Source organism: Vibrio coralliirubri, assembly GCF_024347375.1.
In the GTDB taxonomy this organism is placed as follows: domain Bacteria; phylum Pseudomonadota; class Gammaproteobacteria; order Enterobacterales; family Vibrionaceae; genus Vibrio; species Vibrio coralliirubri.
The window spans coordinates 1,498,815-1,729,500 of sequence record NZ_AP025471.1; the positions used below are offsets into that span (position 1 = coordinate 1,498,815).

Sequence of the window (230,686 nt, forward strand, 5' to 3'; positions counted from 1 at the left end):
TAGATGATGATATCTCTGCAGTGTGTGGTGCATTCGATATTCAAATCGAAGACGGCAAGGTTTCTTACGCTCGTATCGCCTTTGGCGGTATGGCAGCAACGCCTAAGCGAGCGGCGCGTTGTGAAAACACGTTATTAGGCAAACCGTGGACAGACGCTAATATTAAGTTAGCGATGCAGGAACTGTATAACGACTTTGAACCGCTATCTGATTTCCGTGCAAGCCAAGAATACCGTTCATTGTCGGCGGCCAACATGCTGCGTCGTTACTTCATTGAACAACAGAACAAAAACAACCAAATCGAAACAAGGGTAACGTCTTATGTCTAAATCACACGAGCATGCGATGACCCACGAAGAGATGGTTACCATTGCAAAACAAGACCTAAAAACTGGCGTAGGTAAAAGCGTTAAACACGACAGTGCAGCCAAGCAAGTAACGGGCGAAGCGGTGTACATTGATGACCGCCTAGAGTTCCCAAATCAGCTGCACGTATACGCACGCCTGAGCACTCAAGCACACGCCAACATCACCAAAATAGATTTATCACCGTGTTACGAATTTGAAGGCGTGGCAATTGCCATTCAAGCGAAAGACGTACCGGGTGAACTGGATATTGGTGCAATTCTTCCGGGTGACCCACTGCTTGCCGATGGCAAAGTAGAATACTACGGCCAACCCGTGATTGCTGTGGCAGCTAACGATTTAGAAACGGCACGCAAAGCCGCACATGCAGCCATTATTGAATACGAAGAGCTGCCAGCAATTCTTGATGTAAAAGAAGCGCTAGAGAAAGAGCACTTCGTCACAGAGAGCCACACTCAACAACGTGGTGACTCGAAAGCAGCACTAGCAAAAGCAAAACACGTGATCTCTGGTGACCTAGAGATCGGCGGCCAAGAGCACTTCTACCTAGAAACTCAAATCAGTAGCGTGATGCCAACCGAAGACGGCGGCATGATCGTGTACACCTCGACCCAAAACCCGACCGAAGTTCAAAAACTGGTTGCGGAAGTGATTGGCGTACCGATGCACAAAGTCGTGATTGATATGCGTCGTATGGGCGGTGGTTTCGGAGGTAAAGAGACTCAAGCAGCCTCTCCAGCGTGTATGGCTGCGGTTATTGCTCACCTTACAGGCCGACCTACCAAAATGCGTCTGCTGCGCAGTGAAGACATGCAGCAAACCGGTAAACGCCACCCGTTCTACAACCAATACACCGTCGGTTTTGACGACAATGGTGTGATTCAAGGTGCCGACATTACCGTGGCAGGTAACTGTGGCTACTCACCAGACTTATCAAGTTCTATTGTCGACCGCGCAATGTTCCACTCAGACAACGCCTATTATCTAGGTGATGCAACTGTGGTTGGTCATCGATGCAAAACCAATACAGCATCGAACACCGCTTACCGTGGCTTTGGTGGCCCGCAAGGCATGATGACGATTGAACACATCATGGACGAGATTGCGCGTTACCTAAAAAAAGATCCTTTGGAAGTACGTAAGGCGAACTACTACGGCGAAGAAGGCCGTAACGTGACCCATTACTACCAAACCGTTGAAGACAACTTTTTACCTGAGATAACCGAACAGCTTGAACGCAGCAGTGACTATCACGCACGTCGTAAAGACATCGCTGAGTTCAACAAACAGAGCCCTATCTTGAAGAAAGGCCTTGCGATCACACCAGTGAAATTCGGCATCTCGTTTACTGCGACTTTCTTGAACCAAGCAGGTGCGCTCATCCATATCTACACCGATGGCAGTATTCATTTGAATCACGGTGGTACGGAAATGGGGCAAGGCTTGAACATCAAAGTGGCGCAAATCGTTGCACAGGAGTTCCAAGTCGATGTCGAACGTATCCAGATCACCGCTACAAACACAGACAAAGTTCCGAACACATCACCAACCGCAGCCTCATCGGGCGCCGACCTCAACGGTAAGGCCGCGCAAAACGCCGCAATAACCATTAAGCAACGCCTGATCGACTTCGCTTCTTCGCACTTCAAAGTGTGGCCTGAAGAAGTGGTGTTTAAGAATGGCATGGTGCAGATCCGCGATGAGATAATGACCTTCAACTCGTTTGTTGAACTGGCTTGGTTTAACCAAATCTCGCTATCGAGCACTGGTTTCTACCGCACGCCGAAGATCTACTACGATCACGAGAAAGCACGCGGTCGCCCGTTCTACTACTACGCGTATGGTGCCTCTTGTTCAGAAGTTATCATCGATACCCTAACCGGCGAAAACAAGATTCTACGTGTCGATATTTTGCATGACGTGGGGGCTTCACTGAACCCTGCGATTGATATCGGCCAAGTCGAAGGTGGCTTTGTGCAAGGTGTCGGTTGGTTAACAACGGAAGAGTTGGTTTGGAACAAGCAAGGCCGCTTGATGACCAATGGCCCGGCAAGCTACAAGATCCCAGCGATTGCCGATATGCCAATTGATTTCAGAACGCACCTTTTGGAAAACCGCAGCAACCCAGAAGACACAGTATTCAACTCGAAAGCCGTGGGTGAGCCCCCTTTCATGTTGGGTATGTCGGTATGGAGCGCACTGAAAGACGCAATCAGCTATGTCGCCGTTAACGGCGCGATTCCTAAGCTCAACACACCTGCAACGCCAGAACGTATTCTGATGGCGATTCAGGAAGTCACTGAAACGGCTCCGACATCGGTCGATGCTCAATCAGAAACGGCTTAGAGCTTATATCGTTCGTTTAGCTTAGGAAGCATAAAAAGGGATTTAGGAGGACGTATGTTTAAGGATAATTGGATTCACGAACTGGCAAAACTGGAAGAGAACTACGAACCGTGTGTGATGGTGACGGTGCTCGAAGACAGAGGCTCCGTTCCACGCGATGCGGGTACCAAAATGCTTGTCACTCGTGACCGAATCATCGCTACGATTGGTGGTGGTCACCTTGAACATGTGGCCACTAAAATGGCTCGCGAGATGCTGATTGCCAGCGAAAAATCACTCAAAGTAGAACGCTTCAACCTAGGCGCTCGTCTAGGCCAATGTTGTGGCGGAATGGCGACGTTAAGCTTTGAGCCGATTGGCACTCAGCAGAATCACCTTGTGTTGTTTGGCGCAGGACACGTAGCCAAAGCGCTACTGCACATTGTCGCGACTCTGCCCTTCCGTGTGACCTGGATTGATGAACGTGAAGAAGTGTTCCCTGAAACGCTGCCACACGGTGTTAAAAAGCTTGTTTCAGATGATCCGGTTGGCGAAGTGAAACACATGCCACCAAACAGCTACTACCTTGTGATGACCCACAACCACCAGCTCGATTTTGACCTAACCAAAGCCATAATCGACCGTGAAGACAGCCGTTACTTCGGCATGATCGGCTCGCTTACCAAGCGCAAGAAGTTCGACTTCCGCTTAGAGCAACGCGGCTACAGCCAAGAGCAAATTGAAACCATGATTTGTCCGATTGGCATTAGTGCAGTCAATGGCAAACACCCTGCCGAAATTGCGGTATCGGTTGCGGGTGAACTGATCGCACACTATCAAGGCCAAGCCCTTGAACAAAAGCGCCCAACCAAACAATATCGAAATCAGGATTTGACCGATCAACACAGTCAACCAAGCGACGTAGGCGAACCACCATTGGAAGAGAAGATCGCCTAACACAAGTCGCAAAGCTTTAGCGGCCATAACGTCGCTGAAGTCATTAAAAGGAAGTAAACATGACAACGCAACGCAAAGCTTATCGCGCCAGTATTTTACACAGCGTCGCCGACCCAAAAGACGTCGGTATCGATGAGTCTTACGACTATTTTGAAGACGGTGTTTTAGTGGTTGAGAACGGCCATGTCGTCGACTTAGGCCATGCCGATGAGGTATTGGCTCGCCAACCTAAAACACTCGAAGTAAAAGAATACAAAGACAAACTGATCACCTCTGGCTTTATTGATACGCACATCCACTACCCTCAAACAGGGATGATCGCGTCTTACGGTGAGCAACTTCTTGATTGGCTAGAGAACTACACCTTTCCAGAAGAAAAGCGCTTCAAAAACCCAGTCTACGCACACAAAGTGGCGAAGCTATTCCTAGACGAACTGGCAAGCAACGGCACCACTACGGCACTGGTTTTTGGCACGGTACACAAAGAGTCGGTCAACGTATTCTTTGAAGAAGCTGAGAAGCGTAACCTACGCATGATCGCAGGTAAGGTATTGATGGATCGCAACGCGCCTGATTACCTCACCGACACACCAGAATCTGGCTATGCAGACTCCAAGGAACTGATTGAGAAATGGCATAACCGCAGTCGTTTGCTTTACGCGGTGACACCTCGTTTTGCGCCAACCAGTACTCCAGAGCAACTTGCTACTGTCGGTAAACTGCTAGAAGAATATCCAGACGTGTACATGCACACTCACCTTTCTGAAAACGAGAAAGAGATCGAGTGGGTGAAATCGCTGTTCCCAGAGCGCGACAGTTACCTAGATGTCTATGACCATTACGGACTACTTCATAAGCGTTCGGTATTTGCTCATGGTATTCACCTTTCTGATTGTGAGTGTAAGCGCCTAGCGGATACCGAATCTGCCATCGCCTTTTGCCCAACTTCGAACTTGTTCTTAGGCTCGGGTTTGTTCCGATTACCTGAGATGGAAGAACACGGCATTCGTGTCGGCGTCGGTACTGATGTTGGCGCAGGTACCAGCTTCTCGATTCTGCAAACCATGAGTGAAGCGTACAAGATCATGCAGCTACAACATAAGAAGCTGCACCCAGCCAAATCGCTGTTCTTAGCAACACTTGGCGGTGCACGTTCACTGCATCTAGAAGACCAGATTGGTAACTTGGAAGTGGGTAAAGAGGCGGATTTCGTGGTATTAGATCTACACGCAACTCAACTAATGCGGTTTAGAATGGAACAAGCTACCAAGCTCGAAGAGAAGCTGTTTGTACTGATGAGTTTAGGTGACGACAGAACCGTTAGCGAGACTTACATCTATGGTGAAAAGGCCTACGACGTAAACTTCAAAGATTACAAGAAGCTCGTTAGTTAGGCTTAAAACCGAGTAACAATCGCTAGACAGCGACAAGCCGTCGTTAATTAAAAATCCGTCCAGATTTATCTAGCCTTTAAAGACCAGTTGCTGATGCCACTGGTCTTTTTTGTGCTTCATTCAAAGAAATATAAATTAACCGCTCACAGACAACGATCTTCGGTGACGCCAAGTCATTATATTGATAGGTTAATGTTTATACATTTCGACTTCATACTTCACTTTAGCGTCTCTTTAAAACATTCGTTTATCAGCTAAATGGAAGCACAAAATCTAGAAAGGAATTCTATGTTCGAACAGGTCGTCAGCATTCTGTTTCCCGTTTTTGCCTTAGCCAGTGCTGGCTTTGCGGTCGGTCGTTGGCTCAAGCCCGATTTCAAACCGATCAATCGCATCAACATGGATGTGTGTATTCCTGCGCTAGTGTTTGCATCGCTGACCACCATGCCGCTCGACACAGAACAACTGCCACTCATCACCGCCTCTTTGGTCGCGGTGTTGGTGCCCGCTTTATTGATGATACCAATCTGCAAGATCTTTAAACTCAATTTCAAAGCTTGGGCTCCGCCACACATGTTCCGCAACAGTGGCAACCTGGCGATTCCCCTATTCACGTATACCTTTGGTGAGAGCGCATTAGCCCCTGCAGTACTGCTGTTTGTGGTGTCAGCTTGCGTGCACATTAGTGTTGGCTTAGCGCTGTTGAGTGAAGGTAATCCGATCAAACAGATCCTCAAAATGCCGATATTCTTAGCCGCAGCATTAGCGATGACGCTAAACCTATCTGGCATTGCAGTTTGGAATCCAATCTACGAAGCCACATCGCTACTCGGCCAAGCTGCCGTGCCTATCATGCTGTTGTCGCTAGGTTCGCAAATGGTCAACTTGAAGCTGAGTGGGCTCAAAGTTGGCTTGCTGTGTACGGCTCAATCTCTGTTCACAGGGGCCATCGCCTTTGCCATCATCTACTTCTTTATTCCGCTGCCTACGCTGCACTTACAAATGATGGTGCTGTTCACCATGCTGCCACCTGCAGTGATGAACTACCTGTTCGCAGAAAGGTTCAATGTCGAGCCGCCTAAAGTCGCGTCTATGGTGTTATTCGGCAACTTCCTGAGCGTGGTGACTTTGCCGATCTTGTTGTCATTCGCGCTGTCTATGTCGAACTAATTATTTGCGCATTTATCCAGTTTAAGCTCTGCCGTCACTTTAGTAAGGCGCAGAGCTATTGCGAAACAGACTAAGTAAGGACTCACATACCAGAAGAGGCTTTCTAATGGCTGCTTCACCTGCGCTTCTCTGGTTTTTATGTATTGGTTTTTCTGCTTCTCATACTGACTCAACATACCATCCACCCACACGGCATCGCTTTCAACCAGCGACACGCTCGGCGCAGGAACCGTAAAATCCGATGCGTTGGGTAACAAGGTAAAATCGACATCTTTGAACGTGATCGCCGTATTCAAATACCACAAACACGCTTCGTGGTGCTGAGCGTGATTATCTAAAGAAGGCTGACCGGTGCAGGTATCACTTCTTAATTTATCCAAAGAAAACTGCTGAACCGATTCTAAAATCGCCACCGCTCTAGTTTGTTCGGTTTCAACCCAATCACCCGCTACTTTCGCTCGAATCTCAGACACTGCACCCAGCATCCCGATACCCGCCAAGAACGGCCATAGATAATCCATAAGCTTCCATTTGCGTCGGCTCAAGTTGAACCCACACCAAATCGGAAGATGAAAAAGGAGCGTTAGCCCAAGCGATAGCAAAACGAAATTCAAGGAGCTAGAGAGCATGAGTTCGCTATCAAAGAAGTTCTTCATAATGAGAGACTTGCCTGTATAACAAAGAGAAATTTGATACTAAATTCGATATTTGAAAGGAGTGTAAGGGGAAAGTAAAAACAGCACTAAAAGTTAGAGTTTGGATGAATAATATCCAATTGAAACTTGTCGTTATTTCAAAGCCAACACATGCTCGATAAAAACCGACTTCTTTTCACGGTACTCTTCTTGCGACCAACCTTCACAAGCCATTTTGAGGGCATTGTATTGCTGAACTAGTGCCGGATTCGCACGTAGCTTGTCACGAAACCTTAGAAAGCATTCGAACTCAGAACCATTGGCGACCACTTGCAAGGCCACATCATGAGCGGATGTAGATTCCAACATACACAGTTCCGGTGTTCTTAAGGTATCGAGTTTCTCATTGAAGCCGAGTGTTGTGAGTCTCCCTATAACATCCTCAAGTTCGCCAAGTTCCACTCCAACGAAGATATCTAGATCGCCCTTAGACACGGCAAAAGGAATAGAAGATGCGCCTATGTGCTCAACTCTCACATTAGGGACTAGCTTTTTGATGTCACGTTCGTATCGGACAAACAGCTCGTTGCAAGCCACTTGGTATTGTTCCGCGGGGTAAAATTTCATATATCCTTACTCCGAATCACAAGCTATTGAACACACCAATTGCTAACAACAGCAACACGATGCTAATAGCTCCGATATAAGAGATTCTGGTTCGCTCTTTTTCCGTTGGAATCAATGGGGGGAAGCGCCCTAATGTGAATACTTTACAGACTATCCAGCCAGCTCCGTAACCAATGAACTCAATCAAGATCGACTGAAACAGATACCTAAAGAATGAGCTCAACGCCCTAAAATACGCGACTATTAAGTCTTCCATTTTTGTCCTAACTAAAGTCAATTTGGACTAAAAATGCCATGGGTAGAGATTCATATCAAGAACCTTATACAGGACTGCGCACGCAATGAATCAATTTAAACGTAAGTACTTACTATCGACATGCAATGATTCACAGAGTCTTCTTTCTCACCAACTGGCGCAACATAGTGGATTGCAGCTTCGGCATGTGCTTGGCCTGCGAGCTTACAGATAACCCATGCAGCTAAGTATTTGGACGACAAACAGCCACCCGCTGTAGCAATGTTACCTTCCGCATAAAACGGCTGATCCAACACAGTCACGCCGGATTCTATTACCCATGGTTTCGTTGTTAAATCAGTACAGGCTGGAACCTGATTCAGCAATCCCAACACCGACATTAACAAAGTCCCTGAGCATTGACCGCCAATCAATTGTGTTTGTGGGTTAAGGCTTAACCTCGAGAGTAATTTATCATCTTGGGCGATATCGCGGGTCAACATGCCACTTCCAAACAATACCGCATCAGCAGTATTGGCAAACTCCAAAGGTTGCTGAGATTGGATTGTGACTCCATTCATTGAAGTCACTGATTCTGTAGGGCTAGTAATCTGCACATTCCAGTCAAACTCTTTCATTCGATTCAAAATACCCGCTGCGATGAAAGAATCTAGCTCGTTGAATCCATCAAATGTTAGTATGGCAATATCCATATTTACCCTTATCTCTTTGAATAAACGAAATTTCAGTTCAAGTATTATATGTACACTAACCCTGAACTGAACATACTAGCCTAAGAGATTACCATCAGGCAGTCGCTTTCTTACGCCTATTGCGATAACTTTTCAAAGCGCCAGTCAACCAATTCTTCTGATGTAAATTATTCACAAACCATTCAATGAATGCTTCTGAGTATCTATGTCGTCCATCTAACTCATAATGGTAATTTGAACATTTGGCGTTCTGAGTTTTGTTTTTCTTAACAACCGCTTGAAAGGAGTGGCTTGTAATATTTACATACTCTTGTCTTGCGTTGATTTCTTCAATGGCCGTTTTCTGGTGATACGGATGAGTGATATCTGGGCCTTTGGTCTCTCGAATGATGATTGCTTTCTCACCGCCGTCACTCAGGGAGAGCGATAAATCACTTTCTGACGATTTTTTAGTCAATGCCAATTTGTAATCTATAGATATAGAAAATTCATCTGAATCACACTCTTTCGCAATTTCAGTAAATTTCGTCAAAAAACTTTTAACTTGGCAAGCGGTAAGCTCTCCATAAGTTTCTTTAATTACCGCGGTTTCAGGCTCAAATCCATCAACAATAAGACTAAGCAAACCCACACTTTGACCAGCTAGTGGGCTATTACCCATTAGTAATTTATACCGTTTTTGATAGTTAAGAACCGTTGCTTGAAATAAACGCGATAGTTGAGGTTGTAATTCTGGAATTAAAAGATGAATAGCCTGATCACGCAAATCTATTAAGGTTTCCAAATTCTTAAATACATTGTCAGAAGGGTCCATTAGCTTAGACATAGCTTCACGAATGCTAATGCTAAAGTCACCATCTTTAAAAATGCTTGATGCTCCGTCTCTTTTAGCCAATTCCGATTTCAACATAAGCTCCCAAGCGTTCACCATCATAATCGTAAATGCTTCTACACGATTACCGTAGGCCGGTTATAGACCTCCAAAGCTAAAGTAAAAGCATCATGACTTCTTTTAATGAGCTGATTTGAGAACACTTCATCGGGTGACTTTCCTTGAGTATTTTGACTCTGAGACATCAATAAGAAAAACTGGTCATTTGATAGTTGCGTGATACCGCTACATTTCCAAAGTGAGCGACTTACTTTAGTAACATACTTACCTTTTAATTTTTCATTAAAATACTTATTCACCGAGTTAACACTGTAGCCAACAGATTCAGCAACTTCTCTTGCAGTAAATTCGGATCCATTTTCTTCAAGCGTTCGGAGTTCATCCAGTAACTGAAGAAGCATACCTTTTCTAACCATCTCTATTTTCCCTTCGGAAAGCACATGTTCACAATGACTTATGTTTATTTCTAATCACAACATAGCTTTTGATATAGCCAAACTGTTGTTAAAACACTTTAATTCACATATGCATATAGAGTCACCAACTGAATGATAAATCTGCATTTCCTTTGTCCAAAAACAAAAAGCCCCGGTTATAAGAACCGGGGAAACAGGGTGGGATGAGTTTGGCGCGTGCCCGTAAACCAAACTCTCCCCAAGCCTCACCTAAGACTCATGCTCTTAGGTAAAGGATTCACATCATTATTGAAGCGTAGCGCCTTGCTCTACCCAAGTACCGATCAGTGCGCGTTCTTCGTCGGTCATTTGAGTCATGTTGCCGAGCGGCATCACCTTGGTTGTTACGGTTTGAGCAACAATCCTTGGGACGTTGGCTTTAATCTCTTCTGGGGTATCAAACATCACACCACCAGGTGCAGCAGCAAAAGCAGCATGGCTCGGGGTTGATGAGTGACACACAGAACAGCGCTCTTGAATGACTTTGTTGATAGTTTCAAAGCTGACGCCTGCGCTAGCAGTTTGCATTGCGTGGTCTGCTGGTGCGGCCTGAGAACTAGTCGTTGAAGCGGTGTCGTTTGCAGCAAGCTCTTCTGTCGCTGATTCAGTCGCGCTGACTTGCACTTCTTGAACCACTGGTGCTTGCACAACCGGAGTCATCTGTTTTTTCGCATAAGGTGAGGTAACAAACGCAAGCGTGATCATACCCAGTGCTGCTACTGGTATTGTCCATGCAAACTTCTGGCTACCGTGGCGGGTGTTGAAGTAGTGACGTACCAAGATACTGAAGATCGCTAAACCAGCAAGGATCAACCAGTTGTATTCCGAGCCGTAAGTGCTTGGGAAGTGGTTACTGATCATGATGAACAGCACTGGCAGTGTCATGTAGTTGTTGTGACGAGAACGCAGTAGGCCTTTCGCTGGCAGTGCCGGATCTGGTTCGCGCTTCTCTTCAATTGCTTTCACCAAGTTGCGCTGTGCAGGCATGATAACGCGGAATACGTTACCCACCATGATGGTACCAATGATCGCGCCAACGTGGATGTAGGCACCACGACCACTGAACACTTGGGTCAGGCCGTACGTCGCAGCGACGAGCAGCACAAACAACACAACACCAAGCAACACGGGTGTTTTACCTAATGGTGAGTCACACAGTAGGTCGTAGATAAACCAACCGGCAACGAATGAACCAATACCAATCGCGATTGCGGTTGTTGAATCAAGGCCAGAGCCCGGTGCAATCAGGTAAATCTCAGCGTTGAGGTAGTAAACTACACCCAGTAGACACACACCGGTGATCCACGTGAAGTAAGCTTCCCATTTGAACCAGTGCAGGTGCTCTGGCATCTCTGGTGGCGCAAGTTTGTACTTCTCTAGGTGATAAATACCACCGCCGTGAATTGCCCATAGGTCGCCTGAGAGGCCCGTTTTAGGGTTAACTCGGTTAAGGTTGTTCTCTAACCAAACAAAGTAAAATGATGCGCCTATCCACGCAACACCAACAATCATGTGAGCCCAGCGTATTGCTAAGTTCAACCATTCTGTAATATGCGGATCCATAATAAACTCCTGTATCACAACGCTTTAGCTAAGCGTTGCTCTTCCTTATTGTCGTCCGTTGGCAAGTCGTCCAAATGCAATGCCACGCGATCGCTGTCGAAATAAACTTCGTCACAGTTGTGCCCTTCGCCGCCTCTATCGACGATCAAGAACTGGTCTTGATCGGTGAGGGCGAGAACTGGGTGATGCCACACCCCTTTGTGATAGTTCACTCCTTGACGACCGTTGCTCAAGAAAGCTCGGCTATTGGCTAATGTTGGATCGTCGCCTTTTGGCGCAACAACAATTAAATAGGGTTGACCAAGTAATGGAATGAATGCCTGAGAGCCAAGTGGATGACGCTCTAACATTTTGATGGTCAGTGGGTAGCTCAACGGTGTGGCTTGGAAGATGCTGATGATGGCTTCTCCGTCTTGGTCTTGCACATCCGTTGTCGCTAGCTTGTGGTATCGACGTGTTGATCCACTGTTGATCATGAAGAAATCACTATTATCGGACTCGATAACATCGCCAAACTCTGCAAAAGCCTGCTTGGTTAACGGCTCGATGGATAAACGACGTATTCCATTACTCATACTCATTTCCTTACCTATTTCGCTTTCGTACCAAACAGACGCAAACGGCTGATACCACCATCTGGGAATATGTTTGCACGTACGTGAGTAATCGCACCAAGGTCGTTTACCTCAGAAATGAATTCGTGAATCTCGTGCGCTTGCAGCTTTTGTGCTGGCAACAGTTCACGCCAGAATAGGCTTTGTGTTTCTACTTGGTCGTCGGTACCGCCTTTCACGTAAGCCGCTTGAATTGAGCAGCTGTCTGGGTAGTTACCTTTGAAATGGGCTGTATCAACAACGATGCGTTCGATGTTGCCTGGGTGGCCTAGTGCCACGATAACCCAGTCGTTACCCGGTGTACGACGACGTGCTGTTTCCCAGCCATCACCCATGTTTTCACCGCGGCCAGGACCTAAGATGTTGGCTTTGTTGCCGTAGTGCTCGTCGCTACATGCGAGTGCTCGGCCACCGTGTTCAACCGATGCTAGGTCGACTTGTTGCTGAGAATCTATTGCGTCCCAATCCACACTTGGTCGGCCATAAACACGTAGGCGTGCGACACCGCCGTCTGGGTAGATGTTCAAACGTAGGTGCGTAAATACTTGGTCACTTTCGATTGCTTCAAGATGATGATGATCACCTTGTAGTGCCATTGAAGGCAGAATTTCTTGCCACTCTGTTAAGTCAGTTGGCTCACCTTGTGGTGAATAACACGCGTCAATTGATGCCGAAGGTGGGAAGTTACCTGTGAAGAATGAGGTATCAATATCAACGCCAGCAATGGTGCCAGCTAGGCCAAGGCGAACGACACAGTAGTCGTAACCTTCACCACGTTTACGTCTGCTTTCCCAACCGTCCATCCACTTACCGTTGTCGTCGTATAAGTCGTCTTTCCACTCTGGCGCTGCGTGGCTGAGAAGACGGCTTTTATCTGCGAAAAAATCGTCTGTTGCGAAGGTAGCTTCTGCGCCGAGTTTTTCGTCTGCAAGGTTTATGTATTGTTCAAATGTTTGGGTCATGTCCGTGTAATCCTATCCAATTAATCAAGTAATAATAAAATGAGAACTCAGTGGCTTATTCGCTTAAAAGCGTGCTCTTAGCGCACTAAGACTGGGCTGAGATAGCTGTTAACTCCGTTAACTTACATATCCCAGAGACGAAACATCGCGATCTTGTTGATCTCTTGAATCGCCGTAGCAAACTCAGTTTCACTATCATTTCCTAATCGCATCTCGAACGACTCAAGAATTTGGTAACGATTGGCTCCCTTCACCGCCATGATAAAAGGGAAATTGAAGCGACTTTTGTAGCTGTTGTTGTAAGAAGTGAATTTTTCAAATTCTTCGGCGCTGCACTGGTCAATGCCCGCCCCCGCTTGTTCTTTGGTCGACGACTCGGTGAGTTCGCCGTTTACTGCTGCTCGACCGGCTAAATCCGGGTGAGCATTGATCAAAGCCAACTGTTTGCCTTGGTCTGCACTTAACAAGGTTGATGCCATTTTCAGATGAAGATTCTCGATATGATCGTCTTCGGCATTCAAACCTTGGTCATACACCACTTCTGCAACCCATGGGCTGTGCTCGTAAACATCAGCGAAGTGAGCGACAAAGGTATCGCGGTCCATGGTTGTTGGTTGGCATGATCGAAATTCAGTCACGTTAAGCCTCCTTGCTTCACTGCTACTTCTGTTGTTGATGAACGTTGTTCGGTTGATAAGGGTGATGTTGGTGCCAGTGGTTGGCAATATCGATTCGACGACATAGCCACACACTGTCGTGCTCTTTGACGTAATCTAAGAAGCGTCTTAATGCAGCAATACGACCGGGGCGACCAATCAGACGACAATGCAACCCAACCGACATCATTTTCGGTGCGGTTTCGCCTTCCATATAAAGGGTGTCAAACGTGTCTTTCAGATATTGGAAGAATTGCTCACCAGAGTTAAAACCTTGCGCGGTTGAAAAACGCATGTCGTTTACATCGAGTGTGTAAGGGATCACTAGCTGAGGATGACCGGTTTCGGTATGCCAATAAGGCAGGTCATCATCATAGGCATCGGAGTCGTAAAGAAAACCGCCTTCTTCTGCTACCAAGCGACGCGTATTCGGCCCAGTTCGACCCGTATACCAACCTTGGGGGCGTTGACCCGTCACTTGTTGTATGATCTCAATCGCTTTGGTCATGTGGTCGCGCTCTTCTGACTCATCAATGTATTGATAGTCTATCCAGCGATAACCGTGGCTACAGATTTCGTGCCCCGCTTCGACCATGGCTTTGGCAACATCTGGGTGACGCTCAATCGCCATTGCAACCGCAAAGACGGTCAGTGGGATTTCATATTCATCGAACAAGCGAAGAACACGCCATACACCCGCACGGCTGCCATATTCATAAATGGATTCCATGCTCATGTGACGTTCGCCTTTGATCGGCTGTGCTGACGGGATCTCTGAAAGAAAGGCTTCAGACTCGTCGTCTCCATGTAACAAACAACGCTCACCGCCCTCTTCATAGTTCAATACAAAAGAAACCGCGACGCGCGCATTACCTGGCCATTGAGGGTTTGGAGGGTTAGCTCCGTAACCGATCAAATTTCTTGAATAATCCTTATTCATCCAAGTACTCCTAACATAAGTGGTTGGCTTAGCCGCTCTTTCACTGGTTCATCAAAATGAATCAGTGAATGGATTTTCCAAAAACTGAGCAACCTTACCCCTGTACATTTATTGTATACAATTATTTATCTCAATGTAAAGATTTTGTTATTTAAGTTAATTTTTCTTATTTAAACCATTTAAAAACAATACCTTAACAATGCAACCCTCGGCCAAAAACCAATAACTCACATCTTTAAAGTCAGAAAAAACGACTAAATAGTTAACATTTTTCCAACAATTCGCTTTACTAATTGTATACAGTTCGTACATAGTTAGTGATAACAAAGTGACCAGTTGCATTCTTTGCAGGGTCGAATTACACAGATAAACCACGGAACAGAGGAGCGCCAAAAGCGCTATTAAAGGACTATGGGAAGACTAACAACACACGTATTAGACACTACTCACGGCTTACCAGGTGCAGAAATCAAGGTAGAGCTTTATAAGGTCAACGAAGGCTCAACAGAAAAGCTGGCGACGGTACTCACTAACTCCGATGGCCGAACCGATGCGCCGATTCTGGCAGGAAATGATTTCCGACCGGGGAAATACCAATTGGTGTTTTACGTCGCCGATTACTACAGAAGCAAAGGCGTGGAGCTGGATGGCGTGCCCTTCCTAGATGATGTGGTTATTCGCTTTGGTCTAGATGATCCAGACGCGCACTACCACGTTCCTCTTCTCGTCTCGCCTTACAGTTTCTCAACCTATCGGGGCAGTTAGTCCCGTGACCTAGAACTTCGAACTAGGCTCAACCGACAAATATTAAACAGATTGGTGCGTGCATCTAAAATGATGCGCGCTCACTAAACACGCTCATATAAAAATACTAACAACGTTATTAGTTAGAAGTTGATGACTAAACAACAGGTAACTAAAGAAATAACGGCTAGGAAAAAACCTTAAAACTTAATATTGAAATCTCGCTGTATTCAATAAATGGATCACAACATAAAAGGACTTGCTGACATGAGTGAGAGTAAAACAGAAATACTCAACCAAGATGCGAACAACGGAATTTTAGAGAAGTTTTTTAAAATTAAGGCCCACGGAAGTAGCGTAAAAAATGAGTTAGTCGGTGGTGTCACCACCTTCGCAACCATGGCTTACATCATCTTCGTTAACCCACAAATCATGGCCGCTTCAGGCATGGATTCAGGCGCGGTATTCGTCGCGACCTGTATTGGTGCTGCGATCGGTTGTTTGTTAATGGGGCTATTTGCGAACTGGCCTGTTGGACTTGCGCCGGGCATGGGCTTGAACGCCTTCTTCTCGTTCACAGTAGTAAGCGAAATGGGCTACAGCTGGGAAGTCGCGCTAGGTGCGGTGTTTATCTCCGGTATCTTGTTCGTCGGGATGAGCTTCTACAAAGTCCGCCAATGGATAATTGAAAGTATTCCAGTGAGTTTGCGTTACTCCATGACAGCGGGCGTTGGTTTGTTCTTGGGTCTGATTGGCTTGAAAACAGCAGGTATTGTCGTCGAAAACCCTGCGACTTTGGTGTCACTAGGTGACTTTACTAAACCAGAGGCGCTGCTTGCTGCTATCGCATTTCTTATCATTGCGGTACTCAGTGAGCGTAAAGTCTTTGGTGCGGTGTTAATCGGCATTTTGAGTGTAACTCTGGTCGGCATGATGCTTGGCTTAGTGCACTACAACGGCTTCTTTGCGGCTCCACCAAGCTTAGCGCCTACGTTCCTAAAAATGGACATTATGGGCGCACTCGATGTTTCGATGATCAGCGTTATCTTGGCTTTCCTTTTTGTAAACATGTTCGATACCGCAGGTACTTTGATGGGCGTGGCAGAGCGTGCAAACCTAACTAACCCTGAAACGGGCAAAATTGAAGGTCTTAGCAAAGCACTGAAAGCCGACAGTATCTCAAGTGTGGCAGGTGCGTGTGTGGGTTGTCCGCCAGTAACCAGTTACGTAGAAAGTGCAGCGGGCGTTGCAGCAGGCGCACGAACTGGCCTATCGGCAATTGTAGTTGGTGTGTTGTTCTTAGCGGCGATTTTCCTATCTCCACTTGCAGGTATGATCCCAGCTTACGCAACCTCTGGCGCGTTGATTTACGTAGCGTTCGTGATGATGAGCAGCATGCAGCACGTTGATTGGAAAGACTTCACCAACGGTGCACCTGCAGCCATTACCGCGTTAATGATGCCACTGACGTTCTCTATCGCGAATGGTATCGCACTGGGTTTCATTACCTACACAGTACTGAAACTGGCGACAGGTAAAACAAAAGACGTATCAATTTCGATGTACTTCCTAGCGGCTATCTTCATCGCCAAGCTTGTGTTCATCGGCTAATCACCCAACGTAACTATCGCTTGGCCTGTTCGCAGGCCGAGCTATCAAGAAACAGGTTACAACAACATTTTTAAGAAAAAGCTAATTGTGCTAATCAGCGGAACGCACAAGCAATCCGTTCCTTTAGTACACCTTTTTTATGACCCTACGCAGTTTGTAGAAGTCATTATTTGACCGCCAATCGCCTGTAAACGGAAACGCAGGCAGAGGAATATCAAATGAAACTTCTGTACACCCTAAATGAAAGACCGCCTCATGGGCTAACCCTCCTACTCGCACTGCAACACATGCTCGCCTCGATTGGTGGCATTGTGGCTGTTCCCCTTATTGTCGGCGCTTCTATCGGCCTACCTAATACAGAGATTGTCTCGCTGATCAATGCTGCGTTATTGGCGTCTGGTATTGTGACCGTCGCTCAATGTCTTGGTTTTGGTCCTGTTGGTATTCGGCTGCCCGTTGTGATGGGTTCAAGCTTTGCCTTTTTGGGTGTCGCTATCTCGATTGGTAACGAAGGTGGCGTCGCCGCTATTATGGGCTCAGCGCTTATCGGCTCGTTCGTGGTGATTGGTGCCAGCTTCTATATGGATAAGGTTCGGAAGCTATTCCCAACCGTGGTAAGTGGTGTGGTGGTTACCTTAATCGGTTTAACCATTTTACCGGTTGCCATGAATTGGGTCGGAGACTCCCCTGCCAACACGGAACAATTCGCCACACTACCAAAGCTGTTTCTAGCACTGGTCTCTTTGGGCATCGTGGTTGGCGTCTCGGTTTACTGTAAAGGCGCGGTTGCCGCTTCAGCTATCGTGATTGGTTTAGCAGGCGGTTACATTGTGGCGCTATCGCTCGGCATGGTCGACCTTGAGCAAATCAGCTCTGCCGCTTGGGTTGGCGGCCCTGAACCTTTCAAATACGGCTTCACCTTTTCTGCGAGTGCCATCATCAGCATGAGCTTGGTGTACATCGTGGTTATCGCCGAAGCAACGGGTGATTTCATGGCACTCGGTAACAACTGTCAAACCCAAGTATCCGGTAAAGATTTAAAACGAGGCCTTCTAGGCGATGGCCTTGGCAGTACCTTATCTTCAATTTTAACGGCAATGCCACTGGCATCATTCAGTCAAAACGTCGGTATTGTGGGTATCACAGGTGTAGCGAGCCGTTATGTAGTGGCTGCAACCGGTGGTTTGTTGATTTTAGGTGGTTTATTCCCGAAATTAGCCGCAATTGCCGTCACAATACCTAAACCTGTTCTGGGTGGTGTGGGCTTTGTGATGTTCGGTATGATCGCTTACGCGGGTATCCGTATGTTGATCAAAGCCGCAGACACCAAGCGAAACGCCTTGGTAATCTGTGTTGGTTTAGCGTCAGGTTTAGCTGTAACTTTCGAACCAAGATTGCTGCAACACTTGCCACATGATTTGGCGAATTTTCTTCACTCTGGCATCACTACAGGCACTATCATGACGGTACTGCTGAACCTTGTGTTGCCGAAATCTTCACGAGCAGAAGAGCAAGAAGCGCTAGCCGAAAGCCAAGCGCAAGTTGAGCTAGAAATGAAAGAACAAGCTGAAGAAGCACTTCAAGCAGACGAGCAATTGGAGATTCAACAAGCAAGCACAGAAACAGACGTTCAAGCGGCATCAGATAACCCTGAGCCCAAAGCGAACTAACTGGTTCTCGAACTAACTAAGTCTCAGACTAACGTAACACCGATTTCCGTAGGATCAGGGCTGATTAGAGCATTGAACGTTTTAACGCCCCTGATTCGAATTTATCTTTTAACTACAAATACCAAATAAAGACCCTCTTCCCTGAAAAGGCTGAGATGGCTAAGGACTACTATGAATGGAAACCATCTGGATTAAGAATCCTCTCGTAATCTACACTGGCTCACTGGCTGATGCAGAAGGCGGAATTGTCATTAAAGGTAATAAAGTCATTGAATTGGTTGGTAAACACAAAGAACCGACCTTACCCGTTGATTACAGCGTCGACGCCTCTCGTCATGTTGTGACTCCTGGGCTTATCAATGCGCACCACCACTTCTATCAAACCCTAACGCGTGCCTACCCTGGCGCACTCAATAAAGAACTCTTCCATTGGCTACAAAGTCTCTACCCGGTTTGGGCCAACCTCGATTCTGAGATGATGAGCCTAGCTACAGAGCTGGCGCTGGTTGAGTTAATGATGTCGGGCTGTACCACCGCCTCAGATCACCATTACTTACTGCCAAACGGGCTTGAACACGCCATCGATTTACAAGTCGAGGCCGCAGAGAAGCTTGGCGTGAGAGCGATATTTACGCGCGGCTCCATGAGCCTAGGGGAAGATGAAGGTGGGTTACCGCCACGACACACCATTCAAACCGAACAGACCATCATCGACGATAGCCAACGCTTGATTCGTGATTACCACCAGCGTGATGAAGGGGCGATGATTCAAATCGCACTCGCGCCTTGTTCGCCGTTCTCAGTCACAACCGATCTAATGAAAGAGACCGCCAAGATCAGCGAACGTGAAAACGTGATGATGCACACGCACTTATGCGAAACGCTCGATGAAGAAGACTTCTGTATCGAGAAGTTTGGCCTACGCCCTGTCGATTACCTAGAAGATGTGGGTTGGCTCAACGAACGAACTTGGCTTGCTCATGGTATTCACTTCAATCCAGAAGAGATCAAACGTTTGGGTAAAGCAGGCATTGGTATCAGCCACTGCCCAACTTCCAACATGATGTTGGCTTCCGGCATTTGTAAGAACAACGATCTTGAAGCCGCTGGCGTTAAAGTCGGGCTAGGAGTGGATGGTTCAGCCTCGAATGACGGCTCCAACATGATTGCTGAAGTGCGCATGGCGATGTATCTACAACGCCTGCAATATGGTTCTGCCAATGTTTCACACTTTGACGCACTGCGCTGGGCAACGTCTGGCTCTGCAACAGCAATGGGTAGGACGGATATCGGTACACTAGAAGTCGGAAAACAAGCCGACATCGCGATGTTCAAGCTCGATGATATTCGCTTCTCTGGCAGCCACGACCCACTGGCCGCATTGCTACTCTGCGGGGCGCAACAAGCGGATAAAGTGATGGTAGCCGGAAAATGGCGAGTCAACGATGGTGCCGTGATCGGCGTAGACATGGAGCAACTGATGCACCGCCACCACGCCGCGGCGATGAAGCTCGGCAAGCTGGCAATGAATAACTAGAGTTTCGATGTTTTGAAGTCACCAGAAAGCAAAAGGCCGACATGATGTCGGCCTTTCTTGTGTCACTAGAGAAATTGAGTGATAACAACTGGATGCTTTTCGACTAGACAAATTTCGACTTAGTTGTACGCTCGAGCAAGTATTCCCTGTCCCTGATATTCATACATTCCAGCATCGTTACTGATGAACACTGACTCACCTGAACTCAGCATTAACTTATGCTCTTTAGTTGAAACCGTTACCTCACCACCGATACAAAATAAAATCTCTGCGCTCCGTAGATACTGTTGGCTGACCTCTTCGTTCACTGACAAGATGTCGAAGCCGAAATCATCAACAGGTATAGGGAAACTCAACTTGTCTTCTTTCTCGATAGGTTTCAGTTTGATGCCTTCGATATCCGTCGTTTCAAAACACGTATTATCAATCAATTCAGGTACATCGATAAACTTAGGAGTGAGACCTGCACGTAACACATTATCTGAGTTCGCCATAATCTCTAGCCCAGTACCTTCGATATAAGCATGCGGGGTTTCGGCATGCAAAAACATTGCCTCACCCGGTGCAAGCTCGATTGTGTTCAACATGAGTGGCGAAAATAAACCAATATCATCGACATAATGCTGTTCAAAGCCTTTGCTGTACTGTAATGCTTCTCGCCCCATAGCAGTCTTCGGTCTACGTTCATAAGCCGAATACAGCTGCTCTAGCGCTAACTTTTTTCGCTCACCTTCAAGTGTCATCACCGAGGTAAAAAACACTTTCAAGCCTTCGCTGTTGGGACTAATTGCTAGTGCTGAGATCTCAATATCCAGTGCGCTAATTTCTGCTTCTTTAAACAACTCTATAATTTGCGGAATAGGCCTAAAACCATTCATAGCTTTGTAGAAAGTCAGTGCATAAACCAGCTCAGGTTTATGGTTAGGATCTTTGTAGTTTCGATTCGATGCATCCAAACTAATGCCTAGCTTATTCTCTCGTTCAAAACCAAGCTGGGCCTTTTTCTTACTTGGGTGTACTTGTATCGATAGAGGGGTTTCTGCCGCGAGAACTTTAAACAAATAAGGTAGCTCGCCGAACCTTGCTTCCGTGTATTCCCCAAACATTCCCTTACTGTCTTGGCTTAAAACCTCCGATAGCAGCTGGCCTGTATCAGCAACTCTTGAGCAGCCTCTAGGGTGAGCCCCCATCCAAATTTCAGCTTGAGGCTCGGAATTAGGATTTTGAATATCAAACAGCTCAGAAATAGACTGTTTACTTCCCCACGGATAATGCTGAATAACATTATCTAATTTAAATAAAGACATAGATATTTCTTTGTATCACTTGCAAGTAATCAAACTTAGTCAGCTACTTAACATTAATCATTGACGCACCCAACTTGAGGGTAGCAGCGATATTTCGAGATGTTTGAGTCACGTTCATGCTCGCCTCTTGAAGCACTTTTTCAAGGCTCTGTGGTGAGCGAACAGTGGCAAAAGCACTGTCGATTGTGGCGTATAAATCATCGATTTCAGAACCTAAAGAACCTGCAATTCCAATCACTGGAATCGACTTCGCCTTAGCTCGCTTAGCAATGCCAAATGGCGTTTTACCTTGCAGGGTTTGGTTATCCATTTGGCCTTCGCCCGTAATCACCAGATCAGCCTGTTCTAGAACTTTATCAGCGTCTAACGCATCTAAAATCATCTCAATTCCAGGCTTAATTTGAACATCAAATAACAAGGAGACACCCAAAGGGGTGCCACCCGCCGCTCCAAACCCAGCGCTAGAACAACGGTCGACACCAGTTATTGAGAAAGCAACCTTGGCAAAGTTAGATAAACAACGCTCTAATTCAGCAATCAAACTTGGAGACGCTCCTTTTTGAGGACCAAACACCTCACTAGCTCCATTACCCCCAACAAGTGGGTTCGCAACATCGCATGCCACTATGAATTCCACTTGCTTACAACGGGGGTGAACACCAGACAAATCGATGCGGGCAAGATTAGAAAGCGCAGCACCGCCTTTTGGTAATTCGTTTCCTTCTCGATCCAGTAGCTTTCCACCTAAAGCCTGTACGATACCAGCCCCACCATCGTTGGTTGCACTACCACCGAGGCCAAGCATTATTTTGCTCACACCTAGATCTAATGCTTCACATATGAGCTCGCCAGTACCATAGGTAGTGGTCACTGCAGGGTTACGTTGAGGAACATCGAGTAGATCTAAGCCTGATGCCGCCGCCACTTCAATTAAGGCAGTACTGCCGTTATCAAGTAGCGCCCATTGAGCCGTCACACCACAGTCGAGTGAATCTAACTTTAGCGGCCCGGTCACTGGCGAAAGTCTTATCTCGCCCTCTAAACCTTGCATCAATACGTCAACCGTTCCCTCACCACCGTCGGCGAGAGGAAGGTGTACGTATTCAGCTTGTGGAAATACGTGAACAAAACCTTGTTCAATGCATTCACAGACCTGCTTAGCTGTCAGTGACTCTTTAAATGAATCTGGAGCAATCACTATTTTCATCGAAGGTATTCACTCTAGAGCAGTAAGAACAAAAACGCTGAAATGACCAGGCCAACACCTAAAACTACTGGGTAGGCTATTTGACTAATGTCCTTCGCCATTTCCGGCTCTTCTTGCTTCTGAGATTCAGAGTCTGACTTTGCTTCACTGTGAGTATTGTTCGCGCCTTGAGAACAGTCGTCTTCTGAACCGAGCAACTTCATAATCTGTTGAGTCGAATTCGCGGCTAGTAACTCATCACGGAAATCATCGTCTACAAGAGAAGACGTCAATGTCGTCAACACTTCCATGTGCGTAGATCCAGCTTCTGCTGGCGGGATCGCAATCAAGAAGATCATATTGACGGGCTCATCACCATCAATACCTTGCCACATCAATTCATCTTTAACGAAAGCACAGGCAAACACAGGCTCAATAACCGCCGGAGATTTACCGTGAGGGACCGCTAAGTACTCACCCAGAGCTGTTGGCCCCTCTTCTTCACGATGCAATACAGCATCTAAAAACTGCTGTTTATTTGTTAATTTGCCAGCTTGGTCGATCTTGTCAGTCAATGCGTTAATAGCTGCAAATCGGTCATCGAACACCGCATCTAACAGAATTAAGCTTTCGGACGTTAGGTTAGATAATTTCATGCGCTATTCCTTATGACTCTTCAGCCAAACAAATTGAAACGGTTTCAATGTAAAGACATTTGCTAACTGCTCACGACTAATCAAGTCATAACCACCAGCATCAAGGCGAACCTCTTGTGGCACCTCACTTAAGTTCAGAGCAAAGCGAATAGATTCATCTCCTTCGCCGCGCTGCAATGCAAACACCTTTTCACCTAGGTCTAGAACTTTTTGGCTCATAAGTGGAGAAAATGCAGGTTGAGTTTTACGCAGCTTCACCAACTCAACCATCTGGCTATAAACTTGTTGGCGCAATGAGCCAGCTTCGGCTAGCTCCGCCTCTAACTCGTCTAAATCGAACTTCTCACGATTGATTCTGCGGTTAATACCCGATTCAACCATCCCGTTAATATCATTCTCACTGCCCAGTAAACTGTGATAGTAAATCGCAGGCACACCAATAAATGAAAGCAAGATAGATTGAGCCGCCAAGAATTTTCTCGCTTTCTCATCATCACTATCGGAAGCTTCAGTTAATGCACTTAAGTAATTGATATTCAACTCATAAGGAGACTGAGACCCGTCACTGTTGTTTTTATAGTTTACGCGACCACCTTTACGCTCAACCTGTTCACACATTAACAAACGATCTTCATTGGTCAGGATCCCTTCCGTTGGACGAACACCGACACCGTCATGGCTCGCAAGGAAGTTAAAATAAGTTGTCTTATTCCCTTGCTGCAGTGAAGCCATTGCTTCTTCGGTTAGGCCTTTCGCCCATTCGGTCAATACAGAACTGTTTTGACTCATGAATGCATGCAGAGTCAAAGGCGGAAGCGGGAACTGATACACCATGTGTGCTTCATTTCCTTGTCCGAAATACGAAATATTTTCCTTGTGTGGCACATTTGTTTCAGTGATTAGTAACGCGCCAGGAACCGTCTCATCAAAGATGATTCGCCATAGCTGGATAATCTGATGTGCTTCCGGCAAGTGAATACACGTTGTATTTAATACTTTCCAGATAAAACCGATGGCATCTAGGCGTATTGAACGGCCGCCGTTTACTGCATACATCAATAAAATATCGATACTTTCTAGCAACACTTTCGAGCTTCGGAAGTTGATATCAATTTGGTCTTCAGAGAAAGTAGTCCACACATGAGATGTCTCCCCCGAAGCCTTACTAAACGGTGTCAGGAGCGGTAAAGCGCGGGGGCGCGTAACACTCGAGTAGTCTAGGCTTGGGTCAGACTCAACAAAGTAATCTTGGTATTGCGTATCACCTGCTAAATAACCTTGAAACCAATCACTGCTTTTTGAGATGTGATTGATCACACAGTCGTACATCAAATCAAAGTTCTCAGACAAAGCATTGAGGTGTTCCCAGTCACCCAACTTCTCGTCGACCTTTCGGTAATCGACCACACTAAAGCCATCATCAGAGGTATACGGAAACATAGGTAGAATATGGATATTGCTGATTGAGTCTTTTAGGTACTTATCAGCAAAAATTTTCATACTGCTCAATGTTTTTTCGTCGTTACGAGCAAAGCTGTCACCGTAAGTAATCAGGTAAGATGTATTCTCATCAACCCACGGTGTGTATTGTGGAGCACTTGGCTTCCATTTCTCAATTAAGGCTAAGATCTCTTGCGTTACCGAGTGTGCTTCTTCTTCACCATAAATATCGGCGACTTTGTTGAAGAGTATTGTTTCAATCATATCTTTGTCCTTATTGAGCAACGGCAAACGTTACGCGTAAATCGATGCTGTTGTTTGGTTGAACAACAGCTTTAGGAATACTCTCAACGCTTGTTGAGTCTGCGTACGTTTTTGGCTGTTCTCGGTAATCCACCAGCTCAACTTGCTGAAACTGTTCAAACGCATTTAGTTCTAGTTCAACGACTGAAGGCGTAGGGTTAAACAATCGAATGATCACCGCATCTTGCTTATAGAACGAGTGCCCGATACTTGATAGTTCAAGCGGCTGTTTGAGTGAAAGCAGGTTAAATGAAGCTAAACGCTCACGTGAATCAAATCGAACTTGGAAGCGCTCTAATCGATTCTCAAAACTGTTCAACGTTTGCTTTTGATAGCTAAATGGTGCATCAAGGTATTCGCGCTCTAACCGACGAATTGTGTTGTGCTGAGCATCTTTCGTTAACGCCAAAGCAAAACTAAATTGCATGAATTTTTGAAGTTGTGCATCAGGAGTGTGTACTACGGTATTATTGATGCCAGAAGCACGACCTGGTCGCCACGCTAAGTCATCTTTACCAAGCACACCAGTACCCTTGAAGAGGGTGAGAGCGATTTTATCTGAGTGTTGCCCCTTGATGATTTGAAACTCTTTAAGTCCACTGCCATTAATCACAACGGCTTTATTTGGCTCAGCTAACGCCACAGCACCTTCTGTGGTTTCGATATCAATAGGGCACTCTCGGAACTTATCCTTCCAACCTTCAACTGACGGCGCAATTGAACGCTCCATCAATGCAAATGGCTGGGTGCTAATCGAGGTGTTGGATTGAACGTCAGAATTAACTAACACACGCACACGGTGATCTTTCGCCTGGTTGATCGTTGTGATGTTGACTATTAGCTGCTCGCTGCCATGGCTAAGCGTTAAGCTAATTTCAAACGTCGCCTGATGATCGTTCTGATTCGCAGTTCGGGCGCTAAGATCAAATGGAATATCGAGTGTCGCGCGCACCAACATCACTTGCTCAGTTTCACCTACCCGCGTTTCGATAAGCTCAATAGCGTGGTTATATAACGGTATATCTCCTCGCAACGGTGAGAAATCATAGGAGTCGCCATCATCAGCTTGTTCTTCAAATGTAAGAAGTCGAGGAATAACGCGATTAGCCTTTTTATCGACTAACTGAAGTTGGCTTCCCTCACACGTCAGCATCATTACTTCATTTTCAATCGATATTTGCTTACGTACTTCCACTTGACGATTGATCACGTCACATGGCTGTACTTCAAATACTTGGTATCCCATCGCTGGTAAGTCATTAACTGAGATATTCAACTCGAAACGATAGTAAGGAGGAACCGAAACCTCTTTTTCACCGTCTTTGGTAACTTCAATAACCTTGCCACCATCTAACGTCTCGCGCTTAATCACTTCGATAGCACATTGTTCGTTGCCATCTGAGATTGCGATGTTTTCATGCGAACTAAATACCACGGCCTTAACAAACCCTGTGTATGGTTTAATTTGGCCGTTGAACAACATCAACTCATTATCATGGCAGCTACTAGCAATCTCTTTGATAACAAGGTTATACAAACCGTGGCAAATTTCTTGAGCCTGCTTTAAGCGATGCATAATATCGGCATTGGTCGCATCACTATTGCAGCCACCAATACTATCGTGCGCATGACACTCAAGAATCTTCTTCCAAGCGATATCTATCAGCTCTGTATGGACAGTAATACCTTGTGCTTTCGCAATTGCGATGACAACTTCAAGCTTCTTAATCAAGAACTGCTCTATATCGAAATTTAGCTTTTTAATGTCATATCTAACTGAGCCGATCGTCTTATGAATTCGAGCGTAACGCGGGGCTTTAAATTCACCTTTATAAGTCTCAAAGCTATCGCTGTTATCGCGTAAAACATCAACAAATGCTTCCATAGAAGAGATCGCATATACGTCTTGCTCAGGTGAGCGATGCGAGGCAGCTTGTAACGTTTTAGGGAGATCAGGATCAATATTCACCTGATCGCCACCAGATGGAATAAGCACTTCACTCAAGCCAGAAAGAGATTTGATTTTCTCGACCATTGGGAAGATTTTCTTGTCTAGATGATCAGGGGTCGCCACCATGTTTTTAGCTGCGCCATAACCATGGACAAGGTTATAAGCATAAATCACATCCCCGCCCGCAGAACGCCAATTAAAATTAGAACGCTCTACCTGTTGGTCATAATCAATTCCGCGCCAGAAAATAATGTTATCGATTCCCATGCCTTTAAACAAAGTCGGCATTTGTGCGTTGTGGCCAAACGTATCAGGTAGGTAACCCACCTTCATGCTATGCCCTAAACTTTCCGCAATATGCATACCGTATTTAAGATTACGAATGATCGACTCACCCGCCACATTATAGGTATCGGTCTGTGTATACCAAGGTCCTATAAATAGCTTCTTATCAGAAACGAGTTGTGCCAAGCGATCACGCATGTGCGGCAGGACATTAAGATAATCCTCAACGATAGATGATTGACCATCTAAGTGATAACAACTGTACTCAGGCTGAGTTTCCAACGTTTCGATAACTTTAGTGAAGTTATACGTAGCCAAAACGTCACTGTCTTGCTGAGTAAAATACCACTCACGATCCCAGTGCGTATGTGGAATTACATGAATTTTAGCCATTGATTTATCTCGACTTATCTAAATTTTCAATTGAGGGGAAGCGGTCACTTCCCCCATTAAATTTCAAATGATGAGGACGCTTAATTAAGCATTACTCGGCTGAGGTTTGGTGCATAACAGCAATGCGACGGCAATAAACCCTGAACCAACGAACACGGATAAGGTGTAGCTAATTGGGTCTGATGATAGGAACCACCCCCAAACAGCTGGTAGCGGTAAGCTTTGGAAAACATTGAGGACAACCGCAAGTTGAGTACCTATGATTGAGCCAAGGATCATAATTGGGATCATCTTAGGGTTCTTAAGAATGAAGGGGATTGCACCTTCTGAAATACCAATCATGCCAAGCATTAGAGACGTCTTACCGACCGTTTGCTCTTCTGGGGTAAATACACGTTTACGAAATTTACCGTCTAGCATCGCAGCCAAGCCAACGCCAATCGGTGGGATAACAATTCCCAGCTCACGGGCAATTAGGTCGAAGCCTTCGCCCATCCCGTTAAGACCAAGTGCTACTGAACCTGCGGCTTTGTTGATCGGACCGCCTAAATCAAAAGCAGTACCTGCAGCAATTACCATCGAGTAAATACCTCGACCTGCGTCGCCGGCTTCGGTGAACACATTAATCATTGCAAGGTTTAAAGCACCAAAGAACGGATTAATCACGTACTCCATGGTTAACACCATCACCACGCCAGTTACTGCTGGCACTAACAGCATGGTTTTTAGAGTCGTAAGATCCGTTCTTACTCGAATCACATCGTTAAGGTAACGGACCAAATAGCCCACAAGGAAACCAATAGCAATGGCACCGAAGAAGCCTGATGGCGCCCACCCTTCCAGGTCGAAAAATCGTTTGTAAGGCTCATCGGTCATCAAACCGCCAATAAAGGCTGGAATAAGTGCAGGTTTACCCGCAATCGAATAAGCAAGGTATCCGGCAAAGATTGGATACATAAACTTAATTGTCATGAAACCAAGCTTATCGAGCGTTTGAATTGGTGTTCCCGAAATATCAATGAACTCGCCAGTGATTTTCGCCACGGCCATCAATAACCCACCAAGTACAACCACCGGCAACATGTAGCTTATACCTGTCATAATATGACCAATAGCCACCTGGTAAGCGGAACGTTTTTCGTCATGCACTTCGACGTTAGCATCAGACTTTTCTTTACCACGTAGAAAAACTGTCGGCAGTAAATCGTCAACACGTTTAATCAGCTCTTGGGTACGAACTTGTAGCGGGTTCGCGTTATCAAATCGTTCCATGTCCATAATTGGCACATCAACGGCTAATACCACGCCGTCCGCGGTAGCGATATCATGAGCTGTCAGCTTATTTTTAACACCATCACTACCTTGAGTTTCGACTTTAACTTCATAGCCTTGCTTTTCAGCCCAGCTCTGAATTTTTTTAGCTGCCATGAAGGTGTGCGCAATCCCTGTAGGACAAGCGGTCACTGCAACCAGTTTTTTCTTAGCCATGGTTTAATACCTTGTTCTTATCAACTGCGGCCAGTATATGAAGCGTGAATGTGTACCGACACTGTTTCATCGTACAACCGAAGTATCACGATACATCTGTGATTGAAGTCATGGTAATTTGCCTCATTTTCGCGCGTAATATTGATAGTTTCTTAAATAATAGCTGAGAGCAATGAACACATTTCAAGGTATAGAACGTGCGATTTACGAGTATTTGATCGGCCACGCCAGTGAGCTCCATGAGATTTCGGCTAAGACCATTGCAAATAAGGCTTTAACAACAACTACATCGGTAAATCGAGTTTGCAAAAAGATGGGCTACGCGAGTTACACTGAACTCAGGTATAAACTCTCTAATGAGCTCAAGCAAAATGTGACAACACCTTCAAGTCACATGAATCAGCAACAAATTGCGGGGGTTGCCAATACATTGAAGTTATCCCCTGTGGTGTATCTGTATTCACGCGGTGCATCCATCGTTAGCGTAAATTACCTGTCTCGATTTCTATCCTTAGCTAACGTACCTCACTTGGTAATCACAGATATTCACCAGCTCACCCGTGCCGAACTCGGTACTCTGCTATTGATCAGCAAGTCTGGCGAAACCAACTCTGTAATAGAAATGGCGCAAAATGCTAAGCGTAAGGGACTGAAGGTGGTAGGAATAAGCCATCAAGGCTCAACACTCGACCAGGTTTGCCACCAAAACGTAGCACTAGAAGAGCAAGTGGATGGCATCTCTTTGTATGGTAGGGAGTCTCAGATTCATTCACTGCAAATCGTAGACCAAATTGGTAAAGAACTGCTGACCTTTTAGTCTCCCCCTTTTCCAGTTCTGCAAATACAAAAAGAGCAGCGCTTAAGGCTGCTCTTTATTTTCTACGATATTATGGACAAGGAATCCGCAGTATATTCATCAAATTACAAGTTCATGACAAACCCTAAACGTACTGCATAATCGTTTTCTCGGTTGCCGTCAGAGTCCACGTAAGTTTCATCGACAGACACTAGCTCCATGTATGGCGTCCAAGTTTCATTAACCTTATAGTTAACCATAACAGTATGCTCCCAATAATCATCTCGACCAGTGCCTTGGTCAACACCGTCTTGATAACGGTATCTCGGGTTATACATTAGCCCCACATCACCAAAGCTTTTAGATAGCCAGATATCAAACTGATTCGAAGCACCACGTGTTGTGCCACTGCCATCCAAGTAGTCTTTCCCGTTTGCATCGTTGGACCAGTTATAACGATAACGACCAGTTAGAGAGACTCCGTTTTTGAAGCTTGTACCCAACTTCAAGTATGGACGGTATTCAGTCCAATTTGGCGCTGTCACTGTGACAAGACCCGGAGCCCAATACCACTGCTCATTGATTTCGAACTTGTATGTCGCCTCAAATTCTTGCGCAGCAGCTTTTAGACCATTAGTGTCTTCATCATTTGAATCGTTACCAGCAAAGTAACCGTCGTTATGGATCTGGGCGGCCTCCGCACTGAAGTAAAAACCAGTATCGAAGGTGTGCATGAATTTCACTCGGCTGTCGCGAATATCAGACGCAGTGTTATGACCAAAACGTACGTCTAACTTGGTTTCACCAGCAAAAGTGGGCATAGAAGAAAGGGCAATAAGAGTAGAACAAAGTAGAACTTGGCTTTTCATTTTTTACCTTTATAGTTTTATTAGGATACGAGCTTTCGCTTTCGCCGCCACTATAAAACTCAGGAATTAAACAAGTACAAAGTATCGTGATACATTCGCTGTATCACCGTTCGACTTGAATATTGGTCACATTGGAAACATGAGCCAAGTCTACTTTTGGGATATTTGGGGAGAGGCTTTTTTAGAAAAAATAAGGCGTTTTACATTAAGGTGGCTAGCTCCATTTCCTTATAATGTCAGAGCTAACCATCGTGTTAAAAATACCTAGTGTAAGCAGTTTAGAGCTTCATTATTTGATCACTAATCCATCAAGCTCTTAGACTTAATCGCCTTCTTAGAAAGCTCTTTCGCGAACTCAGTGATGTCTGCTTCGAATTCATCGACGCTTTGGCGGATTTCATCCAATTGAACCGTCTGCATTACGCGGTTTTCCATTACGATTTGGCCGTTCACAATCGTCGTATCGATGTTGCTTGGGTTCGCTTGATAAACCAAGGTTGCGTATGGGTCGTAGCTTGGCATCATGTTCGCTGATTGTGTCTCTACAATCACGATATCTGCTTTCTTACCCACTTCAAGAGAACCAATTTGATCTTCCATGTGTAGGGCTTTTGCGCCGCCTAAGGTTGCCATCTCGATCACCTGTTCAGGGATCATGATGGTGCGGTCTGAGTGCTTTAAGCGCTGCATGTTTGCTGCGTAGCTTAATGTGCGCATGATATCGACTTGGTTAGAGCTCATTGGACCGTCGGTTCCTAAGCCAATGCGCATATCAGCACGGTACATATCCCATGCCGGTGCGATTCCCGTCGCGCCTTTAGCGTTCGCCATTGGGTTGTATGAGATACCCGCGTCAGCTTGCTTGAGAAGCTTTTGGTCGTTCTCTGATAGGTGGATACCGTGAGCAATCACTACGCGCTCGTCTAGCACACCAATTTCATCCATGTATTCAACTGGTGATGTCGCTTTGGTTTCGTCTTTGATGCGCTTCTCTTCATTCGGGAATTCAGCAACGTGAATCAGCACCGGCACATCATATTGAGCAGACAGATTGTTGATCTCTTGCAGCTTATCTTTGCTCACGGTGTACACCGCATGTGGTGCATAAGCAGGTGTGATTAGCTCATCGTTTTTATACTGCTCAATAAAACCTTTGGCGTATTCAATGCCGCCGTAAGGTTCTTTGGCATCGACCACAGGGAACTTAATCACGGTTTCGCCGAGCACAGCACGCAAACCGACTTCTTTGGTCGCCTTGGCCATTTCGTCCATGTGGTAGTACATATCGGCGTAAGTGGTCACACCGCTTTGTGCCAATTCGATAGAGCCAAGCTTGGTTGCATTGTAAATCAGTTCACGGCTTAGCTTTTCAGCTTCTAGAGGGAAGAAGTAAGCGAACAAGCGGTTCGAGATGCCCTCTTCTCCTAAGCCACGAAACGCAATCATCGGTAAATGGTTGTGCGCGTTCACCATGCCCGGCATAACGATCCCATCTTGAGCATCAATCACTTTTTCAGCGCGGTATTGAGTGATCAACCCCTCGTTACCGACTGCGATAATCTGGTCGTCTTTCACCACTACGACACCGTCTTCAATCACATCCATTTCTGAATTGATGGTGAGAACCTGTCCGTTGGTGATGATCAGATCGGCGTTGTATGTTTGCGTCGCGACCGTCGAGCCGCAACCTGCCAGTAGAACAGCGCTGATGGTGCATGCCAAGCTTTTAAGCGTCATTACTAAACCTATATGTTGTGCGTGTAATATTGTTAGCAAGTTAGTCTTTTCCTTTAAAAAAAAGAGCACCGCTAAATTTTTGCGACACTATAACCTTACCTTTAAATAAAATGGCATACCTAATCGAGCCAAATTCAAGATAAATGAGTTATTGCATAACAGGTCACAAAATCGCACTTCACGAACCTTTGTGATTAGCCTCTAGATCTGCTTGTGAACAGCTCTTCGCTCGTTCAGCCGAACCTTTAGAAAAGAACAACGCATACATGGCTGGAATCACCAAAAGTACGACTGGCAATGAGAACAGCAGACCATAGCCCAGCGTAAGCGACATTGGCCCCATAAACACGTCCGTTCCACCTAACCCATAGGCCAAAGGAAGCAAGCCAGCAACTGTGGTCACTGATGTCATCACAATCGGGCGAAGGCGACTAACCGCGGCTTGAGTTACTGCGTCTATTGCCTCTAAACCTTCGGTTCTTAGCTCGTTGATTCGGTTAATTAGCACTAATGAATTATTCACCACCACGCCTGTCATGCCGAGAACACCAATCAACCCAAACAGAGACATCGGCTGCATGTGAACCACGAGTGCCATCAATGACGCCATAATCGCAAACGGGATAACCGCCATAATCAGCAGTGGTTGCAACAGTGAATTGAACATCACCGCCAACACGAAATAGATCGCCACCATCGCCGCAGGGAACACCACCATAAAACCACTCATGGTTTCGTTGGTGCTTTCTGCTTCGCCGCCAACGCTGATGGTCACGTTCGATGGGTATTGACCATTGAGCTCTGTGACTAGCTCATCGGATAACGCGACAGGGCTAATGCTCTCGTCAGATAAAGCCGCTGATACCGTCACTTCACGCTCCCCGTTGTAATGCTTAATCAGACGCGGAATTTCTATCTGTTCAACCGTTGCCAATCGACTGAGCGGTACTTGCTGCCCATCTGCGGTGTAGATTTTAGTCGTTTTCAGTTTCTCGATATCGCGGAATTGCTCGTCCAATACCACACGAATATCGACCTCTTGATCGCCAAGCCAAGTGGATGTCACGCTGTTTCCATCAAAGCCAACTCGCAGTGCATTCGATAAGTCACTCACCGTTAAGTTGTATTTCGCCAGCCAGTGATATTGAGGAACAATATTCAACTGAGGATCTTTCAGTGCCTCACTATGATTGACGCTTGTCACTCCTTGGTAATCTTTTAGCCAAGCCATCACCAAATCCACGGTTTGATTGCGTTCGCTCTCGGTTCCGCCAAGAACTCGAACCTCGACAGGCTCACCGGGAGGCGGACCACCAGCATCAATTGAGAACTTAATAAACATACCTTCAGACACCACTTTCAACTCTTCATTAAGTTCCGCAATAATCTGTTCTGCTGAACGGCTGCGCTGATCAAAGTTCGTTAAATTAATGACGCCTTGCGACACCGGTGATGAGTAAACCAATTCATAGCTAACCAGTTCCGTTTCCGGCAGGGATTCGATCGCTTGCTCTATCGACAGATGGGCTTCTCGCACCTTGCTTAGCGGCGTGCCTGCCTTCACTTCGGTGTACACCTCAATGTATTTACCCGCTTCTGTCGGGAAGATATCCACTTTCAACGAAGACACCAAAAAGCCAGAAACGGCGAAGCCAACCAACGCCAATGCAATCACTGACTTCTTGTAGTTCAGGGCGAAATTGAGCAGCGAACGGTAGTGGTTCGCTATCCATTCAAATCGATCCTTTTCTAGAGGTTTTGGGGTGCTCTCTTTTGCAGAAGCCAAGTGTGCAGGCAGCGTGAGCGTACATTCAATGAATGAGAACACGAGCGCTGCAATTACGGTAATCGGAATCACAGCAACCGCCTTGCCCATAGTGCCCGGAATAAACATCATCGGGATAAACACTAAGGCAGTGGTTACTAGGCTCGCCATCAATGGCTTGATCACCTTTAGCGTCCCCGACACCGCAGCATCGACACCTTTCTTGCCCGCTTCTTTTTCTTGAAAAATACTTTCCGCGATGATCACTGAGTCATCAACGATAATGCCGATCACCAACAACAGTGCAGCCAATGTGATGCTGTCTAAATTCAGCCCCATAATAGGCAAAACGATCATCACACCGAGCACACAAAACGGGATAGAAACCGACACCCAAAAGGCGACACGACGTTGCAGAATCATGCTCAAGATTAGCAAAACCAACACCAGACCGATTGCGCCATTGGTGGCTACAATAGCGAACTTCTCGCTCATGTCTTTACCAAGGTCAAGGCTGGTCTGGAAGATGAATTGGTCGCCAATGCGTTCGCTTTCTTTGGTTAACAAAGCCTTGATACTGTCGATGGTAGCAGTCACATCGGCGCTGCCACTGTTTGTGATTGAGAAAATCACCGCCGGTTTCCCGCTCAAAACAGGATCTTCAGTTGCGCGCGCAAAGGTATCAATCACCGTTGCCACATCAGACACACGCACGATCTGACCTGAATCCAACGCTTTGATTACGATGCCCGAAACATCATCGGTCGACGCCACTTTGGTCATGGTGACGATCTTCTGCTCTTGGCTCCACGACTCTACAAAACCATCCGATTGCGATAGGTTGTGTTGTTCTATCGCGGTACTGACATCATTGAAGGCAACTTGGTAACGACGTGCTTTTTCCGGGTCAACCTCAACCCAAAACTCTCGATCGTTAAACCCAGAAAGCTTGATAGCACCAACGCCACCCAGGTTGTTGATTCTCTTTTCTAGCTGATAAGCGTAGTGCTGCAATGAAGCGGGATCGGTGTTGCTGTCTGATAGGCTCACGCCAAAATGGTACACATCCAAAGAAGAGGTTTTCTGCTGAGTCACAACCGGTGGCGCATCTATATCTTTCGGTAGGTTTCCCACTCGATCGACCGCTTGCTGAATATCTCGCAAGATCACCGCTGCGTCTTCACCGGGTAGATATTCGACCTCGATAAAAGAGCGTCCTTCTGATGATTCAGACGAAAAATACGCAATGCCATCCACTGAGCGAAGTTCTTTCTCTATCGGGTTAGTGATATTCAGTTCAATATCTTGAGCCGTTGCACCGGGATAGATGGTTTCGATTTCCGCCGTGTCCATCGCAACATCGGGATACTCTTGTAAATTGAGCTGTATTAACGACATAGCACCCGTCAGCAACACCATTACCGTAATAATTCGAGCTAAAAATTGACGATTCGCGAAGTATGCTAAAAAGTTCATCTCTACTGCCCTTTACCTTGGTTCGAGTCCGATGTTGCTTGAGCCGTTGTGATATTTTTCACTGCAAGATCTGTCGAGGCGTACACCGACATACCCGGCTTAAATTGATGACCTTGGTTGGTGATCTCGACCAAGACTGGGTAGGTCAAATTTTGCATCTCGACACCAATACGCTGCACGTTCGCTTCCATCTTGAGTTCTGGGTTGGTTTCAGACCACACCACCACATCCTGACCGACCGTAAAGTGCTTTAAGTCATACTCACTCGCCATGAATGACAAGGTGACTTTATCGATGTTGACCACTTCATAGAGCAAATCACCTTCACTCACCCAAGCGCCTGATTGCGCAGGTTTGTTAGAGATATAGCCAGAGATAAGAGACTCAATTTGCGTATTTTCGAGATCGACTTGAGATTGTTGATAGTCAATTTGAGCAACAGAAACAGCCGCTTTGGCACTGAGAAACTCGGCACGTGCTGTATCTAACTCTCCTATTGAAAGGCTGTTCTTTTTGATGAGTGCTTGATAGCGGTTATAGGTTGCTTTTCGTAATGCAAGATCCGCTTCTGCAAGCGCAAGATTGGCCTTCGCTTTGTTAACACTAAACTTAAAATCATCGGCTTTAATTTGAGCAAGTAGTTGCTGTTGGTTTACAGCATCTCCCACTTCAAGGTTATTCATCTCAACAACGCCAGGCACCTCAGCCACAATACTGTGTTTGTTCAACCCTTGAACATGGCCGATCAGCTCTGTTGCTTGAGCTGTTGATACTTGAGTTGTAAACACTCCGAGAAGTGCTGCAAGCGCTATGATTTTAGTTTTCATAATTCGACCCTCACCTATTGATGCAATCTATTATTGAACTGGCTTTGTCGAATTAAAGTCAAAGTCGATGCTAGATTTATAAAGAATTTGATGAAATTTCATTTTTTTGATCAACGCTATCCATTAGAGATAAGTTCGACATGATTTTAGGTTGGCTACATTTTGGGTAGGGGCAGGTCTTTGGATCGGATAGAGGCTTGAACGCAGTCGTATTTTGGTTGTTGAAGACAATATCGAACGACAACTCATTATTGTCGATTTCTAAAGGTCACTCTTCCATAAAGCAACGCATACAAAAAAGGACATCGAGTGATGTCCTTTTTTTTATAAAATTGAGTTCGACTAGCTAACTAAGCTTTTCCTTTCACACCACAGCCTTTAATCACTAGCTGCGTGATAAATTCAGCGGCATCGGCATAGTCTTTATCATCGAGCTGTTCTTTCTGCATCACGCTGCAAATCTGCCAGCCAAAATCGGCGTAGGTTTGAGTGGCTGCCCAGATGGTGAACATCAAGTGATGAGCGGGAACATCGTCCATTAAGCCTTGCGCCGACCATGTCGAGAACTTATCAAGAATCATCTGGGATTGCTTATACAGCTCGTCACCAATCTCTTTCGGCAACACTTTCGCACCCGACATCACTTCATTGGCAAATACCTTAGAAGCATGTGGATGGTCGCGAGAAATGATCAGCTTGGTTTGAATATATTGGGATAGGGCCTCAACAGGATCGCTGAGCTCTTCAATCGGACGAGACGCTTCTAGTAAGGGCTGAGTGACGGTTTCAAGCACAGCGTTGTAGAGCTTATCTTTAGAGCTGAAATAATAGAATACGTTGGGCTTGGGAATGTCGGCCGCTTTCGCGATATCGGCCATTTTTGTTGCAGCATAACCATGAGTGGCGAATTGTTCACACGCGACTTCGATGATTAAATCTTGATTCTTTTGTCTGATCCTAGACATATTGCATCCTTTACAGCTCGTTACTGAAATCATAGTAATCAACGTGCTTCATTAGTCCAGAAGATAATTTCAGAACTCAAGGTCACCGCATTGATAACAATAAAATGGCCGCTCTATTTGTTAAGAAGCGACCATTCCATACTGTGTTTTTGAACTGTTCAAATTAAAGAATCAATATCGCGCGGAAGTCATTCACATTGGTCAGCGTTGGCCCCGTGGTAAGAAGCACATCGACTTGTTTGAAGAAATCGTAACTGTTATTCGCATCGAGGTAATCTTGCGCTTTAAGCGACAGGCTCGAACCTTGTTGCCATGTTTGAGGGGTTATCCATGCGCCAGCATTGTCTTCCACGCCATCAATCCCGTCGGTATCAGCAGCTAAAGCGAAGATATTGTCTTGGCCTTTAAGCTCGTTATATAGGCTCAACAAGAACTCACAATTACGCCCACCGCGACCATCGCCTTTAACGGTTACCGTGGTTTCCCCGCCAGAAAGTATCACGCAAGGCGTCTCAAATGGGTGCTTATGATTAGCCACTTGCTTAGCCAGCGCTGCGTGAACTTTCGCGACATCTCGCGCTTCTCCCTCTATACAATCACTCAACACATAAGCCGGAATGCCTAAGCCTTCAGCCTCTGCCGCAGCGGATTCCAATGCCGACATCGGGGTGGCGATAATATGGTGCTCGGCGTTTTTCCAGCACTCATCATCCGGCTTTACCGTTTCTGACTCTGGGTTGTTCAACCATTCGAATGCCGAAGGTGGTGTTTCAATTCGATAGCGTTCCAGTATTGCCATCGCATCAAAACGGGTGGTGGTGTCTGGTACGGTCGGGCCCGATGCAATCACACTGATGTCATCGCCCGGCACATCTGAAATCACCAGTGACACGACTCGTGCTGGATAAGCGGCTTTCGCTAATCGCCCACCTTTAATCGAAGATAAATGCTTACGAACGCAGTTCATCTCATCAATAGCGGCGCCTGATTTAAGCAACGCCTTATTGATTTGTTGTTTCTCTGCCAAGCTGATGTCGCCACCGGGCAAGCTTAGTAATGCAGAGCCACCGCCAGACAGTAGGCAAATCACTGTGTCGTCAGCACTCAGATCGTTTACTAACTCCAGCATACGTTGGCTCACTTCTAAGCCCATCGCATCTGGGACTGGGTGGGCCGCTTCGATCACCTCAATATGTTCGCAAGGGGCGGTGTGCTCATAACGAGTCACCACCAAGCCTTCAAGGTCACGCAGTGCAAGGTCTTGTTGTTTCTTTGCCTGCCAAACCGCTTCAAGCTCTGCTGCCATTGACGCGGCCGCTTTTCCTGCTCCTATCACCACAGTACGCCCAGCTTGGTTAGCAGAGCGATAAAAAATGTCTTGAGGAAGAAAAGGTTCGATGTGATTTTTAGGTAGCGCCTGATTAACAGCACTTGAGAAAAGGGTTTGCAGAAACTGCTTAGCATCAATGTCCATCAGCCACTCCTTAGTTGACGGAGAAAAAAAGAACCCCGATACAAGGCCAAAGGGTGCCTGCTAAGATCAAGTTGGAAAGGAACAACTTCAACCTCTGCCTCGTATCAGGAACGCGTATAAAAGGAGACGAAACTACGCGATTTATAAACAAACTGTTGGGCTACAAATCGATAGCAGCCCTAATTAATTAACGGATAATCGGTAGATTGACTAACCACTAAACGAACAAACCGTTAACTAGATTAACGAATCGAGTGGTCAGAGCGTTTCTCAATCGCTTGGATAAGCGCAGAGTGGTCCCAACCTTCACCGCCCATTTCGGCGCACTCACCAAACAACTCCTGAGCATTCGCTGTATTCGGCAGTGCAACACCTAATTCTTGTGCGCCCGTTAGCGCTAAGTTCAGATCTTTCTGGTGAAGTGAGATTCTAAAGCCAGGATCAAAGGTGCCTTCAACCATGCGCTCGCCGTGCACTTCCAAGATCTTAGAGTTAGCAAAGCCACCCAATAGAGCCTGACGTACGCGTGCTGGATCGGCACCAGCTTTTGAAGCAAAGACTAACGCTTCAGACACGGCTTCGATATTCAACGCCACAATGATCTGGTTAGCCACTTTGCACGTTTGACCTGCACCGTTGTCGCCTACCAGCGTGATGTTCTTACCCATGATTTCAAATAGCGGACGTGCTTTATCAAAGGCGTCTTGCTCACCGCCGACCATGATAGTCAGCGCTGCATTGATAGCGCCTACTTCGCCACCTGATACCGGAGCATCAAGGTATGAAGCACCGCCTTCGTTGATTCGCGCAGCAATGGCTTTGGTTGCGATTGGCGAGATAGAACTCATATCGATAACCAGTTTTCCAGCAGCGCCACCGGCGGTGAGGCCTTGCTCGACGCCGTTGTCACCAAACAGGACATCTTCAACTTGAGGTGTATTTGGCACCATTAGGATAATGACATCCGCCGCCTCTGCCGCTTCCGCAGGTGAATGGCAGACCGTTGCGCCTGCTGCCACAAGATCGGCAGGTGCTGCATTAAAGTGATCCGACAGAATCAAATCGTGACCTGCTTTTTGAAGGTTACTCGCCATAGGTTTCCCCATGATGCCAGTTCCGATAAATGCAATTTTAGACATGTTGTTCTCCTTAACGTTTGAGGGTTACCAGACGCAATTAACGGTACTGGTGTAGCCAACCAAGGCCTTCTGTCGTTGTTGTTTTCGGCTTGTATTCGCAGCCAACCCAGCCTTGATAGCCAAGTTCATCAAGATAATTGAGCACGAATGGGTAATTGATTTCTCCCGTCCCCGGTTCGTGTCGACCTGGATTGTCAGCCAGTTGCACGTGTGCGATTTGGCCAATGTTTTGTTGTATGGTCGGCGTAAGATCGCCTTCCATAATTTGCATGTGATAAATATCGTATTGGATAGAAAGGTTATCGCTCCCTACCTCTTTGATGATCGCTTTGGCTTGCTCAGTCGTGTTTAAGAAGAAGCCCGGAATATCACGGGTATTGATCGCCTCTATCACTAAGCTAATGCCTTCTGCTGCTAGCGCGTTCGCCGCGTAATGCAGGTTAATCACAAACGCCGATTGCGCATCTTGTTGGGTCACACCTTGCGGAACAATCCCGGCCAAGCAATTCACTTGAGTACAACCGAGCGCTTTTGCGTAAGCGATGGCTTGAGGTACACCCGCTTGAAACTCTTCAACTCGTGCTGGGTCGACCGCGATACCACGGTCGCCAGCGTCCCAATCACCCGCAGGCAAGTTAAATAGCACTTGCTCTAGGTTATTAGCATCAAGCTTTGCTTTGATTGCCTGAGCATCAAAGGCGTAAGGGAAAAGATACTCCACACCTTGAAAGCCCGCTTCTGCGGCAGCTTCAAAGCGATCCATAAAATCAACTTCCGTGAATAACATTGACAAGTTTGCTGCAAATTTTGCCATGACTCTGTCCTTATTCTTTATTTGGTGAAACTATGACTGTTGAGTGAAGCCTCGCTCTATTGGAGGCTTTTCCGTAGAGCTAAGCCTCAGCTCTACGGATACACATGACTTAATGATTACTTGTACGCCAGCGCCGTTGGGGCATCGCCGCGGCTTTCGGCAAGCGGTTCAAACTCGTTAATAGCATTGATCTCTACGCCCATCGCAATGTTGGTTACTCGCTCAAGAATCAGTTCAACGACCACTGGCACCTTGTGCTTGTTCATCAGCTCTTTTGCTTGCTCAAACGCAGCGGCAATTTGCTCTGGTTCACGAACTCGAATCGCCTTACAACCTAAACCTTCAACAACCGCAACATGGTCAACGCCGTAGCCTTCAAGCTCTGGTGCATTCTGGTTATCAAACGCCAGTTGTACACAATAATCGATATCAAATTGGCGCTGTGCTTGGCGAATCAAACCTAGGTATGAGTTGTTCACCAACACATGAATGTATGGCAGGTTGAATTGCGCGCCGACCGCCAGTTCTTCGATCATGAATTGGAAATCGTAGTCACCAGAGATAGCAACGATATCGCGATTTCGATCGGCGGCTCGTACGCCTAATGCAGCGGGTGTAGTCCAACCTAGTGGACCTGCTTGGCCACAGTTGATCCAGTTACGAGGCTTATAAACATGCAGGAACTGAGCGGCGGCGATTTGCGACAAACCAATGGTGCTCACATAACAAGTATCACGACCAAATGCCTTATTCATCTCTTCATAAACACGCATCGGTTTCATTGGCGCTTCATCGAAATTGGTTTTACGCAGCATGGTCGACTTGCGTTCCTGACACTCACTTGCCCAAGCATTTCGATTCGGCAGTTTGCCAGCGTCACGCCACTCTTGCGCCACTTCAACCATTAGCTCTAGTGCAGCTTTCGCATCAGAGACAATGCCTAAATCAGGACAGAACACACGGCCGATTTGGGTTGGTTCAATGTCGACGTGTACGAACTTGCGGCCTTCGGTGTAAACATCCACAGAACCGGTATGACGGTTTGCCCAACGGTTACCCACACCAAACACAAAGTCAGAGTTGAGCATGGTTTCGTTACCGTAACGGTGGGACGTTTGTAGCCCCACCATGCCCGCCATTAAGTCATGATCATCCGGGATCGATCCCCAGCCCATTAAGGTTGGAATCACAGGAACACCAGTGATCTCGGCAAACTGCTGCAACAATTCGGACGCGCCAGCATTAATCACGCCACCACCGGATACAATCAGCGGTTTTTCCGATTGAGACATCATGGTTAATGCTTTCTCAACCTGCGCGCGGGTTGCTTGCGGCTTATAAGGTTCTAGCGGTTCATAGGTATCGATATCAAATTCAATCTCAGCCAGCTGAACATCAATCGGTAGATCAATCAGGATTGGACCAGGACGACCCGAACGCATTAAATGAAAGGCTTTTTGAAATGCGCGTGGCACTTGTGCAGGTTCCAGTACCGTGGTTGCCCACTTAGTCACAGGCTTAGCGATAGATTCAATGTCGACCGCTTGGAAATCTTCTTTGTGAAGACGAGCACGTGGCGCTTGGCCTGTGATGCATAGAATTGGGATCGAATCTGCAGACGCCGAATAAAGCCCCGTGATCATGTCCGTTCCCGCAGGACCAGAAGTACCAATACACACACCTATATTGCCTTGATTAGTGCGCGTGTACCCTTCAGCCATATGAGATGCACCCTCTACATGACGAGCTAAGACGTGGTCGATTCCTCCGAGCTTTTTCATAGCCGCATACATAGGGTTAATTGCTGCGCCGGGAACACCAAATGCGATGTCTACACCTTCACGTTTAAGCACCTCTACCGCTGCTTCAATCGCTTTCATAATTGCCATTCGAACCTCCAGTTCAGATTGTATACAATTAAACTAACTTTTGTGTACTATGAACCATCCTCGCTATTTATCAACCCCAAAATGAAACAATTTCGTTACATCACACTGCTATTTTGAGTAAGCACCCACCCTGAAAAGCTTACAATTCATTGCTTTACATAAAATATCTTTACGTAAAAATAAATCACAAAAAGACCAAATGATAAATAAATGTTAAATACCCTTTGCTTGTTTACAATTTATGCAATATAAATATCCTTAAAAAGAGCATTTTGTATACAAAGTGACATCGTATTGTTCAAAGGAGACAACAATGATGAATGACGTAAAAGAGAGAGAAGAAGTACAGTGTATGCAGGTACTCGGGAAGATGGACAACTCCGAGTACAAAGAGATCTTGTCTAAAGATGCATTAAAATTCTTAGAAGCTCTCGTCAATAAGTTTGGAGATCGCCGTCATGCCCTGCTAAGTGACCGCGACGTAAAACAAGCTCAATATGACGAGGGTGAGTTACCCAATTTCAGAAAAGACACCATTTCCATTCGTCAGAATAAAGAGTGGAAAGTGGCAACACCACCACCAGAGCTACTTGATCGCCGCGTAGAGATCACCGGCCCTATCGAAAGAAAGATGGTGATCAACGCGCTAAACTCAGGCGCGAAAGTCTTCATGTGTTGCTTTGAGGATGCGTCTTCCCCGACTTGGGCCAATATGGTCGAAGGGCAAATCAACCTAAGAGATGCCAACCTTGGCACCATTAGTTACTTCGATGAGAAGAAACAGAAGAGTTACCAGTTAAACGACGATCCTGCACTGCTGATTGCCCGCCCACGTGGTATTCATTTACCTGAGCAGTCCATTCAATTCAACAATCAGCCTATCGGCGGTTGCTTGATGGACTTCGCCTTGTACTTTTTCCATAACTATCAATCACGTGCACAACAAGGTTTAGGGGTTTACTACTACATTCCAAAACTTGAAAGCATGGAAGAAGCACAATGGTGGGACGATATTTTCAGCTTCACCGAAAACTATTTCCATGTACCAAAAGGCACCATTCGCGCGACAGTATTGATCGAAACGCTACCAGCCGTGTTCCAGATGGAAGAGATCTTGTATGCAATGCGTGATCACATCGTGGCAATGAACTGCGGTCGTTGGGATTACATTTTCAGCTACATCAAAACGCTGAAGAACCATAAAGACCGCATCCTGCCAGATCGTCACGGCATCGGCATGGACCAAGAATTCCTCAACGCCTATAGCCAACTGTTGGTGCGTACTTGCCACGCTCGTGGCGCACTTGCGATGGGTGGTATGTCAGCCTTTATTCCAGCGAAAGACCCGCAAGAGATGGCGCGAGTGACGGCCAAAGTCATTGAAGACAAACAGAGAGAATCTCAAAACGGGCACGATGGCACTTGGGTCGCGCACCCTGCACTGGTTGATTTAGCGATGTCGATCTTCGATAAGCACCTTGATGGCAAAGTAAACCAAATGGACTTCCAAAGCCCAGACCATGTGATCAATGCAGACTCTCTGCTAAAACCTTGTGAAGGCAGCCGCGACGAAGCGGGTGTGCGTAAGAATATCCGCATCGCGCTGTATTACATCGAAGCTTGGATTCAAGGCTACGGCTGTGTACCTATCTACGGCCTTATGGAAGATGCCGCCACCGCTGAGATCTCGAGAGCCAATATCTGGCAATGGATCCATCACGGGGTAACGCTCGATGATGGCCAAACCTTTACCAAATCACTATTCCACTCTTGGCTTTACCAAGAGCTGGACACCATAAAACATGAAGTCGGAGACTCGCGCTATGCAGCAGGTCGATTTGAAGAGACAGCCGATCTTTTCTATCAACTTTCTACAGCCGACGAGTTCGCTGCCTTCCTAACTTTACCCAGCTATGGGCTATTACAAGAGTCCAGTTAGGACTCTTGTACCGAGCTGAATCAGTCGATGATATTCACAACAAGAGTAATGTTCGGCTGACTTAGTTTGGTACATGGCCCCTTGAAAAACTAGGAGATAACATGGGAAGTTTGACTCTACAACAAGCGTTAACCATCATTGATGGCACCTTAAAAGCAGGAAACAAGATCCACACAGAACCTTTGACGGTCGCCGTCTTAGACAGCGGTGGCAAGCTGATTTCTCTGCAACGTCAAGACGGCTCTAGCATGATGCGACCAGACATCGCGATCGCTAAAGCATGGGGAGCACTCGCACTGGGCTGTTCCTCAAGAAAACTCGCCCAAGATGCTGACAATCGACCAGCATTTATCTCCGCCGTAAACGTACTCGCACACGGAAACATGGTGCCAGTGCCAGGGGGTCTACTGATTCGAGATAAGGACAAAACGGTACTTGGCGCGATTGGTGTCAGCGGTGACATTTCAGACATTGATGAAAGCTGCGCCATTAATGGTATTGGTTGTGCAGAACTGTTCAGTGACGAGATGCTCCAAGCTTAACTCGCCAATTCGCTGTACTTGAAGTTCTTAAACAAGAACAAAAAAACCGAAGCGATTAGGCTTCGGTTTTTTATTGAATCTAAAGGAAGATCAGCAAAACTACTCGTACGCACTCAACCATGTTTTCAGAAGTTGGTTGGTGTTCTTCTTCTGACTCGCAGACAATGATTTAACCAGTTTTTTCTGCATTTCGACATGTTCAGTCATCATTTGGTCAATCAGAATAAGACCATCTTTGGTTAACTGGACACTCACGCTACGTCTGTCTTCTTTGCTGTGTTCACGACTGATCAGCCCTTTGGCTTCTAGCTTATCAAGGCGATTGGTCATCGCGCCTGATGTCAGCATCATCGACCCGATCAGTTCTGACGGAGTCAGTCGGTAAGGCTTTCCAGAACGTCGCAACGTCGCCAGCACATCAAACTCACCCAGCTTCATGTCGTATTTTTTATGAAGCTCGGCAACTTGCGTCTCCATATACTTGGCAATACGCATAATCCGGCCCATCATTGCCATAGGCTCAGTTTCTAGCTCAGGCTTTTCCTTTGCCCATTGCTCTACTACGCGGTCGATAGCATCCATTTGCAATCTCGCTCCGTTATTAGTCTGATTACTTCAAACTAGTTTAACATAAAGATACTTTACAACCACTAGTTCTCAGTATACAGTTCACACAATAGTTATCTTAACGTAAAGATATTTCAGATGAACATATTATTAGCAATGATCCCCGCGTTCTTTTGGGGAACAACCTATGCAGTGACGCAATTTACGCTACAGGAGTGGCCACCATTATTATTGGGTGCTTTGCGTGCGTTACCTGCTGGTTTGTTATTGCTAGCGGTAAAACCAACGCTGCCTAAAAAAGGCGAGTGGCAGATCATTTTCACATTGGGTCTTATCAATATTGCGACCTTCTTTGGCTTGATCTTCGTAATGGCGTTAACGCTGCCTTCGGCCATCTCTGGTGTAGGCATGATCTCCGTGCCTGTGTTCGCGATGATCTTCCACTGGGTAGTGAAAAAGCAACGCCCACATTTGATTCAAGCGCTGTCTGGTATTGGCTTGATCACCTTAGCGTGGGTACTCTTTAACCCAAGCCAAATTGCTCTGAACCCAATAGGTTTAGGTGCAATGTTCGCCGCGATCATGTGTATCGTTATCGGCAGCAGCATTACCAAGTCACTGGGTAACCGCATGCACTGGTGGAAGGTACTCACGTGGCAACTGATTTTGGGTGGTACGATTTTGTCTGTCGCGTCTGGCGTTCATGCATTCATCGACCCGCAGCCTTATGTTAATGCTGTCACTCATTTCGATACTCGCAATGCGATGGGCTTAGTTTGGGTTATTGGTCTAAACACAGCACTGGGTTACGGCATGTACGTATGGTTACTGCAACGTATGTCGGTGGTTGATTTCACCTTCGGTGGCATTGCAAACCCTGTGGCTGGCATCGTGACGGGCATGGTGTTGATGGGTGAATCCTTTACTCCAGTACAATACTCGCTAATGACAGGCATGATCGTGATGTCACTACTACCGCAGCTCATCCTTGCAGTAAGACAAACCAAACAAGTTAAGCCTGTTACGCAATAGACGCTGCCTCTTAAACGTATTGATAAAAAACGCGCCTCATTGTGGGCGCGTTTTTGTTGCTACGCTGAAAGCAATAACCTAACAGCCATACTCGCGAGTTGATTACTTCTTGAACCAAATTAAACCTCACAAAGAACAATGACTTTACTTTAACTATCTAAGGTGGATTTATTTTCTATGAAATAATTATATTATAGATTTAATTTCTAAATAAAACTCAAATTAGAGATAAAAAGACAAAACTTTTCTCCGACTACCTTTCTATACTGTGCCACGTCATTAAGGCGCTACAAGCCTATGATTTAAAATAATTATTAATGAGTAGTCACCATGAATTCGAAGTCGCTAACTATCTTGCTTTTTGTCTCTGTTTGCTTAATTTGGGGAACCACTTGGTTCGCTATGGAAGTAGCATTGCATTCTATCCCACCTATTTTTGCTACTGCGTTGCGCTTTTTACTTGCAGCACCTCTGCTTGCGGTATTGGCGAAAGTCTTCAACCAACCACTGCTGTTCCCTAAAGGTAAGCGCCAATGGCTGCTTATTGTTGCGCTGATGTATTTCGCGATTCCGTTTACGTTGATGATCTATGGCGAGCAATACATCTCTTCAGGTTTAGCGTCGATCATCTTCGCCAACATGCCTGTCGCAGTGATGCTGATGTCTGGCTTATTCTTAGGTCTACGACTGGCGAAGCACCAGATATTCGGTTTGATCGCTGCTGTTGTGAGCCTATGTTTAATCCTTGGTAATGAAATGCAGATGGGTGGCGATGACTACCTAATTGGCACGGTTTGCTTAGGCCTTGCTGTTGCGATTCACGCAGTGATGTATGTGCTGGTTCAAAAGCACTGCAAAGGCATTGAAGTACTGACCTACAACGCCGTACCGAGCCTAATTGCAGCTCTATTCTTATTTGCCGTATCAGCTATGGGCGAAAACGTAAATGTTGAATCTTTCACTTGGGATTCAATCTCAGCTGTGGTTTACCTAGGCTTTGTAGCGAGTGTGGGCGGCATTGTGGCTTACTTTAAATTAGGTCAGGTTTCGACCCCTTTCCAAGCATCTATCTGCTTCCTAATTTTCCCAGTGGTTGCGCTGCTGATCTCTTGCTACATCAATGGTGAGGTTCTATCTGAACAGTCACTTGTAATGATGATTCCTCTACTTTGCGGCATCTTACTGACCAAGGCACCAAAGGGAATCTTCAAGCTACGTTCTTCTTTGAAAACAGTAAGTAGCAACTAAGTTAAGCTAAGCTAATAATCTGTCGATATAACCCTAGAGTTCGCAATGAGCCTCTAGGGTTTTATTTAGTTACGACTCCGACTTGAACTCCCCTCTCACGTCCACCTCATATACTTCAACCAGTTCCAACGCGCCACTGGTTCACTGCTCATATCAAATAGCCAATAACACAGCAATCGAATGACTTAAAAGTCACTATCGACTACATTAGAAACGCTGAGAACAACCAACTCTAGTTTTAACTGCACAGCCTACCTTCAACCAAGGAATGTCATGAGAACTCCCATCAAACACATGCGCCTCATCAAAGGTCAGCCTTGTAGGGTTGAGGAACTGACTAACAGCGACGACGCGTTCTTAGAACCGCACAGACATGAATACTGGGAGTTGGTGTGGTGCGTGGATAGCTTAGGTAGTCAGAGCATTGATTTCGTAGACTATGACAACAAGGTTGGACGTATTTTTACCATTGCTCCGGGCCAGGTTCACCGCTCTGAACTAGTGGGAGAAAGCGCTCGCTTGCTGGTGTTTACCCCAGGCTTTGTCAAAACCAACCATCGAAACACACAGCTGGTCGACACCGTTTTTGCCATGCATCAAAGTCGCCCTCCCTACTTAGATTGCAGTGAAGAAGGCAACCGCTACCTACTGCCTATTTTCACTATGATTAAAGAGGAATGTGCACGAGAAGAGAGCGACTGGGATTTGGTAGAATCCCTCATGAATAGTTTTTTGCGCTACATATTACGCTTCGCAACCCAATCATCATTGAAAGGCGAAGTGCGTGACAGCCGAGTAAACCAAGTGGTCGATTTGATTGAGCAACATTACACCACCCACAAACACTGCGATTTTTATGCGCAAGCGCTGTCGATAACCAACAAGCGTATCAACGAAATCGTCAAATCTGAGAAAGGCAAAACCGTGACTCAGTTAATCCACGATCGAATCATCTTGGAAGCGAATCGAGAATTGATCTTTTCGACCAAGACAATTAAAACCATCGCCTTTGAACTCGGCTTCGAAGACCCAGCTTATTTCAGCCGTTTTTACCGTGGCCAGATGAAAGAGTCACCTGCAGAATTTCGAACTCGATGTGCAGATAGTGCAACATAATAAGCAGATTATCCCTTTTTAGAATCCAGTTAAGTTCGGATAATGCTCCCTCTTTATTTCATCCAATTTGGTTAAATCCAATTTGTTGGGAGCTAACTCCAGTGGCCATCAACCTAAAAACCGATCCAATATCTAAATCCTTTTATCAATACCTTTGGCCAGCGCTAACCGGCATGGTGATCAAGTCTCTTTTCATCATGGGAGATGCATGGTTCGTCGGACGCGGTGTTGGCCCAGATGGGCTTGGTGCTATCGCGCTAACCATTCCTGCTTTCTCTATATTTACCGCTATCGCGATGATGGTGGGTATTGGCGGCGCGGCTCTTATGTCTATTGAAGTCGGCAAAGGAAATTCGGCGTCGGGCCAAACTCTCTTTAGCCAATCGATGCTGAGTACCGCCGTACTTAGCACCATTTCAGTCAGCATCGCTCTGTATTTTCTGGACGACATTATTGCGCTAATGGGCGCTTCTGGATACATGGCTGAACTGACTCACGATTACCTGTCTGTGATGCTGCCATTCTTTGTGTTGTACTCATTAGCTTGGGTCATGTCGTGCTTTGTTCGTAACGATACCAACCCAAAACTGGCGACTTACGCAATGTCGATAGGTGCCGTGGTCAACCTAGTGTTGGACTACTTCTTCGTCTTGAAATGGGGCTGGGGAATGAAAGGGGCAGCCTACGGTACAGCCATTGCACAAGGTGTCATCGCTTGTATTTTATTAAGCCACTTTGTACGTAAACAAGGCACCTTGGAACTGAGCTTAAAAGGGATTGGTTTTAACAAACTGCCAAGCATTCTAAAAATAGGCACGCCAACTTTCTTCATTGAAGTGACCGCAGCGATGACAATTTTATTGTTCAACTACGTGTTGCTGCATCAGTTTGGTGAGAATCACATTATCGCCTATGGCTTAACCGCAAACATCGGGGTATTTGCGTTGTTTGTGATGGTCGGAATCGCTCAAGCCTGCCAGCCAATCATCAGCTTTAATCATGGTGCTAACCAGCCAAACCGCATCGAAGCAATTTTTCGTTTAGGTTTAAAAAGTGCAATAGGTAGTGGCTTGGTGTTTATGATTATTGTGTACCTGTGTGCGCCTCAAATCGCAGCCCTATATTTAGGTGATTCGAGTGATTTGATTGGGCTAGCTGCAACCGCCTTAACGTTCTTTTTCTTTGCTGTACCACTAATGGGAGTCAACTTGGTGATCGCCAACCTGTTTCAAGCAACGGCGAAGCCTAAGCAAGCGACACTAATCTCTCTTGGTCGTGGTTTTGTCTTCGTCGCATTAGGCATCGTCATCTTACCTAAGCTATTCCCAGAACAAGGAATTTGGGCAAGTATTCTGTTCGCCGAGGCCCTAACCGCAATAGTCAGCCTCAGCATGTTACGCAGTTACAGGAAACGCTTTACAGGCTCGTTAGAAAAACAGGTGGCATAGGAAGCAATCCGCATAAAGATATTGCTTCTTGATCATCAAACGCCACATACAAAAAAGCTCCAATAGCGATATTGGAGCTTTTTATTTGTCTCTACCTAGCGTTAACGCCAGCTAAACATTCGCACTTCATTACCTTCTTCAGGTGTCTTAGGAATGTTTAAAGACAACGCCAAAGAAACCGCCGCCATCGCAGCACCGATGTAGAAAACCGTTGCAGGAGACGATAACCAAATCACACCAAACACGACCGGAATAACGACTGCTGCAATATGGTTGATGGTGAAAGAGACACCAGCAGTTGATGCCATGTCTGCCGGGTCTGCGATTTTCTGGAAGTAAGTTTTGATCGCCAGCGCCAATGCAAAGAACAGGTGATCGATCACATAAAGTGCCGCCGCCCATTCCGCGCTTTGCACCAAACCATAACCGACAAATACACCAATCAAGCCAACATACTCGAAGATCAACGCTTTACGCTCACCAACCACACCGATAAATCGACCAATGCGCTTCGCAAACAAGAAGTTAAATAGGTAATTAACCAAGAACAACAACGTGACGTCGGCAGCCGAGTAACCAAACTTCTCTACCATCAAGAAGCCTGCAAACACGGTGAAGATTTGTCTTCTCGCGCCGCTCATAAAGGTTAGCGCGTAGTAGAGCCAGTAACGCTTTCGCAGCACCAACTTCTTATTCTGTGGCGTCTTGGTTTGAAACTCAGGGAAGCCGAAGGTCATCACCAAAACCAAAATAAAACCAATACCGCCAGTAATGCCGTACACCCAAGCAAAATCGAGTTTGAGCTGTTCTAACATCACCCAGATAGATCCGTAAGTGATTAAGGATGCTAGTGCGCCGACTGAGATCATCTTACCTAGCATCTCTGGCGCTTCTTCTTTACTCAGCCATTGCAGTGACAAAGACTGCTTCAGCGTGGCTTTGTTGCGTAATTCAATGGAACTAAATCAAGAACCTACGATCTGATCAGCTACCTCCACTCTATCTCGTAGTCCTATGCCTAAGCCTCGTTATAAAACAACCAACTGGAAGCAATACAACCGATCACTCATTAACCGTGGTTCTCTGACTTTTTGGATTGATGAAGAAGCAATAAGCGGATGGGCGCAAAGCAAACAGAATAAGCGCGGTAGGCCGCGTCGGTTCAGTGATTTAGCTATCACGACAGCACTCATGGTCAAACGAGTTTTTTCTATGCCATTGAGAGCGCTGCAAGGATTTATCGACTCGATATTTAGGTTAGCCCATGTACCGTTAAGTTGTCCGCATTACACCTGCATCAGTCGTAGAGCCAAGCAAGTTGAGGTTTCATTTAAGACTAAAACGAGAGGAGCGATACAGCACCTAGCCATTGATGCTACTGGCCTTAAGGTTTATGGCGAAGGTGAATGGAAAGTCAAAAAACATGGGACGGATGGCAAGCGTAGAGTCTGGCGAAAGCTGCATATTGCAGTCGATACCAACACTCATGAGATCATTGCCGCCGAGCTAAGTTTATCGACGGTTACAGATGGAGAAGTACTCCCGAACTTACTGAAACAAACACGCCGAAGTATCCTTGAGGTGTCTGGTGATGGCGCTTACGACACGAGAGCGTGTCACGCTGCTATTAAGATTAAGGGAGCTATTGCGCTTATTCCCCCAAGAGAAGGGGCTGCCTTCTGGGAGCGTGGTCACCCTCGAAATCTCGCCGTGGGTTGCCAGAAATTATACGACTCAAATAAGTATTGGAAAGAGCGGTATGGATACCACAAACGTTCACTCTCAGAAACAGCGATGTATCGAGTTAAACAGTTGCTAGGAGGGAAACTGAGCTTAAGAAATTACAATGCCCAGGTGGGTGAAACTTACGCGATGATAAAAGCGTTGAACAAGCTTACTGGGTTAGGTATGCCTGAAACTTGTCGTATTGACTAAGAAACAAGCGAAACGGGTTGGCTCTATCTCTAAATTTAATTACGCAACAAAGCCCTTCAGCGTTTCAAAATAGTGGAAACCCGTCGACATCAGAATAGTGGTAAGCAAAAGACCTGTCAGTGAAGGGAATAAACCGGTAATCGCAGTGCCCACGGTCAGCATCGCCAGCGATATCAACATGAAGCGTTGCTCACGAATGAATGCCAACACAAACACCACGGTAAACGCTAAGAAACCCGGGATCTCACGCACACTTTGCAGCAAGCCAATATCCGCACCATCAAAGTTCGCTTTCTCAATCACGAAGTTATTAAGCAAAGCCATCCAGCTCGAAAACGCGATCGGTACAACAATCGAAATCAGTAATAAAAAGTTTTGCGGCGTTTTCCAGCTCGCGGTTCTATCGAACATTGACGGACTCCTGTTCGTCTAATTGAGTGAGCACTCGTAAGGTCAACTGCTCAGTATAAGGATTAATCTTCCAATGCTCTGGGCTCCAGCCTTTTACGAAGCGTTGGAAATCGGCCCATGCCACGCAAAACATTGGTCGCCATGCGGCTTCGACTTCATCAAATGAAAGCTGTGGTTGATAGTGCGCTAATGCTTCTTTCAAGTGCTGGAAGTAAGCATCTAGTACTTCTGATTCAAGCTCTGCGCAATCTTGCGGCCTCACCGCACTGCTCATGAACAAGGCCACGTCTTTCATCGCACAGCCGTGACCCACATATTGGAAATCGACCGCAGCCGCGCGCTCGCTTTCAGAATCAAAACAAAAATTAGCGAGCTTGGCATCGCCATGGACCAAGGTCTGATATGGACATTCTTTTAATAAACGGTCAATGTGCTTGGCTTGGTTCTTCAATGGTAAATCAGCCAAGGCATTGAGCTCATCAGGACGTGTATCTAGATGCCAATAAGTACCGACGTGCCACAATGATGACGACTGTTGTTGATTGATATTGATGTGCTTTGCATGAAAGTTAGCAAGCCATTTAAGGCAAGCATCGCGTTGTTTTTGCTCTTCTCGTGTGTAAATAGGTGCCTGATAGTCAGAAGCAGCAAGCACATCAAACTGAGAGGTTAACGGAAAACCTATATCCGCTAAGTCTTGCATCACAATTAGCCACTCATTCTCTTCTAATTCACATTGCAGCCCAACAGGTACAGGGCAGCGCTCATCCCATTGTTGGGTGAACGACTGATACCAAGCCGTTTCCACTTGGTAAGAGTGTACCTTTCGTTGGTGAGAGAGTTTGGTGTTCCAGCCTCTGGGGTGTTCGGCTTTATCTGGCAACGCGACATGTTTAACAATCACACTCTTTAGTTCAGCACGGCTTGCTTGAGAAAAGACCAAGCGAACTAACTCGCCATATCCACCCCACAGACGTTGAATCACTTGGACATCAAATCCTTGATGACACCCCAACGAGGTCGCAATTTTTTGATAAAGCTCATTTTGATAAAACTCTTGTTGATAAAGCTCTGGCTGATTTTGACTTGAACTCGCTTCAGGTTGAGCTCGATTATTCGACGATATTGATTGAGACATATTACTCGTTGTTATGCTTTATCAGATAGAAGATGTGACCACTGTGGCTGCCTATTCATGTAGTGAACCACATAGCTACAAACCGGCACAATTTTGAAGCCCGCTTGTTCAACTTCAGGCAATACCGACTCCATCATCACCTTACCAAAGCCCTTGCCTTGCAGTTCATCAGGAATGCGCGTCGACGTGATATGTAATACATCTCCGTCCTTTTGATACTTAACGACCGCGAACTGGTTGGGTTCTAACTCTACCGTGATCTGGTTCACTTCTTGATCCCATTTTACTGCCTGCATTCTCAACTCCTGCAAATAATTGATACGACAAACAATAAAAGTTTGAAGTATGAGTTCCTTGTAATAGACTAACGCAAGTGCATATAAATAAAACTAAGTACTTACAAAGACAGCAAATAATTCAGTGCAATCGGCTTAATATAAAATCAGCAATGATAACAGGCACTCTATAAATCTATGTGAGTACGTCCACTAAATCTAGCACGTAATAACCCCTTGTTAGCAAGTTACCAATATAACTAACAGACGCATGTTGGCGCATGGAGAACATATAATGAACGCACCCCTGAAGAAGCCTTTGGAGCATAATCAGGCACTTCAAGACCCTCGTAATCGCACCGTTTCCACCATCAATAGCACTGATGCGCTGGCCATGATTGAACACGGCAGTGAGCTGACATTAAATGTCTCGACTCCCGTTGGCACGAAGTTTCTCGCCACTACTAAGTTTATCGGTACGCACAGTGATAACTGTATTGTGGTTGAGGTTCCCGAGGTATCCAATGAAGATCTGAACTTTTTCTTTCAAGAAGGCTTTTGGATGACCGCTCGTGCGTATTCTCTACGAGGTGAAGGCGCGCTTATCCACTTTAGAAGCCAAATTCATCATAAGATTGGTGAACCCTTCCCTATTCTTGTGCTTTCGACACCAAGCACGATGCAAGTAACTCAGCTGCGTAAAGAAACACGCTATGAAGTGAATCTGGCTTCAAGAATCATCTTCAACGACCAGCGAGCAAACTGTGAGATAAGAGACTTATCGAAAAGTGGTTGTCGTTTCGTGACCTCACCGACCTCTCGTGCGATTCAGATTGCCGATCGAGTGTCTATTGAGATAACCCCTGAGAACTACAACGGACCACTGATTCCGCCATTGCGAGGCATCGTCTGTAATCTACAGAAATCGACGCACTACGCTCGATACGGTGTTGAATTTGATGATATTGGCCGAGCTAACGCCAAACACTTATTGGCCAAATTGAAGTTCGATGGCACCAAGCTCTGCTTGCGAAGCGGGTAACGCCTTCAAGACGCGACTTTCACCGAATACAGCAAGCTGACCAGATACAAATAGCTCACTGGCAAACCAAATCGTAACCAATAAAAAAGCCATCGACTCTATAATCGATGGCTTTTGCGTTTTGGCTGTTTATCTGTTTGTTTAGCTATCTAATTAGCTATCAAACTATGTATCTATATATTCCAGCTATTTGCGCAGTGCGTTCAGTTTAGCTTGGGCGATACCAAAGATAGTATCAATTGGATAGCTACCCTCATCACTTGCTTCACCTGCGGCTTTGCCTGTGAACAGCTCAATCGCTTCTGTTACATGGTCAATCGCCCAGATATTAAACTCACCCTTTTCAACCGCTTTCACAATATCGCTACGCAGCATCAGGTTGTGAACATTTGAACGCGGGATGATCACCCCTTGTTCGTTTGAACGCCCTTTGATTTCACACACATCAAAGAAACCTTCAATTTTCTCGTTCACCCCACCAATTGGCTGAGACTCACCAAACTGATTCATCGAGCCAGTAATCGCGATGTCTTGACGGTTTGGCTGCTTAGAAAACGCTGACACCACCGCACAGAACTCGGCCATACTCGCACTGTCACCATCGACGCCACCATACGATTGCTCGAAGGTGATGTTAGTGGTAAGCGGGACTTTGGCTGTCTTACCAAATACGGAAGAAAGGTAAGCCGACAAGATCATCACCCCTTTCGAGTGAATACTGCCACCTAGGTCTACGTTTCTTTCAATATCAATCACTTCACCATCACCGTAAGCGGTGGTTGCCGTGATTCGGTTCGGCGCACCAAACATATGATCCGTCGTGCTGAGTACAGAAAGTGCATTCACTTGCCCAACCGCCTGACCATCAACATGGATTAGCGTTGTGCCGTTAGTGAAGGTTTCCATCACACTGTCTTGCAGTCGTCCGACACGCATCTGTTGGTTAGATAACGCTTGGTCGACGTGCGTTGCACGAATCAGGTTCGATTTTGAGCCTCTCGCCACGTAGTTTGATTCACGAAGCAGATTCGCAATGTGAGCAGAGTGCAGAGACAATTTACCTTGGTCACCCGCCTGGCGAGAGCTGTGCTCAATAATGCGAGCAATCGCTTTGCGGTCACAATGCAGCATGTTGTTGTCGTGCACGATGCTCGAAATAAAGCGCGCGTAGTGCATTTCAGAATCGGGAGTACGCTTCATCTCATCTTCAAAATCGGCCGTCACACGGAACAGTTCACCAAACTCTGCATCGTAGTGTTGCAGCAGTTGGTAAGTTCGGTAATCGCCGAACAGGATGATCTTAACGTCCAATGGAATCGGTTCTGGGTCAAGCGATACCGCGCCCGTTAAGGTCACCTCTTTTTCTAATGAAGTGAAGCTCAATTGACGTGAACGCAGTGCTCGTTTCAAGCCTTCCCAAACGTACGGCTGCTCAAGTACCTTCACCGCATCCATTAGCAATACACCGCCATTCGCTCTGTGTAAGCTACCTGCGCGAATCAATGAGAAGTCAGTAAATACGGTGCCCTTGAACGTTGCCGTTTCTACATAGCCAAACAGAGAGTGATAATTTGGATTCTCTTCCACCACGATCGGCAGAGTCTCCTCCTTTTGGCTCACAATCACGTTAACCTTGTAGCGACGCGGCATTTTCTTATCCAAAGAGGCCGTTGCAACTTCGGCTTGCTCCGTGCTCTCTTCTAAGAAGATGTCAGCGTTGTCGACAATGTCTTTACGCAGTGCCGTTAGGTACTTTTTGATGTCTGGATATTGGCTGTAATCCTTCTTCAATTGCTTGATGAAGTGAGTGATCACATCTCGCGCCGTATCATCATTAAGCTTTTGAATTTTCTCAGTGTACGTCTCTTCAAGCTCCGTCAACTCACGAGAGATGGTTCGTAGGCCGACTTCCAATCCATCAATGGTTTTATCGAATTGATCTTGCTCTTCCGGCGAAAGCAGATCAAAGCTCTCTTCGGTATGAAGATCATCGCCATTCATGGCCACAAATTGGTAATCACCCTGAGTGGTGATCGTCAGGTTAATGCCCTTGTCTTTCGCTTCTTGGCTAATGCTTTCTAACGCGGCTTGCTGCTTAGCTGCTAATTGGTTTTTAAGCCTGTCAGCACGGCTAAAGTACATCTCATTATCAAACGCTAAAGGCATACCTTTCAGCAGTTTACGCATCAATTTTTCAATATCTTGCTTTAAGCTGCTGCCAACGCCACGCGGCAATTTCAGTACCTTAGGTGTACGAATATCTTCAAAGTTCGCGATATAACACCAATCAAAAAGCTCCTGCACTTCTTGAGGGTGACGGTTAAGATAGCGCAAGATCATGGTGCGTTTACCCAGACCATTTCGCCCTATCGCATAAATGTTGTAACCCTTTTCCTTGATTGACATCGCGAACTCAACGGCTTTTTGTGCCCGTTCCTGCCCGACGATTTCGTCAATTGGAGCCAGTTCTTTGGTCGACTTACATGGTAGCTTGTCTAAATCCGCTACCTGATACAGCTGTTCTGTATTGAGTCTTTGCATCGCCATCGCCGCCTCCTTAGTCCTTCATTACTTGGGTGTAGATAAAATCAGTGTAGATGTAATTTCCTACAAATTTAGTGACTTACGCTACACAGCTGTTCAACTGAACAAATAACACACAATTTAAGCCATTTTTAGGAATAGCTCGTCATTTAATTCACCAACTTAACGTGTGAATGATTTTAATTTGCAATTGATAATAAATATCATTAACATTTTCATATATTATAAATTGAGGATGTGGATATGGAAATTGAACGATGCTGGATGCACTACCTAAAAGCTGAACAGTTAATGGAACAAGGTCACTGGCCTGAAGCACAGCGCCTGTATGGTGATGTTCTAACCTCACTTCCTCATCACATCCAAGATGCAGCATACCAAAGCGATATTAAGCCTTGCCAGTTTGCCTGCCTGCTTGCCGGGTTGAGAGATGCGAGTGTCGCTCAATCAGAGATACTCAACCGTTTAGGTCAGCATCAACAAGCCTTCGATACCTTGAATCAATCTTACGCTCTGATGCAATTTATCTCTCTTGAGAACACTGAGCTGATTCAACGTACCTTTGGGTTATTGGAAAAGCAGAGCGAAGATTTACTCAATCACCTGATCGCTTTTTGCAGCGCTCAGCGTAGTTCGCATTGGATGCTCGAACTAGAACAAATTCAACGTGCTCATCACCATTTTGGGCAACTTAAAACAACGCCAGAAGTTCAATCTTCACCTAATGTCTTAAATTGATAAGGATATATCATGTCGGACCGGGCCATACTTAAAGTCAATAACCTCTCCGTTAGCTTCACAACCAATGATGGAATCATTGATGCGGTCAAAAAGGTTAACTTTACCCTTAACTCAAGCGAAACCTTGGCCATTGTTGGTGAATCAGGTTCAGGTAAATCCGTCTCTTCCAACGCGCTTATGCGTTTGCTTCCGGATAACGCGATTATTGATAAACAATCAGACATCGAGTTTGAGGGACAATCGATTCTTGGAAAAACTGAGCGAGAGATGCAGTCAATTCGTGGCGATAGAATCGGCATGATCTTTCAGGAGCCGATGACCTCTCTCAATCCTTACCTTCGTGTTGGCATTCAAGTGGCGGAAGCCATTATGTGTCATCGCAATGTATCGAAATCAAAAGCAAAACAGCGCGTACTAGAGCTCTTCAATCTGGTTCATTTACCAATGCCAGAACAGGCTTACACCAAGTACCCGCATGAATTTTCGGGTGGTCAGTTACAGCGCATCATGATCGCAATGGCACTGATCAATGAACCGGATATTCTGATTGCCGATGAACCCACCACCGCATTGGATGTGACCGTTCAGGCGGAAGTACTTTCTCTTATCAAAGAGATTCAAGGCAAAATGGGGATGGCGATTTTGTTCATCACCCATGACCTAGGCGTCGTGAAACACTTTGCCGACCGTGTACTCGTCATGTGTAAAGGGGAATTGGTTGAAGAAGGGCAAACACAAGAACTGTTCGATAACCCTAAGCACGATTACACACGGATGCTGATTAACTCTATTCCGAAAGGCGCTAAGGTTCCTGTTGAGGCGACAGCCCCAGAGCTATTGTGTGCTGACAACATCCGAGTTCAGTTCTTGGTGAAATCACACTTCATCAAGAGTAAAAGTCAGTACTTCGAAGCCGTAAAAGGCATTTCGTTGAATCTTAAACAAGGCGAAACCTTGGGTATTGTTGGTGAATCCGGATCAGGTAAATCAACTCTTGGACGTGCATTAATCGGCTTGCTGCCAAGCAGCGGACGCATTGTTTACAAAGGCCAAGACATTAGCTTATTGAACGACAAAGAGCGTCACAAGCTCAAGAAAGATGTGCAGATGGTGTTCCAAGATCCTTATGGTTCTTTATCACCACGTATGACGGTTGGGGAAATCATCACCGAAGGCTTAACTGTGCATCAACCTCATCTATCCAAGAAAGAGAGATTAGAAAGAGCGCGCAAAGCGTTGATTGAGGTTCGTTTAGAGCCAAACTCAATTAACCGCTACCCGCATGAGTTTTCCGGCGGACAAAGACAACGTATCGCGATTGCTCGCGCGTTGATTCTTGAACCCTCCTTCATTTTGCTGGATGAACCAACTTCGGCACTCGATCGCTCAGTACAACTGACCGTGATTGACCTACTCAAAGACATTCAAGCCAAGCACAATATCGGCTTCTTGTTCATCAGTCACGATCTCTCGGTAGTAAAAGCACTGTCGGATCGTGTATTAGTGATGCAGAAGGGCGAAGTGATGGAAGAAGGGTCTGCAGAAGAGATTTTCAATGCGCCGAAAAACGACTACACCAAGAAACTGATCGCAGCGTCATTCGACTTAGAAAATAAATCGAAAAAAAATGCCGCGTAGAGGGAACTAATCAACATTAACAGCGTCTTATAAGTACATTCTGAATAATCTCCTAATGGATTGCACTCTAGAATGGATATAGCAAAACTGGTTTGGCCGCCAAAAGAAAAATGTCGCATGGATGCGTAATGCTTGTAAGTTAAGCATCGTTTAGCGTCTTCTTGGAGGCCTTGTCGCATAGCGACAAGGCCTCTTTTTTACTGCTCTTGGGTAACTTCGTTCTCGCCTCTCAGGTAAAACAAAGCTTTCTGACATATCCAGTATGTAGTTTATTACTTCTGGGATTCGTCCCGGTGCGACCGCTGGTAATAATTGAAGCTGTCCAACAAGGAATAATGAAGCCTGTTTAAAGCCGATTTGATAAGGCATCACTGACTTCTGATGATAGGCCATTTGACACATCATGAACCGCAGTAGATTGTAAGCAACCAGCATTCCCCAAAGCTCTTGATTCACTAACTCTGGCTTTTTGCTTCTTAACGTAAGTTGGTTCTGAAGCATGTATTGCTTCATCTCACGATACCCCAACTCTATTTCCCAACGATGGCTATATAGTTCGGCGATATCAGCACCAGGATATTTCATCGTGTCTATCATTGACGTTAATAGTCGGACTTCTTTTCCTTTAATCGTCTTTGTGATTAAACGAGCTTGGAGAGTTTTGGGGGCATCAACCCACTTCTTTTGAGCTTGAGGTGATAGCTTGAGCTCAACGAGCTCTTGTCCTCGGCCTACCTTCGATAACACAGTGTATTGAGCCCCTTTTCTTAATGGGAGCAGCCAATGTTTTTCATCGCCACTGGTTTGCCATTTATGCAGTAAGCCCAAGGCGTAAAATCCGCGGTCAAAAATAGTTAAGCTGTTTGAGGGAGATTGTTCAATAAGCGGGATCGTAAGGTCGACTTCACTTTTAGATACTGAGTCGAATGAAGCGCTGTTGAGTAAATGACTGGTCAGCTCCATATGGCAGACCATTCTCACTTGAGGGTAGTCAGATATCGTTGTTTTATTGCCTGTTCTACTAAAATGCTCATCATTACTTTTAGTGTCTGGTGTTCTCCACACAACACCATCTACAGCATGAAGTGTTAACCCATGCCAATCGGGATGAGGAGTCTTGCGGTGCCAAAGTCGTTGAGTGTGATTGAACACGGCTTCCATAACGTCGGAACCAAGTCGGTGACGTGCCTGTATGACAGCGCTAGGTGCGACGAATGGCTTCTTACCCGGTAGGAGAATATCAAGTTGCGAGACTACTTTATCCATCGATAAATGACGGTAAAGGGACATCCCTAAAACACTCCAAACCATCATTTCCATTGGTAACCTGCGCTTTCGAATAGTCGCAACCCCAGATTCTTGGAGGCACTGTTCGACGAGTTCCGGGGACAGCAGGTCTGATAACCCTGAGAGCTGTTCTGGAGAGAAGTTATGGACTTGATTAAGGGCTTGTCTAAGAAACATAAAAAATCCGAGTGTTAAAGAAACACTCGGATTTTGACATCCTTGGAGGATCGTTCAACCAGTCTTTTTTACTTAACTGATCGGCATTACGCATGGATGCGACATTTTTCGTTTCTGAAGGGAAATAATTCATCTTGAAATGTCATTCCCTGTCATCAAATCACTTCATTACACACTATCGATACAAAGACTTAGTCGACTCTCTGACGATCAAATCAATCGGTGGCAATCGTGCTTCATGCCGCTCGCCAGATAACAAGTTCAAGATCGACTGAGCACACACTTCGCCAATCTCTTCAATTGGTTGCCTTAATGTTGTTAACGCGGGTGTGAAATACTTCGACGTTGGTAAGTCATCAAACCCAATAACTGACACATCTTCTGGCACTTTATAACCGTGATCGTGTAGCGCCTTAATCGCCCCGTAAGCGGTTTGGTCGTTGGCTGCGAACAAAGCGGAGAAATGAACCTTCGACTCTATTAATTCAACAGTTTTCTCATAACCAGACTCACTGCTGAAATCGCCCTGTTTGACGAGTTTTGGCATCACTTTAATCCCCGCCTCTTGAAGGGCTTTCTTGTAGCCTTCAAAGCGACTCCCCGCATCCGGTTGGCTTGAAAGCCCCTTGATATGAGCGATGTTCACATGTCCCTGTTGCAGCAAGTGCAGAGTCGCCATGTAGCCACCCAGCACATTATCGATATTGATCGAGCGAACGTTATCCTCAACGATGTCGTAACCCACCGCGACAATCGGAATGTCTTGTGCGTACTTGGCGATGTCGTCTTTGGTAATACTGCCCGTCACGATGATCATGCCATCTACGTTACTTTTAGCTAAGTACTCCAGCGCATGTATCTCGAGCTTTTTTTGCCAGTGCCCCGTCGCGATGACCAATGAGTAGCCTTGGGCAATCAGAGTTTTCTCCATGTCGTTGAGGATGCGACTGGTATAAGGGCTGTCAGGGTGTTGCACCAATACACCAATCGTCAATGAACGGCGGTTGTTGTTCTCCTGCATTTGAAAATTGGGCTTGTAGCCAGTGTCTTTGATTGCTTGCTCGATGTTCTGACTTTTATCATCCGACACATAAGTGGTTCGATTAAGAAAACGAGAAACCGTGCTTGGGGAAACACCAGCAAGTCTCGCTACATCGTATACGGTGGTTTTTTTAGTTTTAGTGCGCATCTCGATACCCTAATCCAGTGACATTTGGGGAGCCCGAAAGCTCCCCACCTATTTCAACCTGCATACCACTGCTTTTGTTGAAACTCGTGTCGTTTAGTTAATACATGTAGGCGAAAATCATCCCCGGTCTGAAATAACGACCTGCGGTATATTTCAACCCAGTGCTCAATAGCCATTTGTGAAGAACGATGGCTTGCTCCGCTGAGATTTCGCCTTGCAGCATACTAACAAATTTATCACTGTCTTTAGTCAGGCTAGGACTCACTCGACCGTCAGATAGCACACACTTTTGTAATTTAAGGACAGTAAGCCACTTTTTCGCATCATTTTGTGACAATTTAAAAGATTCTGAAAGATCTTCCTCATCAAATGAGACTGAGCAGTTGAACCCTTCTGGCGCTGCAAATGGAATTTTTGAATAGTCATACAGCGCGGTATACACGGTATCCATCAATATTTCCGCTTGCTGAGATTTACCCGCCAGACTCAACGCTGTCGCGACACTAAATTGCACGCCAATCCACACATCTTGCGCTTGGAACGCTTCATGCGGTGAACCATCAGCCCGCGTCATGTTCGCGACACCAAGCTTAGGACTATTGATCTCAAAGTTGTGCTTATAAACATAATCTAGGGCGCGTTGGATATTCTCTTGTGGGAAAATACCTTCTAGTGCGATTAACTTTAAGTAGCTGTCTGCCAATAAAGCATCGCCAAAGCTGTTGTTTGAATCAGGTACTAAATCTAAGTAGTCTTGTGTAAAGGCTTGTGGCGCGGTCTCGCTCAATAATCGCTTCTTAGAGACTCTTTGAGACACCTTGCTGATGCTGATTGAAGTATCTGTTTCATTGAGATACTCATTGAGAATGTTCTTATCGGCAATCGCATCGCCAGTCAGTGAAAGCCCTAATGCTTCCAAGTCTTTGTAGCCCAGACCTGTTAAATGCTTAGCCTGAACAGGCGTGACGAAGAAGTGGTAGTAACCCTCTTTGTCATCCCACAAGCTTTGCTCAACTGTTGCTAACGCCTTTTTCGAACGCGTTAAGTAACCACTAGCTAGATCACTTTCGCCCATCAATTGTGCAAGCTCACTCGCGGCTTGTAGGCCAGCTACCCACAGGCTCGCACAGTAAATAGAGATGCCGTGAGACGCGAGGTTATCAAAGGTATCGTCTGTGCCTCGGGTGAGCGGTAAATCATCGCCTTCAGCAATCAAGTTCGATAAGAAGTCGATGCTCTCAGTGACAGCCTGCCAGCACTCTTCAACCACAGAGATATCTTGTGTCTTTTGATAGTGGCGGTACACCATAAGAATGTATTTCGGCGCCAAGTCCTTCCACTCTTTCACGTTGTGCCAGCTATACGCATCAGGCTGAATGTCGAACGGGCTGCCCAAGTCGTGGATTACCGCGCCTCGAATGGCACGTACGCCTTGGTACTTGTCATCAATCAACTCTGCATTAGGCGTCGCTTCGTATTCCCAGTATCGGCGCTCGGTAAAGTCTTCCGCCAAAATGGCTTTCGAGAACTCTTTCATCACGCAGCCATCAAGCTCAGGCAGCAAATAAAGCAGAGAGAACGAACCGTAGAAGTACACATCCAGAGAGTTAAAGAATGGGTAGTCGACACACTCTTTCACCAAGAACTTATCTTCTTTATCCCATACCGTTGATTCAGCTAGGAAGGACAATGAATTCATCGCCATCGTCGCATAGCGAAGTGCTGAATCAGGCTGCGAGATCTTGCTTTGAGCTTGATCTAGGAAGGCCGTTTGTTGCTCGACGATCTGTTGCTCAATGGTTTCGAGTTTTGGCAACATGTCTTCTAACATCGGCAGAGCAGGTTGCGGTTGCGGGTAGAATTGCGTGTAGGCCTTGTCTGAATGCCAGCCATTAAGCATGACTTTGCTGTGAGCCATCACCTGAGCAAAACGTAGATCAACAGACTCTCCAGGTTCTAACTCAACCTGAACCACAACCAATGCGCTCAATGCTTCACGCCCTGTGTAAATTCCTGTTTGGAATTCAGCGTTGGTACGGCCTGTTTTCAGTGCGAACTCTGTTTGTTCCGCTGTCTTAGAGGTATAAAGCGTTGGCTTGACAGAAATCGAAACCTTGCCAGATTCTGTAAGTTGATTATCCGCTTGAACACCAAACACCACTTCACCTTCAATATCGCTTTGATAAGGCGATTGGCTGGTCAGCTGAACACCCGTAAAGCTGTGTTTTTCGCCCTTTAAGTTAACCACTTCATGCTGCTGAGCGATAGGATTTTGAGACAAGGTACATGCCGAATCTTGAATACCATCGCGACCTTTTTGATAGGTTGAGCCAATCAAGTTTTGTAGCGGCTGAGCAAGCGTAATCACACGTGTTTGCGATGAATCATTGGTTAATTCAAAGTGATTCCAGTGCATCGGCAAAGAACACAGTCGTTTGTCCTCCTTAACGATCGGAGAGACTACCTTACGCTTTATTTTAATATCATCGAAACTACTGTATTTATATTCAGCCAGTGGATATAAAGCTTGATATTCTATATCTCTACCATTAACACTACCTGTATCATTATTTTCACCCGCAGTAAGTGATAATAATCTCGTTGTATCATCAATTAATAAACCATTAAAGAAGTCCAAGGCGACATATAATTGACAAATAATCGAAGATGAATCTTCTTCAATCAATAATTGAGTCTTATTTGAAAACTCAACGTTCCACTTTATAAAGTTAGATTTATTATCTTGGTAGAAGTGACCATTTTTCAATGCCGCGCGAATGTGGTTAATCGCATTCGACATTTCCGAGCTTTCAATCTTCTTACCATCAAACAAAGCAGGATAGAAGTTTAGGTGAACACTCAGCTCTTGTTCATCACTGACTTGTAGCGTGTCGATGGTTGGCACACCCATCACCGAGGCATAAAAATCATTAAAATTAACCACTTGCTCTGAACAATCAACAAATATACCTGGAATAAAGCTGAAGTTCGGCGTGTTACCATTTGGCGTCAGTGTAAATGTGTTACCAATTCCGCCTACTGCCATGCCAGTGTTTTCTGGCGTAGTGGAAATTGGCGTGTACCAAGGTTGAATAAATTCAACTGCATCACCTTTTTTACAAAGATGTTCTGAATTTCCTGAATAGCTTGTATATGGAATTTTATTATTCATTTTAAAACCGCCATTGAATATTTTTTTCTTCTTGTTAATATCTTTTTAAAATGGAGACATCAACATGTTTAAAATTATAAATGAAAAATTTGGAAATATTGACTCAGTCACATTAATAAACCACCAACATGGTATGGAACTTCAAATACTCAATGGATTTGGCGCTGTTATAAATAAATATATTGTCAACAACAGTCCATTCTCTTTTATTTGTGGTTATCAGAATTATGATGAACTGATCAACCAACATCCGTTCTTTTCCCGCAGTGCTAAATTATTCCCTTTTCCAAACCGTTTAAACTTAGGTCGTTACAGTTTCGATGACCAAAACCATCAACTCCCAGCTAACTTTCCTTGGTCTGATCACGCCGTACATGGCTTGCTCTACAACCAACCGTTTTCAATCACAAACAGCCTAGTCACTGAAGAATCCGCGAGTGTGACGTTGCAGTATCAAACATCGTCTTTGCACCCTGCTTTCCCGTTTGCTTTCAGCCTTGATGTCACCTTCGCGATCGACGTTACGGGCAAGCTTACCTCTTCAACAACCGTCTCTAACCTTGGTGATTCAGCCTTCCCATTCGGTGATGCTTGGCACCCTTACTTTTCACTCGGTACGGAACTGGCACAATGCGAACTCGCTATGTCGCCTTGCTCTGAGGTCATACACGAAAACGACCTACCCAATGGGGAAAAGCGCGCTTTTGACCGTTTATCTTTGAGTGATTCACTCACCATTCAAAGCTTGAATCACTGCTTCGAATTTGATTCCAAGACAGCCAATCAACTTACGTTTACACGCTCAGATTTGTCTGCCGCTATTCACTATCAACAAGATGCGAGCTACCCATTCGTTCAGCTATACACGCCCACGAGTGAGCAAAGTATTGCAATAGAACCAATGACTTGCCCTGCTGATGCATTCAATAACCAGATTGGCTTATTAACGCTTGCCCCGAACCAATCTCAAACCTTTATTTGGCAATGCCAAGCAACCTATCAACCCAAATAACTAAACCAAATCAAGGCAGCCGCTGAATGCGAAATCAGCCCCCAGAGAACGCATTGCTAACGAAACAATTACAACGAAACAATTGCAACGAAAGAACCAAACTAAAGAAGCAATAAAGGGCGCATAACGCGCCCTTCTCTTTGTTAACCTAAAACCACCTCGATGATGTGCTCACCAGAGGTAAATACCGGTGCTTTGTTGCCTGAAATCAGGTCACCATTGACCTTCATCTCAATCACGCCCTTACACACGTTATTCGGGTTAGTGACATGAATATGGTATGTCGCACCACGGAACTGACGACGGACTTTAAATTCAGGCCACTCCGCCGGAATACATGGGTCCACCAGCAAACCATCCACTTCAGGTCTAACACCCAGAATCCATTGCGTACCCGCTACATATGTCCAAGATGAAGTACCAGAAAGCCATGCATTACGACCTAAGCCGAACTGTTTATGTTCGTCACCCAAGATATTTTGTGGGTAGCAGTATGGCTCAGACTCAAAGGTATCGATGTCGTCGTTCTTAGAAGCCGGGTTAATTTGACGGTAGTACTCGTAAGCACGTTCACCGTTGCCCATTTTAGCTTCGGCGATCATCACCCACGGGTTTGAATGCAGGAAGATGCCGCCGTTCTCTTTAGCACCCGGTGGGTATGTTGATACGCCACCTAGCTGTGGATCAAAACCATTGTAGCCCGGTGTTGAAAGCTTAATGCCATTGGTAGTGTTCAGTTTGTTGTAAACCGAGTCTAGCGCCTGAGTAGCACGCTCTTGAGTCGCGAAACCAGAGATCACAGGCCAGCTTTGACCGTTGGTGTAGATCTGACCTTGCTCATTTTTATGAGAACCTATTGGTAAGCCTTGCTCATCAAAATAACGAACAAACCATTCGCCATCCCAACCACACTCATTCACCGTGCTCTGCATCTGTTGGTACTGATCTTTAAACTTAGCCGTCAGTTGCGCTTCGCCACGTAGCTCACACAAGTCCAACATGTCGAGCAATGCTTTGCCATACATGTTCGCCACCATCATCGACTCAGCACCCGTTGGCAGGTTCACAGTGTCATTCCAGTCAGCAAAACCTAGCAGTGGTAGGCCGTGCTCGCCGGTATTGGTGTACGTAAATTCAATCGCGCGACACAGGTGCTCCCAAACCGTTCCCGTTTCGACTGGGTTACCTGCTTTGTCTTTTGGATAGAACGGGATCGCTTTATTCAAGAAGTCTGCATTGCCCGTTTCTTTCACGTATTGAGTGACCGCGTAGATGATCCACAGGTGATCATCACCGTAGTAATCAGGGCGATCTTCTTCTTCACGAGAATCACCGGCGTTCGCTTCCATCGTTGATGGGAAGAACTGGTGCATCGCTGAACCGTTAGTGTTCTGAACTGAAAGCAGACGCTCGATAAATTCGCGCGCTTCCTCAGGCATATGTGTAATAACGCCCAATGTATCTTGCGAAGAGTCACGGAAACCGATACCGCGTGCTCCATAACCAAGCTGATACAGAGACAGGTAACGAGACCAGTTTTTGGTTGTGTGGCATTGACGTGGGTTGTGTACGTTAAGCATTGAGTTCATTGCCGGATCTGGCGTTTCAACCTGAACTGCTTGTAGGTAAGAGTCCCAATGCTCAGCCAGTTCAGCGAAAGCCGAATCGACCACTTGATGGTCACGGTATTTAGCCAATAGAGGCAATGCTACTTCTAGACTCTGTTCTTGTGCGATTTGTACCACTGTACGTTCTGTCTGCTCTGGAGATAACCAACCTAAGCGCAGATTCAGTGCACCAATGTTGTCGCCACGCAAACACTCGGTGTTTCCAAGCTCGTCGTTTTCTAACGCTTGTGGGGCTGCCCATGTGCCGTAACCAAACTGACCAAGGAATGATTGGCGATCACCATCAAAAGACGTCGCAGGGCGATCCGCTGTCATTAGGTTTACCGCGTAGTCACGCTTCATGAAAGCATACTGCTCAAGCACGGTATGACCCGATTCTTGCTGATGCGCTTTAAGTGTCATGGTTTGTGGCACCCAGTCAGCATTCAGTAACTGCTTAAGCGCATCGAAGTGTGTAAATTCGTATACAGGCACCACATCAACGTGCAGCGCTTTGTCTGAAATGTTGGTGACTTTGATGTCTTGTAGCAGTACTTGGTCAGCTTTTGGCACGAAGAAGGTCGCTTCACAACGCACGCCAAATGCTTCTGCAATGATGGTGGTGTAAGACAAACCGGTGTGGTTTTCAAACTTATCCAGCGGCTTCAAGGTTGGTGTGTAAAACGGTGAGAACACTTCTACGTTGCCCGCTTCATCACGTACTTTTAGATAAAGGGTCGAACCTTTAAAGTCTGAGTTTGGCAGTTGTGCAATGTACTTAGTGATACGGTTGAGTGCAGGATCGCCCTTACACAACAGTACGCCACCGTTGCTATCGACAATACCGCCGAAATCTAATGTGCCGACATAATTACACCATTTGATCGGTGTGCACGGTGTGGTTGCTACGTATTCTTTGTTTTTATCGTCAAAATATCCGAATTTCATCATCACTATCCCTAGCCCCTCCTAATTCAGGAGGAGCCAAAACAATTTGTCGTAAGTTGGTTGGTGTCAGCTCAATGACTGATTTAAATTGACTGGCTAGCTCGCTAGCGAGTTCTCACTCAATGCATCGAATAGGTGGAAGGCATCCAAATCCAAGTAAAGTGTCAGCTCTTTCACATCCACTTCAGCGGCTTGGGTTTCAACCATCAGCGGTTGACCACCAATTTCTGTTTTCAGAAGAATGCTCGCGCCAAGTAGTTCCTTGTCTTTGATTTTCACAGGGAATGGCAACACGCGATCATGGTCAACTTGCTCGGCACGTAGGTGGATATCTGTTGGGCGAACACCAAAGTGAAGCGCTAGGTTTTTAGACGCCAAAGACTTAAAGCGATCTGGCAGTGGGATATGAACATCGCCAAGTTCAACGAAGTATTCGCCTTCTTTTTCAATCAGCTTCGCTTCCAACATGTTCATTGATGGGTTACCAATGAATTGCGCGACGAACTTGTTAGCAGGGCGTTGGAACACTTCGGTTGGTGTACCCACTTGAGCCACATAGCCGTCTTTCAAGATCACAATACGATCCGCTAGTGTCATCGCTTCGATTTGATCGTGAGTTACGTAGATCGTGGTGGTTTTAAGCTCGCGGTGTAGGTGTTTGATCTCTTCACGCATCACGCCACGCAGTTTGGCATCGAGGTTAGATAGCGGCTCATCAAACAAGAACACTTTAGGTGTACGAACCATCGCACGGCCCATTGCTACACGCTGACGCTGACCACCAGAAAGCTCTTTCGGCTTACGACTAAGTAGTGGATCAAGCTCTAGCATTTTCGCCGCTTTTAAAACTTCTACATCGATTTCAGCTTTCGGCATGCCTTTCAGTTTCAAGGCAAACGCGATGTTCTCGTAAACGGTCATGTGTGGGTACAGAGCGTAGCTTTGGAATACCATCGCCAAGTCACGGTCTTTCGCATCGACTTTATTCATCAATTTACCGCCAACCACAATGTCGCCAGAGCTGATGCTTTCAAGGCCAGCAAGCATACGTAGCGTAGTCGATTTACCACAGCCAGATGGGCCAAGAAAAACCACGAACTCACCGTCTTCAACCGTAAAATCAAACTCTTTTACAACTTCAACATCACCGAATGATTTTTTGATGTTCTTAAATTCTACTTTAGCCATTATCTGTTCTCCTCAGCGCGCTCTAGAAGCATATTTCTGTACGCAATTGCGCTCTGTTTCAATGTTCTTTCTTGGGTGGTGTAATCAACGTGGACGATGCCAAAACGCTGGCAGTAGCCGAATGCCCACTCAAAGTTATCCATCAGGCTCCAAGCGAAGTAACCATCGACTTTCACGCCCGCTTCAACTGCGTTGTGAACCGCTTCGATGTGGCCTTGGAAGTAGCGAACTCGTTGGTCATCCATCACTTGTCCGTTAACACGCTCGTCGTTACCTGCAGCACCGTTCTCTGTGATGTAGATAGGCGGCATATTTTCGTAGCGAGCATCCAGTCTGACCAATAAATCGGTTAGACCTTGTGGGTTGATTTCCCAGCCAATGTAAGTGTGTTCAGCATCGGTTTGCTTGACTGATTCAATGTCGCCATTCTCGTTAAAGCGAGCAACATTACGTGTGTAGTAGTTGATACCGATGTAATCGACCGGTGCGCTGATAATGTCTAAATCACCTTCAAGGATCATTGGCATGTTCATCGCTTGACGTTCAACCACCGGCTGTGGGTACTCACCTTTTAATACTGGGTCGATGAACCAGTGGTAGTTTTCCGCTTCGCAGTAATCTGCCGCACCTTGATCTTGTGGCGTCAGCGGGTAAGCCGGCGTCGCGTTGAATACCACGCCATGCTTAGCGTGAGGTGCATTCTTGCGAAGGATTGGCATTGCCAAACCGTGAGCCAACATTAGGTGGTGAGATGCTAAGTAGCCCTCTTTCTCACCCTTGATACCCGGCGCATGTTCGCCCCAGCGGTAACCTAGGAACGCACACACAAACGGTTCATTGAGTGTGGTATATACGTCGATGGTATCGCCAAAGTATTTGCTCACCACTTCTGCATATTCTGCGAATTTGTAAGACGTTTCTCGGTTTAACCAGCCGCCCTTGTCTTCAAGGTATTGTGGTAGATCCCAGTGGTACAAAGTCACATACACTTTCATACCACGAGCATGGCACTCATCGATGATCTGACCGTAGAACTCAAGGCCTTGCTGATTCACCACACCGTCTTGCGGCAAGATACGCGGCCATGCAATAGAGAGACGGTAAGCATCCACGCCTAAGCCTTGAATCATCTCGATATCTTGTTTCCATAGGTGGTAGTGATCACACGCCACATCACCATTGTCCCCATTGTCGACCTTGCCCGGCTTCTTACAGAAAGTGTCCCAGATAGACGGTGTGCGACCGCCCTCTTCAACGCCGCCTTCAATTTGGTATGAAGATGTCGCGACACCGAATACAAATTCCTTACTGCGTAACTTTGAATCACTTGGAAGTTGAAATTTATTCATTGTTATAACCCTTAAACCTAACCTTTAACTGCGCCGGACGTTAAACCACTGATCATCTGTTTCGATGCGAACAGGTAAGTAATAACGAGTGGTAAAATTGAAATTGTGGTACCTAGCATTACCGCGCCCCATGGCGTATTCGGAATACCTTGAACGCTTCGTAGTGCCTGCGTAATCACGTAATTATCTGGGTTGTTGAGCACTACAAGAGGCTGCATAAACATGTTCCAGAAGAAGACGAACTGAACAATCGCAAGCGTTGCTAATGCTGGTTTCATCAGTGGCAGTACCACGCTCCAGTACGTTCTGAACTCGCCTGCACCATCTAGCTTCGCCGCTTCTAATAGCTCTTTAGGAATCGATGCAATCACGTGCTGACGCATCAAAAAGATACCAAATGGTGTGGTGGTGAACGGTAGCCATACCGCCATGTGGTTATCCAGCAAGCCTAAGAATTTCACGATCATGAAGTAAGGGATCAAGCTAAGCACAGGCGGAATAGCCATCGAGCCAACCAGCATGCCGAACAACACGTTCTTACCGCGGAACTTAAACACAGCAAATGCGTAACCACCCATGCTACAGAACAGCAGAGAGATGGTGGTGCCTAAGAACGCCACGTAAATCGAGTTAAACATCGCTTTCCAAAACGGCATGATTTCCAGCAGTTTTGCGTAGTTGATTGCCAAGCTATCGCCAATAGCAAAGCTAATGCCCGAACCAAAGATTTCCGAACGGTCACGTGTTGAAAGCAGAGCTGACCACACAAACGGGAACACCGTAATGATTGCAGAAACAACCAGTAATATGCCGAGCATGACCATCAAGATCTTAGTCATGATGTACATGGTGCGTTCGCTTGGCATTAGGCCACTTAGTGGTGAGGTATTTGTCTTAATTGATGTCGACATCTTAATGTTCCCCTAAGCCTTTCTTACCGAAGAATAAAAATTGAACCAAGGTACACGTTGCAATGAGTGCAAACAGAAGCCATGAAATCGCTGATGCTGTGCCCATTTCTAGCCATTCCCAACCCACTTTGTAGAGGTACATAGAGATAGTTAAACCAGATTGACCTGTACCACCGGTGCCACGCGTTAAGACGAACGGTTCTTCAAACATTTGCAGGTTACCGATGATGGTCATGGTGATTGCAAAGAAGATGAATGGACGAATCATTGGTAGTGAGATGTTCCAGAAGCGGCGGAAGGCATTGGCACCATCCATACGAGCAGCTTCTAAAATGTCTTTAGGAATCGTCATTAAACCTGTGGTGTAAAGGACGATGTTAAAACCGGTGTATTTCCAGAAAACCATGATGGCGATAGACGGCTTCACCATAGTTGCGTCATCTAGCCAGCGGATTGGTTGAAAGTCGTTAACCCAAGCAAATGCCCAACCAAACAGCGTGCTATCGGCCAGAGCCATCAGCGTTTGGTTAATAATCCCTGAGTTAGGAGAGTACATGTTGAAGAAAATCAGTGACGCTGCGACCGTTGATGTGATGAACGGTAGAAAGTACGCCGATGTTAGCCAGTGACGCATACGGTCACCCATTGAAACCAACATGTAAGCCACTGGAATAGCAACTAAATGCTGAGCCACACCTGACGTAATTGCTAGCCACAATGTGTTCTTTAATGAGCGCCATAACCATGGGTCAGTTAAAGCAATGTGATAGTTCTCAAAACCCACAAACTCCATCGCATCCATGCCCTTCACAGGGTTCCATTCATGGAACGAAAGATAAACAGAGAACAACAGCGGGAAGATCCCAAATACAGAAAAAATGATCAGAAACGGCAGAAGAAATCCATACGGTGTAAGCGCTTTCAAATTCAGACGAGAAAAAAAGCTTTGCTCCGAAGGTTCTATCGTTGTGCTCGCTGTATGATTCATAGTAACGACCTCTTAAAAAAGGAAGCGCGCTATCCGCGCCTCCTCACTTACTCAAAGTAATAACAAATTAAAGATTACGCGTGCGACGCTTGATTAGACGCTCTGCCTCTTTAAGCGCTGTCTCGATGTCTTTACCTTCATCAAGTACTTCCATCAATGCGTTCTCTAAGATGATAGAACGTGCAACGTGGTCGCCTTGTGCTGGAGACACTGGCTTGATGTTTTGTGCAACTTCAGCAAAAAGAAGACGTGCTTTCTGTCCGCCTAGGAATTCCATCTCTTCTTGGAACAGCTCATCGTCATACGTTGTTGTATTCGCAGGGAAAGCAGCAATCGTTTCGAAGTGCTTAAGCTGTACTTCACGGTCAGTCGTCATGTATTCAATAAGCGCCCAAGCTTCATCTGGGTTATCTGATTGAGTTGGAATTGAAAGGAATGAACCACCCCAGCTACCGTAGATACCATCAGGTAGGTTTTCTACTGCCCATTTGCCTTTAGTTTCAGGTGCAATCCAGTTGTTTAGGTGACCAAGAAGCCAAGCACCAGAAAGTTGAGTTGCAAATGTGCCGTTGCGGAAGCCCTCGTACCATTCGTTAGACCAAGCTAGGATGCGGCCGTCTAAGCCTTTGTCGCGAATCTCTTTTGCTACTTCAAAAGCGTGAACAAAACGCTCTGATGTCACAACAGGGTTACCATCTTTATCAAAGTAAAGGCCTTCACCTTCAGGAACAGTCGTGAAGATGATCGCTTGTGCCACATCGGCTGCTGAAGCAATAAGTTGTACGTTTTGCTCTTTTAGTTTTTCACCAGCAGCAATGTATGAATCCCAATCTTTGATTGCTTCTTCTACATCAATGCCCGCTTTTTCGAATACGTCGGTGCGGTAGTACATAACACCTGGACCTAGGTCGACAGGAATGCCGTACATGTCGCCGTCAGCGCCTTTGCCTTGTGCCCATGCGTAAGGTGCGAATCGTTCTTCGTATTTATCTGCACCGTAGTTTTCAGACAGGTTAACTAGGCCGCCAGAGCCAACGAATGGACCAATTTTCTCAACGTCGACAACAATCACATCACCTGCACCAGAACCCGTAGCTAGGTTAGTCGTTAGTTTCGTGTGGTGGTCACCGTGGTTATTCATAAGGTAATCAACTTTAATCCCTGTCTTCTTCTCGAAATCAGGCAGTAACACCTTCAAGCTGCTATCGAAATCAGGGAAGCCGTCGAAACGAATCTCTTTATCAGCCGCATTCACAGCTGTTGTACCTAATCCTAAAGCAACCGCGCATGAAAGCGCCAAGGTCTTAAATTTCATGTTCTATCCTTAATATTTTTATAGGGTAACTGGTAAATCCGATACCGAGTTTCTAGTGACCAACGTCGGCAGCAATTTAAAGTTCACGTCATGTTTGATTTTTTTTAGCTTCTGTAGAGTGAGCTGTACTGCTTCAACGCTCATCTCTTCAATAGGGAAATTAATGGTGGTCAAACTAGGGGTCAGATAACGCGCGAAGATGGTGTTATCGAAGCCCACCAGTGATACATCTTTCGGAACTGACAGTCCCTCTTGATGCAGCACCTCAAAGGCACCAAATGCCATGTGATCATTCGAAGCAAATACTGCTGTGAAATGACACTTACGATTCATCAACTTCTTCATAGCGCTGATGCCCGTCTCTTCAGTAAAGCCCGCTTCCGAAACTAAGGCTTCATCGTATGGCACACCCGCTTGTTCCAAGGCCTTTCGATACCCCTGCAAACGCCCCCTAGCATCTGCTTTGTCTAAAGGCCCGGTAATACACGCGATATCTGTATGTCCCTTTTGCAAAAGATATTGAGTAGCGAGTAGCCCCCCGACTTCGTTATCAATATCAATGCAACTCATCGCCATTTCTGGGATGAAGCGGTTAATTAAAACCACAGGGGTCCCCTGTTCTTCCAATTCAATTAAATAGTCATCACTGAGCAGTTGAGTGTGAAGAATCAAAGCATCAACACGACGCCCCAACAGAAACTCCACAGACTCTCGCTGCCCTTGTTCGGTGTTCGAACCCGCTGTAACAACAGCGTGGTAACCAAAGCGGCGTAGGTTTTCTTCTATGCAATGCAAGATGCCTGAATAGAAAGAACCGCCCAGTTCTGGAACAACCACACCAACACTTCCGGTACGACTTGAAGCCAAAGCTTGAGCGATAGAGTTTGGGCGATAACCCAATTCTTTGATCGCTTTTTCAACCTTTAACTTCTTGTCATGACTCACTCTGCTAGTGCCATTAATAACCCTAGACACTGTCGCCTGAGACACACCTGCATGTTCTGATACGTGTTTAATTGTCGCCACTCGAACCTCGATACTTCATTAGCTTGTAACCGCTTACAAAACGATTATTAAGAAATTACGTTTTAGTTGAAGTGAGTGTCATCACACTAAAGTTGGAGGTAAAAAGGCCAGTTGTGGAAATCATGAAAGCGCTTACAGATTCACTTCATGTCATGAAACTGTTTCATGGAATCATGAATCCATAGTGAGTCAGATTTGTTAAAAGCCTTAGTTCCGTGAAGGGGTTTCAACACACCTATTGGTGTATCAAATACGATGAATATCGAGTATTCCCCGCTAACTAGGCTATTGATATGCAAGGGCTACGACGCGTAGTTAGCCATTACAATTACTAGGGATAAAGCAGGGTACGCGAGATACATTAAAATAATATGAAACGAGGTATTGAAGATGTCATGGAGAGCAGAGGGAGAGGCAATCCAAAATGATAGAACAGATATTCAAGACGAAAAAAAAGGCACAAAGAATGTGCCCAAGAATGGAGTTAATTGAAACGTGCCCTAATTAATCTGCCTTTAGGGCTAAATGGACAGTCTTTACTACTTTCAAACACAGGCTCTTTGAAAATATGCGAATTCAAAGAGCTGCTGTTGCTAGCTTGTGATTACCACCAAGCTTCAAACATTGCGCCGAACGACAATGTATCAACGTTGGTTGTCTTCACTGTGTTGCCTTTCGTTTCTACATCACCCACAGTTGTGTAGAAGCGAAGCATTGGACGACTCCAAGGTAAGCCACCTAGAGAAACGTTTTGAGACAGCGTTACTTTCCACGCGTTCTCTTCACCGTCGTCATCGTAATCAACCATGCCGTAGCCAGCTTCTAACCATGTAGAGTGAACATCATCCCATTGGTATTGTGGACGAACGATACCCGCGTATTCCGTGTTCTCGCGATCTAAGTCTGAGCCAGAGTTGTCTTTGTACGACACTAGGTAATCGATGATGAAGTTGTCTGTCGCTGCGTAGCTACCTTCCACACTTGCGTACAAAGTTTGGTAGTCACCTTTTAGGTCGAATACTGATGAATCCGCACCGTCACCGTATTTCACTATTAATCGGTTAGAATCGCCTAAGCCTAACGTCGCACCTACCAAGTAAGCCGTTTCGTCACTGACTTTTTCTCCCTGCGTTACCACTGGCTCCATCTTGTCTGTCACTGGGTCGTATACGTATTCAGTTGTCGTCGACGTATCCGCTTCGCTCGATGCAAAACCGTAGTTCGCGTAGAAATCTAGGTTACCAATACCAGCGTCAATGCTGTGTAGTTTCGCGGTCACAGCGTATCGACCGTTGTCATTTACGAGGCCGCCTTTCACTTGGCCAACAAAGCCCATGTCTAGCTTGGCACCACCGAAATCTAGGTTGTTAAAACCAGCACCTTGACCATCGTGAGACATCCAGAAGTAATCGTTCAAACCTTGTTGCGGACGTTGATGGAAGTCGCGACCAGCCCACATGTAAAGCTCAGGTTGGCTTTCAAATACATTGGTTACACCAGCGTACATTTTTTTCATGCTCAAGCCGCCGTCGTCAGCCCAAGCGTCAGCTTCCCAGTGGTCAGCCATGAATACGATGTCCCAAATCGCACCGTTGTCAGCTTGGAAAAGCTTAGCTAACTGAACCTCACCACCATTGGCTTCGTTACCCAAACGACCGACAGAACGACCTGTTGTACCGATGTCTACGTAACGCTCATCACCGCTCTTGTAGTGAGCGCCGTAACGAGCATAACCAGAGAAGACGATGCCTTCCGGCACCTTAGTTTCTGCAGTTAGGACAGCGGGCTGTTGATCGTTAACATAATCAATATCCACAACCTTAGATTCTAACTCTTGAATTCGTTTTTCTAATGCTTCGATATCAGTATCAGCAGCAAAAGAAGAGAGTGAAGCAAGCGAGGCCGCCACTGCGACTGTTATTGGCAAAAGCTTAAATTTTTGCATTGTAATTCCCTATTATTTTTTTGAGTTTTCATCGAACAGGGAAATATTAAGCAATGAAAGCGTTGAAAAGTTGGTCGCTGTTCACACTGATAAATCAGCCTAAATGCCATGAAACTTTTAGAATATCCATGACGAAAACTACTGATTTAAGATCAACAGGTTAGGATTGATGTTGCGTGAGATACCAGCTTGAAATCGCTTTCATTTCATCAGTAATGGTGGCGGCTATCACGGAAAACAGTGTGTGAAAGTGAAGGGAATATGACGCAGTTTTGATAGGTTTTCATATATATGAAAAGCCTCAAAATCTAAGGCAGATTTTGAGGCTTTTTGGTCTGAGTAAAATACCCAGTTATCTAGAATCAAGCATTCGCTAAAGTGAATCTAGAGACGCAATCCCCATATTGAACAGAGTAAATGCGTAGATATCGGCGGTGAGATCGATCGCTTTGCTGAGCGGCATTCCGGCGCCATGGCCCGCATTAACATCAATACGAATCATCACGGGTGCGCCACCTTCATGCTTGTCTTGCAGCTCTGCAATGAACTTATAAGAGTGAGCAGGCACCACGCGGTCATCGTGATCAGCCGTAGTAACAAGAGTCGCCGGATAATCAACGCCACGCACCACATTGTGAACGGGAGAATAGCCAAGCAAGTATTCGAACATCTCTTTGTTTTGTGCTGATGTGCCGTAGTCGTACGCCCAGCCTTCGCCAGACGTGAAGGTGTGGTAACGCAACATGTCCAACACACCAACCGCAGGCAGAGCCACTTGGAACAGCTCAGGCCTTTGTGTCATGCAAGCGCCTACTAGCAAACCACCATTAGACCCACCGCGGATCGCTAACGTATCACTGCTGGTGTAGTTTTCTTCGATTAAGAATTCCGCAGCAGCAATGAAGTCGTCAAATACGTTTTGCTTTTGTTGTTGAGTCCCCGCTTTGTGCCATGCCTTACCGTATTCACCGCCGCCACGCAGGTTTGGCACCGCATATACGCCACCCAGTTCTAGCCAACTGCCGACCGTACCTGAGAAAGAAGGCGTCAGACTGACATTAAAGCCGCCATAGGCGTACAACATGGTTGGGTTACTACCGTCTAGTTTTAATCCCTTTTTGTAAGAGATAAGCATCGGAACCTGAGTTCCATCTTTTGAGGTATAGAAGACCTGTTTAGACTCAAATTTATCCGATTCAAACGGTGACTCAGATCGCTGATAGATTTCTGAACTGCCAGTTTCGACATCGAATGAGAAAATCGTTGGCGGCGTGACATAATTGGTAAAGGTGTAATAAAGCTGGGTTTGCTCTTTTTTACCACCTAAGCCACTGGCCGTTCCCATCCCAGGCATGTGAAGTTCTCGAACTAAGTTACCTTGGTAATCAAGCTGATCGATTTTAGACACCACATCGACCATGTAATGAGCAAACAAGTAACCACCACCAGTGCTGATGTCCAATGGCTGTGGCTTCTCAGGGATGATATCAAGCCACTTCCCAGCACAGGTATCAAAGCTCACGACCTTGCCGTTTGGCGCATCTAAGTTGGTGTATAAGATGAAGACTTGGTCTTGGTTATCGATGAGGTACGTATCGCTATCCACATGATCAATCAGCGTGTTCAACGATTGCGTCGCTGAACCTAAATCGATATAGAACAGTCTGTTACCTGATGTCGACTCTTTCCCAAGAATAATTAAGTAACGATCGTCTTCCGTGGTGTAGCCCGACACATAACGGTGTTGTTCAGCGTTGCTCTCACCAAAGATTACCTTGTCGCTAGCTTGCTCTGTTCCCAACTCATGGAAGTAAAGCTTGTGTTGCTCGGTACGTGCAGAAAGCTGGCTGCCGTCTGGCTTGTCGTAACTAGAGTAATAAAAGCCGCGATTACCTAACCAAGAAATACCGGTAAATTTAGCGTCAGTGATTTCGACTTCAAGCTGCTGCTTAGTCTCGGTATCAATCACGAAGATCTTACGCCAATCGCTACCACCTTCAGAGATGCTGTACGCCACTAAGCTGTAGTCTTTAGAAAACGACACCGAGCCTAGAGATGTGGTGCCGTCTTCCGAGAAGGTATTCGGATCTAGGAAGACTTCAACCTCCTGCCCCTCTTTCTGACGATAGAGAATGCTGTGGTTCTGCAGACCATCGTTCTTATAGAAGTAGGTGTACTCACCTCGAACAAACGGCTGCGAGCTCTTTTTGTAGTCTTGCGCTTTCGCCAGTCTTTCTCGCAGTTCAGCGCGATACGGAATTTGAGCAAGGTAATCAAACGTGACTGCATTCTGGCTCGCTACCCACTCTGCAGTTTGGTCACTTCTATCATCTTCTAACCAGCGATATGGGTCTTCGATTATCTGACCAAAATAGTCATCGTTGACGATCTGTTTGTTGGTGATTGGATATTGATACTCTTTTAAATAGCTCATCGTGATCCTTATTAAAAATAGTGTGAAATCGTCAGATAACGAGTTCTGATGTGTTCAATCAATAACTTAATCTTGTTGGGCGGCTGGCGCGTAAAAGGGTACACCGCATAAATACCGAGCTTCTTACCCACTAAGTCAGGGAAGATATCCACCAGCTGACCGTTACGAATATCGTGATAAACCAGACAACGCGGCACGTACGCAACACCATGCCCACCCAGCGCAGCTTTTCTTAATGCAGTCGCGTTGTCTGTCGAGAAAGAGCCCGAAACACGCACGATATATTTGTCGTTGTCTGTACAACCGTCTTTGCTATGCAGAAACTGCCACTCACTCGCCCCTGTGGTTTGATAGGCGTATTGCAAGCAGTTGTGCTCCACTAAGTCTTTGGGCTGCATCGGCTTACCGTTCTTAGCAATATAAGACGGCGATGCGCACACCACCCATTGAGAATCCAATATATGACGGGCAATGAGGCTTGAATCTTCTAGGTAACCAGTACGAATCACCAAGTCGAGACCATCCTCAACCAAATCGACAAAGCGATTGTTCAGAGACATATCGACCGTTAAACCTGGATGCATATTACAAAACTCAGCCACCGCGTCTGCGAGAATCAAATCTCCGGAGATAGTAGGCACTGACATTTTGATATGACCACTGACATTTTCACCAAAGCCTGAAACTGCATCCATAGCCTCTTGAGCTGCCTGCTTCACATTTTTGGCTCCGTGTAACATTGCCTTGCCCGCCTCAGTCAGGGTCAATTTACGCGTGGTTCGATATAATAATTGCACGCCAATCTCTTCCTCTAAACGCGCAATTCTTTTACTAACTACCGAATTTGTAAGGTTATTTTGCTCTGCCACCTTACTAAAACTGCCCAGTTCTACCACCTGTGAAAACAGGATCAAATCGTCTGCTCGCATCTGATTATGCCAATTTTGGAATTAATTATTTTCATTATTTCCCTATATCAATAAAAAATAAAGGGGTAAATTCACGCCAAATTAACAAAACAATTACAAAAACAGTCATTCCAATTACAAGATTCGCCTAAAGAAGGTTCCCGTTTAGAGGCCAAAGCGATTCAAATAATGACAAACCATAACGTGATCTTTACTTCAAACATGAACGTTTGAAAACAGTACGAGGAAGTACCCATGAGTGAAACTCTACTAGCCCTATTGGCATTTTCACCAATAGTTGTTGCAGCGATTCTGCTGGTTGGCCTTAACTGGCCTGCAAAAAAAGCGATGCCTGTGGCATTTGCCTTAACGGTTGCTATCGCCCTACTTACTTGGGACATGTCAGGCACTCGCGTGCTGGCTTCTGTATTCCAAGGCTTCGGCATTACCGTGTCGGTTCTCTGGATTGTGTTCGGCGCCATCTTCTTATTAAACACTTTGAAACACACCGGAGCCATCACCACTATCCGCAACGGATTCACTGATATATCCGCTGACCGTCGTGTTCAAGCAATCATCATTGCTTGGTGTTTCGGTTCATTCATTGAGGGCGCATCTGGCTTCGGCACACCGGCTGCCATCGCTGCACCACTTCTGGTTGCTATCGGCTTCCCTGCGCTTGCTGCGGTGCTGATGGGCATGATGATCCAATCTACGCCAGTATCATTTGGCGCGGTTGGCACTCCAATTATCGTTGGTGTGAACAAAGGTTTGGATACGCACAACATCGGTGAAAGCCTGATTGCTCATGGCTCAACATGGGATGCTTACCTACAACAAATCACGTCAAGCGTTGCGCTGATTCATGCTTCTGTTGGTGTGATGATGCCTGTATTGATGGCGATGATGCTGACTCGCTTCTTCGGTAAGAACAAAAGCTGGACTGAAGGTCTTGATATCCTGCCGTTCGCACTGTTCGCAGGTGCTGCTTTCACGATTCCTTACGCATTAACGGGCGTTTTCCTAGGCGCAGAATTCCCATCACTGATTGGTGGTCTGGTTGGCCTAGCAATTGTGGTTACTGCAGCAAAACGTGGCTTCCTCGTACCAAAATCAAAATGGGATTTCGAGAGCGAAGACAAGTGGCCAGCAGAATGGCTAGGTTCTCTGAAAATCGATCTTGATGACACTAAGCAAGGTCACAAGAAAATGAGCATGGCAATGGCATGGGCACCTTACGTGCTGCTTGCTGTCACTCTAGTTGCTAGCCGTGTTAGCCCTGAGTTCAAAGGCCTACTTAAGAGCGTGAGCTTATCGTTCAGCAACATCCTGGGCGAGACTGGCGTAAGCACTGCGATTCAACCTCTGTATCTACCTGGCGGTATCTTGGTCTTCGTCGCGCTGGTTGCGGTTCTAATGCAATCTCGCAGCGCAGCACCACTGGCTAAAGCTTTTGGTGAGTCAAGTAAAACACTGATTGGCGCCGGCTTTGTGTTGGTGTTCACCATCCCAATGGTACGTATCTTCATTAACTCTGGCGTGAACGGCGCCGATTTAGCCAGTATGCCAGTGACCACTGCGAACTTTGCAGCTGACCTAGTTGGCGGCGCATTCCCAGCACTGAGTGCAACGGTTGGCGCGTTAGGTGCCTTCATTGCAGGTTCGAACACAGTTTCAAACATGATGTTCAGCCAATTCCAGTTCGAAGTAGCACAAACTCTGACTATCTCTAGTGCGGTGGTTGTCGCTCTGCAAGCGGTTGGTGCAGCAGCAGGTAACATGATTGCGATTCACAACGTAGTAGCGGCATCGGCAACGGTAGGTTTACTAGGACGTGAAGGTGCAACGCTACGTAAAACAATCATCCCAACGTTCTACTACTTGGTGATGACAGGAATCATCGGCCTAGTGGTTATCTACGGTTTCAAAATGACAGACGCACTTATGTAAACCATAAGTCGTTACACAAGCACTTGGCGTTAATACTCAATTCCCCGACTGCAACACCGTCTAATAAGACAGTTGATGAGTTTCGGAATGGATACTGAAACACATCAACACCCTCGGGTATTAACGCCATTTTCCCGTTTTATCGTTTTATCGTTTTATCGTTTTATCGTTTACAGCTTCAAAGCTTAAGCAAGACCGAACACTTACTTTCAAGAATTAAAGCAGCCAAACCAAGCTCTCATAGAAGGGCAACATCCCAAGAATTTAGGACTGAAATTATGATCATATCCGCATCGACTGATTACCGCGCCGCAGCAAAATCGAAATTGCCACCGTTTCTTTTCCACTACATTGATGGCGGTTCTTACGAAGAACATACCCTACGCCGCAACACGGCTGATCTGGCAGAGATCGCGCTCAAGCAACGTGTGCTTAATGACATGTCGGACCTAAATTTGGAAACCGAGTTGTTTGGCGAAAAGCTCGCAATGCCAATCGCACTGGCTCCTGTTGGTTTAACAGGTATGTACGCACGACGTGGTGAAGTACAAGCAGCCAAAGCCGCCGACAACAAAGGCATTCCTTTTACCATGTCGACGGTATCGGTATGCCCGATTGAAGAAGTCGCACCTAAGATTGAACGCCCAATGTGGTTTCAGCTTTACGTATTAAAAGATCGCGGCTTCATGAAGAACGTTCTTGAACGCGCAAAAGCCGCTGGCGTAACAACGCTGGTCTTCACCGTGGATATGCCAGTACCCGGCGCTCGCTACCGTGACATGCACTCAGGAATGAGTGGTCCGAACGCAGCAATGCGTCGTGTATTTCAATCAATGCGTCATCCTAGCTGGGCAGTTAATGTTGGTTTACTCGGCAAGCCTCACGATCTGGGCAATATCTCTACTTACCGCGGCTCTCCAACCAAACTGGAAGACTACATCGGTTGGTTGGGTGACAACTTCGACCCGTCGATTTCATGGAAAGATCTAGAGTGGATCCGTGATTTCTGGGACGGCCCTATGGTCATTAAAGGCATTCTTGATGAACAAGATGCAAAAGACGCCGTGAGATTTGGCGCAGACGGTATCGTAGTTTCAAACCACGGCGGTCGTCAGCTTGATGGTGTTCTATCAAGTGCCAAAGCACTGCCTGCAATTGCAGACGCAGTAAAAGGCGACACTAAGATTCTGGTCGACTCTGGTATTCGTACTGGCTTAGATGTAGTGCGCATGATGGCGATGGGCGCAGATTGCACCTTACTTGGCCGTTCTTTCGTCTATGCGTTAGCGGCACAAGGACAAGCAGGGGTTGAAAACCTACTCGACCTTTACGACAAAGAGATGCGCGTTGCGATGACTCTAACTGGCGCTAAGACAATCAAAGACTTAACTCGTGAATCTTTGGTGGGATTAGATTAAGTCCGTTGATTCACTGTAATGCTTTGGTCTACTTAGACTGAAGTTCAATCGGTGTCACAGCAATTCCACTGCCGTTGTGACACCGTTTAAGCACTGGAAAATAATATAAAAAACGAGGGCGTGTTGATCTTTCGAGCTGATTTTTGCAGCGAGTTGCTGGGTATTTATACAAGGCAGAGGCGTCGATGTGTAGCTAGCCTACATGAGAAGCCGATAACGTAGTAGAAATGGCCAGCAAACGCTGCCCGAAGGGTTCGAGCTGGGCGCCCCCGCAAAAAGCGTTTTACTCTTTGTTGAGGTGGATTTGCTTAGAGTTACTAGGCTACTTCTCCCTCGCCGCGATTAAAACGCTTTTGACTAGGCGTCCCCATGCGAACAAAATTTAACCACGAAAGGTCAACACGCCCTAACCAGTGCCAAATAAGAAGCACAAGGAAGCAAAGATGGAGACAAACACATCCCATGAGCGAGTAATAGGCGCACAAGCTTATCAGCAGCTTGAATCGATACTGGCTCAAAAAATAAAAACAGAACGCATTGTCACGCAAGAGGCAAAGCGCTTGGCTTACGGCACCGATGCGAGTTTCTATCGCTTGGTGCCGAAAATGGTTCTAAGGCTGAAAAACTTAGACGAAGTGATATTCACCATTCAAAGCTGTCGCGAACTGGGTATTCATTTTACCTTTCGCGCTGCTGGCACCAGCCTGTCAGGGCAAGCCGTTTCAGACTCGGTACTCATCACTCTAACCGACGACTGGCGCGGCCATGAAATCGTCGATAACGGCAATCAAATCATCCTGCAACCCGGTGTGATTGGTGCCGATGCTAATAAATATCTTGCCCCTTTCCAACGTAAAATCGGCCCAGATCCAGCTTCAATCAATACTTGTAAAATCGGTGGTATCGCGGCGAATAATGCCAGCGGCATGTGTTGTGGTACTGCGCAAAACTCTTATCGCACCGTCGAGAGCATGAAAATCGTATTGAGTGATGGTTCCCTGCTTGATACCGCAGATAATGCCAGCGTTGAGGCTTTCAAGCAATCGCACAAAGCGCTGTTTGAAGGCATTGTTGATTTACACAGACAAACCAGCTCGAATCAAGAACTGTCAGACAGAATCCGCCACAAGTACCGTCTTAAAAACACCACCGGCTATGCTCTGAATGCATTGGTCGATTACCACGACCCAATTGAGATCATCAAACATCTGATGATTGGTTCAGAAGGCACGCTAGGCTTCATCGCTGAGATTACCTATAACACGGTTATCGAACATCCGAACAAAGCCTCTGCTCTGTTGGTGTTTGCCGACATCGAACAAGCAAGTAAAGCCGTGACTACGCTATCTAAAACGCCGGTTGCAGCCGTGGAATTAATGGACGGCAGAGCGCTACGTTCAGTGGCGGATAAACCGGGTATGCCTGCATTCATGCCGAACTTGGACTTGGAAGCCGCAGCTATTTTGGTTGAATCACACGCCAGCTCCCAGCAGGACTTAGATTTACAATGTAAATCAATTTTAGACGCATTGACTGAATACACGATTGTTGAATCAGTCCCTTTCACGTCCGATCCCAAGACTGTCGCAACCCTATGGGGCATTCGAAAAGGCATGTTCCCAGCAGTTGGCGCAGTGCGTGAAGTCGGCACGACGGTTATCATCGAAGACGTGGCTTTCCCTGTTGAAAACCTCGCTAACGGTATTCGAGAGCTGCAAGAGCTGTTCGACAAATACGACTACAGCGAAGCGATCATTTTCGGCCATGCACTCGAGGGCAACCTTCACTTTGTGTTTACCCAAGGCTTCGATAGCCAAGAAGAGATCGACCGTTACGGCGGTTTCATGGACGACGTTGCCGAGCTAGTCGCGGTGAAATACCAAGGCTCTTTGAAAGCGGAACACGGCACGGGCCGTAACATGGCACCTTATGTGGAATTGGAATGGGGCAAAGACGGCTACGCCTTAATGCAACAGATCAAAGCACTGTTCGATCCAGAAAGACTGCTTAACCCCGGCGTTATCATCAATGACAATCCAAACTCCCACATCACAGACTTAAAGCCGATGCCTGCAGCTGATGACCTTGTCGACCGCTGTATCGAATGTGGCTTCTGTGAGCCTGTTTGTCCTTCTCGCACGCTGACTTTATCACCTCGCCAACGTATTGTTTTATATCGTGAGCTGCAACGCCGCCGTGCGGCAGGCGAAGAGATAGAAGCCAGCGAGCTAGAGAAGACGTTTGAATACCAAGGCATTGATACCTGCGCTGCGACAGGCCTATGTGCGGAGCGTTGCCCAGTGGGCATCAACACTGGCGATTTAGTGAAGAAGCTTCGTATCGCCAAATATGAGAAGTTCACACCAATTGCTAAGTGGACAGCGGAGCACTTCTCGACCACCACCAAGCTGACCAAGACCGGGCTAAAAACCAATCAATTGGCGAGTAAGGTTCTAGGTGCAAATACAGTCGGCAAGCTAACCAATGGCTTGCGCTCAATCACTAAAGGCGCGACACCGGTTTGGATGCCAGAGATGCCGCAATCCAATAGTCACTCGCTAACCTCATCACCAGTGACGGCAGAATCCACAAGCAATCATAAAAAGGTGGTTTACCTCCCTTCCTGTGCCAGTCGAACCATGGGGCAACAAAGCGATGCGGGCGATCAACGTCCTCTAACGGAAGTGACCATGTCTTTGCTTAACAAAGCCGGATTTGAGGTGATTCTGCCGAAGAAGCTAGACGACCAATGTTGTGGCATGCCTTACGACAGCAAAGGGATGACCAATTTAGCCCAATCTAAAGCACAACAACTGGAAGAAGTGTTATGGCAAGCCAGTTGTCAGGGTGAATACCCTGTACTAATGGACACCAGCCCTTGTGCCAAGCGCAGTATTGAGCAGTTCACTAAACCATTAGAAGTGCTAGAACCGACAGGGTTTGTGAACCAATACCTGCTAGAGCACCTGACACTTGAGCCGCTGCAAGAAACCGTAATGCTGCATGTCACCTGTAGCTCTCGTCGAATGGGTTTAGAAGGTGCGATGTTAAACCTTGCTAAAGCCTGCACCGAAGAGGTGATTGTTCCAGAGCATATTCAATGTTGTGGTTGGGCAGGTGATAAAGGCTTCACTACACCAGAGCTGAATGAGGCGGCGGTACACCCACTCAAGGAACAAGTGCCGAGCAACTGCACTCGTGGCTTCAGTAACAGCCGAACTTGTGAGATCGGTTTATCGCACCACAGTGGCATTCCGTATCAATCAATCTTGTACTTGGTGGACGAAGTGGCGCAATAGTCCCATTCATATTGTGAGCGACGTACTCTAGCTTAAAACGAAAAATGGCAGCCCAATCAGGCTGCCATTTGTTTATTCGATTTAAAACGTATTACCGAGCTAGATATTGCTGAGCTAGCGGCTACTGAGCTAAGCGCACCAACTCTTCTGGCGAGTAGTGTTCAGCCTCTGCACCTTTGGCGATTAAGTCGATCACTTGGAACTCGTTCATGTCACCAAACTCTTTGGTTAAGTAATCACGGAACGCTTTCTCGTTCGGCCATTTACCTCGCACGATATAGCCATCTTCTTTATCGAAATCTTCCGTTTCAAAGAAAGAAAAATCGGTCATACCAATATTGTGGCAATACAAAACGAGATACATGTTGAATCCTTAACACTTAACACTTAACACTTAACACTTAACTAGGGTCTGTTTAACTTTTGAGCCGTTCAAAAAGCGTCTCTAAAAGCAGGGCTAAGGTTACATCATAAATACTAAATCGAATACCCAATCGAATCGTCAATTTAGAAACCTCAGCGACCGGCTCTTTTCGTTAGTCATCAAACATCATGTTAATGGCTGCACCCAACAAGATCAGCCCAACAATTGGCCCCATGACTGCTAATGGTGCGCGCTCAATGTAGGGCAGGTTCTCTGCGATCATCAAACCCCATTCAGGTGTCGGTGGCTTAGCCCCTAATCCGATGAAGCTCAGCGAGGTCAGGCTTAGAGTGATGACCGGTAACCTCAACATCGCGTGTCTTAACAACGGTGGCAATACATACGGAAGTAAGTAGAAACGGAAGATTCTAAGCTTACTGGTGCCCCATAGTGGCGCGAGGTGCGTATAAGGTTGCGCCTTGGCTTCTACGATCAAGCTTGAGCAGTGTGCAGCTAGAGGCGCCCACGATACCAATACAATCGCGATTAAGGCGCTGTTCGGATTCATCCCCGTTAAACCTGCAACAAGCAAGCCTGCGATGATGTATGGGGTACCCTTAGTGATCTCGATAAGGCCTTGGCTAAAGCGGGTGTTGAAACCCATGATGATGCCTGTCACCAAACTCAAGAACGTTGCTAAAATACCGGCTTGGAAGGTCGCAACCATACCAGAACCAATTCTCGCCAGTAGGTCTCTGCCAATGCCATCTGCGCCCAAAGGTGCCTGCCAACTCGGCGATGCCAAACGTGCAAACTGGCTAGTGTATGGGTCTCGGAATGCAGCCCATACAACGATAGCAATTAGGAAAGAGAAGATCGCAAAAGCAGTGACACGCTTTGCGCGGTTCTGGGTAAAACGAAACGAAGAGTGACTACTGATGAGCTTGCCGCTTTTCAGGCTGTGGCCAAGAATCAATTGCTGAACAAACAAACTCATGCTGCTCACGGCAATTGAAAATAGCAGCAACACCAATAAGCCGCCTTGCAGCGTTGGTAAGTCTTGCGCCTTGGCTGCACCAAGAATCATGCGCCCGATACCAGGGATCGAGAAGATAAGCTCAACCGCGACTGCGCCACCAGTTAAGCCAATCACGATCATCGCGATTTGTGGGATCAGGCTGCTCAGTGCTCTTTTCAGCGCAAAGCGAATAATTTGATTGGAATGAACGTTGGCACTGAGCCAAGTGATCACCCAAGGTTCATTGAGAACGCGTTGTAAACTGTCTCTGAGTAGACGACTAAACAAGCCACTTGCAGGCAGTGCGAGCGCTAAACTCGGTAGCCAGATATCTTGCCAGCCTTGCCAACCATACGGTGGTAGCCAACCTAACCAGATTGAGAACACCAGTATTAATACCGAGGCCACCACATACTCTGGCAACGATATTAATACGGTGCTTAAACTGCTGTAACTCTGCCCTAGTTTGCCCTTCTTCCAACTGCGTAAGGTAGCAAGTAAGCCTGCACCACACAGTACGAAAGTCATCACAAGTGCACTAGACATCAAGAACAGAGACGTAGATGCTGTTTTTTGAATGCTTAATGCAACCGAGGAACCATCAATCCATGATTCACCTAGATCACCTGAAAAAGCACTTCCTACCCAGTCGAGCAGGCGCTCAATAGCTGAACGGTCAAGCTGAAGATCAGCGCGTACCGCAGCTAAAGCTTCAGGCGTAAGCAGGTGTTGTTGCCCCGCCCTAGCCCGCAGAATAGATTGGCTTGGATCGATGCCTGCAATGTCAGGCATCAAACCAACAAGAATCACCACCACAATCAGTGAAGCGATTCTTGATAGCCAAGGCGTCAAGAAAAATAGAGTTCGACGCAGAGTCTCAGCAGATAACATTTATTTAGTTAGCCTGTGTTGCCGGGTTAACTTGTGTCGCTTTTTTGACCTGTGTAGTTTGGTCAACCAAGCGACGTTCACTTGGGTCACGAACGACATTGCTTACACGCTCACTTTCACCTTGAATCACACGTTCGTGAAGCAGCGGGATAGCCGCGAAATCGTTAAGGATTTTTTGTTCAGCTTCGATGATCGCTTGGTGACGCAGCGCACCTAGCGGTTGTAGGTCAGCGTGATTCAGTGCTTTATCTACCTCTTGAGAACAGAACTGGCCAAGGTTAAATGAACCCTTACAACCAAAGTCGCTCATCATGTAAGCCACTGGGTCACCTGAATCTAGAACCGTTGCACGAGAAAGGATAAACGCGTCGAACTTACCAGATAGCGCATCGTTCTCGATCTGAGCGTATTCACGAATATCCAGCTCAACCTTGAAACCAGCCACTTCAAGTTGTTGCTTCAGTAGCGCTGCCACTTCTGGAAGCTCTGCACGGTCGGTAAAGGTACCGATAACAATGCTTTCACCGTTTGCTTTTAGTGATTTATCGACTACCTGACCTTCAGGTCGAATCGGCTCAGCCCAAGCAAGTGCTGGACCTAATAGACCTTGCGCGATATCCGCGTGGTTTTCATAAACAGTGTTCACGATCTGCTCACGGTCTACTGCAGCTGCCGCAACCTTACGCAAATTGATATCACTGAACACGCCTGACTTGTTGTTCAGGTAAAGCGTATTGGTACGAGGCATTGCCACTTCGTAAAGTAGGTTCGGATCAATGGTCGCGATTTGTGAAACGGGTACCGCTTCAACGACGTCAGCCGTGCCGGTTCTCAGTGCTGCAGCGCGAGCAAAACCATTAGGAACGTATTCTGCGATTACAGATTCTACTTGCGCTTTTTCGCCCCAGTAGCCGTCAAAACGTTTCAGTTTCGCGCTGGTTGTACCGTTGATTTCAGTCAGCTCAAACGGGCCAGTACCTGCACCAATTGGGCTAACACGACCATCTTCTTGGTACGCGCTTGCTGCTAGGATCGCTAATTGAGGGCTTGATAAACGGCTTGGTAGAAGAGGGTCATCAAAGCTGGTTTTGATCTCTATACGGTAGTTGTCCATCGCTTTCACTTCTAGCTCGACGCCATCTAAGATGCGCGGCTTAGGTGCTGCTTCAAGCGCTTTTTGCAGAGAGTTCACTACAGAGTTTGCCGATAAGGTCGAACCATCATGGAATTTAACGCCTTGGCGAATCGTGAACTGCCAAGTCAGAGGATCAAGATGTTTCCAATCCGTTGCCAACATAGGTTGTGCTTCCGAGGTTGGGCTCAGGTTAACCAGAGTTTCTGCTGTGCTCCAACGAGATAACTTAAAAGCGTCATCAGAAAGTGGCGATAAACCCGTTCTTGGCGGTTGCATCATCGCAACTCGAATTTCAGATTTTACTGCGGCATCGCTAGACCCTGATTGAGAGTCAAAACAGCCAGTCAAAGGCAGAGCCAACGCAAGCGCGCAAGCCAGTTTGATTGAATTAAAACGCATAATTATTTTTCTCTGTAGCTGTATTTTTTAATAAATAGGGTTGTGTTTAACAAGTAGATTTCGAAAGAGGCTGAGACTCGATCAGCATCTGAGTCGCAGGATGATCAGGTTTATTCATCACTTGATTGGTCAGTCCGTGCTCAACCATTTCACCATGGTCGAGTACCAGTATTTCTTCACAAAGGGCTTTTGCCGCACCGAGATCATGCGTAACCAAAATAAGGCGCATATCACGCTTCTTTTTCAATGAATTAATCAAGTCCAACAACCTTTGGCGATTCACCGGGTCAAGGCTGGCAGTAGGTTCATCGGCCACCAGCACTGCGGGTCTAACGACAAGAGCCCTAGCAATAGCCACACGTTGAGCTTGACCTGTAGAAAGCTGATTAGGTTTCAGCAAGAGCAAACTGGCAGGCAATCCAACGTCTGACAGCGCTTCTTCAATGATGGCTTCATGATTACCCGAAACATCTAAGTTACTTAACGGTTCGGCTAAGATCTGTCGAACGGTATAGTAAGGGTTGAGGCTAGTGTGGGGCTCTTGTGGCACCAATTGAATCAGCCGACACACCGTTGCTTGCGCTTTGCTATCGCGAATTGGGAGCGAATAACCGAACAAGTTTATTTGACCAACGGTTGGCGCTTTAAGGCCAAATAGCAGTTCAATTAACGTTGATTTCCCCGCACCAGAACGCCCAACAATAGCTAAGCTTTTGTCTTCAACATTAAGGTCTATGTTCTGTAGCGCTTTGAACGCTTTACCACCCAACCAACTTGGTACGGAGTAGTAGTGAACACTCACATTTTCGAACTTAATCTCTGTCGATGTTTGTGTTTCTGAATCAGTCACTGGCATGAATGGCGAGGCTTCTGAGTTTAGTGGTAAGGTCGAGCTCATTCGATTAAGTCTCTCAATGAACAGCAGAAAGCGTGAGAGCTCGATTCAAGTGCATGTTTCGGAGCACCATAAGCCACCACCCCACCATCATCGATGACCAACAACTTGTCACACGCCAACGCGCTATGCAGGTCATGGGTGATGAGTAAACCACCAATTTGACGTTGTTTAACATTGTGTCGAATCAGCTTAAGTATCTCTTGCTCTGTCACCGGATCTAACGCACTGGTTGGTTCATCGGCGATGATAATATCGGAGTTACTCAGCAAGCCAATCGCAATACACACACGTTGGCGTTGCCCACCCGAAATTTGGCTCGGGTACAACGGCAAGATGGTTTCTGGATTAGGAAAACCAAGTTGAATCAGCAACTCGGTAATTTTGATTTTGTCTTTTGATTTAAGCTTGGTGCGAGTTCCCGTCAAGGCAAGGCAGAGTTGGCCTTCTATTGAAACCAGAGGGTTTAACGCTTGAAGCGCATCTTGGAAGATAACTGCGGGGCGCTGTGCTGCAGTTCTTTGCAACATCGGTAAACCACACACCGCTTCACCAGATAGAGAAATATGACCTTCAACTTCAACCGTCTCTGGCAGAAACCCCGCAATAGCGCGAGAAAGCATCGACTTACCAATACCTGAAGGACCCATGATCGCCAACAGCTCACCTCGATAAACATCGAAGTGGATATCTTGGAAAAGGATTCTCGAAGAGGTTTTGATCGTTAGATGGTCAACAGACAAAAGTGGGGCGTTCACGCAGATACTCATATATAGATGTTATAACATAACAACTCTATCATTTAGCCGACATGATGAAAAGAGAACATTGAACTGTATCGCATTTTACTTACAATTTTATTGACCAGTTATAGTGAGTCATTACATACAAAAAAGCGCTCACCAAATTTATCGTATAAAAATAGTAAAGCGCTTGCATAAAGTATTACAGGTGGTGATTAGGTTACTTAGTTAATGGCACCCTGAACGGCATCTTCGACTGGGTAACACTTCTGCTTAACTTGTGCGATGAACGGATACAAGAATGCAATACGTCCAAGATAAAACAAGGTAAACGCCAACCACAGACCATGATTACCCCAAATATCGATGGTAAATGCCTGTACCGCTAAAAATACCAACAAAGTCGCGATGCTTGAGTCTCTAACCGGACGTGTGGTTCCCGTTCCGGTAAAAATGCCATAAACCGTTAAGCCAAAGCCAGCCACTAGCGGGAACACAATTAACCACGGAGCCATCTCTTGGTACAGCGTGACCAGCGCTGGAATATCGGTAAACAAGAAAACAATCATATCTTTAAAAATCAAGGTTAAAAGCGTCAGCGCAGCAATGAAACCGGCCGTCCATTGGAAGTTAAGCCTTAATACTCGATCCAACATTGAAGGATTCTTCTGACCTACCGCCTTACCTGCAAACACACTCGATGCGTTTGCAATACCGTCAAACATATAACTGACTATGAAGGTCACCTGCATCAAGATCGCGTTAGCCGCTAGAACATCGGTACCCAGTTTAGAGCCTGTACGCGCCATCATGTTGAAGAACACCAAGATACAAATGGTGCGAAGCAATAGATCAGTATTCGAAGAGATGATTGTCGATAGGTCTTTCTTGGTCATCTTCGAGCCTTGCAAGAACTCAGAGATCGAAATATTGCTGGTCTTCATCACCAAGGTCACACCAATCGCAAAGGTGGTAACTTGTGCAATCAAACTTGCGTAAGCCACACCTGCGACACCCAGATCGAAATAGAGTACAAACACCGCATCTAAAACAATGTTCAACACGTTACCAAACACTTGTGTATAAAGAACTTCTTTGGCTTTCGCCTGCCCCATTAGCCAACCAATAATGGTGTAGTTGAGCAACACGAAAGGCGCGCCATAAATCAAAATACTGAAGTAGATATGCGCGTGCTCGGCCACATTGGCTTCAGGCTCTATCACCCACATTGCACCTTGCCAGATGAGTGGCTGTATCAAGATAAAGATCAAACCCACCAAACCAGACAGCACGAACGGACGCATCAAACTACCCGCCAAATCAGAGCGATTTCCCTTGCCCAGTGCCATCGCACTTTGCCCCGTGGTACTGACACGGAAAAAGCCAAACAACCAATACATGGTGTTCATAATGATGGTGCCGATCGCCACACCACCAATCAGTTCAGCAATACCAAGTTGGCCAATAACAGCGGTATCCACCGCCCCTAGCAGAGGTTGTGTCACCGTTGAGATGATGAAAGGGAAGGCAATTTTCAGATAATCTTTGTGGGTAATGGTCATATATTCTAGCGAGTGATATTAAGAACTATTTGCAATTAGAGCGGGATGCTATCGTTTAATCCGTACGTTGTCATCATTTACTTAGAGTCGTTTATCAACAAGCTTCTCTCCCATCGCACCATCAACATAAGACGCCTTTCTGTCATTGAGCTAGCAAATTAGCCACAACAAATGAGTAAAATCACGCTCGACAAAACACAACAAAACCAATTACCGGACCAACTCAATGGTTAACCTAGTAAAGGCTCAGTAAAAACTCACGGGAAGGTAGAAATCGAGCTCGAATATTTCATCACTATTAAGAAAGTGATTCTGATGATAATGCACATACGCAGGAGTAGATCGCTGTTTAAAGCCAGACGTGGGTAGCCACTTTTCTAAGACCATGCTTATCTGTGGTAGCAGCTCGCCGTAGCGGCCATTCAGTCGAAACACAGCATGTAAGCCACCTGGAATCACCATCTGGTTCACGACACTGCGATACTTAATCGGCTCATCAATCGCGATACACGCCACATAGCGGCACTGATCCATTTCAACCCAAGCAGGGTTTGAGTGATGCAAACCAAATTGACTCGAAAAATTACGCTGTTCGGAATTCGCCCAAGCTTTCAATATCAACCACGCATTACGAATGGATCGGTTATAGCCCGTATGTCGAACGTAGGCTGCCATGCGCTCAGGCACTTCAACGATCTTGGGTTCGGGCAATACTCGCTGCGCCACATTCAAATAGCCCGCCGCCACTTCGGGATCTTTCAAATAGGGTTTTTCTGCTACTTGTAAATCATGCTTACGCCATTCTCCGGGCGACATATTAAAGGTCGCTTTAAATGCTCGACTAAACGAAGACACAGAACTAAAGCCACATTTATGCGCGATCTCAACCACAGACGAACTGGTATCAAACATCAATTGGTTGGCTGCATACTCCATTCGAGTGCGTCGGATATATTGATGCAACGACTCCCCGACCACGCTTTTAAAGGTGCGATGAAAGTGCTGTTCTGAATAGGCCGCTATCTCAGATAACTCTTTGGCAGACAAAGGCTGACTGATGTCTTGGTGAATATGGAACAAGACATCATTGATTCTCGATATGTGTTGACGTGACATCGTTTAAATAGCATAAATGGACATGTTTAAGAGCATAAACGGACACGCTTATTTTTACAATTGCCGTGTAATATCAAGCGATAGAATAAAAACGATAAACGACGAGACACAACACATGGAAATCGCACAGTCATTACAACAGATTCAATCTTCATACATTCGAGAGATCCTCGCAGCCGCAAGTGATCCAAATGTCATCTCATTGGCCGGTGGTTTACCGGACGAGAAAACATTCCCAATCGATTTAATGAAGCCAACGCTAGAAAACCTAGCGAACATGCCTGAAGTTTTCCAATACGGTTCTACTGCCGGTTACGGCCCGTTGCTTGACCACTTAACACAAAGCTACCAATTGCCAGAGTCACACACGGCAATGATTTGTACTGGCTCTCAGCAAGGTTTGGATTTGATTGCACGTGCGTATGTAGACCCGGGTGATGTGGTTGTGATGGAAGCGCCAAGCTACTTAGGTGCGATGCAGGTGTTTGGCCTAGTTCAAGCAAACATTGCGACCGTGTCTCAAACTGAATTTGGCCCGAACCTAGATGAACTGGAAACATGCTTTGCACAGCAATCACCGAAGATGTTCTATGCCGTGCCTGATTTCCACAACCCAACCGGCGTGTGTTGGGCAACAGAAACTCGTCAAAAAGTGGCTGAGCTGTGTATCAAATACAACGTGGCATTCATTGAAGATGCGCCATACCGTGAGCTACGTTTCACAGGTACAGAACTGCCGTTGGTTTCTTCGTTCTGCCCTGATAACTCTATCGTTCTTCGTTCATTCTCTAAGATTGCATCGCCAGGTCTACGTATTGGCGCGGTAACAGGCAAACGCAGCTACCTTGAGCCACTGATCAAAGTGAAGCAAGGCGCGGATTTACACTCAAGTGTACCAATGCAAGCGCTGCTTGTTGGTCTTCTAAAACATGAAGACTTTGGCGTGCATATGGAAAACATTCGCACCCTGTACAAGTCTCGTTATGAGGTGCTGTTCTCAGAGCTAGAGAAACAACTGCCTGCAGATTGCGTGTTAAAATCCGTAGATGGCGGAATGTTTATTTGGGTTGAGATCCCAGAGTGCGACACCTTCGAACTGGCGAAAACCTTGCTATCGAATGGCGTGGCAGTAGTACCAAGCCCAGTATTCTATCCAAAGGCCGATGAAGCGAAAGCCGCACTGCGCTTAAACTTCACCAACGCCAACCCGGAAGAATTGATGGAAGCGGTAAAACGCTTAGCAGAAGTACTTAACCAAGCGTAATCGCTGACAATACTGACCGCTTTGGTAATTGCCTGATCGGCTTATTACCGAGAAAGCTGTCACCAGTCAGCATTAAAGGCCAATGTCATTCTCAACAAGAGAGTCACATTGGCCTTAATTTTAGGTCTCTATAAAACACAGAAAGGACGTCAGTTTGCCGCATTGTATTATCGAACACTCATCCACTATTGATAGTCAGCAACTCAACCAAAAAGTGTTTCTCGGCGCGATGGAGTCTCAGTTGTTCTCACCAACAGGAGAAGACATCAAAGTACGCAGCCTTGCCTATCAGCATTACCAAACCGGCGAAGTAAAAGAAGACTTCGTGCATGTCTCTGTGCGTATTTTGTCTGGGCGTAACGAAAGCGTTAAAGCGATGCTCTCCAAGTCCATATTGGATCAATTACTTGCTCTCACTCTATCCAATGCTTCGCTGACCGTAGAGATCATCGATATAGAGACAAGCAGCTATTCAAAAGCCTTAGTTTAAAGGCAAATCACAAGCGTACATCCCCTCACAAATAGGGGATTATAAAAACATTCGTTAACAGCATGGAGCAATGAAATGGAATTGGTGATTGGTAACAACCCAGAATTGATAACGAAAGCACAGTCCATTCGTCATCAAGTATTCGTTGTTGAACAAGGTATCCCACAGGTATTAGATCTTGATGGGTTAGACCCAGTATCACATCATGCACTGATCACCGATGAAGATAATTTAGTCGCGACGGCACGCTTGCACATTGATGAATCAGGACACTCAACCATGGCACGTGTTGCGGTTCTGCAGCCTTATCGAGGATCTGGTATCGCGTCTAAAATTGTTAGCGCACTTCTAAATCACGCTTCTGAACATGGTGTCAAAGTCATTGAAATCCACGCCCATCAATACCTAAAGGGTTACTATGAAAAGTTCGGCTTTGAGTTCATTCGTGAAGTGGAAATCGTCGGAGAACATCAACTCATTGAGATGAGATACTACATAAGTGCTTAGCCAAGTATTCAAAAGACAACAAAACACCACTGCTTATTTGAGCTAATATTCCTTATCAAATAACGGCCTTTTCACCACACCTAAAGCCACACCAAAAATGATGTTATATAGCCCTACGTTTGGTTGGTTTTTGTCCCGCACCGCCTTGGTTATACTGCGCCTGATTTTAATAAGCCAACAAGACAGAACTAAGTTGAAATACTCAGTTCTGATCAAAACAGGCAACCGCTCTGGATTTACGTTCCAGCTCGCAGAAAGGAAAAACCATGTCTCAATATGTTGTATGTGCTCTGTATAAATTCGTAGCACTTGATGATTATCAAGAAATTCGCCAGCCACTAACCGACGTGTTAGAAGCCAACCAAATCCGCGGTACTTTGTTACTTGCGAGTGAAGGCATCAACGGTACCGTTGCAGGTAAGCGCGAATCTATCGACGCCCTTCTTCAATGGTTCAAACAAGATTCTCGTTTGGCTGATGTTGTTTACAAAGAGTCGTTCAACGAAGAACAACCATTCAACCGCACCAAGGTTAAGCTTAAGAAAGAGATCGTAACCATGGGTGTTGAGGGCATCGACCCACGCCATGTTGTCGGCACTTACGTGAAACCAAACGAATGGAATGCACTGATTTCTGATCCAGATGTGATTCTGGTTGATACTCGTAACGACTACGAAGTGGACATCGGCACATTCAAAAATGCCGTAAACCCAAACACAGAAACCTTCCGTGAATTCCCTCAGTACGTTGAAGACAACCTTGATCCTAAGAAACACAAGAAAGTCGCGATGTTCTGTACTGGCGGTATTCGTTGTGAAAAATCAACAGCCTACATGAAAGAACAAGGCTTTGATGAGGTTTACCACCTTGAAGGCGGCATTCTTAAGTACTTAGAAGAAGTACCTGAAGAAGAGAGCATGTGGGAAGGCGACTGCTACGTATTTGATGGTCGTGTTGCAGTAAACCACCAGCTAGAAAAGAGCGTTTACGATGTGTGTAACGCATGTCGCCTGCCAATCACAGACGAAGACAAAGCCTCTGAACACTTCGAGAAAGGCGTAAGCTGCCCTAAGTGTATTGATAAGCACAGCGAAGAGCAGAAAGCCCGTTTCCGTGAACGTGAAAAGCAAGTTCAACTGTCGAATGCTCGTGGCGAAACCCACGTAGGCGGCGAAGCTGCTCACCTTATCGAGCAACGCAAAAAAGAGAAGCTTGCACACAAAGAGCAGCAACGCTCTGGCAAGAAAGCAAAGTAAACTTTCTGCTTTAAACTCTTATAGTTCTAAACATATAACTATAAATAGTTAGCTATATACATACAAAAGGGCGCAAGTTCGAGGATAATCCTACGAGTTTGCGCCCTTTTTTGATCGCTTTACGGCTTTGTGTTTTGAACCACATTTCTTTCGAAAAATTACTTCTATACTGTCAGGGCGTGTTGACCTTCCGCGGTTAGATTTTGTTCGAGATAAAAGCGTTTTAATCGCGGCGAGGGAGAAGTAGCCTAGTCATTCTAAGCAAATCTCCCTCAACAAAGAGTAAAACGCTTTTAGCCGAACCCTTCAGGCAGCGTTTGCTGGTTATTTCTACTACGTTATCGGCCTCTCATGTAGGCTAGCTACACATCAAAGCCTCTGCCTTGTAGAAATACCCAGCAATTCGCCGCAAAAACAAGCTCGAAAGATCAACACGCCCTAAAAATTTGACTAGAGAGGAAGTGCCAATGCTCAATGAAAACCATGCCTTTATCTTAGATTTCCCAGATCTTAAATTAGACATTGTTCAGCTCAACCACGACGACGAAAAATTCAAAGCAGATATGCAGAAGTACCACCAACTCGACTACGACATCCGTCAGCTAGAAATCTCTGGCAGCCCTATCGATGACGACAGCATGCACAACCTCAAAGTAGAACGCATGGAGCTAAAAGACTCGCTACACAAACAGCTCACGCGCCATCACGCGCTTAAGATCGTATAACAACTCATTATGCTAGTGTGGCTAACTTAGCCACACTACTCTACTTCTCAAAGAGTTCTTTCTTTGAAATCTAAACTACCTGCTACCCAACTTGATTATTCGCTGAAAAGTCTAAGTAAGTACTAAATTGAAGCCCATCATCTTGAGTTTCAAAACTCCAACCCATTCGCTCACAAATTCGTTGCACAATCACTAGGCCACAACCATAGCCAGCATTGTAAGTCTCATTGCCATCATGACGGTTAGTGATCACTAATTGAGAACCTGTCACCACAATTCCAACATCGCCAACACTGTAGCTAAACGCATTTTTAATTAAGTTATTCAACACAATAGTAATAAAGCTCTCTGGCGCATACACAGTGACAGTCCCTTTTACGTCTAGGTTATAACTCGCATCCTGCTTGGCAAACAAAGGCGCCATTTCAAGCAGCTGATTCTGAACTTCGACTTCCAGGTCATAGTGACCGAAATGGTGCTCATCGATACTCTCTTTACCAAGCAGCAAAAACATTTCAGTCAGCACTCGCATCTGTTCACTCGCTTCTTGCAAGCGGTTAATCGCTTTTAACGCGACAGGAGGTTGATTGGGTACTTTAGTTAGCAGATCAGCCGACCCTTTAATCACCATAATCGGAGTCCGTAGCTCGTGAGATGCAAATCGATTGAACTCCTCTTCCCGCTGAAAAAATCCTGAAATGTGATTCTTTGAATCTAAAAGTGTTTGCTCAATATGTCGCGTTTCAGCGTAAGACGTCTCGACTTCAAAACTTGGCTGCTCAGGGTGCATTTGCCCTATTTTCTTTTCTATCTGATTAAGTGGCCTCGACAGCGAGCGTACAACATAGATCCCATACAAAACCATGAAGATTGAGGTTAAGCCACCGAGTATGAGGGTGTAGTTGTGGAGGCTCCATTCATACTCGTCGAGGTAGTCGTCGGCGTCATCTTGAAACAAGATATACATCAGCCCTTTACCTGACGGGTGTTCGAATACGTAAAAATGTTTATCTTCCGTACCTAACAGATGTTCATAGAAACCGGGCTCTTTGTATCGAGCTAACCAATTGGGCAGTTCTCTTTCACTCCAATAGGTTGAAAACTCATTTTTATTCGGCAACAACGCATCTTCGCCAAGCAACTGATATTCAGACGTATAACGATTAGCTTCAGTGTCTAGCCAGTGGTGCAGGCTGATCACTTCCATCTGGTTTTCAGCGATATAAATAACTGTCCAGAAAAGGCCAAACATGACCAAGGTCATCAAACCAAAGCTGCGACGGATTTTTCGGTAGATGCTCGGGTAATCGCCGTGTCTTGAGGCGTTATGCTTTGAGTCGGTAACCTTGTCCATGAATAGTCTCTAATCGTGAGTGTTCAAACCCTTTATCGAGCGCGTTGCGGAGGCCATAAATATGACTTCGCAGTGCATCACTGCTTGGCGATTCATCACCCCAAACGGAATCAATCACTTCAGTTCTTGAAACAATTGCTGGTGCATGGCGCATAAGGACTTTTAATATCTTAAGCTGAATACGACTCAACTTAATAAGCCTACCTTCTCGGCATACCTCGTCTGTCTGCGAGTTGAGAGTAATATCGGCAAAAACCTGCTTTCCAATACCTTGCCGTGGCCCTCGGCTTGCCAATGCGTTGAGCCTTAAACTGAGCTCTTGCATGGCGAAAGGCTTAACCAAATAATCATCTCCACCCGCTTGAAAGGCAGCGATTTTATCTTCCAACCTATCTTTAGCGGTTAAAAATAGAATTGGCATAGAGCACTGCACCTCTTCTCTTAACTTTCTAACAGCTGAGATGCCGTCTAATTTAGGCATCATGATGTCCATAATAATCACGTCATAATAATTCTCAGACGCTAACTTCAATGCCGCTTCACCATGATAAGCACAATCGATCACCATCCCTTCTAACTCTAGATAATCGGCAATGGTTTCTGCAACATTATGGCTGTCATCAACGATCAAAACTTTCATCGATTTATTTCACCTTTCTTCACGAGTGCTTCACGTTTGAGTTTATAAGATACACCCTCAATAAACTAAATAAAGAGTATATAGATGAAAAAGTTAGCGCTGATTTCAGTTGTCGGTTTAATTCTAACTGGCTGTGGCGGTAGTGACAGCAATAGCAATGGAAGCAACGATAACAACACGCAAGTTCCATCAGCAATTCAAGGTACCATTGACTCTGTTTCTGGCAACACCATCGTTGTGAATGGTTATAGCTATCAAGTAGACAGTGCGAACTATGCAGGCGAAGATGTGGCAATTGCAGACCTAGAAAAGAACATGATGGTTTCTATTTCATCTAATGCTCGTAGCGCTTCAGCTCACACTAGCAGAGCTCAAGTTAGTCTTGAACCAACCATCGTTGGTCTTATTTCAGACGCCAACCATAATAATGGCACATTTAAAGTCAATGGCATCGCATTGACCTTTACAGATCTATCACGTGAAATTGAAAATAGCGATTGGGTTATGGTCTCTTCTTTACCAACAGCGAATGCAGGTTACAAAGTGTTATCTGTAGTTAAATTTGAACCATCAGATGAATACGAAACGGTTGAGGTCGAGGGGTTGATTACTAACCTGAACCTAAACACACTAACATTCAATTTAGGTGGGGCTCTCAATGTCGAGTATACAGTCGATAGTATTGACAATGACTCTAATGAATCAGAGTTAGCTGATGGGCTTTGGGTTGAAGTAACAGGCTCAATGGTAGGCTCTGTATTGAAAGCAGATGAAGTGGAGGTCGAAGATTTTGACGAAATCGATAATGATACAGAAATCGAAGGTACAATTACTTCAGTGGCAAACGATAAATCGTCATTTCAATTAAGCTTCAAAGGTCACTTTCTTGTAGATGAAAATACTCGTTACGAAGATGGCAGCAAGTCAAAATTAACAGTGGATACGGAAGTTGAGGTAACCACGAAAAAAGTCAACGGAAGAAATGTTGCGACTAAAATCGAATTTGAACGCGACGTTGATTTAGAGGGCACAGTGCAAAGCATCTACCTAGAAGGAAGCAGCTTTGAAATGACATCATTGCATGGTAATCAAACTATTCATGTAAATAAAAACACTCAATTTGAAGATGGCCTAACTTTTGAGAACCTTGCTATTGGCGACCTTATTGAGGTTGAAGCCTACAAGGTCAACAGTCAGTACATTGCAATCGAGATCGAAGCAGAAGACAACGACTAACGCATAGAACATTCTTGATATTAAGTATAGAAGCCATGCACTACGCGTGGCTTTTTTGCATCAAAACAACCCACACCTAAAGTGCAGCCTACCTCTTCAATTATGTTACTGTTTGCTTATTCAAAGGCGTTTGATAAGGAAGCGAGTAAAGTGGCAATAACAGAAGAAAATATACAGTTCCAACTTGTTTCAAATTCTGAATTCGATGAACTGTTTGCGTGTGTTAAACAAGGTATATTCATACATGTAGATAGCGTTTTCGGCTGGGATGACGACTTCCAACGCAAACGACTTTTAAACGATTACCATCTCTCTTGGTTTCATTGGATATATCGCGAAGATGAGACAGTAGGACTCGTCTGCTTTAAGCCTTATGACAACGCATACCATATTCATCTGCTGATCATTTTCCCTAAATACCAAGGCCGTTCGCTTGGCAAGCAAGTCATGACTCTCATACATAAGAGAGCCATGGAAGAGCAACGAAGCCAAGTCACTCTATCGAGTTTTAAAAGTAATGCTCGTGCTATTAACTTTTATCAATCACTGGGCTATCACGTTGCTGATGATAGTGATGTTCACTTTACCTCGTTGAAATTAAAAGTTTATAAAATACAGTAAGATATATAACAAAACCAATTGATAATCATGTAAATTACAGACACTAAACATTCACCATAGATATCACTCGCATATATAACTCAGCCAATTAGATATGTCTCTAGAATAAGTTTTCCTGCTATTTCCACTACACGCCGTTTTGATACATTCCTCTCCAATGGTGTTCAATTTATAAATAGTCATATTTATCAATGACATTCTCCCAATTGATTCCAGAGTAGTGAATTTTTATCAATAACTTAATAGGAGAACTAACATGAATGGTCAACGTTCACTGTTAGCAGTGGCAATAGCCCTAGGGATAGCAGGATGTGGTAGCGACAGTTCGGATAGCTCCACAACTGATACTGGCGGTTCAACAGCGACTTCAGCGTCTTTAACAGCAAAGGCCGCTGATGGCTATTTGGTAGGAGCCAATGCGTGTTTGGATCTAAACAGCAATAAAGTTTGTGATAAGGATGAGCCAAGTGCCGTAACGGGTGACGATGGTTCGTTTACGATTGATAATCTAACTCAAGAACAACTTGAACAAGGTACTTTGTTGATCGAAGTGGTTGCCGGACAAACCATCGATACCGATAATCCAGGTGTCGTTCTAAGCAAGAGCTATCGCCTAACTGCCCCACCAAAATCGGCATTTATTAGTCCATTAACGACTCTCATTCAAAATGAAATCGAGAGTGGTTCTTCGTTAGAAGAAGCCAAAACAGCTATTCAAGAAAAGTTGGGAACAACACTCGACTTAACGCAAGATTATATCGAAGCCAAAAACAATAATGACTTAGCCGATTCACAAAAAGCGGCTTTTGAAAGCCTACACCGCGTAGCTCAAGTTACCGCTTCAGTCATGGCAGAGAACACGGATGCGTTATCAGAAACGGCAGCGGGCGCCGGTATTTCTGTAGAAGCACTCACCGCATTGATTAATGAAGAAGTCACTCGAGTCCTCGACGAAGTTGTAAAAAATATTGAAGCCGCTGGAGAAAACTTCAACCCAAGCGACATCGCTAGCAGCATTAATCGCGATCACATCGCCATTGATGACTCTAATCTTGAAGATAAAATTAAAGAAAACGAGGCAAATAAAGGCTCTAAGCAAGCCGACCTTGCGAAACTCATTAAAACGGATGGCATCAATTGGTTTGGCGGTGCGAATGAGACAGGTACAGACTTAGTGGTCGCTTATGGAACATTAAAAGCGGATACAGACAACTCAGTCACCGAAATCAGTTATATTTATGATTACTTTGCTGAGCAATTTATTGAGTTTGAATATACCCCTGACACAAATAGCATGGTGTTGGGTCAAAACGGTTGGGAAGCGAGCGATGATACCTTAACCAGCATTAAGCCGAACAAAGACGGCAGCTTAACTCTAGAATCTAGAAGCCCGATTTTTAATGAAGTTGCTAGCGCTAAGCAATTAGATATCAGTGGGCTCAATGTTCGTTCTATCATGGATCAAACGGATGATGAGAACGTTTGGTCTCACATTATGCCAGTAGGATTAAAATTCCCAGATAACACAACGGCATACAAGTTGTCTGTAGCGGATATCTACGACAATATTTTTACCTTTTACACGGGTGATTGGTGTGCAGAGTACGATCCAGATCGTTACCAAGCGCTCAATAACTCATGTAACGGAATCAGCGCCTTTAAAAATGGCGACGTTACAGATACATGGCTTGCAACTTTAGCATCAACCATTGCTGACGATGAATCAGATCGTCATGAAACAGCGTCTAACAATCATGATGATTTAATCCCAATGGCAGGCCTAGAAAACGCTGAAATATTTGCACAGCTTCTGTCTAATGGTACCGTTGTTTATTATTCAAGAGCGTGGGAAGGAAACACTCAGTTCTCGAGGTTAGCAGATCTTGGTTCATGGAAAGATATATCAGTAAATGGCGAGGTATTACGTCAAGTTACGATTCCTGAATCTATCCACTCGCGAGCTACATGGTCTAACTACCAAAAAGAAGATAATTCCGCTTACTTGTCTGTTTTCGATGGCTTTGTACGTATTACCTACAAGGAAGTTGAAGATGCAGGCAGTGAGGCTTATGTTTTTGATGAAGCGACTAAGCAGTTCATTTTGGATAACGCATTAACACCACAACCTTTACACCCTCTTAGCCTACAGGCTTGTCTTGACTCGCTACCGGATGCTGAGTTCATTGCTAAAGCTAATGACGTCACGGTTTACGATGTGCAACGCACACCTATATGGGATCCTGAGCCAGTATCACAGAACCTAACTTATGAGTTTACCTACCTTGGGAATACTTTCTCTTGGCTGAATGACGTTACGTTAGTCACCGGACTTCCAAGTTGGATTTCTGACCTAGCGGGTAGCCTAGAAAAAACACGTATCGATATCAAAGATTCGGAAGGTGTTTTAATGGGATATGAGTATTCATATAGCTCTGAAGATCACTATCTAGGCCAAGAGGGCTTTAGCTCTGATGACTCATTGGGATGGGGCGCGGCTAAAGTTGTATTGCCTCCTGTAATTGCTGATAACCAAAAAATCATCAATCAAACGGTAGACTTTGGAACGTCAACTAACGCACCACTCGCCTCTCATTTTGATTATTGGTGGGACGAAGACAGCGGTGAAGAGTTCGTAACTGAGTACCCTGGATTAAGAACCGTTTCTGTAGAGACCTCACTAGACGACATTATCGATGCGCAAACTGACTTTCTATCTACCTTCGACTACCAAGAAACCTACCTAGGTAAAGAGGAAATCACTGTACCTGCAGGTACTTTTGCAGCATGTAAAGTAACAAGTGAGACACAGTTCGCAGACTACGGACCTATTGATACTCAAACCACCTGGGTGACCAACCGAGGTTCAGTTAAGTCCACCCGTGAAGAATCTTCTTGGGGCATGTCGATTAATATGGAAGCAGCTAGCTTACCTTCTATTAAATAATTGATAGATGGTATGAACAAGCCAGTATCTTATTGGCTTGTTCTTTTTCTTATTAGATCTTTAAGCCAACCTATTAATTTACCAAACTTGATAGCATTTCCAGCAGACCACGCCCCTAATTAAACGCCCTAGCCACTCGCCCATTACTGCTCAATTCGTAATGACCAATATAGGCAGGGATAAATACCGATTGCCCTTTGGTGAGTGTTAGGTGTTCACCTTTCTGACTCATTAACGTTAAATCATCATCGATTGCCATTAAGATTTCAGCACCACTTGTGATGACTTCTTCTTGCTTTGGGCTATGAAAAATATTGAAATCAAAGTCACTGACCGGGATATCATAGCGATCACATTGACCTAATTTTGAGGGTGCTAATAGTAAGCATTCGAACGGGATTGGCGTAAACTTTGTACACGCGACTAACTCAGGGACATCAATGTGTTTTGGCGTTAAACCAGCGCGCAACACGTTGTCTGAATTCGCCATAATCTCGAGCCCGGTTCCCTTGATGTAAGCATGCGGAGTGTTCGCATTCAAATACATCGCTTCACCTGGCTTTAGTGTGATCAAGTTAAGCAGCAGAACACAAAATAGTCCGATATCGTTCGGGTACTGATGGCTAAGCTCAGTAACCAAAGCAAACTCAGCTTGGTCTTGATGAGATGCTGCGTAAGTCAAAAGTTGCTCTAATGCACGTTGTTTACATTGGTCATTCAACGTTAGCAGATCCCGGAAAAACGCCTCTAAACCTAGAGAATCAAGGTGGTTGCCAAACTTTTCAACCAAACCAGCCAACTCGCTCGAATCCAACTTTCTGAACAAACCTAATATTTCATCGAATTCTCGAAAGCCATTCATTGCTTGATATTCAGTGATCGCGTAAACCAATTCAGGTTTGTGGTTAGAGTCTTTGTAATTACGATGCCCTGCTGTTAGAGGGATTCTTGCTTGCTCTTCTCTTGCAAAGCCAACCTCTGCTTGCTGCTTGTTTGGGTGAACTTGAACAGATAGCGCTTTTTCTGCTGCCAAGATCTTAAACAAGAAAGGTAGCTCACCGAACTCCTGCGCAATATCGCTTGATAGATAAGCGGGTTTATTCTTGTTAATCAGCTCAGATAGAGGCACCAAATGTTGGTCAAGCTTAACCATTGAGCAACCTTTCGGATGCGCTCCCATCCAAACTTCCGCTTGCGGCTCTTGTGACTCATTCTTAAAGCCAAACAGTTCACGTATCGAAGAAATGCTCCCCCATGCATAATTTTGGATGGTGTTTTCCATTGGGAAAAATGAGTGTTCAGAGAAGTGGCTGAGTGACATGGCGTTTTCCGTAGTGAGCCCTTTGAACACAATTCAGAGAGCTGATTCTAATAACGTAAATAATTAGAAAGACTACAGAGAGCAGCTAGAACCCACATGAGATGAGGTCTTAGACGCAATAGGAAAAATTCTTAGAAACAGGTGAGATCGATGAAAAGCGTGAAAAGAGTCACATTTGAATGCTACGTATAAAAAACGCTGAAGATAGGATAGCTGCACAATAACCAGAGGACCATTAGCAGCTATCTTATTGACGAAGAAGCCCCTTAAAAGCCAGAGCGAACCTCTGCACTTTTCTGAGGTGATTGAGCTTGTAGGAAAGGCAGTAACAGCAAGCCAATAACGGCCGCACAAGTCGAGATGGTAATGAAGAACCCACTCCAACCGTAAGTTTCTAGAACGAGCGCTAATGGGTAACCAGAAAGTGCTGCTCCCATATAAGCAAACAAGCCAACAAAACCTGTCGCCGCCCCGGCAGAATCTTTATGTGAACATTCCGCCGCCGCCATGCCAATAAGCATTTGAGGACCAAAAACAAAAAAGCCTACACAAAACAGCCCAGCCGCTTGAAACACAAAGTTGGTTAAAGGCATAAGCCATAAAGCCGATACCGAAAGGAAGATACCAATCGCGAACAGGATATTCATCGGGCCTCGGTTGCCACCAAACAATCTATCCGATCCCCAGCCAGCAACAAGTGAACCAATAAAACCGCCAATCTCAAACAGAGATAAAGCAGCGTTGGCGTTGATCAAACTGTAATCGTGTTCTTCGGTGAGATATAAATTACCCCAGTCGTTAACTGCCGTTCTTACGATGTAAACCAACACATAGCTAAAGGCGAGCAACCAAATGTACTTATTGCTGAACACATAGGTTTTCAGGATCTCTCGATAGCTTAACCCTTGCCCATGGCTCTCTTGCGCTAATTCCAGGTGATCATTACGCCACTTCCCTACCGTCGGAAGTCCCATGGTGGTGGGCTTGTCACGTAAGCGCCAGCAGACAATAAGACCGATAAAAACACCAATCACACCCGGCCAGATAAACCCAGCTCGCCAACTGAACTGCAGCGTTAGATAACCCACAAGAATAGGTATAAGCGCCCCGCCAACGTTGTGTGCTGTATTCCAGATTGCCCAGCGAAAGCCTCTTTCGGAGCGAGAATACCAAGTCGTCAATAACTTGGAACACGATGGCCAGCCCCAACCTTGGAACCATGCATTCAGTACCCATAACGAGATAAAAGCCGCTAACGAACTCGAAAAGCCAAACGCGATATTTATCAGACCAGTCGCGATTAGGCCAAGCCCCATGAAGTAACGAGGGTTCGACCGATCCGATATCGTGCCTGAGATAAATTTTGATAAGCCATAAGAAAGATAAAAGAGCGTGCCAATTAAGCCGATATCACCTTTGTCCAAACCAAGATCGGTGATCATTGCAGGCGCAGCGTAATTAAAGGTTTTACGAGTGAAGTAAAAACCCGCATAGCCGACATACATTCCTATCATGATGTGAAGACGCCAGTAGCGATAACTCTGATTGACCTCATCATCAGTTAGAGCATCACTCTTTGACGTTGTTGAGCGCAGAAATCCAAACATATTCGTTCTCACACTTTAGGTAATGTAACGCTGATATTAGTACCCGAAAATGAGCCATTAGCGTTGATTGTCATCTTGCCGCCGAGCGCCTGAACACGCTCTTGCATACCACGAACACCCATTCCCTTGAGAAGATCTTGCGCTGTAAAACCAACGCCATTATCTGTGATCCGAAGATAAGCCTGAGCATCTAGAATCAGTTCAATTCTGATTTCGCTCGCGTTGGCGTATTTAGAGGCGTTGTTTAGAGATTCTTGGCACAGCCTGAAGATTGTGACCTTGAGCGTGTCACTCAAACACGAGTAATCACCTTGCCAATTTAACTGGATATCAACGCCGTGATCCGAAAACTCCATCTCTCGAATAAGCTGTTCCACGGAATCTTTTAGGTCAAGATCGTCCAACATCTTAGGTCTTAGTTTTGTAAGTAGACGTTTGGTGGTGTCATAAACATTCAAAGACAATGACTCAATCGTCCCCGCACAGCGAACGCTCATCTCAGCGGCATCAACGCGTTTAATAATGCTTGCCTGTGTACGAATTGCCGTGATGTTTTGGCCGATTTCATCATGCAGTTCACGAGCAATGTCACGACGAACCGATTCTTCAGCGGTAACTAACTGACGTGAAAGATTTTGATTTCTGGAAAGCTCGCTTCGCAATTTGGAGTTGAGATCTTTCTGCTTTTGAACTGCAAGGCCAAGCAGTATACCTGTGATGGTTTGAGCAGATAGAGACAAGAGCAAGTCGGTAATTTCGAGTTTGGATGTGCCGCTGTGAGCAGCAATCAACGCGACACTATTTAGCATTGTTGCAAGCAGAGCGCCTTGCCATCCGTAACGAACGGCGAGCAAGATAATAGGGATCGCCATACAGAATGGGGCGAAACGCCTTAGTTCATCAGGCAAACTGGTTTGTATCAAAATACTGGCCACCAGCAACACACTGTATAAAGCGATGTGACGAATTTTGAACTCTACAACATTATGGATTAAGTAAGAGCTCAGTGGCGCCCACTTATTTTGGAATAGATAGTTCCAGACCAGATAACACATCGGCACCAGCATCAATCCGCCAGTGATACTCACCAACCACACCATGTAAACAGCCGGAACATGAGAACCCACCACGGCAACGTTAATGAATGCTGTGACCATGATTAAGCTCGCCATCACTAACAAGTGACGATTTTGGTCACCAGAATAATAACGCTTGGCAATTAGCGTGGCAGGAATACTCAATCCACTGGCGATGAGTATCGTCAGCCATTGAGGTTCATCAAGCAGCAGAGCTAAAGCGATCGCAAGCCCCCACTCTGCAATATAGATAGCAGGCCAATAGTGAATGCGAGTGTGCAACGTCATTCCCAGTCGAAGTGAAAACGGGAAAAGCAGAATGGCTAACTCAGGGTCATTAATGAAATAGAAGGCAATAACCCATAAACAGAACCATGCACAGCCAGCCATAAAAACCCCACACAGGGAGGTGGCTAGGTAAGAACGCATTAGAACTGGTCTTGTGTAAACAGTTTCGCTAACTCGACGTTGTTCTTAACATTGAGTTTGTCCATCGCATTGGCACGGTGTACATGCACCGTTTTATGGCTAACCCCTAGCTCAACAGCGATAGATTTTACATCGAGCCCTGTTGCCAATAACTGACACACTTCGCTTTCTCTGCGGGTGAGCTGATTTAAAGAGGCTTTATTCTTCATGGGTGTCGCAAGCTTTATGGCGATATCAGGCGTGAGATAACAGCCACCATTTGCGCTCGTGTGTACGGCTTGGATTAACTCATCAGGGCTACAGCGCTTGCTGAGATAACCTTTGGCTCCTAACTCTAATGACTTCTCAACCATCGCCGGAGAGTCATGAACGCTCAACATGATGCTGGCAATTCCAGATGGAATCTCTTCCAATAAGCTCAGGCCACTTTCGTCCTGCATTGAGATATCCAAGATCACGACATCAGGGTGACAGCTTGGCAGTCCTAGGCGCGCTTCTGCCGCAGAGTTGAATTCACCCACGACCGTAATATCAGCTTCAAGACTGAGTAATTGAGCAAAGCCAGATCGAACAATGACGTGGTCATCAACAAGCGCAACATTAATCATGATATTAACCAAAATTAAGAGTAAGAAAGAAAAATAGCCCCAACAGGAGCTATCTAAAATTAAGTTTATTGATAGAGATGATACTGAATCGAACTAACGATTGGTATGATCTCACGTGCTTTAATCAGATAAAGCACGTGAGACTCGCTACGCGTTTTGAGACGCTAAGTGCATTTTCTTAGCGTGGCGAATCTTCTTCTCTTCCGCAACCGCAACGAAGAGCAGTAACACGATACAAATGGCAGCTGACGTATCAAGCGCTGCGAACGTGCCTTTCCAACCCGTTAAGCCAAAAATAGGTGTGCCGTCTGCAATCATACCTAGGCCAAGTTTGGCAAAGCTGTCACCAATTAAGTAAGCAAATGTGCCTTTCACACCATCTGCAACACTGATTGCTTTCTTAGGCACGAAACCTACTGCAGCAACACCAATCAGCAACTGAGGACCAAACACTAGGAAGCCAAGTACGAACAGTGATGCTAAGTACATGAACTCACTAGTTGCATGTTGATAGAACTCTAGAGAAACGATGATAAGGCCAAGCGACACACAAGCAACCAAAGCACGGCGTCCGTTCGCAAGGTCTGACAGATAACCCCACATTAACGTACCGACCAGTGCACCAACCTCAAACAGCGTGAAGCCTGAAATCGCCGTTTCTTTTGATAGACCTAGCTCTTGATACGCATAAACGGTAGACCATTGATCGATACCGATACGAACAATGTATAAGAAGATATTCGCGAAGCAGAGCAACCAGATCACTTTGTTTTTAAGAATGTACTCAACAAAGATCTCTTTTTTGGTCATTTGATTCTCTTCAGCAGCCGTATCTTCTTCGCTGACTTCTTCATCAAACAACTCTTCAACCGTACCTAGACCGTAGGCTTCTGGAGAGTCATTACCAAAGCGCATACCAATAAAGCCCACGACAATCGCGATGATTGATGGGAACACGAACATACCGATCACGTTGCCATCAAATAGATAGTTAGCGCCGAACAGAGCAACACCAGCCGCACCTGCGCCACCCACGTTGTGCGACATATTCCAAAGGCCTAAATAAGAACCACGCTTGTTACGAGGCGTCCATTTAGTGATGGTCGAGTAGCTTGAAGGACCGCCGGTACTTTGGAAGAAACCACTCAACGCATAGAAGGCAACCATCAAGAATAAGCTAGCGCTGCCGCCGCCCATACTGAAGCTAAAGCCCAACATGGCAATACCAGAAAGGACAAGCATGAATGGTAGGAACTGCTTAGTGTTTTTACCATCGGCATAATAGGAAACAACAGTTTTACCGATACCGTAAGTGATAGAGAAACCCAGACCGATAAGACCTAGATCCGTCATCGATAACCCATAAGTAGAAATCATGTCGTTTTGTGCGACATTGAAGTTCTTACGGACCAAATACATGGTTAGATAACCAATGAACACGACGAGGTAAGATTGTAGGAATGGCTTAAACCACATTTTTCTTCTAGTTTCGACCGGAAGATCCAGCGTCGGTTTTCGAACCTGATCTAGGAACTTTAACATTGTGAACTCTCTTATTATTTATGAGGTCTGCACGGCATAATTGCGACCATGCATTGTTTGTTATTTGACAGGGAAATAATAAGGAGTCTAAAAATCGACCGCATGAGAGAGGGTCTTAGAATAACTAGGAAAAATTCTTAGTTCAGAATCGGGAGTCAAGAAAGCGTGAACAGCATCACTTTGTTTACGGTCTGTTATGGATTGATATTACGATAACAAAAGTCACTCATTTCAAGGCTGACGAACCTTGTAAATAAACAGAAACAAGTGAAACACTTCGCAACAAACAAAGCATTATTCATAATGGTTGCCTGACATTGCATTGATAAAGTTTGGATCCTTTTATAAACACATTTTTAGGTTCCAACTATGAATTCAATGGTCAAATCATCACTTGCGATTGCTATTAGCCTTCCACTACTTGCTGGATGTGTGACACCTGGTGAAGATGATCCCAATGCGATCACCAAGCAGGGCGCAGTCGGTGGCGCACTGTTAGGGCTCACGATAGGTGCATTAACTGGTGATGCTGAGCTAGCAATGAAAAGTGCCGTTGTCGGCGGAGTAGCCGGCGGGGTCGCAGGTGCAGGTAACGACATTAGAAGTAATCGAGACAACATCCGTCACGATAGCCGTAACGAAGCCATTGCGCATACCAACGTGAACGCCGCAGCAGCAACAGCAGCACCCACAGAGACGAAGCAACAAAATTGGGAAGAGCTCAATAATTTCATTGGCGAATGGGATGTCACTATCCACAATCACGTTAACACTCTGGATACTATCTCGGACTTAGAGTCGACAGGAAAACTGAACAGCATTAGTCAAGCAGAGGTGAGCGTAGCTAATTCACAAGGAGTCAACCTAACGGCTCAGTTCTCTTACGATGAAGCTCAAGGCTACCAAATGGATGTCACTAACCAAGCTACCCAGGTGAATGTCAACTTTGCTGGCGAGCCTCAATCTCAAAATAATCGTTACAATTTTTATCCAACTAACATCCAAGATGTCATCTATGAGGGTGTAAATAGTGCTGATGTTCGCATTGAATTGGGAATGCTCAATAGCCAGCTTTGGATCTTAGAAAGCTACGCTTACCTAGATGGTAGTGAAAAGAAAATACAATCGATTCGATTTAACAAAGCCAGCTAGCTTTTCGTTATGAGCGGTTCGTTATTAATTATTAGTTATTAACTTCTAAATCGCAGATCAAATAAAACACCAGTATCGGTTCATCACCATCAAACTCCATGGTGTGTCCGATACTGGTTCACATTCATTCTTATTAAAATAGATTCAATAGGCTTGTTACGTTTCGCGTGCATTGTACTACAGTCGTTTACCGCTACCGTCTTCCCACATCACTTCGCACTCATCCTTGATGGCGGCCTTTAATAATTCAACCAGTGGGAACGCTCGGCTACCAATATTAACAGGTGCTTCAACCACCTCTTCTTCATTGTCGTCATCAGTATTTTCTTGCTCTACGGGCTTGCTCTGCTCTGCTGCAATCGCAGCACGTAGATTATCCAGAGCTTGAGGAACCTCTGAAGCATCCATAGCACCTGGGATGGAGCCGCTATGCCCAAGCATCTTGATGAACTGAAGGCCAACTTCACCAAACATCGTGACGCTAGCATGAGCTTTACAACTAAAGGTAATTAACATAATGAGCCTTTCTTAATTTTGGTCGTTTACAAACTATGTGGAGTAACTCACTGGAAAGCAAGTAGATAATATTCAAATCGCTCCAAGTACCTCGCTCGTCATCAGAAAACTCTGCACCTTCAGTGACACACATCAACAATTATTATGAGTCACATCGATTTAATATGAAACCTTGATAGTAGTCACACTAAAAAGACGACTAACACTCCGCAATGACTATTATTTAATCTACTATTAACACCATTATCAAAAACTTTGGCACAAATCACATGAAAAGGCTCGTCGGCAGACACCTAGAAGAAATGGCGGACATACGATCCACCCGCAAGCAAAAAATTGTCCATTCCTTTTCACTGACTGCCGCTGCGTTATTCATTTTCTATACTTGGGCTTACTTCCAAGGCGAGCATTACACGTTGTCAATGTTCGAATTGTGCTTCGCCATCATTGCCATCTCTAACGCTTTATATGTAAGAAAAGTCATCAATCCTGAGTATTCCGAATTGATTCTGAGTGGTGTTCTTCTAGTTCAGGGCGTCATCCTATTCTTGTACAGTCACGCCATCCCCGATCGCATACTTTGGCTCTACCCAATTCTGGCCGCGGTCATTTTCATTAATGATTTCCGAATTGGCATTATCTTCAGCACCTCGTTTTGCCTGTTCATCAGCACCTTGATCACAGCAATGCCTAGCAACTTTTCTTTACCATTTAACAGCACACACAGATTTGTCCTTAGCTTATTTACCATGAGTTTGGTGTGCCACACATCCGCCTATTACTACACAAAAGCCGTCAGTTATATTCAACGCCTGTATAAAGAAGGCATTGAAGATCTCGCCTACAGAGATCAGCTAACCGGCTTGGCAAACCGTTGGAGCTTTGAACGCTGGGCGACAGAAAAACTAGCCACAGTCGATAGTGAGCGGTCACTTACGGCATTGGTCTTTTTAGATATTGATGACTTTAAAGGCATTAACGACAGCTACGGGCACGATGTGGGAGACAGTGTCTTACAGCATTTTGCCAATCGCTTGAGCAACAACATTCGAACCAGAGACAGAAAAAGCCATGAATACGATTATTCCATCGCGCGCTTTGCTGGAGACGAGTTTGTTCTGATGCTCTACGATGTACCAACTCGTAAAGATCTAGACGGCATTCTAGATAGGATCTGCGGACTGTTCGAAAGCGGCTGCCAAACAAACGAGAGAATCAAGGAATTGACGTTAAGTGTTGGGGTTGCTTTGTATCCGCAAGATGCCCAAGAATTACATGAGCTGACGAGATGTGCTGATAAAGCGATGTATGTTGCCAAGCATTCAGGAAAAAACCGTTACGCTTATTATCACGACAACCCAGTATCGACTTTGATAGAAGAACTACCAACGAGTCTTGTTAGCTCAGCACCGGATTCATCTGAGCTTGAAGATTGCTTTGAAGCGAAGATCGAAGGGAGCAATGTGACGCTATTAAAAACGCGCCAACGCTAGCCATGCCTATAACTGAGCGGCGCTGCTAACCTGCAAAGTACATAAGCCAAAGGCTCACTAACCCGATCATAATAATCCATATGACTTGACGTGTTCGGTTTGGGTTACTCCCTTTAGGTCGCCTCACCACGGTTTTAAAAGCGGCTTGCTTAGCTGACTGAATAAACGGCGCTTCTATCTCACGTTTTTTCACGCGGCGTTTAACGGCACTGTTTGCAACCTCTGTAAAACGCTGACTTTGCTCCGTTGTAAAGTCGTTATCAAAACCCATCCGACCATGCCTTTCGCCATGTTTTTGCTGAACTGCCATAGCGGCCTCCTTGGCGGTCTACTCTCTATTCAAGTATAGACATATTTTCATATTGTGACCTGTTCAAGATTTTCGAATAAGTCACTCAACGTTGTGCCATCTTCTTTTTAAATCAAATTACATAAACTACAGCTATTCAAGTTTACGAGGGTTTCAAAATGACGAATGTAAGAGCAGTAGATCATGTGATTGCAGCACATGCCACCTCAGATGGTGATGGCGTCAAAATCCAACGACTCGCAGGTTTTAATAACGCACGTTTCTCTCCATTCTTAATGATTGATGAACTTAAATCGGATGAAAGCAAAGACTATGTTGGCGGCTTTCCTCCACATCCTCACCGTGGGATAGAAACGCTCACTTACATGCTCCAAGGTCACTTCCAACACAAAGACCATATGGGGAATGTTGGAGAGCTACGCAGCGGTGGCGCTCAATGGATGGCCGCAGGCCGTGGTGTCATTCACAGCGAAATGCCAATGATGGAAGAAGGTGCGCTGCATGGTTTTCAGATTTGGATAAACCAACCTGCGACACACAAAATGCAACCGGCGCAGTATCACGATTATCAAAGTGAAAGCATCGCGGAACATCAAAATGAACAAAGTGGTTTGTTAAGAGTGATTGCTGGAGAGTTTGAATTGCACAACCAAACTGACGATGATTCAGAGGCTTTACGAGCGCAGGGTCCATTACAGAAAACAGGTGTGCCATTAAGCGTTGCGGATTGGCGCTCTCATTCTGGGCAAAAAGTCACGTTAGGGACTAATGTTAATCACAATGCCATGACTTACGTGTACAAGGGTAGTATTAAAATCGGCGACAAAGTGCTCAACCAAGGTCAACTTGCCCTGCTCACCAAAGCTGACTTGCTGTCTTTGAGTAGCTTGGAAGATTCAGGGGTACTGATTTTTTCTGGTGAACCGATTAATGAACCTGTTGTGCACTATGGTCCGTTTGTCATGAACTCGATGGAAGAGATTGAACAGACAATTCAAGACTATAACAACGGTGTGTTTGAGACTTACTGATGTCTTGGCTTTGAGCTTTGAGCTTTGAAGATTGAAGAGATTTTGCAACGAACAACGATTTGGTCATCCATTTGATGACTACAAAAACAAGTGACACTATCCACTGCCGGTTACTATCACTTATTTAACCACGCTCCTAGAGCGTGGTTTTTTTCTATTCAATCAGAGACAAACGATGCCCTGATTGAACAAATTTAGATCTGATTACAAGTACTCACATAGGTAAGCCGTCGCTTCTCTTACCTGTAGGTCGAATGAAGAGTCACCCGCAACGTCAAAAGACTCACCAGATTGGTATGTCGTCCAGTCATCATCGCCAACACGCTTTACAATCAAAGCACCTTTAACAACGGTCATCTTTTCTGGAGCCGCAGTACCAAACGTGTACTCACCAGCTGCCATTACACCAACACTCACATCAGCACCAGACTGGTTAAACGCTAACGACTTAACGCCACCTTCAAAGTATGTGTTTTCTTTAATCATTGTACTTCCTTGTTATCTTCAAATTGCAATTATTGAGCTCACCGAGTAAGCCTATGCGTAAATTTAGGTGATAATTGTTTTAACCAATTCGAGACTTTCCTACAAGAAATAAATACGCATAGCTTAAGCATTTCTGGAATTCGCTTTCATTGATAACGTAAATACTGGGGAGCAAGGCTAAAAACCACTAACGCAACCACATTTATTAGAACATTCGATCCTGCTTCTAACTCTTAGAACAATTTTTGCAAACTAAGGTTTTAGTTAATAGAATCTAAAACAATATCAGTCGAAAAATGAAGAGATAATGGCAAAAAAGCCGACTAAAAGCAGAGATCTATTTGCCAACTCGTTACTCTACGGCTTCCTATTAGCTGGCTTTATGGTTGCCCTCACCGCCGGCTATTTTGCTTACCAAGCCCACCAGCAATCTGTCAGCCCAAGCAACGTCTATGGCACATGGATAGAGATTGCGGCGCCACCTTACAACACCGATATCCTGACACTTTCAGAAAACGGTGTGATGATGAATCATCGTCTTATCACTACCTCATTCGATTTTGACGGTAAGATCGTCACGATCAACACTGGCTCTGGAACCACCGTTTACACCATCAGTGGTACTTACGATTCGCCTCGCTTGAAGCGATTAGAGCCAAGCGTGCCATCTCAGCAATTTATTAAAGAAGGCTACGAAGATACTGCGACTGGTGATACCCATAGTGTCATGCAACAACGACGTGCTTCCCTAGCAGAGCAATTCAAAAGATAAACCTCGCTTCTCCCTACTCCAAACTGCATTCGCCTTCAAGTTTACTCGTCGATCGAACACGCTAGCTCAACATACTTCACTTTGTGATTCTGCTTCAATCCACAGTATTTTCTTATAGTTTGTCGCACCTTTTCATAACTTCATGTCGTGAATTTTCACTTGTGAGATTTTCCTACTGAAGGATGTTTTATTTTATAAAACATGGACTCAGCCTCTCATTCATTAAGCAACAGAATTGTAACAAGATACAATTTTTTAGTTGTCCATCGAAAACGGATTTATTTTCAGTTATGAAATTAAAACTCTCTCGAATACTGACTGGGAAGCTCCTTCAAAACTGATTGGAGCCGTTTATGGGGCCAATTGGTTCTCGTAATCTTCAAGGAATGAGAGAAATAGTATGATTCGTATAAATACCTGTGCTGCAAGCATTGCTCTAGCGCTATCTGGTACAGCATTAGCTGCTCCAACAGCACCTAGCATCGACATGTACGGTTCCAACAACCTGCAATTTTCTAAAATTGAACTCGCGATGGAAACCACATCTGGCTATAACCAGATGGTGAAATATCACGACCAAGCGAAGGTCGACGTTAAGTTCAACCAATGGAGCGGAACGTCAGGAAACACGTACAACATCTACTTTGATGGCGTTAAAGTGGCCACCGGCCCAATCACTGGCAGCCAAACTACAGCTTCTTTCGAATACGGCCAAGGCGGCTTATTTGAGATGGAAATCGAAGCGTGTGACGAAACAGGTTGTAGCAAGAGCGCACCGGCTCAAATCACCATCGCTGATACCGATGGCTCACACTTAGCGCCACTTGCGATGAATGTGGATCCGAACAACAAGTCATACAACACAGATCCAAACACGGTAGTCGGTACTTACTTTGTTGAGTGGGGTATTTACGGTCGTGATTACACCGTTGATAACCTACCCGCTGACAACTTGACCCATATCCTTTATGGCTTCATCCCAATTTGTGGTCCGAACGAATCAGTTAAATCAGTAGGCGGTAACAGCTACAACGCACTCATGACAGCTTGTCAGGGTGTTAACGATTACGAAGTGGTAATTCATGATCCTTGGGCAGCTTTCCAGAAAAGCTTCCCTCAAGCAGGACACGAATACAGCTCACCGATCAAGGGTAACTACGCAATGATGATGGCGCTAAAACAGCGTAATCCTGATTTGAAGATCATCCCATCGATTGGCGGCTGGACGCTGTCTGACCCGTTCTTTGATTTCACAACCAAAGCCAACCGTGACACCTTTGTAGCGTCTGTTAAGAAATTCCTTAACACATGGAAATTCTACGACGGTGTGGATATCGATTGGGAATTCCCTGGTGGAGGCGGTGCTGCGCCAGACCTTGGTGATCCTGTAAATGACGGCCCAGCTTACATTGCATTAATGGCAGAACTTCGCGTGATGCTGGATGAGCTAGAAGCGGAAAACGGTCGTACTTACGAGCTCACTTCTGCGATCGGTGTTGGTCACGATAAGATTGAAGACGTGAACTACGGCGATGCTATCCAATACATGGATTACATCTTCGCAATGACTTACGACTTCTACGGCGGTTGGAACAACGTGTTAGGTCACCAAACAGCACTCAACTGCGGTAACTTCATGCGTCCTGGTCAATGTGATGGCACAGGCCTTGATGAAAATGGCGAACAATACACAGGCCCAGCTTACACCACAGACAACGGCATCCAATTGCTGCTTGAACAAGGTGTTCCAGCTAACAAGCTTGTGGTTGGTACAGCAATGTACGGTCGTGGTTGGGAAGGCGTATTGCCATCATCACTCACCGATCCTAGCGACCCAATGACAGGCGTGGGTAACGGCAAGCTGAAAGGTAGCTCTGCGCAAGGCGTATGGGAAGATGGCGTTATTGATTACAAAGGCATTAAAGCAAACATGCTTGGCGCGAATAGCCAAGGCATCAACGGCTTCGAATATGGCTACGACGAAATGGCAGAAGCGCCTTACGTTTGGAACCGCACTTCAGGCCAGCTAATCACATTTGATGATGACCGCTCAGTTAAAGCAAAAGGCGCGTACGTTCGTAGCCTTGGTCTTGCGGGTCTATTCTCTTGGGAAATTGATGCAGACAACGGCGACATTCTGAATGCGATGCATGAAGGCCTTGCTGGCGGTACGACAGATCCTGTAAACCGCAAACCGACGGCAGCTGCTGGCGCAGACCAATCGGTTGAAGGCCCAGCTTCTGTTTCTCTAGATGGCAGCGCTTCAAAAGACAACGACGGTACGATTGCGAGCTATGCTTGGTTACAAGTAAGTGGTTCGGCAGTAACGCTGGCGAATGCTAATGCCGCTGTTGCAAGCTTCGATGTGGTTGAAGTCGCTCAACAAGAAGTACTCACGTTCAGCCTGACGGTAACTGATAACGAAGGCGCTACTTCTACTGACACCGTTGTTGTAACCGTAACCCCTAAGAACACAGGCCCAGTCAATACAGCACCAGTTGCTGTGGTTACGGCTCCGGCTGAAGTTAATGCGGGTGATGTAGTCGTGGTTGATGCTTCGGCTTCAAGCGATGCAGACCAAGACACATTGACCTTCACATGGGATGTACCTGCTGGTATTGATGCAACGGTTCAAGGTTCTTCAGTGAGCTTTGTCGCGGCGGAATACACGCAAGATACAACGCTGAACTTCTCTGTAACGGTCAGCGATGGCACAGAGACATCAGTAGCGGCTACTTCAGTGACAGTTCTTAAGAAAACCACAGGCGGCGGTACGTGTACTAACGCTTGGGATTCAGGCGCGGTTTACACGGGTGGCGACCAAGTAACTCAAGGCGGTAAAGTTTGGGAAGCGAAATGGTGGACAACCGGTGAAGATCCAACAACAACAGGCCAATGGGGCGTGTGGAAAGAGATCGGTTCTGCAAGCTGCTAACTAAAAATAGGGTTTAGCTAAACGCGAACTAAGCATCAACTAAATCCCTAAAACAAAGGCCAACCAGATAATATCTGGTTGGCCTTTTTATTATTTGTTTTCTTAGCTGGCGTTCTACTGACTCGCGCTCGTTGTGCTTAGCCAATTAAGTTATCAAAGCTCTCGAATACTTGTGGGCACTTCATTACTCGACCGTGGCCCTGCCCTTGAGTCGCAATTAAAGTAACGCGACACATTTCATTAGCCGCACGCTGAGACACATCAAACTTAGTAAACTTGTCTTGCTCATCATGAACGATGATCGTCTGAGACTCACGAAGCGCTAGCTTTCCATAGGGATCAACAGACTGAATTGGGTAGTTAAACTGCTCTTCGACTTCTCCGACTACCGCTTCAAACAGTTTCATTGAGTAACCTGAACGCGCGACGCTGCCAAATAGGTTTTCTAGATAATCCAGTACAGGTGCAATCAGCAATAATGGCTTGTTTTCCAATTTAACGTGCTTGCATTCCAACGCAGAAGCGGTACCCATGCTGTGACCGACCAAACCCGCTACCTCACCCACCGAATCGAGAATGGCTTCAAGACCGTTCACAAACGCAGGAATATGACCATGTACACCATCGCTGCCACCATGAGCAGGATGATCGTAAGCCAGAGCCGTAAAACCTTTGGCGGCGATGTGTTCCATCAGAGGGAAGAACTGACTCGCGGTGCCAGACCAACCATGAGTCAGCACCCAAACAGGCCCCGTACCTAAAGAATAGGTTTTTAAAACGCCATCACGACCTTCAATTTCACTCTTGATAAGCCCTTGGGGATCAGCATTTTTTTGCTCGGTACGCATTGGAGTGAGCAGCTGCTTACGTGCCGTTTTCTTCGCATGGCTCGGCGCTAAGATGTAATGCAGATTGGTTGTAGCGCCAATTAAGCTGCGCTTGAAGCTGAATTTGTTCGATGTATTAAAGTAGATTTTGTCACTCATGACCGTTCCTTGTATCGCCATCATCATTGGCGGATCGAGCTCGGCCCTAAAAAATCGAACGACCGTGCTATTTGTTGGTATAAAAAATGGCGATAGCGCTTTTTATGACTGCTTGCCGCCACTTCTCTTAAAATCTTTTGCAAACCGTAGTTACGCAAAGTCACATGCTTTACGAGTTCAATAGTTTGCGGGCTAAGAAGCTTGCAAACTAACTGGTTTGCGAACTCTATGGTTTCCCGAACCAAGTGGCTTGGCGAGTTAAACCACTTTCCAGCTAGCGATTAAGCGCTCTACACCACTCCAAAAATGGGTATGGCTCGCTTGTTGGCCTCGTAACGAGTAGAACAAGTTCGCACTCAAATAGAGACCGTATAACTCAAAGGTTGCCTGTTTAGGATCTAAATCGGCTCTGAACTGTTTGCTCTCCACCGCTTTTGCTACCTGAATCGTCAAGTAATCAATCCACACTGAAATCGTTTTCTGCAGTGCTTTTTGAATCACAGACGTTTCACTGCCCGCATCTTTCCATGCATCAATAAACATGCAACTGCCTTGGAATGAATGGTTCCAGCCCAGCCAATTGTCGAGCAGCTGTTTCAATTTCGCTTCAATATCACCATCTCCCAGCTCTCTTGCGGGAATGATGACTCTTTCGGTGAATATGGCGTTGGAATACTCGAGTACAGAGAGTTGCAGGTTTTCTTTAGAGTTGAAGTGTGCAAACAAGCCACTCTTAGACATGCCACATTGCTTGGCTAACTCGCCAATCGTCAAACTCTCAAGCCCATTCTCACTTGCAAGCGCGAATGCATGGCTCAAAATATACTCTTTGGTTATCTTTCCCTTACTCATTATTCACCAATAATAAATCTGATACATTATTTTTAGCACGTTCGTTCTTTTTTTCAAGATTTTTTACTTAACCCTAGGTATTCATTTTGTCTTATCAAAGAATTGTGGAAAAATGCGACAGTATTCAAAGGAAATTGAAATCGACTAACAAAGGAAAAACAATGAACACACTTTGGGAACAGTTTGCGTTTTCGGCGTCGGTAACAGGCCCTATCTGTTTAATGCTGTTTCTTGGTGTGATGCTCAAGCGAATCGGCTTAATCAATGACAATTTCATTGATGTCGCATCTAAGGTCGTCTTTCAAGTCACCCTGCCCGCAATGCTATTTCTGAGTATTGTTCAATCGAATCACAACTTTTCAGCCAGTAGCGCGTTAGTTGCCTTTGGCGTCATCGCTAACTTTATCTTTTTCTTGTTCACGATTTTCTCGACCAAGTTAGTATTTAAAGGTTCGAAAGATCAAGGTGTGATTGTCCAAGGTGGATTTCGCGCCAATACCGCGATCATCGGCCTCGCCTATGTGGCTAATATCTATGGCAACCAAGGCGTGGCATTGGCGGCTATCTATGTCGCATCCCTAACCGTGCTGTATAACATTCAAGCCGTAATTGCACTGACACCCAAAGGCGAAGACACTGGCGCGAAAGCGATTAAAGTAATCGCCAAGTCGATTACCAAAAACCCATTGATCATCGCTATTTTCTTAGCGGTCGTCTTCTATGCGCTTTCTATTCCTATCCCCAAAATGGTCACTGACGCTGGTCAATACTTTGCCAACATGACGTTGCCTTTAGCACTGCTTTGTACCGGTGGGTCGCTAGACATCAGCTCACTCAAACAAGAAAAATTGTCGACGTGGTTCGCCTCTAGCTACAAGTTAATTGCCTCACCGTTACTGATTACACTGGCGGCTGGGTACTTAGGATTTGAAGGGCTCGATCTCGGGCTTATCTTCTTGATGAGCGCGGCACCAACGGCAGCGGCAAGCTACGTTATGGCTCGTGCGATGGGAGGAAACTCAACACTGGCGGCTAACATCATCGCGCTTACTACTGTTGTTTCTCTTATCACTTGTACTCTCGGTATTTTTGTACTTACTGCAATGGATTTAATATAGCTGCGACAGGCTTCAAAAAACCGACACAAGCCTTGAAACAAAGGTCATAAGCCTTGATTTAGGACTAACTGGTTGGGCATAAAGACTGCTAGATTTCGTAAAAAATTTTACTAAGAGATCTGATATGTCTTCCGTTCAACATACGCCTTCACAACACATCGCCAGTATCGAGTTAGGCCGAGTGATTGCTATCTTGGCGATCATTGGTTTACACGGTCAAATGGCACTCACTTATTGGCAAATAGATGAAGTGCCTTGGATCGGTTATATACTCAACCAAACCGCTCGTTTTGCGGTACCTCTGTTTTTCCTAATTTCCGGTTATCTTATTCAGCCCAAGTTGACTGCAGCCCCCTGGCAGACCGTCATTAACTACTCTAAACCACTGCTTAAGGTTTGGTTGGCATGGAGTATCATTTGCTTAGTGATGCCATTCAACCTCGCGAAGGTAGAAGAGTTTGGTTACCTAGGTGAGCGCCAAGGCTATTGGGGTTTCTTAATGAACACTCCGCTTAACTCTTTCTTAGAGGGTGGATTGGTTCATTTATGGTTTATTCCCGCTCTCGTATGTGCAGTTTTGATCATTGCTTTGATAGTCGAAATGAAACTCGACAAACTGCTATTACCAGTGGCTATTGTACTTTACGTTTATGGTGTTTTAGCGGGCAGCTACGCAACGCTAACCGGGTTAGAAGCACCCTTCTTCACGCGTAATGGCCCGTTCTTTAGCACGTTAATGGTGACCTTAGGTTTCCTTATTCGTCAGAATCAATGGAAGGTGTCATCAACTAAAGCGTTGGGGCTATTAGCATTAGGCATGTTGATTCACTTTGCTGAGGCGGCATGGCTCACCACGTTCGACGTCGGATTCAACATGAATGATTTCTTGTTTGGCACAGCGCTATGGGGGATGGGCGTGTTCATGTGGCTTTTGGCTAATCCAAATATGGGTAACTACGCTTGGGTTCGTGCCATTTCAAATCGCATGCTGGGTATCTACGTCAGCCATCTGTTGATCATTATCGTGTTGTTCAATGTCTGTGGAGTTTTAGGCATTACGGAATTGGCAAAAGACGTTACGGTATTTTTTGGCACCGTATTGTTGAGCTTCGGGTTGGTTGTTGGAATCGAGAAAACACCACTGCGACGCGTGCTACTTCGCTAAATCAGGTTTAAAGAGCCACAAAAAATAAAGGCAAGATAACGAGTTATCTTGCCTTTATTTCATCATGTCAGTAACGAGAGTCTGTCACTCGTTGAAGTGTTATCGGAACGCCATTGCACCCTTGCCAACACCTTCATAAGCGACGATTTGTAGTGATTGGTTCTCTGCTAGGCTCGGTTCAACTTGATCCGCAATATAACCCGCAAGTAATTCCACCGTGGTATCGGTCGGTAAAATTTCCGTCTCACTCTTAGCAATCGCCAGCTCAAATTCGCCTTGTGGCGCTGTGTAGCGGAAGCCATAGTGACTTTCATCATTAACACTGTTCGCGTGTTCACTCAGGTTAAGTGATGAAACAGAAACTTGGTCTTCTTTAGAACCTAAGTAAATGTCTTCCCAACGCTGAGCAAATGCTTGTTCGCGTTGCTCGTCACGCTGACCATCAACCACAATTTCTACTGGAGAACGGTGACCATGGGCGATGCGTTGGCAGTTGCCATCATGCTTTTTCAAGCCATGGGTGTAGTGGTAGAACGCGCCATTAATGTTCTCATGACGAAGGGTGATCTCTAACCCTGTGACGTTACTTGGTAGGTTATCGCGAAGAATATTGTAAACGTGTGCGGTCACACTCTCGATGGTGATCGCTTCTGCATCAATGAGGCAATATGCTTCATCTGGGCAATGTAGGTGAAGGCTCTTGTCACCACGCAACACATCAACCTTAGAGTAGCCCGCTTTGCTCGCTTGAAGAACAATTGCAGCATTTTGCATCGGCAACAGTAAGCGGTGATCAACGTGCTCATCGACGAGCTGTTTGATCTGTTTTTTGACCTTGCTAAAATCCAGCACCATGCTCATTTCATTAAGTTCACCAGACATGGTGACATCTAAAATCCAACTATCTCCTACGACCCCTCTGTGTTCACAGATGTATGAAGAATCGATAACGGTAAGGTCTCTTACAAATAGGTTCAAGTTGAACTCCTTAATACTTTAATGAGATACGGGAGGCTGAATAATGTTCAGCAGGCACTTCGTCTCATTGGTGTCTAGATAAAATAGGACGGGCAGGATGTTACAACGCGCTTATAAAGTCCACCTTTTTACACCCTCTTCCGATAAAAGAACAAACTACATACAATTTCCGCTAAAACATAGACCAGCCTGATGCGAATAGCCATAAACCGAGTGGGGATTGCCCGGCGTCTCACGACACATTTTGCTTTAGCCAACGGCGCGGCGACACTCCGGCAACATGTTGAAAAGCACGTGAGAATCCTGAATAGCTATTGTAACCCACTTCATCAGCGACCCAATTGATCGGCTTATTTTGCAATAACAGAGATTGAGCCACAGAGACTCGCCACTTTTGCACATAATCTCCCGGCGTTTCACCCACTTCTCGTTTGAACGCTTCAATAAACTGAGTGCGAGACATCGCGGCCAGTAACGCCATTTCGGCAATCGAATAATGACGAGCAGGTAATCGATGAATAGCCGTGACCACAGAAGCCAATCGAGGGTGAGCAAGCGCCGAGAAAACGCCGCTATCAATTTTCTGTTGTTCGATGAGATGGCGGAAAATCAAAGCCATCAAGGCATCGCTCAATTTGTCCATTAAGTACTGCTGCCCCGACGATTCCTGGCTCGACTCATTAGATAACACCTCGATCACTGGCATTAAGTTAGGTGCCTCCTCAAGGGGAATCACTATCACGTCAGGCAGAGCCGACAACAAAGGATTCATCTGCCCAGAACGATACTCCACGTTCGCGCACACCACTTCCGCACCGTCTCCCACGCCTTCAATCGCATGTGGCGTGCTATTCGGCAAATAAACAATGCAAGGCTGCGACAAATGCCTGTGTTCCGTATGAGCGCTAGACAAGCTCAACTTCCCCGCGCTCAATACATGAAGGTGCCCCTCTTTACCTTGTTGCGCGTTAAATGACGATACTCCACACAGGTTTCCAGAATAGAAAACGCCGGTGCGTATCGAGAAGTGTTCCATGAGTTGTGAAAGCAGATCCATTCATCCTCCGAACGATTCGCTTAGTTTTTAGTTCTTTTGTCCCTCTATAGACCGGACGAGTGGGCTAAATTATTTCAAACAAGATAACCAACACTGACAAGGAACTTGATATGTCACACATGAAATCGACTAGTCAAAAAATCACTCTATTGGCCGCGTTACTAGGCACCAGCTTTTCGTTAATGGCAGCAGACCTTGATATGAGTGTCGACAGCAATGATCTCGCGATCAAAGGCTATGATCCTGTCGCTTACTTTGCCAATGAAGGCCCAGTAAAAGGCACATCGGAGTTCACAGCAACCTATAAGAATGCGATCTATAACTTTGCGAGCAGTGAAAACAGAGATAAATTTCGAGCCAATCCAGAAGCCTATGCCCCTCAGTATGGCGGTTACTGCGCGTTTGGAGTAGCCATGGGCAAGAAGTTTGAAACCGACCCTCTCGCTTGGAAAGTGGAAGATGGGAAGTTGTATCTGAACTTAGACAAATCGGTTCAAAAACGCTGGCTGGAGAATACACAAGAGTTCATCCAAGACGCCAACAGCAACTGGACAACCATCAAAACCGTAGAAGCCTATAAGCTCTAGGTTTTAGCTTAGCCTTCAACGTTTGTCCATTGCCCACGAATAAAACGGAAGCGACCGAACGCTTCCGTTTTCATTGGGATCTCCCCAAGGAGGTCAACCCAAAGCGATTAGCAACACCTACAAAGTCCATTTCTATTCTATACTCCTAGCAGATAAGCTTTTCTTTTTATGGAAGAATAATGACATTACCTAGGATTTTGGTACTCGGCCTCTGCGCCCTATCGACACTGACTTATGCCAACCCATGGCAGTTCGTCAAAAGTGAAGATGGCATCATGATTGACAAAAGGCCACACAGCGAAGGCTTGGTCGAGATACGAGCGCAAATGCAAACGCCCACCACTTATTCCGGTTTTTTACTATTGCTGGAAGACAGCGAGAACGTGCCAAACTGGATAGATAATGTGTCGCAAAGTCGTGTGTTGATGCAGATATCTGAGGCGGAAAACATCGTCTATACCCAATTCAAAGCACCGTGGCCTGCCAGAGATCGAGACATGGTGACCTACTCAAAATACAGCATCGAGGATGGGCAGTTTGTTTTGTCGATAAAGGATGCGTCGAACTATTTGGCGAAAGAGTCGGGGTATATTCGAATTTACGATGTGGACGCACTTTGGACACTGCAACCGCTGACTAATGGCAATACCTACATCACCTACACCGCGTATGCGAACGCAGGTGGCATCCTACCGAATTGGTTGATGAACAAGTTATCGATAGGCAGTGCACTGAGCACGTTTAAGGGACTAAAAGAACAGTTACCAAAGTACCAAGGCCACCAGCATCCTAACCTGCCAAGTGAGTCTCGCTAACGATACAAGTCGATAAGTACATGGAGGAATTAAGGTTAAAGATTAAGGTCTTCTAGCGAGGTCGCGAGCTAAGATAAGCGCCAAGCCAAATACTTGAAGAAACAGGGCGATGTTCTTATAGAAAGCCATTTTCTCATCAAGCCTTTGGATTAACTCAACCAAAGTCAGGTTATCCAAATAGTAGTCATCGATTCGAGTTCGTTGCGCTTCTTGTGCGCTATTTATCAGCATCATCAGTTTCGGTAAGTGAGCCAAAGAGATACTTGGCACTTCGCTACTCACCCAACGCCTAAGTTGCCCACGCAGTGCTTCATCGAGAACTGTGGTTGGCTGCACCGTTTCTGGTTTATCAAGGTGAATCAAAATCGCTTCACGCTTGCGCTCTAGGGTTTCAATCGTATTCCAAGCAAGCTGTATTGAGTACACATTGCCGTATTTTCGATCGTTGTATTCCGCTTTCTCAGCTTCAATTTTATCGAGCACCAAGCTCGACATGACAATCGCCATGATGTTGAGTATCAAGCCTGCAAGGACAATCGCCCAAGCAGGAGGAAGACGCAACGCCATAATGCTCCCTAGAACATTTTATCAAAAGGTAGGTAAGCTAAGTTTAGGACAATCAAAGAGATCATGCAGATAAGCGTTAACACCATCCCCACTTTTCGACCTTTGAAGTTCTTCGCTAAAATCCCTTTCGCATGAATCACTCGCCCTACAATAAACGTCACACCAATGACATGAATCAGCCACACACCGGCACCATTCATCTCTAACAATCCCATCAAAATCACGGTGATTGGGATGTAATCCATCGCGTTACTTTGTGCCGAACGTGCTATCTGTAACGACTCAACACCGCCATCAGCATGAGCAACAAGATTGATTCGCCTTTGCTTGATCACCTCTATTGCTAACCAAATCATTACGACCGTCAGCAAGGCTGCGTAGAGTGCTGTAACCATCATATTTCCCTATTATTTTGTGTTTACTCAGTGTTCTTTCTTATCTGTTCGACAACACCCGTCGAGATAAAATGAAAATCGCGCCCGAGCACTTGTAAGAGATCTCTCACACCGAACGTAAGAGATCACAATCAAGCTTCGCAGAAAATTCCTAAAATACAAACCCAAGCCCTTGTTTTGTATGAATCCACGCATATTTCTTTCGAACAGTGGGTACATTTATTTCTTGAGGTGGATTGTGAGTAAAGCCTCTGCAGTGTTTAATACACATGTCGACAGGGAGTTGGCAGGAACAGGAAAAAGCCTAACGGATGAGGTATCTTCAGGATGAAGATTTGATGGCTTAGGATGAGTTATCAGCAAGGAAGTTATGCTCTAGGATAGGGTCGCTTATCAGGATGATGAGTTTGCAAGGACACCGCTAGGACGGCGATGAATTGGATAGGTTAAAGGATTTAGCCACGTCAAGGAACGATGCAGGGAGCACCAGTTGCCTATTGAAAGATAAGTAACGCGCAGTAGCAGGATGGCTACGAAAAGAATAGACCCCGTTTGGTGAAAGCCAAACGGGGTTTCCTTTTTGTAACGTCTGAAAGCTGTTCGCAGCTAACCGTTAAAGGTCACGTTACAAAATAATGTTCATCAAGAACATTGCACCAAAGGCATTCAATACCGATATCGCAATCATCACCGGGATGTAGCGACCTTCAGTACCGATTGGTCCCATAATACGGCCCATGTACTGCACTTGAGAGCCCATCAAGTAGATAGCAGGCGCCAAGATAGCGATATGGTTGCCGTTCAGAATGCCTTGGTCAAACAGCGTGATAACCACGCCCACAGCGCCACCCATCGACATCCACGCACCAATCAATACTGCTGCCGCTTCGCCAGGTAAACCAAATACCGCCATAATTGGAGCAAATACACTGCCCATCAAATCCAGCGCACCCGTTATCTGCAATGCCTTGATGATCACAAACGCCATCAGAACATTCGGTACCGTAGAGGTAGTCGCAATAACCCAGCCTTTCTTAGCACCTTCAACGAAAATATCAGTAACCATTGGTTTCTTTACTTTAACTTCGCTCATTATGCTACTTCCTCTTCCAGTTTTTGTTCTTTGTCTGATTTTGGTTTGTCTTCTTTGCCTTCAGTAATGTTGAGGTAAATACGGAACAGATTCGCGCCAACAAACTTAAAGATAAACATCACAGCGACAGCCAAACCAATTGACGATGTCACCGCTAAAGAGCCATCCATTGCGGTTAGAGTGAACAGCACCGCACCTGAAGAGAAAAAGTTAACGATCGCCGCACCCGCCGTAAACTGGAACATGGTGAACACATCGGTTTCACGCTTAGTGAGATGCCCTTCATCTTTCAGCTGACGTGTCATCGCTGCGCCAGCATCGGTACTTTGCAAAGAAGCGATCAGTGCCAAGCCTGAGTTACCCGGAATCCCCATCAGAGGGCGAAGCAGAGGTGTCAGCAGTTTACGAGCCGCATCCAGAGCACCGTAGTGCTCAAGTACGTTGATCATACCCAGTGCAAACATCACGGTCGGAATAAGTGTCAAAGCAAAAATGAAACCGTCGCGAGCACCACTACCGCCTTTACCACGCAGTGACGTCGTTGCCGCTTGAATACCATCGGCCGTTTCACTCACATCGTAAGCGACCTTACCGAATGAACCGTTGAGCGTTGTAAAATCGAACACCCCATACCATTCATTGGACTGCATTAAACCTGAAAAGAACACAATCGCGAACGCGAGTGCGATATAGCTGCCAATCGTGACTTTACGATCGGTTTTGGTTGGATTAGTCATAAGGACCTCTATACATCTCGTTTATGTGGAACAGAACACGTATAGATAGTGCAAACTAATGAGCGAAAGGTTAATGACCAAAATCAAATAGCGTATCGGTTTAAATAAAAGAAGCACAGCAACATATAAAACTGTGATTTGGATTTAAAAGCAGGACCATACGCTAAATAAATTAGAATATTTCACATACAAAACTAAACAAATGTTGCTTCAACAGCGCAACCAAAAACGCACACAATCGCCACACAAGTCTGGTTTCTAGTGAGAGATTTTTACCTAGTCCGATCTCTGATAATGTTGTAAGAGATCTCTTACATTGTTTTTCTGGTCAATTTTAATTCGATTATAATACAGATACTTAAAGAGTGATTTCGCTTCCAGAACGCAACCGTTTTCCCTTAGTTGATTGAGTTTTGAGCCAAGCTCAAACAGTGAGCCATTTTATAAAGAATTTGAGCTTAATTCGAAATTTCAGCCCTCAGAGGTGCTATAGACTTCGCGCAGCCAATATAGAAGGAGAACGGTGATGACTATGGAAATGAGAACGCTTAAATATCAAGTAATGGGCAAAGGCATGTGGATCACTGCAACAGTATCTCGCGTAGTAGCGGACAAACTTGCGCTTGAATACCAATCCTATGGCTGGCCTGTTGAAGTATGTGCAGCAGAACAAACACTGACGTTTGATCTCAATGCTGCATAATGTTGGCAATTTCGAATAAGCTCTATCGGCACTGAGTCCGGTAGGGCTTTTTCTTTAGTCTTTAAGTGTGCAAGACTGTAATTTTGAGTATACAAGACCGTATTTCGTTCGTATCACAGTCTATTGCTTTCACTATAATCTATTGAATTATTAAGATATCTATCACACTGCACATGGTTATTTAGGTCTACGCTTTTACCCGTGTTAATAACTTATTAACTTCGGAGCGTAATCCATGTTAGGTATCCAGCTTTCTGCTGTTCTCTCTTTGTTACTCTTTTCTTCGGTAGCAGGTGCTGCCACTTCTCAGTTGGGAGAACCACTCAAGCTCACCAACTCATTCGCTGGCTACCTATCCCTGACCATTTTCGTTATCGCCTACATCGTGGTGATGATGGAAGAGTACCTAAAGCTCCGAAAATCTAAGCCTGTGTTACTTGCGGCAGGCTTGATCTGGATAATCATTGGTTTTATCTACCAAGAACACAACCTTGTTGAAGTCGCTAAGCAAGCACTCGAACACAACTTACTGGAATACGCTGAGCTGTTACTTTTCCTACTCGTCGCCATGACCTACATCAGCGCCATGGAAGAGAGAAGACTATTTGATGCGCTGCAAGCGTGGATGGTGGGCAAAGGCTTTAATTTCCGCTCTCTGTTCTGGCTAACCGGTATTCTGGCCTTCTTTATCTCACCTATCGCCGACAACCTCACCACAGCTCTATTGATGTGCGCCGTGGTTCTGAAAGTCGCAGGATCTAACCCTAAATTCGTTAACCTAGCCTGTGTGAACATCGTGATAGCCGCTAACGCTGGCGGCGCATTCAGCCCATTCGGTGACATCACAACGTTGATGGTGTGGCAGGCTGGCTATGTAAGCTTCAGTGAGTTCATTCCCTTGTTTATTCCTTCAGTGATGAATTACCTCGTCCCTGCAATGATCATGTCTTACTTTGTTCCCACAACCCAACCCGACACGGTGCATCAGCACGTTGAATTAAAACGCGGTGCAAGACGCATCGTGTTGTTGTTCATCATGACCATCGGCACTGCGGTTGCTTTCCATGCCGTACTCCACTTCCCTCCAGTAATGGGCATGATGATGGGGCTGGCGTATCTACAGTTCTTTGGCTATTTCTTGCGTAAGACCTTGCCAAATTCTCTGGCGAAGAAAAAAGCGGTCGCGATTGCCAACAATGATGAGGGGGCATTGAAAAGGCTCGGTTCAGTCGTGCCCTTTGATGTATTTCGAAGAGTGTCGCATGCCGAATGGGACACGCTGTTGTTCTTCTACGGCGTGGTGATGTGTGTCGGTGGCTTGAGTCTACTGGGATACTTGGAGCTTGCCTCTGGCGTGATGTACAGCCAGTGGGATCCAATTTGGGCCAACATCATGGTGGGGATCTTATCTGCGATTGTCGATAACATCCCGGTGATGTTTGCCGTGTTATCGATGGAGCCTCAAATGTCGATGGGTAACTGGCTACTGATCACCTTAACCGCAGGCGTTGGCGGCAGCTTGTTATCTATTGGTAGTGCGGCAGGTGTGGCGTTAATGGGCGCGGCGCATGGCAAATACACCTTCTTTGGCCACTTGAAATGGATGCCAGTGATCATGATTGGCTATGCCGTCAGTATCGCGGCTCACCTATGGCTTAATGGTGGGCTTTTCTAATTCGGAGATCTTTTCTAATTCGAACTGTTTTTCAAAGGCTTCTCAACAAGTGTCCAGACGTTACTCAATTGTATCGCTGGGCATTGGTTGCAAGTTAACATCTCGCCCTGATGTTGAATGCGCATAACCAGTCTAGAGTCAGTTCGGCTGCTTCCAGAATTGAACTCAATGGTGATCAAGTCATCATCGACACGATAGGTTCGAGTCACGGAATTGTCCGTTGTTTGATAAGTCACTTGCCCAGATTCAAAAAGTAGATAACTGTCATTATCTGCGTTCTCATACATACCTTTGAACAGAGCAAGCTGTGGAACCTCGAAAGGTCGGCTGGTATCAGTTAAACAACCTGTCAGCAATAATGCAGAGCTGCAGCCAAATATTAGTGAGGGTAATCTATTCATTTGGGCATCCTTGCCTAGAGAACATAGTCAAAGAATATGCAACCAAATCGATATTTTCCAGAAAGCGTTGATTTTAATGCAAAGTCACATTTTAAGAACCACTCGTCTTCACCATGAGTATTACGTTATCCTCGGTCAACATCTCGACAGGCTCATTGCCAAATCGCTTGCTAGTCTTGCTCTCTTCCCTCTATCACCAATAAGCGCTGTTTGCGTTCTACGCCACCTGCATAACCCGTCAGCTTGCCATTTTTACCAATCACACGGTGACACGGCACAATCACTGAAACCGGATTTTTGCCATTCGCCAAACCCACAGCACGAACGGCTTTCGGGTTGCCTATCGCATCAGCCAGTTGTGCATAACTCCAAGTCTCTCCATAAGGAATGGTCGTCAGCGCCTGCCAAACCGACTGCTGAAATGGCGTGCCCTTGGCTGCGATCGGCACAGAAAACTGAATAGCTTCGCCTGAGAAATAGCGATTAAGCTGCTCGATAGCCAATGCAAAGATCGGAAAGCTATCATCTTGAACACCCAACTGTTCCGGCTTGGTGGTATGTGTCTCGAACCAAAGGCCGAGCAAGCCTTCATCGTTCGCCTGTAACGTCACGGTTCCCAATGGGCTCTCATAGTAAGTAAAACGGTTGTCCATGATATCTCCTAGCTTAGTATTCCGATTAAGACTGATTCCAACAGTGAAACGTGGCGTAACTCCCCCAAGGCGAAACACTCTCTGTATTGATGGCGGGGCGATGCTCAATGAACTTCTTCACCACCAAGTCACCAACCAACAGATGATTAGGTTCGCTTAACCCACGAAGCAGTGCATATTGAATCGTCCAAGGTCCAATGCCTTTTAGCTCAATCCATTTAGAAGGATGCTGAGCTTCATTGTCGACCATGTATTCGGAAAAACGCTTTAGGGTCTCTTTGCGGCTTCCCGGCATTCTCAAGAAGCTAACATCAGCCTCCGCTATCTGTTTAGGCGTTGGAAAGCAGACCTTCTCATGTTCATCAGAAAGCTCTTTCACCAATAAGTTAAGTTGGCCAATCGCCGCCGTTACCGAGACTTGCTGCCCTAGAATCGCTCTCACGCCTGCCTCCCAAGCACTCCACACGCCAGGAATACGGATACCACTCTTAGCCACCAAATTAGGATCGATAGTCGTAAAGAACGTCTCGACCTTGGCAATATCGACATCAAGATCAAACATGCGGCGTATATTCGCAATCAAGCTTCTTAATTGGCTTATATCATCCAACTCAAATTCAATATCCAAGCGGTTTTCTTTGGCTAAAGTCGCCTTAAACCAACCCTTTGATCCGTTCACATTTACCGTGCGCTGATAATAATCTTCGCCAACGTCTTCTAAGCCCTCAATCATTCTTCGTCGATAGAAACCCAGCAAGTGGTTCCAATCTAAGGGTCCATGAAAACCAAGCTGAATATGATTACTCAGAGTGTCACTTGGCTTCGCTCGCCTAATTTGGGTTGGCGAAAGCTGCAGTTCTTTTTGAAAGGCATCATTAAAACGGCGCGTGCTATTGAAGCCACTAGCAAAGCCGACATCCGTAATACTCATGCTACTGGTGTGCAACAACTGCTTGGCAAACATCAATTGACTGTACAGGCTATATTGCTTGGGTGACACGCCGATGTAATTGTCGAATAAGGTTCGTAAATAACGATCTGAAATACCTAACCGCGTTGCAAGGTCTACGATAGATCCTGAATTCAGAGCGCCATTATCAATCAACTGCATCGCACGTAAGAAAGTGGTTTCGACGCCCTTCCAAGCCGGCGAAAAAGGTGCGCTGTCTGGTCGACAACGCAAACAAGGACGATATCCCGCTTTCAATGCTTGAGCTTGATGGGAAAAATATTCGACGTTTTCTTCTTTGGGTGGTGTGGCTGGGCAAATCGGGCGACAAAAAATCCCTGTCGTTTTCACCGCTGTAAAAAACATCCCATCAAAGCGAGCATCTCGTGCATATCGAGCCAAATGGCACTGCTCACTGGTTAAGCTGCTGTTGTGATTGATCTTTTTCGACATGCCGTACTCTTCCCACTTACCATAGCGTTTGATCCGATACCTAAAAGTTTACCGTGAACCACTATTGTCGCTAGCCACTTTCGGAAGCGAAGGTCAGATAAATCACAAAAAAGGGTTTTAATTTTATTCAATTCGACTAAATTTAACCTAGAGAAGGCATTCTTCTCACAACGTCAACGATCGGTACTTAGCACGCCAAGATGCAGAGACCTATCGAATATAAAAAGGAAAAGGCTATGGTTCTACACACATGTCGTATTGTTTTATCAAATCAACAGGTTCTCACCAGTCAATCAGTCGAGCAGTCTCTAAGCTTTCTTGAAGACAAAGCGGACAACGGGATTTCTATGATCGAGATTGACGCAACGGATGGCAATCAAATCCATTCGTACATGTCACACTCTCTTGAAGAGTCTATTGAGAATCTAATGAACCTATAGGGCTTTTAAAAAAGGCTACACATACCAGGCTTAAACGATATTTATGGAATTAGAAACAATCTCTAGTTCCGAAAAGAAATACATTTCTGGTTTAAAAACAAAAATGGCTCCCAACTATACAGCTAGTTAGGAGCCATTTTTTATTGAATCTAATCAACAAAGCCATTGCTTACCGCGAATGCCGTTACTCAGGCGCTTGTTCAGCGGCTTGCTGTAATGTGTAAGCAGTCGATGGGTCAATCTCGTTAACCAACTTCTCAACCTGCATAATCGCATCAACTGAGGTACTGCTTTTACGGTAGCTCAGATAAATTGGGCGATACCAGTCTTCAACCCCTTTCACCTTGTGCAGCTGACCCGAATCGATAAAAGGTTCGACTAGAGACACCGGAAGATACGCACTGCCGCCTTTCTCTAAAATGAAATCGAGGGCGATACGGGCTGTAGAGGTACGTAGGTACGGTGCTGGCACTTTAGGGTGACGTTCTGCGTGTTCAGAACCAAAGCGCGTTCCCCAATCCACATACACATACTTATGTTGAAATACAGATTCCAGATCATCTTGCTGCGTTGATACCAACACCAAAACCAAGTCAGCGACTTTTTTACAGTTCAGCTCTTCTGCTTTGATCTGATCGAACGCGAAAGCCATATCTAAGGTTCGTTCTAACAAATTACGGTTCAGTTGCTCGCGCCCCATCACCTCTGCCATAAAGCCGTAACCACCAAAAGAGTCGGTTACCACACTTAAACAGTTCTGCAGATACGCATCCCAAATATTCGGCGTGCCGCCCAGCGTTAACTGCAAGGCTTTACCACTCTCTAACGACAGCTCAAATTTGGCTTGTTGTAGGGTGGACACCATCACTTCGGCATAACCAATCAAACGTTCACCGGAAGATGTGAGTTTGATGTTATTGCGGTCACGAATGAAGAGCTGAGTATCAAAATAGCCTTCAAGCTGTTTGATCCGCGCACTCACCGCCGCTTGTGTTAAATACAAGTTTTCAGCTGCACGCCCAAAATGGCGCACCCTTGCAACCTCAAGAAAGGTTCTAAATACTTTCACATCCATCAAATACATCTCTGTAATAAATCTGCTAACTAGCCGATCTAGGATTGTTTATCGTAAAGGCAAAAACGTTTTGTTTCCTATTTTAGCCTTTTAACAATATTTTCGCGTGAGCAATAAACACTAATTTCTATCTAACCACATTACTGAGGCTGATATGTCTGAGACCGAATTCCGACACGGAAAAAAACGTTTTTATGACACCATTAAATTCCCGAGAGGGTTCGCTAAGTCGGGTGATTTTACTCTTTCAGAAGAGGAAATCCTAACCTTGTTTGGTGACACTATGCTTGCACTTGAAACTGGTGAACTAGCACCAATCAATGCAGAAGAAAAACACTTCATTAAAGTGTTGTCTCACCCTCATAAGGCAAAGTCCAAGTTAGAGCGTGTTTGGTTGAAGTACATTCAACTGGCTCGTGGACGCCGTCGCTTTCACACCCTAAACGGCTGCAAACGCGGCGAAGTGCCTAGGGAAGAATACGAAAGTGAGTTAGTGTTAGAAGATTAGTAAAATCGCTCAAAGTGATACCTCATCACTTTGGGCTTTTTTTTGCCTTCAAACACACATCTTCTTTGTAATTGGTAAGTTTAGCCAACCTGTCCATTTTTACCAATATTTATATACAATTCATAGCGATAGCGTGACTAAAACACAGCTCTCGTTCAATCTTATGGGTATTCATCCCACTGAGATTCATCGTTCTTCATCCTGCCCCTGTCTTTTATCATGATAGCGCTCCATTGCCATCATTATTTTTCTAGCTTCAACTTTACATCCAACGCTTGTCTATACGCCGCAACACGTTAATACACCAAAGTTCGTCAATGGCTCGAGCGGCGCCATTAAGGAAAAAGCGTATCAAAACATAGAAACACACCAACCCTTTCAGGTGCTGAATTAGATCGATATTGCTGTATATGACAAACGTATTAATCTTGTTTAACGCCACCAAATATCCATACAATAATTGTGCAATTTTGAGAGTTCCAGTCACAGATACGGCGAAAAAAGCAAAAACTTGACCTAAAACAATAGCGGAACCGGATAACTTATTTTATAATGCGAATTAATGTTTCAGAACACTATAAAATTTTATTTCTAGGGGCAAAATCAATGAGACTTATTCCATTAAGCAACAAAGCAAAAGTAGGTAAATGGGCTGCTCGTCATATCGCAGATTCGATCAACAAATTCGCTCCAACTGCTGAGCGTCCATTTGTACTAGGTCTTCCTACTGGTAGCACACCTCTAACTACTTACGCTGAGCTAATTGAACTTTACAAAGCTGGCGAAGTAAGCTTCAAGCACGTTGTAACATTCAACATGGATGAGTACGTTGGTATCGAACCAAACCACCCAGAATCTTACCGTACATTCATGCACGAGAACTTCTTCAACCACGTTGATATCCAAGCAGAAAACATCAACCTGCTAGACGGCAAAGCTGAAGACATCGATGCTCACTGTGCAGCATACGAAGAGAAAATCCGTTCATACGGCAAAATCAACCTGTTCATGGGCGGCGTAGGCATCGACGGTCACATCGCATTCAACGAACCAGGTTCTTCTCTATCTTCACGCACTCGTATCAAAACGTTGACTGAAGACACTCGTATCGCGAACTCTCGTTTCTTCGATGGCGACATCAACCAAGTTCCTAAATACGCACTAACTATCGGTGTTGCTACTCTTCTAGATGCTGAAGAAGTGATGATCCTTTCTCTAGGCCACAACAAAGCTCAAGCGCTTCAAATGGCTATCGAAGGTTCTGTAAACCACATGTGGACTGTTACCGCTCTACAGATGCACCGTAAAGCTATCATCGTTGCTGATGAACCAGCTCAACAAGAGCTAAAAGTTAAGACTCTACGCTACTTCCAAGAGCTAGAAGCTGAGAACATCCAAGACCTATAATCGATTGTCTTGAATAAAAAGGCTCTCTAAATAAACAGAGCGTCTTGAATAGAAAAAGCCACTGAATGTGGCTTTTTTTGTGCCTGTTGATTTTGTATTTAATGGGGAGAGGTATCGGATATGTTTAGAGGAACAAAAACAACAAAGCGATTCCTCCAACGAGAGAAACCGCCATCATTTTAATCTTTGTATTGAAACGAACGAACAGCTACAAGTTATGTAGGATGTGAAACAAGATAAGCAGAGCTACAAACTAGAGCTAAGAGCTCAGCGCGTTATCTCGGCATAAGGTAGTGATAATGTCAGTGATAGCCAATACGATCGTCGACTTCACCTTTTGATTATGTCGCCCCAAGAACATTTCAAGCATTGGGCCAGACATGGTTTCCACCATCTCCGCGTCATATTCGATAGGCATAATACGCTGAATCGCGTGCACCTTGTTGAGCTCAAATATCACATCAACTTCTGTGAAGCTGGTGTCTTCACCCTGTATTTTCGCCCACTCTTTCAAGGTAACGAAAACCTCGAGATCGTCGTAGAGTTCTTTACTGATCACGCCAAGCCCGAGTAGCAACTTAGCACGAATCATGATCTCGCCTAACGGCCCGCCACTGTTGAGAAGTGGTTCTACAACGAACTTAATTGCAGTGTCGTCTTTCTTAAAGATGTTTTTTAATACGGCATCTACCGTGTCGTCCAATGCATCGTAAGCAGCCATTAGGCAGGCGCCAGCACTCTCAGCTTCCGAAAGGGCTTCGAGTAATTCAGTTTCATGGCTTGTTTGTATTGGCATAACGGCTCGACAATAAGAAAGTGCCACTGGTGTGGCACTTTGATGGTTTATCATTTCAATGCTAGATAAGCTTCTTCCGCTAGTTTAACAACTTCTGAGTCACTATTCAGCTCAGAATAATGCGCTAATGTCTCAGCAAAGCCTTTTTCTGCGAACATTGCTTGAAGTTCAACCGCTTGTGGGTCGTCTTCGTTCTTGTAATGGAACGCAGCAGCGATTGCTTTTACTAGGTGAGCATTCGGTAGGCCGTACTCTAATGTACCGTTTAGAGGCTTAACTAGGCGGTCTTGCGGGCTCAGTTTGCGAATTGGCTGACGACCAACGCGGTCTACTTCATCACGTAGGAACGGGTTAGCAAAACGACCTAGAATCTTTTGGATGTAGGCAGCGTGCGCTTCTGGATCAAAGCCGTAACGCTTAATCAGAACCGCACCACTCTCTTCCATCGTCGCTGTTACTTCAGCGCGGATTACGTCATCTTCGATAGAGTCTTTAATAGTCTCATGACCTGCAAGCACACCAAGGTATGCCGTTACCAAGTGACCCGTGTTTAGCGTGAACAGTTTACGCTCAACGAAAGCCATTAGGTTGTCAGTGCATTCCATACCTGGGATGTTTGGAATCTCACCTTTGAATTGTGTTTGGTCTACGATCCACTCGCTGAACGTTTCAACTGTTACCGCTAGTGGGTCTGTTTCGCCCGCTTCTGCCGGTGGAACAATACGGTCAACCGCAGAATCAACAAAGCCAATGTGCTCTTCAGTGAACGCTTTCATTTCATCAGAAAGGTGCTCTAACACGGCTGCTTTTAATTGGCTAGTACCGCGAACCATGTTCTCTGCCGCGATGATGTTCATTGGTGCAGTGTTGTTTGCTGCTGCACGCTTTTCAATGCCTTGAGCGATAGACTTAGAGATGATTTTAAGAACCGTAGGGCCCACTGCAGTCGTCACAAGATCAGACTCAGCAATGCAATCTACTACTGCGCTTGTCGCTGAGTTTACTGCTGTCACGTTCTTAACAACTTCGACAACACACTCTTCGCCAACAATCTTAACTGGGTATTCTTGGCGTTCAATTAACGCATTTACAACCGTTTCATTTACGTCAGCAAACGTAACCTTCATACCAGCATCAGAAAGAAGCTTACCAATGAAACCACGACCGATATTACCTGCACCAAAATGTAACGCTTTCATAATTTTGACCTTATAAATATTTGAATCTAGATAGCTAACTGCTCAACAACATGCCTTGACGATGTGCCCTAGGCATTAAGCAGTAAGCTATTCAGACTGAATCTTGTTAGAAAGATTAAGACCGAAAATGAGGCCAGTAGGGGGATACCGGCCTCCTTCACTCAGGAGCTTGACTAGAGCTTTTTAGTTTCCGTTGAGAATACGTAGAACATCAGCAGGGTTTGTTGTGTTCTGTAGGCATTCCACAGCTTCTTCATCATCGAGTGAATTGGTAATAGCCATCAGCACCATGTTGTGCTCATCGCCTTGTGCGGCAATACCGATAACCATCTTCGCGATATCATCTTCATCTTCGCCCCATTGAATACCTTCAGGGTACTGACAGAAAACGATGCCGGTTTTTTGTACGTACTGTTTCGCTTCGATTGTGCCGTGTGGTACTGCGATAGACTCACCTAGGTAAGTAGACACAAGCTCTTCACGAGCAAACATGCCATCTACATATTCTGGTGATACGTTTCCAAGTTTTACTAATTGTTCGCCAGCAAACTTGATTGCGTCTTCTTTTTGAGTCGCTTTAAGGCCAAGGAAGATGCTGTCGTCAGTGAGTGCAAGCTTGTTGCCTTCTTGTGTTGGAGCTGCTGCAGGCGCCGGAGCTTCTACTTTCGCTTCACCACTTTGAGCATCGACAAGTTCTGCAACTAGTTGGTCGTATACGCCGCCGTCTAGGAAGTTGCTTAGAGACATATGCATCGCACCTGGCACAGTGCTACGAGCACGGTCTGTTAGGTCTTTATGCGTAATAACGATTTGCGAATCAGCCGGTAGGTTGTTGATTGCGTAGTTGGTTACTTCAATGTCTAGGCCAGCTGTTGCTACTTTCTTACGTAGTAGACCTGCACCCATTGCACTTGAACCCATACCCGCATCACACGCTACATAAACTGCTTTTACATCCGCTAGGTTTACGTTTGCTTCTGATGCTGCACCTTTAGAAGACGCTTTCATGTCTTTCATTTGTGCAGAAGCTTTTTCTAGTGAATCTTCCTCATCATCTTGCGCTGATGTTTTAAGAAGGATTGACGCTACAACAAACGATACTGCTGTTGCTGCGATAACCGATAGAATCACGCCGATGTAAGAGCCTTTTGGCGTCATCAGTAAGACTGCGAAGATAGAACCTGGAGATGCTGGAGAGATAAGGCCAGAATCGAACATTACGTTAGTAAATACACCCGCCATGCCACCTGCGATTACCGCAAGAATTAGACGTGGGTTCATTAGAACGTAAGGGAAGTAAATTTCGTGGATACCACCTAGGAAGTGGATGATAGATGCACCAGCAGCAGATTGCTTCGCGCTACCTTTACCAAACACCATGTAAGCAAGTAGAAGACCAAAACCAGGACCTGGGTTTGCTTCGATTAGGAAGAAGATAGAGCGACCCATCTCTTCAGATTGCTGAATACCTAGTGGAGAGAAGATACCGTGGTTGATTGCGTTATTTAGGAATAGGATTTTCGCAGGTTCAACAAAGATAGATGCTAGAGGTAGTGCACCCGCTTCTACCATTGCGTTTACACCAGCCGCAAGTCCGCCAGACAGAATCTTAACCGCAGGACCAATCACGATGAACGCGATGATCGCACAGATCATGCCGATGATACCCGCAGAGAAGTTGTTCACTAGCATTTCGAAACCACTCTTCACTTTACCGTGAACAGCTTCATCGAATTTCTTAATTGCGATACCACCTAGTGGACCTACAATCATTGCACCCATGAACATTGGGATATCAGTACCAACGATAACACCCATTGTTGTGATAGCGCCCACTACCGCACCGCGGTCACCACCAACCATTTTACCACCGGTGTAACCAATCAATAGTGGCAGTAGGTATGTAATCATAGGACCAACCATTGATGCTAACGTTTCGTTAGGCCACCAACCCGTTGGGATGAATAGTGCAGTAATGAAACCCCACGCAATAAATGCGCCGATGTTTGGCATTACCATATTGGATAAGAAACGACCAAAGTTTTGAACCTTAATCTTTGCTTCTGGTGATAACATAGGTAGAACCCCGTAATGTATTGGTTGGTCAAATGACCGAAAGTGTGTACTCAAAAGTCGATTAAAATGTATCACAACATTTCCAAAATGCACCTTAGCCCAACTTTCGTGATAGCCATCACACACGAAAAACACTTTCGGGTTAACAAGCACACCTTAGATCACAAAAACACCATGAATTTAAATTACAAAGCCAAATTAATGAGAATAGATATCATTAACACGCGATCAAGATCACATTTTATTTTGTAATACTTAAAAATAAATAGTGACCAAAATCACACTTAATAAAATATAGCATCTAAGATCTATATAAACCGTATAAAAGAACATCGTGTCACGTATATAAAATATGCACCTAGATGAGCAAAATCGCTATAGCTGTAATTTAATTACAGATTGAGCTACATTTTGCTAAACATACAAAACGAGACCTAACGCTCTACTAAAAACATAGACCACTGAACTGCAGTTAGCATTGATAGATGTGATATGGTATTTACCAACGCTATCGCATCATATATATCTCCAACACCCATCAGCTGATCACTCCGCTATTTGAGAAAAGACTATGTCAGACAAAATTTCCACATCCGCACTCGCTAAACAAAAAGGCATAGAAGCTAAAGCTTTATTTAGCGATCTAAAAACAGCCGGCTATATAGTGCGTTCACAAGAGCGTTGGATTCTCACAGAACGGGGAGAAAGCTTTGGTGGGGAATATGTCGAACACAAGAAGTTTGGTGTCTTTATTGTCTGGCCAGAGAAACTGCTTATCGATTTGGACTCATTCTCAGGAAAAACACTTACCGCCACCCAGCTTGGTAGTGCCTTTCAACTCAGCGCAAAGAAAATCAACTTACTGCTTAACGAGCTTGGTTGGATAACAAAAGAAGAAGACGGTTGGCATGTCACCTCTACAGGCTTAAAAGCCGGAGGTGAACAGAGAGAAGACAAAGCGACTCAAAACTTATTCGTGGTATGGCACGACTCACTGGTTCGCAATAAACGTTTGAAGCAGTCTGTTATTGAATTCCTAGGGCATGATGCTGAAAGCCACTCGACCGATGTGTCATTCTCCAGTTTTCGTCAGAAATTTGAGGCGAAGCACCGAAGCTTAGATGGGCATTATGTTCGATCAAAGGGAGAGCTGATCATTGATAACTGGCTTTATATGGCAGGAGTGGTTCATGCGTACGAGCGTCCGCTGCCAATATCAAAAGAAGTGATCAGCGATTTTTATCTACCAAGTGGCAAAGTGTACATCCAGTTCTGGGGAACCGATTCTGCGCCAATCGCCGAAGATAAACGTGAAACGACGAGAAAAATCTATGAAGAGCATGGTTTCGGTTTAATCGAAATCACGCCAGAAGATATCCCCAACCTAGACAGCGTACTTCCGCCATTATTGCGCCAATATGGTATCAAGGCGTACTAAGCTATTGAATCTAGAGATTCCACTTCCATTAAGATCACATTTATCGAATCATTATGGACATTATTAACCATAGTGATTTGATATGTTCGCTATTTTTCCCGAGTCATTCTTCTATTATCTTACACCCATCGACTTGAGCTACCGCAGATACTCGATTTATTGGGGCATGTTCGATAACTATTTAGACATTCAATCTATTGAGATTCGTTTAAATTGGTTATCCGTTTATTGTTGACGTGACTGAACATAAAACCCTACAACATTTATTATTGATAGATATTAGGATTCAACATGACTCATCCAATCATTACTGATCTAAACACTCGTTACACAGCTAAAAAATACGATGCAGAAAAACGCATCTCTGCGGAAGACATGGAAGTAATCAAAGAAGCACTTCGCTTGTCAGCTTCTTCTATCAACTCTCAGCCTTGGAAATTCATCATCATTGAGAGCGACGCAGCAAAACAACGCTTCCACAATACTTTCGAAAACATGTTCCAGTTTAACCAACCACATGCGAAAGAAGCATCACACACGATCCTGTTTGCTCACGATCCTAAATACACCAAAGAGAAATTCGCGAAGCGTGCTGATACAGAAGTAAGCTCTGGTCACCTACCAGCTGAAATGTACGAGCAGTTCTTAGGTGCTTACGCATTCGCAGAAATGAACACAGACGAAACAGGTTTCAACGGTAACTGGACTAAGTCTCAAGTTTACATCGCACTAGGTAACACGCTGCACACACTCGCTCGTCTAGGTATCGCTTCAACGCCTATGGAAGGTGTAGACGCAGCTATGATCAGCGAAGAGTTTGCTGACGAACTAGAAGGTCACATTGTTGATGTAGCACTGGCTATCGGCTACCACAAAGACGGCGAAGACTACAACTACGGCAAACCAAAAGCGCGCCTAGCTCTTGATGAAGTCGTTACTACGCTATAACAGACACTGATCTGTAATAGCTGACACAAACAAATCGCACTGCTTTATTTGGCCAGACGCTCGTCTGGCCTTTTTTGTATCTGTTATTTATCCAAGCCACTACCCAACACAAAGTCATTAAGACACATTAAATTCAATATGATTACAAAAACAAATAAGTCATAAAGACACAAAGAAGAGTTCAAAAAGCAAACAAACACAACTAAAACAATAACTTAAAAACATGGCACGACTAGTGCAATGAGAGCCTTAGATATTTAAATAAGGTATTATCATTATGACTATTCACGTTAAATCAAATGTTCATTGGGTCGGCGTCCACGATTGGGAAACCGAGCACTTCCACGGTAAGGAATACCACATGAACAAAGGTACCAGCTATAACTCGTACCTGATCCGTGAAGAGAAGACAGTGCTTGTCGATACTGTCGATCATCGCTTTACTGAACAATTCCTTGCAAACCTAGAGATGGAAATCGATATCAACGAGATCGACTACATCATTTGTCAGCATGCAGAAGAAGATCACTCAGGCGCCCTCTCTGCACTACTGGCTAAAATTCCAAACACACCCGTCTACTGTACTGAAGCTGGAGTGACCTCCATTGTTGGCCATCACCACCAACCAGACTGGAATTTCAGAACCGTCAAAACTGGCGATACGCTCGATGTGGGTAACGGCAAGCAACTTATCTTCGTTGAGATGAAAATGCTGCACTGGCCAGACTCAATGGCGACTTACTTAACCGGTGATGAAGTCCTGTTTAGTAACGACGCTTTCGGCCAACACTACTGCGACGAAAACCTATTCAATGACCAGCTAGACCAAGTTGAACTGCATGAACAGTGTCTGCGTTACTTCTCGAACATCCTGACACCGTTTGCGCCGCTGGTTAAAGCAAAGATTGAAGAAGTACTGAGCTTAGGCGTGCCGATCGATGTCATTGCTACTTCTCACGGCTGTATTTGGCGTGACAATGCGACTCAAATCGTTGAGCAATATTACGAGTGGTCGAAAGCCTACAAAGAAGATCGTATCACGATTGTCTACGACACCATGTCCAACAACACTCGCATGATGGCTGACGCGATCGCTAAGGGTATCCGTAAAGGCAGCCCAGAAACGGCAATCAAGGTCTTTAATATTTCTAAGCACGACAAGAATGACATCCTTGCCAATGTCTTCCGCTCAAAGGGTGTGCTTGTTGGGTCATCGACCATGAACAACGTGATGATGCCGCAAATCGCCGCGCTACTTGAAGAAATACACGGCCTGCGATTTGCAGAAAAAAGAGCCGCTGCATTTGGATCTTCAGGTTGGACTGGCGGCGCAGTAAAACGCATCGATGCTCGCTTACGTGAAGCCAACTTCGAGGTTAGCGCACCTCAGCACATCCACTGGAAACCAGATACAGACGCACTTCGTCAATGTATTGATTACGGCATGACACTGGCCGAGGTTTGGCGCACTGATGCGAACGAGGTTAGTGAGCCTAAACAAGTTGAGCGCAACGTTCAACGTATTGAATCAGCACCGACAAGCACCCCAACAGAGCAAAAAGACACGGCAGAACAGAAGCCAGAAGAAGCGCAAGATAAGCCTGTACATAGCGCAGACTGCACTTGCTGGCGCTGCACGGTGTGTGAATGGGTGTATGACCCACAACTGGGTGAACCCTACCAAGGCGTTGAACCGGGAACACCTTGGGCACAAGTGCCAGATGATTTCCTTTGCCCTGAATGCCATTTAGGTAAAGAAGTGTTTGTGGAGAAGTAACATGTCGAACATTGTGATTGTGGGCGGTGGTTTCGCTGCCCTACAAACCATAAAGATGGTACGTAAAATTGACCAAGATGTCGCGATTACCATGATCACGGCAGATGCAGGGGTTGAGTACAGTAAACCGAATCTTTCACACGCATTCAGCCAGGCTCAAACACCACAGTCGTTAGCCGTTAATAACGCTCAGCAATTGGCTGAGCAGTACAACGTGGTCATCAAAACCAAGGCTTTAGTCAGTGAAATCGATACCAAGCAGCAGTGTGTTCATGTTGACGGGCAAATCATCCACTATTCGAAGTTGGTATTAGCGACGGGCGCAACGCCCTTCATACCACCAGCGGAAGGGTTAAAACGCAGCGCGACCATTACGCTAAATAGCTTGGAAGAGTTCGAGAAACACAAGGCTCAGGTTGATAACGCACAACGCATCACTGTGATTGGTGGAGGCTTGATTGGGGTCGAGCTTGCATTCGACCTTCAAACTGCGGGCAAAGATGTCACGATTATCGAACCCGCAAGTTATCTATTGAACAGCCTTGTGCCGCCTTTCGTTTCACTTGAGTTGGAAAGGGAGCTGGCAAAAGCAGGGGTTACCGTCAAAACCGACTCTGCGATTTGTCGAGCGACTTACCTCCACGATGGAGTCAGGCTACAAACTACCGCCTCTCGATTAATACGAGCAGATATCGTGATTGCCGCAGCAGGATTAAGGCCAAATACGGCTTTAGCCACGCAAGCGGGAATAGAGGTCAACAGAGGCATTGTGGTCGATGACACCCTGAAAACCAGTGCCAACAATGTGTATGCGATTGGTGATTGCGCTGAAATTGAAGGTCGTGTGATGGCTTATCTGCAGCCAGCAATCTTGTCGGCAAACGTGTTGGCGAAGCAGCTGACTATGGATACACGAGAGGTCAAAGTGGGTGAAGCAAAGCTCAGCTTGCCTCATATGATCACCAAGGTGAAAACACCGAGTTACCCGATTCAGCTGGCAGGGCGCGATATTCACACAGCTCAGAGCTGGGAAACTCGATTCGATCCTAAAGGCATTGTCACCAAAGGCTTCAATGAAGATAACCAGTTGGTTGGATTCATTGTCACAGGAGAGCACATCAAGGCTGCATTTCCTTTACTAAAGGAGTTGCAAATCAGTTCACCATCATAAGTACAGAGGTGTAAAAGCAGTCGACTCATTACATAGTTCGGCTGTATTCAACACAAAAATGCACATCAAATTAGGGAAAATTTGATGCTTATACTAGAGCAACTCGAGTATAAGCAAGCAATAAAAAAGCCAGTCAACGGACTGGCTTTCTTGTATTCATCTTAGTGCGATAAGCTCATTGCGTTTAAGCAAAGGCGAACATTAACCGATAAACGAGATGTAACCTTGAAGGATAATCAGGTTAACGATATCGATAAAGAAGGCACCAACAATTGGCACAACCATGAAGGCTTGTGGCGATGGACCGTATCGATTCACCAAAGAACCCATGTTCATTACCGCTGTTGGTGTTGCACCTAGGCCGAAACCACAGTGACCACCTGCCATAACCGCTGCGTCGTAATTAGAACCCATTACTTTGAACGTCACAAAGTAAGAGAAGATACCTAACACCACCGCCTGAACCGCAAGGATAGCCAAGAACGGAATCGCAAGGTCAAAGATGTTCCAAAGCTTAAGGCTCATTAGCGCCATTGCTAGGAACAGTGACAATGACACCGTACCAAGAATATCGACCGTTTCGCTGTCAGTCTTATGCAGCTTAGTGACTTCAAACACGTTAGTGATGAACACACCAATAAACAACGCGTAAACGAAGTCAGGAATCATCAACCAAGAAATTTCAAAAGTCGCCACCCACTGCTCTAGGTACTTCGCACCCGTGATACAGATAAGAAGGATGAACAACACTTCAATCACCTTCTTCGCCGTCACTTTGTCTTCTTCATACTCGTTGTAAGTAACAAGTTCAGGGAAGCGTTCGTGCGTTTGCGTGCCAGTACCGTACTCAGATTCAAGCTGGTTTTTGTCAATCAACTTTTGCGCCACTGGGCTACCGATAATACCACCGATGATCAAACCAAAGGTCGCTGAAGCCATTGCGATTTCTAGCGTATTTGCAATACCAAACGTGTCTGCAAAGGTTTGAGACCAAGCCGCGCCTGTACCGTGACCACCCGAAAGCGTGATAGAGCCAGCAATCAAACCCATCAAGGGTTCAAGGCCTAGTGCCGTTGCTAAGGTTACGCCTACACCGTTTTGGATAATGATGTAAACCGACGCTACCCCTAAGAATAGGAATACCTTGGCACCACCTTTTATCAGCTGCGTGTAGTTCGCCGCAAGGCCAACCGTTGCAAAGAACATCAACATAAACGTGTTCTGCAGGGGCAAAGAAAACTCAAGATCAAGGCCGTTAAAGTGCAGGGCTGTAATAGCAAAAGCGACAATCAAGCCGCCGACAATGGGCTCTGGAATGTTGTACTTTTTGAGAATCGGAAGCTTTGCATTGACGAAATGACCTAGAAACAAAACACTAATCGCGATTAGGAAGGATTCTAATGGTCCAATTGAAATTAATTGATTCATATAACCTCTATTTTTTTACGTTCTCATCTTCCCTAATGAGTCTAGTTTTATCTGTAATTATTTGTGCTGCTCTACCTATATTTATACAAACTGGAGAGAAAGTGTGGATTCGAAAAGCGAACACATTACTGCGATCGCTTAGTGCCATGTTAGTAGCACGTTAACTTTTATAGGAGATAAAAGGATTTGTGACAACAATCACCTCCTAAAAGTTGAAAACGGCGTGAGTATCTATGCCGCTGACTCTGCTTTCTTAATACCTAAAAAAGCAAAAAGGAGCTATTTCTAGCTCCTCTTTCATCACCATCGCTGGTAATTAGAATTTTTTCGGTGCGTAACCAGTCATAACCTCAATGCGAAGTTCTTTACCGATCTTCGTCATTGGGTGAACAATTACGAGTCCTTTAACAGACTTTTTAAGTTTACCCATATCCGCTTGCTCAGCCTTAGTGATTTCACGGCTAAATGGCATATCAACCAGAGACTTACGCTCTTGGTTCACATCGTAGCTTTCTTTGTGTTTAAGCTGGGCAATTTTCTTAGTTAGCTTCTTAATCTCTTCCTCGAACTGACGAACAACAGGACGATCATTACGAGTTTTAGCAGCATCTAACTTGTGGCGACACTTGTCTAGACGGTTGTTAATTTGTTGAAGTTCGTTTTTAACACTCATAATAATTTCCTAAGATTAAACAAGCCAATTCGGATTGGGGCGCGGAGTATAGCACAAGGGTTCTGTTGAACCGAAATTTATCTGTTAATTACCAACAGAAACGAATCACATCGACACCGCTCATTCAGCTTGCCTATTCTTTGCGGCGAAACTCTAAGCGGATTATTCCTTGATAGGATAGCGTCTACTTCAAAAATTGCAGTTCTCGATGCATCAAAATTCCGTCTAAACTTATACTCTAACGCAATAACTAAATCAGAGTACACAGCTTGGAGTTGTTACCCCAACAACGACTCTGATTTGCAACGTAATCACAAGGATAGCCGATGACATTATTGAAACGAACATTGACCTGCAGCCTAGTCCTGAGTGCAATGTTTGCCACAACTTATGCATCTAGTGAACAAACAACCCGAAGTAACCTGCTCGTTGAGTACTCTTCACCTCAAAATGCCGAAGAAGAGCAGCTCAAACGCGAGATTCAAAGCAGTGGCGTTAATGACACTGTGGCTGACCTATCAAACCAACTGTTCATGTTTGAGAAGCCATTAACCATTCAATATGGCGGGGAAGAAGGACCGCTCTACGATCCGCAAACCCATCAAGTGCTGATCCCTTATAGCTTTTACGCTGAGTCACTCAATTACTTTGAGAAGAACCAATACGAAAAAGAGTATGGAAAATCTGCGCAAACTGGCGCTATTGATACCTTGCTGCACACCCTACTACACGAAACTGGGCATGCGTATATCGAAGATCAGAACATTGCCATATTGGGTAAAGAAGAAGATGCAGTTGATAACCTAGCAACCGTGCTACTGCTTAACTACGTAGAGCATGGGGCCGACGCCGCTATCAGCGCTGCAGACATGTTCGCTTTCGAGTCAGAAGACCGCCCAGAGTATTACGACCTAGGGGAATACATCGACGAGCACAGTTTCGACCTGCAGCGTTACTTCTCCACGTTATGCTTAGTGTATGGCAGCGATCCTGATGCCTATAAGAACTTGCTCGATGAAGTGGAAAACGACTATTTGAAAGACAGAAAAGAGTTCTGCGTTGAGCACTTTGACGTGATCAATGAAAATTGGCATCAGTATTTAAAAGAGAGTGATGATACTTAGATGCTGAAAGGTTAGTGTCGAGAACGAGACAAAACGGCTTTGGCATCAAATTCCAAAGCCGTAAGTCGATAAGTGTGCTTACGTGTTAAGAGTTAAGAGCTTAAACCCTAGACCTTCACTTTATACTTCAGATCTTGAGCTTCATCGCCGGTCATGCCTCGAAATCCCCAGCAGTGCGATGGCTGTTCCTTAATGGTGATTTCAATATCAATAGGAGAGATAGCTAACTGCTTTTCTATTTCAGAAAATATCTTCTTAATTAAGCGCTTTTTGGTGTTTACCGCTCGACCTTCCATCATATTTATCTCAATGACGGTATAGGCTTCTGTTCTTCCTTCCGGGTAAAAGAAGTCATCTCGTTCCAATGGCACAAACCGATGTGCTCGCTTGTCATCGGGTAAACCCATTTCACTGTTCAAGCACTGCTGCAACACATTGGAGAGCTGCAACTTAATTGGATTTAAGCACTCTTTGATACCATAAATAACAATCATGACCATTCCTTTGATGCGATGTTAGGTATAGAAGAACGTCAGATAGAAGCATCGTCTGGCAACTACCCATTCGCTTACTATTTGTTCATATATTACCTAATGACGCGTATGAGAAAAGGTAAAAACAATGAATTTATGAACAGGTGCAACAAAATACCTATCCCTTTGCAAACATAAGCCGAAGCGAATTGATCGAACACCACCCTCCCCGCGTATATCTTCTCAAATCACATCTGAACTAAGGAGTACTATGTGCCGAATTCACCTAGGAAGACCACGCGGACAGACGCCGAACCAGAAACACCCGTAGAGTCTTCTCTAGAGCTCGCAGTGTTTCCTCTCCCCATCTTCCTTCTACCAGGAGGCAGACAAAGACTGCGCATTTTTGAGCCAAAGTATCTCGCGATGGTCGCTCACGCAGCGCAGGGCGGTGGTTTCATTATTGCCACTCAAGACAACTCTAACGCTGATCATCTCAGTTCTTGGGGAACAAAGGTGACCATCGTCGACTTCAATATGTCGGATGACCAAATCTTAGAGATTGATGTCGAAGGCGAAAAGCTGGTGCAATTGCATGGGTCGTTTCGAGACGATGATGACCTGATTAAAAGTAAGTTCAGCTCGTTGCCACACTGGCCAGCCCATGAATATAAAGTGCCTAACGTGTTTACCGCTTTTTTGGTTCAGTTGTTTCGCGACCACGATTCGATAAGAACACTCTATCCCACTCCAGATTTCGAGAGCCCACAATGGATCTGTGCACGATTGCTCGAAATGATGCCTATCCCATTGGAAAAGAAAACAGAATTTACTGAGCCTGCTAGTTTTCCTTCTCTAGTTCCTTTTTTGAATCAAATCATTACGGGGCAATAAGCATTTTTCTTCACTATAATTTTGTATAGTGGAAATTAATCTAATTAAAGTGATCCCGACTTTCTCCTTTCACGTAGTGCCTATCAAATTCGCATGATGGTTAGTTACTATGCAAGTGGAAAGCAGAAGTTCAGGGAACGGCAAGGAGCATGTCATTATTCCCGATAACAAAGTACCTACAGACAACAAAGTACCGACAGAGCTCTCGAGCTGGTTGGTGTTGGTTGGTACAGACCGAGACAAGCAGGCATTCACCTGTTTGTTTAAGTTCTTCGCTCCTAAGATTAAGCGTTTTGGCATTAGTAAGTTAGGCGGCGAAGCTGCTGCCAACGAGCTAGTTCAAGACACGATGACTAATGTTTGGAAGAAAGCACATCTCTACAATGTAGATAAAGGCGCTGCGACCACTTGGGTCTACACGGTAATGCGTAATGCAGCGTTCGACATTTTGCGTAAAGTGAAAGCGAAAGCCGAACAAACGATAGCCGACGATATCTGGCCGATAGATGCGATGGTAGCCGAATCTCAAAATGAAGAATTGCCATTCGGTGATCATTTGATGAGCCGACACGTAATGACTCAGATAGAGAAGTTGCCTCTTGCTCAGAAAACCATCGTCAAAGGCGTCTATTTTCAAGAGCTCTCTCAAGAGCAACTCGCTCAGCAACTTGGCGTCCCACTTGGAACGGTGAAATCACGTCTGAGACTCGCTTTAGCCAAATTAAAAGTTCACATGGGGGAACAAGACCATGATTAAACATCACCCAAACGCGGCAATCTTGAAAGACTTCGTCGATGGCACGTTGGCTGATTCAGTTTCTTTGATTGTTTCTAGCCATGTAGAACTGTGTAAACACTGCCAACAACAAGTTAAGCAGCTTACCGCTGAAGCGGCGAATAGTGCATTTGACGCAGAGCCAGTATTCTCAAATGAAGATCTAGACAGCTTCTTAATGGACGACATGGACTTTGATTTTGATGCGATAGAGCAAATCACAGCCGATGCTTCACAGTCAGTTGAAGTGACTCCAGAGGTTCAGAAAATAACCGTCGCCGACACAACATTCACAATTCCTCGCGCCCTCAACTCAGTCGCGAGAAAGGACTGGATGAACCTAGGCAAAATTTCACGAGCAAGACTCGATTTTGCTGACGAAGCACACCACACCAGCTTGTTGCACATCGACAAAGATGGACAAGTGCCTTGCCACACCCACAAAGGCTTCGAGATCACGCTTCTTCTAGAAGGCAGTTTCGAAGACGAAATGGGCGTCTACAACAAAGGTGACTTCATCTGGTTGGATGGCAATCACACTCATCAACCTGCAACAAAAGAAGGTTGTGTCTGTTTAACCGTTTCAAGTGATGCCTTGTACTTCACCAAAGGCGTGAGTCAACTGTTCAACCCACTAGGTAAATACATTTATTAGATTGAAGTATTTACTGGGCTCGTCACAAGACTCGCACAGTTGGCTAGGTAGAAAAGTAAAAACCGAACTAAAGCAATGTGGAATAAGCAACAAACCACATAATATAAGAATAACGATGAGCAATGATCGTAAGGAATTGACCAATGGATAAAAAAATAAAAATAGGCATCAGTGCATGTGTCGCCGGTCATAAAGTTCGGTTCGATACAGGACACAAACGTTCTCGCTTCTGCACAGACGATCTTGCAGATTATGTAGAGTTAGAACCAGTTTGTCCTGAAATGGGCGTCGGTCTTCCAACTCCTCGTCCAACCATTCGTCAAACAAGAATGTTAGATGACATCATTCACGTTTCTCGCCCAGATGGTTCAGGTGATGTGACCAACGAACTGATCGAGTTCGGTCAAAACTACTCAAAGAACAACCAACACATTGCTGGCTTTATTGTGTGTCAAAAAAGTCCAACCTGCGGCATGGAACGCGTGAAAGTGTACCACCACCATGGTCGAGGCTCTGAATCGACTGGCGTAGGCATGTTCACGCAACAAATTATGGACGGCAACCCGTTACTTCCCGTTGAAGAAAACGGCCGCCTTAACGACCCCATTTTGCGTGAAAACTTCATGACTCGAGTGTTCACTTACCAAAAATGGCTCGATCTTGTGGATGAAGGTGTGACTAAACACAAGCTTATCCAGTTCCACAGCGCCCACAAGTACTTAGTCATGTGTCACCACGTTGAGGGATACAAAAGTTTAGGCAAACTGTTAGCGGGTAATGAGTTAGACATCGACGAATTGGCAGCTCAATACATCGAAGGTTTGATGAAGGCGTTATCGCATCATGCTAATCGAGGCAGTCACGCCAATACGCTGCATCACTTGCAGGGTTACTTTAAAAAACAACTGAGTAGCGCTCACAAACAAGAACTCACCAACCAGATAGATTCTTTCAGAGAGGGCGTGATTCCACTGTTAGTGCCGCTGACACTGATCAATCACTACCTAATGGAATACCCAAACGAGTACTTGGAATCACAGGTTTACCTAAACCCTCACCCACAAGAACTTAAGCTGAGATACGGATATTGAGCGACATTTTATGGATACGACGAGACCTGAGGGTTCACGATAACCCAGCGCTCGTCGCAGCAATTGAAAACGGCGTATCTATCGCCGTTTTTATTTCAACCCCACAGCAATGGCAGCAACACCACCTTGCACCAATCAAAGCTGATTTCATCTATCGTCATCTAAAACAACTCAAATCCCAGCTCGCTGAATTCGGGATGACTTTGCTTCACCTGAAAGCGACCGACTTTGACGACCAATCCAAACAGCTCATCGACTTATGCCAGCAGCTTGATGCCAAGTGCGTCTACGCAAACTCTGAGCCTGAGGTCGATGAACAGGCTCGCGATAAAAAGCTAATTTCAAGCGGCTTAAACCTCAAGATGAGCGATTGTGACGTTATGTTGCCACTCGGTAGCGTTCTCAACAAACAAGGCGAGATGTTCAAAGTCTTTACGCCCTTTAAGAACGCTTGGCTAAAAGAAGTTCAGGTGAAAGGCATCATCTGCAGTCCAGCTCCTGTCGAGTCAGCTGAACGTTCACAAACACAGCTTCCTGACAACTTACAAGCCTTAACCCTCTCCGCTAACTATGATTTCGACTTTCCTCGTGTGGATTCGAGTCGCTGGCCATTAAGCCAAGATGTATTGGGCAATGTGATCCCCAATTTCTTAGGCAATAAAGTCAACGACTACGCACGTCTGAGAGACATTCCCTCAGTTAAAGGGACATCGGGGCTATCACCTTATCTAGCGATTGGCGCCGTGAGCCCACGTTGGTTAGCGATTCAATTGATTCAGCAGAAACCCGATCTGTTATTTGATACGCAATTACCGGCCTTTTGTTGGCTCAATGAATTGATTTGGCGAGATTTTTATAAGCATTTGATGTTCCACCATCCTAAACTGGTTAAAGGTGCTAACTTTCAGCAAAAATACAATGGTTTAGATTGGTATCACGATCATCCTAGCTTCAAAGCTTGGTGCGAAGGAAAAACAGGATATCCATTGGTTGATGCAGCAATGCGTCAACTGGTTGAAACGGGCTGGATGCACAACAGGCTAAGAATGGTGGTGGCAAGCTTCCTAACCAAGCACCTGCTTATTGACTGGCGTTGGGGCGAACGTTTCTTTATGTCACACCTTATCGATGGTGACTTTAGTGCCAACAATGGTGGCTGGCAGTGGGCTTCAAGTACTGGCTGTGATGCTCAACCTTACTTCCGAATTTTCAATCCAATCACCCAGAGTGAAAAGTTTGATCCAAAAGGAATTTTTATTCGTAAGTACATACCAGAGCTGCAAAATATCCCAGATAAGTATGTGCATTTCCCACATGAATTTATCGCTAAAAACGGAATAGACAGCGAATACTGGCAACCCATCGTTGAGCATAAAGAAGCACGATTGAGAGCCTTAGCCTTCTTCAAATAATTAGAGTGAATATTATGGATAACTCTCTATGGCTTGATAACTTTCTCAACATGTATCGAGAACTCGGAACCGACAATTTCGACGTGCTTAAGACGGTTTATCACCCTGATATTGAATTCCAAGATCCGCTGCATCATGTCAGCGGTATTTCGGCGCTTACGCACTACTTCGAGAACCTCTACACACAGGTAACGAGCTGTTACTTTCATATCGAACACACTTTCGAAGCGAACGACGAGGCTTCGGTTTACTGGACGATGCAGTTTGCTCACAAGCAATTAAATGGGCAAAAGCCAATCGAAGTACAAGGACACAGCCACCTCAAGATGCTCGACGGTCAAGTGGTCTACCACAGAGACTATCTCGACGTCGGCTCTATGTTGTACGAACACATTCCAGTACTGGGCTGCGCGATCAAATCCATCAAAAAGAGGGCGAGCCGATAATGCGTATTATGATTACAGGCGCGACCTCAGGTATAGGCCAATCCCTAACTAAAGATTACGCTCAGCAAGGGCATCAGGTGATTGCTTGTGGCCGCAACCCAGACAAGCTGCAAGCCTTAGTTGACTCTCACGATACAGACGTCGCGCATTCATCCATTACGCCGCTCTGTTTCGACCTGACTGATTACCACAACTTCCCAGAACTCGACCAAGACAAGTCGCTCGATCTGCTGATTTTAAATGCTGGTGATTGTGAGTACATCGACGACCCAGTGAATTTTGATGCCGAGCTTTTCGAGCGCGTCATCAACATAAACCTAATTTCAATTGGCTACGCCCTTAAAGCCTGGTTAAAAAACATCAAGCCCGGCGGCCGTTTGGTTTTAGTCAGCTCCAGCGCTAGCTTTTTACCTTTGCCAAGAGCCGAGGCTTATGGCGCTTCAAAGGCCGCCCTCACCTACTTAGGCAGAACACTTTCGGTTGATCTGGCAACGCACAACATTCATGTCTCAATTGTGCACCCAGGCTTTGTTGAAACGCCATTAACCGAGCGAAATACGTTCTCTATGCCTATGATTATTAGTAGTGAGGCCGCAACTCAGCGAATCGTTAATGGTATCGCTCAAGGAAAGAGTGAAATCGATTTCCCAAGACGATTCATCATGTTGATGAAGCTACTAAGAATGCTTCCAACTCCAGTTTGGCAAAAACTCGCTTCAAGGATGGTATAACAATGAAGAAAATCGCCATTATTGGTTCAGGTATATCTGGACTCACTTGCGCGCATATATTAGATAAGCACCACGACGTAACGGTATTCGAAAAAAATGATTACGTTGGGGGGCACACCGCAACCGTTGATATTGAACATCAAGGCTCGGCGTTTTCGATAGATACAGGTTTCATCGTATTCAACGATCGAACCTACCCAAATTTCAATCAGCTTCTAGAACAACTCGGTGTCGAAAGACAACCTACCGAGATGAGCTTCAGCGTCCACAACACCACCACTAAGTTTGAGTACAACGGCCACAGCATTAATTCGTTATTCGCTCAGAGGAGTAACATCTTCAAACCTCAGTTCTGGTCTTTAGTGTCTGACATTCTCAAGTTCAACAAACTGTGTAAGGCTCAGTTTGAAAGCAATAAATTCACACCAGACGTTACCCTTGGCAGCTTCCTACGAGATAATCAATTTTCCGATTTTTTCAGCCAGCACTATATCCTACCGATGGGCGCGGCGATTTGGTCGACAAGCTTGGAAGAGATGGAAGAGTTTGAGCTGAAGTTCTTCATCCAGTTTTTCTACAACCATGGATTGCTCGATATCGCGAACCGTCCTCAGTGGTATGTGATTCCAAAAGGATCGCGTTCTTATGTTGAAATCATCCTTTCACGCCTAAGTAAGCCTGTTGCACTCAATACATCGATTAAACAAGTGACTCGCCAAGAAACGGGCATCACGATTGAATTTGAAGATGGCAGCACACAAGACTTCGACGAAGTAATCTTTGCTTGCCACTCAGACCAAGCCTTACGTCTGCTTGGCGATGCGACAGAACAAGAGCAACAGGTACTGGGCGAGATCCCATACAGCCGTAATGAAGTCGTTCTGCACACCGATACTCGCTTGTTACCAGACAGAAAGCTGGCTTGGGCAAGCTGGAACTATATGTTGGATGGCGACAGTAAACGACCTGCCTGTGTCACTTACAACATGAACATTCTGCAAGGCATCGAAAGCCAAGACACCTTCTGTGTCACCTTGAATCAAAGCGAAGCCATCGACCCAGAAAAAATCATTCGCAGCTTTGTTTATCATCACCCGGTACTTAATTCGAACACGGTCGAAGCTCAGCACAAGCGTGAGCAAATCTGTGGCAAAAACCAGACGCACTTTGCTGGTGCTTATTGGTACAACGGCTTCCACGAAGACGGTGTCCACAGTGCACTCGATGTGACCAAACGCTTCGGTTTAGATTTGAGCACGAGTTCAGCACTATGAACAGTCAAACCCTGACACCCGAGATGGGGATCGCATCCGAAAAGAGTGAAGAGCTCAGCGGTATCTATTGGGGTAACGTCAGACATCGCCGCTTTGGCGACATCACCCATGAGTTTAGCTATCAGCTGTATATGATGGGGTTAGATCTTGATGAGCTGCCCCAAACCACAGCGCGCAGTGCGCTGTTCGGAACTCGATGGTACAACCCAATTCGCTTTGTCGAATCGGATTATCTCGCTGAAAAAAAAGAAAATGTCACCACGGATGAACCAAAATCACTTAAGCAACGTATAGCTTCCAAAGTGCAACAACTTGGTGGGTTTTGGTCTGATTCAAACCGTGTGACGATGCTGGCTCAGTGCCGCTGTTTAGGCATCTATTTCAGCCCAATCAACTGTTTCTTCTGTTACGACGAAACTGGGGATTGCAAGTACATGTTGGCTGAGGTGAGCAACACGCCTTGGCGAGAAAGACACTACTATCTCATCGACATGCACCAAGAATTGAAGGTAAAAAAAGAGTTTCACGTTTCACCGTTCATGGATTTGAACATGACTTATTTTTGGAAAATTAAGCCACCAGCGAAACGCACGTTAGTTCACATCGAAAGCCGCCGAGACGATAAGCTTTTCGATGCGACACTGGCTCTGACGAAACAGTCAGTAACCAAGACAAACATTAGACGAACGGTATTCAAGATTCCGGCGATGACGATAAAAGTCGTGATGGGAATTTATTATCAGGCTCTCAAATTATTCCTGAAAAAAGTACCGTTTGTGGCGCATCCAGACTCAACATCTTAAGCGCTTAAAACAGAAATCGATTCTAGCTTGGGTTCGCTCCAACCAAGGAGCAGAACTCAACTTAGTTGGCACAAAATATTAGAATGAGTTATCAGCGAGGTTTACATGGAACAGCTTGCCAAACAAAACAACAATATTGAACAACAAGCTAAAGCCGTTGCTGTTTCAAGCAACTGTAAATATCGAGCTTTAATCTTCAAGGTTTTAGAAAGCCTACAATTCGCGACGCTTGAGATCATTGAGCGCGACCAGCATTCGGTGTTCGGTGATCGAGAAGCAGACTTGAAAGGTCGAATCGTGATTCATGATGCGACCTTTTTTAGAGATGTCGTCATCAACGGTAGTATTGGCGCATCTGAAGCGTACATCGATGGTAAATGGACCAGTCCAAATCTCACGCGTGTGATTCAAATCATGGCTCGCAACCAAGCCCAATTGGATGAGCTTGATGACAAGACACAGTGGATTTCTCGCATCAAAAACCTATTGCTGCGTCGTAAAAATGCCAACACGGAGCAAGGCTCTAAACGAAATATTCTCGCGCACTACGATATTGGCAACGAGCTGTATGAGCGCTTCTTAGATAGCTCGATGCAGTACTCTTCCGCTATCTACAGCGAAGACGCAGAAACCTTGTCGAAGGCTCAACAAAACAAAATGAAAACCATCTGTGAGCGATTAGAACTGTCGGAGAAAGATAGCGTGGTCGAGATAGGCACAGGTTGGGGCGGCTTAGCCATCTTCATGGCACAACACTACGGTTGCCATGTCACTACTACCACGATTTCAGATGCCCAACATGCGCTTGCTGAACAGAGAGTCAAAGCGCTTGGTTTAACCGATAAAATCACCCTGCTTAAAGAGGATTATCGCAATCTCACTGGTGAGTACGACAAGTTGGTTTCGATCGAGATGATAGAAGCGGTCGGCCATGAATATCTACAAACTTTCTTTGAGAAGTGCTCTTCGTTACTTAAGCCCTCAGGCAAGATGCTGATTCAAGCGATTACTATCGCTGACAGCCGTTACGACAAATACCGCAAAGGTGTCGACTTTATTCAGAAGTACATCTTCCCCGGCGGTTGTTTACCTTCAGTTTCAGTAATGACCCAACACCTTGCGACCAGCACCGACCTTGTGGTTCAAGAAATTGATGACATTGGCCTACACTACGCTCGAACACTGAATGATTGGAACATCGCCTTTGAAAATAGTTGGGAAGAGTTAGAGTCCCTCGGCTATTCAGAAGAGTTTAAGCGCTTGTGGATCTTCTACTTCTGCTACTGTGAAGGCGCATTCAAAGAGCGCGTGATCAGCACTCATCATGTAGTCGCAAGAAAACCTCGTTACTTTGGAGCAAAAGATGAAGCGGTTTTGGATTATTAATCTCGTACTGTTTCAAGCGACCTGGGTTTGCAGTGCCTTTTTTACCGCGCAAGCCCCGTTCGTCACACCACTGATTGTAGTGGTTCACTTCCTTCTATCACCGACTCGCAGTAGCGATCTGAAGATACTCATTTTATTACCATTGGGGCTATTGCTTGATAGCCTCTTACTTCACTTCGGCGTGTTTTCCGTCGACTCTGAAATTGCTAATCAATCTTGGTTCCCAGTGTGGCTTGTCTGCCTGTGGATCATGTTCTTAATCAGTTTTAACCACAGCCTAAATTGGCTATTAAAATGCTCGAAAGTGATCTTGTTTGTCATAGGGTTCGTAGCAGGTACTAGTAGTTATTGGGGAGGCATCAAAGCTGGTGCTCTTCTTACTACTTGGCCAGATGCATCGGTAGTTGCTGCCCTTGCAATAAGTTGGGGGATTTTGTTGCCCTTACTGGTGGCCGCCTACTCCAACTTAATACAACCTAAAATGGCAATAACGAGGTGACTTATGGCTTATTCACGCAACCCGACACAAACGTTCAAACCTGAGCGAGGTATTGTTCGCCCTCATCAGCAAGCAAAAAACACACTTCTAAGCTTTATTACTCTCTCGTTAATCTTTGCTTCGCTGTTATTTGCTGGAAGCGTTAAAGCCTCTGCTGTCGACGATCTAAACAAACGTGGTCAGGGTGAAATGAGCTACCTATTTTGGACTCTCTACTCGGCAGAATTCTACGCGACTCCAACCAACTCTGAACGAGCCTTAAAGCTTGAGTATTACCGCTCAATCGACAGCAAAGACCTCGTAGACGCGACCGAAGATCAGTGGAACAAGCTTGGCTACTCTAACAGCAACATTCAACGTTGGTTGAAACCCTTGTACGCGATGTGGCCGAACGTGGAAGAAGGAAGCACACTCACGATTCGTGTCGCTGAAGATAACGTAAGTCGTTTTTATTTCGATGAACAACCGATCGGCACTATCCAAGACAAGCAATTTGGTGAAGCGTTTCTAGCGATTTGGTTATCTGAAAACACCTCTGAACCCGGTCTTCGTAAACAACTTTTAGGTTTGAACAAATGAATCCAAAAACAACAATAATAAAATTCGCTCTGGTATTTTTTTCACTCACTTGGCTAGTGGGCTGTGGCTCTGCAAGTTTAGAAGACCATGTCGACACTACGCCAGAGCTCAAGCTTGAAACCTTTTTTAATGGCGAGCTAATGGCCTACGGCATGGTGCTCGACCGCTCTGGCAACCTACTGCGCCGCTTTGATGCCAAGCTTATCGCAAATTGGGACGGTGACAATGGAGAAATAAAAGAGTGGTTCTCTTTTGCTGATGGCGAGCGCTCAACTCGCGTTTGGAATCTGATCAAAACGGGCGAAAACACCTATTCTGGGACCGCCAACGATGTCGTTGGAACCGCTTATGGTGAGACCCAAGGTTCTGCGCTGTATTGGAAATATGATCTAGAAATTGAAGTAGACGGCAGCACCTATGAAGTCGTGCTCGACGATTGGATGTTCTTGATGGACGACAAGCGATTGTTCAACAAGACTGAGATGTCCAAGTTTGGCTTTAAAGTCGGAGAAGTCATCTTATACATCGAGAAGATTTGATTTAGCTGCGGTTTCTGATTCTTAGTTTTAAATCGATGACTACATCTACAGTACGTAGCGAAACAGCCCACAACGAAAATTGTGGGTTGTTTTGTTTGATCCCTCGAATAGCATACCTGCATGCTCAAGCCACTGTGCTAAGATGCGCCACCAGCATACAAATGGACTAAACTGACACTAAGCAGTCCCCATTTGTTTCGCTAAGCGTAGATTCCCTACCATGAATAATTGAAAAGGCTTTAAAGCATGAGCAAGTTGACCTCAGCGGAGCGTAAAGCTCGCGACAATGAACGTTTCTCACAACGCGTAAACGACCGCAGAGAAAAAGGTGAAGACGTAGTTGCTTACGCACTGACCAACAAAAAAGCTGTAAAATTCCTGACTAAGTCAGAGAAAAAACGTTTCAACGAAACGAGAGCCACTCTGCAAGAAGAGAAGCGAGTGAAAGAACAAGAAGAGCTTAACCGAATCGAAGACGCGTTCACGATCAAACAGTTCGACGACGAAAAATAATCACTTATGATTACTCAAAAGCGCTGGCTCTTATGCCGGCGCTTTTACTTGTTAGTTCTATTGCTTTTTAGCGGTGTTACTTCTGACCAACCCCGTCGATTCTTAACGACTTTCCACACACTCTTATTCCCCCCACAGCTCAACCTATCAACCAGGCTATCGATCAACTTTAGCCATAGATCTCAGAAAATCTTAGCCCAGCCCCTTACTATCTCGAATCAACTCTACAAATTTAAGACAGTATGATTTTAATTACCGGATCAAGCAGCGGTTTAGGCGCAGCTCTCGCGAAACAATATGCTAACGCCGCAACAGACGCCCAGCGCGTAGCCATCACAGGTCGCAATGCACAACGTTTAGCAGAAGTGGCGCAAGGCCTACCTGCGAATACCATTAGCCAAGCGTGTGATCTCTGTGACCCGCACTCAGTGAGCGAGTTATTGGATGCGTTACCTGAAATGCCGAAGCTGGTGATCCACAGTGCTGGCAGTGGCTACTTCGGTAAGATAGAACAGCAAGATCCAACCATCATCAGCGACATGCTGAAGAACAATATCGAGTCTTCGATCTTTTTGATTCGCGAGCTTGTGCAGCGCTACAAAGATCAATCAGTCACCATTGCTGTGGTGATGTCGACGGCGGCACAAGGTGCTAAAGCGGAAGAGTCCACCTACTGCGCGGCAAAATGGGCCGTGAAAGGCTTTATCGAATCGGTAAGGTTGGAGCTAAAAGGTCACCCGATGAAAATCGTCGCGGTTTATCCTGGAGGAATGGCGACCGAGTTTTGGAATACAAGCGGTAAAGACATGGATACCTCAAGCTTTATGACCGCACAAGAAGCCTCTCAGATGCTGCAACAGGCATTGACCAGCACAGAGCATGGATTCGTATCAGATATTACGATAAACCGCGGCTAGCAGGTAAACAGCTCGCTTAATCGGTAAATAGAGCGACGCGTTACCAAAGAAATGATTAGAGTAATTATTTGTGAGGGTGAGCATGAAAGTGTGCGACAATGCTCGGCGTAAATTCATATTCAAGGTTTATTATGAAACTTCTAGTTCGTAACCTATCGCGCTCTACATCTGAGCAAGACATCCGTGTGCTATTTTCTGAGTTTGGCTCAGTAAAAGAGTGCAGCCTAGTTTTAGACCAAGAAACTGGCGACTCAAAAGGCTTTGCTTTTGTTGAAATGCCAGAGCAAGAAGAAGCTAAAGCAGCACTAAACAAGCTGAACTTGTCAAAGCTTGGCAAAAACACGATTCGTGTAAAAGTAGCGAACTCTTAATCGAGTCAATGCTTCATAAGCCGCATGGCTTAGCTTAACAGCAGCACAGATGATAAAGCCCGTAACGATATGACGTTTTCCAGCGCAATATCGTTACGGGCTTTTTGCTGCTCGCAATTCTCTTTTCACACGATTTGAATACGCCTACAGACCTTCATGTTCATCAATAGCACGTCTTGCTTCGGCCATTGAACATCCAGATTCCATCACCAGCTGAGCCACAGTCATTGAAGGTGTAGCGGCCAACAGAGATGCCAAACACACTACTGGTTTAGGCAGCACTTTGTCGATTGCAATTGCTATCCAACCGTCTTTTTCATGGGTTAGCATCGTTTTAAATTCAGTGAGTTGACGCTCTTGAGCGACCAAAAGCCAATTACGTGAACGACGAACTCGTTTCAACTGACATCCACATTCCGCAGCATTCGCCATCACTTGGCTTTTATCACTCACACGATGTACAAAACTATTCAATGGGACGCTAAACATAACTCTCTGCTAATCAATCTATTCCTACCATTCAAAAGCTCTCTACCTATCTCTCAGAACTTTCTAACTGTCACTCAATTAAAACCGTACGTAGGATTACACAGACACAAAAAAACCGCCAGTGATGCACTTAGCAGCCTCGCGGTTTTCATTCTTTAGAGCCTAACGCTCGATATCAGCAGCAGCTTTTTGAAGCGCCGCCATCGCAACAAGTTGAAGAAATCAGACTTCCTCGCTCAAAGCCATCAATCGCGTCTGCTAAAGCCCTAAATGATTGCTCGATATTGTCACGTGACGTTGCGATGTTCATTCGCATAAAGTTAGGACTTTCAGCACCAAACCAACCACCTGGGGTCAAGCCCATTTTAGCTTGTTCAAACACCACATTTTTTAGCTCTTCTTCCGAAAAATCCAAGCCTGAGAAATCAAACCACACTTGGTAAGTGCCCTGTGGCTGGAAGACTTTTAACTGAGGAATACGTTGCTCCGCAAACTCAGTGATCCATTTCACCGTGCCTTGCAGATACACCAACATGCCATCTAGCCACTCTCCACCTTTCTCAAAGGCCGCCACGGTTGCAAATGTGCTGAACGCATTACCATGATCAAGATACATCGCCACCACATTGGTTTTGAACGCTTCAAATAACTCATTGCTGTTGATGTACACATAGCCGTTTGAGATGCTATGCATGCCGAAAGTTTTCGCCGGAGAACCGATCAAGGCAATAACCTTGTGGTAATCAAAGCTGGTTAAGCTCGTAAAAGCGTGACCTTCAAAAATAATGTCGGAATGAACTTCGTCGCTGATGATCAGCACATCGTGACGTTTAGCGATCTCGATGACTTGTTCAATCTCTTGAGGTGTCCACACTCGCCCAGTCGGGTTATGCGGATTACAGAAAATCATCGTCTTCACTTGTTGTTCGATGATCTGTTGCTCCATACCATCGAAATCAATCTGATAACGCTGTCCGTCATTAATCAACGGGCTATTCACGACCTGACGGCCTGCCTTATTCACCAAATTAGCAAACTGATGGTAAGCCGGCGTATGAATAAGTACACCATCACCCTCATTGGTAAACTGACGCAGTAACAACGCTATGCCTGGTAAGACTCCCGGAACCTGAACGAACTTGTCAGAAGATAAGTTCAACCCATGACGCTTTGAATACCATTGTGATAGCGCCTCAAACACTGCCTGTTCATTGAACTCATACGAGTATACTCCACGCTTAACCAAGCGGTTAAGCTCTTGAGTGATCGGTTCCGCCACCTTAAAGTCCATGTCGGCAACCCAGTAAGGAAATACATCGGTGGTGTTGTAAATGCTCTCAAGCATCTCTGATTTGCTTTTGATAAACGCATTTTCACCGTAATTCGATGCACTGTTAAACGCTGTCATGGAGGATTCCTCAAATAGTGTGTTCGGTCTTTTTGCAATCAACGAAATTGCATCAATACCCTTAAGACGATGGCGAGAGAAAAAGGACGAAGCTTTTAAAGAAATCTTGTGATTGTTTTAAATTAATCTCTCATCTCGACCACAATCTCTGTTTTTACCGAGTTCGCAATAAAGCAGTTTTTGTGCGCCAAATGATGCAGTTTGTCGAGTTGTTTGGCGGTGGGCTTTTTGGTACCTAGAAACACAATCTTAGGGCGCAGAGTCACCTTAGTGACAGACGAACGGCCTGATTCGTCTTCTAGCACACCGACGGCATCATCAACATAAGAGTCGATCACGTACTTCTGCTTTGCAGCTATGCCCAAAAACGTCAGCATATGGCAGCTAGAAAGTGCCGCGATAAACGCTTCTTCTGGGTCGACATTCGCTTCCACCGAAAACGGCAGTGGAACAACGTGTGGAGAGGACGAAGCAGGCACAGTGACACCACCATCGAACTCCCACGTATGGCCGCGACTGTATTGATTGTCGCTAAAGGCTTCATCTTGCGCTTTTTGCCAGCGAATGACCGCTCCATATTCAGACATAATTCCTTCCCTTTTTAATGCTCAATAAATTAACGATCAGCTGGATGGTTAACACCATCGTTGGTCACCACATCACCAATATCAAAAGGGTTTACCCCTTCCAAACAGCCGATGTTAAAACCATATTCGTTTGGGCTAGAACGGCGTTGATGATGGGTATAGATGCCGCAGTTTGAGCAGAAGTAATGCTTTGCGGTGTTGGTATTGAATTGATAAAGCTTGAGATGCTCTGCACCTTTGAGGATCTTGATGCCATCCAGCGCAACAGAGCCCACAATCGCTCCCCTGCGACGACAGATAGAGCAATCACAGCGGCGTGGTTTTTCTATCCCGTTAGGTAAGCTGAGCTCTAGTTCAACCGCACCGCAATGGCAGGTTGCCTTGTGAAAAGGTTGGATGACCGTATCTCCGACGACTTTCATTTTTCTCTCCAATCACGTCCTTATGTTGCTCATATCATAACCAGTTCAATGTTCTCTGTCCGTAGCCGGATGTTGAGTTCGAGAGTTCTGTCATACGCGGCCAATTAGCCAATCTAACTAGACTTTTCAACCAAATCGCCAAAGCGTTCAAACAGAAAATCAAGAAACAACCGGATACGCTTAGGCTGATACTTCTTGCTGATGTACACCACATTCAAATCGGCACTCGACACTGACATCGCGGTATTAAAGTTCTTCATGTAGCCATTAAGCAGCGTCACAAGGCGCTGGTTATTGATGTCGTCTTGCACATCCAGCACCGATTTAAGGGCAATGCCCTCGCCTTTTAATGCCCAGTAGCGAATCACTTCGCCATCGTCTGAAAATCGCTTTGGAACAACGGTAATCGACTTCTTCATATCATGATCTTGGAAGTGCCATGTCTTGAGCTCTTCATTGCTGCGTAGCATGGCTAAACAATCGTGCTCAACCAAATCTTGTGGTGTTAACGGTGTTCCATGCTTGGCAAGATATTCAGGCGAGGCACACAACACACGTCGGCTTGGTGACAAGCGTCTGGATATCAAACTGCTGTCGACCAACTCACCATAACGGACCACGATATCCATGCCAGATTCAGCAATGTTCGAGAGGTTATCGTTCAAGTAGAGGTAAGGGATCACGTCGGGATATTGCTGACAGAACTCAGAGAGAATAGGAAGAATGTACTGCTTTCCGATGTCTTTCGGTGCGGCGATTTTGAGTGGACCTTTGACCTCTTTGACGCCATTTTGGATCAAGTTTTCGGCCTCACTGACATTATCTAATATCTCCAAACACGCCTTGTGATACAGCTCTCCAGAGTCGGTCAAAGACACATGGCGCGTACTTCGATTCAACAACTTCACACCATAGCGCTCTTCAAGTGCCTGAAGCCTTGCTGTCATGGTCGCAGGCGATAAACCCAGTTCACGCCCCGCCGCCGCTAACCCGTGATGCTTAACAATACTGACGAACATCGCCATATCTGAAAACTTATCCATACGATTCTCGCTTCCACCTCTTCGTCTTACTTCTCGATCTTAATGCTCGACCTGAATACTCAGCGACACTATTCAGATTAACCGAATAATGAATTTATATTTTAACCAATTATCAAATTTAATCGAATAAATATAATGGCAAACATCAACAGAACAACGCAGGAATTCAGAGCATGACTAACGAATCGACTAAACAAGAGCAACGCACTTTCGTCATCATTGGTGGCACATCAGGTATCGGTAAAGCTCTCGCGATGAAATTGAGAAATGAAAACAACACAGTGCACATCGCTAGCCGACATACAGGCCTTGATATCAGCAATGAAAAATCAATTTGTGAATACTTTGAATCGATTGGCGTGTTTGACCACTTAATCGTAACGGCTGGCTCATCCGCTCCCGCAGGAAAAGTAACAGACGTCGCAACCGCAGACGCTAAGACAGCTTTTGACACTAAGTTTTGGGGCAGCTTAAACGTAGCCAAACATGCAGCGCGCTACATGACGCCAAACGGCTCTATCACGCTCACGACGGGTATGTTGTCTCGCAAAGTAGTGGCTGGCACTTACGTAAAAACCGCCATTAACGCCGCGCTAGAAAGCGTAACCAAAATACTGGCGAAAGAGCTATCACCGATTCGCGTCAATGCCGTCAGCCCGGGCTTAACCATGACCGAAGCCTACAAAAACATGGACGATTCCGCTCGTGCAAGCATGTACGACAACGCCAAAAACAACCTACCCGCAGGTAAGGTTGGCGAGCCTTCAGAGGTGGCTATGGGTTACCTATTCGCGATTAACAACCCATACGTAACAGGGTCAATCATCGACATCGATGGCGGCGCTCTACTCGGCTAAACCCCCGCAAAGACACAAAGAACATCGTTAGGGCGTTTATCTCAACGTCCTAACAAACAAGAATTTAAATAGGTAACTCATCATGAAATCAAAAGCCATGACACAAGAAGCTATCCATAAAGAAAAGATTCCATTCCAAGTTTGGATACTGACACTCGCAGCATTTGCAATCGGCACGGCTGAGTTTGTTATCGCAGGTATTCTTCCACAGATCGCCACATCACTTTCAATCACAGAAGGCCAAGCTGGCTACCTTATCAGTGCTTACGCGTTGGCTATCGTTATCGGCGGCCCGATCTTAACCATCTACCTGGCGCGCTTTAATAAGAAGATGGTGCTGATTGGCTTAATGGCATTGTTCATCATCGGCAACATTTTATCCGCCTTAGCGCCAAGCTATCCATTACTGCTGGCGAGTCGTGTTATCGCAGGCTTAGTGCAAGGCCCTTTCTATGGCATCGGTGCGGTTGTAGCGACCAACTTAGTGTCTGAAAAAATGGCAGGCCGTGCGGTTGGTCAGATGTTCGCAGGCTTAACGCTCGCTAACGTTCTTGGGGTTCCGGCTGGTACTTGGGTTAGCTTGCAATTCGGCTGGCACACCACCTTCTTCACTGTTGCTGCACTTGGCACGATTGCGATGATTTCTATTCTAACGTCAATCAAATCGACTGGTCACAGTGAAGCAAAAGACATCAAAACTCAGCTGTTAGCGTTCAAAAACCCAATGCTGCTGATCAGCTTGGCAATCACCGCTTTTGCTTGGTCTGGCTTCATGACGCTTTATGGATACCTTGCGCCAATCGCTATGCACATCACCGGTTACGGTCAAGAGTCTGTCACTTGGATCTTAGTGATTGTGGGTGTCGGCTTAATCATAGGTAACACCTTGGGCGGACGTTCTTCAGATAAAAACCTAGGCAAAGCTTCAATGTTTTGGGCAGTCGCAATGATCGTTTCATTGGTTGTGGTTGGCCTCGTGGTAGACAACAAAATCCTATTCGTTGCAGCGGCATTTGTCTTTGGTATTGCATCATTTGCCAACGTTCCAGCCATGCAACTTCGAGTGATGAACAACGGTGGCGAAGGCCAAGAACTAGCAGCAACCGCGAATATCTCAGCGTTTAATTTGGCCAATGCCTTTGGTGGATTTCTTGGCGGCATGGTTCTCGACAGCCAACTAGGCGCAGGCATGATTCCATTCGCGGCCGTTGTTGTCCCAGTGATTGGTTTGCTGCTAATAGCCAAAGCCAACCGAGCTGAAAAGCCACAGAGCAACTCTATTTTCATCCCAGCAGAAAGCAAATAACACGACTTATCGCCCCAATACAAAAAGAAAGATCACAGCATTAAAACAAGGTAGAAACCATGAACAAACTATTCGAAACATCAGAACTGAAAGGCCTAGAACTGCAAAACCGCGTGGTTATGGCACCCATGACACGCGCTCGTACTAGCCAACCTGGAAACGTGCCAAACGACATGATGGCGACTTATTACCAACAACGCGCAAGTGCTGGGCTTATCATCACTGAAGCGACACAAATTTCAGATGACTCTCAAGGTTACTCATTCACACCCGGCGTCTACACCGATGCACAAATCGAAGGTTGGAAGTCAGTAACAACCGCAGCTAAAGCACAAGGTGCCGCGATATTCTGCCAACTATGGCACGTAGGCCGAGTATCACACCCTACCTTTCAAAAAGGCGAGTTACCGATAGCACCTTCAGCACTAGCACCAATCGAAACTCAGGTTTGGATCTCTGATGAAAATGGTAACGGCAACATGGTCGATTGCACCCAACCAAGAGAGATGACCCAAACAGACATCAACCGTGTTGTTCAAGATTTTGCTAACTCAGCGAAAAAAGCGGTCGAAGCAGGGTTTAACGGCGTCGAGATCCACGGCGGCAATGGTTATCTGATTGACCAGTTCCTAAGAACCAACTCAAACAAGCGCACCGACAACTACGGCGGTAGTCGTGAGAATAGACTTCGCTTTCTAATTGAAGTCGTGGATGCGGTAATTGAAGCGATTGGTGCTGACAAAGTGGGCGTACGTTTGGCCCCATTCATCACCTTCAAAGACATGAACTGCCCAGACATCGTGCCAACGATTTTAGAAGCGTCAAAGGAACTGCAAGCTCGTAATATCGCTTATCTGCACTTATCAGAAGCCGATTGGGATGATGCTCCAGTTATCCCTGAAAGCTTCCGTATAGAACTAAGAGCCTTGTTCTCTAACACCATCATCGTTGCTGGCAGTTACACACCACAACGCGCTGAGGAAGTACTAAGCAAAGGCTACGCCGACCTCGTCGCATTTGGTCGCCCATTCGTAGCAAACCCGGATCTCGTTTCACGCCTACAAAACGGCAGCGAACTATCACAACTCGACGGCACGACTCTATTTGGCGGCAACGAAAAAGGCTACATCGATTATCCAGCGTTGTAGTGGATCTTGAAGTGATAGTGATGCCTTGAGTTTTACGACAGGCAAAAGAAAGGCTCGCATGACTAGTGCGAGCCTAATGCAGTTTAGGGGGTAAACCACAATCTAGTTTAATTATTTAACTTATGAGCCATTATGCACTTGTGCGCATTGATATTCTATTTTTAAATGATTCACTGCAATTAATCAATCGATAAAAGTTAGCGTTTGGTCAATTTAAACCACATAGATAACAGTGATTTAGTGATTGATGTCTAGAAAACCATCATAAAACCCATAAAAATCAGATCTATAAGCTTCTCATTTGCCAGTAACCTTCACCATTAGTCGCGAGTTGGCTGTGTAAATAATCGAGCGTCTCTGCGACCATTCCCGCAGTGCCTTGTGGCGGATTGAACAGCAACAAACCACTGCCGATCAGGCGATCATCACCCTTGGGATCTCGAAGACGAAGCTCCGACTTAATCGGACTTGGTAGCAAGCCATCTTTCACCGCTGTCACGCAGTGGTTCAGAATCAGTGAGCTCTTGTCATCCGTGTAAAGCGGGTACCAAATGAGGGCTGATACCTTCTCAGACTGTTGATACGCCTTAACCAAGGCATCGATCACCGCGAGATATTCAGAATCGGTTTCATAGGGTGGATCTATAACAATCAGGTGATGGTTGTCGTGTTTTGCTATGTCGTCAGGCAGTGCTTTCAAGCCATCGCCCGCGGTAATGGTGAGCTTACTTGAGACGTCAAGATCGCGTTGCAGCTTCTCAATGTTGGTTTGTAATAGGTCGGCTTCATCTTGCTGAATGTCTGAAAAATAGAAGCTATCTTGGCTGCGGCCTTGTTGGTAGGTGATGGCTGCAGAACCCGGATAAAGAGAGATAAGTTGGTTCGGATTGTAGTATTCCAGCACCGACATAAAAGAGCTGAATGCCGGAGGAAGATAAGCCTTGTTTCGCCACAAGTACCCGACCCCTTCAGCAAACTCACCCGCGTGATTGCTTGGAGCGGTGGTCAGGTCATAACAGCCTGTACCAGAGTGGGTGTCGATAACATTGAGACGTGAATGTTGCTGCATTAATGACTGAACAAGTGCACTCAATACTGGATGCTTTAGCGCATCACCATGGTCGCCTACATGACATTGATGTCGATATTCCATTCCCTTGCCTCATTTCTACGAACGTCATCTAAACATACTTCATATCATGAGGGCTTGCCTGCTCAATCCATCGTTTTTTGAAATAGGCTCTCTTTTCTGTAACTGTCTGACTCTTATAAAAAATAAAGCCCCTCGTTTTGTTATAAACGAAGGGCTTGTTGACGTTACTGACTAAGTCGTACAGTTAACCAATAGAGAGCTTAAGGGTACTCGCCCTCAACTTCTACCGGCGCTTTCACTTGGTAGTGACAAGGCTGTAGGCCAAGTAACTTAGGCAGTGTGATACCGACAGACACTGAAGACCACGTACCGCTGACAATACCTACAACCAGTGCAATCGCGAATCCTTGTAGTGCAGCACCGCCAAGTAGCCAAAGTGCTGATACGGTGATTAGCGTTGTGCCTGAAGTCACCATGGTGCGTGAGAAGGTCGCTTTAACCGATTCGTTAAGCAGGTTATCCGTATCGCCGTTTGGATTACCACGCAGCATTTCACGCACACGGTCGGCAATGATGATCGAGTCATTCAACGAGTAACCCAAAATCGCCAACACAGCCGCTAACACAGTCAAGTTGAACTCGAATTGAGTAAAAGCGAACAGACCTAAGATAAGCGTCACGTCATAGATGATCGCGGCAAGGGCGCCGAGTGCTAAACGCCATTCAAAACGAACACTCAGGTACAGCATGATCATTAAGAAACACACCAATACCGCCAAGCCACCTTGGTCAACCATGTCTTGACCGACTTGAGGGCCAACCACGCTGCTGTTAAGCACTTTTACTTGGTCACTTACAGAAGACAAAGCATCCACTAAGTTTGGCTGTGGCGCGTCTGTCATTTGGCTGTAACGGATTGTCCAGCGATCCTGTTCTGCCATACCAACCACTTGCACGTCTTGTTGGAAAGCCGTATCAAGTTTTGTTTTTAACGCATCTTTGGTGACTTGTTCAGAGAGTTGAACCTCGGCAACCACACCGCCTGTGAAGTCCAAGCCCCAGTTAAAACCTTTCACCGCCACCAGCATCACAGAGCTCATGAACAGCACAATAGATATCGCAGACATCACCTTACGAAGGCGAGTCATATTCTTATCCGAAATATAACCATTTGAAAAATAGCGGTCTGAAATAGTCATTTTTGAAGTACTCATGCTTAAATCCTTACATCGTGGCGTTGGTCACGCCCCCAAACCAAATTGATAATCGCTCGTGAAGCAAAAATGCCCGTGAACATACTGGTTAGAAGACCTAAGCCCAGTGTCAGAGCGAAGCCCTGAATCGGTCCATTACCGATTGTGTATAGAGCCACAGCAACGATCATGGTGGTGACGTTAGCATCGAAAATTGACGAGAATGCGCTATCGAAACCACGATCGATAGAGCTAGCAAAGCTACGCCCTTCTTTCATCTTGTCTCGAATACGCTCGAAGATAAGCACGTTAGTGTCTACCGCCATACCGACGGTCAGTACCAAGCCCGCAATACCTGGCAGAGTTAACACCGCACCCGGTAGCAAGGCAATCAAACCAAACAACGTGGTCATGTTAACCACCAATGCACAGTTCGCGACCCAACCAAGACGGCGGTACCATAGCGCCATAAACGTGAGAGTCAGACCAAGGCCAAGAGCCAAAGCAGCAAAGCCATTCGTTACGTTTTCAGCACCCAGAGATGGGCCAATGGTACGCTCTTCAATGATGGTAACAGGCGCTGTTAATGAACCTGCACGTAGCAGTAGAGCAAGCTCTTGTGCTTCTGCCATGCTGCCTGCACCTGTGATTCTGAAACGGCTACCCAGTTGAGATTGGATGTTCGCAACACTGATCACTTCACTGGTTTTTTCGCTGTTACCGGCTCTGTCACGGCTGTATTCGCTGTAAACGGTCGCCATTGGCTTACCGATGTTATGGCGAGAAAACTCAGACATTTTCTTACCACCAGAAGAATCCAACGTGATGTTGACTTCTGCACTGCCCATTTCACCAATGCCACTGCGTGCATCGATAATGTGTTCACCGCTCAGCACTGCTTTGCGAGCAACCACGATACGATTGCCATCTGAATCTTTCAGAGTTTGAGTATTGCGCGTTGCGTTGTCGTACACAGAGTAGAACGCTAATGAAGCCGTAGCACCAATCACGTCTTTCGCAGCTGCAGGGTCTTGTACACCCGGTAATTCGATACGGATACGGCTTTCACCTTGGCGTTGAATCGATGCCTCAGTAATGCCTAGCTCTTCAATACGGCTGCGCATGATTTGCAGGTTTTGTTGAACCGTTAGGTTACGTAGCGTTCTTTGTTCTTCTTCAGACTGAGTTAACGTTAGCGATTTATCTGAACGGTCACGTTGCCATTGTGGGAACTCTTCACGAATCAGCTTTTGTGCTTTCTCGAAATCGGCATCAGTACGGAAGTTAAATTCAACTTGGTTATTCACCACTTTACCGCGTGCATAACGCACTTGGCTGGTGATCTCGTCGACCACAGATTGCGCTTGTGCGTGGTAAACCGGTTCCATGTCTACTTCTAGTAGGAACTGAACACCACCACGTAAATCAAGGCCTAACTGAATCGGTGCGAAGCCCATGTCAGTCAACCATTTCGGAGCTGCTGGCTCCATCGCTAGTGCAACCGTCGCGTTGTCCAATAGGCGCTCATTCAGCACCTCTTTTGCCTTCGCTTGTTGTTCTGCGTCTTCCAAGATCACGACTAAACGTTGGTCTTTTTGAAATGCCGATTTAGCTTGGATGCCTTCGCTCGCAAGATATTGGGTAATTTGACTCGCATCGATGGTCTGTTCAGAACGATTGTTAATTTGAACCGATGCATTCTCGCCATACCAAGAAGGTAAAGCACTCAGAACCATGATGATGATAGTGGCGATAAGCACCACGTATTTCCACTTTGAGTAGTGGTTTATTTGTTTTCTTTGAATGCGTTTTTTCACAGTCAAGATCTCTTCTTTGAACTAATATTTTGCGAACACGAGCAATGGCTAATCACAACCAGAACAAGCTGATTGAAAGATAGTGATGCTAAAGCTGATGTCGCTATGTTTGTTTTGATTAACTGGCGAGTTCAACGGGCACAAGTGACCATCGATACGACCAATTTAGGGTCAAACGATTAGCTAAGAAGTTCTCGGAAATGCGAGTATTGGATGTTGCCCTCTTTCCACCCAGCAAGCCGGGAGGACGGAGAACTCACAATGCTGGTCCAGTGCTGCTTGGAATCCAACAGCGGTGTGTTGAAAAGCAAAGAAGCCAGTAATGAAGGGGGAGAGAAGTCGATCAGTAGATGATAAGCAGGCTCAAGATCGGCCACGCTTTCTTGCTCGTTACTGAGCATACGTCTGAAGTTTGCTGCTTGAAGGCTTGATTCGGTGTCGTGATAGTTGGAACTGTCACCAGAAGGCACGGTGCCAAACTGAGCCTTGTCGCACTCTAAGTAGCTCGACGGATTATCCGTATCAGCTTGTTTACAAAGATCATTCTGTGAAGATTGCTCTTGAGCCGAGTATATTTGAAATGGCTTAGAAGGAAACGAATAGCCGTTAGAATTCACTAAGCCAAAGCTCAGTAAAAACAACATTAAGACTAATCGGGTACCCAGTTTAAGCAATCTAATATCCAAACAACATTCTCGTAGATCGTCAATCTACAATACAAATGAAACGCTGTCTTGATTTAAAACATTTTTTTAGAAAATGATACGATGCAACCGATTAAGCGTTCTCGAAATTTAGATTTACATAGATCTAAAATGGCTTAACAGCAGGTGATGCATAGACGTTATGAATGGTGGAAAAACAAGAAAGCCAAGCGGTGCTCGCTTGGCTTTGAGTTGTCTCTTTCTGTTGGTTTCAAGCTTTAGGCTTTAGGCTTTAAGCTTTAGGACGCATGATGTTCTTAACCTTACGGCTATTTTCACCAAAGATGCGTTGGACAAGTTGATTCATGTCTTCCGCAGTGATCGATCTCGCCACTCGCTCAACTTGAGACAAAGCTTCGATATCATAACCATGAAGTAAATAACGAGACAGGTACCATGCTTGGTCAATAGAGCTCATCTCGAGAGGTGTGAAGTCCGCTTCAAACTGTTTCACGACTGCGTGCATTTCCTTTTCAGAGACGCCTTGTAAAAGGTCTGCAATCACTTTATCGATCGCCACTTCGACTTGGTCAACGTTCTCCGGCGCTACCATCGCCCCGATAACCCACTCACCACTCAGCTCACTATCTGCGGATGCTGAATACGTATATGGCGAGTAATCTAAACTCAACTCTTCACGAATATAAGCATCTAAGCGAGTTGCCAGCAGTCGTTCTAGCAAGTTTTCCGTGAAGATATCTTTTGCCGACACTTTAACTTCAATACTAGGCTCAGAGATAACTCTTAGGATGTACTCTGCACTATTCACATTGTTGATCGCTAAATCAACGCGTGATTCAGATGGCTGCTTGTAAGCCACCTTAAAGTCCGGAACCTCGGCTTTGTCTAATGGAATAGAAGCCAGGTATTGCTCAACCAAAGGCTTTAATTCACTTGGATCGATGTCACCCACGACCACCAATTGGTTATCTCTCATTTGACCAAACAGCTGCTGATGAAGATTAGCGACATCTTCCACAGAAACCGCTTCAACGCGTTCTTTATCTACAAGATAATGACCACTTTCCTGACGATAAATATTATGGTTTACCGCTCGTTCAAACTGACCAACAGGGCTGCTCAAGAAAGATTCTTGACCTTGTACAAACTCCTGTTTCACTGCCTCTAACTGCTCGGGAACAATTTTAGGCGCAGTTATGAAGGTATAAAGCGCAGCAAACGTATCTTTAAGTCCGTCTTTATTGATATTAAATTCAATACCATGACGAGTATTACCAATGAAAGAATCGGCGCGAATATTTTCACGATCAAAGTACGCTAAAAGCTCAGAGCCCGTAAACTCACCGACACCGCTTCGAGCGAAGGTAGGTAACGCAACCTCAACTGCCGGGTACAAGCTCGGATCCAAAGCGGCTTTTCCGCCGAGGCTCATGTACATCACCCCAACATCATCACCAGCCACATAATCACGCAGGTACCACATGTCGATACCATTGCTTAACGTCCATTTTTGGATGTATGGGTCGACAGACATTTGTTCAGCAAGTACAACCTCTCCTTGCGAGCTAGGTACAGCAAAAGCACTGGCTGTTCCAAGCGCAAGCGGCGGAACTCCCGTCTCGCTATACGTGGCTTTTAAATTATCGAGAGAGTTGATGACCGCTGTTCTGTCTTCAGAGTCGTCCATCCCAATAACAATAAAGTAATCATCAGAAAGTAGATTCTTGATGTTGTCGTTAATCACTTCAAGGCTCAAGTTAGCGATGAAAGCTTCCAAGCTGACTTGATAGTCTTTCTGTGATTGGACAATTCGCTCAGTGACTAACGCACTCGCTTTGTAGTTCGCGTGTTCAACGCTGTCCATTTTATCCCAGTCACGCTCGATATTATCCAGCAAGTCTTGGTAGTAATGCTGTTCGCCTACAATGTCCGCTTCCGAAACACCAAAATCACGCAATGACGCCAATGTAGAAAGCAGATCTTGTTGGATAACTTCACGGTCTCCAGCCGGAAACCCAACACTTATTGATGAATAGTGCAGAGCGCCCATCTGATAGCCATCAGACGCTATCCATTGAGTCGGCAGCGCAGCATCATTGAACACCGCTTCTAATCGTTGTCGAATCAATTGTTGAGTGGTTTCATCTAACCAGCGTTGATGCTGCTGAGCATGATTTTCAACTCTATTTAAACCTCGGTTAAACGTCAGAGTGATGCTTGGTGCTTCTCTTCCTGCGTACTCAACATAATCATCTTCATTAAATGACGTCGTTTTCTGTTTCTCTGGTCTCGGCGTATCACCACGCTCCCAGCTAGAAAACTTTTCTTCAATGAGTGGAATCACGGTTTTGATGTCCACATCACCAGAAACGACCAGCTCAACTATTTGAGGTTGATACCAAGTCAGATAAAAGTTGGTGATGCCTTGAGGAGTGGCATTCACAATCGACGATTTCGTCCCTAGTGCATCTTGCGATTCGTACGGGCCGCCTTCAATGAAGTGATCATAATATATATCTCCGAATGACTTATCATCGAGGCGAGCCATACGGAACTCACCAAGAACCACGCCTTTTTCTTTTTCGACTTCTGAACTTGATAGATCCAGGCCATCACCAATGTCACGCATCCACGTCAAAGCAGACTGCAATTGGATGTTATCTGGCAAATCTAACTGGTAGACCGTCTCTTCATAAGAGGTGTAGGCATTAATATCAGCACCAAAGCTAGCGCCTGCGTCTTCGAATAGACGAATCACATCATTTTGAGAGAAATTCTTACTGCCATTGAATGCCATGTGTTCCAAAAAGTGCGCGTAGCCTTCTTGCTGGTCAGTCTCTTGAATCGAACCGGCGTGCACGACTAAACGGACAGATACGGATTCTTCATGATCTGGATAAACATGATAAGTAAGGCCATTTTCGAGTTGGCCTGAAGTCCATGCCGGATCCGGCTGGATTGGCGTTTCGATGGTTTTTGATGTTGAGCTACAGCCAACTAAGGTGAGGCATAGAGCCGTGGCTAAATAATATGTTTTCATAACAACCTCTTAATGTCATTCATCGACAATATACAGATTGAGCTAACGATTATTATTTAATATTGAACCGGATGATTACCTTTGTGATCTGGATCTTTATTTTATAAATCACCAATCGTTATGTAAGATCACCGGTGCTCATTTAAAGCAGGGTTTTGATAAGAGCCTATTACATCGATTTTAGACTTGCTTATCAGCGCAATAAAAAGCCAAATGCTTGAACATTTGGCTTCTAAGTGAATCCACATATAGAGAGTAGAAGCGGCTTTCATGAAAAACCACTTACCTCAATAGACTTACCCTTGTGGTCTTAACAAGTTCTTCAATTGATAGCTGTTATCACCAAAAATTTCTTCAGCGTACTCTGTCATGTCTTTGCTAGAAATTGAGTCAGCCGTTCCCTGTAGGTCGAACAACGCCTCAAAACCATAATCATGAATCAAATAACGAGAAATAAACCAAGCTTGTTGAGTGGGCTTATATTTTAGTGGAGTGAGGTCTGCTACTAGCTGTTTAGCCGCTGTGCGAGTCTCATCTTCAGAGATCCCTTTTGCCGCTTCAGCGATGACCTTATCAATCGCCTGTTCAATTTTATCTGAGTTTTCTGGAGCCGTTAAAGAGCCGATTAGCCAGTCATAACTAGGCTCACTGTCTTGCGCGACCGAGTACACATAAGGCGCATAATCCAAACCTAACTCTTCACGAACATAAGCCGTTAAACGGCTCGACAATACACGCTGAAGCATGTCGTCCATAAACACATCTTTTGCGGTTTTATCCCGAGCTTGCTGGGAAATCACACGCAATAAATACTGACTGCTGTCTTCATTATTGACGGATATATCCATTCGTTCTTTCGAATCAGTACTATATGCCACCTGATAATCCGGAGACACAGCGGCTTCTAATGGCAATGATGCAACATATTGACGCACAAGAGGCTTAATTTCAGCGGGGTTAATATCAGCAACAATAACCAATGTATTGTCTCTTAATTTTTGAAAGAGTTGATGCTGTACATCTAGTATATCTTGCGACGTGACAGCTTTGATATCGTCACTTTCAAGCATCATGTGGCGGCTGCTTGTTTGATAGCTATTGCGATTAACCATCTGAATAAACTGACCAACTGGTGTTTCTAAATATGCTGTACGATCTTGAGCAAATTCAGACTTCACAGCCTCAAGCTGGGCACTGTCTATTTTAGGTTCGGTTACAATGGTGTGGAGCGCAGCTAAACCCTCTGCAAGCGTCTTTTTCTTGGCGCTTATTTCTAAGCCATGATGAGTAAAGTTGATGAAGGGATAGATTTCAATGTCTTCGCGTCTCAAGTGAGCGGTTAACTCCGAACCACTAAATTTACCAACACCACTACGAATCGAAGCTGGCAGGGCAATCTCTACAGCAGGAAACAGCGAAGGATCCAACGCCGCTTTTCCCCCCTCACTTGCATAGTAAACCCCGACACTATTACCTGCCTCAGAGTTACGGAGATACAAAACTTCAATACCGTTGCTTAATGTCCACTGCTTCAAATTAGGATCGTCACTCACCTGAACTTGTTTTACAATTTCGCCTTGAGACGTTGGCACACTAAACGCCGAGCTTGCAGTAACGAGCAATGGCCTGTTGCCTGTTTTTTTATAGGCTTTTCTGACACCTGTTAGCTCGTTATTCATTGCCTGCAAGTCTTCTTTAGACGATAAGCCTAATCCCAAAATATATGGGCTAGAAAGTAAATCATCTAAATTATCATTTACGGCTTCCAGATCCGTGCTCGAAAGAAACTCTTTCAAGCTCGACTTATAATCAAGCTGTGATTGAACCGTTTGGTTAATCACCAGTGCCGTCGACTTGCCGTCAGCATGAGCTACTGCATCCATTCTCTCCCAGTTAGCTTGAATGTCATCAAGGTTCGCTTGGTATTGCTGTATCACACTCGTAAATTCATATTCGCTCACACCATGATCACGCAATGAGGCGAGAGTAGAGATAAACTGCTGCTGGCTTTGCTCTCGACTATCGATAGGAAAGCCAACCGTAGTAATGGAATACCTTTGGTACTCTAAGAAATAGGGAGTCGAAGCAACCCATTGCACTGGCAATGCAGCGTCAACAAAATCTGAATTCAACCTTTGCTGGATGAGTTGTTGAGCAATATCATCTAGCCAAAGCTGATGTTGTTGCTCATGGCTCTTTGTCACTCTTTGCCCACGCTCAATCACTATCCCGATGCTCGGTGGCTCGCTCCCAGCTCCATACGCCACAAAATCTTGAGTATTGTAATCCGCTGACGTGTTCTTCACGGGAACCGGTGTTGTGCCTCTTTGCCAATCAGAGAAAGTATCTTCAATCAAAGGGATCACTTCTGCCAGAGTGATATCACCAGAGACAATCACCTCGGTTAACTGAGGTTGATACCAGGTTTGGTAATAGTTATTTAACTCTTGAACATTCGCATTAGAAACGGATTCTTTATTGCCAATGGGATCGTTGGTTTGGTAATTCGTGCCTTCAACCATATGATCGTAGAATTTAAATGAGAGAGGCTTATCTTCAACTCGTGTGTGTCGAAATTCCCCTAATATCACTCCTTTCTCTTTTTCGATCTCAGCTCCGGACAGCAGTAAACCATCGCCAATATCTCTAAACCATGCCAACGCTTGATCTAGATTCTTGTTGTCGGGTAGATCTAACTTATAGAGGGTTTCTTGATAAGAGGTATAAGCATTTAAGTCAGCGCCAAAGCTAGCACCAGATTGCTCAAATAACTCTACTACATCATTCCCTGAAAAATTTTTGCTGCCATTAAACGCCATGTGCTCAACAAAATGGGCATAACCTTTTTGTTGATCGCTCTCTTGAAAAGAGCCGGCATGCACAAGTAAGCGTACCGATACTGGTTGTTCTCGGTCAGGGTAAACATGGTAGGTTAAACCGTTATCTAATTCACCTGTGACCCAATATGGATCGGATTTCAATAACGTTTGTTGATGAGGAGTAGAACTGCAACCTAGCAATGTGGAGCTCAATACGACGACTAAATAGTATGCTTTCATAACGATCTCTTTGAAGGGCTTTCCTCCAATATATCCGATCGCAAAAGTATAATAATTCGCCATTAAATCAAACGACTAAAATTTTAGAGTCACTCGATATAAGTATGAAAGTGTTTAATTTATAAATTACATAAATGAATTATAAAGCCGATATGTAGCGCCTTTTATTTGTTCGCTACATCCCTTTAAAGAGCACTTGCGAGGCACGGCTGATCGGTAGCTTTTCCCCTGACACATACGCCGACATCTGACCGGAGAGTCCTTTCTTCACCTTATCAATGGCGGAGACTTTCACCACCACTGAGCGGTGGATCTGCCAAAACTCATCCGGGTTAAGCTGCGCAATCAGCTCTTTTAATGATACGCGAAGGATATACTCCTCTAGCGAACCGCCTTGGCCCTTCTTAAATATAGACACGTACTTGTCTTCCGCTTTGAAGTAAGCGACATCATCGACGGCGATAAGGTGGATGTCTTCTCCGACACTGGCTTTGAGCCATGTGAGGTGCTTTTGCTGCGGTTGATAAGGAGGCTGCGTTTGCTGTGACGTCGATTGGGATAGTTGTTGAAGCTGAGCCATTAACGCTGTGATATCGGGCTGTTCCGGAGTACTACCTGTTTGCGTTTGGTTGCTCGACAAACGCGCTTGCACCTTCTGACAAGTAGCAAGTAGACGCTCTTCATTGATTGGCTTCAGCAGGTAATCCATCGCATTATGCTCAAAAGCTTTGACCGCGTATTCGTCATAAGCCGTAATAAACACAATCAATGGCGGCGAATCTAACTTGTTGAGTTGTTTCGCCAGCGAGATACCATCCAGCTCTGGCATACGAATATCTAGAAAAGCCACATCGGGCTTAAGTTGCTGAATACTTTGCATGGCCTCCAAACCGTTTTGTGCCTTGCTGACGATCTCGAGTTCCGGCCAAACCTCAGCAAGACTCTTATCCAAGTGATGTCTTAACAGTGCTTCATCGTCTGCAATAATTGCCGTCACGCTGGGCTTTAGTCTTGAGTTGATCATTATTTTTCCTTTAAATTCACACTGTAAATCGTCTGTTTTGCGTCACTGTTCTGTGTTTTCTGATCTGTAATTCTAGGCAGCTGCGTCAGTCAGCGGTAACAAGATCGTCGAGACTACACCGCCTTTAGCTTGTTCAGTAATCGTTAGGCTCGCCTTATCACCATACAGGGTTTCGATTCTTTGACGAATATTGCTCAACCCAACACCGTGCCCCGTATTCGCAGAAGGCGTTTTCAACCCAGCGCCATTATCAGCCACTTCAATTTTTAGCTGCAGTGCTTGTTGAGTAATACGAATATTCACTTGGCCACCAACGGCTTTGGGCTCGATGCCATGCGTGAGTGCATTCTCGACCAAGGGTTGAATCAAGAACGGTGGAATCACCTGCAAATCACTAATCTCGTGTGTTTCAATCGAAAACGTTAAGCGCTCACCCAAACGTATCTTCTGGATATTAAGATAAGCGTCTAACAAGTCGACCTCTTGTGCGATGGTCGATTGCTCGGTGCGGCTGTTTTTCAAAGTCACACGCAGCAAGTCAGTCAGTTTTTCGAGCATCAACTTGGCTTTCGCGCTGTCACTCTCAATCAATACATTGATGGTCGCAAGCGTGTTGAACAAGAAGTGCGGTTCAATTTGGCTTTGCAGTTGCTTAAGCTGACTCAGCACCACCACCTTTTCTTGGTCGGCCTGACGACGCTTGGCCACTTCCAATTCGTTATCGGCACGTAACTGCTGCTCTCGTGTGTAGAAATAGTAATAGCAAACCGAACAGAAGATCACACCGAGCAAGACTACGGATTTAAGGTCCGAGATATTGGCCCCGAAATATCCGTTCAACCAATAGTGGGCGTTCAAGGTACCAAAAGTCATCGCGAACACCATTGAGATACCCACTTCAAGCGTTCGGGATGTCCTCTTAAACAACTTCACCAAGATGAAAGAAGAACCTACGGCGCTGTAACCAAAGCCAAAACTGATTGCCAGGTTAACCGTTAATCCGCCGCCCCAAATCGTATGGGTTGTAATCGCAATAAGAACACAAAATAGCGTGGTGAACGCGAAACTCTTAATCCATGAAAATCGACTGTTTGAAGAAGTGTCCATTAAAATCGTCCTTTGATATTTAAGAGAATCATATGACTATCGGGTAAGTTGGCGTAAGCAGAATCACTTTTACCGCCTAGAAAGCGTGCAGCAAGTTCCAAATCCAACGATGAATTGCCATTATCTAAAGCCTGATAGTTGAGCCACTGAGTCGCAATAAAACCGCCATCTTGTGGAGATAACATGACATCGAATGTTGGCGTGATATCTTCAAGCCAGCCATGTGTCGAATCCAGAGACCAGTGAAACATGATGTTGTGTTGAACCAAATTAGCGTGCTGATAGCCTTGCGCATAAGAACCGGCCAGTGATGCTGCCGTCGCATTGACCGACAAAGACTCTGCACTTTCTAGCGCGCTTTGCCATTCAGAATTGCTCCAAGCGCGGCTATCAAACCAATATTCCAACACCACATTATGGCCCGTGTCATTGGCCCAGGTGAGTCCTGCTAACGCTTGATAAGCCTCGCCCTGCTCTTCAAGATAAACCGGTTTAAGCATTGAGTCCGGCTGACTGTAGCCAAGGCTTTGTCGTTGATAGACCATCGAGCCATGAAACTCCCACGCGAGATTCAACACCGACACTAAACTCGCCCCAAGTAAACCGTGGCGCACATCGTCGTAATAGGCGACCCATTGATATTCGTGGTCGCCAATCAGATTGTAACGACGTATCCCAAAGCCTTGTTGCTGATTCTGCTTTTCGAATTCATTTACGTCTTGGGAAGTCCATGACGAATCGCTGTAAAGCAGTGTCCACTCGCCCGTCATATCGAACAGTGACGCCGAGGCAACACCTGCGCCCTCTTCTGCGACAATGCCCACTGGATTTTGTCGATAAGGCTTGATGATGTCTAAAGGTCGATAGCCATAGCCTACGCCCCAATCGAGGCGAACCTTGCCGAGAGTGACATCAAGATAGTGATTACCAACGAGTGAATTGGACAGCTCGACACCACCTTGCCAGAACAACTCACGCACAATAAATTCAGATTCAAAGCTCACGTCTTGTTGTTGAGGGTTATTGCTCAGAATATCATTGGCTTTCACCGCAAGCAGACCAAGCCAATTGCCATATCCAACCTCAAGATCCAACAGGCCATTCAAAGACTGACGATGATCAGATGGTAAAAGGCTAAATGGCGACTCTCGCGATTCAACCGACTCAGCGCTCAGTTGCCAATCCCACGCTAAGCTCAGGTCGTCCGCTTGAATCGTGTGACTCACACAAGACAAGGCAAGCAAAGTAGCGATTGAAGACTTGATGTGAAATCGGCGATTGGAAGCTTTCATGACGCTCACCTACAGACCAGACACGCTGTTACGCGATAAGTAAGCAGGGTTGTAGTATTTGTCAGCCAAGGCTTGTTCACTCACCTCGCGGTACTCAATCACAGTTTTCTTGCTTGGTTGAATCTTATCGAGCAAAGTCATCGACACAACGGTTGGTAATCCATCTCTCACGCCTTCGGTAAACCACGCTTGCTTCGCCAGTTTTCCCGAACGCAGATACATATCCGCTTTAACTGGGAATGCTCGGTCAGCCGTTAACCACAGATCTATCGATTGATAGCTGGCACCCTTGGTTTTCGCAGCGAGCTTTAGGTGATGGGTATTTAGTGTCTCGCCAGTCGGCATCTCAACCTGTTGCTCGGCAACCCACTCCCCTTGGTAATCTTCGCTCCAAGTGAGCGTCGAGATGTCCCCTACCGAGGCTTCACCCAATAGCTTTTGCATCGGTGTAATACGAATGGGACGGCGTGATTTCGGCATCAATAACCAATAGTTATCTTCAATCATCAGCATCTTTTGACCTGCCTCGACGGCTGATTTAAAGACCACTAATGACTCTCGGTTTGGCCTTGTATAGACGTTGTATTCACGGGTTTTGTCGAGTTGCTCGTCTTGATATAGCGCCACCAGAGACACTACCTTAGAGGCTTGTGCACTGTTCAATCGGTAGCTATCCGCCTTGGCGATCATCTCAGTGACTTGTTGTGAATCAACTGCCCAGCTTGGTGTCGATGCTAGAACCAAAACCAATACAGAACCTAAAACAGTGAGTAAACGAGTAAATTTAGACATAAACCAGCGCCTCCGTGATTGGCTTATTCACGCCTTTGCGAGCAGAGAAATAAGCAGCCAGCAAACAGATTGTCAGCACGCCTAAAGTGGCGTAGCCAACTAATTCCAATGAGAAGTAGATGTTGAGTGGGTAACCCTCGGTTCTGCCGGGAGGTGGTGGCATTTGGATATCAACCACTAGCAATAACACCGATACTAAGTCACTCACTAACGCGCCAATCGCGCTGCCAATCAGTGCCAGCAATCCCGCCTCTTTTAAGAATCCTGCCACGATTTCAGACGGGTAACTGCCGAGTGCTGACAAGGTGCCAATTTCACGAGTGCGCTCTGTGACTGACATGGTCATGGTGTTGAACAACGATACGAACACCACCAGTGCCATCACTGCGCCCATGATGCCGAAGATCCGGTCGTAAAGATCTTTAACCTTGGTGTAGAAAAACGCGCGATCTTGCCACGGGGTGATCTCGATCTCTGTGCCTTGATCGCTTTGGCTCGCGCTATTTCGATCTAAAGTCGCTTGAATGCGTTGTTGTACGGTCGAGGTCTTGCTGGTTTCGAAAAGGAATACCGATAACGTGCTGACTTTGTCTGAGGCCAAAAGCTCTTGCGCGGTGGTGATGTGAACATACAGCTGACGCTTATCCAGCTCAGGTACCCCTGTCGAGTAGATGCCCTGCACCTTAAAATCAAAAGCGTTCAAAGCGCCATCACTGGTGGTCGCGAGCAATGTGACCCAATCGCCAACGGCAACTTTGAGGTTACGAGCAAGGTCGGTTCCCAGCATCACTTGTGGCTCTTGGCTGTCGTATCTTGGTGATTTCACATCTGAGAGAGTTTGACCACTGCGCACATCAAGGAATGGTCCTTTCATGTCGAACTCACGTTCATTGACGCCCGTTCCCATAAAGATGGTCGACTTACTGCCGTTAGACACCAAGCCGCTGAAGTAGACTCGTGGTTGAACGCCACGCACATCACTGTCACCAATAATGCTCTTGGTTAGCGCTTGAACATTGTCCAGACCATTGCTCAACGGCATGTCTTCATCTTGTTCAAAATACCCCGGCGTGCTCAAAGTAAGATGACCAGTATCGCGCGCGGTCGATTCACGCAGAGATTCATAAGTGTAAAGCCCATAGCCACCGGCACTGGTGAGTGCAAATACCGCGATGGCGATAATCAAGACCGACAGCAGACTTCGTCGACCATTTCTTAATAGATTAAGCCACGCCAAACGCACCGAGGTAGGAAGCAAAAACGTGCTCATTCTTTGTGTTAACTTGCCCATGAGATCGCCTCCGTAGTTACAGCTTGTGGAGCCAGTTGGCCGTCGATAAGTTCAATCACTCGGTCACAACGCTGCGCCATTCTTGGGTCGTGCGTTGCGACAATAAAAGTTGTGCCCATTTCGTGGCCGAGCTCTTTCATAATGTCGATCACAAGGTTGGCGGTGTGGCTATCTAGGCTGGCAGTCGGCTCATCGGCAATCACTAAGCTTGGATTGTGGATTAGCGCTCTGGCTATCGCGACACGTTGTTGCTGGCCACCTGAAAGATTGTCTGGTCGGTGATGGATGTAATCTCCCAGCCCAACACGCTCTAACATGTCTTGTGCTCTGGTCTGCTGTTCTTGTTTCGAACATTGGTTCAACATCAATGGATAAGCGACGTTTTCAAGTGCCGTCATCACAGGAACCAGATTGAAGCGCTGAAACACAAAACCCAACGATTGACGACGAAAGCGTGCAGCGGCGATTTGCTCTGTCGGATACGGTTGGCCATCAATATTGATCTGTCCTCGATAGCTCATATCCAACAAACCAAGAATATTCAAAAGTGTGCTTTTTCCAGAACCGGACGGGCCACACAACGCTACCATTTCGCCGCGCTGGATATGTCCGTCGACCCCGTTTAAGGCATCAACACGTTGACCGCCCGTGAGATACGCTTTACCGATATTTTTAAATTCAATCATTCCTTTGTCCTCCGCTGACCCATCATTCTTAAGCGTTCGCAGTTATGAATGAGCTTTAGTAAACCGCTATTTAGCATTCTCAGCTGTTATTTGGCTTTCGTTATTAGGGCTTTCGCCGTCATGGTCTCGATGTTGCCAGCATCAGTACTTTCCATTTTTTCAAGCCACACCTGTGCTTGCTCGAAGTCTTCAGCACGAATCGATGCGGTAATGGCGTAACGGTAAATCCACGAGGTCGCAGCGAAATGCTGTTGTTGGAAATCATCTTCCGCGAGTAACGAGAGGAACAAGTCATAACCACGATCGAAATGGTTAAACATGTCTGGCAGAGAGGTGTAAGTAACGGCGGCCATTGCGCGAGTTAGGTAAGAATCAGGCAGCCCTTGAACACGAGGTTGCTCATGAATCGGTTGGTCATCGTCTTTAAGCAGCACCAGTGATTTATCAATGGTTGATAACCCTTTCTCCACATACTTCATCTTGTTCCAAGGCAGGAATGCATCACGTCCCATTAAGGTTTCTGTGCTACCTAGGTAAACCAAAGTCAGTGGTGTTGCGCCGTCTTGTTGCAGCGTGTCATTAAGGCGTTCGTAAGCCACCTCAACCAAGTCTTCATTGCCTTGCGCCGCTTGGTTATAGATATCGAGCACGTCTGAACTCGGGTTCGCTAAAGCTAACGACGGTGCAAACGAAACAAGCGCAATCAGCAATGAACGCTTAAACAGAGAGGTAGTAGAGCCTGAATTAAATGAGTGTGAAGTAGTCATGATTTCTAATCCCTTTCAAATGTTGACGTTGAAAGGTTAACTAGAATTTGTCATGCCGTTTTATCAATGCGACGAATGGTAATTACCAGGAGTGAATGGTTGAGCTGGGGCGTGAGTGGAGTCTCAACCTTATAGGAACTAGACGAACACTATTCGCATAATTAGCCATAGTTACCTCCCCCTCTAACTCCCCCTCAATCTGGGTTCATCAATATCTCTAGATCTGTAGCAGAGGGGGAGAACTTTCTTTAGCACTGAACATACATCGACACTTTTAACGATCGGTGTTCTATTCCTCCCCTTTCCTCGAGCAGCAAGGGATCAAAAATATGAATCAAGGGGAGGCTAGGAGGGGATTTATTTTGGATTAACGCACTCGGCAGAGCTCAAACCAAAAAAAATAGCCGCTAATCAGCGGCTATTTTCAATGTTCAGAACAAAGCTTGATGACTTTTACTTCTTCGTCTCTTCAACCACAGCTTTCATCAATACTGATGTATCCATGCGGCCTTGTCCTTCGGCAGACAGTGCCTTGTAGGCGTTGTTGGTCTTTTCAGTCAGTGGAAGCTGGATGCCTTGGCGCTCAGCTTCATCTAGGCAGAAACCTAAGTCTTTGATCATCCAATCAATTGCGAAGCCAAAATCGAACTTGTCTTGCGCCATTGTGGTCGCGCGGTTTTCCATCTGCCATGAACCTGCTGCGCCGTTTTTAAGGCAATCAACTAGCGTTTGGATATCCAAACCTGATTTTTCAGCAAGTACCAAACCTTCAGAAAGGCCATTCAATACGCCTGCGATGCAGATCTGATTGACCATCTTTGCGCGTTGGCCTTGGCCGACTTTACCCATAAGAACTGACGACTTACCGTAAGCTTCGAACACAGGTTGAAGGTCGTTGAAAAGCGCTTGTTCGCCGCCACACATGATGGTTAGCACGCCGTTTTCTGCGCCCGCTTGACCACCAGATACAGGTGCATCCATAAAGCGAATACCGGCTTGCTTCGCTGCCACTTCAAGCTCTTCAGACAGAACTGCAGACGTTGTAGTGTGATCGACAAGAATCGCGTTTGGCTTCATCGCTGCCAATGCGCCTGTTTCGCTGGTTGTCATGCTGCGTACGTCATCATCGTTACCCACACAAACCAATACCACGTCAGCTTCCGCTACACACTCAGCCACAGATTCTGCCGCTTTACCTTGGTGTTTATCAGCCCAGTCTAGCGCTTTGCTGTGAGTGCGGTTAAATACCGTTACCTCAAAACCGGCTTTGACTAGGTGGCCTGCCATTGGGAAACCCATAACGCCTAGCCCGATAAAACTTACTTTCATTTCTTTCTCCTTTTATTTGACCAAACCATCGCTATGAAAAGATCGAACACTCTCAATCAATGCATCAATAAGCAGGGTCAAAGCCTTTGGCTGATATTTTCTTTCTTTGTACACTAAATACGCTTGGCGATCACCCCGATGATACTCAGGGAGCACTTGAATCAGATTCATCTCTGGGGATACGTGACGAAAAGGCAATGACGCGAGCCCCAAACCTTTTTGCGCTGCGGCCGCCACCGCATGAATATCGTTGACGATGAACTTAGGTTTAATCGTGATCATTTGCTCTAAGCGGTCGGATTTGTAGAGCGGCATATCGAACACATCATCGACGTTAATCCAATCTTGCAGCTCCAGGTCGTCCGGCTTTTCTATTGCTGCACGCGAATCTAAGTATTCTGGGCTCGCATAAAACCCGTGTTTGGCTTTAAACAGCGGTCGAGCAATCATGCCTTCCATGTCCGAGATCTTAAACGTGATCAGTAAGTCACGATCGGTCTGTGGAATAAGCTGTTGTTGGCTCAGGGTAAGGTCGAGCTGAACGTTCGGGTATTGAGTGAGGAATTGCTCTACCGTCGACCGTAGAAAGCCACTGTAGAAGTTATGAGGCACGGCGAGCTTTATCTTGCCTTGGATAGCGTCACGCTCTTCAAGCAAGCTATTAAAGCCGTGATGAATCGACTCCATGCCGCTGCTCAGTGCAGAAAAAGCCGCCTCACCGTCTTTGGTGGCCACCAGCTCACGACCTTTCTTTTCTAAAAGTCGGATATTGAGGCGATCTTCCAATGCGGTTAGCCGACGCGACATAGTCGACACAGGGAGTTGCAGCCGTTTCGAAGCCGATAGCAAAGAGCCCTCTTCAACCACGGCACAGAATAAGAACAGATCATCAATGTTTCCAAATATGGAATTCATACTTCTACATGTGCCTATTTTTCTCATTAATGGATAAATGTAACCTTATCTCATCAACATCAGAAAATCACGGGAGAAACACAGTATGAACAACAAACAATTTTGGGTAACCGCGATTTTATCTTCACTGACCATGGCGACCATCATGTCAGGGTTAATTTCTGGCTACAAAATGGGATTCAGCCCCGAGTGGCCTCCAATCTGGATGCAAAGCTTTTTCATTGCTTGGCCTTGTGCCATCGCACTCAACCTCACTGTGCTTCCTTTGATCAGAAAACTCTCAGCATGGATTTGTCGCCCAAGAACGCTTTGCGAACCTGAGATCACGGAACGATGATCAAGGGCTAGTGTTAAGGAGCTATAGTCTAGGTTCTGCGATAAAAGAGATGCGGTAAAAAGCTATGTTCATGGATAAACGCCTGAATTACAGACATAAAAAAACCGAGCACTAGGCTCGGTTTTTTAATAACTGTTGTTACTGTAAAGATTACAGCTCAGCGTTGTGGTAAACCTGCTGAACGTCATCACAGTCGTCAAGCATGTCTAAGAACTTCTGGAACTTCTCAGAATCTTCTTCAGCTACTGGCGTAGTTGTTTGAGGAACGAAAGTGATTTCCTCAACGTCTAGCGTTAGCTCTGGGAACGCAGTGTTTAGTGCAGTCTTCGTTTTGAAGAACTCAGTCGTTGGAGCGAATACAGTGATAACACCGTCTTCTAGCTCAACGTCAGTCACGTCTACGTCTTCCATCATTAGCGTTTCTAGGATGATCTCGTCGTCTTCGCCTTTGAACTGGAATACAGCTTGGTGAGCGAACATGTGAGAAACAGTACCTTCAACACCGATTTTCGCACCAGTCTTAACGAAACATTGGCGAACGTCTTGGAAAGTACGGTTGCCGTTGTCAGTTAGACAGTCAACGATTACGCTTGTGCCACCAGGGCCAAAACCTTCGTAACGAGCTGGTTGGAAGTCTTCACCGCCGCCGCCGTTCGCTTTATCGATCGCTTTGTCGATAACGTGAGCTGGTACTTGGTCTTTCTTCGCTTTAGCAATCAGGTGCTTAAGAGGTAGGTTCATGTCTGGGTCAGAGCTGCCGTTCTTAGCCAGTACGTAAATCTCTTTACCGTATTTAGAATAAACTTTAATTTTTGCGCCTGCAGTTTTCGCCATTGAGGCCTTGCGCACTTCAAAACTTCTTCCCATCGGGATCTTCTCTCTGATTCAATTAACGGTGCAAATTCTAGCAAATTACTGTGTCATTTCAATTCTACAGCACTGCTGGGCAAGGTTTGTCTGCGTTTATGCGACACCCATTACCCGTTTGTATTTTTCTACAGACTGATCAAACCAAGCCTTTTCTTCTGGGTCACCTAGCTTCATTGCTTCTTCAACAATGGCTTCAGGGCCACATTTCGCTTGCTTCAGTTTCCATACAAGAAACGATGCTTGCTTATCCAGTTCGATTTTATTTTTCTCGCTGGGTGGAAGGAGTGAAAGGTTGATAGACATTATTAGCCTTCGTCTGTAATACACTTGGCCGAGAAATATATCATAGAGCAGCCTCATAAAACCAATACTATGAGTAACAGAAAGGGTTTATGAGACAAGAAACCAAGCAAGTCGCTGATGCAGGTCAAGCTAGTTTGAGAGAAGTTGCACCCCTTGAGGAGAAAGTATCGAGTATTCAACTCACATTATGAGCTGAATAATCAGATAATCGCATCACAGAGATAAGAAGGACAGCTCCTCGAAACCCAAAAGACTACTCACTCACCGCGAACACATCGCAGCGTGAGGCGCAGATGAAGTCATTTTTGTGCAGGCCTTTGATTGAATGGCTCCACCAAGTGACAGTGACTTTGCCCCACTCCAATAAAATCGAAGGATGATGGAACTCTTCTTCTGCCAGTTCTGACACTTTGTTGCTGAATGCCCACGCTAGTTTGTAGTTCTTAAACTTGAACACCTTCTCAAGCTGCGGGATGCCGTCTCTTTTGATGATCTGCCAATCTGACAACTCCAACAGTAAAGATTGTTGCTCATCTTTACTTAAGGCAATCGCGTCGATACTGCAGGCTTCGCATTTTTGTTCATTCAACATGTGTTGGTTCCTTGGGTTCAAAAAGTGGTGGTAGTAACCCCGCATCTATAGCGAGATCAGCTTGCTGTAATAGGTTTTCCTGACTGATTTTGAAGAGCTCAGATAGCTCGTCGATCACGTAATATTTCGGTTGCATGATGTCGATGCGGTAAGGAGTTCTTAACACCGTTTGCAGATCGAACCGTTCACGAACCGCCAAATCACCGCCCAATGCGTACATGGTTTCCGCCGGAGAAGAGAGAATGCCACCGCCATAAATTTTCAGTTGTTGGCCTTCTTTTACTAAACCGAACTCGACCGTAAACCAATACAAACGGGCAAGATAAGCGCGCTGTTTGGATGTGGCGGCTTGGCCTAGTTTTCCATAATGCTCAGTGAAAGCCGCGAAATCGGCATTAGTGAGCATGGCACAGTGACCAAAAATTTCATGAAAGAAATCAGGTTCTTGTAAGTAATCGAACTCGTCTCGCGTTCTCAGAAATGTCGCAACTGGGAATTTCTTATTGGCGAGCAAATCAAAGAATCGGTCGAAATCAATCAATGCAGGCACAGGCTGAACTTGCCAACCTGTTGTTTCCATTAGCACTTTATTTATCTCTGGAAGCTGGGGAACTCTGTCTAATGGCAGATCCAGCAGGGTCAAACCGTGCAAATAAGCATCGCATGCGCGGTCATTAATGACGTCCAGTTGCCTTTTCACTAAGTCGTGCCAAATGGCGTCTTCTTCGAGGCTCCACTCAACCCATCCCTCTTGGCTCACGGGCTTAGAATGATATTGAGTCATTACACACCTCCTTTCGAATGTCTCACTTTAAGCCTATCTCCACTCCTTATATCCGCCAATTTGCACGATTTTTCGAAACGGGCGATCGTGTAACATTTTATTTACACAATTCCGACAGCCCCTTATTTTGCTGATCTTTTGACTTTGTAAAACCTAAATACCAGACTGAAATCGTTAAGTTTTTGTTAAAGGTAAAGGAATGCACGAGAGCAATAAGCCAATTTGGCAACCCAGTGACCAACGTATCGCACACGCCAACGTAACCCGATTTATGGATAACCTCGATCAGCAGGGCGTATTCGAGCGGGAATTGAAAAACTACACGGAGCTTCATCAATGGTCTGTGGAGCAGCCGGAGTCGTTTTGGCATAACGTGTGGCAGTTTTGTGGCATGGTGGGTTCGCAAGACTGTATTAACAGGGTAGAAAGCGAGCACATCAAAACTCAAAGTGAAAGCCGCTGGCAGCAGCCGAAATCGAATCGCGATGCGGTGTGGTTTCCGAATGCTCAAGTTAACTACGCCGAAAACTTGCTGCATTCAGCAAAAGCGTTGCCAAACGAACTTGCGATTTGGTTTGAGAACGAACGTGGCGAACAGCAAAGCTACACATGGCAAACCTTGTGTGAGGAAGTCTCTAGCGTTCAACAATGGCTCGTGGAATGTGGCGTGCAACAAGGCGATGTGGTCGCCGCTTATACTTCTTATCTGCCGCAAACCGTGGTCGCGATGTTGGCAACCACCAGCTTAGGGGCGATTTGGACGTCAACCTCGCCTGATTTTGGCGTCGAGAGTGTAATTGAGCGATTCGGACAGGTGAAACCTAAGGTGCTGTTCACCTGTGATGGCTACACCTTCAATGGCAAGACGTTCGATATGACGGACAAGAACCGTGAAATCATCGAACACTTAAACGAATTAAAACAGGTGTGTCAGATCGGTTATTTGAAACCGAGTAATGACTTAGAGAAGAGCGATTTAGAGAAGAAAAAAGTTGAACATGATGTGTCGATTCTAAGCTGGCACAGCATCATTAATCACTATCAGACAAAACCTCTTCGATTTGTGCGTATCGGCTTCAATGAACCATTATTCGTACTCTACTCTTCCGGCACAACGGGCAAGCCTAAATGCATTGTGCATTCTGTCGGTGGCACCACCATCAACCACCTAAAAGAGCATCAACTTCATTGCGATATTAAACCGAGAGATCGCGTGTTCTACTACACCACTTGTGGTTGGATGATGTGGAACTGGCACGTCTCTGCGCTCGCCAGCGGTGCTTGTTTGGTGATCTTTGATGGCAGCCCGGTTTACCCGCAACCTAACGTTCTATGGGATTTAGCGCAGCGAGCTGACGTATCGACATTTGGCACCTCAGCCAAGTATCTAGAGGCGATTGAGAAAGCCGAACTCTCACCGATCGACAGCCACTCTCTTCCTCAATTAAGAACACTGTGCTCGACCGGTTCTGTGCTCTACCCAGAGCAGTTCGATTACGTTTACAAGCACATAAAGCAAGACCTGCATTTGGCGTCGATTTCTGGCGGCACGGATATTTGTGGCTGCTTTGTTTTGGGCAACCCTATCTCGCCAGTGTATCGCGGTGAGTGCCAACAGGCCGGGCTCGGCGTCGACATCAAGGTGTTCAATTCGTCTGGTCAAAAGGTCGATCACGAACGTGGCGAATTAGTTTGTACAAATTCCCTTCCCAACTTCCCCGCTGGCTTTTGGAATGACACCGGAGAGCGCTATCACAGCACCTATTGGGATAGGTTCGATAATGTGTGGCATCACGGTGATGAAGTCGCGCAGAGCGAACATGGCGGTTACCTGTTCTACGGGCGAGGCGACACCACACTCAACCCTGGAGGAGTAAGAATTGGTACCGCCGAGATCTATCAGCAAGTAAACACCATTGAAGGCATCATCGATTCGATAGCTGTCGGTAAAGACATCGACCGCAATGAGCAGATATGGTTGTTTGTTCAGCTGCAGCAAGGTGTGAGTTTAGATGAAAAGTTACTGACAGCCATCAAAAGCAAACTCAAATCATCCTGCTCGCCAAGGCACGTGCCAAGCCAGATATTTGCGATCAGCGACGTGCCAAAAACACGCTCAGGCAAACTGGTGGAGTTGGCTGTGAAACAGGTGATCAATGGCAAGAGTGTAGAAAACCTTGGGGCTATCGCTAACGCCGAGGTTTTGGAAGAGATAAAGAGTGTTGTTTCGCTTTAGTGTTGAGCCTTAGAAAGTGGCTAACTATCTCCGATTTTCATTTGGCTGTCAGATAGCACCTAGAGTAAAGGCAGCCGATTGAAAACCAAATCTAAACTTCTATTTAAGCTTGTGAATCCTCGCCTCAGTATAGCCCCGTACCTTTTCCAAAGCTCTTAAGCATTGTTGCTTTATCAACAAGCAGAGGCGCTAGCATTGCTGAAGAGACAGCAAGCGCAATGTATTCGTTTACTTTGAATACCTTAGCTGCAGAGAAAGAAACCAGCATAGGTAAGAAGAAGAACACAGCAACAGAGATCGAGCGGAAGAAATAAACTGTGTCTGAGGTTTCAGAGATAACATTGGTTGCAATAAGGCCAGACAACAGGCCCATCAACATACCCGCGCCTGCGATTGCGGGTACAACCGGACCAAAGATGCCTGCGACAATGCGCATCACGCCTTGGAACAGCTTGCCTTTCTCTAGCTCATCAGCCGGAGTCGCGTCAGCTTGTTGAGTGTTTGATAGTGCGTTGAACCACTTTTCTACCTCAACACCGATGATGACTTGAGTTTGGCCTTGTTGAAGTACCACACCTTTCACATCTGCGATCTGCTTGATCGCTTCTTCGTCTACCAGTGACTCGTCAGCTAATTTGAATCTCAGCCTTGTCATACAGTGCGTGATACTCACGATATTGTCTTCACCACCAAGTGCAGTGATTAATAACTGTATATTTTCTTTGAAATTTTTCTTATTCGATGATGACTTCGAGTTGGCTTTGTTGCGTAATTCAATGGAACTAAATCAAGAACCTACGATCTGATCAGCTACCTCCACTCTATCTCGTAGTCCTATGCCTAAGCCTCGTTATAAAACAACCAACTGGAAGCAATACAACCGATCACTCATTAACCGTGGTTCTCTGACTTTTTGGATTGATGAAGAAGCAATAAGCGGATGGGCGCAAAGCAAACAGAATAAGCGCGGTAGGCCGCGTCGGTTCAGTGATTTAGCTATCACGACAGCACTCATGGTCAAACGAGTTTTTTCTATGCCATTGAGAGCGCTGCAAGGATTTATCGACTCGATATTTAGGTTAGCCCATGTACCGTTAAGTTGTCCGCATTACACCTGCATCAGTCGTAGAGCCAAGCAAGTTGAGGTTTCATTTAAGACTAAAACGAGAGGAGCGATACAGCACCTAGCCATTGATGCTACTGGCCTTAAGGTTTATGGCGAAGGTGAATGGAAAGTCAAAAAACATGGGACGGATGGCAAGCGTAGAGTCTGGCGAAAGCTGCATATTGCAGTCGATACCAACACTCATGAGATCATTGCCGCCGAGCTAAGTTTATCGACGGTTACAGATGGAGAAGTACTCCCGAACTTACTGAAACAAACACGCCGAAGTATCCTTGAGGTGTCTGGTGATGGCGCTTACGACACGAGAGCGTGTCACGCTGCTATTAAGATTAAGGGAGCTATTGCGCTTATTCCCCCAAGAGAAGGGGCTGCCTTCTGGGAGCGTGGTCACCCTCGAAATTTCGCCGTGGGTTGCCAGAAATTATACGACTCAAATAAGTATTGGAAAGAGCGGTATGGATACCACAAACGTTCACTCTCAGAAACAGCGATGTATCGAGTTAAACAGTTGCTAGGAGGGAAACTGAGCTTAAGAAATTACAATGCCCAGGTGGGTGAAACTTACGCGATGATAAAAGCGTTGAACAAGCTTACTGGGTTAGGTATGCCTGAAACTTGTCGTATTGACTAAGAAACAAGCGAAACGGGTTGGCTCTATCTCTAAATTTAATTACGCAACAAAGCCGCTGAGAACCAACGTGAAAATATAATCAAATCAGCGGCGAGTATTGCCGCGATCGCTCGCGAGCATGAGATTGTTATCGTTCATGGTAATGGCCCACAAGTAGGTTTGTTGATGGAACAAAACGCAGCTTACAACGAATATTCACCAGAGACGACCCCGTATCCAATGGATGTACTCGGCTCTCAAACCTGTGGCATGGTGGGCTACATGTTACAGCAAGAACTAAGAAACATTGACCCTGAATTAGACGTAGCGACGCTAGTCACGCAAACTGAAGTAGGCTTTGTTGCGTAATTAAATTTAGAGATAGAGCCAACCCGTTTCGCTTGTTTCTTAGTCAATACGACAAGTTTCAGGCATACCTAACCCAGTAAGCTTGTTCAACGCTTTTATCATCGCGTAAGTTTCACCCACCTGGGCATTGTAATTTCTTAAGCTCAGTTTCCCTCCTAGCAACTGTTTAACTCGATACATCGCTGTTTCTGAGAGTGAACGTTTGTGGTATCCATACCGCTCTTTCCAATACTTATTTGAGTCGTATAATTTCTGGCAACCCACGGCGAAATTTCGAGGGTGACCACGCTCCCAGAAGGCAGCCCCTTCTCTTGGGGGAATAAGCGCAATAGCTCCCTTAATCTTAATAGCAGCGTGACACGCTCTCGTGTCGTAAGCGCCATCACCAGACACCTCAAGGATACTTCGGCGTGTTTGTTTCAGTAAGTTCGGGAGTACTTCTCCATCTGTAACCGTCGATAAACTTAGCTCGGCGGCAATGATCTCATGAGTGTTGGTATCGACTGCAATATGCAGCTTTCGCCAGACTCTACGCTTGCCATCCGTCCCATGTTTTTTGACTTTCCATTCACCTTCGCCATAAACCTTAAGGCCAGTAGCATCAATGGCTAGGTGCTGTATCGCTCCTCTCGTTTTAGTCTTAAATGAAACCTCAACTTGCTTGGCTCTACGACTGATGCAGGTGTAATGCGGACAACTTAACGGTACATGGGCTAACCTAAATATCGAGTCGATAAATCCTTGCAGCGCTCTCAATGGCATAGAAAAAACTCGTTTGACCATGAGTGCTGTCGTGATAGCTAAATCACTGAACCGACGCGGCCTACCGCGCTTATTCTGTTTGCTTTGCGCCCATCCGCTTATTGCTTCTTCATCAATCCAAAAAGTCAGAGAACCACGGTTAATGAGTGATCGGTTGTATTGCTTCCAGTTGGTTGTTTTATAACGAGGCTTAGGCATAGGACTACGAGATAGAGTGGAGGTAGCTGATCAGATCGTAGGTTCTTGATTTAGTTCCATTGAATTACGCAACAAAGCCTCAGTAAATCTACATGGACTCATTCGCATCCTCTTGATTCTCTGGCATCGCGTCGATAAAAGCGGGTAACTGATTACACGCTTCGACAATCGAGTTAATCAACGGATAAGGCGACATATCAACGCCAAAGCGCAGCGCGTTATAGACTTGTGGCACCAAGCAGATATCGACAATGCATGGTGAATCGGTGAGGCTATACACCGAATCACCGTGTGTTGGACGATGCTTAGAAAGCTTCTCTTCTAACGCCGAAAAACCTTGGCTCATCCAATAGTGAAGCCAGTCTATTTTAGCCTCTTGCTCACACGACAACTCTCGCTCCAAATACTGCAGCACACGCAGGTTATTGAGAGGGTGAATTTCTATCGCAATATCCTGAGCCATTGCCAACGCTTGATAGCGCAATGGTGTTTGCTCTGGAATCAACAAGGAGTCTGGGCTGCTCTCACATAAATAGCTTTCGTCCAAGTATTGCAAAATAGTCAGCGACTGATTGAGTTGAACGTCACCATCCACCAGCACTGGCACTAATTCACTGGCATTGAGCTCGCGATATTGTGGATCATGCTGCTCGCCGCCATTACGCACCAAATGCACCGATTTAGACTCATAGTCGAGTTGCTTTAGGTTCAATCCAATACGCACTCGATAGGCGGCCGAAGAGCGCCAGTAACCGTAAAGTGTCATGTTCTGATTCATACAATGATCTCGCTCGAGCTGAATCTTTATAATATGGGCTATAACGCTCGATATTGGCTAACTTTTTGGTCAATTGCGCCAAAAATGGAGTCACCCGCCGCATCAAACATCTCAAGCTTGATCGAATCGCCAAACGACATGAATTGAGTCGAAGGTTTGCCATCGCGAATCGTCTCTATCATGCGTACCTCGGCAATGCATGAATAGCCCACGCCGCCCTCTGCAATTGAGGTGCCGTGGTCAGTGCCTTGCTTATTCGATACAGTGCCTGAACCGATAATAGCCCCTGCCGATAGTGGGCGAGTTTTTGCTGCATGGACGACCAACTCTGCAAAGTTGAAGGTCATATCGACGCCCGTATTCGGGCAACCAAAAGGCTGGTCGTTGTAGGTCGATATCAACGGTAAATACACCTTGCTGCCTTTCCATTGCTCACCAAGCTCATCAGGTGTCACAGCGACAGGAGAGAACGCCGAAGAAGGCTTCGACTGGAAGAAACCAAAACCCTTAGCAAGTTCAGCCGGAATCAAGCCACGCAGCGACACATCGTTCACCAACATCAACAAGCGAATCGAATCATGCGCTTGCTTGGCGCTAACACCCATTGGTACGTCACCAGTTACAACCGCAACCTCACCCTCGAAATCGATACCCCATTCGTCGCTGGCAAATTCGATGTTGTCACGAGGGCCGATAAACGCATCTGAACCGCCTTGATACATCAGTGGATCGACCCAGAAGCTTTCTGGCATTTCAGCACCACGCGCTTTACGCACCAGCTCAACGTGGTTTACATATGCGCTGCCATCAGCCCATTGATAAGCGCGTGGCAGAGGCGATTCACAATACTGAGACGCAAACACTTCACTGCCTGTCACATGCCCGTTGTTTAACGAGGTGTATAACTCTTCTAACTGAGAAACAACGCTGTCCCAGTTATCCAAAGCCACCTGCATGGTGGGGGCCAGATGCATCGCGTGAAAGATTTCGGTGGTAGGTACACACTGTTTGAGATCTTTACTCACGACCATCAATAGGCCGTCGCGAGTACCATTTTTCTTGGTTGCTAATTTCATCCTTGTCCCTTATTTCTTATCGTCAGCCATTTCTTTCAAACCAGAGTCTTGCCAACTGTAGACATATTCTTTGTTCTCAACGCTATCGAGTTCGTCAGAGAACTGCAGTGCATGGCGAGTATCAATCATCACCGCCACTTCGTCGGTAAACTTCTTCTTGTGCGCTTGCCCAGCCTTAAAGGCTTTAGGGTGAGGGCCATGTGTGAAGCCAGCCGGGTGGAAAGTCACCATTCCCGCTTCAATATTGTCGCGGCTAAAGAAGTCACCAGCGTGATAGAAAAGCACTTCGTCATAATCATCATTGTTGTGATAGAACGGCACTTTCAATGCGCCTGGATCGCTCTCAATTGGGCGTGGCACAAAGGTACACACCACAAATCCCGCACCAACAAACGTAGTGTGCGCGGACGGTGGCAAATGGTAACGATGTGACATCAGCGGTCTGATATCGCGCCAATTCACTTTCACCACGGCTAAGTCGCCATGCCAGCCAATTGCATCCAATGGATTGAACGGATAGGTGATCACACTGACTTTGTCGTGGCGCTTCACCTGAACCTGAGTTTGATTTTCTGAGTACTGAGCGCGGAATTGGTCATTGATCGAAGGAATTTCAAGAACCGCCGGGTCAAACACCGCGTGATTGCCGACCATGCCTTTCTCTGGCAGTGAGTAAGCCGCGTCTGTATTCTCAATCATCAAGATGAACATCGGCTCACTTGGCTCTAAGCGCCAGTTGGTCGAGCGCGGGATCATCACATAATCCCCTTCACTCACTTCTAAATGGCCATAATCACAATAGAGATCAGCGCTGCCTTGGTGAATGAACAGCAGTTCATCGCCATCGGAGTTACGCACCAAGAAATCCATCATCTCGTCCATGCGCCATACGCGAATTTTGCAGTCCGCATTGTGCAAAAGATGAGGCACCGCCCAAGGGGTTATCTGGCTGGCTTTTTCCACCAGCGTAAAATCAAAAGCGCGAGGACGTAAATCGCCCTCCCACTCCGACCAACCAGTTGGAGCATGTTGGTGATGAAAGTGAGCGGCAGGGCCGAAAAATCCACTTCGACCCGCTTCTCGCTCATAGATGGCCTCTTCGGGGAAATCAGCATGCGCTTGTTTCGAACACACACCCTCCCGATGAGGAAACGAGATCCATTTATGCATCGTCTAATACTCCTCGACGAATCTGGTCCTCTTCAATCGATTCAAATAGCGCTTTGAAGTTACCTTCACCAAAGCCTTCGTTGCCTTTACGCTGAATGATTTCAAAGAACACAGGACCAATTACCGTCTGTGTGAAAATTTGCAGCAAGATGCCGTCTTTGGTCGGCGCGCCATCAATCAGAACGCGTAGGTCGCGCAGCAGATCGGTGTCTTCACCGTGGCCCTTCACACGCTCGTCGACTTTCTCGTAATAGGTATCTGGAGTTGGCATAAAGTCCATGCCGCGATCACGCAGGGTTTTCACCGTTTTGTAGATGTCATCCGTTGCGAGCGCGATGTGTTGTATACCTTCACCGTTGTATTCGCGAATGAACTCTTCGATTTGTGATTTGTCGTCTGAAGACTCATTGATAGGGATGCGGATCTTGCCACATGGTGAGGTCATAGCGCGGCTCACAAGGCCAGTCAGTTTACCTTCAATATCGAAGTAGCGAATCTCGCGGAAGTTACCGATGCGCTCATAAAACCCAGACCACACGTCCATGTTGCCTTGCTTCACGTTGTGCGTGAGATGGTCGATTTCATACAAGCCAACATTAGCTTCGGCCATACGCTGTTCCGCATCGTCATAGAATCGGAAATCGACGTCATAGATGCTCTGCTTGCCATAGCGATCCACAAAATAGAGCAGGCTTTCACCTATGCCGTAAATGGCAGGAATGCTCAGCTCCATCGGCCCTATTTCTGTTTTGTACTCTTCACCACCGCCCTTAAACGCTTGTTCCATTGCAGCGGTTGCTTCGTTGACACGAAAAGCCATGCCGCACACCGATGGCCCATGCACCTTGGCGAACGCTTCCGCTTGGCTGTGTGGTTGTTCATTAACGATAAAGTTGATGTCACCTTGTCGATACAGCCAAGCCTCTTTTGAACGGTGCTTGGCGATCTCAGCAAAACCAAGTGACACAAACAGCGCTTTAAGTTGCTCAATTCCCTTGTGGTCAACGGCCGTGTATTCAACAAACTCGAATCCATCCGTGCCAAGCGGGTTGTATGTATCCACCATGAACTTTCTCCTTGTACCTATTGGTTTTGTATTACGTGTTTTTGTCCTTAATTAAATTTGGCCCACAAGCGGAAAGATTGGAATGGATGGAAGGAAATGGGCAATAACGCTAAAAACCCGTCAAATTGTAAAATATTTGTTACACACAAAACCTCACAACAACAAAGTGAGTGCTATCAAGGGATTGAAAGATGGTGGTTTGATTTACAGCAGAGCAAGAGATGTTATTGAATTGTTACATGCGTAATTTTATCAACTAAGGCGATAAATCGAATATTAGACTGATGATGTAAAAAAGCCGCTGTAGTCAGCGGCTTGATGAGTTCTAAGACGAACATGATTCAGATATGGGTTAAGCGTTAATCCCAGTTGAGAATCGACCAATTCGGTTGATCGGCTAACGCTTTCAAACGCGGGCATGGGTTCACCAGATAGGCAAAGTCAGCGTGTTCACACAAAGGTAAGTCGTTGATTGAATCCGTATAAAAGTGAATGTCTGAGTAGTTAGTTTCTTGATTGTCTAACCACGCTTTTAAACGCGTTACTTTGCCTTCACGGTAGCTTGGTACACCTGAGATTTGAGAAGTAAAACGGCCTTGGTTTTCAATCAAATCAATACCGAGTGCGTTCTCGATACCAATCTTACGACCCACCGCTTCCACTAAGAAAGTCACGCTGGCAGAGATAATCAGCATATCGATATCATCATTCTCAAGCTGCTCAATCAAAGGTTTCGACTGCTTGAACTGTTTAGGCAGAATATGCTGTTCAACACACTCTTCCACCAACGCAGTCACTTGCTCTGTTGGCATATCGGCTAACGGCTGCATGGAAAACGTTAGGTAATCTTCCATGTTCAGTTTGCCTTCCGAATACAGTCCCATTAAGCGTTTATCTTCATCAATAAAGTTGGGCGCAGTGGCAATGCCCTTTTCAACCAAGAACTCATTCCAGAGCATCGCTGCATCGGCATTGATCAGCGTTTCGTCCATATCAAATACATACAAAGGTTTGAACATCTTAGGCTCTCACAGGTTGAATTTCGTTAAGGTTAAACAGGAGTTCAAGTTGGCTGAATGCTATAGCGAATATATGACAATTAGAGCACATTTCTGTGGCAATTATGTTTCGTGAAGATGACAATAAAGTCTACTCCATTTATTCAAAAGTGATAAAGAGGTAGAAAGGAATTCACTTACTGAATACATACAAAAACTCCGACTGATTAGGTCGGAGTTTGGGGTTTAACGATTGGGTTTAATGACGCCTGAGCTAAACAATTTTCTGCTCACTTTCGTCCGTTAGTTTACTCTTATCCGACAAGAAACTGGCTACGATCTCTCTCAGTTTCCCTTGATTAACAGGTTTTGGTAAAAACTCATCCATGCCTACATCGAAGCATAGATGCTTGTCTCGCTGTACAACGTTGGCCGTCAGCGCAACGATTGGAATGTGCTTTGCAGACCCTTCTTCGAGCGCTCGGATCTGCTTGGTCGCTTCAAAGCCATCGAGAACTGGCATCTGACAATCCATAAAGATCATCTCGTATTCGTTAGCCTTGAATTTCTCGACACCAATTTCACCATTGTCGGCAATATCAACCTCAAACCCAAGCTTCTTGAGCATCATCTTGGCAACTTGCTGGTTTACTCGCGAGTCTTCAACGACCAAAACCGTACCACTAAATTCTCCGGCAGCCGCGACAGGTTTTGACTCTGCTTCAATTGGAGCTTGTTTATCGGCTTGTGAGGCGTTTACAGAAACAGTGGGTGCCTCTTTAACAACCGCCGCAGGTTTAGTTAACAACACTGGTTCATTGTCTTTAAACGCAACCTCGCCTCTGTTCGGATAAGTAAAGACTGAAGTATCAGCGGCTCTCGCGAGTACCTCACTGATGGTCCATTTAAGCTGATTATCTTGGTAAGGACGCGCAATGTAGGCAACAAAACCGACTTGTTTAGCACGAGCTTCATCTTGCTTTCTAGGATCAGCAGAGATCATCACTAACTTAGGACACTCGCGACCAAAGCGTTCAACTAAGCTTCTCGCCAGTTGAAAGCCATCAACGGACGGCATCACTTTGTCTATCAGCACGAGATCATAAGGTGATGACTTAGCCACAGACTCTGAAACCAACTCTAACGCTTGGTTTGCCGTTTCACAGCACTCAGACTTAACACCGAAAGATTGAAGCTGTGTAGACGTTATACGCATGTTCAGCTGGCTATCATCCACCAGCAAGACCGAAACCTGATTGAAATCGATATTGCCTTCATCGGCTTCTAAACACGGGTCAAAGTCAGCCGTAAAATAGAAGGTACTGCCCTGACCTTCAACACTGGTGAGTTCAAGCTTGCTGCCCATCAATGTCACGATCTTCTCGCATATTGTTAGACCAAGCCCTGTGCCTCCGTAAATACGCGTGGTACTGCCGTCGGCTTGTTGAAACTTATCGAACACCGATTTCTGTTTGTCTTCTGCAATACCGATACCGCTGTCGACAACCTCGAATTTCACTCTGAGTTTTTGCTCAGGCTCAACCACTTCTTCCAAACGAAGTGAGAGCGTGACGTGGCCGTGCTCGGTAAATTTAATCGCGTTGCCTACTAAGTTATTTAGGACTTGTCTTAGTTGAGTACCGTCGCCAATCACCATGGTTGGGATCTTAGGGTCGATCGCTAATTGGAATCGAAGCCCTTTCTGCTCCGCTTTCACTCGGAAGGTTGATTCAACGTCGGCCGCAATGCCCATCATTTTCATCGGCTCTTGCTGAAGCTCTAGTCGTCCCGCCTCGATCTTCGAGTAATCGAGAATGTCATTGATTAAGTCGAGCAAAGTAAGCGAAGAGGTGTTGAGCATGTTGATGTACTCTTTTTGCTCTTTCGGCATATCCATTTCAGAGAGCAAAGACGACAACCCGATAATCCCATTCATTGGGGTACGGATTTCGTGACTCATATTGGCAAGGAATTCACTTTTATTGCGGTTGGCCACCTCAGCAACGTCTTTGGCTTTTTCTAGCTCTTTGTACTGTTGACGAATACGTTCAATAGACTGGTTATAACTGCTCTCGAGTGTCGAGATCTCATCTTTGTAAGTAGAGTCAGTCGGCGTTAAGAAGCGCGGTTTGTTGTCTTCGACCTGTTGTAGGTTGATCTGAGAAGACATGGTCATCAAACGTTTTACGACAAGGCGATAGACGATGGTTAAACATACCAGAGACAGCAAGAATATTTTGACGGCTTCGAAGGCGAGCAACAGTAGCACTCGTTCTTCAAAGTCATTGAGAATCATACTTAAATCAGATTGCACCGTGAGCGTTGCCAATGGGAAATCTGTACCACCCATTTGGTGCACCATTTCCCAAGACTGAGAATAAGATTGGCCTTCGGTCTTTTGACCTAACTCTAGAATTTTTTCATCGGGACTTTCGATCAGAAGGTAACTCACAGACGGCAAACGAAAGATGCCTTCTGCTTGCACAAACAGTTGAGCACGGTCTTCGACCCACAAGCTGGACGTTAAACCGGAGAGATAACCGGCCTTAACCTGTTCGACCTGAGAGCTGATAAAAGAAACTCGACTTTGGTACTCCACATACAACCCGAGACCTGTCACTATAACTGTGAACAAGGTGCTGATTGCGATGATTACCCCGATCAACTGTCGGGAGAGTCCAATATAGCGTTTTCCTTTTGTCACCATACACAAATTACCATTATTGTTATCCTAGCAAACTACAATTACTCAACTAGTATAATAGTAGTCATTCATCAAATAACTAGGGAAGGTTATGAAAAAACATCTTATCTTTGCATCCATAGTCAGTTTGTTTTCAAGCAGTTATGCTTTTGCAAGCGAACCTCTTCACTACTACATTATTGCGAGCCAAGCGCAACCTTTTCAGATCGAAACTGACGGGTTATCTCACAGAGGAATCGTTTCAGATATTGTGGAAGCCGTGTTTGATGACAGCCAATATGAGATCAACTATCACACCTACCCTTTTAATCGAATGATCGACAAGCTCGATGCGAGAGAGAACCCAAACTGGGTTACCTATGGCAGCCCTAGTTGGGGAAACATCCAATCTGCGAACCTATCTAAAGATCCGATTTACAATGTAAAACACGTGTTACTGAGTAGTGGTAAAAAGCCATTTGAGTTCAACACAATCGATGATCTAGACGGGAAAGCCGTGGTATTGCTGGTGGGATTTGAGTATCCGAACTTGGAACCTTATATCCAACAGGGCAAGCTCAACGAGATTCGAGTAAAAGATTACACTGCTGCGTTTCGTGTCCTGAACCGAGCACCTGGCGATACCGTGTTTGTGGAAATGGAATCACGAATCAAATACAACCTAAACGAGCAAAAACTGAGTATTGATGATTACCAGATGCAAGAGTTTGGTTCTGTAATCAATAACTACCCTATCCATTTGGCGTTTGACCCTGAGATGGATCCTAAGCTGCAAAGCTTCATCAACCAACGGCTAGACACAATGAAAGACGATGGACAGATCGACGACATCGTACAGAGTTACTTGTAGCACCAGCGTTACGTCGAACTTAGCAACGAACAGGTTGGTAACACACTTTAACTATCATTGATGCCTAACTCTCTAAAACATAGAAGGCCGCCCTGCTTAATACTAGATAGCAGGGCGGCCTTTTAAATGCGTCTTAGGGGTAATCATAAGTATGCCCGCTATCTGAATCGACGAATCAGTGCGAAGCAATCAAATGCAGTTGCTGAGTACGAAGCTGGTGACGCACTGCCATCAGAATCTTACCCAAATGGTTCTCGCCGGTTCCATCGCCGCCATCGCCCCAGAAGTGGTCTTTGTGCGAATGTTCTTTGATCACCGAATCTCCGGTGTTGGTAAGAAACAGCGCAAACTGTGGATTCTGTCTGAACTTCTCTGTCACAATAAACTGCATCACTTCAACACGAATGTCATACCAATCGTCACGAACTTGGTCTTCGTAGTCACGACTTAAAGAGAACGCTTCGGCAGGCGTACTGGCTTCCAAAATGGTATTGCGTAGCGCTTCGGACGCAAACTTCATCGCTTGATAATAATGTTCGCTGGTTGCCCAAACTTGATCACCGACCTTGATAGGACAAGCGGCAAAATTTGACAGGTATCCGTTCGGATCTTCGGGTTCGTAAAACAGCACTTCTTTAGCTTGAGCCACAGAATTAGACATAGCCTTCTCCTTACCAACGACATCGCATATTTTTGCTTTAACTTTAAAATTAGTGGCGTTGAATATGACTGTCAAACAACTTAGTTCAAGAGTATGCCATGTGCGTGTTTTTCATCTGAAAAGCGTAATATCAAAAGGGATAGGCTAAACGGAACAGTGAGCTAAAGAATCAAGGGGTCGATTCAATCGAGATAGGAACTATTAAAAAGTACTTATAAATCAAAGGGTGGCGTTGTGCCACCCTTCTAAATGCAATGGGGATTATTAGTGAATAAGACCTAGCTCCCTCGCTTCTTCCAGACTCAAACCGCTTTCTCTAATTTCTCTTAGAGTCTCGATACGACGACGAGCTTCAGCAGACTTCATTTTCTTTTCTGGTTTGAAAGATACTTCTTCTTCAGCATCCCACTTGTTTGCAATATTTGTCATTTCATCATGGTTGATAGAATTAATGGACATGTTTTCCTCCGAAAAGCACCATGTAATGGACAAGTAATCTGTAGCAAATGCTTTTTCTCTTGTTAAGAAATTCTGTACTGAAGTGTGATGATTCCGACGCTTCACAAAGCTAATTAATAAATGCCTCATTTAAACTTTGCCAAAGCCATTTTCTGCATTTACATTTAAAAGATTCCCCATAAGAAATGTGGTTTGATCCAACTCTCATTTTCCCCGCTTTCAATGCTTCTCTTCTGCTGAAAATTCGTGAAATAACCCAAGATAAACTTCGAGGCACTTCATCCTTTTCGTGCTCGTCGCTTCCACTAAATCCAATACATGTTAATGATAATAGTTATCAATATCATAACTGAGTATTTATCATGTCTGTGGGAAATTCAGAGAAACCACTTCTCGAAGTGAAGAATCTATGTGTCGACTACATCACCGATGACGGTGATTTCAATGCAGTCAAATCCGTTAGCTTTAACATAGGCCAAGGCGAGATTTTCGGCTTAGCCGGAGAATCCGGTTGTGGCAAAAGCACCATCGCATTTGCCATTAACCGCCTGCATAAGCCGCCAGCTTTCATCTCAGGAGGCCAGATACTATTTGGTGGGCAAGACCTACTGAGCTTATCGGACAGCCATTTGAATACCTTGCGTTGGAGTGAGATCGCGATGGTGTTCCAAAGCGCCATGAATTCACTCAATCCAGTATTAACCATCGAAGAGCAGTTTGCTGATGTGCTGCGTCACCATAAAGGCATGACCAATGAACAGGCCAAAGATCGCGCCGAGAAACTGCTCGACCTTGTCAATATTCCACGCCATCGCCTAACAGAGTACCCGCATCAGTTCAGTGGCGGTATGCGTCAGCGTTTGGTGATTGCCATTGCTCTCGCCCTTAACCCGAAGCTCATCATCATGGACGAGCCAACCACAGCGCTGGATGTGGTGGTACAGCGCGAAATATTGCAGCAGATACACCAACTCAGAGAGGAGTTTGGTTTCTCGATACTCTTCATCACCCATGACCTCGCACTAATGAGCCAACTGTGTGATCGCATTGCCATCATGCGCCACGGCAAGATAGTTGAGGTCAATAACGCCCATGAGATTCGTAACAACCCACAACACTCCTACACCCAAAAGCTATGGAGTTCTTTCCCTAATATTCATGAACATGCTCACGCGACGGCGTGCTAGGAGAGCTCTATGTCACAACCTATTTTTCAAGTAAAAAACCTCGTTAAAGAATTCACTGTTGGTGGTGGATTTGGCAAAGAAGAGATCTTTAGAGCACTGCATGGCGTGAGTTTTGACTTACATGCAGGTAAAACACTGGCACTGGTTGGCGAATCTGGCTGCGGGAAAAGCACCTGCGCACGATTGATGACCAAGGTTTACCCTGCGACAGAGGGAGAGATACTGTTCAAAGGCAGAGATATCTCTACGCTGAAAAGCCGTAAAGATATCTTGGATTATCGCAGCCGTGTGCAAATGGTGTTTCAAGACCCCTTTGGTTCACTCAATCCCACTCACACCATTGAGCACCATTTAACGCGCCCACTTAAGATCCATAAACAGGTAGCCACTAAACAGGCTCTCACAGAGCGCCTCAAAGAGTTATTAACGCTGGTGGAGTTACCCATCGAAACGCTCGCCAAATACCCGCACGAGCTCAGTGGAGGCCAAAGACAGAGGGTTAACTTAGCCAGAGCACTGGCCGTTGGTGCTGAGGTTATTCTTGCTGATGAACCCACCTCGATGTTGGACGTTTCGATTCGACTTGGCGTGTTGAACTTGATGCAAAAAATGAAGAAAGAATTAGGCATAGGCTTTTTGTACATAACCCACGATCTTGCCACGGCACATTACATCGCAGAAGAGACAGCGGTGATGTACAAAGGGCAGATCGTTGAATGGGGATCAACCCAGTCGATCTTAACCAATCCACAACACCCGTACACTAAGTTGTTGATCTCTGCCGTCCCTGATCCCGATCTGCCATTTGGCGAACTCGTCAAAAATGAGCCAAACTATTCAATAGACGCTGATCGTATTCGAGAGCAGAGCAGTGAAATACAGCATGAAATCAAACAAGTTGCTGATAATCACTTTGTAAAACAGTGGGATAACGTTGCATGAATGAACTAGACACTTGGTTAGAGCGGATCGGAGATTGGTACAAAGACCGAAAGCATGATCAAGTGGACCGGTTAGAACCTTTGATCTTAACGCCTCCAGATGCGCTCTGGGGGCCATTGATCACGGATGAGCAGAGCAAAGGCATCGCATGTTGGTTAGACGGGTGCCTGAGAATCTTTACTTTCTATCGCCACCTCGCGGATTCATCGAATCAGGAGTTGTCTTCGCAAGAGGCCAGCAGCTCAAGCCATCAAGATAAAGCCTACCAATACCTGATGTTTGCCTATAGCAAGCTGCAAGCGGTGTCATGTGACCCAAAATCAGAAGCTGACTTGCAAGAGTGGTGTACACAGCGGCTACAACACTTGTGTGTATTGGCTTTGGAGTTTACGAACCAACAGCAAGAACCACGTTGGAAAGCAGAATCAGAAAAATTGATCGAATCGCATGTGCGTTTTATGGCAACCCATCCCCGAAACGATGATCAAGGCAGCATTCAACGCCATCTCCACTGAACAAGCCCTTCTCGATCAAACATCGAATCAAAATCTCATCAGAGTTAGATCCGTAGAAAGCATGATCGAGCCTTGATCATGCTTCGGCACTTAACTCTGTAAGCTATTGAATTTTAATGATTGACTGAATTTCAGGCAAAAAAAAGCGAGTCCCTTAGGAACTCGCAAAAATCTATTCAGTATGATGTAACAAAATATGAGCCAATCTATTAATCATAAGAAAGGACAAAGGTTGTCTATTCGGGATAAATAATAATCAACTAGATGCGTTACTTTGTCATCACTTTGTCAGCGTTAGGTGCGATTTTAATCAGCACCTAATGTGTTCAAAACTATCCATTCAGCCACGATAAAACAGGCTTATCGCAATAGGATAATGACTAGTGGCCAATCGCCATTTCATCGAGCGCAAGGAACACGTTTTCGTCTAAATGACCTTCATGAACTTGTTTACACACTTTGCGACGCACCGCTAAACCAGAGATCAAACGTTCAATGGACAGATGTCGATTGCTGGTGCTATCTCGGTCGTTGTATAGCTCAATCAAGCGACTCAGTGTTTCGTATGGGATAACGTCCTCCCCTACTCTCAACCAATCAAGCTTCTCAATGAGCTCTGAGCACTCTTCTTTGATTGAGGCATGTGAGTGCCCTGTCATAGCAGATAAAGCCGTTATGCTGCGTTCTAGAGCCTCTGCAGAGGTATATTTAGAGAGAGTAATCATGATCTCATCAGCGTTGATCTCAACAGAGTGTTTACGCAGCTTAACTCGACGTCCCAATTTGCCTCTTGGCGACGGTGCTTTACGCTGAATTGGCTCAAACTCACCGTCGATAATCTCAGACAGCTCTTCCAGCTTCTGCTTAGACACCATCTCGTTACGAAGTGGGTTCGGCAGCGTTGGTGCCATATTACGCTTACCTGCGTTAGTGGTACGCGCTCTTGAGTAACGTAAGACCTCTTCCACATTACATTTGATATCTACCTGATAATCGGTCGTTTTCCCTTTTTCGATCAACGCGGTGATCGTCAAGTGATAACCCCAAAGGTTAACCAGGAAGGTATCTTCTTGCTCCCCGACTTCACCCAGCTTTCTGAGCTCGCGGATCAGATCCATCGAGAAACGACGCCAATCGATGTTACGCGCCAATTTCTGGTTGAGTTCACTGAGCAACATGCTATCTGAATGGCGACGTGCCATGCGGCTTCTAAAGTAAGAATACATTTGGAAGACCAAGGTATGTTGCTTCAGGATTTCTGGCGGAAATAGGAAGAAATAGTCACGTGTCAGCAGCTCTTCGTAGAACGAAGGTTCCCAAACCAAGATGTATAGGTTCGGTTTAATGCGAATTTCGCCGTCAGAGCCCTCTGTAGGCGCTTCTTCCGATGCGGTAATGGTTCTAGCTAAGAATCGAAAACGATCACTCTTAAAGCCTTCTGGCATGTTCTCACTAAGCCAACGGCCTGTAAGTTCGTGCAGTTGGAAATCCGTGAATTCGATACGATCAATACTGTCGCGGATCGAATCACGCGCAGGGCCGCTGTCTTTCTTGCCACGTAAAGACAAAATATCAGTGATGTAGAGTGGTGTTTTGTTCGGCGTGTGTTTCGCGTCTAGATGGTAATCATCTTGGTGATGATCATGATATTGAACGGTGAGCGTGAATAACGCGAATAGCGTCATCAGATCGTCAACGGTCATGATATTTTTAGAAGATCTTGTCTCGATCACAGCCCGAGTGCCAGAGATCGAAACCATGGATTTCTGGTAGCTCTTACGAGTTCTAGGTGGCGCTAACGCTTGATCAATAATCCCCGCCCAATTGGTTGGCGAAACAATGAATTGATCCGCTTCATCTTTCATCGTTGGTGGGGTATTCAACCCATGTTCATTCAGTAAGCGCTTGTTTACTTTGGTTTGAGCTAGGGCTTTAGAGCGCTTTTGCTTTTCATTTTGCTTCACGCTTTCTGTCACTAAGCTGGTGGCACCCAATACCGATATCAATTGGTTTGGGTTCACAAAGCGATGCAACATGGTTTTACCAGCAAGGCCTTCTTCAAAGCGAACGGGGATTTGTTTGAACAATCCGATATTGACTGCTGCTCTCAGCCTTTGCTGTAAAGCCGCGCGAGTGACCTGACCATCGGTTGATTCAATAATCTCAGTGGTGGAAACGTACCCGTCTTTGCTGCTAAACCCACGAAGTGAAATTAGGTTAAGAAGCTCAACTATGCTTTTGGTGACACCTTTGAAGTGTTGATATTGTTCTATCCATTCAACGGCTGTTTCAGATACCTCAAATAAATGACCATCTTTGTGGCTTCGTGCCTTAATTAACAATTTCTCTTCTGGTTTCATTTTTGATCCGTATCACACTAACCGTAATTTCACTATAGTTCCTGAATGATAAAGAAAGAATGATCATAAATAAAGAGAATTTATTGGCTTTTAAATAACTGATCTTTTTGATTAATATGATCTTAAATGATTAAGTGATCTAATGATCTGGACGTAACTTTGCTTTTAAGTGGCTGAATTTAAAGTATTAAAATAAATCGCCTTGGAAAGCATGATCATAAAGCTTCCGAAACTATGATCATTAAACTTAAGAAAGCATGATCACAGAACATCAGAACGATGATCATTAAGTCATTGTAAGCATGATCATTATTGGTTCGAAAGCATGATCATTACACTTATACAGCTTATCCACAGATCGGAATTCAACATCGGTTTCTAAGTCGCTTTTGACTTGTCTATGTGGACACTTGTGGCGGCCAATCTATCGGAACAATGATCAAGAGAGCATACTTTTTTATCGTTCCTACCCTATTGAGTGCAAAATTTAGTCTCTATCCGCTGGAAATGGATTGCTTTGATGTATTTAGCGCTGGTGGGTCTTAACTAGGAAGCATGATCATGAAATTGTCATGTTTATGTATTCTCGGTCTGTGTCGATTGAATTTTCAATCATTGAGCCCTTATAGGCGTTGAATCCCCATTCCAAAAGCATTTGTCCGTAACTTAGCTCATAAATTACATGCTTCCGGAACTATGTTTACTTGATCATTTTTCCGTAAGTTGATCATTTCCAATGTGCGGTTACTCGGATCAATATTGCTCAGTTTACGCCTTGATCATGCTTCATAATTTGGCGTTATTAATTATCTTACACTGGATGTGCTCCATGATCATTCTTCCGGTTAGGCTCCAATCCTCTGTTGTTTTTGACACCCCATCTTCTCTTCTGTTTTGAATCTTTTTGTTCATTGAGCGTTTTTTTATTTTTATTGTATTGAAAATCTATAAATTCGAATGCAAATCACACCAACCGTAATCTACGGTTGTATTTCAATCGTTCCGAAGGTTTTTCTCTGAAATTCCATTTACATTGTAAATAAGTGATGCTGTAACATTTTAAATGTAGGCTGGAAATAACATGGTTATGCATGATAAAAACGGTGATTTTTGTGTTTGTATAAGGCGATGTTTCATCAAATTGTAAAAACGCGGTCTATTTTATGTGATTTTACTCATAAATGTATGTTCATGTTTTTGTTGTGTTTGTTGTTAATCGCTGTACAATTTGTACTTAGTTAATCATTACGGAAACTGGCAATGAAAAGAGAACAAACGATTGATAAGCTCTATCAGCTAGCCGAACAAACTCAACAAGTTCAGGCTGACCGAATTGAGATTATTTTGGAAGAGCGAAGTGATGAACATTTCCCTCCAATGTCTAAAGCTATGATGGAGACCCGTTCTGGTTTAACGCGTCGTAAACTCGATGAAGCGATCACTAAACTTGAAGCTGATGGCCATCAGTTTACAAAGAACAACGCCAATCATTACTCGATTTCATTGACAGAAGCTCACATGTTGATGGACGCGGCAGAAGTGCCGAAGTTCCATGAACGTAAGCAGCACGCTGACAATAAACCATGGATTATCAACGTACAAAACCAGAAGGGTGGTACGGGTAAATCAATGACAGCGGTTCACTTAGCCGCTTGTTTGTCTCTGAATCTAGATAAGCGCTACCGTATCTGTCTGATTGACTTGGATCCACAGGGCTCTTTACGTCTGTTCCTAAATCCACAAATTAGTGGGGCAGAGCACGACAGCATCTATTCTGCTGTCGATATCATGTTGGACAACGTGCCTGAAGGCCAAGAAGTCGATCTAGAGTTTCTTCGTAAGAACGTACTATTGCCAACTCAGTATCCAAACCTGAAGACAATTTCTGCATTCCCAGAAGATGCGATGTTTAACGCTGAAGCGTGGCAAAGCCTTTCACAAGATCAGTCACTTGATATTGTTCGTCTATTAAAAGAGAAGCTTATCGACAAAATCGCCGATGATTTCGATGTGATTATGATTGATACCGGCCCGCACGTTGACCCTCTAGTATGGAATGCAATGTACGCGTCGAACGCACTTCTGATTCCATGTGCAGCTAAGCGTTTGGATTGGGCTTCAACGGTTAACTTCTTCCAGCACTTACCAACGGTTTACGAAATGTTCCCGGATGACTGGAAAGGGCTCGAATTTGTTCGTCTAATGCCAACCATGTTTGAAGACGACAACAAGAAACAAGTGTCAGTTCTGACTGAAATGAACTACCTGTTGAATGACCAAGTAATGATGGCAACCATTCCAAGAAGCCGTGCTTTTGAAACCTGTGCCGACACTTACAGCACGGTTTTCGATCTAACGGTGAGCGACTTTGAGGGCGGTAAGAAAACTCTAGCTGTTGCTCAAGACGCAGTACAAAAAAGTGCTTTAGAATTAGAGCGCGTATTACATAGCAACTGGCCTTCACTTAATCAGGGATAACAACAATGGCAATTAAAACATCTGACTTAAATGCAAAGCTATTTGGTAAAGCAAACAAACGTCGCGTAGCAACACCACAAGAAGCGCAAACAGCGGCAAAAGAACAGGCTCAAGTGATTGAGCTTTCTGTTGCTGGCGAAGATTTGGTTTCATTTGAATTGGTTCGAATTCCTGCAGCTGAAGTGGCAACTCGAACGGTTGTTTTTGAAGATAATGCTCGTGAGCAATCTTTCTTAAACGAGCATGCGCTTTCTGATGTTCTTACAACATTGAAAGAACGTGGTCAGCAATACCCAGCAGTTGGTCGTAAGAACAAAGACGGTAAGATTGAAGTTCTTGATGGTAGCCGTCGTCGTATGTCATGTATTTTGGCTGACAAAGAGTTCCTAATCTATGTTGCTGAAAACATTAACGGCGAACACGCTAAGTTCCTATCAGACGTAGCTAACGCTCATAAACCGCTTTCTCTTTATGAGAAGGGTAAAGAGATGCAAGCGAAGCTTGATAAAGGCGAAGCTGAAGACCAGAAAGCACTGGCGAAAATGTTCCAGTGCAGTGAAGCTTTGGTGAGTGGTGCATTGAAAGCGGCCGCTTTACCACTTGAATTGCTACAAGCTTACCCAAATGTGAGTGACCTTGGTCGTCCAACTATTGTTAAGCTACACAAGCAGTTTGGTGGATTGACGAGTGAACAGCAGCAAACACTGCTGACTAAGTGTGATGCTTCTGAAGGTTTTGTATGGCAGCGTAGTGAAGCTCAAGGCGTAACTCGTCTAACCAAAGACGTGACAGAAACTTTGGAAGGTTGGATTCTTGAATTGGCGCCAGCGCCAGCGAAGAAAGCTTCTCCAAAAGTTGAGCTTATTAAGGGTCGCGCATCATACAGCCGTAAGGGTTCAAACTTGGCGTTGAACCTTAAGAAAGTTGATGATGCAACAATGGAAGAAATCCTCGGCTTCGTTCAATCGAAGCTCGACTAAGTCGACGACTTTTCATTACTCCTCTAAAGCCGCTTTATGAAGTGACCCCGTAAAGTTGGACATTTCTGTTAAGCGGCTTTCAAGGCCTGAGTTCGATATTCTATCGGAGTCAGGCCTTTTAGTTTCACTTTTATACGTTTGGTATTGTAGTACTCGATGTATTCTTTAATCTGCTCTATCAGAGCATCTGCATCTTCAAAGCTTTGGTTGTGATACATCTCGGTTTTGAGTAAAGCAAAAAAGTTTTCAGCAACAGCATTATCCAAGCAGTTACCTTTTCTCGACATGCTTTGCGTTAACCCACTCTCCGCTACCTTTTTCTGATACTGTCGATGGCGATATTGCCAACCTTGATCGCTATGTATAATTGGCTTTGAGTTGGGTTTAAGCGTTGATATAGCTTCCGTCAGCATATCTGTGACAAGCGGCAAGCAGGCATTTTTGGCCACTCTATAAGCAACCACCTCCTGAGTAAACAAGTCGACAACGGGAGATAAGTATACTTTCTGCTCTTTGACTTTGAACTCCGTGACATCAGTTACCCACTTTTCATCGGGTTGAGTCGCACTAAAATCTCTTTCAAGAACGTTGGGAGCAGCTTTTCCTGACTCTCCTCGGTATGAACGATACTTTTTAATCCTGACCGTCGATTTAAGGTTGAGCTGAGCCATAAGCCTTTGAACCGTTTTGTGATTAAGCACGAACCCCTGATTCTTTAGTTCCAAGTGAATACGGCGGTAGCCGTATCGCCCCTTATGTTCATGATAAATTGACTTTATCAACCGCAGCTCACGTTCGTAGCTATTTTGGCGCTTGCTCGTTTGAGCCTGATAATAAAAGACACTTTTTGCCAACTGTAGAGTGTGCAGTAAGTGCTTTAATGGGTACTTGCCTTTAAGAGTTAGAGCTATGACCGCTTTTTCTTTGTTCGACGGTTTTTTTTCTGCTCCAACTCTTCCAACTTTTTTAGAACGGCATTCTCGGTTCGTAAGTAGACCAACTCCTCTTTTAGCTCCTCAAGTGTCATTTCATTATCAGGCTTAGTGGTACGTTGAGGTTGCTGTTTCATTGAGGGTCTTCCTTTCTGGCGCATTTCGAGCCCCTTGATACCGAGCTCATTAAATCGTTTAAGCCAGACAGAGAGTATTCCAGGGGATGAGAGGTTTAATACAGCGCTAGTGTGCGTGAGAGACCATTCATTCGTCCACATTAAATTCAATGCTTTTCGTTTTGTTTGAGCAGTCGCGGCATGATTAGTTGGTAAAAATGAATCAGTACCATGGATGGCAAAGACTTGAGCCCAATACCGTATCTGCCTTGAAGAAATTGAATATTGTTTTGCTAAGTAGAGAGATGACGTGCCATCTAAGTATTGCTTAGCAATGATACATTTTAGCTCTCGGCTATATTTGGACATAAAAAGACCCCCAATAATTGGTGTCCAACTATTGGGGGTCAGTTCATTATGCGGCTTTTTATTTGGCTGTGATAAACTGTGTTTAGATGAATCTGGACGCTAACTATGACAAACCTAACCAACACTTTTCTGCATACACTTTCTAATATTGCTCAACATAACGATCACCGTTACGGCGTGGTCTTTGATGGCGATTTTGATTGGCAAAACTCTGCTGTTTTTACCTTCCTTCAAGACTCACAGATTCCGAGCATCTTCCAGATTGGCGGTACGCCATTTGAAGGCGTGATTCATGCTCCAGTAAAAAAAGGCCAACAACTGCTTGGTCGTGAGTGCCAAGTTCTTGTTTGTGATTTTAGAGAGCAGTTTGATGCGAATGGTTTTAGTGTCGCGCTGGGTTCGTTAGTCGGTGGTGGGCTGTTGTTGGTGTTGCCGCCAAAAGTTGAGGCCTCTGAAGATAGCGAGAGCTTTGGTCAACGTTGGTTAAAACATCATTTCGATAAACTGATTTCTGTTTCACAATACAATGAAGCCGGCGATGTAGTTCAAGCAACTCACGCTCTTCCTCAGATGCAAAGCGCCCAAAACGGATTGGATAAATTTGAACAGCAAAACACGGCTGTTGAATTAGTTAAAAAGGTAGTGTCTGGACATCGTAAACGTCCTTTGATTCTCACTGCGGATAGAGGGCGTGGTAAAAGCTCGACATTGGGTATTGCCGCAGCGCAACTGTTAGTTGAGCGTCACGGGTTTAATATAATTGTTACCGCGCCTTCAGTGAAAGCGGTAGAGCCGGTATTTTCTCATGCTAGCCAAGGGTTAGAATCTTGCGAAGTGGTCAACGCTACTCACATTCGTCATCAAGGTGGCAGTTTAAGATTCGTCGCAGCAGATGAATTACTTAAATCTAAGCCTGATTGCGATCTGTTATTGGTTGATGAAGCAGCTGCAATACCAATTCCGATGCTTAAATCCATGGTCGATATCTATCACCGTATGGTCTTTTCAACCACGGTACACGGTTACGAAGGCAGTGGACGAGGGTTCGGAATTAAGTTTGAATCTTGGCTTTCTGAGCATCGTCCGGGGTGGAAAGGCTTTAAGCTCGAACAACCGATTCGTTGGAACAACAACGATCCGCTAGAAGCTTGGTTGTTTGATTGCTTCCTACTTGGTAATGACGCATCACTCAGTGAATCGGTGGTTGATGAACTCGATGGCTTTTCTGCCGAGGCAATCAGCCAATTAAACTTGGTCGAGTTATCAAAAGCAGAATGCTTGGCTAATCTTGAGCAGCTACAGCAATGTTTTTCTCTTCTTGTGGATGCGCACTATCAGACCTCGCCTAATGACTTAATGCAGTTTCTCAACAATCCAGCAATCCGTTTGTACGCCGCTTGGCAGCAAGATGAATGTTTAGGTTGTATGTTAGTGACGGAAGAGGGTGGTTTGGATAGCGAGTTGATTTCTCAAATTCAACTTGGAAAACGTAGGCCTCAAGGTCACCTTGTTCCTGTATTACTGGCAAACCAACTTGGTTGTACTCCGGCGGCGACCAGTCGGTGCCTTCGAGTGATGCGCATTGCTGTTTCAGCACGTCATCAAGGTTTGGGTATTGGCCGTTGGATGTTGGCTCAGTTATCACAGCAAACCAGCCAAGCTGATTATCTGGCGACAAGCTTTGGCGCGACCAGCGAGTTGATTTCTTTTTGGCGTGGTAGTGAATTCGAAGCTGTGCACATCGGCCACCAGCGAGATCAGGCTAGTGGCTGTCACTCTGTTCTGATGGTTAAGGCGCTTAACTCAAACTCTCAAGGCTGGATTAACCAAGTTCAGAATCACTTCGAGCGTAGCTACTGTTTTCTTGTTTCTGGTTCTTTGGTTTCACTTGAACCCGATATGGTGCGCGCACTGCTGCCAAAGAGTGTCCAAACCGTTAGCGAGTTTGAAACTCAGTTAGTTAGAAATTACGTGAACGGTGGCAACAGTTATGATGCGATCAGCTTCAGCGTACTGAACTTGATTCTACTCAGTAACGATCGAAACATAGGTATTTCTGACTTACTCATCGCAAAGGTTGTTCAGCAGAAAGAGTGGGGGACTTGTGTCGAACAGTTAAATCTTGTTGGTCGTAAACAAGCAGAGATTCAGTTTCGTAAAGATGTCGATGCTCTGTTAGCAAATTTACAGTGTAAATAGGCTAGCCATCATTTAAATAGACTGACCGCAACAAATTAGATTTACAGTGTAAATTAGAATCTTGGATTTACACTGTAAACTGAAGCTCCATATTGAAATCCGATTTTACCCTGATTATCTGTTTCATCACTTCCGTTTCATCTCTCCATGACAGCCTTTAATCTTCTAAAGCTATTCGCCTTTACTATCTTGCACCAATATCGACTCGACATTAAATCACTCGAAATATTCTGAAAAAATTTTCCTATGTATTTGTAAAGGCGAAGCAGATCATAAAATGTGTAAGTCTTATTTATGAGTCATGTTTGCAGAATCGAAAGTAAGTGATGTGACGCTGATTATTCTAATAATGTGATACTCAGCGCAGAATGAATTATATAGACTGAATAACAACTGAGTCATTAGGGATACTCAATTCGAATGTGGGATAACATCGTTACATTGTCGGAAGACAAGCAACAAGTAATGGCATGTCTGCCAACCGGGACTGTGGTTGACGCAAGCTTTGATAACAAGACGCTGCCACCAACCTTGGAAGCTTTGAATGCATCAAACTATTTTCTTTTCGAAGAAGAGGTTTTGCGTTTCGTTACTCTTGCTAAAGAAGGTAAGGGTGAAGCTTATGAAGGAATCTTGATTGCCGAAGTTCGAAATGCCACTGTTGTGGTCGAACTGTCTGATGATGAGATGTTGGCGAGTCTTGTAGTTACTGGTCCATATAATGGACACCCACTGCGTGGCAGCGACATCATCCATTGTTTATCTCAAGCTCAAATAACAAAAGGAATAAATAAGTTAGCGCTCAGAAAAGTACTGATGATGAGTAGCAAACTTAAGCCCGGTGAAAAGTTTACTCAGCCCGTCGCTAAAGGGACACAACCAGTAAAAGGTAAAGACGCAAAGTTTGCCGCTTTGGTTGAAGATATTACTCGCCAAGTCTTGAAGCCTCGCAGCAAAGACGAAGGCAAGATTGATATGCGAGACTTGGGACAAACCATTACCGTTGGTCAAAATGATCACTTAATGAAACGTACCCCCGCTACCAAAGGCATCGCTGGTTTTACTGTCCAAGGCCGAATCATCCCACCTCTTCCTGGACAAGACAGTTTAATCAAGCCTGGAAAGGGCACCTACATCTCCCCTGAAGACCCCAATTTACTACTCGCCTCACACCCTGGATTGCCCATCATTAAAGATCGAACCATCGAAGTGGATGACGCCTTATGTGTCAGCAACGTCGATGTCTCAACTGGGCATGTTAAATTTAAAGGTAATGTTTTTGTCTCTGGCAACATCGAGCCGGGTATGATCGTCAAGGCGACCGGAAGTGTTACGGTGGGTGGCTTTATCGAATCGGCCGAAGTTCAAGCCCAGGGGGATATCAAAGTCGCGAAAGGCATTATCGGCCACACGACCAAAGAGGGTGCACCAAAAAGTTGTAGGGTATTCAGTAAAGGCTCTATCACAGCAAGCTACGCACAGAATGCCGAGCTACAAACGGCCAACGACCTTCGACTTGGTGTGCACAGTATGAGTAACGACATTCGCTGTGGTAACAACCTTATCGTGATGGACAGTTTGAAAAAACACGGCACGCTAAGCGGTGGTGAAGCCAAAGTTGGCGGAAAAGTAGAATGTGTCTTCTTAGGTGTTGAGGGAGATACCGCAACTAAGGTACATGGTTTTGCGCGCTACGATGGTTACCGCCAAAAGATAGCCGAGCTGAAGGAAACTTATAAACACACTCAAGAGCAAACCATGGGTGTGATTCGCCAAGAGTTAGAATTTAAGAAGCGCCCGAAAGCCGAGAGAAGCGAAGAGCAAGCCCTAGAAATTGAGCAGCAACGAGAGAAGAACAACCTCGCAATTGAAAACACAAAGTCGCAGTTAGATACACTCGAAGCGGAGTTTGAAACCAATCTTGCTGAATGTACGGTAGAGGTACACGAAAAAGTGTATACCCGAGTGACGATTCAATTTGGTGATGAGACAGTCACAACCAAGCGAACCCACGGCGGAAGTGTTTTTTCATTCAACCAATACGAGATCCAATGTTCATTCAAGATGGAACAAGAGGATATTGCTTTGTAGGCTTTGTGTTGAACATAAGTGATGTATGGCTGAGGTGACGATACTGACAAATATAAAAAGGGGAGCTGATGCTCCCCTTTTGGTTTCTACTGGTAATGATTTATTTAGGTGGCTTGAGCGCTCTAGCTTACGGCTCTCACTCGACCTTGTTTAAGGTCTGAAAGAACCTGTGCTTTAGGACCGTCGGCAATGATGCAGCCTTTCTCCATTACGATCACTCGATCGACAATGTCCAACATCGACGTTTTGTGGGTGATAAGAATCAATGTCTCGCTTGGCAATAACTGGTTGAGCTGATGTTTGATGTGCATCTCTGAGCGATTATCCATCGCACTAGTCGGCTCATCCATTAACAAGACTGGCGGACGGCCCAGGAAGGCTCTAGCAATAGCAATTGACTGACGTTGACCACCAGACAGCAAAGCACCACCTTCACCCACTTGACGTTCTAAACCTGCAGGATCTTGCTGAGTAAACGCAGTTACGCCTGCACGGTTCGCTGCATCCATCACGTCACGGTCATCCACTAAAGGGCGACCTAAAGTAATGTTGTCTCTTACCGAACCGTAGAACAGGTTACTGTCTTGCGGCACACAGCCTATATTGCGTCGTACGTCGACATGATGCAGTTGCTCCATATCCGTGTCATCAATACGTACATGGCCTTCTGTGGGCTTGTATAGGCCCATAATCAGACGTTCTAGTGTGGTTTTACCTGAACCAATACGACCAATGATCGCCACCTTCTCTCCTGGGCTAATATTGAGGGTTAAGTCTCTGATAGAAGCCACTGGTGAATCAGGGTAGTGGAACGTCACCTTATCTAGCGCGATATGACCCTGAATAATTGGACGGTGGATGTAGCGTTTACCTTCTTCTTGTTCATCCGGCATCGACATCACTTGCTCAATCAGAGTCATTGATGACTTCGCTTGGTTGTAACGAGTTGAAAGCAAAGACAACTGAACTAGCGGGCCAATCGCTCGGCCGCTCAACATAGTCGCGGCAATCAAGCCACCCATCGTAAGTTCACCTTCTGCTATTAGATACACGCCAAAGATGATCATACCAACGTTAGTACTTTGCTGAACAAAGCCGGCGGTGTTTTGGATGCTGTCAGTGATGCGTCGGCTTTTGATATTCCAATTCGCCATGTGAGCAACCGCTTCTTCCCAACGGAATTGGAATTGGCTTTGCGCGCTGAACAGCTTAACCGTCTCTAACCCTGCCAAACTCTCGATTAAGTTCGCGTACTTCTGCGAAGCAAGACGAGAGCCTTCCTCAATGGTACGGCGCAGTGGGCCTTGGATTAGCAATGCATAGACGATCAAAATGACCACGCCAGCAACGGGAACGAATACAAGGTTTCCAGCCATTAGCCAAATGAGCGCTAAGAACATCAGTGCGAACGGTAAGTCGATTAACGAGCCAATGGTTGCAGAGGTAAAGAACTCTCGAATGGATTCGAACTCTTGCAGGTTTTTAGCGAAAGCACCGACAGAAGCTGGCTTCGCTTCCATACGTATCCCCAGTACTTTACTGAACAGCTTGGAGGAAATGAGAATATCGGATTTCTTACCAGCAACATCAATGAAGTAGCTTCTCATCAATTTGAGCAGCAAATCGAATAGGAACACGACAAAGATACCACTCGCTAGCACCCACAAAGTTTCAAAGGCGAGGTTGGGTACTACCTTGTCGTAAACCAAGCGTGTAAACATCGGCGCGGCTATCGCGAAGATGTTGATCAGAATGGAGGCAATCAACACATCTCGGTAGATGTTTTTAGATTCCCAAATGGTGCTCCAAAACCAATGACCTTTGCGTGTTTTTAGAACCTCTGGTGAACGTTCATCATAGCGGAACTGTTTCTTTACCAAGAAGTAGCGGCCGATGAATTGTTCTTTCAGCTCTTCGACAGGAATGATGATTGGCACCATTCCGCTTTCCGCTGTAATGATTTCCGCTTCTTGCTTCTCTAAATCGATACTGTTGAGAACGCACGCCTCACCTTGTTTAAGCAGTAAAACCGCAGGCAGAATCAGGTGAGGGATCTTTTCTAAGTCGGAACGGTTTTCTTTCGCCACCAATCCTGCTCGTTCAGCAGAACGAGGGAATAGGAAAGGGGTTAGCTTTCCATCGGATAGTGGTAGCCCATTGATCAACGCTTCGGGCGAGTTAGCTAACCCGTAATACCGGCTAACGTAGAGCAGTGAGTTCAATAGTGGATCTTGCATGTGATATAACCCTTACAACTATTTATCAACAATGAAGCCTTGGAACACTTCTACGTAGTTATCAGACAGGATATCTAGCTGAGTCTGAGTTTCTATTCGAGACGCGATGGTGGTGACGCCTAGGTTGTGAGCGGTTCTAGAGATCGACGTTAAGGTGAACTTCTGTTTTTCGTCATCAAGGTTATGTGTGAACAGGTAATCTAGCTTCACATAGCTTGGACGGTATTCGTTGATGTAATCCAGTGATTGGAAGTTACGTCCGTAGTTATCGACACCAAACACCGCTTCAGCGTTGCGAATGGTGTTACACAAGAGTGCCGTGTAGTGCGGAACGTTGATGAAGCAATTTTCTGGAATCTCAAAGTGCAACAGGTGCGCGATTGAAGCATTCTGTTCAAGCGTCTTACCGATCCAACGGATGAAGCTTGGTTGAGAAATACTGCTTGGTGAAATATTAATAGCGACAGGGCTGGTTACTTCTTTTGCATTGAGCTTTTCAATCATCTTCTCGATAACGTATTGGTCGAGAATGTGGCTCATTTCAAGCTGTTCTAGCGCGTATAAGTACTGATTGGCACCGTAACGCACACCATCTTTTTCAATCGCAGAGAATACTTCTTGGTGATACGTTTTACCAAAGGCATTGTTTGCAGCCTGCAGACGGAAGGTAATGAGGTCGTTGATGATTGCCTCTTCGACCAACATGCGCCATTGTTGTTTGCCCATCACAGCGCCGTGATCGTCTGCGGTTACGTAGCCGTAAGCAAGCTCTCGATTCGCCTTGGCACTTGAGAGTGCGTTATCCACCAGCGACATGATTTCAGTACTGGTTTTACGCTTGTTGCTGTATGTCACACCAAGAGCAATATGTGGGTTCGCAGTGCCTGTTGGGTCTGAACCTAGGCTCTGGATACAGTTTACGATGCTGCTCGCGACAAGTTTCAGTTCGCTCTCATCAATGTTTGGCATGATGAAACCGAACTCGTCACTAGAAATACGAGCGATGGTGATATCTGGAGATGAGATTGAAGCTTGCAGCTGTTCAGCCAGTTGATGAACCAAGGCATCACCTTCTTGATAGCCCTTTTCATCGTACTCTTCACTAATAAACTCCGCTTTAAGTACCGCTAAACCACCTAAGCTCGACTCTTCTAACCATTGAGTTAACTGAGACATGTAGTAAGCACGGTTACCTAGCTGAGATACAGGGTCAATATACGCTCTTTCACGTAACTTCTGAGCTTCTTTCGCTTGGTTTTTAAATGCCAGTTCAACTTGAGTCGACATGTGGTTGATACCATCGACAACCAAGGTCAGATCTTTTGTCTTTGGACGAGCCAGTGGTTCGCCAAACTGATTCTTGGCGATCTGATCCATCTTCGTAATGATCAACGAC

General features: G+C 45.5%; 197 protein-coding genes and 4 pseudogenes (2 of these 201 only partly in view). 82 read left to right on the forward strand and 119 right to left on the reverse strand.

The window, feature by feature from the left end; translation table 11 throughout:
• The 5 genes from xdhA to OCV20_RS23455 form a co-directional block, all read left to right on the forward strand.
• On the forward strand, positions 1–329 hold the end of the coding sequence (xdhA, locus tag OCV20_RS23435; RefSeq protein WP_229634943.1) for a xanthine dehydrogenase small subunit. 1,060 nt of this gene lie to the left of the window's left edge; 329 of the gene's 1,389 nt are visible here — the last part of the coding sequence; its start codon lies beyond the left edge, outside the window; the stop codon is at positions 327–329.
• Positions 322–2,712 (forward strand): xanthine dehydrogenase molybdopterin binding subunit, encoded by a 2,391-nt coding sequence (gene xdhB, locus OCV20_RS23440; protein WP_086774498.1) that lies wholly within the window; start codon positions 322–324, stop codon positions 2,710–2,712. The genes xdhA and xdhB overlap by 8 nt, the downstream gene beginning before the upstream one ends.
• Before the next feature lie 54 nt (positions 2,713–2,766).
• A complete protein-coding gene (xdhC, locus tag OCV20_RS23445) occupies positions 2,767–3,648 on the forward strand; it encodes a xanthine dehydrogenase accessory protein XdhC (RefSeq protein ID WP_017630713.1) in 882 nt (293 codons plus the stop codon).
• A 59-nt stretch (positions 3,649–3,707) separates the two neighbouring features.
• Positions 3,708–5,042, forward strand: a complete 1,335-nt coding sequence (gene guaD, locus OCV20_RS23450) for a guanine deaminase (protein ID WP_086774499.1) — start codon at positions 3,708–3,710, stop codon at positions 5,040–5,042.
• Between the two features lie 288 nt (positions 5,043–5,330).
• Positions 5,331–6,212 carry an AEC family transporter gene (locus OCV20_RS23455; protein WP_048613709.1) on the forward strand — a complete coding sequence of 294 codons (882 nt, stop codon included), beginning with the start codon at positions 5,331–5,333 and terminating at the stop codon, positions 6,210–6,212.
• Here OCV20_RS23455 and OCV20_RS23460 read toward each other — a convergent pair.
• The 11 genes from OCV20_RS23460 to puuE all read right to left on the reverse strand — a co-directional run bounded on the left by OCV20_RS23460 (position 6,209) and on the right by puuE (position 14,504).
• Positions 6,209–6,733 carry a hypothetical protein gene (locus tag OCV20_RS23460; protein ID WP_048613707.1) on the reverse strand — a complete coding sequence of 175 codons (525 nt, stop codon included), beginning with the start codon at positions 6,731–6,733 and terminating at the stop codon, positions 6,209–6,211. The genes OCV20_RS23455 and OCV20_RS23460 overlap by 4 nt on opposite strands.
• A 267-nt stretch (positions 6,734–7,000) precedes the next feature.
• Positions 7,001–7,474, reverse strand: a complete 474-nt coding sequence (locus OCV20_RS23465; protein ID WP_086774500.1) for a GrpB family protein — start codon at positions 7,472–7,474, stop codon at positions 7,001–7,003.
• A gap of 16 nt (positions 7,475–7,490) precedes the next feature.
• Positions 7,491–7,730: a hypothetical protein gene (locus OCV20_RS23470; protein WP_017086627.1), complete on the reverse strand. Its 240-nt coding sequence runs from the start codon at positions 7,728–7,730 to the stop codon at positions 7,491–7,493.
• Between the two features lie 95 nt (positions 7,731–7,825).
• Positions 7,826–8,422 (reverse strand): DJ-1/PfpI family protein, encoded by a 597-nt coding sequence (locus OCV20_RS23475; RefSeq protein WP_086774501.1) that lies wholly within the window; start codon positions 8,420–8,422, stop codon positions 7,826–7,828.
• Between the two features lie 94 nt (positions 8,423–8,516).
• Positions 8,517–9,332 carry a DUF3644 domain-containing protein gene (locus tag OCV20_RS23480; RefSeq protein WP_238382775.1) on the reverse strand — a complete coding sequence of 272 codons (816 nt, stop codon included), beginning with the start codon at positions 9,330–9,332 and terminating at the stop codon, positions 8,517–8,519.
• A gap of 38 nt (positions 9,333–9,370) precedes the next feature.
• A complete protein-coding gene (locus tag OCV20_RS23485; RefSeq protein WP_238382777.1) occupies positions 9,371–9,730 on the reverse strand; it encodes a hypothetical protein in 360 nt (119 codons plus the stop codon).
• Between the two features lie 285 nt (positions 9,731–10,015).
• A complete protein-coding gene (locus OCV20_RS23490) occupies positions 10,016–11,332 on the reverse strand; it encodes a urate hydroxylase PuuD (RefSeq protein WP_061037654.1) in 1,317 nt (438 codons plus the stop codon).
• 14 nt (positions 11,333–11,346) lie between these two features.
• Positions 11,347–11,907: an ureidoglycolate lyase gene (locus OCV20_RS23495; protein WP_004732859.1), complete on the reverse strand. Its 561-nt coding sequence runs from the start codon at positions 11,905–11,907 to the stop codon at positions 11,347–11,349.
• A gap of 14 nt (positions 11,908–11,921) precedes the next feature.
• Complete coding sequence (gene alc, locus OCV20_RS23500) at positions 11,922–12,908, reverse strand: allantoicase (RefSeq protein WP_086774502.1); 987 nt, start codon at positions 12,906–12,908, stop codon at positions 11,922–11,924.
• Between the two features lie 122 nt (positions 12,909–13,030).
• Positions 13,031–13,546 (reverse strand): 2-oxo-4-hydroxy-4-carboxy-5-ureidoimidazoline decarboxylase, encoded by a 516-nt coding sequence (gene uraD, locus OCV20_RS23505; protein ID WP_048613965.1) that lies wholly within the window; start codon positions 13,544–13,546, stop codon positions 13,031–13,033.
• Positions 13,547–13,568: 22 nt separating this feature from the next.
• Positions 13,569–14,504 (reverse strand): allantoinase PuuE, encoded by a 936-nt coding sequence (gene puuE, locus OCV20_RS23510; protein WP_048611817.1) that lies wholly within the window; start codon positions 14,502–14,504, stop codon positions 13,569–13,571.
• Positions 14,505–14,915: 411 nt separating this feature from the next.
• On the opposite strand from puuE, the gene uraH reads away from it, so the two are divergent.
• The 4 genes from uraH to OCV20_RS23530 all read left to right on the forward strand — a co-directional run bounded on the left by uraH (position 14,916) and on the right by OCV20_RS23530 (position 20,066).
• Positions 14,916–15,269 carry a hydroxyisourate hydrolase gene (gene uraH / locus OCV20_RS23515; protein ID WP_048611819.1) on the forward strand — a complete coding sequence of 118 codons (354 nt, stop codon included), beginning with the start codon at positions 14,916–14,918 and terminating at the stop codon, positions 15,267–15,269.
• Between the two features lie 246 nt (positions 15,270–15,515).
• Positions 15,516–16,859 carry an NCS2 family permease gene (locus OCV20_RS23520; RefSeq protein ID WP_048611821.1) on the forward strand — a complete coding sequence of 448 codons (1,344 nt, stop codon included), beginning with the start codon at positions 15,516–15,518 and terminating at the stop codon, positions 16,857–16,859.
• Positions 16,860–17,077: 218 nt separating this feature from the next.
• Positions 17,078–18,529 (forward strand): nucleobase:cation symporter-2 family protein, encoded by a 1,452-nt coding sequence (locus tag OCV20_RS23525; protein WP_050632524.1) that lies wholly within the window; start codon positions 17,078–17,080, stop codon positions 18,527–18,529.
• A 175-nt stretch (positions 18,530–18,704) separates the two neighbouring features.
• Entirely contained in the window at positions 18,705–20,066 is a 1,362-nt protein-coding gene (locus tag OCV20_RS23530; RefSeq protein WP_086774503.1) for an 8-oxoguanine deaminase, read from the forward strand.
• A gap of 119 nt (positions 20,067–20,185) precedes the next feature.
• Here the strand turns inward: OCV20_RS23530 and manA (OCV20_RS23535) are convergent, their stop codons facing one another.
• From manA (OCV20_RS23535) to OCV20_RS23560, 6 genes are all read right to left on the reverse strand, one after another.
• The gene (gene manA / locus OCV20_RS23535; protein ID WP_061037659.1) at positions 20,186–21,373 is read right to left on the reverse strand and encodes a mannose-6-phosphate isomerase, class I; all 1,188 of its coding nucleotides are present in this window, start codon (positions 21,371–21,373) and stop codon (positions 20,186–20,188) included.
• 43 nt (positions 21,374–21,416) lie between these two features.
• Positions 21,417–22,580 (reverse strand): glycerate kinase, encoded by a 1,164-nt coding sequence (locus tag OCV20_RS23540; protein WP_048611829.1) that lies wholly within the window; start codon positions 22,578–22,580, stop codon positions 21,417–21,419.
• Positions 22,581–22,594: 14 nt separating this feature from the next.
• The gene (locus OCV20_RS23545) at positions 22,595–23,215 is read right to left on the reverse strand and encodes a fructose PTS transporter subunit IIA (RefSeq protein ID WP_048611831.1); all 621 of its coding nucleotides are present in this window, start codon (positions 23,213–23,215) and stop codon (positions 22,595–22,597) included.
• Positions 23,216–23,218: 3 nt separating this feature from the next.
• Entirely contained in the window at positions 23,219–24,919 is a 1,701-nt protein-coding gene (locus OCV20_RS23550; RefSeq protein ID WP_048611833.1) for an alpha-amylase family glycosyl hydrolase, read from the reverse strand.
• 10 nt (positions 24,920–24,929) lie between these two features.
• Complete coding sequence (locus OCV20_RS23555; RefSeq protein WP_086774504.1) at positions 24,930–27,587, reverse strand: glycoside hydrolase family 38 N-terminal domain-containing protein; 2,658 nt, start codon at positions 27,585–27,587, stop codon at positions 24,930–24,932.
• A gap of 84 nt (positions 27,588–27,671) precedes the next feature.
• Positions 27,672–29,075 carry a PTS fructose transporter subunit IIC gene (locus tag OCV20_RS23560; protein ID WP_048611837.1) on the reverse strand — a complete coding sequence of 468 codons (1,404 nt, stop codon included), beginning with the start codon at positions 29,073–29,075 and terminating at the stop codon, positions 27,672–27,674.
• Positions 29,076–29,247: 172 nt separating this feature from the next.
• On the opposite strand from OCV20_RS23560, the gene OCV20_RS23565 reads away from it, so the two are divergent.
• Entirely contained in the window at positions 29,248–29,892 is a 645-nt protein-coding gene (locus tag OCV20_RS23565; RefSeq protein ID WP_048611838.1) for a MurR/RpiR family transcriptional regulator, read from the forward strand.
• Positions 29,893–29,996: 104 nt separating this feature from the next.
• Here OCV20_RS23565 and OCV20_RS23570 read toward each other — a convergent pair whose 3' ends face one another.
• The 9 genes from OCV20_RS23570 to gcl form a co-directional block, all read right to left on the reverse strand.
• Positions 29,997–30,740 carry an oligogalacturonate-specific porin KdgM family protein gene (locus OCV20_RS23570; protein ID WP_050647492.1) on the reverse strand — a complete coding sequence of 248 codons (744 nt, stop codon included), beginning with the start codon at positions 30,738–30,740 and terminating at the stop codon, positions 29,997–29,999.
• Between the two features lie 300 nt (positions 30,741–31,040).
• Positions 31,041–32,477 (reverse strand): amidohydrolase, encoded by a 1,437-nt coding sequence (locus OCV20_RS23575; protein ID WP_086774505.1) that lies wholly within the window; start codon positions 32,475–32,477, stop codon positions 31,041–31,043.
• Positions 32,478–32,655: 178 nt separating this feature from the next.
• Positions 32,656–35,718 (reverse strand): efflux RND transporter permease subunit, encoded by a 3,063-nt coding sequence (locus OCV20_RS23580; RefSeq protein ID WP_086774506.1) that lies wholly within the window; start codon positions 35,716–35,718, stop codon positions 32,656–32,658.
• A gap of 2 nt (positions 35,719–35,720) precedes the next feature.
• On the reverse strand, positions 35,721–36,545 hold the full coding sequence (locus tag OCV20_RS23585; RefSeq protein ID WP_086774507.1) for an efflux RND transporter periplasmic adaptor subunit: 825 nt from the start codon (positions 36,543–36,545) through the stop codon (positions 35,721–35,723).
• 350 nt (positions 36,546–36,895) lie between these two features.
• Positions 36,896–37,510, reverse strand: coding sequence for a TetR/AcrR family transcriptional regulator (locus OCV20_RS23590; RefSeq protein ID WP_048611847.1), 615 nt, complete (start codon positions 37,508–37,510; stop codon positions 36,896–36,898).
• Between the two features lie 163 nt (positions 37,511–37,673).
• Complete coding sequence (locus OCV20_RS23595) at positions 37,674–38,984, reverse strand: glycerate kinase type-2 family protein (RefSeq protein WP_086774508.1); 1,311 nt, start codon at positions 38,982–38,984, stop codon at positions 37,674–37,676.
• A gap of 242 nt (positions 38,985–39,226) precedes the next feature.
• A complete protein-coding gene (locus OCV20_RS23600) occupies positions 39,227–40,123 on the reverse strand; it encodes a 2-hydroxy-3-oxopropionate reductase (protein ID WP_048611851.1) in 897 nt (298 codons plus the stop codon).
• Positions 40,124–40,160: 37 nt separating this feature from the next.
• On the reverse strand, positions 40,161–40,937 hold the full coding sequence (gene hyi / locus OCV20_RS23605) for a hydroxypyruvate isomerase (protein ID WP_086774509.1): 777 nt from the start codon (positions 40,935–40,937) through the stop codon (positions 40,161–40,163).
• A 116-nt stretch (positions 40,938–41,053) separates the two neighbouring features.
• Positions 41,054–42,826 carry a glyoxylate carboligase gene (gene gcl / locus OCV20_RS23610; RefSeq protein ID WP_086774510.1) on the reverse strand — a complete coding sequence of 591 codons (1,773 nt, stop codon included), beginning with the start codon at positions 42,824–42,826 and terminating at the stop codon, positions 41,054–41,056.
• A 313-nt stretch (positions 42,827–43,139) separates the two neighbouring features.
• Here gcl and aceB point away from each other — a divergent pair, with 313 nt between their 5' ends.
• Both aceB and OCV20_RS23620 read left to right on the forward strand, forming a co-directional pair.
• Entirely contained in the window at positions 43,140–44,765 is a 1,626-nt protein-coding gene (gene aceB / locus OCV20_RS23615) for a malate synthase A (protein ID WP_086774511.1), read from the forward strand.
• A gap of 101 nt (positions 44,766–44,866) precedes the next feature.
• Complete coding sequence (locus OCV20_RS23620; protein WP_008220964.1) at positions 44,867–45,307, forward strand: GlcG/HbpS family heme-binding protein; 441 nt, start codon at positions 44,867–44,869, stop codon at positions 45,305–45,307.
• Between the two features lie 99 nt (positions 45,308–45,406).
• Here OCV20_RS23620 and OCV20_RS23625 read toward each other — a convergent pair whose 3' ends face one another.
• Positions 45,407–45,889: a MarR family winged helix-turn-helix transcriptional regulator gene (locus OCV20_RS23625; protein WP_017054932.1), complete on the reverse strand. Its 483-nt coding sequence runs from the start codon at positions 45,887–45,889 to the stop codon at positions 45,407–45,409.
• Between the two features lie 123 nt (positions 45,890–46,012).
• Between OCV20_RS23625 and OCV20_RS23630 the strand changes: the two genes are divergently transcribed.
• The 4 genes from OCV20_RS23630 to OCV20_RS23645 all read left to right on the forward strand — a co-directional run bounded on the left by OCV20_RS23630 (position 46,013) and on the right by OCV20_RS23645 (position 50,718).
• Entirely contained in the window at positions 46,013–46,906 is an 894-nt protein-coding gene (locus OCV20_RS23630) for a DMT family transporter (protein WP_061037668.1), read from the forward strand.
• Between the two features lie 330 nt (positions 46,907–47,236).
• The gene (locus OCV20_RS23635; protein ID WP_050643655.1) at positions 47,237–48,154 is read left to right on the forward strand and encodes a DMT family transporter; all 918 of its coding nucleotides are present in this window, start codon (positions 47,237–47,239) and stop codon (positions 48,152–48,154) included.
• Between the two features lie 273 nt (positions 48,155–48,427).
• A complete protein-coding gene (locus tag OCV20_RS23640) occupies positions 48,428–49,270 on the forward strand; it encodes a helix-turn-helix domain-containing protein (RefSeq protein ID WP_086774512.1) in 843 nt (280 codons plus the stop codon).
• A 101-nt stretch (positions 49,271–49,371) separates the two neighbouring features.
• The gene (locus OCV20_RS23645; protein WP_086774513.1) at positions 49,372–50,718 is read left to right on the forward strand and encodes an MATE family efflux transporter; all 1,347 of its coding nucleotides are present in this window, start codon (positions 49,372–49,374) and stop codon (positions 50,716–50,718) included.
• A gap of 101 nt (positions 50,719–50,819) precedes the next feature.
• On the opposite strand, the pseudogene OCV20_RS23650 reads toward OCV20_RS23645, so the two are convergent.
• A pseudogene (locus OCV20_RS23650) lies at positions 50,820–51,653 on the reverse strand (MFS transporter); the annotation flags it as partial.
• 79 nt (positions 51,654–51,732) lie between these two features.
• Here OCV20_RS23650 and OCV20_RS23655 point away from each other — a divergent pair.
• Positions 51,733–52,653 (forward strand): IS5 family transposase, encoded by a 921-nt coding sequence (locus OCV20_RS23655; protein WP_261881408.1) that lies wholly within the window; start codon positions 51,733–51,735, stop codon positions 52,651–52,653.
• Positions 52,654–52,707: 54 nt separating this feature from the next.
• Here the strand turns inward: OCV20_RS23655 and OCV20_RS23660 are convergent.
• The 3 genes and pseudogenes from OCV20_RS23660 to OCV20_RS23670 all read right to left on the reverse strand — a co-directional run.
• Positions 52,708–53,064, reverse strand: a pseudogene (locus tag OCV20_RS23660) (MFS transporter); the annotation flags it as partial.
• Complete coding sequence (locus tag OCV20_RS23665) at positions 53,054–54,202, reverse strand: phosphotransferase (RefSeq protein WP_086774617.1); 1,149 nt, start codon at positions 54,200–54,202, stop codon at positions 53,054–53,056. The pseudogene OCV20_RS23660 and the gene OCV20_RS23665, both read right to left, overlap by 11 nt.
• Positions 54,203–54,213: 11 nt before the next feature.
• Positions 54,214–54,498, reverse strand: coding sequence for a GNAT family N-acetyltransferase (locus OCV20_RS23670; protein ID WP_086774616.1), 285 nt, complete (start codon positions 54,496–54,498; stop codon positions 54,214–54,216).
• 274 nt (positions 54,499–54,772) lie between these two features.
• On the opposite strand from OCV20_RS23670, the gene OCV20_RS23675 reads away from it, so the two are divergent.
• Positions 54,773–55,519: a flagellar brake protein gene (locus OCV20_RS23675; protein ID WP_052880470.1), complete on the forward strand. Its 747-nt coding sequence runs from the start codon at positions 54,773–54,775 to the stop codon at positions 55,517–55,519.
• A gap of 186 nt (positions 55,520–55,705) precedes the next feature.
• Here OCV20_RS23675 and OCV20_RS23680 read toward each other — a convergent pair whose 3' ends face one another.
• Positions 55,706–58,066 carry a Lon protease family protein gene (locus OCV20_RS23680; protein ID WP_017061577.1) on the reverse strand — a complete coding sequence of 787 codons (2,361 nt, stop codon included), beginning with the start codon at positions 58,064–58,066 and terminating at the stop codon, positions 55,706–55,708.
• 240 nt (positions 58,067–58,306) lie between these two features.
• Here OCV20_RS23680 and OCV20_RS23685 point away from each other — a divergent pair, with 240 nt between their 5' ends.
• Together OCV20_RS23685 and OCV20_RS23690 are read left to right on the forward strand one after the other, a co-directional pair.
• Positions 58,307–58,801, forward strand: coding sequence for a hypothetical protein (locus OCV20_RS23685; protein WP_086774615.1), 495 nt, complete (start codon positions 58,307–58,309; stop codon positions 58,799–58,801).
• A gap of 12 nt (positions 58,802–58,813) precedes the next feature.
• Entirely contained in the window at positions 58,814–60,442 is a 1,629-nt protein-coding gene (locus OCV20_RS23690) for an ABC transporter ATP-binding protein (RefSeq protein ID WP_086774614.1), read from the forward strand.
• 150 nt (positions 60,443–60,592) lie between these two features.
• On the opposite strand, the gene OCV20_RS23695 is transcribed toward OCV20_RS23690, so the two are convergent.
• The 3 genes from OCV20_RS23695 to OCV20_RS23705 all read right to left on the reverse strand — a co-directional run bounded on the left by OCV20_RS23695 (position 60,593) and on the right by OCV20_RS23705 (position 66,267).
• Positions 60,593–61,906, reverse strand: coding sequence for an IS4 family transposase (locus OCV20_RS23695; protein ID WP_086775497.1), 1,314 nt, complete (start codon positions 61,904–61,906; stop codon positions 60,593–60,595).
• Positions 61,907–62,081: 175 nt separating this feature from the next.
• Positions 62,082–63,095, reverse strand: a complete 1,014-nt coding sequence (locus OCV20_RS23700) for a LacI family DNA-binding transcriptional regulator (RefSeq protein WP_086773929.1) — start codon at positions 63,093–63,095, stop codon at positions 62,082–62,084.
• A gap of 97 nt (positions 63,096–63,192) precedes the next feature.
• Positions 63,193–66,267: a GH116 family glycosyl hydrolase gene (locus OCV20_RS23705; protein ID WP_086773930.1), complete on the reverse strand. Its 3,075-nt coding sequence runs from the start codon at positions 66,265–66,267 to the stop codon at positions 63,193–63,195.
• A 64-nt stretch (positions 66,268–66,331) separates the two neighbouring features.
• On the opposite strand from OCV20_RS23705, the gene OCV20_RS23710 reads away from it, so the two are divergent.
• Positions 66,332–67,279, forward strand: coding sequence for an aldose 1-epimerase (locus tag OCV20_RS23710; protein WP_086773931.1), 948 nt, complete (start codon positions 66,332–66,334; stop codon positions 67,277–67,279).
• 143 nt (positions 67,280–67,422) lie between these two features.
• Here OCV20_RS23710 and OCV20_RS23715 read toward each other — a convergent pair whose 3' ends face one another.
• The 10 genes from OCV20_RS23715 to OCV20_RS23760 all read right to left on the reverse strand — a co-directional run bounded on the left by OCV20_RS23715 (position 67,423) and on the right by OCV20_RS23760 (position 81,919).
• Positions 67,423–69,837 (reverse strand): glycoside hydrolase family 94 protein, encoded by a 2,415-nt coding sequence (locus OCV20_RS23715; protein WP_086773932.1) that lies wholly within the window; start codon positions 69,835–69,837, stop codon positions 67,423–67,425.
• A 93-nt stretch (positions 69,838–69,930) separates the two neighbouring features.
• Entirely contained in the window at positions 69,931–71,022 is a 1,092-nt protein-coding gene (locus OCV20_RS23720; RefSeq protein ID WP_048611927.1) for an ABC transporter ATP-binding protein, read from the reverse strand.
• On the reverse strand, positions 71,022–72,371 hold the full coding sequence (locus OCV20_RS23725; protein ID WP_086773933.1) for a GH1 family beta-glucosidase: 1,350 nt from the start codon (positions 72,369–72,371) through the stop codon (positions 71,022–71,024). The genes OCV20_RS23720 and OCV20_RS23725 overlap by 1 nt, the downstream gene beginning before the upstream one ends.
• A 17-nt stretch (positions 72,372–72,388) precedes the next feature.
• Positions 72,389–73,237 (reverse strand): carbohydrate ABC transporter permease, encoded by an 849-nt coding sequence (locus tag OCV20_RS23730; RefSeq protein ID WP_170930191.1) that lies wholly within the window; start codon positions 73,235–73,237, stop codon positions 72,389–72,391.
• 46 nt (positions 73,238–73,283) lie between these two features.
• Positions 73,284–74,270: a carbohydrate ABC transporter permease gene (locus OCV20_RS23735; protein ID WP_048614012.1), complete on the reverse strand. Its 987-nt coding sequence runs from the start codon at positions 74,268–74,270 to the stop codon at positions 73,284–73,286.
• A gap of 67 nt (positions 74,271–74,337) precedes the next feature.
• Positions 74,338–75,585 carry an ABC transporter substrate-binding protein gene (locus tag OCV20_RS23740; RefSeq protein WP_048611935.1) on the reverse strand — a complete coding sequence of 416 codons (1,248 nt, stop codon included), beginning with the start codon at positions 75,583–75,585 and terminating at the stop codon, positions 74,338–74,340.
• Positions 75,586–75,603: 18 nt separating this feature from the next.
• Positions 75,604–76,611: a LacI family DNA-binding transcriptional regulator gene (locus OCV20_RS23745; protein WP_086773934.1), complete on the reverse strand. Its 1,008-nt coding sequence runs from the start codon at positions 76,609–76,611 to the stop codon at positions 75,604–75,606.
• 604 nt (positions 76,612–77,215) lie between these two features.
• Complete coding sequence (locus OCV20_RS23750; RefSeq protein ID WP_086773935.1) at positions 77,216–78,556, reverse strand: carbohydrate porin; 1,341 nt, start codon at positions 78,554–78,556, stop codon at positions 77,216–77,218.
• A 373-nt stretch (positions 78,557–78,929) separates the two neighbouring features.
• Positions 78,930–80,990, reverse strand: a complete 2,061-nt coding sequence (locus OCV20_RS23755; RefSeq protein ID WP_086773936.1) for a prolyl oligopeptidase family serine peptidase — start codon at positions 80,988–80,990, stop codon at positions 78,930–78,932.
• Between the two features lie 11 nt (positions 80,991–81,001).
• The gene (locus OCV20_RS23760; RefSeq protein WP_009846145.1) at positions 81,002–81,919 is read right to left on the reverse strand and encodes a LysR family transcriptional regulator; all 918 of its coding nucleotides are present in this window, start codon (positions 81,917–81,919) and stop codon (positions 81,002–81,004) included.
• Between the two features lie 234 nt (positions 81,920–82,153).
• On the opposite strand from OCV20_RS23760, the gene OCV20_RS23765 reads away from it, so the two are divergent.
• The 3 genes from OCV20_RS23765 (at position 82,154) to OCV20_RS23775 (ending at position 88,565) form a co-directional block, all read left to right on the forward strand.
• Complete coding sequence (locus OCV20_RS23765; RefSeq protein ID WP_086773937.1) at positions 82,154–83,848, forward strand: L-lactate permease; 1,695 nt, start codon at positions 82,154–82,156, stop codon at positions 83,846–83,848.
• 278 nt (positions 83,849–84,126) lie between these two features.
• Positions 84,127–85,266 (forward strand): FMN-dependent L-lactate dehydrogenase LldD, encoded by a 1,140-nt coding sequence (gene lldD, locus OCV20_RS23770; protein ID WP_086773938.1) that lies wholly within the window; start codon positions 84,127–84,129, stop codon positions 85,264–85,266.
• A 443-nt stretch (positions 85,267–85,709) separates the two neighbouring features.
• Entirely contained in the window at positions 85,710–88,565 is a 2,856-nt protein-coding gene (locus OCV20_RS23775) for an FAD-binding and (Fe-S)-binding domain-containing protein (RefSeq protein WP_086773939.1), read from the forward strand.
• Positions 88,566–88,686: 121 nt separating this feature from the next.
• Here the strand turns inward: OCV20_RS23775 and OCV20_RS23780 are convergent, their stop codons facing one another.
• From OCV20_RS23780 to OCV20_RS23810, 7 genes are all read right to left on the reverse strand, one after another.
• Positions 88,687–88,929, reverse strand: a complete 243-nt coding sequence (locus OCV20_RS23780; RefSeq protein WP_017061558.1) for a hypothetical protein — start codon at positions 88,927–88,929, stop codon at positions 88,687–88,689.
• A 172-nt stretch (positions 88,930–89,101) separates the two neighbouring features.
• Positions 89,102–90,838: an ABC transporter permease subunit gene (locus OCV20_RS23785; protein ID WP_086773940.1), complete on the reverse strand. Its 1,737-nt coding sequence runs from the start codon at positions 90,836–90,838 to the stop codon at positions 89,102–89,104.
• A 4-nt stretch (positions 90,839–90,842) separates the two neighbouring features.
• A complete protein-coding gene (locus tag OCV20_RS23790) occupies positions 90,843–92,372 on the reverse strand; it encodes an ABC transporter substrate-binding protein (protein ID WP_086773941.1) in 1,530 nt (509 codons plus the stop codon).
• A gap of 46 nt (positions 92,373–92,418) precedes the next feature.
• A complete protein-coding gene (locus OCV20_RS23795; RefSeq protein ID WP_086773942.1) occupies positions 92,419–93,270 on the reverse strand; it encodes an ABC transporter ATP-binding protein in 852 nt (283 codons plus the stop codon).
• Entirely contained in the window at positions 93,267–94,025 is a 759-nt protein-coding gene (locus OCV20_RS23800; RefSeq protein ID WP_048614027.1) for an ATP-binding cassette domain-containing protein, read from the reverse strand. Before OCV20_RS23800 ends, OCV20_RS23795 begins: the two co-directional genes overlap by 4 nt.
• 209 nt (positions 94,026–94,234) lie before the next feature.
• Positions 94,235–95,572, reverse strand: a complete 1,338-nt coding sequence (locus tag OCV20_RS23805; protein ID WP_086773943.1) for an MATE family efflux transporter — start codon at positions 95,570–95,572, stop codon at positions 94,235–94,237.
• A 246-nt stretch (positions 95,573–95,818) separates the two neighbouring features.
• Positions 95,819–96,688 (reverse strand): AraC family transcriptional regulator, encoded by an 870-nt coding sequence (locus OCV20_RS23810; protein ID WP_048614031.1) that lies wholly within the window; start codon positions 96,686–96,688, stop codon positions 95,819–95,821.
• A gap of 115 nt (positions 96,689–96,803) precedes the next feature.
• Here OCV20_RS23810 and OCV20_RS23815 point away from each other — a divergent pair, with 115 nt between their 5' ends.
• From OCV20_RS23815 to OCV20_RS23835, 5 genes are all read left to right on the forward strand, one after another.
• Entirely contained in the window at positions 96,804–97,952 is a 1,149-nt protein-coding gene (locus tag OCV20_RS23815) for an aminotransferase-like domain-containing protein (protein WP_086773944.1), read from the forward strand.
• Positions 97,953–98,106: 154 nt separating this feature from the next.
• Entirely contained in the window at positions 98,107–98,442 is a 336-nt protein-coding gene (locus OCV20_RS23820; protein WP_086773945.1) for a 5-carboxymethyl-2-hydroxymuconate Delta-isomerase, read from the forward strand.
• 75 nt (positions 98,443–98,517) lie between these two features.
• Positions 98,518–98,949 (forward strand): GNAT family N-acetyltransferase, encoded by a 432-nt coding sequence (locus OCV20_RS23825; protein WP_086773946.1) that lies wholly within the window; start codon positions 98,518–98,520, stop codon positions 98,947–98,949.
• 266 nt (positions 98,950–99,215) lie between these two features.
• Positions 99,216–100,205: an oxygen-dependent tRNA uridine(34) hydroxylase TrhO gene (trhO, locus tag OCV20_RS23830; protein WP_086773947.1), complete on the forward strand. Its 990-nt coding sequence runs from the start codon at positions 99,216–99,218 to the stop codon at positions 100,203–100,205.
• A gap of 467 nt (positions 100,206–100,672) precedes the next feature.
• Positions 100,673–100,930: an HP1242/YdcH family protein gene (locus OCV20_RS23835; RefSeq protein ID WP_009846137.1), complete on the forward strand. Its 258-nt coding sequence runs from the start codon at positions 100,673–100,675 to the stop codon at positions 100,928–100,930.
• Between the two features lie 82 nt (positions 100,931–101,012).
• On the opposite strand, the gene OCV20_RS23840 is transcribed toward OCV20_RS23835, so the two are convergent.
• Both OCV20_RS23840 and OCV20_RS23845 read right to left on the reverse strand, forming a co-directional pair.
• The gene (locus OCV20_RS23840; protein WP_086773948.1) at positions 101,013–102,284 is read right to left on the reverse strand and encodes a sensor histidine kinase; all 1,272 of its coding nucleotides are present in this window, start codon (positions 102,282–102,284) and stop codon (positions 101,013–101,015) included.
• Complete coding sequence (locus OCV20_RS23845; RefSeq protein ID WP_086773949.1) at positions 102,256–102,924, reverse strand: response regulator transcription factor; 669 nt, start codon at positions 102,922–102,924, stop codon at positions 102,256–102,258. The genes OCV20_RS23840 and OCV20_RS23845 overlap by 29 nt, the downstream gene beginning before the upstream one ends.
• 84 nt (positions 102,925–103,008) lie before the next feature.
• Here OCV20_RS23845 and OCV20_RS23850 point away from each other — a divergent pair, with 84 nt between their 5' ends.
• The 3 genes from OCV20_RS23850 (at position 103,009) to OCV20_RS23860 (ending at position 107,725) form a co-directional block, all read left to right on the forward strand.
• On the forward strand, positions 103,009–104,160 hold the full coding sequence (locus OCV20_RS23850) for a DUF5666 domain-containing protein (RefSeq protein ID WP_086773950.1): 1,152 nt from the start codon (positions 103,009–103,011) through the stop codon (positions 104,158–104,160).
• Between the two features lie 102 nt (positions 104,161–104,262).
• A complete protein-coding gene (locus OCV20_RS23855; protein WP_086773951.1) occupies positions 104,263–104,781 on the forward strand; it encodes a GNAT family N-acetyltransferase in 519 nt (172 codons plus the stop codon).
• 256 nt (positions 104,782–105,037) lie between these two features.
• Entirely contained in the window at positions 105,038–107,725 is a 2,688-nt protein-coding gene (locus tag OCV20_RS23860; protein WP_086773952.1) for a hypothetical protein, read from the forward strand.
• Between the two features lie 115 nt (positions 107,726–107,840).
• Here OCV20_RS23860 and manA (OCV20_RS23865) read toward each other — a convergent pair whose 3' ends face one another.
• The 5 genes from manA (OCV20_RS23865) to uhpT form a co-directional block, all read right to left on the reverse strand.
• Entirely contained in the window at positions 107,841–109,046 is a 1,206-nt protein-coding gene (manA, locus tag OCV20_RS23865) for a mannose-6-phosphate isomerase, class I (RefSeq protein WP_086773953.1), read from the reverse strand.
• 266 nt (positions 109,047–109,312) lie between these two features.
• Entirely contained in the window at positions 109,313–110,653 is a 1,341-nt protein-coding gene (gene uhpC / locus OCV20_RS23870; protein WP_086773954.1) for an MFS transporter, read from the reverse strand.
• A gap of 8 nt (positions 110,654–110,661) precedes the next feature.
• The gene (gene uhpB / locus OCV20_RS23875; RefSeq protein WP_238382722.1) at positions 110,662–112,119 is read right to left on the reverse strand and encodes a signal transduction histidine-protein kinase/phosphatase UhpB; all 1,458 of its coding nucleotides are present in this window, start codon (positions 112,117–112,119) and stop codon (positions 110,662–110,664) included.
• Positions 112,120–112,157: 38 nt separating this feature from the next.
• On the reverse strand, positions 112,158–112,766 hold the full coding sequence (gene uhpA / locus OCV20_RS23880; RefSeq protein WP_048609999.1) for a response regulator transcription factor UhpA: 609 nt from the start codon (positions 112,764–112,766) through the stop codon (positions 112,158–112,160).
• A gap of 147 nt (positions 112,767–112,913) precedes the next feature.
• A complete protein-coding gene (uhpT, locus tag OCV20_RS23885) occupies positions 112,914–114,308 on the reverse strand; it encodes a hexose-6-phosphate:phosphate antiporter (RefSeq protein WP_048610001.1) in 1,395 nt (464 codons plus the stop codon).
• A 369-nt stretch (positions 114,309–114,677) separates the two neighbouring features.
• Between uhpT and OCV20_RS23890 the strand changes: the two genes are divergently transcribed.
• Positions 114,678–115,460, forward strand: a complete 783-nt coding sequence (locus tag OCV20_RS23890) for a hypothetical protein (protein ID WP_086773956.1) — start codon at positions 114,678–114,680, stop codon at positions 115,458–115,460.
• 177 nt (positions 115,461–115,637) lie between these two features.
• On the opposite strand, the gene OCV20_RS23895 is transcribed toward OCV20_RS23890, so the two are convergent.
• The gene (locus tag OCV20_RS23895; RefSeq protein WP_048610005.1) at positions 115,638–115,976 is read right to left on the reverse strand and encodes a DUF1840 domain-containing protein; all 339 of its coding nucleotides are present in this window, start codon (positions 115,974–115,976) and stop codon (positions 115,638–115,640) included.
• Between the two features lie 302 nt (positions 115,977–116,278).
• On the opposite strand from OCV20_RS23895, the gene OCV20_RS23900 reads away from it, so the two are divergent.
• Entirely contained in the window at positions 116,279–117,469 is a 1,191-nt protein-coding gene (locus OCV20_RS23900) for a GGDEF domain-containing protein (protein ID WP_086774004.1), read from the forward strand.
• A 25-nt stretch (positions 117,470–117,494) separates the two neighbouring features.
• Here the strand turns inward: OCV20_RS23900 and OCV20_RS23905 are convergent, their stop codons facing one another.
• Positions 117,495–117,779, reverse strand: coding sequence for a hypothetical protein (locus OCV20_RS23905; protein WP_086773957.1), 285 nt, complete (start codon positions 117,777–117,779; stop codon positions 117,495–117,497).
• A 158-nt stretch (positions 117,780–117,937) separates the two neighbouring features.
• Between OCV20_RS23905 and OCV20_RS23910 the strand changes: the two genes are divergently transcribed.
• Entirely contained in the window at positions 117,938–118,810 is an 873-nt protein-coding gene (locus tag OCV20_RS23910; protein WP_086773958.1) for a pirin family protein, read from the forward strand.
• Positions 118,811–119,014: 204 nt separating this feature from the next.
• Here the strand turns inward: OCV20_RS23910 and ppnP are convergent, their stop codons facing one another.
• The gene (ppnP, locus tag OCV20_RS23915; RefSeq protein WP_086773959.1) at positions 119,015–119,296 is read right to left on the reverse strand and encodes a pyrimidine/purine nucleoside phosphorylase; all 282 of its coding nucleotides are present in this window, start codon (positions 119,294–119,296) and stop codon (positions 119,015–119,017) included.
• A 307-nt stretch (positions 119,297–119,603) separates the two neighbouring features.
• Between ppnP and OCV20_RS23920 the strand changes: the two genes are divergently transcribed.
• Both OCV20_RS23920 and OCV20_RS23925 read left to right on the forward strand, forming a co-directional pair.
• A complete protein-coding gene (locus OCV20_RS23920) occupies positions 119,604–120,068 on the forward strand; it encodes a DUF2850 domain-containing protein (protein ID WP_017065063.1) in 465 nt (154 codons plus the stop codon).
• A 400-nt stretch (positions 120,069–120,468) separates the two neighbouring features.
• Positions 120,469–123,003: a glycosyl hydrolase family 18 protein gene (locus tag OCV20_RS23925; protein WP_086773960.1), complete on the forward strand. Its 2,535-nt coding sequence runs from the start codon at positions 120,469–120,471 to the stop codon at positions 123,001–123,003.
• A gap of 137 nt (positions 123,004–123,140) precedes the next feature.
• Here the strand turns inward: OCV20_RS23925 and OCV20_RS23930 are convergent, their stop codons facing one another.
• Both OCV20_RS23930 and OCV20_RS23935 read right to left on the reverse strand, forming a co-directional pair.
• Positions 123,141–123,989 carry an alpha/beta hydrolase gene (locus OCV20_RS23930; RefSeq protein WP_086773961.1) on the reverse strand — a complete coding sequence of 283 codons (849 nt, stop codon included), beginning with the start codon at positions 123,987–123,989 and terminating at the stop codon, positions 123,141–123,143.
• 258 nt (positions 123,990–124,247) lie between these two features.
• The gene (locus OCV20_RS23935) at positions 124,248–124,841 is read right to left on the reverse strand and encodes a TetR/AcrR family transcriptional regulator (RefSeq protein WP_050632571.1); all 594 of its coding nucleotides are present in this window, start codon (positions 124,839–124,841) and stop codon (positions 124,248–124,250) included.
• Between the two features lie 161 nt (positions 124,842–125,002).
• Between OCV20_RS23935 and OCV20_RS23940 the strand changes: the two genes are divergently transcribed.
• The gene (locus OCV20_RS23940; RefSeq protein WP_017072390.1) at positions 125,003–125,959 is read left to right on the forward strand and encodes an AEC family transporter; all 957 of its coding nucleotides are present in this window, start codon (positions 125,003–125,005) and stop codon (positions 125,957–125,959) included.
• 124 nt (positions 125,960–126,083) lie between these two features.
• Positions 126,084–127,124, forward strand: coding sequence for an acyltransferase (locus OCV20_RS23945; RefSeq protein ID WP_052879406.1), 1,041 nt, complete (start codon positions 126,084–126,086; stop codon positions 127,122–127,124).
• Positions 127,125–127,223: 99 nt separating this feature from the next.
• Here the strand turns inward: OCV20_RS23945 and OCV20_RS23950 are convergent, their stop codons facing one another.
• Both OCV20_RS23950 and OCV20_RS23955 read right to left on the reverse strand, forming a co-directional pair.
• Positions 127,224–128,102 (reverse strand): 6-pyruvoyl trahydropterin synthase family protein, encoded by an 879-nt coding sequence (locus OCV20_RS23950; protein WP_048610023.1) that lies wholly within the window; start codon positions 128,100–128,102, stop codon positions 127,224–127,226.
• 232 nt (positions 128,103–128,334) lie between these two features.
• Positions 128,335–129,159 (reverse strand): AraC family transcriptional regulator, encoded by an 825-nt coding sequence (locus OCV20_RS23955; RefSeq protein WP_086773962.1) that lies wholly within the window; start codon positions 129,157–129,159, stop codon positions 128,335–128,337.
• 110 nt (positions 129,160–129,269) lie between these two features.
• Here OCV20_RS23955 and OCV20_RS23960 point away from each other — a divergent pair, with 110 nt between their 5' ends.
• Together OCV20_RS23960 and OCV20_RS23965 are read left to right on the forward strand one after the other, a co-directional pair.
• Positions 129,270–129,746, forward strand: a complete 477-nt coding sequence (locus OCV20_RS23960) for a YHS domain-containing (seleno)protein (RefSeq protein ID WP_086773963.1) — start codon at positions 129,270–129,272, stop codon at positions 129,744–129,746.
• A gap of 179 nt (positions 129,747–129,925) precedes the next feature.
• Positions 129,926–130,561, forward strand: coding sequence for an START domain-containing protein (locus OCV20_RS23965; protein ID WP_086773964.1), 636 nt, complete (start codon positions 129,926–129,928; stop codon positions 130,559–130,561).
• A 42-nt stretch (positions 130,562–130,603) separates the two neighbouring features.
• Here the strand turns inward: OCV20_RS23965 and OCV20_RS23970 are convergent, their stop codons facing one another.
• The 4 genes from OCV20_RS23970 to OCV20_RS23985 all read right to left on the reverse strand — a co-directional run bounded on the left by OCV20_RS23970 (position 130,604) and on the right by OCV20_RS23985 (position 133,353).
• Complete coding sequence (locus tag OCV20_RS23970; RefSeq protein WP_017061527.1) at positions 130,604–131,128, reverse strand: hypothetical protein; 525 nt, start codon at positions 131,126–131,128, stop codon at positions 130,604–130,606.
• An 8-nt stretch (positions 131,129–131,136) separates the two neighbouring features.
• Positions 131,137–131,523: an MAPEG family protein gene (locus OCV20_RS23975; protein WP_086773965.1), complete on the reverse strand. Its 387-nt coding sequence runs from the start codon at positions 131,521–131,523 to the stop codon at positions 131,137–131,139.
• Between the two features lie 625 nt (positions 131,524–132,148).
• Positions 132,149–132,616 carry a YjiG family protein gene (locus tag OCV20_RS23980; protein ID WP_086773966.1) on the reverse strand — a complete coding sequence of 156 codons (468 nt, stop codon included), beginning with the start codon at positions 132,614–132,616 and terminating at the stop codon, positions 132,149–132,151.
• Positions 132,616–133,353: a nucleoside recognition domain-containing protein gene (locus tag OCV20_RS23985; protein WP_048610036.1), complete on the reverse strand. Its 738-nt coding sequence runs from the start codon at positions 133,351–133,353 to the stop codon at positions 132,616–132,618. Before OCV20_RS23985 ends, OCV20_RS23980 begins: the two co-directional genes overlap by 1 nt.
• 526 nt (positions 133,354–133,879) lie before the next feature.
• On the opposite strand from OCV20_RS23985, the gene OCV20_RS23990 reads away from it, so the two are divergent.
• Complete coding sequence (locus OCV20_RS23990) at positions 133,880–134,056, forward strand: hypothetical protein (RefSeq protein ID WP_017061524.1); 177 nt, start codon at positions 133,880–133,882, stop codon at positions 134,054–134,056.
• A gap of 235 nt (positions 134,057–134,291) precedes the next feature.
• Entirely contained in the window at positions 134,292–135,731 is a 1,440-nt protein-coding gene (gene nhaD / locus OCV20_RS23995) for a sodium:proton antiporter NhaD (protein ID WP_086773967.1), read from the forward strand.
• Between the two features lie 14 nt (positions 135,732–135,745).
• On the opposite strand, the gene OCV20_RS24000 is transcribed toward nhaD, so the two are convergent.
• The 3 genes from OCV20_RS24000 to OCV20_RS24010 form a co-directional block, all read right to left on the reverse strand.
• Entirely contained in the window at positions 135,746–136,132 is a 387-nt protein-coding gene (locus OCV20_RS24000) for a hypothetical protein (protein WP_086773968.1), read from the reverse strand.
• Between the two features lie 170 nt (positions 136,133–136,302).
• The gene (locus tag OCV20_RS24005) at positions 136,303–136,785 is read right to left on the reverse strand and encodes a methylated-DNA--[protein]-cysteine S-methyltransferase (RefSeq protein WP_086773969.1); all 483 of its coding nucleotides are present in this window, start codon (positions 136,783–136,785) and stop codon (positions 136,303–136,305) included.
• A 25-nt stretch (positions 136,786–136,810) separates the two neighbouring features.
• A complete protein-coding gene (locus tag OCV20_RS24010) occupies positions 136,811–138,187 on the reverse strand; it encodes an AlkA N-terminal domain-containing protein (protein WP_086773970.1) in 1,377 nt (458 codons plus the stop codon).
• A 236-nt stretch (positions 138,188–138,423) separates the two neighbouring features.
• Here OCV20_RS24010 and OCV20_RS24015 point away from each other — a divergent pair, with 236 nt between their 5' ends.
• The gene (locus OCV20_RS24015) at positions 138,424–138,627 is read left to right on the forward strand and encodes a hypothetical protein (protein ID WP_017061519.1); all 204 of its coding nucleotides are present in this window, start codon (positions 138,424–138,426) and stop codon (positions 138,625–138,627) included.
• Between the two features lie 184 nt (positions 138,628–138,811).
• Here the strand turns inward: OCV20_RS24015 and OCV20_RS24020 are convergent, their stop codons facing one another.
• Positions 138,812–139,702, reverse strand: a complete 891-nt coding sequence (locus OCV20_RS24020; RefSeq protein ID WP_029405267.1) for a LysR family transcriptional regulator — start codon at positions 139,700–139,702, stop codon at positions 138,812–138,814.
• Positions 139,703–139,856: 154 nt separating this feature from the next.
• Between OCV20_RS24020 and OCV20_RS24025 the strand changes: the two genes are divergently transcribed.
• Both OCV20_RS24025 and nagB read left to right on the forward strand, forming a co-directional pair.
• Entirely contained in the window at positions 139,857–140,210 is a 354-nt protein-coding gene (locus OCV20_RS24025) for a MaoP family protein (RefSeq protein ID WP_019819999.1), read from the forward strand.
• A gap of 606 nt (positions 140,211–140,816) precedes the next feature.
• Positions 140,817–141,617: a glucosamine-6-phosphate deaminase gene (gene nagB, locus OCV20_RS24030; RefSeq protein ID WP_019819998.1), complete on the forward strand. Its 801-nt coding sequence runs from the start codon at positions 140,817–140,819 to the stop codon at positions 141,615–141,617.
• Positions 141,618–141,876: 259 nt separating this feature from the next.
• Here the strand turns inward: nagB and OCV20_RS24035 are convergent, their stop codons facing one another.
• From OCV20_RS24035 to OCV20_RS24045, 3 genes are all read right to left on the reverse strand, one after another.
• Positions 141,877–142,413 carry an MltR family transcriptional regulator gene (locus tag OCV20_RS24035; protein WP_017065079.1) on the reverse strand — a complete coding sequence of 179 codons (537 nt, stop codon included), beginning with the start codon at positions 142,411–142,413 and terminating at the stop codon, positions 141,877–141,879.
• Positions 142,414–142,463: 50 nt separating this feature from the next.
• The gene (locus tag OCV20_RS24040; RefSeq protein WP_009846102.1) at positions 142,464–143,612 is read right to left on the reverse strand and encodes a mannitol-1-phosphate 5-dehydrogenase; all 1,149 of its coding nucleotides are present in this window, start codon (positions 143,610–143,612) and stop codon (positions 142,464–142,466) included.
• 183 nt (positions 143,613–143,795) lie between these two features.
• Complete coding sequence (locus OCV20_RS24045) at positions 143,796–145,688, reverse strand: PTS mannitol transporter subunit IICBA (protein WP_086773971.1); 1,893 nt, start codon at positions 145,686–145,688, stop codon at positions 143,796–143,798.
• A 571-nt stretch (positions 145,689–146,259) separates the two neighbouring features.
• On the opposite strand from OCV20_RS24045, the gene OCV20_RS24050 reads away from it, so the two are divergent.
• The 4 genes from OCV20_RS24050 to norW all read left to right on the forward strand — a co-directional run bounded on the left by OCV20_RS24050 (position 146,260) and on the right by norW (position 151,022).
• On the forward strand, positions 146,260–147,126 hold the full coding sequence (locus OCV20_RS24050) for a glycerol kinase (protein ID WP_086773972.1): 867 nt from the start codon (positions 146,260–146,262) through the stop codon (positions 147,124–147,126).
• A 291-nt stretch (positions 147,127–147,417) separates the two neighbouring features.
• Positions 147,418–148,074: an NAD(P)H-dependent oxidoreductase gene (locus OCV20_RS24055; RefSeq protein WP_048614093.1), complete on the forward strand. Its 657-nt coding sequence runs from the start codon at positions 147,418–147,420 to the stop codon at positions 148,072–148,074.
• A gap of 277 nt (positions 148,075–148,351) precedes the next feature.
• Complete coding sequence (norV, locus tag OCV20_RS24060) at positions 148,352–149,851, forward strand: anaerobic nitric oxide reductase flavorubredoxin (RefSeq protein ID WP_086773973.1); 1,500 nt, start codon at positions 148,352–148,354, stop codon at positions 149,849–149,851.
• A 1-nt stretch (position 149,852) separates the two neighbouring features.
• Complete coding sequence (gene norW, locus OCV20_RS24065; RefSeq protein WP_086773974.1) at positions 149,853–151,022, forward strand: NADH:flavorubredoxin reductase NorW; 1,170 nt, start codon at positions 149,853–149,855, stop codon at positions 151,020–151,022.
• 201 nt (positions 151,023–151,223) lie between these two features.
• On the opposite strand, the gene gltS is transcribed toward norW, so the two are convergent.
• On the reverse strand, positions 151,224–152,450 hold the full coding sequence (gene gltS, locus OCV20_RS24070) for a sodium/glutamate symporter (protein ID WP_048610056.1): 1,227 nt from the start codon (positions 152,448–152,450) through the stop codon (positions 151,224–151,226).
• Positions 152,451–152,766: 316 nt separating this feature from the next.
• Entirely contained in the window at positions 152,767–153,123 is a 357-nt protein-coding gene (locus OCV20_RS24075) for a YibL family ribosome-associated protein (protein ID WP_017060971.1), read from the reverse strand.
• A gap of 326 nt (positions 153,124–153,449) precedes the next feature.
• Here OCV20_RS24075 and OCV20_RS24080 point away from each other — a divergent pair, with 326 nt between their 5' ends.
• A complete protein-coding gene (locus OCV20_RS24080; RefSeq protein ID WP_086773975.1) occupies positions 153,450–154,247 on the forward strand; it encodes a DUF4344 domain-containing metallopeptidase in 798 nt (265 codons plus the stop codon).
• A 107-nt stretch (positions 154,248–154,354) separates the two neighbouring features.
• On the opposite strand, the gene OCV20_RS24085 is transcribed toward OCV20_RS24080, so the two are convergent.
• Complete coding sequence (locus tag OCV20_RS24085) at positions 154,355–154,741, reverse strand: tautomerase family protein (protein WP_017070218.1); 387 nt, start codon at positions 154,739–154,741, stop codon at positions 154,355–154,357.
• Positions 154,742–154,993: 252 nt separating this feature from the next.
• On the opposite strand from OCV20_RS24085, the gene OCV20_RS24090 reads away from it, so the two are divergent.
• The 16 genes from OCV20_RS24090 (at position 154,994) to OCV20_RS24165 (ending at position 167,605) form a co-directional block, all read left to right on the forward strand.
• A complete protein-coding gene (locus OCV20_RS24090; RefSeq protein ID WP_086773976.1) occupies positions 154,994–155,614 on the forward strand; it encodes an LON peptidase substrate-binding domain-containing protein in 621 nt (206 codons plus the stop codon).
• A 109-nt stretch (positions 155,615–155,723) separates the two neighbouring features.
• The gene (locus OCV20_RS24095) at positions 155,724–156,371 is read left to right on the forward strand and encodes a sigma-70 family RNA polymerase sigma factor (RefSeq protein WP_086773977.1); all 648 of its coding nucleotides are present in this window, start codon (positions 155,724–155,726) and stop codon (positions 156,369–156,371) included.
• A complete protein-coding gene (locus OCV20_RS24100; protein WP_086773978.1) occupies positions 156,364–157,044 on the forward strand; it encodes a ChrR family anti-sigma-E factor in 681 nt (226 codons plus the stop codon). Before OCV20_RS24095 ends, OCV20_RS24100 begins: the two co-directional genes overlap by 8 nt.
• 143 nt (positions 157,045–157,187) lie before the next feature.
• Positions 157,188–158,135, forward strand: a complete 948-nt coding sequence (locus tag OCV20_RS24105; protein WP_050620197.1) for a YbgA family protein — start codon at positions 157,188–157,190, stop codon at positions 158,133–158,135.
• Entirely contained in the window at positions 158,132–159,547 is a 1,416-nt protein-coding gene (gene phrB, locus OCV20_RS24110) for a deoxyribodipyrimidine photo-lyase (RefSeq protein WP_086773979.1), read from the forward strand. Before OCV20_RS24105 ends, phrB begins: the two co-directional genes overlap by 4 nt.
• Positions 159,548–159,561: 14 nt before the next feature.
• Positions 159,562–159,993, forward strand: a complete 432-nt coding sequence (locus OCV20_RS24115; RefSeq protein ID WP_017061283.1) for a nuclear transport factor 2 family protein — start codon at positions 159,562–159,564, stop codon at positions 159,991–159,993.
• Positions 159,993–160,724 carry an SDR family NAD(P)-dependent oxidoreductase gene (locus OCV20_RS24120; RefSeq protein ID WP_048610071.1) on the forward strand — a complete coding sequence of 244 codons (732 nt, stop codon included), beginning with the start codon at positions 159,993–159,995 and terminating at the stop codon, positions 160,722–160,724. The genes OCV20_RS24115 and OCV20_RS24120 overlap by 1 nt, the downstream gene beginning before the upstream one ends.
• A 2-nt stretch (positions 160,725–160,726) precedes the next feature.
• A complete protein-coding gene (locus OCV20_RS24125) occupies positions 160,727–161,998 on the forward strand; it encodes an NAD(P)/FAD-dependent oxidoreductase (RefSeq protein WP_086773980.1) in 1,272 nt (423 codons plus the stop codon).
• Positions 161,995–162,801: a DUF1365 domain-containing protein gene (locus OCV20_RS24130; protein ID WP_086773981.1), complete on the forward strand. Its 807-nt coding sequence runs from the start codon at positions 161,995–161,997 to the stop codon at positions 162,799–162,801. The genes OCV20_RS24125 and OCV20_RS24130 overlap by 4 nt, the downstream gene beginning before the upstream one ends.
• A gap of 105 nt (positions 162,802–162,906) precedes the next feature.
• Complete coding sequence (locus OCV20_RS24135; protein WP_050712261.1) at positions 162,907–164,187, forward strand: SAM-dependent methyltransferase; 1,281 nt, start codon at positions 162,907–162,909, stop codon at positions 164,185–164,187.
• A complete protein-coding gene (locus OCV20_RS24140) occupies positions 164,165–164,686 on the forward strand; it encodes a DUF2878 domain-containing protein (protein WP_086773982.1) in 522 nt (173 codons plus the stop codon). The genes OCV20_RS24135 and OCV20_RS24140 overlap by 23 nt, the downstream gene beginning before the upstream one ends.
• 3 nt (positions 164,687–164,689) lie before the next feature.
• On the forward strand, positions 164,690–165,265 hold the full coding sequence (locus OCV20_RS24145; protein WP_086773983.1) for a chalcone isomerase family protein: 576 nt from the start codon (positions 164,690–164,692) through the stop codon (positions 165,263–165,265).
• Positions 165,262–165,804 carry a DUF3833 domain-containing protein gene (locus tag OCV20_RS24150; protein ID WP_086773984.1) on the forward strand — a complete coding sequence of 181 codons (543 nt, stop codon included), beginning with the start codon at positions 165,262–165,264 and terminating at the stop codon, positions 165,802–165,804. Before OCV20_RS24145 ends, OCV20_RS24150 begins: the two co-directional genes overlap by 4 nt.
• Before the next feature lie 246 nt (positions 165,805–166,050).
• Complete coding sequence (locus OCV20_RS24155; RefSeq protein WP_048610083.1) at positions 166,051–166,317, forward strand: hypothetical protein; 267 nt, start codon at positions 166,051–166,053, stop codon at positions 166,315–166,317.
• 242 nt (positions 166,318–166,559) lie between these two features.
• A complete protein-coding gene (locus tag OCV20_RS24160; RefSeq protein ID WP_086773985.1) occupies positions 166,560–167,234 on the forward strand; it encodes an SDR family NAD(P)-dependent oxidoreductase in 675 nt (224 codons plus the stop codon).
• Between the two features lie 131 nt (positions 167,235–167,365).
• Complete coding sequence (locus OCV20_RS24165) at positions 167,366–167,605, forward strand: RNA recognition motif domain-containing protein (RefSeq protein WP_017061273.1); 240 nt, start codon at positions 167,366–167,368, stop codon at positions 167,603–167,605.
• Positions 167,606–167,749: 144 nt separating this feature from the next.
• Here the strand turns inward: OCV20_RS24165 and OCV20_RS24170 are convergent, their stop codons facing one another.
• From OCV20_RS24170 to OCV20_RS24190, 5 genes are all read right to left on the reverse strand, one after another.
• A complete protein-coding gene (locus OCV20_RS24170; protein WP_086773986.1) occupies positions 167,750–168,094 on the reverse strand; it encodes a ribosome recycling factor family protein in 345 nt (114 codons plus the stop codon).
• A 175-nt stretch (positions 168,095–168,269) separates the two neighbouring features.
• Positions 168,270–169,502 carry a MalY/PatB family protein gene (locus tag OCV20_RS24175; protein WP_086773987.1) on the reverse strand — a complete coding sequence of 411 codons (1,233 nt, stop codon included), beginning with the start codon at positions 169,500–169,502 and terminating at the stop codon, positions 168,270–168,272.
• A 122-nt stretch (positions 169,503–169,624) separates the two neighbouring features.
• Positions 169,625–170,089 (reverse strand): OsmC family protein, encoded by a 465-nt coding sequence (locus OCV20_RS24180; protein ID WP_086773988.1) that lies wholly within the window; start codon positions 170,087–170,089, stop codon positions 169,625–169,627.
• 29 nt (positions 170,090–170,118) lie between these two features.
• A complete protein-coding gene (locus tag OCV20_RS24185; protein WP_017057647.1) occupies positions 170,119–170,511 on the reverse strand; it encodes a GFA family protein in 393 nt (130 codons plus the stop codon).
• A gap of 113 nt (positions 170,512–170,624) precedes the next feature.
• A complete protein-coding gene (locus OCV20_RS24190; RefSeq protein ID WP_048610092.1) occupies positions 170,625–171,554 on the reverse strand; it encodes a LysR family transcriptional regulator in 930 nt (309 codons plus the stop codon).
• A gap of 173 nt (positions 171,555–171,727) precedes the next feature.
• On the opposite strand from OCV20_RS24190, the gene OCV20_RS24195 reads away from it, so the two are divergent.
• From OCV20_RS24195 to OCV20_RS24205, 3 genes are all read left to right on the forward strand, one after another.
• Positions 171,728–172,411, forward strand: a complete 684-nt coding sequence (locus tag OCV20_RS24195; protein ID WP_048610237.1) for an SDR family oxidoreductase — start codon at positions 171,728–171,730, stop codon at positions 172,409–172,411.
• A 97-nt stretch (positions 172,412–172,508) separates the two neighbouring features.
• Entirely contained in the window at positions 172,509–173,717 is a 1,209-nt protein-coding gene (locus tag OCV20_RS24200) for an MFS transporter (RefSeq protein WP_086774005.1), read from the forward strand.
• 59 nt (positions 173,718–173,776) lie between these two features.
• Positions 173,777–174,865, forward strand: a complete 1,089-nt coding sequence (locus OCV20_RS24205) for an alkene reductase (protein WP_086773989.1) — start codon at positions 173,777–173,779, stop codon at positions 174,863–174,865.
• Between the two features lie 286 nt (positions 174,866–175,151).
• Here the strand turns inward: OCV20_RS24205 and rlmJ are convergent, their stop codons facing one another.
• From rlmJ to OCV20_RS24280, 15 genes are all read right to left on the reverse strand, one after another.
• Positions 175,152–176,018, reverse strand: a complete 867-nt coding sequence (gene rlmJ, locus OCV20_RS24210) for a 23S rRNA (adenine(2030)-N(6))-methyltransferase RlmJ (RefSeq protein ID WP_086773990.1) — start codon at positions 176,016–176,018, stop codon at positions 175,152–175,154.
• A 200-nt stretch (positions 176,019–176,218) separates the two neighbouring features.
• Complete coding sequence (secF, locus tag OCV20_RS24215) at positions 176,219–177,172, reverse strand: protein translocase subunit SecF (protein WP_086773991.1); 954 nt, start codon at positions 177,170–177,172, stop codon at positions 176,219–176,221.
• Between the two features lie 2 nt (positions 177,173–177,174).
• A complete protein-coding gene (gene secD, locus OCV20_RS24220; RefSeq protein ID WP_086773992.1) occupies positions 177,175–178,974 on the reverse strand; it encodes a protein translocase subunit SecD in 1,800 nt (599 codons plus the stop codon).
• Positions 178,975–179,147: 173 nt separating this feature from the next.
• Positions 179,148–179,612: a hypothetical protein gene (locus tag OCV20_RS24225; protein WP_029235281.1), complete on the reverse strand. Its 465-nt coding sequence runs from the start codon at positions 179,610–179,612 to the stop codon at positions 179,148–179,150.
• 292 nt (positions 179,613–179,904) lie between these two features.
• On the reverse strand, positions 179,905–182,673 hold the full coding sequence (locus OCV20_RS24230) for a M16 family metallopeptidase (protein ID WP_086773993.1): 2,769 nt from the start codon (positions 182,671–182,673) through the stop codon (positions 179,905–179,907).
• Positions 182,674–182,969: 296 nt separating this feature from the next.
• On the reverse strand, positions 182,970–185,732 hold the full coding sequence (locus tag OCV20_RS24235; protein ID WP_086773994.1) for a M16 family metallopeptidase: 2,763 nt from the start codon (positions 185,730–185,732) through the stop codon (positions 182,970–182,972).
• A gap of 175 nt (positions 185,733–185,907) precedes the next feature.
• Entirely contained in the window at positions 185,908–186,756 is an 849-nt protein-coding gene (locus tag OCV20_RS24240) for a LytR/AlgR family response regulator transcription factor (protein ID WP_086773995.1), read from the reverse strand.
• 72 nt (positions 186,757–186,828) lie between these two features.
• Positions 186,829–187,863, reverse strand: a complete 1,035-nt coding sequence (locus OCV20_RS24245; RefSeq protein WP_086773996.1) for a sensor histidine kinase — start codon at positions 187,861–187,863, stop codon at positions 186,829–186,831.
• Positions 187,863–189,155, reverse strand: coding sequence for a hypothetical protein (locus OCV20_RS24250; protein ID WP_086773997.1), 1,293 nt, complete (start codon positions 189,153–189,155; stop codon positions 187,863–187,865). Before OCV20_RS24250 ends, OCV20_RS24245 begins: the two co-directional genes overlap by 1 nt.
• A gap of 9 nt (positions 189,156–189,164) precedes the next feature.
• Positions 189,165–189,947: an outer membrane lipoprotein-sorting protein gene (locus OCV20_RS24255; RefSeq protein WP_086773998.1), complete on the reverse strand. Its 783-nt coding sequence runs from the start codon at positions 189,945–189,947 to the stop codon at positions 189,165–189,167.
• On the reverse strand, positions 189,940–191,238 hold the full coding sequence (locus OCV20_RS24260; protein ID WP_086773999.1) for an ABC transporter permease: 1,299 nt from the start codon (positions 191,236–191,238) through the stop codon (positions 189,940–189,942). Before OCV20_RS24260 ends, OCV20_RS24255 begins: the two co-directional genes overlap by 8 nt.
• On the reverse strand, positions 191,226–191,924 hold the full coding sequence (locus tag OCV20_RS24265; RefSeq protein ID WP_086774000.1) for an ABC transporter ATP-binding protein: 699 nt from the start codon (positions 191,922–191,924) through the stop codon (positions 191,226–191,228). Before OCV20_RS24265 ends, OCV20_RS24260 begins: the two co-directional genes overlap by 13 nt.
• Positions 191,925–192,010: 86 nt before the next feature.
• A complete protein-coding gene (locus tag OCV20_RS24270; protein ID WP_086774001.1) occupies positions 192,011–192,691 on the reverse strand; it encodes a hypothetical protein in 681 nt (226 codons plus the stop codon).
• A 453-nt stretch (positions 192,692–193,144) separates the two neighbouring features.
• Entirely contained in the window at positions 193,145–194,020 is an 876-nt protein-coding gene (locus OCV20_RS24275) for an NAD(P)-dependent oxidoreductase (RefSeq protein ID WP_050620224.1), read from the reverse strand.
• 12 nt (positions 194,021–194,032) lie between these two features.
• On the reverse strand, positions 194,033–194,935 hold the full coding sequence (locus OCV20_RS24280) for a LysR family transcriptional regulator (RefSeq protein ID WP_050052651.1): 903 nt from the start codon (positions 194,933–194,935) through the stop codon (positions 194,033–194,035).
• Positions 194,936–195,020: 85 nt separating this feature from the next.
• On the opposite strand from OCV20_RS24280, the gene OCV20_RS24285 reads away from it, so the two are divergent.
• Entirely contained in the window at positions 195,021–195,272 is a 252-nt protein-coding gene (locus OCV20_RS24285; protein ID WP_050620225.1) for a DUF2798 domain-containing protein, read from the forward strand.
• Positions 195,273–195,422: 150 nt separating this feature from the next.
• Here OCV20_RS24285 and OCV20_RS24290 read toward each other — a convergent pair whose 3' ends face one another.
• From OCV20_RS24290 to phhA, 4 genes are all read right to left on the reverse strand, one after another.
• A complete protein-coding gene (locus OCV20_RS24290; protein WP_017057670.1) occupies positions 195,423–196,139 on the reverse strand; it encodes a YebC/PmpR family DNA-binding transcriptional regulator in 717 nt (238 codons plus the stop codon).
• Positions 196,140–196,235: 96 nt separating this feature from the next.
• On the reverse strand, positions 196,236–196,445 hold the full coding sequence (locus OCV20_RS24295) for a DUF3283 family protein (RefSeq protein ID WP_004732615.1): 210 nt from the start codon (positions 196,443–196,445) through the stop codon (positions 196,236–196,238).
• A gap of 253 nt (positions 196,446–196,698) precedes the next feature.
• A complete protein-coding gene (locus tag OCV20_RS24300; protein WP_086774002.1) occupies positions 196,699–197,037 on the reverse strand; it encodes a 4a-hydroxytetrahydrobiopterin dehydratase in 339 nt (112 codons plus the stop codon).
• Positions 197,027–197,821 (reverse strand): phenylalanine 4-monooxygenase, encoded by a 795-nt coding sequence (phhA, locus tag OCV20_RS24305; protein ID WP_017065113.1) that lies wholly within the window; start codon positions 197,819–197,821, stop codon positions 197,027–197,029. Before phhA ends, OCV20_RS24300 begins: the two co-directional genes overlap by 11 nt.
• A gap of 199 nt (positions 197,822–198,020) precedes the next feature.
• On the opposite strand from phhA, the gene OCV20_RS24310 reads away from it, so the two are divergent.
• On the forward strand, positions 198,021–200,057 hold the full coding sequence (locus OCV20_RS24310) for an acetoacetate--CoA ligase (protein WP_086774003.1): 2,037 nt from the start codon (positions 198,021–198,023) through the stop codon (positions 200,055–200,057).
• A gap of 145 nt (positions 200,058–200,202) precedes the next feature.
• Here the strand turns inward: OCV20_RS24310 and OCV20_RS24315 are convergent.
• Positions 200,203–200,835 (reverse strand): annotated as a pseudogene (locus OCV20_RS24315) (PTS transporter subunit EIIB); the annotation flags it as partial.
• 58 nt (positions 200,836–200,893) lie between these two features.
• On the opposite strand from OCV20_RS24315, the gene OCV20_RS24320 reads away from it, so the two are divergent.
• On the forward strand, positions 200,894–201,814 hold the full coding sequence (locus tag OCV20_RS24320) for an IS5 family transposase (RefSeq protein ID WP_086773621.1): 921 nt from the start codon (positions 200,894–200,896) through the stop codon (positions 201,812–201,814).
• A gap of 54 nt (positions 201,815–201,868) precedes the next feature.
• Positions 201,869–202,147 (forward strand): annotated as a pseudogene (locus OCV20_RS24325) (carbamate kinase); the annotation flags it as partial.
• Positions 202,148–202,201: 54 nt separating this feature from the next.
• Here the strand turns inward: OCV20_RS24325 and OCV20_RS24330 are convergent.
• From OCV20_RS24330 to OCV20_RS24360, 7 genes are all read right to left on the reverse strand, one after another.
• The gene (locus tag OCV20_RS24330) at positions 202,202–203,122 is read right to left on the reverse strand and encodes an IS5 family transposase (protein WP_086773621.1); all 921 of its coding nucleotides are present in this window, start codon (positions 203,120–203,122) and stop codon (positions 202,202–202,204) included.
• A gap of 88 nt (positions 203,123–203,210) precedes the next feature.
• Positions 203,211–203,900 carry a maleylacetoacetate isomerase gene (maiA, locus tag OCV20_RS24335; RefSeq protein WP_086775791.1) on the reverse strand — a complete coding sequence of 230 codons (690 nt, stop codon included), beginning with the start codon at positions 203,898–203,900 and terminating at the stop codon, positions 203,211–203,213.
• 38 nt (positions 203,901–203,938) lie between these two features.
• Positions 203,939–204,976: a fumarylacetoacetate hydrolase family protein gene (locus OCV20_RS24340; RefSeq protein ID WP_086775790.1), complete on the reverse strand. Its 1,038-nt coding sequence runs from the start codon at positions 204,974–204,976 to the stop codon at positions 203,939–203,941.
• 9 nt (positions 204,977–204,985) lie between these two features.
• Positions 204,986–206,146, reverse strand: coding sequence for a homogentisate 1,2-dioxygenase (locus OCV20_RS24345; protein ID WP_086775789.1), 1,161 nt, complete (start codon positions 206,144–206,146; stop codon positions 204,986–204,988).
• Positions 206,139–207,212: a 4-hydroxyphenylpyruvate dioxygenase gene (gene hppD / locus OCV20_RS24350; protein ID WP_017067769.1), complete on the reverse strand. Its 1,074-nt coding sequence runs from the start codon at positions 207,210–207,212 to the stop codon at positions 206,139–206,141. The genes OCV20_RS24345 and hppD overlap by 8 nt, the downstream gene beginning before the upstream one ends.
• Before the next feature lie 359 nt (positions 207,213–207,571).
• The gene (locus OCV20_RS24355; RefSeq protein WP_086775788.1) at positions 207,572–208,231 is read right to left on the reverse strand and encodes an HAD family hydrolase; all 660 of its coding nucleotides are present in this window, start codon (positions 208,229–208,231) and stop codon (positions 207,572–207,574) included.
• 253 nt (positions 208,232–208,484) lie between these two features.
• Entirely contained in the window at positions 208,485–210,917 is a 2,433-nt protein-coding gene (locus OCV20_RS24360; protein ID WP_086775787.1) for a response regulator, read from the reverse strand.
• A gap of 88 nt (positions 210,918–211,005) precedes the next feature.
• Here OCV20_RS24360 and OCV20_RS24365 point away from each other — a divergent pair, with 88 nt between their 5' ends.
• On the forward strand, positions 211,006–211,764 hold the full coding sequence (locus OCV20_RS24365) for a substrate-binding periplasmic protein (RefSeq protein WP_086775786.1): 759 nt from the start codon (positions 211,006–211,008) through the stop codon (positions 211,762–211,764).
• Between the two features lie 175 nt (positions 211,765–211,939).
• On the opposite strand, the gene OCV20_RS24370 is transcribed toward OCV20_RS24365, so the two are convergent.
• Positions 211,940–212,500 carry an NADAR family protein gene (locus OCV20_RS24370; RefSeq protein WP_048614216.1) on the reverse strand — a complete coding sequence of 187 codons (561 nt, stop codon included), beginning with the start codon at positions 212,498–212,500 and terminating at the stop codon, positions 211,940–211,942.
• A 189-nt stretch (positions 212,501–212,689) separates the two neighbouring features.
• Positions 212,690–212,884: a hypothetical protein gene (locus OCV20_RS24375; RefSeq protein WP_017061218.1), complete on the reverse strand. Its 195-nt coding sequence runs from the start codon at positions 212,882–212,884 to the stop codon at positions 212,690–212,692.
• Positions 212,885–213,246: 362 nt separating this feature from the next.
• Between OCV20_RS24375 and OCV20_RS24380 the strand changes: the two genes are divergently transcribed.
• The 3 genes from OCV20_RS24380 to OCV20_RS24390 are packed head-to-tail and all read left to right on the forward strand — an operon-like array spanning position 213,247 to position 215,528.
• Entirely contained in the window at positions 213,247–214,071 is an 825-nt protein-coding gene (locus tag OCV20_RS24380) for an ABC transporter ATP-binding protein (protein ID WP_086775785.1), read from the forward strand.
• Between the two features lie 9 nt (positions 214,072–214,080).
• Positions 214,081–215,013, forward strand: coding sequence for an ATP-binding cassette domain-containing protein (locus tag OCV20_RS24385; protein WP_050620252.1), 933 nt, complete (start codon positions 214,081–214,083; stop codon positions 215,011–215,013).
• A complete protein-coding gene (locus tag OCV20_RS24390) occupies positions 215,010–215,528 on the forward strand; it encodes a transcriptional regulator (protein WP_086775784.1) in 519 nt (172 codons plus the stop codon). Before OCV20_RS24385 ends, OCV20_RS24390 begins: the two co-directional genes overlap by 4 nt.
• A gap of 380 nt (positions 215,529–215,908) precedes the next feature.
• On the opposite strand, the gene OCV20_RS24395 is transcribed toward OCV20_RS24390, so the two are convergent.
• A complete protein-coding gene (locus OCV20_RS24395) occupies positions 215,909–217,888 on the reverse strand; it encodes a replication initiator protein RctB domain-containing protein (RefSeq protein WP_086775783.1) in 1,980 nt (659 codons plus the stop codon).
• 1,260 nt (positions 217,889–219,148) lie between these two features.
• Here OCV20_RS24395 and OCV20_RS24400 point away from each other — a divergent pair.
• Together OCV20_RS24400 and OCV20_RS24405 are read left to right on the forward strand one after the other, a co-directional pair.
• Positions 219,149–220,366, forward strand: a complete 1,218-nt coding sequence (locus tag OCV20_RS24400; RefSeq protein ID WP_048610166.1) for a ParA family protein — start codon at positions 219,149–219,151, stop codon at positions 220,364–220,366.
• A gap of 5 nt (positions 220,367–220,371) precedes the next feature.
• Positions 220,372–221,346 (forward strand): ParB/RepB/Spo0J family partition protein, encoded by a 975-nt coding sequence (locus OCV20_RS24405; RefSeq protein WP_086775782.1) that lies wholly within the window; start codon positions 220,372–220,374, stop codon positions 221,344–221,346.
• Positions 221,347–221,414: 68 nt separating this feature from the next.
• On the opposite strand, the gene OCV20_RS24410 is transcribed toward OCV20_RS24405, so the two are convergent.
• Entirely contained in the window at positions 221,415–222,257 is an 843-nt protein-coding gene (locus OCV20_RS24410) for an IS3 family transposase (protein ID WP_108721729.1), read from the reverse strand.
• Entirely contained in the window at positions 222,254–222,763 is a 510-nt protein-coding gene (locus tag OCV20_RS24415; protein ID WP_086774936.1) for a helix-turn-helix domain-containing protein, read from the reverse strand. Before OCV20_RS24415 ends, OCV20_RS24410 begins: the two co-directional genes overlap by 4 nt.
• A gap of 105 nt (positions 222,764–222,868) precedes the next feature.
• Between OCV20_RS24415 and OCV20_RS24420 the strand changes: the two genes are divergently transcribed.
• Both OCV20_RS24420 and OCV20_RS24425 read left to right on the forward strand, forming a co-directional pair.
• Positions 222,869–224,962: a tRNA(Met) cytidine acetyltransferase TmcA domain-containing protein gene (locus OCV20_RS24420; RefSeq protein ID WP_086775006.1), complete on the forward strand. Its 2,094-nt coding sequence runs from the start codon at positions 222,869–222,871 to the stop codon at positions 224,960–224,962.
• A 420-nt stretch (positions 224,963–225,382) separates the two neighbouring features.
• The gene (locus tag OCV20_RS24425) at positions 225,383–227,053 is read left to right on the forward strand and encodes a DUF342 domain-containing protein (protein WP_086775005.1); all 1,671 of its coding nucleotides are present in this window, start codon (positions 225,383–225,385) and stop codon (positions 227,051–227,053) included.
• Positions 227,054–227,175: 122 nt separating this feature from the next.
• Here the strand turns inward: OCV20_RS24425 and OCV20_RS24430 are convergent, their stop codons facing one another.
• Positions 227,176–229,290 (reverse strand): type I secretion system permease/ATPase, encoded by a 2,115-nt coding sequence (locus OCV20_RS24430; protein ID WP_086775004.1) that lies wholly within the window; start codon positions 229,288–229,290, stop codon positions 227,176–227,178.
• 18 nt (positions 229,291–229,308) lie between these two features.
• Positions 229,309–230,686, reverse strand: the 3' portion of a protein-coding gene (locus tag OCV20_RS24435) for a bifunctional diguanylate cyclase/phosphodiesterase (protein WP_048610189.1). Its footprint extends 533 nt past the window's final position; the window shows 1,378 of its 1,911 coding nt (coding positions 534–1,911); its start codon lies off the right edge, out of view — the gene reads right to left on this strand; the stop codon is at positions 229,309–229,311.

Excerpts from the sequence above, each read along its gene's own strand:
- OCV20_RS24020 (WP_029405267.1), bottom strand. The coding sequence starts at position 139,702 with ATGGATGTGAAAGTATTTAGAACCTTTCTTGAGGTTGCAAGGGTGCGC.
- OCV20_RS23700 (WP_086773929.1), bottom strand. The coding sequence starts at position 63,095 with ATGCGCACTAAAACTAAAAAAACCACCGTATACGATGTAGCGAGACTT.
- OCV20_RS23495 (WP_004732859.1), bottom strand. The coding sequence starts at position 11,907 with ATGAGTAATGGAATACGTCGTTTATCCATCGAGCCGTTAACCAAGCAG.
- OCV20_RS24240 (WP_086773995.1), bottom strand. The coding sequence starts at position 186,756 with ATGATCAACTCAAGACTAAAGCCCAGCGTGACGGCAATTATTGCAGAC.
- OCV20_RS23905 (WP_086773957.1), bottom strand. The coding sequence starts at position 117,779 with ATGGCAGTTCAGCAAAAACATGGCGAAAGGCATGGTCGGATGGGTTTT.
- xdhC (WP_017630713.1), top strand. The coding sequence starts at position 2,767 with ATGTTTAAGGATAATTGGATTCACGAACTGGCAAAACTGGAAGAGAAC.
- OCV20_RS23965 (WP_086773964.1), top strand. The coding sequence starts at position 129,926 with ATGACATTACCTAGGATTTTGGTACTCGGCCTCTGCGCCCTATCGACA.
- OCV20_RS24010 (WP_086773970.1), bottom strand. The coding sequence starts at position 138,187 with ATGTCGAAAAAGATCAATCACAACAGCAGCTTAACCAGTGAGCAGTGC.
- OCV20_RS23855 (WP_086773951.1), top strand. The coding sequence starts at position 104,263 with ATGTTACTGTTTGCTTATTCAAAGGCGTTTGATAAGGAAGCGAGTAAA.
- OCV20_RS24355 (WP_086775788.1), bottom strand. The coding sequence starts at position 208,231 with ATGTTCAAACCTTTGTATGTATTTGATATGGACGAAACGCTGATCAAT.
- OCV20_RS24285 (WP_050620225.1), top strand. The coding sequence starts at position 195,021 with ATGAACAACAAACAATTTTGGGTAACCGCGATTTTATCTTCACTGACC.
- OCV20_RS23940 (WP_017072390.1), top strand. The coding sequence starts at position 125,003 with ATGAACACACTTTGGGAACAGTTTGCGTTTTCGGCGTCGGTAACAGGC.
- OCV20_RS23620 (WP_008220964.1), top strand. The coding sequence starts at position 44,867 with ATGGGAAGTTTGACTCTACAACAAGCGTTAACCATCATTGATGGCACC.
- aceB (WP_086774511.1), top strand. The coding sequence starts at position 43,140 with ATGATGAATGACGTAAAAGAGAGAGAAGAAGTACAGTGTATGCAGGTA.
- OCV20_RS23670 (WP_086774616.1), bottom strand. The coding sequence starts at position 54,498 with ATGCAGGCAGTAAAATGGGATCAAGAAGTGAACCAGATCACGGTAGAG.
- OCV20_RS24225 (WP_029235281.1), bottom strand. The coding sequence starts at position 179,612 with ATGTTGTTTTTACTGAGCTTTGGCTTAGTGAATTCTAACGGCTATTCG.
- OCV20_RS24365 (WP_086775786.1), top strand. The coding sequence starts at position 211,006 with ATGAAAAAACATCTTATCTTTGCATCCATAGTCAGTTTGTTTTCAAGC.
- OCV20_RS23730 (WP_170930191.1), bottom strand. The coding sequence starts at position 73,237 with ATGCCAAGCGAACGCACCATGTACATCATGACTAAGATCTTGATGGTC.
- OCV20_RS23665 (WP_086774617.1), bottom strand. The coding sequence starts at position 54,202 with ATGTCTCAATCAATATCGTCGAATAATCGAGCTCAACCTGAAGCGAGT.
- OCV20_RS24320 (WP_086773621.1), top strand. The coding sequence starts at position 200,894 with ATGCCTAAGCCTCGTTATAAAACAACCAACTGGAAGCAATACAACCGA.
- OCV20_RS23695 (WP_086775497.1), bottom strand. The coding sequence starts at position 61,906 with ATGTTTCTTAGACAAGCCCTTAATCAAGTCCATAACTTCTCTCCAGAA.
- OCV20_RS23470 (WP_017086627.1), bottom strand. The coding sequence starts at position 7,730 with ATGGAAGACTTAATAGTCGCGTATTTTAGGGCGTTGAGCTCATTCTTT.
- OCV20_RS23570 (WP_050647492.1), bottom strand. The coding sequence starts at position 30,740 with ATGAAAAGCCAAGTTCTACTTTGTTCTACTCTTATTGCCCTTTCTTCT.
- OCV20_RS24385 (WP_050620252.1), top strand. The coding sequence starts at position 214,081 with ATGTCACAACCTATTTTTCAAGTAAAAAACCTCGTTAAAGAATTCACT.
- OCV20_RS23935 (WP_050632571.1), bottom strand. The coding sequence starts at position 124,841 with ATGAGTAAGGGAAAGATAACCAAAGAGTATATTTTGAGCCATGCATTC.
- OCV20_RS23890 (WP_086773956.1), top strand. The coding sequence starts at position 114,678 with ATGAATTCAATGGTCAAATCATCACTTGCGATTGCTATTAGCCTTCCA.
- OCV20_RS23480 (WP_238382775.1), bottom strand. The coding sequence starts at position 9,332 with ATGTTGAAATCGGAATTGGCTAAAAGAGACGGAGCATCAAGCATTTTT.
- OCV20_RS23815 (WP_086773944.1), top strand. The coding sequence starts at position 96,804 with ATGGAAATCGCACAGTCATTACAACAGATTCAATCTTCATACATTCGA.
- OCV20_RS23545 (WP_048611831.1), bottom strand. The coding sequence starts at position 23,215 with ATGAAATTATCTAACCTAACGTCCGAAAGCTTAATTCTGTTAGATGCG.
- OCV20_RS24275 (WP_050620224.1), bottom strand. The coding sequence starts at position 194,020 with ATGAAAGTAAGTTTTATCGGGCTAGGCGTTATGGGTTTCCCAATGGCA.
- lldD (WP_086773938.1), top strand. The coding sequence starts at position 84,127 with ATGATCATATCCGCATCGACTGATTACCGCGCCGCAGCAAAATCGAAA.
- OCV20_RS23740 (WP_048611935.1), bottom strand. The coding sequence starts at position 75,585 with ATGAAATTTAAGACCTTGGCGCTTTCATGCGCGGTTGCTTTAGGATTA.
- OCV20_RS24395 (WP_086775783.1), bottom strand. The coding sequence starts at position 217,888 with ATGAAACCAGAAGAGAAATTGTTAATTAAGGCACGAAGCCACAAAGAT.
- OCV20_RS24180 (WP_086773988.1), bottom strand. The coding sequence starts at position 170,089 with ATGTCTGAATATGGAGCGGTCATTCGCTGGCAAAAAGCGCAAGATGAA.
- uhpA (WP_048609999.1), bottom strand. The coding sequence starts at position 112,766 with ATGATTAATGTTGCGCTTGTTGATGACCACGTCATTGTTCGATCTGGC.
- OCV20_RS24270 (WP_086774001.1), bottom strand. The coding sequence starts at position 192,691 with ATGACTACTTCACACTCATTTAATTCAGGCTCTACTACCTCTCTGTTT.
- OCV20_RS23725 (WP_086773933.1), bottom strand. The coding sequence starts at position 72,371 with ATGAATAAATTTCAACTTCCAAGTGATTCAAAGTTACGCAGTAAGGAA.
- manA (WP_086773953.1), bottom strand. The coding sequence starts at position 109,046 with ATGTCACTCAGCCACTTCTCTGAACACTCATTTTTCCCAATGGAAAAC.
- uhpC (WP_086773954.1), bottom strand. The coding sequence starts at position 110,653 with ATGTTTGGATTTCTGCGCTCAACAACGTCAAAGAGTGATGCTCTAACT.
- OCV20_RS24015 (WP_017061519.1), top strand. The coding sequence starts at position 138,424 with ATGGTTCTACACACATGTCGTATTGTTTTATCAAATCAACAGGTTCTC.
- OCV20_RS23640 (WP_086774512.1), top strand. The coding sequence starts at position 48,428 with ATGAGAACTCCCATCAAACACATGCGCCTCATCAAAGGTCAGCCTTGT.
- norW (WP_086773974.1), top strand. The coding sequence starts at position 149,853 with ATGTCGAACATTGTGATTGTGGGCGGTGGTTTCGCTGCCCTACAAACC.
- OCV20_RS24150 (WP_086773984.1), top strand. The coding sequence starts at position 165,262 with ATGAATCCAAAAACAACAATAATAAAATTCGCTCTGGTATTTTTTTCA.
- OCV20_RS23755 (WP_086773936.1), bottom strand. The coding sequence starts at position 80,990 with ATGAGCTATTTAAAAGAGTATCAATATCCAATCACCAACAAACAGATC.
- OCV20_RS23705 (WP_086773930.1), bottom strand. The coding sequence starts at position 66,267 with ATGAATAATAAAATTCCATATACAAGCTATTCAGGAAATTCAGAACAT.
- OCV20_RS23990 (WP_017061524.1), top strand. The coding sequence starts at position 133,880 with ATGACTATGGAAATGAGAACGCTTAAATATCAAGTAATGGGCAAAGGC.
- OCV20_RS24300 (WP_086774002.1), bottom strand. The coding sequence starts at position 197,037 with ATGTTGAATGAACAAAAATGCGAAGCCTGCAGTATCGACGCGATTGCC.
- OCV20_RS23465 (WP_086774500.1), bottom strand. The coding sequence starts at position 7,474 with ATGAAATTTTACCCCGCGGAACAATACCAAGTGGCTTGCAACGAGCTG.
- OCV20_RS23750 (WP_086773935.1), bottom strand. The coding sequence starts at position 78,556 with ATGCAAAAATTTAAGCTTTTGCCAATAACAGTCGCAGTGGCGGCCTCG.
- OCV20_RS24175 (WP_086773987.1), bottom strand. The coding sequence starts at position 169,502 with ATGACAGCGTTTAACAGTGCATCGAATTACGGTGAAAATGCGTTTATC.
- uraH (WP_048611819.1), top strand. The coding sequence starts at position 14,916 with ATGGGAAGACTAACAACACACGTATTAGACACTACTCACGGCTTACCA.
- OCV20_RS24130 (WP_086773981.1), top strand. The coding sequence starts at position 161,995 with ATGAACAGTCAAACCCTGACACCCGAGATGGGGATCGCATCCGAAAAG.
- OCV20_RS23925 (WP_086773960.1), top strand. The coding sequence starts at position 120,469 with ATGATTCGTATAAATACCTGTGCTGCAAGCATTGCTCTAGCGCTATCT.
- OCV20_RS23895 (WP_048610005.1), bottom strand. The coding sequence starts at position 115,976 with ATGTTAATTACCTTTAGTTGTAAAGCTCATGCTAGCGTCACGATGTTT.
- OCV20_RS24160 (WP_086773985.1), top strand. The coding sequence starts at position 166,560 with ATGATTTTAATTACCGGATCAAGCAGCGGTTTAGGCGCAGCTCTCGCG.
- OCV20_RS24245 (WP_086773996.1), bottom strand. The coding sequence starts at position 187,863 with ATGGACACTTCTTCAAACAGTCGATTTTCATGGATTAAGAGTTTCGCG.
- OCV20_RS24120 (WP_048610071.1), top strand. The coding sequence starts at position 159,993 with ATGCGTATTATGATTACAGGCGCGACCTCAGGTATAGGCCAATCCCTA.
- OCV20_RS23690 (WP_086774614.1), top strand. The coding sequence starts at position 58,814 with ATGTCGGACCGGGCCATACTTAAAGTCAATAACCTCTCCGTTAGCTTC.
- OCV20_RS23960 (WP_086773963.1), top strand. The coding sequence starts at position 129,270 with ATGTCACACATGAAATCGACTAGTCAAAAAATCACTCTATTGGCCGCG.
- OCV20_RS23485 (WP_238382777.1), bottom strand. The coding sequence starts at position 9,730 with ATGGTTAGAAAAGGTATGCTTCTTCAGTTACTGGATGAACTCCGAACG.
- OCV20_RS23525 (WP_050632524.1), top strand. The coding sequence starts at position 17,078 with ATGAAACTTCTGTACACCCTAAATGAAAGACCGCCTCATGGGCTAACC.
- OCV20_RS24125 (WP_086773980.1), top strand. The coding sequence starts at position 160,727 with ATGAAGAAAATCGCCATTATTGGTTCAGGTATATCTGGACTCACTTGC.
- rlmJ (WP_086773990.1), bottom strand. The coding sequence starts at position 176,018 with ATGGAATATCGACATCAATGTCATGTAGGCGACCATGGTGATGCGCTA.
- gltS (WP_048610056.1), bottom strand. The coding sequence starts at position 152,450 with ATGAATCAATTAATTTCAATTGGACCATTAGAATCCTTCCTAATCGCG.
- OCV20_RS24420 (WP_086775006.1), top strand. The coding sequence starts at position 222,869 with ATGACAAACCTAACCAACACTTTTCTGCATACACTTTCTAATATTGCT.
- nagB (WP_019819998.1), top strand. The coding sequence starts at position 140,817 with ATGAGACTTATTCCATTAAGCAACAAAGCAAAAGTAGGTAAATGGGCT.
- OCV20_RS23475 (WP_086774501.1), bottom strand. The coding sequence starts at position 8,422 with ATGGATATTGCCATACTAACATTTGATGGATTCAACGAGCTAGATTCT.
- hppD (WP_017067769.1), bottom strand. The coding sequence starts at position 207,212 with ATGGTGGATACATACAACCCGCTTGGCACGGATGGATTCGAGTTTGTT.
- OCV20_RS24045 (WP_086773971.1), bottom strand. The coding sequence starts at position 145,688 with ATGTTATCACCAGAAGCAAAGATTAAGGTTCAAAACTTTGGTCGTTTC.
- OCV20_RS24025 (WP_019819999.1), top strand. The coding sequence starts at position 139,857 with ATGTCTGAGACCGAATTCCGACACGGAAAAAAACGTTTTTATGACACC.
- OCV20_RS23565 (WP_048611838.1), top strand. The coding sequence starts at position 29,248 with ATGAACACATTTCAAGGTATAGAACGTGCGATTTACGAGTATTTGATC.
- OCV20_RS23590 (WP_048611847.1), bottom strand. The coding sequence starts at position 37,510 with ATGTCTAGGATCAGACAAAAGAATCAAGATTTAATCATCGAAGTCGCG.
- OCV20_RS24050 (WP_086773972.1), top strand. The coding sequence starts at position 146,260 with ATGTCAGACAAAATTTCCACATCCGCACTCGCTAAACAAAAAGGCATA.
- maiA (WP_086775791.1), bottom strand. The coding sequence starts at position 203,900 with ATGAATCAGAACATGACACTTTACGGTTACTGGCGCTCTTCGGCCGCC.
- OCV20_RS23575 (WP_086774505.1), bottom strand. The coding sequence starts at position 32,477 with ATGACGCTTAAAAGCTTGGCATGCACCATCAGCGCTGTTCTACTGGCA.
- OCV20_RS23795 (WP_086773942.1), bottom strand. The coding sequence starts at position 93,270 with ATGAGCTCGACCTTACCACTAAACTCAGAAGCCTCGCCATTCATGCCA.
- OCV20_RS24115 (WP_017061283.1), top strand. The coding sequence starts at position 159,562 with ATGGATAACTCTCTATGGCTTGATAACTTTCTCAACATGTATCGAGAA.
- OCV20_RS24035 (WP_017065079.1), bottom strand. The coding sequence starts at position 142,413 with ATGCCAATACAAACAAGCCATGAAACTGAATTACTCGAAGCCCTTTCG.
- OCV20_RS24425 (WP_086775005.1), top strand. The coding sequence starts at position 225,383 with ATGTGGGATAACATCGTTACATTGTCGGAAGACAAGCAACAAGTAATG.
- OCV20_RS23900 (WP_086774004.1), top strand. The coding sequence starts at position 116,279 with ATGGCGGACATACGATCCACCCGCAAGCAAAAAATTGTCCATTCCTTT.
- OCV20_RS24345 (WP_086775789.1), bottom strand. The coding sequence starts at position 206,146 with ATGCATAAATGGATCTCGTTTCCTCATCGGGAGGGTGTGTGTTCGAAA.
- OCV20_RS24255 (WP_086773998.1), bottom strand. The coding sequence starts at position 189,947 with ATGTCTAAATTTACTCGTTTACTCACTGTTTTAGGTTCTGTATTGGTT.
- OCV20_RS24135 (WP_050712261.1), top strand. The coding sequence starts at position 162,907 with ATGGAACAGCTTGCCAAACAAAACAACAATATTGAACAACAAGCTAAA.
- OCV20_RS24430 (WP_086775004.1), bottom strand. The coding sequence starts at position 229,290 with ATGCAAGATCCACTATTGAACTCACTGCTCTACGTTAGCCGGTATTAC.
- secF (WP_086773991.1), bottom strand. The coding sequence starts at position 177,172 with ATGAGTACTTCAAAAATGACTATTTCAGACCGCTATTTTTCAAATGGT.
- OCV20_RS24140 (WP_086773982.1), top strand. The coding sequence starts at position 164,165 with ATGAAGCGGTTTTGGATTATTAATCTCGTACTGTTTCAAGCGACCTGG.
- OCV20_RS23785 (WP_086773940.1), bottom strand. The coding sequence starts at position 90,838 with ATGTTATCTGCTGAGACTCTGCGTCGAACTCTATTTTTCTTGACGCCT.
- OCV20_RS23455 (WP_048613709.1), top strand. The coding sequence starts at position 5,331 with ATGTTCGAACAGGTCGTCAGCATTCTGTTTCCCGTTTTTGCCTTAGCC.
- OCV20_RS23735 (WP_048614012.1), bottom strand. The coding sequence starts at position 74,270 with ATGAATCATACAGCGAGCACAACGATAGAACCTTCGGAGCAAAGCTTT.
- OCV20_RS24290 (WP_017057670.1), bottom strand. The coding sequence starts at position 196,139 with ATGGGAAGAAGTTTTGAAGTGCGCAAGGCCTCAATGGCGAAAACTGCA.
- OCV20_RS23630 (WP_061037668.1), top strand. The coding sequence starts at position 46,013 with ATGAACATATTATTAGCAATGATCCCCGCGTTCTTTTGGGGAACAACC.
- OCV20_RS24185 (WP_017057647.1), bottom strand. The coding sequence starts at position 170,511 with ATGAAAGTCGTCGGAGATACGGTCATCCAACCTTTTCACAAGGCAACC.
- OCV20_RS23850 (WP_086773950.1), top strand. The coding sequence starts at position 103,009 with ATGAAAAAGTTAGCGCTGATTTCAGTTGTCGGTTTAATTCTAACTGGC.
- OCV20_RS24190 (WP_048610092.1), bottom strand. The coding sequence starts at position 171,554 with ATGGATAAGTTTTCAGATATGGCGATGTTCGTCAGTATTGTTAAGCAT.
- OCV20_RS24155 (WP_048610083.1), top strand. The coding sequence starts at position 166,051 with ATGAGCAAGTTGACCTCAGCGGAGCGTAAAGCTCGCGACAATGAACGT.
- alc (WP_086774502.1), bottom strand. The coding sequence starts at position 12,908 with ATGACCCAAACATTTGAACAATACATAAACCTTGCAGACGAAAAACTC.
- OCV20_RS24265 (WP_086774000.1), bottom strand. The coding sequence starts at position 191,924 with ATGATTGAATTTAAAAATATCGGTAAAGCGTATCTCACGGGCGGTCAA.
- OCV20_RS23840 (WP_086773948.1), bottom strand. The coding sequence starts at position 102,284 with ATGGACAAGGTTACCGACTCAAAGCATAACGCCTCAAGACACGGCGAT.
- OCV20_RS23720 (WP_048611927.1), bottom strand. The coding sequence starts at position 71,022 with ATGGCTAAAGTAGAATTTAAGAACATCAAAAAATCATTCGGTGATGTT.
- OCV20_RS23860 (WP_086773952.1), top strand. The coding sequence starts at position 105,038 with ATGAATGGTCAACGTTCACTGTTAGCAGTGGCAATAGCCCTAGGGATA.
- OCV20_RS23760 (WP_009846145.1), bottom strand. The coding sequence starts at position 81,919 with ATGCGAGCAGACGATTTGATCCTGTTTTCACAGGTGGTAGAACTGGGC.
- puuE (WP_048611817.1), bottom strand. The coding sequence starts at position 14,504 with ATGAATAAGGATTATTCAAGAAATTTGATCGGTTACGGAGCTAACCCT.
- OCV20_RS24165 (WP_017061273.1), top strand. The coding sequence starts at position 167,366 with ATGAAACTTCTAGTTCGTAACCTATCGCGCTCTACATCTGAGCAAGAC.
- OCV20_RS24095 (WP_086773977.1), top strand. The coding sequence starts at position 155,724 with ATGCAAGTGGAAAGCAGAAGTTCAGGGAACGGCAAGGAGCATGTCATT.
- OCV20_RS24145 (WP_086773983.1), top strand. The coding sequence starts at position 164,690 with ATGGCTTATTCACGCAACCCGACACAAACGTTCAAACCTGAGCGAGGT.
- OCV20_RS23625 (WP_017054932.1), bottom strand. The coding sequence starts at position 45,889 with ATGGATGCTATCGACCGCGTAGTAGAGCAATGGGCAAAGGAAAAGCCT.
- nhaD (WP_086773967.1), top strand. The coding sequence starts at position 134,292 with ATGTTAGGTATCCAGCTTTCTGCTGTTCTCTCTTTGTTACTCTTTTCT.
- OCV20_RS24195 (WP_048610237.1), top strand. The coding sequence starts at position 171,728 with ATGACTAACGAATCGACTAAACAAGAGCAACGCACTTTCGTCATCATT.
- OCV20_RS23805 (WP_086773943.1), bottom strand. The coding sequence starts at position 95,572 with ATGACCATTACCCACAAAGATTATCTGAAAATTGCCTTCCCTTTCATC.
- OCV20_RS23825 (WP_086773946.1), top strand. The coding sequence starts at position 98,518 with ATGGAATTGGTGATTGGTAACAACCCAGAATTGATAACGAAAGCACAG.
- OCV20_RS23675 (WP_052880470.1), top strand. The coding sequence starts at position 54,773 with ATGAACGCACCCCTGAAGAAGCCTTTGGAGCATAATCAGGCACTTCAA.
- OCV20_RS24360 (WP_086775787.1), bottom strand. The coding sequence starts at position 210,917 with ATGGTGACAAAAGGAAAACGCTATATTGGACTCTCCCGACAGTTGATC.
- OCV20_RS24415 (WP_086774936.1), bottom strand. The coding sequence starts at position 222,763 with ATGTCCAAATATAGCCGAGAGCTAAAATGTATCATTGCTAAGCAATAC.
- OCV20_RS24235 (WP_086773994.1), bottom strand. The coding sequence starts at position 185,732 with ATGAAAGCATACTATTTAGTCGTCGTATTGAGCTCCACATTGCTAGGT.
- OCV20_RS23550 (WP_048611833.1), bottom strand. The coding sequence starts at position 24,919 with ATGATTGAAACAATACTCTTCAACAAAGTCGCCGATATTTATGGTGAA.
- OCV20_RS24205 (WP_086773989.1), top strand. The coding sequence starts at position 173,777 with ATGAACAAACTATTCGAAACATCAGAACTGAAAGGCCTAGAACTGCAA.
- OCV20_RS24375 (WP_017061218.1), bottom strand. The coding sequence starts at position 212,884 with ATGTCCATTAATTCTATCAACCATGATGAAATGACAAATATTGCAAAC.
- OCV20_RS23835 (WP_009846137.1), top strand. The coding sequence starts at position 100,673 with ATGCTCAATGAAAACCATGCCTTTATCTTAGATTTCCCAGATCTTAAA.
- OCV20_RS24330 (WP_086773621.1), bottom strand. The coding sequence starts at position 203,122 with ATGCCTAAGCCTCGTTATAAAACAACCAACTGGAAGCAATACAACCGA.
- uhpT (WP_048610001.1), bottom strand. The coding sequence starts at position 114,308 with ATGTTAAAGTTCCTAGATCAGGTTCGAAAACCGACGCTGGATCTTCCG.
- OCV20_RS23490 (WP_061037654.1), bottom strand. The coding sequence starts at position 11,332 with ATGGATCCGCATATTACAGAATGGTTGAACTTAGCAATACGCTGGGCT.
- OCV20_RS23685 (WP_086774615.1), top strand. The coding sequence starts at position 58,307 with ATGGAAATTGAACGATGCTGGATGCACTACCTAAAAGCTGAACAGTTA.
- phhA (WP_017065113.1), bottom strand. The coding sequence starts at position 197,821 with ATGACTCAATATCATTCTAAGCCCGTGAGCCAAGAGGGATGGGTTGAG.
- OCV20_RS24390 (WP_086775784.1), top strand. The coding sequence starts at position 215,010 with ATGAATGAACTAGACACTTGGTTAGAGCGGATCGGAGATTGGTACAAA.
- OCV20_RS23600 (WP_048611851.1), bottom strand. The coding sequence starts at position 40,123 with ATGTCTAAAATTGCATTTATCGGAACTGGCATCATGGGGAAACCTATG.
- OCV20_RS23910 (WP_086773958.1), top strand. The coding sequence starts at position 117,938 with ATGACGAATGTAAGAGCAGTAGATCATGTGATTGCAGCACATGCCACC.
- OCV20_RS24405 (WP_086775782.1), top strand. The coding sequence starts at position 220,372 with ATGGCAATTAAAACATCTGACTTAAATGCAAAGCTATTTGGTAAAGCA.
- ppnP (WP_086773959.1), bottom strand. The coding sequence starts at position 119,296 with ATGATTAAAGAAAACACATACTTTGAAGGTGGCGTTAAGTCGTTAGCG.
- OCV20_RS23655 (WP_261881408.1), top strand. The coding sequence starts at position 51,733 with ATGCCTAAGCCTCGTTATAAAACAACCAACTGGAAGCAATACAACCGA.
- OCV20_RS24250 (WP_086773997.1), bottom strand. The coding sequence starts at position 189,155 with ATGAAAGCTTCCAATCGCCGATTTCACATCAAGTCTTCAATCGCTACT.
- OCV20_RS24280 (WP_050052651.1), bottom strand. The coding sequence starts at position 194,935 with ATGAATTCCATATTTGGAAACATTGATGATCTGTTCTTATTCTGTGCC.
- norV (WP_086773973.1), top strand. The coding sequence starts at position 148,352 with ATGACTATTCACGTTAAATCAAATGTTCATTGGGTCGGCGTCCACGAT.
- OCV20_RS24055 (WP_048614093.1), top strand. The coding sequence starts at position 147,418 with ATGACTCATCCAATCATTACTGATCTAAACACTCGTTACACAGCTAAA.
- manA (WP_061037659.1), bottom strand. The coding sequence starts at position 21,373 with ATGTCTTTATTTAAATTAGATAATGTTATTCAGCATTATCCGTGGGGA.
- OCV20_RS23680 (WP_017061577.1), bottom strand. The coding sequence starts at position 58,066 with ATGGCGATGCAAAGACTCAATACAGAACAGCTGTATCAGGTAGCGGAT.
- OCV20_RS23765 (WP_086773937.1), top strand. The coding sequence starts at position 82,154 with ATGAGTGAAACTCTACTAGCCCTATTGGCATTTTCACCAATAGTTGTT.
- OCV20_RS23810 (WP_048614031.1), bottom strand. The coding sequence starts at position 96,688 with ATGTCACGTCAACACATATCGAGAATCAATGATGTCTTGTTCCATATT.
- guaD (WP_086774499.1), top strand. The coding sequence starts at position 3,708 with ATGACAACGCAACGCAAAGCTTATCGCGCCAGTATTTTACACAGCGTC.
- gcl (WP_086774510.1), bottom strand. The coding sequence starts at position 42,826 with ATGGCAATTATGAAAGCGATTGAAGCAGCGGTAGAGGTGCTTAAACGT.
- OCV20_RS24230 (WP_086773993.1), bottom strand. The coding sequence starts at position 182,673 with ATGAAAACATATTATTTAGCCACGGCTCTATGCCTCACCTTAGTTGGC.
- OCV20_RS23555 (WP_086774504.1), bottom strand. The coding sequence starts at position 27,587 with ATGGCTAAAATTCATGTAATTCCACATACGCACTGGGATCGTGAGTGG.
- OCV20_RS23845 (WP_086773949.1), bottom strand. The coding sequence starts at position 102,924 with ATGAAAGTTTTGATCGTTGATGACAGCCATAATGTTGCAGAAACCATT.
- OCV20_RS24040 (WP_009846102.1), bottom strand. The coding sequence starts at position 143,612 with ATGAAAGCGTTACATTTTGGTGCAGGTAATATCGGTCGTGGTTTCATT.
- OCV20_RS23790 (WP_086773941.1), bottom strand. The coding sequence starts at position 92,372 with ATGCGTTTTAATTCAATCAAACTGGCTTGCGCGCTTGCGTTGGCTCTG.
- OCV20_RS23520 (WP_048611821.1), top strand. The coding sequence starts at position 15,516 with ATGAGTGAGAGTAAAACAGAAATACTCAACCAAGATGCGAACAACGGA.
- OCV20_RS23780 (WP_017061558.1), bottom strand. The coding sequence starts at position 88,929 with ATGTATCTCGTTTTGTATTGCCACAATATTGGTATGACCGATTTTTCT.
- OCV20_RS24170 (WP_086773986.1), bottom strand. The coding sequence starts at position 168,094 with ATGTTTAGCGTCCCATTGAATAGTTTTGTACATCGTGTGAGTGATAAA.
- OCV20_RS23540 (WP_048611829.1), bottom strand. The coding sequence starts at position 22,580 with ATGAAAATAGTGATTGCTCCAGATTCATTTAAAGAGTCACTGACAGCT.
- OCV20_RS23715 (WP_086773932.1), bottom strand. The coding sequence starts at position 69,837 with ATGATGAAATTCGGATATTTTGACGATAAAAACAAAGAATACGTAGCA.
- OCV20_RS24200 (WP_086774005.1), top strand. The coding sequence starts at position 172,509 with ATGACACAAGAAGCTATCCATAAAGAAAAGATTCCATTCCAAGTTTGG.
- OCV20_RS23460 (WP_048613707.1), bottom strand. The coding sequence starts at position 6,733 with ATGGATTATCTATGGCCGTTCTTGGCGGGTATCGGGATGCTGGGTGCA.
- uhpB (WP_238382722.1), bottom strand. The coding sequence starts at position 112,119 with ATGGCTGGCTGTGCATGGTTCTGTTTATGGGTTATTGCCTTCTATTTC.
- OCV20_RS23585 (WP_086774507.1), bottom strand. The coding sequence starts at position 36,545 with ATGAAAACTAAAATCATAGCGCTTGCAGCACTTCTCGGAGTGTTTACA.
- OCV20_RS24075 (WP_017060971.1), bottom strand. The coding sequence starts at position 153,123 with ATGAGTGTTAAAAACGAACTTCAACAAATTAACAACCGTCTAGACAAG.
- OCV20_RS24340 (WP_086775790.1), bottom strand. The coding sequence starts at position 204,976 with ATGAAATTAGCAACCAAGAAAAATGGTACTCGCGACGGCCTATTGATG.
- hyi (WP_086774509.1), bottom strand. The coding sequence starts at position 40,937 with ATGGCAAAATTTGCAGCAAACTTGTCAATGTTATTCACGGAAGTTGAT.
- OCV20_RS23710 (WP_086773931.1), top strand. The coding sequence starts at position 66,332 with ATGTTTAAAATTATAAATGAAAAATTTGGAAATATTGACTCAGTCACA.
- OCV20_RS23580 (WP_086774506.1), bottom strand. The coding sequence starts at position 35,718 with ATGAACTTTTTAGCATACTTCGCGAATCGTCAATTTTTAGCTCGAATT.
- OCV20_RS23635 (WP_050643655.1), top strand. The coding sequence starts at position 47,237 with ATGAATTCGAAGTCGCTAACTATCTTGCTTTTTGTCTCTGTTTGCTTA.
- OCV20_RS23985 (WP_048610036.1), bottom strand. The coding sequence starts at position 133,353 with ATGACTAATCCAACCAAAACCGATCGTAAAGTCACGATTGGCAGCTAT.
- OCV20_RS23595 (WP_086774508.1), bottom strand. The coding sequence starts at position 38,984 with ATGGACATTGATGCTAAGCAGTTTCTGCAAACCCTTTTCTCAAGTGCT.
- OCV20_RS23560 (WP_048611837.1), bottom strand. The coding sequence starts at position 29,075 with ATGGCTAAGAAAAAACTGGTTGCAGTGACCGCTTGTCCTACAGGGATT.
- OCV20_RS24085 (WP_017070218.1), bottom strand. The coding sequence starts at position 154,741 with ATGATTGTTATTTATGGTATCAAAGAGTGCTTAAATCCAATTAAGTTG.
- OCV20_RS24260 (WP_086773999.1), bottom strand. The coding sequence starts at position 191,238 with ATGGGCAAGTTAACACAAAGAATGAGCACGTTTTTGCTTCCTACCTCG.
- OCV20_RS24400 (WP_048610166.1), top strand. The coding sequence starts at position 219,149 with ATGAAAAGAGAACAAACGATTGATAAGCTCTATCAGCTAGCCGAACAA.
- OCV20_RS24295 (WP_004732615.1), bottom strand. The coding sequence starts at position 196,445 with ATGTCTATCAACCTTTCACTCCTTCCACCCAGCGAGAAAAATAAAATC.
- OCV20_RS24080 (WP_086773975.1), top strand. The coding sequence starts at position 153,450 with ATGACATTATTGAAACGAACATTGACCTGCAGCCTAGTCCTGAGTGCA.
- OCV20_RS23975 (WP_086773965.1), bottom strand. The coding sequence starts at position 131,523 with ATGGTTACAGCACTCTACGCAGCCTTGCTGACGGTCGTAATGATTTGG.
- OCV20_RS23980 (WP_086773966.1), bottom strand. The coding sequence starts at position 132,616 with ATGAGCGAAGTTAAAGTAAAGAAACCAATGGTTACTGATATTTTCGTT.
- OCV20_RS24005 (WP_086773969.1), bottom strand. The coding sequence starts at position 136,785 with ATGGACAACCGTTTTACTTACTATGAGAGCCCATTGGGAACCGTGACG.
- OCV20_RS23930 (WP_086773961.1), bottom strand. The coding sequence starts at position 123,989 with ATGAGTGACAAAATCTACTTTAATACATCGAACAAATTCAGCTTCAAG.
- OCV20_RS23970 (WP_017061527.1), bottom strand. The coding sequence starts at position 131,128 with ATGGCGTTGCGTCTTCCTCCTGCTTGGGCGATTGTCCTTGCAGGCTTG.
- OCV20_RS24310 (WP_086774003.1), top strand. The coding sequence starts at position 198,021 with ATGCACGAGAGCAATAAGCCAATTTGGCAACCCAGTGACCAACGTATC.
- xdhB (WP_086774498.1), top strand. The coding sequence starts at position 322 with ATGTCTAAATCACACGAGCATGCGATGACCCACGAAGAGATGGTTACC.
- OCV20_RS23775 (WP_086773939.1), top strand. The coding sequence starts at position 85,710 with ATGGAGACAAACACATCCCATGAGCGAGTAATAGGCGCACAAGCTTAT.
- OCV20_RS23530 (WP_086774503.1), top strand. The coding sequence starts at position 18,705 with ATGGAAACCATCTGGATTAAGAATCCTCTCGTAATCTACACTGGCTCA.
- OCV20_RS23945 (WP_052879406.1), top strand. The coding sequence starts at position 126,084 with ATGTCTTCCGTTCAACATACGCCTTCACAACACATCGCCAGTATCGAG.
- trhO (WP_086773947.1), top strand. The coding sequence starts at position 99,216 with ATGTCTCAATATGTTGTATGTGCTCTGTATAAATTCGTAGCACTTGAT.
- OCV20_RS24380 (WP_086775785.1), top strand. The coding sequence starts at position 213,247 with ATGTCTGTGGGAAATTCAGAGAAACCACTTCTCGAAGTGAAGAATCTA.
- OCV20_RS24000 (WP_086773968.1), bottom strand. The coding sequence starts at position 136,132 with ATGAATAGATTACCCTCACTAATATTTGGCTGCAGCTCTGCATTATTG.
- OCV20_RS24100 (WP_086773978.1), top strand. The coding sequence starts at position 156,364 with ATGATTAAACATCACCCAAACGCGGCAATCTTGAAAGACTTCGTCGAT.
- OCV20_RS23920 (WP_017065063.1), top strand. The coding sequence starts at position 119,604 with ATGGCAAAAAAGCCGACTAAAAGCAGAGATCTATTTGCCAACTCGTTA.
- OCV20_RS23955 (WP_086773962.1), bottom strand. The coding sequence starts at position 129,159 with ATGGATCTGCTTTCACAACTCATGGAACACTTCTCGATACGCACCGGC.
- OCV20_RS24105 (WP_050620197.1), top strand. The coding sequence starts at position 157,188 with ATGGATAAAAAAATAAAAATAGGCATCAGTGCATGTGTCGCCGGTCAT.